General features: G+C 46.1%; 165 protein-coding genes, 1 tRNA gene and 2 pseudogenes (2 of these 168 running past the window's edge). 115 read left to right on the top strand and 53 right to left on the bottom strand.

Going from position 1 to position 230,686, the window contains the following annotated elements:
• Positions 1-441, bottom strand: partial view of a DUF1599 domain-containing protein gene (locus tag L0M98_RS02925; RefSeq protein WP_099292782.1) — the 5' portion only. Its footprint begins 96 nt before the window's first position; only the first 441 of its 537 coding nucleotides appear in the window; the start codon lies at positions 439-441; its stop codon lies beyond the left edge, outside the window.
• Between the two features lie 102 nt (positions 442-543).
• Between L0M98_RS02925 and folP the strand changes: the two genes are divergently transcribed.
• On the top strand, positions 544-1,374 hold the full coding sequence (gene folP / locus L0M98_RS02920; protein WP_227214912.1) for a dihydropteroate synthase: 831 nt from the start codon (positions 544-546) through the stop codon (positions 1,372-1,374).
• Here the strand turns inward: folP and L0M98_RS02915 are convergent.
• The gene (locus L0M98_RS02915) at positions 1,317-1,892 is read right to left on the bottom strand and encodes an RNA methyltransferase (RefSeq protein WP_099292774.1); all 576 of its coding nucleotides are present in this window, start codon (positions 1,890-1,892) and stop codon (positions 1,317-1,319) included. The genes folP and L0M98_RS02915 overlap by 58 nt on opposite strands.
• Positions 1,893-2,030: 138 nt before the next feature.
• Positions 2,031-3,362, bottom strand: coding sequence for a tRNA (N6-isopentenyl adenosine(37)-C2)-methylthiotransferase MiaB (miaB, locus tag L0M98_RS02910; protein WP_227214911.1), 1,332 nt, complete (start codon positions 3,360-3,362; stop codon positions 2,031-2,033).
• 331 nt (positions 3,363-3,693) lie between these two features.
• Here miaB and L0M98_RS02905 point away from each other — a divergent pair, with 331 nt between their 5' ends.
• The 13 genes from L0M98_RS02905 (at position 3,694) to L0M98_RS02845 (ending at position 22,928) form a co-directional block, all read left to right on the top strand.
• Positions 3,694-4,491 (top strand): hypothetical protein, encoded by a 798-nt coding sequence (locus L0M98_RS02905; protein ID WP_227214909.1) that lies wholly within the window; start codon positions 3,694-3,696, stop codon positions 4,489-4,491.
• A complete protein-coding gene (locus tag L0M98_RS02900; RefSeq protein ID WP_227214907.1) occupies positions 4,481-6,256 on the top strand; it encodes a DUF4303 domain-containing protein in 1,776 nt (591 codons plus the stop codon). The genes L0M98_RS02905 and L0M98_RS02900 overlap by 11 nt, the downstream gene beginning before the upstream one ends.
• A 19-nt stretch (positions 6,257-6,275) precedes the next feature.
• Complete coding sequence (locus L0M98_RS02895; protein ID WP_227214903.1) at positions 6,276-7,361, top strand: SEL1-like repeat protein; 1,086 nt, start codon at positions 6,276-6,278, stop codon at positions 7,359-7,361.
• Positions 7,362-7,570: 209 nt separating this feature from the next.
• On the top strand, positions 7,571-9,622 hold the full coding sequence (htpG, locus tag L0M98_RS02890; protein WP_099292760.1) for a molecular chaperone HtpG: 2,052 nt from the start codon (positions 7,571-7,573) through the stop codon (positions 9,620-9,622).
• 98 nt (positions 9,623-9,720) lie between these two features.
• Positions 9,721-10,335 (top strand): HdeD family acid-resistance protein, encoded by a 615-nt coding sequence (locus tag L0M98_RS02885; protein ID WP_227214901.1) that lies wholly within the window; start codon positions 9,721-9,723, stop codon positions 10,333-10,335.
• A gap of 80 nt (positions 10,336-10,415) precedes the next feature.
• Positions 10,416-11,072 carry a uracil phosphoribosyltransferase gene (gene upp, locus L0M98_RS02880; RefSeq protein WP_176555087.1) on the top strand — a complete coding sequence of 219 codons (657 nt, stop codon included), beginning with the start codon at positions 10,416-10,418 and terminating at the stop codon, positions 11,070-11,072.
• Positions 11,073-11,144: 72 nt separating this feature from the next.
• Positions 11,145-11,465 carry a hypothetical protein gene (locus tag L0M98_RS02875; protein ID WP_176555086.1) on the top strand — a complete coding sequence of 107 codons (321 nt, stop codon included), beginning with the start codon at positions 11,145-11,147 and terminating at the stop codon, positions 11,463-11,465.
• A gap of 106 nt (positions 11,466-11,571) precedes the next feature.
• Positions 11,572-14,862 (top strand): preprotein translocase subunit SecA, encoded by a 3,291-nt coding sequence (secA, locus tag L0M98_RS02870; RefSeq protein ID WP_227214899.1) that lies wholly within the window; start codon positions 11,572-11,574, stop codon positions 14,860-14,862.
• A gap of 138 nt (positions 14,863-15,000) precedes the next feature.
• Positions 15,001-15,837 (top strand): prolipoprotein diacylglyceryl transferase, encoded by an 837-nt coding sequence (lgt, locus tag L0M98_RS02865; RefSeq protein WP_099292750.1) that lies wholly within the window; start codon positions 15,001-15,003, stop codon positions 15,835-15,837.
• Between the two features lie 38 nt (positions 15,838-15,875).
• On the top strand, positions 15,876-16,328 hold the full coding sequence (locus L0M98_RS02860; protein ID WP_370645572.1) for a nucleoside deaminase: 453 nt from the start codon (positions 15,876-15,878) through the stop codon (positions 16,326-16,328).
• A 232-nt stretch (positions 16,329-16,560) separates the two neighbouring features.
• Positions 16,561-18,660 (top strand): KamA family radical SAM protein, encoded by a 2,100-nt coding sequence (locus L0M98_RS02855; protein ID WP_227214896.1) that lies wholly within the window; start codon positions 16,561-16,563, stop codon positions 18,658-18,660.
• Between the two features lie 61 nt (positions 18,661-18,721).
• On the top strand, positions 18,722-20,356 hold the full coding sequence (locus L0M98_RS02850) for a beta-N-acetylhexosaminidase (RefSeq protein WP_227214894.1): 1,635 nt from the start codon (positions 18,722-18,724) through the stop codon (positions 20,354-20,356).
• Positions 20,349-22,928 (top strand): beta-mannosidase, encoded by a 2,580-nt coding sequence (locus L0M98_RS02845; protein WP_227214893.1) that lies wholly within the window; start codon positions 20,349-20,351, stop codon positions 22,926-22,928. Before L0M98_RS02850 ends, L0M98_RS02845 begins: the two co-directional genes overlap by 8 nt.
• Positions 22,929-22,971: 43 nt before the next feature.
• On the opposite strand, the gene L0M98_RS02840 is transcribed toward L0M98_RS02845, so the two are convergent.
• Positions 22,972-25,803, bottom strand: coding sequence for a TonB-dependent receptor (locus L0M98_RS02840; protein WP_099292740.1), 2,832 nt, complete (start codon positions 25,801-25,803; stop codon positions 22,972-22,974).
• Positions 25,804-25,917: 114 nt separating this feature from the next.
• On the bottom strand, positions 25,918-26,427 hold the full coding sequence (locus L0M98_RS02835; RefSeq protein ID WP_227214892.1) for a phosphatase PAP2 family protein: 510 nt from the start codon (positions 26,425-26,427) through the stop codon (positions 25,918-25,920).
• 181 nt (positions 26,428-26,608) lie between these two features.
• Between L0M98_RS02835 and L0M98_RS02830 the strand changes: the two genes are divergently transcribed.
• A tRNA-Thr gene (locus L0M98_RS02830) sits at positions 26,609-26,681 on the top strand.
• A 184-nt stretch (positions 26,682-26,865) separates the two neighbouring features.
• The gene (locus L0M98_RS02825) at positions 26,866-27,489 is read left to right on the top strand and encodes a DUF4923 family protein (RefSeq protein WP_227214890.1); all 624 of its coding nucleotides are present in this window, start codon (positions 26,866-26,868) and stop codon (positions 27,487-27,489) included.
• Positions 27,490-27,499: 10 nt separating this feature from the next.
• Here the strand turns inward: L0M98_RS02825 and L0M98_RS02820 are convergent, their stop codons facing one another.
• Together L0M98_RS02820 and L0M98_RS02815 are read right to left on the bottom strand one after the other, a co-directional pair.
• Positions 27,500-27,808, bottom strand: coding sequence for a DUF3784 domain-containing protein (locus L0M98_RS02820; protein WP_186975666.1), 309 nt, complete (start codon positions 27,806-27,808; stop codon positions 27,500-27,502).
• Positions 27,809-27,820: 12 nt separating this feature from the next.
• Positions 27,821-29,398, bottom strand: a complete 1,578-nt coding sequence (locus L0M98_RS02815) for a peptide chain release factor 3 (RefSeq protein ID WP_186975665.1) — start codon at positions 29,396-29,398, stop codon at positions 27,821-27,823.
• A gap of 460 nt (positions 29,399-29,858) precedes the next feature.
• On the opposite strand from L0M98_RS02815, the gene nfo reads away from it, so the two are divergent.
• From nfo to L0M98_RS02785, 6 genes are all read left to right on the top strand, one after another.
• The gene (nfo, locus tag L0M98_RS02810; RefSeq protein ID WP_227214888.1) at positions 29,859-30,704 is read left to right on the top strand and encodes a deoxyribonuclease IV; all 846 of its coding nucleotides are present in this window, start codon (positions 29,859-29,861) and stop codon (positions 30,702-30,704) included.
• The gene (locus L0M98_RS02805; RefSeq protein ID WP_227214884.1) at positions 30,701-31,918 is read left to right on the top strand and encodes a metallophosphoesterase family protein; all 1,218 of its coding nucleotides are present in this window, start codon (positions 30,701-30,703) and stop codon (positions 31,916-31,918) included. The genes nfo and L0M98_RS02805 overlap by 4 nt, the downstream gene beginning before the upstream one ends.
• 89 nt (positions 31,919-32,007) lie before the next feature.
• Entirely contained in the window at positions 32,008-35,082 is a 3,075-nt protein-coding gene (locus tag L0M98_RS02800) for an AAA family ATPase (protein WP_227214882.1), read from the top strand.
• A 297-nt stretch (positions 35,083-35,379) separates the two neighbouring features.
• Positions 35,380-35,868: a metallophosphoesterase family protein gene (locus tag L0M98_RS02795; RefSeq protein WP_227214880.1), complete on the top strand. Its 489-nt coding sequence runs from the start codon at positions 35,380-35,382 to the stop codon at positions 35,866-35,868.
• A gap of 95 nt (positions 35,869-35,963) precedes the next feature.
• Entirely contained in the window at positions 35,964-37,553 is a 1,590-nt protein-coding gene (locus L0M98_RS02790) for a S41 family peptidase (protein WP_227214878.1), read from the top strand.
• A 90-nt stretch (positions 37,554-37,643) separates the two neighbouring features.
• A complete protein-coding gene (locus L0M98_RS02785) occupies positions 37,644-38,255 on the top strand; it encodes a porin family protein (RefSeq protein WP_099292716.1) in 612 nt (203 codons plus the stop codon).
• Positions 38,256-38,326: 71 nt separating this feature from the next.
• Here the strand turns inward: L0M98_RS02785 and L0M98_RS02780 are convergent, their stop codons facing one another.
• Together L0M98_RS02780 and L0M98_RS02775 are read right to left on the bottom strand one after the other, a co-directional pair.
• On the bottom strand, positions 38,327-39,829 hold the full coding sequence (locus L0M98_RS02780) for an OmpP1/FadL family transporter (RefSeq protein ID WP_227214877.1): 1,503 nt from the start codon (positions 39,827-39,829) through the stop codon (positions 38,327-38,329).
• Positions 39,830-39,852: 23 nt separating this feature from the next.
• Positions 39,853-41,037: a hypothetical protein gene (locus tag L0M98_RS02775; RefSeq protein ID WP_227214875.1), complete on the bottom strand. Its 1,185-nt coding sequence runs from the start codon at positions 41,035-41,037 to the stop codon at positions 39,853-39,855.
• Between the two features lie 256 nt (positions 41,038-41,293).
• Between L0M98_RS02775 and proS the strand changes: the two genes are divergently transcribed.
• From proS to L0M98_RS02760, 3 genes are all read left to right on the top strand, one after another.
• Positions 41,294-42,769, top strand: coding sequence for a proline--tRNA ligase (proS, locus tag L0M98_RS02770; protein WP_227214873.1), 1,476 nt, complete (start codon positions 41,294-41,296; stop codon positions 42,767-42,769).
• A 102-nt stretch (positions 42,770-42,871) separates the two neighbouring features.
• The gene (pepT, locus tag L0M98_RS02765) at positions 42,872-44,095 is read left to right on the top strand and encodes a peptidase T (RefSeq protein WP_227214872.1); all 1,224 of its coding nucleotides are present in this window, start codon (positions 42,872-42,874) and stop codon (positions 44,093-44,095) included.
• Positions 44,096-44,191: 96 nt separating this feature from the next.
• Positions 44,192-45,064 (top strand): DUF3078 domain-containing protein, encoded by an 873-nt coding sequence (locus tag L0M98_RS02760; RefSeq protein WP_227214870.1) that lies wholly within the window; start codon positions 44,192-44,194, stop codon positions 45,062-45,064.
• A 717-nt stretch (positions 45,065-45,781) separates the two neighbouring features.
• Here L0M98_RS02760 and L0M98_RS02755 read toward each other — a convergent pair.
• Entirely contained in the window at positions 45,782-47,341 is a 1,560-nt protein-coding gene (locus tag L0M98_RS02755) for a peptide MFS transporter (protein WP_227214869.1), read from the bottom strand.
• 115 nt (positions 47,342-47,456) lie between these two features.
• Between L0M98_RS02755 and L0M98_RS02750 the strand changes: the two genes are divergently transcribed.
• The 4 genes from L0M98_RS02750 to L0M98_RS02735 all read left to right on the top strand — a co-directional run bounded on the left by L0M98_RS02750 (position 47,457) and on the right by L0M98_RS02735 (position 52,310).
• On the top strand, positions 47,457-48,989 hold the full coding sequence (locus L0M98_RS02750; protein WP_227214868.1) for an NAD(P)H-hydrate dehydratase: 1,533 nt from the start codon (positions 47,457-47,459) through the stop codon (positions 48,987-48,989).
• Between the two features lie 11 nt (positions 48,990-49,000).
• Entirely contained in the window at positions 49,001-50,113 is a 1,113-nt protein-coding gene (locus L0M98_RS02745) for a DUF4831 family protein (protein WP_186975653.1), read from the top strand.
• 24 nt (positions 50,114-50,137) lie between these two features.
• Positions 50,138-51,925, top strand: a complete 1,788-nt coding sequence (locus L0M98_RS02740; protein WP_099292693.1) for a chloride channel protein — start codon at positions 50,138-50,140, stop codon at positions 51,923-51,925.
• Positions 51,926-52,088: 163 nt separating this feature from the next.
• Positions 52,089-52,310, top strand: a complete 222-nt coding sequence (locus L0M98_RS02735) for a DUF2795 domain-containing protein (RefSeq protein ID WP_009135471.1) — start codon at positions 52,089-52,091, stop codon at positions 52,308-52,310.
• A gap of 269 nt (positions 52,311-52,579) precedes the next feature.
• On the opposite strand, the gene L0M98_RS02730 is transcribed toward L0M98_RS02735, so the two are convergent.
• From L0M98_RS02730 to L0M98_RS02685, 10 genes and pseudogenes are all read right to left on the bottom strand, one after another.
• Entirely contained in the window at positions 52,580-53,116 is a 537-nt protein-coding gene (locus L0M98_RS02730) for an NUDIX hydrolase (protein WP_227214991.1), read from the bottom strand.
• Positions 53,114-53,620, bottom strand: a pseudogene (locus L0M98_RS02725) (septation protein IspZ); the annotation flags it as partial. The gene L0M98_RS02730 and the pseudogene L0M98_RS02725, both read right to left, overlap by 3 nt.
• A 97-nt stretch (positions 53,621-53,717) precedes the next feature.
• Positions 53,718-56,168, bottom strand: coding sequence for a phenylalanine--tRNA ligase subunit beta (gene pheT, locus L0M98_RS02720; protein ID WP_227214866.1), 2,451 nt, complete (start codon positions 56,166-56,168; stop codon positions 53,718-53,720).
• Positions 56,169-56,408: 240 nt separating this feature from the next.
• A complete protein-coding gene (gene nadA, locus L0M98_RS02715; protein WP_099292690.1) occupies positions 56,409-57,335 on the bottom strand; it encodes a quinolinate synthase NadA in 927 nt (308 codons plus the stop codon).
• Between the two features lie 9 nt (positions 57,336-57,344).
• Entirely contained in the window at positions 57,345-58,181 is an 837-nt protein-coding gene (gene nadC, locus L0M98_RS02710) for a carboxylating nicotinate-nucleotide diphosphorylase (protein ID WP_227214865.1), read from the bottom strand.
• A 102-nt stretch (positions 58,182-58,283) separates the two neighbouring features.
• Positions 58,284-59,861, bottom strand: coding sequence for an L-aspartate oxidase (nadB, locus tag L0M98_RS02705; RefSeq protein ID WP_227214864.1), 1,578 nt, complete (start codon positions 59,859-59,861; stop codon positions 58,284-58,286).
• Positions 59,862-60,065: 204 nt separating this feature from the next.
• Positions 60,066-61,484: a hypothetical protein gene (locus L0M98_RS02700; RefSeq protein ID WP_227214862.1), complete on the bottom strand. Its 1,419-nt coding sequence runs from the start codon at positions 61,482-61,484 to the stop codon at positions 60,066-60,068.
• A 128-nt stretch (positions 61,485-61,612) separates the two neighbouring features.
• Positions 61,613-63,112 (bottom strand): potassium/proton antiporter, encoded by a 1,500-nt coding sequence (locus L0M98_RS02695; RefSeq protein WP_099292688.1) that lies wholly within the window; start codon positions 63,110-63,112, stop codon positions 61,613-61,615.
• Between the two features lie 20 nt (positions 63,113-63,132).
• Positions 63,133-64,392, bottom strand: a complete 1,260-nt coding sequence (locus L0M98_RS02690; RefSeq protein WP_186975646.1) for a DEAD/DEAH box helicase — start codon at positions 64,390-64,392, stop codon at positions 63,133-63,135.
• A 136-nt stretch (positions 64,393-64,528) separates the two neighbouring features.
• Complete coding sequence (locus L0M98_RS02685) at positions 64,529-65,929, bottom strand: alanine/glycine:cation symporter family protein (protein WP_227214861.1); 1,401 nt, start codon at positions 65,927-65,929, stop codon at positions 64,529-64,531.
• 504 nt (positions 65,930-66,433) lie between these two features.
• On the opposite strand from L0M98_RS02685, the gene L0M98_RS02680 reads away from it, so the two are divergent.
• From L0M98_RS02680 to L0M98_RS02635, 10 genes are all read left to right on the top strand, one after another.
• Positions 66,434-67,150: an ABC transporter ATP-binding protein gene (locus tag L0M98_RS02680; RefSeq protein ID WP_186975644.1), complete on the top strand. Its 717-nt coding sequence runs from the start codon at positions 66,434-66,436 to the stop codon at positions 67,148-67,150.
• A gap of 10 nt (positions 67,151-67,160) precedes the next feature.
• Positions 67,161-68,435, top strand: a complete 1,275-nt coding sequence (locus L0M98_RS02675; RefSeq protein WP_099292684.1) for an ABC transporter permease — start codon at positions 67,161-67,163, stop codon at positions 68,433-68,435.
• A gap of 2 nt (positions 68,436-68,437) precedes the next feature.
• Complete coding sequence (locus tag L0M98_RS02670; protein WP_099292683.1) at positions 68,438-69,697, top strand: ABC transporter permease; 1,260 nt, start codon at positions 68,438-68,440, stop codon at positions 69,695-69,697.
• A gap of 144 nt (positions 69,698-69,841) precedes the next feature.
• Entirely contained in the window at positions 69,842-70,945 is a 1,104-nt protein-coding gene (locus L0M98_RS02665) for an efflux RND transporter periplasmic adaptor subunit (protein ID WP_227214860.1), read from the top strand.
• Positions 70,945-72,264 (top strand): TolC family protein, encoded by a 1,320-nt coding sequence (locus tag L0M98_RS02660; RefSeq protein WP_370645574.1) that lies wholly within the window; start codon positions 70,945-70,947, stop codon positions 72,262-72,264. The genes L0M98_RS02665 and L0M98_RS02660 overlap by 1 nt, the downstream gene beginning before the upstream one ends.
• A 196-nt stretch (positions 72,265-72,460) precedes the next feature.
• Positions 72,461-73,315 carry a lipoyl synthase gene (gene lipA, locus L0M98_RS02655; protein WP_099292681.1) on the top strand — a complete coding sequence of 285 codons (855 nt, stop codon included), beginning with the start codon at positions 72,461-72,463 and terminating at the stop codon, positions 73,313-73,315.
• 98 nt (positions 73,316-73,413) lie between these two features.
• Positions 73,414-74,109, top strand: coding sequence for a lipoyl(octanoyl) transferase LipB (gene lipB / locus L0M98_RS02650; RefSeq protein ID WP_227214859.1), 696 nt, complete (start codon positions 73,414-73,416; stop codon positions 74,107-74,109).
• Positions 74,110-74,346: 237 nt separating this feature from the next.
• Entirely contained in the window at positions 74,347-75,105 is a 759-nt protein-coding gene (locus tag L0M98_RS02645; RefSeq protein WP_227214857.1) for a copper homeostasis protein CutC, read from the top strand.
• Between the two features lie 85 nt (positions 75,106-75,190).
• Positions 75,191-76,954 (top strand): aconitase family protein, encoded by a 1,764-nt coding sequence (locus L0M98_RS02640; RefSeq protein ID WP_227214856.1) that lies wholly within the window; start codon positions 75,191-75,193, stop codon positions 76,952-76,954.
• Between the two features lie 9 nt (positions 76,955-76,963).
• Positions 76,964-77,746 carry a nitrilase-related carbon-nitrogen hydrolase gene (locus L0M98_RS02635; RefSeq protein ID WP_227214855.1) on the top strand — a complete coding sequence of 261 codons (783 nt, stop codon included), beginning with the start codon at positions 76,964-76,966 and terminating at the stop codon, positions 77,744-77,746.
• Positions 77,747-77,809: 63 nt separating this feature from the next.
• Here the strand turns inward: L0M98_RS02635 and L0M98_RS02630 are convergent, their stop codons facing one another.
• From L0M98_RS02630 to L0M98_RS02615, 4 genes are all read right to left on the bottom strand, one after another.
• Positions 77,810-78,502 carry an OmpA family protein gene (locus tag L0M98_RS02630; RefSeq protein ID WP_227214853.1) on the bottom strand — a complete coding sequence of 231 codons (693 nt, stop codon included), beginning with the start codon at positions 78,500-78,502 and terminating at the stop codon, positions 77,810-77,812.
• Between the two features lie 148 nt (positions 78,503-78,650).
• Positions 78,651-79,808: a porin gene (locus tag L0M98_RS02625; RefSeq protein ID WP_099292672.1), complete on the bottom strand. Its 1,158-nt coding sequence runs from the start codon at positions 79,806-79,808 to the stop codon at positions 78,651-78,653.
• A 75-nt stretch (positions 79,809-79,883) separates the two neighbouring features.
• Entirely contained in the window at positions 79,884-80,945 is a 1,062-nt protein-coding gene (gene ansB / locus L0M98_RS02620) for an L-asparaginase 2 (protein WP_099292671.1), read from the bottom strand.
• Positions 80,946-80,979: 34 nt separating this feature from the next.
• Positions 80,980-82,290 (bottom strand): anaerobic C4-dicarboxylate transporter family protein, encoded by a 1,311-nt coding sequence (locus tag L0M98_RS02615; protein ID WP_099292670.1) that lies wholly within the window; start codon positions 82,288-82,290, stop codon positions 80,980-80,982.
• Between the two features lie 495 nt (positions 82,291-82,785).
• On the opposite strand from L0M98_RS02615, the gene L0M98_RS02610 reads away from it, so the two are divergent.
• The 4 genes from L0M98_RS02610 to L0M98_RS02595 all read left to right on the top strand — a co-directional run bounded on the left by L0M98_RS02610 (position 82,786) and on the right by L0M98_RS02595 (position 87,940).
• The gene (locus L0M98_RS02610; RefSeq protein WP_227214851.1) at positions 82,786-83,985 is read left to right on the top strand and encodes a hypothetical protein; all 1,200 of its coding nucleotides are present in this window, start codon (positions 82,786-82,788) and stop codon (positions 83,983-83,985) included.
• A 104-nt stretch (positions 83,986-84,089) separates the two neighbouring features.
• A complete protein-coding gene (locus L0M98_RS02605) occupies positions 84,090-84,773 on the top strand; it encodes a hypothetical protein (RefSeq protein ID WP_227214850.1) in 684 nt (227 codons plus the stop codon).
• Positions 84,774-85,321: 548 nt separating this feature from the next.
• Positions 85,322-87,280, top strand: coding sequence for a DNA topoisomerase (ATP-hydrolyzing) subunit B (gene gyrB, locus L0M98_RS02600; RefSeq protein ID WP_227214989.1), 1,959 nt, complete (start codon positions 85,322-85,324; stop codon positions 87,278-87,280).
• A 96-nt stretch (positions 87,281-87,376) separates the two neighbouring features.
• Complete coding sequence (locus tag L0M98_RS02595) at positions 87,377-87,940, top strand: TIGR00730 family Rossman fold protein (RefSeq protein WP_227214848.1); 564 nt, start codon at positions 87,377-87,379, stop codon at positions 87,938-87,940.
• Positions 87,941-88,074: 134 nt separating this feature from the next.
• On the opposite strand, the gene L0M98_RS02590 is transcribed toward L0M98_RS02595, so the two are convergent.
• Entirely contained in the window at positions 88,075-89,022 is a 948-nt protein-coding gene (locus L0M98_RS02590) for a transcription antitermination protein NusB (RefSeq protein ID WP_227214846.1), read from the bottom strand.
• 117 nt (positions 89,023-89,139) lie between these two features.
• Here L0M98_RS02590 and recN point away from each other — a divergent pair, with 117 nt between their 5' ends.
• The 6 genes from recN to L0M98_RS02560 all read left to right on the top strand — a co-directional run bounded on the left by recN (position 89,140) and on the right by L0M98_RS02560 (position 96,372).
• Positions 89,140-90,798, top strand: a complete 1,659-nt coding sequence (gene recN, locus L0M98_RS02585; protein ID WP_227214844.1) for a DNA repair protein RecN — start codon at positions 89,140-89,142, stop codon at positions 90,796-90,798.
• A gap of 10 nt (positions 90,799-90,808) precedes the next feature.
• The gene (locus L0M98_RS02580; RefSeq protein ID WP_227214842.1) at positions 90,809-91,645 is read left to right on the top strand and encodes an enoyl-ACP reductase FabI; all 837 of its coding nucleotides are present in this window, start codon (positions 90,809-90,811) and stop codon (positions 91,643-91,645) included.
• 67 nt (positions 91,646-91,712) lie between these two features.
• Complete coding sequence (locus L0M98_RS02575; RefSeq protein WP_099292664.1) at positions 91,713-92,285, top strand: 3'-5' exonuclease; 573 nt, start codon at positions 91,713-91,715, stop codon at positions 92,283-92,285.
• 21 nt (positions 92,286-92,306) lie between these two features.
• Positions 92,307-93,848: a replicative DNA helicase gene (gene dnaB / locus L0M98_RS02570; RefSeq protein ID WP_099292663.1), complete on the top strand. Its 1,542-nt coding sequence runs from the start codon at positions 92,307-92,309 to the stop codon at positions 93,846-93,848.
• Positions 93,849-93,994: 146 nt separating this feature from the next.
• Positions 93,995-95,803 (top strand): LTA synthase family protein, encoded by a 1,809-nt coding sequence (locus L0M98_RS02565; protein ID WP_227214841.1) that lies wholly within the window; start codon positions 93,995-93,997, stop codon positions 95,801-95,803.
• Between the two features lie 182 nt (positions 95,804-95,985).
• Positions 95,986-96,372, top strand: coding sequence for a fibronectin type III domain-containing protein (locus tag L0M98_RS02560; protein ID WP_227214840.1), 387 nt, complete (start codon positions 95,986-95,988; stop codon positions 96,370-96,372).
• Between the two features lie 78 nt (positions 96,373-96,450).
• On the opposite strand, the gene L0M98_RS02555 is transcribed toward L0M98_RS02560, so the two are convergent.
• The 5 genes from L0M98_RS02555 to L0M98_RS02535 form a co-directional block, all read right to left on the bottom strand.
• Positions 96,451-99,678, bottom strand: coding sequence for a hypothetical protein (locus tag L0M98_RS02555; RefSeq protein WP_227214839.1), 3,228 nt, complete (start codon positions 99,676-99,678; stop codon positions 96,451-96,453).
• A 67-nt stretch (positions 99,679-99,745) separates the two neighbouring features.
• On the bottom strand, positions 99,746-100,936 hold the full coding sequence (locus L0M98_RS02550) for a metallophosphoesterase (RefSeq protein ID WP_099292659.1): 1,191 nt from the start codon (positions 100,934-100,936) through the stop codon (positions 99,746-99,748).
• 6 nt (positions 100,937-100,942) lie between these two features.
• Positions 100,943-101,599, bottom strand: coding sequence for a carbohydrate-binding family 9-like protein (locus L0M98_RS02545; RefSeq protein WP_099292658.1), 657 nt, complete (start codon positions 101,597-101,599; stop codon positions 100,943-100,945).
• 59 nt (positions 101,600-101,658) lie between these two features.
• The gene (locus tag L0M98_RS02540) at positions 101,659-103,329 is read right to left on the bottom strand and encodes a formate--tetrahydrofolate ligase (RefSeq protein ID WP_099292657.1); all 1,671 of its coding nucleotides are present in this window, start codon (positions 103,327-103,329) and stop codon (positions 101,659-101,661) included.
• Positions 103,330-103,345: 16 nt separating this feature from the next.
• Positions 103,346-104,233, bottom strand: coding sequence for a coiled-coil domain-containing protein (locus L0M98_RS02535; RefSeq protein WP_099292656.1), 888 nt, complete (start codon positions 104,231-104,233; stop codon positions 103,346-103,348).
• 209 nt (positions 104,234-104,442) lie between these two features.
• Here L0M98_RS02535 and L0M98_RS02530 point away from each other — a divergent pair, with 209 nt between their 5' ends.
• Positions 104,443-105,720: a DUF2851 family protein gene (locus tag L0M98_RS02530; RefSeq protein ID WP_227214837.1), complete on the top strand. Its 1,278-nt coding sequence runs from the start codon at positions 104,443-104,445 to the stop codon at positions 105,718-105,720.
• Positions 105,721-106,078: 358 nt separating this feature from the next.
• Here L0M98_RS02530 and L0M98_RS02525 read toward each other — a convergent pair whose 3' ends face one another.
• Positions 106,079-108,187, bottom strand: a complete 2,109-nt coding sequence (locus tag L0M98_RS02525) for a M3 family metallopeptidase (RefSeq protein ID WP_227214836.1) — start codon at positions 108,185-108,187, stop codon at positions 106,079-106,081.
• Positions 108,188-108,515: 328 nt separating this feature from the next.
• Between L0M98_RS02525 and L0M98_RS02520 the strand changes: the two genes are divergently transcribed.
• From L0M98_RS02520 to uvrA, 5 genes are all read left to right on the top strand, one after another.
• Positions 108,516-109,769 carry an FMN-binding protein gene (locus L0M98_RS02520; protein WP_227214834.1) on the top strand — a complete coding sequence of 418 codons (1,254 nt, stop codon included), beginning with the start codon at positions 108,516-108,518 and terminating at the stop codon, positions 109,767-109,769.
• A 99-nt stretch (positions 109,770-109,868) separates the two neighbouring features.
• Positions 109,869-110,111: a 50S ribosomal protein L28 gene (rpmB, locus tag L0M98_RS02515; RefSeq protein WP_099292652.1), complete on the top strand. Its 243-nt coding sequence runs from the start codon at positions 109,869-109,871 to the stop codon at positions 110,109-110,111.
• Between the two features lie 11 nt (positions 110,112-110,122).
• On the top strand, positions 110,123-110,311 hold the full coding sequence (gene rpmG, locus L0M98_RS02510) for a 50S ribosomal protein L33 (RefSeq protein ID WP_018336620.1): 189 nt from the start codon (positions 110,123-110,125) through the stop codon (positions 110,309-110,311).
• A gap of 7 nt (positions 110,312-110,318) precedes the next feature.
• On the top strand, positions 110,319-110,471 hold the full coding sequence (locus L0M98_RS02505; protein ID WP_099292651.1) for a DUF4295 domain-containing protein: 153 nt from the start codon (positions 110,319-110,321) through the stop codon (positions 110,469-110,471).
• Positions 110,472-111,140: 669 nt separating this feature from the next.
• Positions 111,141-113,975 carry an excinuclease ABC subunit UvrA gene (uvrA, locus tag L0M98_RS02500; protein WP_099292650.1) on the top strand — a complete coding sequence of 945 codons (2,835 nt, stop codon included), beginning with the start codon at positions 111,141-111,143 and terminating at the stop codon, positions 113,973-113,975.
• Position 113,976: 1 nt separating this feature from the next.
• On the opposite strand, the gene lepB is transcribed toward uvrA, so the two are convergent.
• From lepB to L0M98_RS02475, 5 genes are all read right to left on the bottom strand, one after another.
• The gene (gene lepB / locus L0M98_RS02495) at positions 113,977-114,834 is read right to left on the bottom strand and encodes a signal peptidase I (RefSeq protein ID WP_186975617.1); all 858 of its coding nucleotides are present in this window, start codon (positions 114,832-114,834) and stop codon (positions 113,977-113,979) included.
• 8 nt (positions 114,835-114,842) lie between these two features.
• The gene (locus L0M98_RS02490) at positions 114,843-116,609 is read right to left on the bottom strand and encodes an O-antigen ligase family protein (protein ID WP_227214833.1); all 1,767 of its coding nucleotides are present in this window, start codon (positions 116,607-116,609) and stop codon (positions 114,843-114,845) included.
• A 66-nt stretch (positions 116,610-116,675) separates the two neighbouring features.
• On the bottom strand, positions 116,676-118,250 hold the full coding sequence (locus L0M98_RS02485) for an OstA-like protein (protein WP_186975599.1): 1,575 nt from the start codon (positions 118,248-118,250) through the stop codon (positions 116,676-116,678).
• A 27-nt stretch (positions 118,251-118,277) separates the two neighbouring features.
• Positions 118,278-119,615 carry a peptidylprolyl isomerase gene (locus L0M98_RS02480; protein WP_186975598.1) on the bottom strand — a complete coding sequence of 446 codons (1,338 nt, stop codon included), beginning with the start codon at positions 119,613-119,615 and terminating at the stop codon, positions 118,278-118,280.
• A gap of 112 nt (positions 119,616-119,727) precedes the next feature.
• The gene (locus L0M98_RS02475; protein ID WP_227214831.1) at positions 119,728-120,570 is read right to left on the bottom strand and encodes a peptidyl-prolyl cis-trans isomerase; all 843 of its coding nucleotides are present in this window, start codon (positions 120,568-120,570) and stop codon (positions 119,728-119,730) included.
• 105 nt (positions 120,571-120,675) lie between these two features.
• On the opposite strand from L0M98_RS02475, the gene L0M98_RS02470 reads away from it, so the two are divergent.
• The 13 genes from L0M98_RS02470 to L0M98_RS02410 all read left to right on the top strand — a co-directional run bounded on the left by L0M98_RS02470 (position 120,676) and on the right by L0M98_RS02410 (position 142,555).
• Positions 120,676-122,583, top strand: a complete 1,908-nt coding sequence (locus L0M98_RS02470; protein WP_227214987.1) for a RecQ family ATP-dependent DNA helicase — start codon at positions 120,676-120,678, stop codon at positions 122,581-122,583.
• A 294-nt stretch (positions 122,584-122,877) separates the two neighbouring features.
• Entirely contained in the window at positions 122,878-124,050 is a 1,173-nt protein-coding gene (locus L0M98_RS02465) for a FecR family protein (protein ID WP_227214830.1), read from the top strand.
• Positions 124,051-124,091: 41 nt separating this feature from the next.
• Entirely contained in the window at positions 124,092-126,758 is a 2,667-nt protein-coding gene (locus tag L0M98_RS02460) for a zinc-dependent metalloprotease (protein WP_227214828.1), read from the top strand.
• 108 nt (positions 126,759-126,866) lie between these two features.
• Complete coding sequence (locus tag L0M98_RS02455) at positions 126,867-130,196, top strand: SusC/RagA family TonB-linked outer membrane protein (protein ID WP_227214827.1); 3,330 nt, start codon at positions 126,867-126,869, stop codon at positions 130,194-130,196.
• A 22-nt stretch (positions 130,197-130,218) separates the two neighbouring features.
• A complete protein-coding gene (locus L0M98_RS02450) occupies positions 130,219-131,673 on the top strand; it encodes a RagB/SusD family nutrient uptake outer membrane protein (protein WP_227214825.1) in 1,455 nt (484 codons plus the stop codon).
• A gap of 18 nt (positions 131,674-131,691) precedes the next feature.
• Positions 131,692-132,474: a DUF4843 domain-containing protein gene (locus L0M98_RS02445; protein ID WP_099292623.1), complete on the top strand. Its 783-nt coding sequence runs from the start codon at positions 131,692-131,694 to the stop codon at positions 132,472-132,474.
• A gap of 24 nt (positions 132,475-132,498) precedes the next feature.
• The gene (locus L0M98_RS02440) at positions 132,499-133,923 is read left to right on the top strand and encodes a hypothetical protein (protein ID WP_227214823.1); all 1,425 of its coding nucleotides are present in this window, start codon (positions 132,499-132,501) and stop codon (positions 133,921-133,923) included.
• A 327-nt stretch (positions 133,924-134,250) separates the two neighbouring features.
• Positions 134,251-134,790: a sigma-70 family RNA polymerase sigma factor gene (locus L0M98_RS02435; protein WP_186975595.1), complete on the top strand. Its 540-nt coding sequence runs from the start codon at positions 134,251-134,253 to the stop codon at positions 134,788-134,790.
• 483 nt (positions 134,791-135,273) lie between these two features.
• Positions 135,274-138,276: a SusC/RagA family TonB-linked outer membrane protein gene (locus tag L0M98_RS02430; RefSeq protein ID WP_227214822.1), complete on the top strand. Its 3,003-nt coding sequence runs from the start codon at positions 135,274-135,276 to the stop codon at positions 138,274-138,276.
• 11 nt (positions 138,277-138,287) lie between these two features.
• On the top strand, positions 138,288-139,706 hold the full coding sequence (locus tag L0M98_RS02425) for a RagB/SusD family nutrient uptake outer membrane protein (protein ID WP_227214820.1): 1,419 nt from the start codon (positions 138,288-138,290) through the stop codon (positions 139,704-139,706).
• A 12-nt stretch (positions 139,707-139,718) separates the two neighbouring features.
• A complete protein-coding gene (locus L0M98_RS02420) occupies positions 139,719-140,507 on the top strand; it encodes a DUF4843 domain-containing protein (RefSeq protein ID WP_186975592.1) in 789 nt (262 codons plus the stop codon).
• A 30-nt stretch (positions 140,508-140,537) separates the two neighbouring features.
• The gene (locus tag L0M98_RS02415) at positions 140,538-141,950 is read left to right on the top strand and encodes a hypothetical protein (RefSeq protein WP_227214819.1); all 1,413 of its coding nucleotides are present in this window, start codon (positions 140,538-140,540) and stop codon (positions 141,948-141,950) included.
• 101 nt (positions 141,951-142,051) lie between these two features.
• Positions 142,052-142,555: a hypothetical protein gene (locus L0M98_RS02410; protein ID WP_186975590.1), complete on the top strand. Its 504-nt coding sequence runs from the start codon at positions 142,052-142,054 to the stop codon at positions 142,553-142,555.
• 301 nt (positions 142,556-142,856) lie between these two features.
• Here the strand turns inward: L0M98_RS02410 and L0M98_RS02405 are convergent, their stop codons facing one another.
• The 3 genes from L0M98_RS02405 to queC form a co-directional block, all read right to left on the bottom strand.
• Positions 142,857-143,696 carry a 7-carboxy-7-deazaguanine synthase QueE gene (locus L0M98_RS02405; RefSeq protein WP_227214818.1) on the bottom strand — a complete coding sequence of 280 codons (840 nt, stop codon included), beginning with the start codon at positions 143,694-143,696 and terminating at the stop codon, positions 142,857-142,859.
• Entirely contained in the window at positions 143,672-144,211 is a 540-nt protein-coding gene (locus tag L0M98_RS02400) for a 6-pyruvoyl trahydropterin synthase family protein (protein ID WP_186975589.1), read from the bottom strand. The genes L0M98_RS02405 and L0M98_RS02400 overlap by 25 nt, the downstream gene beginning before the upstream one ends.
• 120 nt (positions 144,212-144,331) lie before the next feature.
• Positions 144,332-145,009 carry a 7-cyano-7-deazaguanine synthase QueC gene (gene queC, locus L0M98_RS02395; RefSeq protein WP_227214817.1) on the bottom strand — a complete coding sequence of 226 codons (678 nt, stop codon included), beginning with the start codon at positions 145,007-145,009 and terminating at the stop codon, positions 144,332-144,334.
• A 318-nt stretch (positions 145,010-145,327) separates the two neighbouring features.
• On the opposite strand from queC, the gene L0M98_RS02390 reads away from it, so the two are divergent.
• From L0M98_RS02390 to L0M98_RS02295, 20 genes are all read left to right on the top strand, one after another.
• Positions 145,328-146,215, top strand: coding sequence for a GNAT family N-acetyltransferase (locus L0M98_RS02390; RefSeq protein ID WP_186975587.1), 888 nt, complete (start codon positions 145,328-145,330; stop codon positions 146,213-146,215).
• A 103-nt stretch (positions 146,216-146,318) separates the two neighbouring features.
• Complete coding sequence (locus L0M98_RS02385) at positions 146,319-146,879, top strand: RNA polymerase sigma-70 factor (RefSeq protein WP_227214816.1); 561 nt, start codon at positions 146,319-146,321, stop codon at positions 146,877-146,879.
• A 168-nt stretch (positions 146,880-147,047) separates the two neighbouring features.
• On the top strand, positions 147,048-148,205 hold the full coding sequence (locus L0M98_RS02380; RefSeq protein ID WP_227214814.1) for a FecR domain-containing protein: 1,158 nt from the start codon (positions 147,048-147,050) through the stop codon (positions 148,203-148,205).
• Positions 148,206-148,377: 172 nt separating this feature from the next.
• Positions 148,378-151,683, top strand: coding sequence for a TonB-dependent receptor (locus L0M98_RS02375; protein WP_227214812.1), 3,306 nt, complete (start codon positions 148,378-148,380; stop codon positions 151,681-151,683).
• 11 nt (positions 151,684-151,694) lie between these two features.
• On the top strand, positions 151,695-153,155 hold the full coding sequence (locus L0M98_RS02370) for a RagB/SusD family nutrient uptake outer membrane protein (protein WP_186975583.1): 1,461 nt from the start codon (positions 151,695-151,697) through the stop codon (positions 153,153-153,155).
• A gap of 11 nt (positions 153,156-153,166) precedes the next feature.
• Positions 153,167-154,345: a thioredoxin family protein gene (locus L0M98_RS02365; protein ID WP_227214811.1), complete on the top strand. Its 1,179-nt coding sequence runs from the start codon at positions 153,167-153,169 to the stop codon at positions 154,343-154,345.
• 152 nt (positions 154,346-154,497) lie between these two features.
• Entirely contained in the window at positions 154,498-155,097 is a 600-nt protein-coding gene (locus L0M98_RS02360; protein WP_227214985.1) for an RNA polymerase sigma-70 factor, read from the top strand.
• A gap of 41 nt (positions 155,098-155,138) precedes the next feature.
• The gene (locus tag L0M98_RS02355; protein WP_227214810.1) at positions 155,139-156,308 is read left to right on the top strand and encodes a FecR family protein; all 1,170 of its coding nucleotides are present in this window, start codon (positions 155,139-155,141) and stop codon (positions 156,306-156,308) included.
• Positions 156,309-156,393: 85 nt separating this feature from the next.
• The gene (locus L0M98_RS02350) at positions 156,394-159,777 is read left to right on the top strand and encodes a SusC/RagA family TonB-linked outer membrane protein (protein ID WP_227214808.1); all 3,384 of its coding nucleotides are present in this window, start codon (positions 156,394-156,396) and stop codon (positions 159,775-159,777) included.
• A gap of 11 nt (positions 159,778-159,788) precedes the next feature.
• Positions 159,789-161,216 (top strand): RagB/SusD family nutrient uptake outer membrane protein, encoded by a 1,428-nt coding sequence (locus L0M98_RS02345; protein WP_227214807.1) that lies wholly within the window; start codon positions 159,789-159,791, stop codon positions 161,214-161,216.
• 10 nt (positions 161,217-161,226) lie between these two features.
• Positions 161,227-162,054: a DUF4843 domain-containing protein gene (locus L0M98_RS02340; protein ID WP_227214805.1), complete on the top strand. Its 828-nt coding sequence runs from the start codon at positions 161,227-161,229 to the stop codon at positions 162,052-162,054.
• A 4-nt stretch (positions 162,055-162,058) separates the two neighbouring features.
• Positions 162,059-163,561 (top strand): PKD-like family lipoprotein, encoded by a 1,503-nt coding sequence (locus L0M98_RS02335; RefSeq protein ID WP_227214804.1) that lies wholly within the window; start codon positions 162,059-162,061, stop codon positions 163,559-163,561.
• 97 nt (positions 163,562-163,658) lie between these two features.
• Positions 163,659-164,402: a hypothetical protein gene (locus L0M98_RS02330; protein ID WP_227214802.1), complete on the top strand. Its 744-nt coding sequence runs from the start codon at positions 163,659-163,661 to the stop codon at positions 164,400-164,402.
• Between the two features lie 159 nt (positions 164,403-164,561).
• Positions 164,562-165,959 carry a thioredoxin family protein gene (locus L0M98_RS02325; RefSeq protein WP_227214801.1) on the top strand — a complete coding sequence of 466 codons (1,398 nt, stop codon included), beginning with the start codon at positions 164,562-164,564 and terminating at the stop codon, positions 165,957-165,959.
• Between the two features lie 130 nt (positions 165,960-166,089).
• A complete protein-coding gene (locus L0M98_RS02320) occupies positions 166,090-167,424 on the top strand; it encodes an SWIM zinc finger family protein (protein WP_227214800.1) in 1,335 nt (444 codons plus the stop codon).
• Complete coding sequence (locus L0M98_RS02315) at positions 167,408-168,886, top strand: DUF5691 domain-containing protein (RefSeq protein WP_227214799.1); 1,479 nt, start codon at positions 167,408-167,410, stop codon at positions 168,884-168,886. Before L0M98_RS02320 ends, L0M98_RS02315 begins: the two co-directional genes overlap by 17 nt.
• A gap of 81 nt (positions 168,887-168,967) precedes the next feature.
• On the top strand, positions 168,968-170,047 hold the full coding sequence (locus L0M98_RS02310; RefSeq protein WP_099292604.1) for an ATP-binding protein: 1,080 nt from the start codon (positions 168,968-168,970) through the stop codon (positions 170,045-170,047).
• Positions 170,048-170,066: 19 nt separating this feature from the next.
• A complete protein-coding gene (locus tag L0M98_RS02305) occupies positions 170,067-172,325 on the top strand; it encodes a DUF5682 family protein (protein WP_227214798.1) in 2,259 nt (752 codons plus the stop codon).
• Between the two features lie 30 nt (positions 172,326-172,355).
• Positions 172,356-173,477 (top strand): VWA domain-containing protein, encoded by a 1,122-nt coding sequence (locus tag L0M98_RS02300; RefSeq protein WP_099292602.1) that lies wholly within the window; start codon positions 172,356-172,358, stop codon positions 173,475-173,477.
• A complete protein-coding gene (locus L0M98_RS02295; RefSeq protein ID WP_237961666.1) occupies positions 173,456-174,343 on the top strand; it encodes a GNAT family N-acetyltransferase in 888 nt (295 codons plus the stop codon). The genes L0M98_RS02300 and L0M98_RS02295 overlap by 22 nt, the downstream gene beginning before the upstream one ends.
• A gap of 9 nt (positions 174,344-174,352) precedes the next feature.
• Here L0M98_RS02295 and L0M98_RS02290 read toward each other — a convergent pair whose 3' ends face one another.
• A complete protein-coding gene (locus tag L0M98_RS02290; protein ID WP_227214797.1) occupies positions 174,353-175,897 on the bottom strand; it encodes an ATP-binding protein in 1,545 nt (514 codons plus the stop codon).
• A 133-nt stretch (positions 175,898-176,030) separates the two neighbouring features.
• Here L0M98_RS02290 and L0M98_RS02285 point away from each other — a divergent pair, with 133 nt between their 5' ends.
• Both L0M98_RS02285 and L0M98_RS02280 read left to right on the top strand, forming a co-directional pair.
• Positions 176,031-178,724, top strand: coding sequence for a DEAD/DEAH box helicase family protein (locus L0M98_RS02285; protein ID WP_227214796.1), 2,694 nt, complete (start codon positions 176,031-176,033; stop codon positions 178,722-178,724).
• A 96-nt stretch (positions 178,725-178,820) separates the two neighbouring features.
• Positions 178,821-179,831 carry a YwqG family protein gene (locus tag L0M98_RS02280; protein ID WP_227214794.1) on the top strand — a complete coding sequence of 337 codons (1,011 nt, stop codon included), beginning with the start codon at positions 178,821-178,823 and terminating at the stop codon, positions 179,829-179,831.
• Positions 179,832-180,010: 179 nt separating this feature from the next.
• Here L0M98_RS02280 and L0M98_RS02275 read toward each other — a convergent pair whose 3' ends face one another.
• The 3 genes from L0M98_RS02275 to L0M98_RS02265 form a co-directional block, all read right to left on the bottom strand.
• Entirely contained in the window at positions 180,011-181,246 is a 1,236-nt protein-coding gene (locus L0M98_RS02275) for a mechanosensitive ion channel family protein (protein ID WP_227214793.1), read from the bottom strand.
• A 203-nt stretch (positions 181,247-181,449) separates the two neighbouring features.
• Positions 181,450-184,413, bottom strand: a complete 2,964-nt coding sequence (locus tag L0M98_RS02270; RefSeq protein WP_227214792.1) for a PEP/pyruvate-binding domain-containing protein — start codon at positions 184,411-184,413, stop codon at positions 181,450-181,452.
• Positions 184,414-184,583: 170 nt separating this feature from the next.
• Positions 184,584-185,387, bottom strand: a complete 804-nt coding sequence (locus L0M98_RS02265) for a hypothetical protein (protein ID WP_227214791.1) — start codon at positions 185,385-185,387, stop codon at positions 184,584-184,586.
• 386 nt (positions 185,388-185,773) lie between these two features.
• On the opposite strand from L0M98_RS02265, the gene L0M98_RS02260 reads away from it, so the two are divergent.
• The 14 genes from L0M98_RS02260 to L0M98_RS02195 all read left to right on the top strand — a co-directional run bounded on the left by L0M98_RS02260 (position 185,774) and on the right by L0M98_RS02195 (position 211,270).
• On the top strand, positions 185,774-186,463 hold the full coding sequence (locus tag L0M98_RS02260; protein WP_227214790.1) for a hypothetical protein: 690 nt from the start codon (positions 185,774-185,776) through the stop codon (positions 186,461-186,463).
• Positions 186,464-186,687: 224 nt separating this feature from the next.
• Positions 186,688-187,905 (top strand): FecR family protein, encoded by a 1,218-nt coding sequence (locus L0M98_RS02255; protein WP_227214788.1) that lies wholly within the window; start codon positions 186,688-186,690, stop codon positions 187,903-187,905.
• A gap of 203 nt (positions 187,906-188,108) precedes the next feature.
• On the top strand, positions 188,109-191,471 hold the full coding sequence (locus tag L0M98_RS02250) for a SusC/RagA family TonB-linked outer membrane protein (protein ID WP_227214787.1): 3,363 nt from the start codon (positions 188,109-188,111) through the stop codon (positions 191,469-191,471).
• 20 nt (positions 191,472-191,491) lie between these two features.
• On the top strand, positions 191,492-192,970 hold the full coding sequence (locus L0M98_RS02245) for a RagB/SusD family nutrient uptake outer membrane protein (protein WP_227214785.1): 1,479 nt from the start codon (positions 191,492-191,494) through the stop codon (positions 192,968-192,970).
• A gap of 3 nt (positions 192,971-192,973) precedes the next feature.
• Complete coding sequence (locus L0M98_RS02240) at positions 192,974-193,663, top strand: DUF4843 domain-containing protein (RefSeq protein ID WP_227214784.1); 690 nt, start codon at positions 192,974-192,976, stop codon at positions 193,661-193,663.
• 15 nt (positions 193,664-193,678) lie between these two features.
• Positions 193,679-195,298, top strand: a complete 1,620-nt coding sequence (locus L0M98_RS02235) for a PKD-like family lipoprotein (protein ID WP_227214783.1) — start codon at positions 193,679-193,681, stop codon at positions 195,296-195,298.
• A gap of 179 nt (positions 195,299-195,477) precedes the next feature.
• A complete protein-coding gene (locus tag L0M98_RS02230) occupies positions 195,478-198,096 on the top strand; it encodes a zinc-dependent metalloprotease (RefSeq protein WP_227214782.1) in 2,619 nt (872 codons plus the stop codon).
• An 18-nt stretch (positions 198,097-198,114) separates the two neighbouring features.
• Complete coding sequence (locus L0M98_RS02225; RefSeq protein ID WP_227214781.1) at positions 198,115-200,730, top strand: zinc-dependent metalloprotease; 2,616 nt, start codon at positions 198,115-198,117, stop codon at positions 200,728-200,730.
• A gap of 20 nt (positions 200,731-200,750) precedes the next feature.
• Positions 200,751-203,357, top strand: a complete 2,607-nt coding sequence (locus L0M98_RS02220) for a zinc-dependent metalloprotease (protein ID WP_227214780.1) — start codon at positions 200,751-200,753, stop codon at positions 203,355-203,357.
• Between the two features lie 20 nt (positions 203,358-203,377).
• On the top strand, positions 203,378-205,984 hold the full coding sequence (locus tag L0M98_RS02215; RefSeq protein ID WP_227214779.1) for a zinc-dependent metalloprotease: 2,607 nt from the start codon (positions 203,378-203,380) through the stop codon (positions 205,982-205,984).
• A gap of 17 nt (positions 205,985-206,001) precedes the next feature.
• Positions 206,002-208,602: a zinc-dependent metalloprotease gene (locus L0M98_RS02210; RefSeq protein WP_227214778.1), complete on the top strand. Its 2,601-nt coding sequence runs from the start codon at positions 206,002-206,004 to the stop codon at positions 208,600-208,602.
• A gap of 408 nt (positions 208,603-209,010) precedes the next feature.
• Complete coding sequence (locus L0M98_RS02205) at positions 209,011-209,568, top strand: sigma-70 family RNA polymerase sigma factor (RefSeq protein ID WP_227214777.1); 558 nt, start codon at positions 209,011-209,013, stop codon at positions 209,566-209,568.
• A gap of 149 nt (positions 209,569-209,717) precedes the next feature.
• Positions 209,718-209,876: a hypothetical protein gene (locus L0M98_RS02200; protein WP_176555078.1), complete on the top strand. Its 159-nt coding sequence runs from the start codon at positions 209,718-209,720 to the stop codon at positions 209,874-209,876.
• Positions 209,877-210,001: 125 nt separating this feature from the next.
• Positions 210,002-211,270, top strand: a complete 1,269-nt coding sequence (locus L0M98_RS02195; RefSeq protein WP_227214776.1) for a DNA cytosine methyltransferase — start codon at positions 210,002-210,004, stop codon at positions 211,268-211,270.
• A gap of 2 nt (positions 211,271-211,272) precedes the next feature.
• Here L0M98_RS02195 and L0M98_RS02190 read toward each other — a convergent pair whose 3' ends face one another.
• Together L0M98_RS02190 and L0M98_RS02185 are read right to left on the bottom strand one after the other, a co-directional pair.
• The gene (locus L0M98_RS02190; protein ID WP_227214775.1) at positions 211,273-211,755 is read right to left on the bottom strand and encodes a GNAT family N-acetyltransferase; all 483 of its coding nucleotides are present in this window, start codon (positions 211,753-211,755) and stop codon (positions 211,273-211,275) included.
• An 11-nt stretch (positions 211,756-211,766) separates the two neighbouring features.
• Positions 211,767-213,440, bottom strand: coding sequence for a hypothetical protein (locus L0M98_RS02185; RefSeq protein ID WP_227214774.1), 1,674 nt, complete (start codon positions 213,438-213,440; stop codon positions 211,767-211,769).
• Positions 213,441-213,574: 134 nt separating this feature from the next.
• On the opposite strand from L0M98_RS02185, the gene L0M98_RS02180 reads away from it, so the two are divergent.
• Positions 213,575-213,724, top strand: coding sequence for a hypothetical protein (locus L0M98_RS02180; protein WP_176555077.1), 150 nt, complete (start codon positions 213,575-213,577; stop codon positions 213,722-213,724).
• Positions 213,725-213,727: 3 nt separating this feature from the next.
• On the opposite strand, the gene L0M98_RS02175 is transcribed toward L0M98_RS02180, so the two are convergent.
• Genes L0M98_RS02175 through L0M98_RS02160 form a run of 4 tightly spaced genes read right to left on the bottom strand, consistent with a single transcriptional unit; the run spans position 213,728 to position 217,153 of the window.
• Entirely contained in the window at positions 213,728-214,459 is a 732-nt protein-coding gene (locus L0M98_RS02175; RefSeq protein ID WP_227214773.1) for an ABC transporter ATP-binding protein, read from the bottom strand.
• The gene (locus L0M98_RS02170) at positions 214,449-215,360 is read right to left on the bottom strand and encodes a glycine betaine ABC transporter substrate-binding protein (protein ID WP_227214772.1); all 912 of its coding nucleotides are present in this window, start codon (positions 215,358-215,360) and stop codon (positions 214,449-214,451) included. The genes L0M98_RS02175 and L0M98_RS02170 overlap by 11 nt, the downstream gene beginning before the upstream one ends.
• A complete protein-coding gene (locus L0M98_RS02165; RefSeq protein WP_227214771.1) occupies positions 215,357-215,998 on the bottom strand; it encodes an ABC transporter permease in 642 nt (213 codons plus the stop codon). The genes L0M98_RS02170 and L0M98_RS02165 overlap by 4 nt, the downstream gene beginning before the upstream one ends.
• 18 nt (positions 215,999-216,016) lie before the next feature.
• The gene (locus L0M98_RS02160) at positions 216,017-217,153 is read right to left on the bottom strand and encodes a hypothetical protein (protein ID WP_227214770.1); all 1,137 of its coding nucleotides are present in this window, start codon (positions 217,151-217,153) and stop codon (positions 216,017-216,019) included.
• Positions 217,154-217,361: 208 nt separating this feature from the next.
• Between L0M98_RS02160 and L0M98_RS02155 the strand changes: the two genes are divergently transcribed.
• The 4 genes from L0M98_RS02155 to L0M98_RS02140 all read left to right on the top strand — a co-directional run bounded on the left by L0M98_RS02155 (position 217,362) and on the right by L0M98_RS02140 (position 220,655).
• Positions 217,362-218,270, top strand: a complete 909-nt coding sequence (locus tag L0M98_RS02155) for a DUF5996 family protein (protein ID WP_186975552.1) — start codon at positions 217,362-217,364, stop codon at positions 218,268-218,270.
• Between the two features lie 93 nt (positions 218,271-218,363).
• Entirely contained in the window at positions 218,364-219,758 is a 1,395-nt protein-coding gene (gene mnmE, locus L0M98_RS02150) for a tRNA uridine-5-carboxymethylaminomethyl(34) synthesis GTPase MnmE (RefSeq protein WP_227214769.1), read from the top strand.
• Between the two features lie 37 nt (positions 219,759-219,795).
• Complete coding sequence (locus L0M98_RS02145; protein ID WP_099292564.1) at positions 219,796-220,110, top strand: TIGR04076 family protein; 315 nt, start codon at positions 219,796-219,798, stop codon at positions 220,108-220,110.
• Positions 220,111-220,121: 11 nt separating this feature from the next.
• Positions 220,122-220,655 carry a hypothetical protein gene (locus L0M98_RS02140; RefSeq protein ID WP_227214983.1) on the top strand — a complete coding sequence of 178 codons (534 nt, stop codon included), beginning with the start codon at positions 220,122-220,124 and terminating at the stop codon, positions 220,653-220,655.
• Positions 220,656-220,920: 265 nt separating this feature from the next.
• On the opposite strand, the gene L0M98_RS02135 is transcribed toward L0M98_RS02140, so the two are convergent.
• From L0M98_RS02135 to L0M98_RS02125, 3 genes are read right to left on the bottom strand one after another with little or no spacing between them, the layout of a single operon-like run.
• Positions 220,921-221,568: a hypothetical protein gene (locus tag L0M98_RS02135; RefSeq protein WP_099294567.1), complete on the bottom strand. Its 648-nt coding sequence runs from the start codon at positions 221,566-221,568 to the stop codon at positions 220,921-220,923.
• 29 nt (positions 221,569-221,597) lie between these two features.
• Positions 221,598-222,029, bottom strand: a complete 432-nt coding sequence (locus tag L0M98_RS02130; protein WP_227214768.1) for a hypothetical protein — start codon at positions 222,027-222,029, stop codon at positions 221,598-221,600.
• Complete coding sequence (locus tag L0M98_RS02125) at positions 222,026-222,640, bottom strand: DUF6266 family protein (RefSeq protein WP_227214767.1); 615 nt, start codon at positions 222,638-222,640, stop codon at positions 222,026-222,028. Before L0M98_RS02125 ends, L0M98_RS02130 begins: the two co-directional genes overlap by 4 nt.
• A 1,147-nt stretch (positions 222,641-223,787) precedes the next feature.
• Between L0M98_RS02125 and L0M98_RS02120 the strand changes: the two genes are divergently transcribed.
• From L0M98_RS02120 to L0M98_RS02105, 4 genes are all read left to right on the top strand, one after another.
• Complete coding sequence (locus L0M98_RS02120; RefSeq protein ID WP_227214766.1) at positions 223,788-224,507, top strand: zinc ribbon domain-containing protein; 720 nt, start codon at positions 223,788-223,790, stop codon at positions 224,505-224,507.
• A gap of 78 nt (positions 224,508-224,585) precedes the next feature.
• Positions 224,586-225,566: a hypothetical protein gene (locus tag L0M98_RS02115; protein WP_222621149.1), complete on the top strand. Its 981-nt coding sequence runs from the start codon at positions 224,586-224,588 to the stop codon at positions 225,564-225,566.
• A 73-nt stretch (positions 225,567-225,639) separates the two neighbouring features.
• Complete coding sequence (locus tag L0M98_RS02110; RefSeq protein ID WP_227214765.1) at positions 225,640-226,365, top strand: hypothetical protein; 726 nt, start codon at positions 225,640-225,642, stop codon at positions 226,363-226,365.
• A 119-nt stretch (positions 226,366-226,484) separates the two neighbouring features.
• The gene (locus L0M98_RS02105) at positions 226,485-228,080 is read left to right on the top strand and encodes an RHS repeat domain-containing protein (protein ID WP_227214764.1); all 1,596 of its coding nucleotides are present in this window, start codon (positions 226,485-226,487) and stop codon (positions 228,078-228,080) included.
• Positions 228,081-228,428: 348 nt separating this feature from the next.
• Here L0M98_RS02105 and L0M98_RS22640 read toward each other — a convergent pair.
• A pseudogene (locus L0M98_RS22640) lies at positions 228,429-228,902 on the bottom strand (hypothetical protein); the annotation flags it as partial.
• Positions 228,903-229,183: 281 nt separating this feature from the next.
• On the opposite strand from L0M98_RS22640, the gene L0M98_RS02095 reads away from it, so the two are divergent.
• Together L0M98_RS02095 and L0M98_RS02090 are read left to right on the top strand one after the other, a co-directional pair.
• Positions 229,184-230,167: a DUF6340 family protein gene (locus L0M98_RS02095; RefSeq protein WP_227214763.1), complete on the top strand. Its 984-nt coding sequence runs from the start codon at positions 229,184-229,186 to the stop codon at positions 230,165-230,167.
• Positions 230,168-230,180: 13 nt separating this feature from the next.
• Positions 230,181-230,686, top strand: partial view of an iron-containing alcohol dehydrogenase gene (locus L0M98_RS02090; protein WP_227214762.1) — the start only. It continues 652 nt past the right edge of the window; 506 of the gene's 1,158 nt are visible here — the first part of the coding sequence; its start codon is at positions 230,181-230,183; the stop codon falls past the right edge of the window.

Raw genomic sequence — 230,686 nt, 5'->3', positions numbered from 1 at the left:
TTGATGATCTTCGATCTGTTTGGTCCGATTGATTTTCATCAGGATTAAGTCCGTGTACGAGCTGACACGCATTTCCCGCCACGCCTCGTCGTAATCGTGGTTTTTGGCAAGCATGAGTTCTTTCGCTTGCAGGAAATAGTTCTGGTAGAGATGCAATATTTCCTCTCGCGGGGTGTCGTTGCCCGGACCGAGTTGCAATTGAATCAATCCCATGATGGAGTAGTTGATGATGCCGATAAATTCGGGAACGATACCTTCTCCTACTTTCGTGACTCCTTTCTCTTCGATACTCCGGATTCGGTTCGCTTTGATATATATCTGGTCAGTGATCGACGTCGGGCGGAGTATTCTCCACGCTGTCCCGTAATCCTGCATTTTTTTCACGAAAATATCCTGACATATATCTATCACTTTATCATATTCTTGCGCTGTGTTTGGCATAATTCTATCGTTTTTTAGTAACAGAATTTGAAAAATAAGTTGTTTCTTTGAAGTGTAAAATTAGTCAAATAATTCAAAACCGGAAATTGAAATTGGAAAATTATGATGGAGATCGTTTTAGGAGATAAAAAAGTTAGTTTGGAGCGACCTGTCGTGATGGGTATTTTGAACGTGACACCCGACTCTTTTTATGACGGGGGAAAGTACTTGAGTGAAACCGGGGTAATCAAGCGCATCGACGAGATCGTGGAGCAAGGGGCGGAGATTATTGACGTGGGAGCTTATTCCACTCGTCCCGGGGCTGCTTTCGTGAGCGAGGAAGAGGAACTTTCACGGTTGAGTTTTGCCGTCGAGCTAGTGCGTAAATACCATCCCGAGGTTCCGGTTTCGATAGATACGTTCCGGTCGGGAGTGGCAAAGGAGATTAATCACTGTCTGGGACCGGTTATCGTGAATGATATTTCCGGTGGCACGATGGATGACAGGATGTTCGAAACGGTTGCCGGGATGGGGGTACCCTATATATTGATGCACATTCAAGGTACGCCGCAAGATATGCAAGTAAACCCACGCTATGATGACGTGGTACGTGAGGTTGGGGAGTTCTTCACGGAGCGTATAGCCCGTCTGAATGCCTTGGGATTTAATAATATCATACTGGATCAAGGTTTCGGTTTCGGGAAGACCGTGGCACATAATTATCAATTGATGGATAAAATGGAGTCTTTTCTCGATTTTGGATATCCTTTACTCGTGGGTATTTCTCGCAAAACGATGATATGGCGTTTATTGGATATTACCCCGAAAGAGGCACTGAACGGTACTACTGTGCTCAACACGATATCGCTAATTAAAGGTGCTCACATCCTTAGGGTTCACGATGTTCGTGAAGCCGTGGAGGCAGTGAAGATCGTGGAGGCGATGAGAGGGTGAATCACTTGCCATAGCACGATTCCGGCAGTGACGGAGATATTGAAGGAGTGTTTTGTCCCAAATTGCGGTATTTCAATGCAGTTGTCCGAGAGGTCGATGACTTCCTGCTGCACGCCTTTCACTTCGTTGCCGAACACGAAGGCGTATTTTTGTCCGGGAGTGATGGTAAAGGTTTCGAGAGAGATGCTGTTCTCCGCTTGTTCCACGGATAGAATGGTGTACCCCTCGTTTTTCAATTCTTTCACGGCATCGGTAGTTTCCTCGAAATATGCCCAGTCGACGCTTTCTTCCGCGCCGAGGGCTGTTTTGTGTATTTCCCGGTGGGGTGGGGTGGCGGTGATACCGCAAAGGTATATTTTCGACAACCGGAAGGCGTCCGACGTGCGGAATACCGAACCGATGTTGTTCAGGCTGCGCACGTTGTCAAGAACTACCACAAGCGGGAGTTTTTCAGCCTCTTTGTATTCTTCCGCGGAGAGGCGGTTCAGTTCTTCGTTGAGGAGTTTGCGATGGGACATGAAATTGAAAATTGAAAATTGAAAATTGAAAATGAGGGTGAGTCATTTCGATTTCCAATTCGGGGTTATTAATGATAGTTTTTAGTTTATTTGAAGATTGAATATGTTTTTTGAGTTTTAATTTTCAATTTTGCATTTTCAATTTTCAATTGTTTTGCCGAGTAAGGTGGCTGCCGTGCATTCGGTTACTCGAACTTGAACGAGATCGCCGACTTTAGCGCCGTTATCCGGGAACACGATTACTTTATTTTGGCTGCTACGCCCGAAAAGTTCGTCCGATTTCTTTTTGGAAACACCTTCGACCATAACTTCGAAGACTTTACCCACGTCTTTCAAGTTACTTTGATGAGATATTTCTACTTGCATGTCAATCAGTTCTTGCAGGCGTCTGCCCTTGACTTCCTCGTCCACGTTATCCGGTAAGTTACGGGATGCCATGGTGCCGGGGCGTTCGGAGTACTTGAACATGAAAGCGGAATCGAACATCACTTCTTTCATCAAATCGAGAGTTTGCCGGTAATCTTCCTCGCTCTCGTTGTGGAAGCCCACGAACACGTCGGTAGATATTCCGCAATCCGAGACAATCTCACGGATGGCACGGATACGGTCCAGATACCATTCACGGGTGTATTTCCGGTTCATGTCTTTCAACACGGAGTTACTGCCGGATTGGAAAGGCAGGTGGATGTGTTTGCAGATATTGGGATAAGTGGCGATTGCCCGAAGTATGTCATCATTCATGTCTTTCGGGTGTGATGTGGCGAAACGGATACGCATGTCCGGTACCGTTTTTGCAACCATGGCAAGCAACGCCGGGAAGTTCATTTCCGTGTTATCTCCCCGCCACAAGTACGAGTTCACGTTTTGTCCGAGTAGGGTAACTTCTTTGTATCCTTTTGAATGGAGGTCGAGTACTTCGTTGATGATGCTTTTCGGGCTGCGGCTGCGTTCGCGTCCCCGCGTGTAAGGCACGATGCAGTAGGTACAGAAGTTGTTGCATCCCCGCATGATAGACACGAATCCGGAGATGGCCGTTTCGTCTATGCGGGAAGGGCAAATGTCTTTATAGGTTTCGGTTGTCGATAATTCGATATTGATGGCTTTTTCTCCTTTTGCCGCTTTTTCGATCAACAAGGGAAGGTCCATGTAGGCATCCGGTCCCACGACGATATTCACGTTTTTTTCCTGTTCGAAGAGAGCGTCGCCCAATCGTTCCGCCATACATCCCATGATGGCAACCAACACGTGCGGTTTTTTCTTTTTCACCTCGGTGAAGCCTTGTACTCGCCCGCGTACCCGTTGTTCGGCGTTTTCACGGACAGAACAAGTGTTGACCAGAATTAAATCCGCCTCGTTTTTGTCTTCGGTTCGTTTGTATCCTTTATCTTCTAGTATGGCTGCCACCACTTCGCTATCCGCCACGTTCATCTGGCAACCATAAGTTTCTATGTAAAAATTCCGTATCTCCATTCTCAAATTTTATTTCCGAGGTGCAAAGGTAGTGAATTTCATTCAAAATCCTACCGTATTCCCAAGGTAATCCTAGGGTAATAATATCTCTCCTTGCTTGCAACCCAAGTGTGTGGCACTTCTAGCATCGTGGGGAAACGGTGGGGTAAGCGTGTTGCGAGTGGTCAGTGAGGGGGATGAGATAGTAATATGGTGGTATTACCGGGGGATAGGTGGAGAAATCCGTTATAAGACAAGTAATATTTTGGAGCTTTTTGCTAGTTTTGTAACTGGATTAATCTGTAATATTGTAATAAAGTTAATGTGTAATCCTACATAACGAATGATGACTATGTTTAATTCTAAACATTCCCGGGGTAAATTGCCGGGAATAGCTAAGAAGAAGCCACAGTATGTGCTCGTTACCGAGAATGGTGAGGAACGCACGAGTAATGTGACAGATGCCAAGATTATGGAGGCGGTGTATGATGTTGACTCCAACGAGTATGTTTATCTCATGAGGTGCCGGCCGGTGATACTTGTTCGAGAGGCCGAATGTTTCGCTTTGTGTTTCTATAGTGACTTAAGTTTTGCGGCGTTTTTTGAAGTAAGAGGGATGATATTCCGAATGGTCAAGAGCGGTGTTTCATATGACGAGGCTGCCGATATTATGTGCAATTTCTTTCAGTTGGCCACATTACCCGATATGTCTGGCTGGGTGTGCGAAAAAAGAAAAGCTCCGATGCAGCAGAGTGAATCGAGTCTTTCTGTGGATGGAGAGGATTTCCGCCATTTCGGTTGTGCCGATGTTGTGGCTGCCCTTGAAAATATCATAGAGGGTAAGTCCAAGTGGATGCTTTATGATTTCACTGGCGAGAATGGCGGTTACATCAACATTCACCGGCACGACAAGGATGGGGAGCCACCAAAATACAAAATGGAATGGGTGAAGTGGAGCGAACCGACAGGTTATCATATCACACTTTCCGATACAAGCCTCTTGCGGCGTTGGCTATGGGATTTTGCATCTGAACATAAGTATCCCGACCCGGCTCCCGAGTGGGAAAGTTTTGACGTGAAAGATACTTTTCAACGACTGACTTTTAGATTTTTAAACGAAGAAGATAAATTAGACAACAATGAACGGTAAATACAGTCTGCCCGTGGTGAAGGCAGTAGATATGATTTGGACGAGTTTTGACAAGGAAGAGATACGTCGCGGATACGCGATGCTCATGCAGGCGGCCCAACAAGGTGATGCCGACGCGTTGTGTTTTATAGCCCGATGCTTTATGGGCGAGGAATACGTGTGGAGCGGAGCCGGTTTCGCCACAGATGATGCCAATGCCTCGAAGCTGATGCAGAAAAGCGCGCTGATGGGGAGTGCCACGGGAGTGCTTTGTGCCGTGCGAAGCGGTAACTTCACCCCGGCGGTTCAGCGTGGGATGCCTTTTGCTTCATTCAAGGAGGCTTTCGAGGAAATTCTTGAACAAGCGGAGCGTGGTAACGCGTTTTGCTGTTATATGATAGGGAATGTCTATTATTGGGGCGACTATCTGTTGGTTGAGCCGGAACTTGCCAAGCAGTTCAAAACAGAGAATGAATATAATGCTTGGGCTTATCCGATAGCCAAAGAATGGTACGAGCGCAGTTTTAACGGGCGCATCTGTGCCGGATGGGGCAACTACTGCAACATCCGCGAGTCGGGGCTGTGCAGTATCAAAAAGGATGTGTTTGAAACGTACTATCGAGCGCTTGCGGATATTTCTCCTGTGATTTGTAACAACTACGGTTACTATCTCAAATTTGAGAAAAATGACCCCTATAACGGTTTGATTCGCTACGTTCAGGCCGCCCAAAAAGGCGATCCGCAGGGAGCCTACAATGCCGGATACTGCTATGAGAATGGCGAAGCGGTAGCCGAGGATATCAAAACCGCTTACCAGTTTTATGAGCTTGCCGCTATCGCGGGGCATCCCGCGGGTCAATGGCAGGTAGGATATTATTATTTCAATGGTGAGGGTGTTGTGGAGCAGGACTATGCCAAGGCAGCCGAATGGCTGGAGAAGGCTCATGACAATCCCAAGAGCAGTGACAACAACCGGGTGAAGACTGCCGCCTACCTTGGCATCTGCTATCAGGAAGGACTTGGTGTGGCGCAGGACGATGATGTCGCATTGGAATATCTTCAGGAAGCGGAAGAAGGAATTGATGACTTGTGGGAGCCGATAAACGCTATGGTACTTAATGCACTGGGTGTGGCATATGCTTTCGGTCGTGGTACGGAAGAGGATATAGAACTCGGCTACCAGTATTTCGAGGATGCTGCAAAGCTCGGTTCGGAGGAGGCAAAAGAGAATCTGCAATATATAAATTCATCGGAATACGAATCTGATGAACGAGAGAATGCAACCAAGGAAATAATTCCTTTTTATCAAGGATTGACTGAAAAAATCAGGGAGGCTGCCGAAAAAGATTTGCGTGAGGTTCTTGGACAAATAGGGGACGAACATATTTATACGGCAGCCTTGGTCACCGATAGTGATTGTTGTACTCTGTTTCTCGCGGTAAACACCGTTGAGTTTCTGAATGGAAACGACGAACCGGATAACGCGAGCAAATGGTATCCCGATGAATGGGGGTATTCCGATGCCTACAACAGCGAGTTGTCGAAACTCAGCAAATTGCTGTGGGAACATCACGAAAATCTGCCTGGTGAAGCCTTTTTTTTCGATGCCGTCATATCCGCCATGAAACAGCTCAAGGAGACGGGAGCGTTCGGGAAACGATCGGAAGAGATAACATTCTTTGTTTCCATATCGGATGATGAAGAGGCTGAGAATCTTGAAGATTTCTCGGCAAAACAGCTGAACTCACCGGAACTGGCAACCGCGTTTTTGAATCGGGACAAATGAAATACCAATCCATAAGAATATGACAAAGTACGAAAACAAATATACGGACAAGTCGTTCGATATCGACAGATGTCGGGAGTCGGCGCAGTCGGGTTATGCCCCGGCGCAATATCAACTCGGTCAATGCTATGAGGAAGGCATAGGTGTGGAACGCAATTTGGCAAAGGCTTTCAAATTGTACTGGCTGGCATCGGATAAATGCCGACCTGCAAAAGAGAAACTGAACAAGGATAGTTATCAAGGGCAACTTGCCAAATGGCTGAAAAAGGCGGTGAACGGCAAACATCTGTCGGGTGCGGACTTGGCAGAAGCATTATGTATGCTCGGTAGCTGCTATCAGCATGGATGGGGCGTGGACTACGACATGACACAAGCTACAGAATGGTGGCAGAAAGCCGCCGACATGGGCGATGTGTATGCCAATGACCGTCTGGGTTATTGCTACAGCCTTGGACAAGGCGGTCTGCCGAAAGATGCGGAGCAGGCTTTCACACGCTATCTGAAGGCGGCGGAAGGTGGATATCCCAAGGCTTTCTTCACCGTGGGATTGTGTTACGGCAACGGTGACGGCGTGGAACGCGATGACGAAAAAGCCTTTTACTGGTTCAAGAAGGCTGCGGAGCATGACGACCCAATGGCTTGGGTGGAACTTGGCAGATGTTACGCCGCGGGGAACGGTACGGCTACGAATTATGGTCAAGCCGTCGAATGGTATCGCAAGGCGGTGGATTTGGGCGGCAATGCTTTCCCGGAAGCTCTGCGCGGTCTGGGCGATTGCTATGCTTTAGGTCACGGAATGGAGCAGGATTGGGAGAAAGCAGTGGAATTGTACCGTCAAGCGTCAAAAACGGATGACCCGGAATCGCAATATCTTCTTGCCCGGTGTTATGCCGAGGGGCACGGAGTAGAGCAGGATATGGCGGAAGCCGTGCGCTTGTACAAAAAAGCGGCAACTAATATCAACGAAAATAAAAGGTATTACGGACATCCGGAAGCCATGCGCTGTCTGGGCGATTGTTATGCCAACGGCGACGGTGTAAGGAAAAATGCGAAGCAGGCTGCCGCATGGTATGCCAAGGCCGCGGAACAGGAACATGAAGTGTAAGCGGATAAAACATATGTCGTCTGACCGTTTTTATAAAATGCCTGATGTGGGACAAAAAACTTTGGGCATATCCCGGCAGCGGATTTAAGTAGGAGGGGGCATCTTACAGGTAATTACTGTCAAATCGGCAGAGAACATTTTTTGGCATAACTATTGTCATTTAGTTGTCGTAAAAAATTGAAGTATAATTAAATTAAAAATATAGAGTTATGTCAACAGGAAAGATTGGAGTTTCAACAGGGAATTTATTCCCGATTATCAAGAAGTTTTTATACTCGGATCATGATATCTTTTTGAGAGAAATTGTATCGAATGCCGTGGATGCTTCACAAAAGATGAAGGTGCTGGCTTCGAACGGGGAGTTTAAGGGTGAACTTGGTGAGTTGAAGGTAAGAGTGAAGGCTGACAAAGCGGCAGGTACGTTGACGGTATCGGATAACGGTATCGGAATGACGCAGGAAGAAGTGGAGAAATATATCAATCAGATCGCTTTTTCCGGCGCGGAAGAGTTCATGAACAAGTACAAAGATAACGCGGCGGCTATTATCGGTCATTTCGGGTTAGGTTTTTATTCTTCGTTCATGGTGAGTGACAAGGTGGAAATCGTGACGAAATCTTATAAAGAGGGGGCGAAAGCGGTGAAATGGTCGTGCGAGGGGAATCCGGAGTACACGTTGGAAGAAACGGAGAAAGCCGAGAGAGGTACGGACATTATCATGTATATCAACGAGGAAGAGAAGGATTTCTTGGAGGATTCGAAGGTAAACGAGTTGCTGACGAAATATTGTAAGTTCCTGCCTATCGAGATTATTTCCGGGAAGAAGAAAGAGTGGAAAGACGGTGAGTATAGGGATACGGACGAGGATAACGTGATCAATGACACGAATCCGGCGTGGACGCGTAAGCCCGCGGACTTGAATGAGGAGGATTACGAGAAGTTCTATCGCGAGTTGTACCCGATGGCTCAGGAGCCGTTGTTCCATATTCATTTGAACGTGGATTACCCGTTCAACCTGACCGGTATTTTGTATTTCCCGAAGATTGATAATAAGTTCGAGATTCAGAAGAATAAGATACAGTTATACAGCAATCAAGTGTACGTGACGGATTCGGTGGAAGGAATCGTACCGGAATATCTGACATTACTGCACGGGGTGATCGATTCTCCGGATATTCCTTTGAACGTGTCGCGTTCTTATTTACAAAGTGACCGTAATGTGAAAAAGATTTCCAGTCATATCACAAAGAAGGTTGCCGATAGTTTGACCGATATATTCACGAACAAGCGTGAGGATTACGAGAAGAAGTGGGATGATTTGAAGATATTTATCCAATACGGTATGCTGACGGACGAGAAATTTGACGAGAGGGCAAAGAGTATTTTCTTGTTCAAAAATACCGAAGGGAAGTATTTCACGTACGAGGAGTACGAGAATTTGATTAAAGCTAACCAGACGGATAAGGATAATAAAGTGGTATTCTTGTACGCCACGGACGAAAAAGAGCAATACACGTATATTGAAGCCGCGAAGGGGAAAGGTTACGATGTGTTGTTGATGGACGGTCAGTTGGATACGCACTTTATCAATCATTTGGAGCAGAAGAATGCGGAACATCGTTTCGTGCGGGTAGACTCGGATGTTATTGATAAGTTGATACCGAAGGAGGACGCTAAGGAAGTGGCTTTGAGTCACGAGGAGCAGGAGGAATTGCGTGCCGTGTTCTCGTCCCAATTGCCTAAAGACGGGGGGATGTTCATGGTGAATTTCGAGGCGATGGGTGAGAATGGTGATCCGGTGATCGTTACGCGTTCCGAGTTTATGCGTCGTATGAAAGACATGGCGGCAATGAATCCGGGTATGGGATTCTATGGAGCCATGGGAGATCAGTATACTTTGGTCGTGAACACGGATCACAAGTTGGTGAATGATATTCTGGAGAACGAGAAGAGCGAGATGCAAGCCAAGTTGGAACCGATTTACTTCGAGATTAAGGAAACCGAGAAGAAGCAGGCGGAGTTGGATGAATTGAACAAGGGCAAGAAAGACGAGGAAATTCCGCAGGTAGATAAAGATAGGAAGACTGAGTACAATAAAACTGTTTCCGATTTACAGAAGCAGAAGAACGAGCTGTTGGAAGAATATGGAAAAGGTAATAAGGTTGTAGGTCAGTTGATTGACTTGGCTTTGTTGGCAAACGGGTTGTTGAAAGGAGAGGCTTTAAACAGGTTTGTCAAGCGAAGCGTGGAGTTGATAAAATAAAAAAGTTAAGCCGGACGTTTGTCCGGCTTATTTATTTCAGAAAAAATCATTACTTTCGTTGGATGAATTTGATTGAAGTTACTTAAAAATATAAAATTATGCAGGTTATTTTTTCTTCCGGGACATATAAGAGAACGATGGTAAGGTCTATCGTGGCAATCGTGACAGGTATCGTTTTGGTGCTTTGGCCGACAGAGGTGTTGAATTACACGGTTAAGATTATCGGGGCGGTGTTCTGTCTTGCCGGAATCGTGTCTTTCCTCGTGTCTTTGCGGGATCAGGATGGGAACTCGCCGAGAGGTTTGACTTCTTTTAATGGGATCGGGAGTGTTATTCTGGGTATTCTGTTGTGGGTGATGGCGGATACTTTTACCAATATATTGATGTACCTGCTTGGTTTTATTTTGGTTGTCGCTGGTATCGGTCAATTGGTTGTTCTTACTTCTGCAAGGAGATTCGGGCAGATTAGCGGGATGAGTTATTTGTTCCCGATAATCGTACTTTTGGCGGGTATTGTTATTTTCGCGAATCCGTTTTCCGCGAAAGAAGGAATAATCACTTTTTTCGGGGCGATTTCTATATTTTATGGGATTACCGATTTGATTAATCAACGCCGGATTAATCAGTTGAGAAAAGAGGCGCATGAGGCGGAACAACAACAGAAGTTGGGTGGGGGTGAGATTGAGGACACGGAGTATGAGGAAGTTGAATAACCTTTTTAATTTCGGATTTACGATTTATGATTGAGGAAGAGTTTGTGGGCTTAGGATAGTATTATTTAAGAATAGATATAATGGTGTATATTATTAACAAGGAGGATTCGGTTTATAATCGTTTTTTAGCAGAGCTCAGAGATAAAGAAATACAAAAGGATCCTTTGCGCTTTCGACGGAATTTGGAGAGAGTCGGTGAGATTATGGCTTACGAGATCAGCAAGACTTTTCACTATTCGTCGCGAAAGGTGCAAACCCCGATAGATGTGGCGGACGTGAGGTTGGCAGATGATGAAGTGGTGGTGGCTTCTGTTTTGCGTGCAGGGCTTCCTTTTCATCAAGGGTTTCTAAATTACTTTGACCGTTCGGGGAGTGCTTTTATTTCCGCGAGAAGAAAATATAAAGAGAATCATATAGATTTTGAGATTCGTTTCGATTCAATTTACACGCCTAGTCTGGAAGGAAAGCAATTGTTGCTGGTAGATCCGATGCTGGCAACCGGAGCGTCTATCGTGGTTGCTTATCATGAGTTGTTGAAGCAAGGTGGAAGACCGCTGCACACGCATATTGCAGCTATCGTGTCCAGTCGTCAAGGTGTGGATAAAATTACCGAGGCGTTGAAAGATGAGCCGGTTACGATATGGACAGGTGCTGTGGACGAGAGATTGACGGAGAGTTGTTATATTGATCCGGGAATCGGTGATGCCGGTGATTTGGCATTTGGAGAGAAATTGTGAAAACTTAAAGATAAAAACTAAAAGCTAAAAGTTGAAGGTTCAGATTAAAACATTATCTTTGGCGTCATGGAAATGAACAAATATTTAATAGCTGCCTTATATGTGTTTGCCGGTTGTGTGGCAACACTCCCGATTGGGGTGCGTGCCGGAAATGTTCCTGTTGCCAATGACAGCTATCGTTTGTTGATTTCTTCTCCCACTGAAAAAATTATAACCGTTTGCACGGATAAGAGGACTGCGGATGATTTGGACTATGGTGTTTTTAGTCATCAGAATTATTTAGCCTCTATTGATAGTGTAAAGGTTTATTATACTTACTCACCTTTAGTGCTTCCGGGTTGGAAAGTACCCGAAGTAACAGCTAATCCCATACGAGCGCCGGGGAGATGCTGATAATTTTAAATTTATGATTTTAGATTTACGATTGAAGGGGTAAACTATGTTTTATCATTTTCAATTTTCATTTTTCAATTTTTCAATTTTTCAATTATAAAAAAGTATGGGATTTAATGATATATTAAAAAGTATGTTCGGTAACAAGGCAGATCGGGATATGAAGGAGTTGTTACCGGTAGTTAAGAAGGTGAATGCGGAGTGGGAGAAGATTAAAGGATTGAGCCATGATGATTTGAGAAAGGTGTCTGCTGATCTGAAGGCGAAGATACACGCTCATGTAAAATCAGAGGAGGATGAGATCGCTGCGTTGAAAGCAAAAGTGGAAAACGAGAAACCCTCTATCGAGGAGAGGGAGGAAATATATAACCGGATTGATAAGCTGGAAGAGCAGATTGACAAGAAACTGGAGGATATTTTGAATGAAATATTGCCGGTAGCTTTTGCGGTGATTAAGGATACTGCACGACGATTTACCGAGAACAAGGAAATCGTGGTAAAGGCCACGGATTTTGATAGGGATTTAGCGGTTAGTAAAGATTTCGTGGAAATAGACGGGGACGATGCCGTTTATTTTAATTCATGGCTTGCCGGAGGTACGGAGATAACTTGGGATATGGTACATTACGATGTGCAGTTGATCGGAGGTTCCGTGTTACATCAAGGGAAGATTGCCGAGATGGCTACCGGTGAAGGTAAAACGTTGGTGGCAACTTTGCCTGTTTTCCTGAATGCTTTGACAGGGCGAGGCGTACATGTGGTAACGGTCAATGATTACCTTGCCAAACGTGACTCCGAATGGATGGGACCGTTATATATGTTCCACGGTTTGTCAGTAGATTGTATTGATAAAACGGAGCCTAATTCTCCCGAGAGAAGAAAGGCTTATCAAGCGGATATCACTTTCGGTACGAATAATGAGTTCGGTTTCGACTATTTGAGAGATAATATGGCGATACACCCGGAAGACCTTGTACAACGGAAGCATAATTATGCTATCGTGGATGAGGTAGACTCCGTGTTGATCGATGATGCCCGTACTCCGTTGATTATTTCCGGTCCTGTACCCAAGGGGGATATCCAGATGTTTGACGAGTATAAGCCCCGTGTGGAAAAGTTGGTTCGTATGCAGCGTGAGTTGGTTTCACGGATTTTTAACGAGGCGAAGACTTTGCTTGCCAGCGGTGACCGGAAACAGGAGGAACAGGGTGCTATTCTGTTATTGAGAGCGTTTAAGGGGTTGCCCAAGTACAAGCCATTAATCAAGTTCTTGAGTGAACAGGGAAATAAGGCGACTTTGGTAAAGACCGAGAATATATACATGCAGGAAAACAACCGTCGTATGCCTGAGATCACGGACGAGTTGTATTTCGTGATCGACGAGAAGTTGAATTCAATAGATTTGACGGATAAAGGGCATGATACGATTACGGCGGCGGGAGAGGATCCGAACTTCTTTATATTGCCGGATATCGGTTCCGAATTGGCTGAAATAGACAAGATGAATTTGTCTGACGAGGAAAAGGTCGAGAAAAAAGACCAGTTGGTACAGAATTATGCTACCAAATCGGAGCGGGTACACACGGTGAACCAGTTGTTGAAAGCGTATACTTTGTTCGAGTTGGATGTGGAATACGTGGTGATGGATAATAAAGTGAAAATCGTGGATGAGCAGACCGGACGTATCATGGAAGGTCGCCGTTATTCCGACGGTTTGCACCAAGCTATCGAGGCGAAGGAGAACGTGAAGGTGGAGGCTGCCACCCAGACATTTGCTACAATTACTTTACAGAATTATTTCCGTATGTATCACAAGCTGGCGGGTATGACCGGTACGGCGGAAACGGAAGCGGGAGAGTTCTGGGATATTTATAAATTGGATGTCGTGGTTATCCCGACAAATAAACCGATTATCCGGAAAGATGCAAACGACTACGTGTACAAGACGAAACGCGAGAAGTATAATGCGGTAATAGAGGAGATTAGCCGATTAGTGGAATTGGGACGTCCCGTTCTGGTGGGTACGACTTCGGTTGAGGTATCCGAGTTACTGAGCCGTATGTTGAAAATGCGCGGTATTAAGCATAACGTGTTGAACGCTAAGTTACATCAGCGGGAAGCTGATATCGTGGCTGAAGCCGGTAAATCGCAAGTTGTTACTATCGCTACCAACATGGCAGGTCGTGGAACGGATATCAAGTTGAGCCCGGAGGTTCGTGCCGCGGGTGGTTTGGCAATTATCGGTACGGAGCGTCATGATTCCCGTCGTGTTGACCGTCAGTTAAGAGGTCGTGCCGGACGTCAAGGGGATCCGGGTTCATCACAATTCTTCGTGTCATTGGAGGATGATTTGATGCGTCTTTTCAGTTCCGAAAGAATTATTCGTGTTATGGACCGTTTGGGACACGAGGAGGGGGATGTGATTCAACACTCTATGATCACGAAATCTATCGAGCGTGCGCAACGTAAGGTGGAAGAAAATAACTTCGGTATTCGTAAGCGTTTGCTGGAATATGACGACGTGATGAATTCGCAACGTGAGGTTATTTACAAGAAAAGACGCCATGCATTACTTGGGGAGAGAATCGGGGTGGATATTGCTAATAACATGTACGATGTTTGTGAAACGTTGGTAGAAGTACATAAAGATAGCAACGAAGTAGAGGATTTCCGATTGGATGTATTGAAATATCTGTCCGTGAATTTTGATATAAAGGAAGAAGAATTCCAAAAGACTTCCGCTTCGGAATTGACCGAGAGATTGTACAAAGAGGTGAGAGAAACCTTTACCCGCAAAGTAGAAGGAATTTCGAAACAGGCATTCCCGGTGATTAAGAATGTGTTCGAGCAAAGGGGTGAAATGTTTAAGAATATCGTGGTTCCTTTCACGGATGGTAAGAAAATGTATAACGTGGTCACGAATTTGGAAAAAGCATATAAGACAGAGGGGGAAGAATTAGTACGTGCCTACGAGAAATCGATTATGCTTGCCCATATTGATGATGCATGGAAAGAGCATTTGCGGGAAATGGACGATTTGAAACAATCGGTTCAGAATGCCACGTACGAGCAAAAAGACCCGTTATTGATCTATAAATTCGAATCGTTCAATTTGTTCAAGACGATGGTGGATAAGATTAACAAGAGTGTGGTTTCTACTTTGATGAAAGGACAAATTCCGTTCGAGGCTCCGGAGGAAGTAAGACAAGCCGAGGAAAGACGTACGGATATGAGCAAAATGCGCACGGGACGTACGGATGCTCCCGCGGCACAAACAAATCAAGGACCTCGTAAAGTGGAGCCGGTGAAAGTCGGTCCTAAGGTGGGACGTAATGATCCTTGTCCTTGCGGAAGTGGTAAGAAATACAAGAATTGCCACGGTAGAGAAGAAAATTAATTTTAGATTTTAAATTTTAAATTTTAGATTGCTTTGACGCATTGAGTTTAAAATTGAGATTTAGAATAAAATATAATTGTAGGTTTTAGGTTGTTGATAAATAATTTAAAATCTACAATTTAAAAATTTAAAATTATTATGGTTTCATTATTTATCAACTGGGATGTCAGTCCCGAGATTTTTAATTTAGGAGGCTTCTCTATCCGGTATTACGGTTTGTTGTTTGCGTTGGCGTTTGTTTGCGGATACAAGGTAGAAGAGAAGATGTTCAAATCAGAGGGATTAAGTCAGCAATGGTTGGACAAATTATGGATATATGTTGCCGTGGCAACCGTGATCGGTGCTCGATTGGGACATTGTTTCTTTTACGGGTGGGAATATTATCAGAACCATTTATTGGAAATTGTTTTGCCATTTCAGCTCAGTCCGTTTAAATTCACGGGTTTCCAAGGGTTGGCGAGTCATGGTGCCGCGATAGGTATTATCGCGGGATTATGGTATTATTCCAAGAAAGTGAGTAAAAAATCAATCTTTTGGATATTGGATCGTGCCGTGATTCCTATTGCTCTTGCCGGTTTTTTTATCCGGATGGGGAATTTGATGAATTCGGAAATAGTCGGACTTCCGACCACTTTGCCGTGGGGTTTTATTTTTATCCACGGGCATGGGATTGAGAATCCGGAATTACCTCGTCATCCGGCTCAGTTGTACGAGGCAATTTGTTATTTAATCAGTTTTGCCGTGTTAATGCATTTGTATTGGAGAACGAACGCGAAAGATAAACAGGGTTTTCTATTCGGCATGTTTTTGATCTTGATTTTCGCAGCACGTTTCTTTATCGAGTTCGTGAAAGAGGATCAAGAGGCTTTCGAGGCTTCGATGACATTGAATATGGGGCAATGGCTGAGTATTCCTTTTGTCCTTGTGGGTATCTATATGGTATGGAGAAATAAAACGCCGTTGAAAGCGAAGTAATTTATGACTAGGTGAATATGGGTTACGATAAAAGATTCATGAAAGAGGCAATTCGAATTGCCGTGGAGAATGTGAAGAATGGGACGGGAGGTCCTTTTGGGGCTGTTGTTGTGAAAGGCGGGGAGATTATTGCATCTTCCGGGAATACGGTAGTACCGGATAATGATCCGACAGCTCATGCCGAAGTGAATGCTATTCGTAAGGCATGTAGAAATTTGGATTCCTTTCAACTGGAAGGATGTGAGATCTATTCCAGTTGTGAGCCTTGTCCGATGTGTTTGGGGGCAATTTATTGGGCTCGTCCGAAAGCTGTTTATTATGCTTGTACGAAAGAGGATGCGGCTGAAGGCGGATTTGATGATTCTTTTATCTATAAGGAAATCATGTTGGATGGTTTGCGACGTTTTATCCCGTTCGTGAACGAGAAAGAAGAGGGTGCCGGGGAGGAATTTGAGCTTTGGCGTGAGGAAAAGAACAAAGTCAAGTATTAGAATCTCTGTTCTATAAAGTTATGAATAGGGCGTGTTTTGAGAAGGATACGCCCTATTTTTATGTCCTATTTCCAAATATTTCTTGCTGTTTTTCTCTTTTTTTATTAAATTTGTAAACCTCAGGTATTTGCTTTCTGTATAAATACATGTCACTTCTCGGCATTCGAGGGCGTTTTCGGACGCTACAACATTTTATGTTGTGTTTTTGTTTAACTTTTGAAATAGGAGGAACGTGGAGCTGAAAAATGTACTGAAATATTCGTATACCGAATTAATAGATTTATTTGAAAAGGACTTCCCGAGTATATTGCATAACGCAAGGATAAGCGATGATTGGAGAGTCTTCGAGCAATTTTTGAAAGAATATATTCGAGCGACTCTAATCAGACGTCCTTCGCCTCTTTCTATACGGCGTTTTTTTCGCATGTTCGTGAATCGTTCTCGTTATATTCATGATTTCTCGACGGGTGAGAAAATCCGGTACGAGCCGATAAAATGGTTATGGGAGGCTTTGCGGGGGGAAGATAATGATGTGCATCAGGACTTTTTGATCGACAGGTATTTTTTGTTTAAACAGTTTCAAAATAGCTTTGATGTTTTGTCAGATCAAGAGCAATGCAAGAATTGGAGAGAACGTTGGGAAGTGGGTACGGATGAAGATGTTGCCGAGGAACGCCGGGAGAATAGAAAGCGAATATCTTATTTGTTAATTCGTAAAATAGAGCGACGGGATAAAATGAATTCCCGTTATCGTTTTGCCGCAGAAACGAGTGAAGAGGACAAAATGAGGCTGATAGACGAATGGTGGAAAGACTATAAATTTCATTTGACGATGGCAATACGGGAACCGGATGAATTGAATCTGTTTTTGAATCATACGTTATCTGACAAAACGATGCAAATCCTGCATGATGCAAAGCGGAAAGGAATACCTTTTTTCGTGACGCCTTATTATTTATCCCTGTTGAGCGTGAAAGAGAACGGGTATGATGATTCCACGATTCGGAGTTACGTGATTTATTCTCGGGAACTGGTAGAGAATTTCGGACATATTCAGGCTTGGGAGAAAGAGGATGTCGTGGAAGCCGGTAAGCCCAACGCGGCAGGTTGGTTATTGCCAAATTCGACAAATATTCACCGTCGTTACCCGGAAGTGGCTATTTTTATTCCGGATTCGATGGGGCGTGCTTGTGGAGGATTGTGCGCTCTTTGCCAACGGATGTATGATTTTCAAAAAGGGCATCTGAATTTTAACTTGGATCGTTTGAAGCCGATAGAAGGATGGGAGAGAAAGATGGAGCGGTTGATGACTTATTACGAGTATGATTCTCAATTACGGGATATTTTGATCACGGGAGGTGATGCATTGATGAGTCAGAATTCGACGTTGGAGAAAATTCTGGATGCCGTTTACCGGATGGCGGTTCATAAACGGGAGGCTAACAGGGAGCGGACTAAAGGAGAGAAATATGCCGAAATCCGGCGGGTGAGATTGGGTTCTCGTTTATTGGCGTATTTGCCGAGTCGGATTGATGACGGATTGATTGATGTCTTGAAACGTTTTCGGGAGAAAGCCACTCGTGCGGGGATACAACAATTTTTTGTGCAAACGCATTTTGAATCGCCGTTGGAGATCACGGAAGATGTGGTACGTGCGGTACGACGCTTGCTGGATGCCGGATGGATTATAACGAATCAACTTGTGTTTACCGTGGCGGCATCCCGCCGGGGACACACGGCAAGGTTGAGGGAGGAATTGAACAAAATAGGAATTTTGACTTATTATACTTTTTCAGTGAAAGGCTTTGGTGAGAACTATGCTCTGTTTGCCCCGAACAGTCGCTCTATGCAAGAGGTAAAGGAAGAAAAAATATACGGTCGTTTGTCCCCGGAATTGGAGAAAGAGGTGTTGGATATATTGAAGCGTCCGGAATTACTGAATCCCGGTTTGGTTCGTTTATTAGAGAAATATGGTCAACCCTTCTTGGCTACCGACCGGAACGTGATGAATCTGCCGGGGATAGGAAAAAGTATGACTTTTGTGACAGCCGGTTTGACTAAACAAGGGAAGCGAATTTTACGTTTTTCCTTGGACGCGAATCGTCGACATAGTCCCGGTGTGGATAATATCGGGGATATTTACATCGTGGAGAATAAATCTATTGCGGCATATTTACGCCAGTTGGAAGAATTAGGAGAGAATATTGAAGACTATTTTTCTATATGGCATTATTCGGAAGGGCATACGGAATCCCGCTTTGCTTTGTTCGAGTATCCGGAGCAATACACGGGTATCACGGATGATTTTACAAATTTGATCATAGAGTCTTAAAAAGAATTGCGTATTTGTAAATTTTAGGCTATCTTGGCTGTTGTGTTTAAAAAATACGTTTATGAAAAAGATCAATTTAGTTTCAATCGTAGTATTGTGTATTATTTTGCTTGCCGGATGTGCCGGAGAACCTAATCAAGAGGTGAATATTATTCCTCAACCCCAGAGTGTGGCTGTTGAGGATGGTGGTTTCAAACTATCCCCGAAAACGGTGATTAACGTTGTGCAAGGAGCGGAGGATTTGACTCCCGCTTGTACTTTCCTTAGTACATTGACTGAAAAATCTTTCGGGACACCTTTAAAGATCGAGAAAGGTGCTGCCAAGAGTAATGCAGTGAACATTACTGTTGATCCTTCCATGAAAGCTGATGCTTATGAGTTGACCGTGAGTGAGAATGCTATTCATATTCAAGGTGGAAGCTCAAAGGCAGTGTTTTACGCCATGCAGAGTTTGCGGCAGATGATGCCTGTTGGGATAGAGAAAGGGGAAAAAATGAACAAAATAAGAATCCAGAATGTACGGATTCAAGATGAACCTCGCTTGGGATACCGGGGTACGATGTTGGATGTTTGTAGACATTTTTTCACGGTGGATGAAGTGAAGACTTTTATCGATATGCTGGCGTTACATAAATTGAGCGTGTTCCATTGGCATTTGACGGATGACCAAGGGTGGCGTATCGAGATTAAAAAATACCCGGAATTAACCCGGATAGGCAGTCAACGTAAACAAACCGTGATAGGTAAAAATACCGGAAAATATGACGGGAAGCCTTACGGGCCGTATTTCTTCACGCAAGAGGAGATAAAAGATGTCATTCAATACGCGGCTGACCGCTATATTACAATTATCCCGGAAATCGAACTTCCCGGGCATGCTTTGGCTGCGTTAGCAACCTATCCGGAATTGGGATGCACGGGTGGTCCTTACGAGGTTTGCCAGATGTGGGGTGTTTTCCCGGAAGTTTTTTGTCCCGGAAACGAGAAGACATTTGAGTTTTGGGAAGGGGTGTTGACCGAGGTTGCCGAGTTATTCCCGTCTGATATCATTCATATCGGGGGAGACGAGTGCCCGCGGGACGAGTGGAAAAAATGTAAGAAATGTCAGGCTCGAATGAAAAAGGAGAATATGAAGGAGGAGTACGAGTTGCAGAATTACGTGGTTCACCGGATTGAAGCTTTTTTGAAGACGAAAGGGAAGAGGATTATCGGTTGGGATGAAATTTTGGAAGGCGATGTTTCCAAGACAGCTATTGTTATGTCGTGGAGAGGTAAGAGCGGTGGTATAGCCGGAGCGAAGAGGGGGAACGAGGTGATTATGGTACCGAATGATTACGCTTATTTTGATTATTACCAAGCGAAACCGGTGGAGGATGAGCCTTTCGGTATCGGTGGCTACGTACCCGTGGAGAAAGTGTATAGCTTGGATCCCACGGAAGGGTTGACTCCCGAGGAGGCAGCAAAAATCATTGGTGTGCAGGCTAATTTGTGGGCAGAGTATATCACGACTTTCAGTCACGCTCAATACATGTTGTTGCCTCGTATGGCGGCGTTGTCAGAGGTGGCTTGGACTTCGCAAGCGCGAAGAGATTATTCAGGTTTCTTGAATAGAGCCAAGTTGTTAACGCAACGTTATGACGCCTTGGGATATAATTTTGCCAAACATATTTTGCAGGAGCCGAAAACGAATGAATAAGATATTATGGTTTGCCTTTTTCTGTTGTAGCATCGGGGGGATTCTCGGATGCTCTTCGGGGAAGGAGATAAGAACGGAGGTTTCTTCCGGTTGGCAATTCCGTCAAAAGGATAGTGGCGACTGGCTTCCGGCAACTGTTCCGGGGACAGTGCATACGGATTTGCTGGCAAACGGGAGAATAGAAGATCCTTTTTATCGGATGAATGAACTCGGATTGCAGTGGATTGATAAGAAGGATTGGGAATATAGAACCAAGCTTTCGGTTGATGATGAGCTGATAAACAAGAAAAATCAATATCTTGTTTTTAAAGGATTGGATACGTACGCTGATATTTACTTGAACGGTGAGTGTATCGGTTCCGCGGATAATATGTTCCGTACGTGGAAATTTGATGTTTCCGGTAAATTGAAAGCCGGGGATAATGAATTGCGTGTTGTACTCGCTTCTCCCACTGCGAGAGGGTTGGAAGAGATGAAGCGTTACGGTTTGAGATTGCCGGCAGATAATGATCAAAGTGAAAGAGGGGGAATGGGACAGGATCGGGTAAGCGTGTACACCCGTAAGGCTCCTTATCATTATGGTTGGGATTGGGGACCTCGTTTGGTGGCTTCGGGGATATGGCGTCCGGTTATCATCGAGGCGTGGAGTGGTATGAAAGTGGAGGACGTGTATATAAAACAAACGGAGGTCACGAGGGAGTTGGCAACTTTAAGTGCGGATATTCGCGTGAAGGCGGATGTCGGACAAGAGGTCGAAATTGAGATTACGAGTGACGGGAGAGTCTTGGCTTCCGGTAAGAAGAGCTTGGAACGGGGAGAAAACAACGTTTCCGTGCCTTTTGAGGTGGAGAGTCCCCGGTTGTGGTGGAGTAACGGTTTGGGGGAGCAAAACTTGTATTCTTTTAAAGTGCGGGTGACGGGTGTCGAAGGTGTTGTTGCCGAGAAAGAGGTGACGACCGGATTGCGATCATTGAAATTGGTACGGAAGAAGGATCAATGGGGCGAATCGTTCGGTTTTGAATTGAATGGTGTACCCGTTTTTGCCAAAGGGGCGAATATTATACCGAATGATGTTTTTCTGCCTCGCGCGAATCGAGAGGTGTACGAGAAAATGGTTTCCGATGCCGCGAATGCTAACATGAATATGTTGCGGATATGGGGTGGCGGAATATACGAGGATGATGTTTTCTTTGAATTGTGTGACAAGTATGGGATTATGGTGTGGCATGATTTTATGTTTGCTTGCGCGATGTATCCGGGGAACAAGGAGTTTTTGGATAATGTTCGGGAAGAAGCTATTGATAACGTGGTGCGGACACGTAATCACCCGTGTATAGCCCTGTGGTGTGGTAATAATGAAAATGCGTTGGCATGGCGTCACGGTTCTCCCGGCGGGTGGGGTTGGAAACAGCAATTCACGAAAGAACAACAGGATACAGTGTTTAAGGCTTATTATGACGTGTTTCACGATTTATTACCGCACGTGGTGAGTGAATATATGCCCGGGTGCGATTACTGGCCTTCTTCCCCTATGGCGGGACCGGAACCGACTCAGCACGGGTTGGACGGAACGACTTCCGGCGACCAGCATTATTGGGGTGTTTGGCACGGTTTCCGTCCATTGGAGAGTTATGACGAGGTGACTACTCGTTTTTGTAGTGAATACGGGTTCCAGTCTTTCCCGGAAATGAGTACTATACGTACCTATGCTTTACCGGAGGATTATGATATTAACTCGGACGTGATGAAATCACATCAGCGGAGTTATATCGGTAACGGGCGTATTTCGGATTACATGAAAATGTATTACCGGGTTCCGACTGATTTCGAACAGTTTATTTATATGACGCACGTCTTGCAAGGGCTTTCGACGAAAATGGCTATCGAGGCGCATCGCCGGAATATGCCTTACTGCATGGGTTCGCTTGTTTGGCAATTGAATGATTGTTGGCCTGTCGCCAGTTGGTCGACCACGGATTATTACCACAAGTGGAAAGCGGCGCATTACGTGATGCGTGATTGTTTTAAAGAGATCATTGTTGCCCCGAAGTGGCGGAATGACAGTATGCTCGTGTATGTTGTCAGCGACCGTTTGCAACCCGTGGAAGCTGAATTGAGTGTTGATGTGATGGATTTCTCGGGGAAAATTATCTATTCGGAGAAGTCCAATGTTGAAATTCCGGCTAATACATCAACTGTTTTAACGGGTATGAAGCGTTCTTTTTTACTTCGGGGGGCTAGTGGAAAGGATGTCTTTGCCGTGGTTCGTTTGACAGCGGGAGGAAAGAACGTGGATGAGAAAAGCGTGTATTTCGAGTATCATAAAGATTTGAATTTGCCCCAAGAACCGGAATTGTCGATTCTGGCTCGGGAAGAGGGGAAGCAAAAGTATATTTTGGTAACGGCAGATAAATTGGCATGTAACGTGATGTTTGTTTTGCCGGATAGTACGGCTTTCTTTTCGGATAATTATATCGATATACTGCCGGGACGGACGTATAAAATAAACGTGAAGACAGATATTCCTCTTGCGGAGATTGAAAGACGGATACAGTACCGTTATCTACGATAAAAAATAAGAGCCGTGTATTTTTGAACATGGCTCTTGTTTTTTATTAAAATTCTCCGAAATATCCCGGGGGAGAGTTTTCTCCTGCTCTTTTTCTATCGGCTTTTTTACTTCCCATCGTGTTAAAGCGGTAAGATATCGTCAGCATGTAATAATTCTGGGTATTTGTACTGTATCTGGTTTGCGTGTAAAGGTCTTGGATGCTGTAATTCAATAAATTCCTTTGGCGCAATAAATCCATTGCTTTGAATCTTACTTGAAGTTGTTTCCGTTTTAAGAATTTCTTCCCGATCTCCATGTTTAACATGCTATTGGATTGGTTGATATTCCCGCCTTTTTTACTTAGCGTGTAGCTATAAGAATAATCTCCGGCGAGAATGAATTCTTTCCAGAATACCCATTTAACGTTAGCGTTGACGGATTGACTGAAAGAACTGGACCCTTCCGTTGTCGTGCTTGTTGAAGAAGTGTAAGAGGTCGAAGATCGAATATTGTAATCCAAGTTTTCTGAAACATTACTCGTGATCCCTAGATTGAATGAGGCCCTGTGTGAATTGGTAATATTCTTGATATTATCGTAGATCGACGGGCTTCTGGAATAACTGTAAGATAAGGAGGGGCTTAATCTTAATTTGAGAGCGTTGATCCCGAACGAGTAACTGGAATTCATGGAAATACTCCATTGACCATTTAAGTTTATAGGCGTGGAAAGCCGGGCTCCGCGCAATATCTCGTAACCATTGATAACCGTATCGTTTTCGATAAATTGGGTAGCGGTGGCTATATTATTGAACGAGTTATTGAAATTAAGCCCTACATTTAGAAAGTTGAATTTTTCTTCTGAAATTTTTGAACTGCTGAAACTGAGAGAGGCTGATTGTGAAAATGTTTTTTTCAAATCGGGATTACCTTTGGATACACTTAACTGATCACTGACGTCCAATACATCTTGCAGTTGACTTGCACTGGGTGAACTTGTATTTCCATTATAGCTAAAGTTTAAATTGCTTCTTTCTGTCAGAGAATAGTTGAAATTGAATTGAGGAGAAAGATTCAAGTAATTATTTTTCACGAGTGAATCCGGGGCGTTTAAATACTCGTATTTGTTTTCTTCACTGGATAAATTAATGGAACCACCCCCGTTGAACGAGAATTTTTCTTTGTAATAGTTGTAATTGACCCCGATACTGTTATTTATTCTGGTATTACTGATTTTGTTCGTGAGAGAGGTGTCAATACCTATGATTTCGGTAAAAAGAGCGTCTTTATAAGATATACTCTCTTTATCCGATTCGTCCTGACTGTAACTTAACGAGTAATTGAAAGATAAACGGGCGTGTTCGGTCAAAGGTTCGGAATAGGATACGGAACCTGTTAATGAATTTGAAAAACTTTTTGTACTGTTGATCAGGTTACGCAAAGTATCTCTTTTGTTGATAATACTACTGTCTTGTTGGATCCCGTCGCTTTTCGTGTCACTGACATTTATATTTCCGTTTATCGTTAATGTCCGTCCTCTTTTGGCAAACCCATGCATCCACGAGAAATTTCCACCGAAAGAATAAGAATCGTTATGGTTTTGGCTTTTGGCATTTGTGATATTTAATGTATCACCGTCTTGAATACTATTTCCCAATCTGATGGAGCGGCTATCCGATTTGCGTAACGAGAATGACGGGGAGAAGCTGATCCTGTCTTTTTCACTGATTTCATAACTGAAGCGGGTATTGACGCTATGGCTGGAACTCTCGGACCAAGAGTGATTCTCGTTCTCGTAAATTTTACTTTGGTAACTTTCTGATGGGAAATAATCCTGTCGGGTAGAACTGGCAGAGTAGGATTCGTTATCGCTACCACTATAACCGCCGGTTAGTTCCAGACCTTTTTTGAAAGTATTGAAAAAGTCCATGCCGAAGTTTTTACCCCTGTTATGTCCCCCTTTTCCCTTGTAAGAGGCGTTAGGTAAATCCGAACCTTGATTCGTGTTACGCAAACTTCCCCGGATAGAGAATCTGCGTTTACGATTGAACGCGTTCGCGTTTGCGTCCAGATTGTAGTTGTTGTTTTTGAAAGAATCTTCGACATCATCCGATATGCCGTAACCTAATCCGGCTTTACCGAATATTTTTAATTGATCCGGATTCTTGGTTTCAATATTCAAAGAGCGGAATTTCTTACCGTCATTGTAACCGGAGAAATTCGCTTCCTCACTTTTCCCGTCAAACATCTTGATTTTAGAAACGATATTTGCCGGTAAGGTTTGTAGGGCTGCCATCGGGTTATCAAGGAAATATTCCGTGCCGTCAATATAGATGCGTTTGACTTCTTCCCCGTTTGCCATGAGTTTGCCGTCCACGAGTTCAAACCCCGGTAATTTTTTTAATAAATCTTCCAGTTCCGCGTCTTCCGGGACTTTCACGGCTGCCGCGTTAAATTCGGTTGTATCGCCTCTTTGGATGATAAGAGGCGGTTTTGCCGTGATAACAACTTCATCCAGTTCTTCCGGTAAAAGTTTAATAATCCCCACGTTTGTATCCGCTTTTACCAGATATTTTTTGGTCGTGGGTCTGAATCCGACATAAGAGGCGGTAACGATTACTTCCCCTGCCGGTATATCCTTTAGCGTGAATTCGCCCATGGCGTCCGTTACCGTGGTAGGTTTCTTTTCGGCTCCCAAGTATATATGGGCTCCCGGTAATGTATCGTCATCCGAATCCCCGACGATAACACCTTTAATCGTGTGTACGACGGTTTTCTTTTCCTGTTGTTTGACAGTATCTTTTCTTACCGTATCCCTTACCTGCGTTTGAGCCAGTAGTGACACGGGACTAACGGTCATCAGTAAAATAAAGGCTATTTTGAAAATATGGTGTAGCATGATTTTTCTTTTCTATTTTAAACAAAAATAGATATAATATTATGGAACAGCCATAATAAAAGGCGGGTTTATGATTTCTTTAAATACTGTTTTAACAAATAATTTAGAAGTTTGTTAGAAAGTGATACAAGCGTGTATTCCCGGTCGTTTTTCGATAATCGTGGGAGAGAGGGAGATACTGTTCCTTCCGTATGGCTTAGTGAATATGTAGCTACTTCCGACACCGATGGCAGCCCCGCATAGAATGTCCCACCAGTCATGTCGGTCACAATGAGTTCTGGTCCAAGCCACGTATCCCGAAAGGAGATAGGCGGGGATTCCGAATTTCCAGCCGTAACGCCGTTGTATAAATGAGGCTCCTTGAAAAGTAACTGTCGCGTGTCCTGATGGAAAAGCGTGATGATCGCTGCCGTCGGGTCGTTTTTTCCGAATGGTATGTTTTAGAATATAACTTACTCCCACGGCGGTCACGGCGGAAAAGACGAATTGTTTAGTGCCTTGGTAGTCTTTTTTCAATAATGTTGTTGCTAGGCAAGCGACAGGAGTCGCGTAGTAAATGATATCACCGGAAGTTTCTATCGCTTTCTTTTGGGCTGATAGACGAGGGATGAATATTATATTCAAGAGAAAAAATAGGCTACAAAATAGACAGAGTGATTTTTTTTTCGCGAAAGGCTGTTGTTTCATCTTGTTGATTATTAAAAACTCACCGCGAATGTATAAAAAAATGTGCGACAAGAAGTCGAAAAAAAATGATTTATCATTTCCAAATTTCAAAAATAGTCGTACATTTGCAGCCGTTATCGCCAATTTAGCTCAGCTGGTAGAGCAACGCATTCGTAATGCGTAGGTCTGGGGTTCGAGTCCCCAAATTGGCTCACGAAAGAGAGATTGTTTATGTTGAAAGCAATCTCTCTTTTATTTTTGTATTAATTCCTACTTTGGAATAATCCAAATACTGGTGTATTTTCGTGTGACAAGTAAATTTATTACATTTGTATCTGAGAATTATATGGATTTTTAGGTCTGAATATACTAATTTATACGTATTTACTTGTGTTTATGAAAAAAGGAAGATTATTTTTGAGTCTATTGACTTGTTGTGTTTTGTTGGGGGCAAAGAATGGAAATGCCCAGTCGTGGAAAGATATTTTGAATTCTTCCACGGTAAAGGATGTGGTGAATACGCTCACGGGAAACGTGATTAAGTTTTCTGATTTGCAAGGGAATTGGAATTACGTGGAACCCGCTTGCAAGATGACGAGCGATGACAAATTGAAAGAGGTGGGAGGGACGCTCATGTCTTCCGCCTTGGAAAAGAAAATCACGACGGTTTACACGAAAGCGGGCATCGTTCCCGGTAAGTTCTCGTACACGTTTAACAGTGACAGTACTTTCACGAATGTTATCGGGAAGAAGACGTTGAAGGGAACTTATTCTTTAGACGAGAAAAATAAGGTACTTGTATTGAGTTACAAGTTGGGAAACGCTTTCACCGTGAAGCGGACTGAAGTGCAATTGGCAAAATCGGGAGAGCAGATTTCGATGCTTTTTAATGTCGACGGGTTGATGAAGTTTGTCAAGGTGTTGTCGTCGATGATGAAAAAGTCCGATTCGTCTTCATCCTTGTCGTCTTTACTGGAAGGGTATGACGGGATGCTTCTGGGATTCGAGATGAAAAAATAAATTTGGAAATTTATTTGCGGAACTTTTCTCCACCTCGAGTATGTATGAGATAAAAAATAATACAGAGAGGAATACCAATGCCTCCGGTTAGGCTTAAATACGATAGATTAAAAATATCGGCGGCAAGAATAAATAACATGCAGAGAACAAGGGAAAGTATGAGTTTTCCTGTACTTTTACAAAGTGCTTTGGAATCATACTTTTCCTTTTCTTCTTTTGTCATTGTGTTATACCCGGCGATAAGGAACGCTCCTTTACCGCATAACAGTAAAATAGCGAGAATTAAAAAAATGGCAATAACACAAATCAAAACAATCATCTTTTTCTTGTTTTAAAATTCCGAGGTAAAGTGGAATATTAACTTTTTATAATTGCTTTGTGCCATTTGGAGCATGTATTGCGATTCGGCAAGAAACACGTCCCGTCCCCATTTGTCCTTGGCAAGATACTGTGCTTTATGAAGCTTGAAATCTTCCAGTTCCTTGTCGTCCAATGCTTCAATCCAGCAAGCCTTGTAGAGGTTGATCGGTTCCCAGCGACAAGCCGCACTATACTCGTGAAGCAAACGATATTCGATGACTTCAAACTGAAGGGCACCCACTGTTCCGATGATCTTCCGGTTGTTGAACTGGTTGACAAAAAGCTGGGCGACACCTTCATCCATTAGTTGGTCGATGCCTTTTGCCAGTTGTTTTGATTTCATGGGATCGGCATTCTCGATATACTTGAATAATTCCGGCGAGAAACTGGGTATTCCCTTGAAATGTAGTTTTTCTCCTTCCGTGAGGGTATCGCCGATTTTGAAGTTTCCCGTGTCATGCAGCCCGACGATGTCACCGGGATAAGCCTCGTCGATAATAGATTTCTTGGAAGCCATGAATGCAGTCGGAGTCGAGAATTTAAGGTTTTTACCTAATCCCACGTGGAGGTAATTCGTGTTACGTTTGAATGTACCGGAACAAACTTTCACGAAAGCGATACGGTCACGGTGGTTCGGGTCCATGTTGGCGTGTATTTTAAAGACGAAACCGGTAAATTTCTCTTCTTCCGGCGACACGATACGTTCCTCTGTTTCACGCGGGAGGGGTGTAGGTGCTATTTCGATAAAACAATCCAGCATTTCCCGGATACCGAAATTGTTCAAGGCAGAACCGAAAAACACGGGTGCCAGTTGCCCCTGCAGGTAGGCTTCCCTGTCTGCGGCGGGGTAGACTTCACGCACAAGTTCCAAATCTTCACGCAGTTTGGAGGCTGATCTTTCACCGATATGGCTATCCAGTTCATCGGAATCTATATCGTTAATTTCAATCCCGTCTTGTATGGTCTGCACGCTGGCGGAGTAAAGGCACAAGTTTTCTTTGTGTATATTGTATATACCCTTGAAGACGTCTCCGTTGCCGATAGGCCAGCTCAGAGGGGTTACTTGAATTTGAAGTTCTTTTTCTATTTCATCCAACAGGTCGAACGGGTCCTGTCCCGGGCGGTCGAGTTTGTTGATAAACACGATGACCGGGGTTTTACGCATCCGGCATACTTGCATGAGTTTGCGGGTTTGGCTCTCGACACCTTTAGCGGAGTCAATCACGATAATTACGCTGTCGCAAGCCGTCAGTACCCGGAAAGTATCTTCGGCGAAATCTTGATGGCCGGGAGTGTCAAGAATATTGATTTTAACGTCTTTGTATTCAAAACCCATAACGGATGTGGCAACCGAGATTCCTCTCTGGCGTTCTATTTCCATGAAGTCGGAAGTTGCCGTTTTCTTAATCTTGTTTGATTTTACGGCACCCGCTATATGGATAGCACCCCCGAATAACAATAGTTTTTCCGTTAATGTAGTTTTACCCGCGTCCGGGTGGCTGACAATACCGAATGTCCGTCTTTTCAAAATCTCTTCCTTGAAACCCATTTGTCTTGATGATTTTAGATTTTATTTTTGCGGGTGCAAAGATAGAAATAAATTTTAAATTTATACCCGGGGTGCGTGGGGAGATGAGGTAAGTTTCTGGCGTGTTCAATAATCTTCTTGTTATTATTTGTATTGATATAATGTATCTCGTAGTTATCAAATTTTATTCAATTTCAATTAATTTTCTATTATTCTACCTTTGGAATAGGGGATGAATAGGGGATGAATAGGAGTTGAATGGGAGTTGAATAGGAGATGGTATAAACCAACTACAAATGATATTTATATTTTGTATATCTTATATGGCTTATTTTAACTTAAATACCGGAGAAAAAGGATACTTGCATTCACTCGTTTGTCTCGGGAAGAGATAGGGTGCTCTTGAAGGGACGAACTTTTTGTCGTGAAATTTAACTTTTGTCTTTTAAAATCGTAGTTTTGTAAAACTAAAATGGAAGATATGGAAAAGTATATAGGAGCACACGTGAGTGCATCGGGAGGAGTTGAAAACGCACCGGTTAACGCGCACGAGATTGGGGCAACGGCTTTTGCCCTGTTCACGAAAAATCAAAGACAATGGAAGGCTGCCCCCCTGTCGGCAGATAGTATAAGGCTGTTTCGGGAGCGTTGCGAGCAGTATGGTTACACGGCTAAACAGATATTGCCGCACGACAGTTACTTGATTAATCTCGGGCATCCGGAAGCCGCGAGTTTGGAGAAGTCCAGAGAGGCATTTTTCGATGAAATGAAGCGTTGCGAGGAGTTGGGTTTGGACAGGTTGAATTTTCACCCGGGAAGCACGTTGAAGGAGATTAGCGATGAGGCTTGCTTGACATTGATAGCGGAGTCGATTAATATGGCATTGGAACGGACGCGCGGGGTTACTGCCGTGATCGAGAATACGGCAGGACAAGGTTCTAACTTGGGCTACAAGTTCGAGCAGATTGCCTATATAATCGATAAGGTGGAAGATAAAACCCGTGTCGGGGTTTGTATTGATACTTGTCACTCGTTCGCGGCGGGGTATGATTTGGCAACTTCTTCCGGTTTCACGGAAACATTCGAGCATTTCGATAACGTGATCGGGTTTAAATATTTGCGGGGAATGCACTTGAACGATGCCAAGAAAGAGTTGGGTTCCCGTGTCGATCGTCACGATAGTTTGGGTAAGGGAACGTTAGGTATCGAGCCGTTCAAATGGATTATGCAAGACGGGCGGTTTGACGGGATTCCTTTGATTCTGGAAACACCGGATGAATCGTTATGGCCGGAGGAAATCAAGATGTTGAAAGGATTTGTAAAATGAAAATATTACATACTTCGGACTGGCATTTGGGAAAACGCTTGAACGAGCGGGAAAGGATACAGGAGCAGGTAGAAGTAATGGATGAAATTGTGCGAATCACGGAAGAGGAGAACGTGGATGTTGTTGTTGTTGCCGGGGATTTGTTCGATACGTTTAATCCGTCGGTGGAGGCGATAGAATTGTTGTATCGCGCGTTGCATCGCTTGGCGAACGGGGGCAAGCGGTTGGTGGTGGCAATCGCGGGGAATCATGATTCGCCCGATCGGGTGGATTCGCCCGACGTGTTGGCTCGTCAGCATGGAATCTTTTTCGTGGGTAGCCCGAAGGTTCATTTTAATTCCACGGTGACGGACGGGGGGATTGAGTTATCGCGGTCGGAAGAGGGGATTTCCGAATTCCGGTTGCCGGGACACGAGTATCCTTTGCGGGTGATGCATACCCCTTATGCCAATAGTCTACGCTTGTGTCGATTTCTTGGAGTCGAGGGGCAGGAGGAGGGTTTGCGTGCCGTGCTTCGGGAGCATTGGGGGGCGTTAGCCGCAAAGTATTGTGATAACGCGGGAGTGAATTTGTTGGTGGCGCATCTTTACGTGGCGCGGGAAGGGGGAGATATGCCGGAGGAACCCGAGGATGAACGTCCGATTAATATCGGCGGGGCGGATGCGGTGTACACGTCGTTGATACCCGACGGGATACAATATGCGGCGTTGGGGCATTTGCATCGCTGGCAAGTGGTGGACACGGTGCCTTGTCCGGCGGTGTACAGCGGTAGTCCTCTGGGATATAGTTTTAGCGAGGCGGAGCAGAATAAATATGTCACGATCGTGGAGGCGGAGCCGGGACAAGAGGTGCGTTTCGAGAAGCGGCGTTTGACAAGCGGGCGTCCGTTGGTGCGGGTGCGTTTCGAGGGGGTGGAGCAGGCTGTGGCTTGGTTGGCGGGGCATCCCGGGGCGTGGGTGGAATTGACGGTGGCGACCGATACTTACCTGACTGCCGCTGAAACGAAGTCGATACACGAGGCGCATGACGGTATCGTGTGTTTGATTCCGGAGGTGAAAGAAGCGTCGGTTTCCGATGAACGGGTGGCGTCGATACATGATTTGCGTTCTGACGTGAACGCTCTTTTCGCCGAGTATTTTCGTCGTCGTAAAGGGCAGGAACCGAATGACGAGATTATGGCATTGTTTAAAGAAACTTTATCAATTGAAAATTGAAAGTTGAAAATGGAAAATTATAAAAAGCTATCAAATCGAAATCAAGAGTTCTCATTTTCAATTTTCAATTCTTAATTTTCAATTATATTATGGTTCCGGTTAGATTGACATTAGAAGGTATATATTCGTATAGAGAAGCGCAGACGATAGAATTCAATCGGCTGACGGAGGCTAAGTTGTTCGGTATTTTCGGTCCGGTGGGAAGTGGGAAATCGACGATTTTGGAGGCGATGATTTACGTGATTTACGGGGTGATCGATCGGTTGAACAACGAGGTGAAGTATAATTTGATGAATCTTCAGTCCGATCGCTTGTTCGTGGATTTTGAATTCAAGGCGGGCGAACAGGGACGGGATTTTAGAGCTACGGTCGAGAGTAAGCGGAACAAGAAAAGGTTTACCGATATCTCTGTTCCGAAATTTTTATATCACGCGCGGAAGGACGGGGAATGGATGCCGTGTACCCGGGAAGATGTTATCGCGGCGATAGGGCTTAACGCGCAAAATTTCAAGCGGGTTGTGATTATTCCTCAAGGTAAGTTTCAAGATTTTCTTATGCTTCGGGATAAGGAGCGCACGGAGATGATGATGGAGCTTTTCGGGGAGTTGCGCCGTTATGATTTGGGCGGTAAGGTGGCTTATCTGGAGGGGGAAACCAACAAGAAAATGATTGATCTGAAAGGACAGTTGACCGGATTGGGAGAGGTTAGCGAGGATGCATTGGCAGAGAGCAAGAAACGATTGGTGGGATTGCGGGAAGATGCGGAACGATTGAAAAAGGCGTTGCAAGAGGGGACGGAACGGGAAAATCAATTGAAAAAAGTGAAACAGCTGGTGGAGGAACGGGGTGTTCGGGAAGAGGAGGAAAAAGGTTTGTTGGGACAAAAAGAGAGTATCGCCGAATTATTGAAACAGGTCGAGAAGTACGAGTATTGTTTGCAATATTTTCAACAACCGATCAATCGCTGGGAAGATAGTTCCCGCCGTTTGGCGGAATCTGAAAAAGCTTTGTCCGAGTATCGGGAACGGTTGGTTGGCAAACAACAGGAGTTGACTTGTTTTAAAGAACAATATAATGAATTGAAGTTGAGATACGAGGAGCGGGATCAGTTGAAAGTGCGGGCAGAGCGGTTGGAAGGGGTGATTCGCTTGCGAAGTTTGACGGTGGAACAGAAGGATTTACGGGAACGGCATGCCAAAGGGGAGGCTATGGTGGCTACCACACGAGAGGAAGTCGAGGTTTTGAAACGTCAATTGGCGGAGCGGAAAGATAGACTGGAGAAATTGGTGCAGTCTATCCCGGATATGAAGTTATTGTCTGACATTCGGGAGTGGTATAGCCAGTATCATCATGCGCGGGAAGAAGAAACACGGGTGCGGGAGGAGTTGAAGCAGGTTGAAAATGAGCTGTTGAAAGATAAGGAAGTTGTTCTGTCCCATAAGCAAAAATATTCCTTCTTCGCTGACGCGGAAAGCGATACGTCAGAAGAGTTGTTGGAAGTATCTGAAAAAAGGAGCCAACAGATAGAGCGGGAATTAAAGGGTTGTCGGGATGAATTGATGCATCTGAATACTCGTCAGCGTTTAGTCGATTTTGCCAAAGAATTGAGCGAGGGGGAACCTTGCCCGTTGTGTGGTGCGTTGTCACATCCCGCACCTTTGCACGCGGAGGAGATGGAGGGCGTGATGCGTTTGATCGCGGAGAGAATCAAGGCGTTGGAACGCGAGCGGGAGGAATTGAACCGGTGGAGTTCCGTTTTAGCCATCGCGGGTGAACGAAAGCGCTTGAATTTGAACAGACAGGTACAGGCGAAGATAAAGCAAGAAGAAATACAACATAAATTGCAGGAGCATTTGTCCCGTTTTGTATGGGAGGGTTTCGCCCCGGATGACGCACGACATCTCAAGGAAGAGATCGACAGGGCGGCGTCTTTAGGGAATGAACGGAAACAGTTGGAGGCGGAGGTGAAGCAGACGGAGTCGGAGATGGACGTGAAGAGAGGTCATTTGGAGAAATATAGCAAACGGTTGGAGGAGATTGACCGGGAAGTGGTGCAGCGTGAAACGCAGATGGAATTGGTGCGGGAACAGTTGAAAGGCTTTGATGTAACCGTGTACATGGAAATCGGACTGGAGAGTTTGAAGGGGGAGAAAGAGAAGTGCCTCGCTGTTTTTGAAAAACTGGGAAAAGATTACCGGGAGGCTACCGAGCGATTGCAGCTTATGGAGAACGAGTATCGAAAGTGGGAAGGCGGTGCGGAGGAAAAAGAGAAAGAAATCGTGTTGCTCCGAGAGGAAAAGAAGAGTGGAGAAGAGAAATTGAATGCGTTGTTAAGGGAGAGTGTTTATGAAGATATAGCGGCGGTGCGTGGAACGCTGGACAAGAAACTGGATTTACCTGCCAGTCGAAGTAGGATAAATCAATTTAATCAACAATTGCACGTCGTGCAGGTAAGGAAATTGGAATTGGAGAAGTTGCTTGCCGGGGTGGAGTACCGGGCGGAGGAGCACGAGGCATTGGCGCGTCAACTGGAAGAGTATCGGCTACGGGAGAGGGAAGTGTTGGCGGAACATGGCGCGTTGGCAAATCAAGTCAAAGATATGGAAAACCGTGCCGCGGCACGGGTGAAGATTGGGAAGGAGTTGGATGTTTTGGATGCTCGGCTTCGGAATTTGCAGGTATTGAAAAGTTTGTTCCGCGGGAATGATTTCGTGAAATTCGTGTCGTCGATTTATTTGCAGAATTTGTGTAACGCGGCGAACGAGCGTTTTTATCGGATGACTCGCCAGCGTTTGAAGTTGGAGTTGGACGAGGATAATGATTTCGTGATCCGGGATTACATGAACGAGGGACGAACCCGTAGCGCCCGCACGCTTTCCGGGGGACAGATATTTCAAGCTTCTCTTTCGTTAGCGTTGGCGTTGACCGATAATATCCGGCATTTGACGGGGAGTGACCAGAATTTCTTTTTCTTGGACGAGGGATTCGGTTCTCTTGACAAAGAGTCTTTGCGTGTCGTTTTTGAAACACTCAAGTCGTTGCGGGAAGAGAATCGGGTTGTCGGTCTGATTTCTCACGTGGAAGAGATGCAGCAGGAATTACCGGTATGCGTGTTCGTGGAGAACACGACGGAACGGGGAAGCGTTGTGACAATTGACAATTGAAAATGGAGAATTGAAAATTGAAAATGAAAAGAACTCCTCCGTCAGCCTTTGGCTGCCACCTCCTCTATAAACAGAGGAGGAGTTGGTGACTCTCACCGAAGACAGTGAGTAATTCAGCTCTCCCTCTGTTTATAGAGGGTAACTGGCGAGTAAGAGAGAACAGACAGAGAGCTTGCTCGTTGTCTGTCGAACGAGAGCCAGTTCGAGACCGGTTTCCGGGCTCAATACCCCGAAGGGGGGAGGAAGTTTAAAATCATAAATCATAAATCATAAATCATAAATCATAAATTTAAAAATATGAAAGTCGGTTTATTATCAGATACCCACGGGTGGTTAGACCCGAAGATTGTGGAGTTTTTTAAAGCGTGTGATGAAGTGTGGCATTGTGGGGATATCGGGGATGTGGCGGTGGCGGATGCTTTAGCGAAACGGTTTAAGTTGCGTGCCGTGTACGGGAATATTGATGGGGAATTGTTGCGTAGAATGTTTCCGGGGACGGAGGTTTTCCAATGCGAGGGGGTGAAGGTGATGATGACTCATATCGGGGGATATCCCGGTCATTATGACAAGAAGGCGGCGGATGTTTTACGACGGGAACGACCTAAATTATTTGTTTGCGGTCATTCGCATATCGCGAAAGTGAAATACGATCAATTATTGGATTGTTTGCATATAAACCCCGGTGCGGCGGGAAAATTCGGTTTTCATACCGTGAGAACAGCCGCACGCTTTGAAATCAACGGGGATCGGATTGAGAATTTGGAATTGATAGAGTTGGAAAAATAATTAATTTAAGACTCTGTTAATAGAATTAATGCTTTCGGAGTGTTACATTTGCAAATGTTACTCGTAGAAAAGAGAGAATACTAAATATATATTATATGAAAAGAGTTTTACTATCGGCGGTTGCTCTGTTAATCGCTTGTTTGAGTTGGCAAAGTGTTTCGGCGCAACGGGATATGCAAGCCGTGCGGGAACAGTCTATCAAGTATCAACAATTAATGCAATTGATAGCCGGATATTACGTGGATACGGTTAATTTGAAAAAGATTACGGAGGATGCTATCGTGAAAGTGTTGGCTGACCTTGATCCCCATTCCGTGTATATACCCCGGGAGGAATTGGAAGAGGCAAATGAACCTTTGGAAGGAGGGTTTTTCGGTATAGGGATACAGTTTAACGTGCTTCATGATACCTTAACCGTGGTTGACGTGGTCGCGGGAGGACCTTCTGAAAAGGTCGGGTTGCTCGCCGGTGATCGGATTACGGAGGTTGACGGGGAGAATATAGCGGGAATCGGTATCAGTAACACGGACGTGAGGAAGCGTTTGAAAGGGGAGAAAGGAACCGTGGTGAAAGTTAAGGTGAAGAGAGGGAATGAATGGATTGATTTCAATATCGTGCGGGACATGATTCCGATTTACAGTGTCGATGCCGCGTACATGATTGACAAGAATATCGGGTATATCAAGATTGCCCGTTTTGCTGCCACGACTGTCGAGGAGTTTGAAAAGGCCGTGAAGCAATTGCAGGCAGAAGGGATGAAAGATTTGATTATAGATTTGCAAGGTAATGGCGGTGGTTACATGGGGGCGGCTATCGGTCTTGCCGATCACTTGTTGGACGGGCGAAAGATGATTGTGTACACGGATAGTCCCGCTTATGGCAGGGCTGAAGAGTTTTCTACTCCCGCTGGATTATTCCAAGATGGTCGGGTTGTCGTGCTTCTTGACGGCAACTCCGCTTCTGCCAGTGAAATTTTGGCAGGTGCCGTGCAGGACTGGGACCGCGGGTTAATCGTCGGACGTCGTTCTTTCGGTAAAGGATTGGTGCAACGTCAATACCCTTTGGCTGATAAGTCTGCTATTCGTCTTACGATATCCCATTATTTTACACCGTCCGGACGGTGTATCCAAAAACCGTACAAGGGAAAAGATTACCAGATAGAATTGTATGAACGTTACGCTAACGGGGAGTTGCTGAATGCCGACAGTATCGCATTGACGGATTCCACGAAATACTACACGAAGAAGGAGCATCGTTTGGTTTATGGCGGGGGGGGTATTATTCCCGACGTGTTCGTGCCGATTGATACGAACGTGAATTACAGTTATTTCAATCGTTTGTTGGCGAAGGGTGTTATCGGTGAATTTACTTTGAATTACGTGGATAAGAACCGGGATGCTTTGAAGAAAAAATACCCGAAGTTTGAGATGTTCAAGAAGGATTTTCAAGTGACCGACGCCATGGTGAACGAGATTGTGCAGAAAGGGGAGAAACAGGGTGTGAAAAAGGACGAGAAACTGTTGACTCCGGTTATTCCGGAAATAAAATTATTCGTGAAATCCTTGATTGCTCGGGATTTGTGGAATATGACAGAGTTATACAAGATTTCCAATGAGCAGAACAAAGTGTTAAACGCGGCTGTAAAGACTTTACAGGATGGGACTTATAATAATACAATAAAATAAGTATTGTTTTGGTCTGTTTTTTGATAGAGTTGTTACGTAGTGTTAATACATTGTGAGTTATTGTAATTGAATAATCTAAAATTTGATGGAATGAAAAAGTTTTTATTAGTGGTGATCGCTATGGTCACGTTAGGAAGTGTTCATGCTCAGACCGCGTTCAAGAGCAAAGTCGAAGGTATAACCGGTACGGAATTTTATTTCGGTCCGAAATTCGGATTCAACGTGGCCGGTATAAGTGATGGCCCGAATAAAAGTAAATTGAGTTTCCTTGTGGGAGCTTTTGCCGAATTCAAGTTCAATGATTTATTTGGTTTGCAAACCGAGTTGATCTATTCCCGGCAAGGTGATAAAGGGAAAGAGGGAGGTACTAAATATTGGATGAGGGTGAATTATTTGAATATTCCCGTTTTGGCGAAGTTCTACGTGTGGGAAGGTTTGAGTGTTGATCTTGGTCCGCAATTGGGATTTGCCTTGAATGGAAAGCATAAAACAAAGCATGGAGGAACTGAAACGAAATCCACTATAAAACATTTGAATACGGTAGATTTGAGTTTCGGAATGGGATTATCCTATGATTTCGATATGGGATTGGTTTTATCGGCTCGTTACAATTTGGGATTGACTAACGTGGTTGAAAAGGATAAAACTTACGGTAATAACCAAAACCGTGTATTCCAGTTATCTGCCGGATGGAAGTTCTAGGAACTGACAATATGAAAAGAATGCCGTCACAATTTTTGCGACGGCATTTTTATTATATTACAACTCTTTATTTAGAACCGGAAACCTAATGTAAGTCTGAATTCGTTGTTTTTGAATTTCGTGTTGAATTCCGGGGATTCGATTACACCGGAAGGTGCTTCATAGTAATAGAACAACCCGTTGATGTCAGACTTCTTGTGCATGTAAGAGGCATCGGCATAGAATGAACCGAGATTTACCCCTAAACCGCCTGAATATATTTGAATGTCATTATCTTCATTCATTTCACCCTTTTTATAAGGAGAAGCCGAAAGAGCGTATCCGCCACGGAGGCAGAAAACACTGTTGAGTCTAAACTCGGCACCTGCTCTAAAATTATGGGTGGCTTTGTAGATGTCTTTGATTGCGTTGTTGGTTTCTAAGTATTCATTTTTTGCATCATCATTTGTGAATTTTGCTGCCGTGTAGTCCACGTACTCGTAATCACCACTAATGATTGCCCGTTGCCCGAGAACGATAGCTACGCCTGCCATTACCCGCCATGGGGTTTTCAGCTTGTATGAATAATCTGTATAGGCAGTCCATCCATATTCAAAGCCGGGCTTTGGTTCTGCATCTTCTACTGGTAGTTCAGAGAATTTAGCCGATACATTATTTTGCGCAAATGCATCTAAATTATAGTATGTCGGAGTGTGAATTGCCGCACCGATACGAATAGCCGGAATCGGACGGAATATAAATCCTGCTTTGAAATTTAATCCAGTACCGCTTGATGTGAAATCTTGATACATACTGAATTTTTCCAGTTTATTTGTTATGTCTTTTCCAATTATCTCTTCTGTATAAACTGAATATGATTTATAGTGCAGGGATTGAATTCCGAGTGTTGCCCCGAAATAGAATTTATCACTGAGATTACCACCGAGCGATATGGCATATTCACCTTGGAATCCTCGTTCCCTCGTGTATTTATAGTGCTGCAGTTGATCTGTTTCCCGAATGGGATTCTCGTAATTATAATCCTTGTTTTCGATAGCTTCTTTGCTTAAATAAAGCATATAAGCGTCATAAGCTAATCCTGTAGTGAAATCGTTCAACTGTTGAGGCGATTTTCCGTCTGCTTCTTCTTTCCACACGTTTGCTAAGGATGAATTACCGTCTGTTTCGTAATATCCTTGGAAAATATTCCTGTTGAAGTTATTCAAGGTCGAGTAGTTGAAACCGACATTGAAATTCTTTAATATTCTATTATTAGGACTAAAGGATAATACCAATCCGGCATTACTCATGATAAACATGTTTTTTTCGTTATCAATTCCTTTTGTTTTGGCATGGGCGAAATCCATCATCGGAGTAAAGCTAAACTCGGATTTACGGAACACCCCTATACCGGCGGGATTCATTGATAAAGTTGTTAAATCACCACCCAGTGCTGTGAAAGCTCCACCCATTGCAGTAACCCTTGCGGAACCGAATGGGACTATTCTGGAGAATCTAAGCGCATCTTCCTCGTTTTGTGCTGAAGCTGATAATGTGAAGAGGAATAGAACCGGGAGTATATATAATATTTTCATATCCAAAAGTATTAATTTAGACATTATCTTCTGCTGCCCGTGTTTGTACGTTCAACTGGTCCGCTACCGCCACCGCTTGAGCGGGAACTGGAACTGCTACCATATGATCCGCCGCTGCTATTGCCTCTGGAATAACTTCCGGAACTATATGACGGATTGTAGGTTGAGCCTGAATTACCGCGGTCGAAGCTACTGCTTCTGGTTGTGCCGGAACTTCTCGAAGAGCGGGAGTACGTGCTGTACGACCGGGCGTTACGATTTGTCGTGTACTGTTTTTTAGGAGCATAACGGGTTATTGAAGCCGTTGGTCTTTCCACTGCACCACCCCAACCCGGACGATGATGTCCCCAGTTCGGTCCGTGGTGTCCCCATCCCGGGCGATGTCCCCAGTGCGGATAACCCCATCCCGGGTAGTAACCGTAATTTGGGCCCCATGAATTCCAACCCCAAGGGTCGTAATATCCGTGATAATACCCGTAGTTATTCCAATAAGGATCCCATCCCCACGAGTTACCCCATCCGAAAGAACCTCTCCATCCCCAACGATCCCAACCGAATGCCACGCGGTTGCTCCACGCGAAACTGTCGAAACGGGGATCGTTCCATGCTACTGTCCAAATGTATTTCGGGTAATTACCGAAGATCATTTCGTTATATAATGAAATATTCGAGTTGCTGGGGAACCACCAGTAACGACCGTTTAACGTGAAAACGTTCCAGTCGGAGCTGAATGACAGGTTTTGGGCGATTTCATACCCGTTGCCGAAATAAGCAAAGCCTTCCGGGTAACGGTTCATGATGCGCACGCATTCTTCCAAGTCGTTATCGGAGCCTCTGAAGCCCCCGAGCCAATACCCGTCGCCTTCCGAAACTTCAATTCTTGTCACGGGTTGTCCCGTTCTTTCTTCTTCTTTCTGTACTTGTTTTTCAGTAGCGTAACGTGCCATTCCTATGGCGTGAGATTTAGGATTCACGCTGTTGTCTTGTTCTTTAGGATAGACTTTATCGTTTGCTGTATTCTCTTTGGAAGATGAGTTCTTGTCCGCTACGATGTCCACGCCCGTTTTCTTCTTGATTTCCTGCGCGAAAAGAGAACGTTGCCCGGGAACATAGTAGATATCGTCTTCCTGCGCTCGTGTGAAATTTTGCGAGGAAGAGCAGGCACCGAAAATGACTGCTAATGCTGAAATGTATAACGCTATCTTCATGGCTGTAAATTTATTTCTTTCTTGTATGACAATTTTTGAGTGTCTTGGTTTATTCTATAATATAACAAATTGCGTACCACGCTATGTTTATTTCTCCTACTTTCATGCTAACAAGTCATAAACTTGTCAATCTGTCGGTTGCATTTTGCACGAATAAAAGGCAAAATGCCTATTATCATGATAAAAATAGAAAATAAAAATCGGAAATCCTAGTTTTTATTGTAAATTTGCGCTTGTTTTATCAAAAAATAATGAGATGGCTAAGTTTTTAACTTCAAGAGAAGAGAATTATTCACAATGGTACAATGATCTGGTCGTGAAAGCCGGATTAGCAGAGAATTCAGCAGTAAGAGGATGTATGGTGATAAAACCTTACGGTTATGCCATATGGGAGAAGATTCAACGTCAGTTGGACCAGATGTTTAAAGACACCGGGCATAGCAATGCTTATTTCCCGTTGTTGATTCCCAAATCTTTCTTTTCCAAGGAAGCTGACCACGTGGAGGGATTTGCCAAGGAGTGTGCGGTTGTAACTCATTATCGATTGAAAAATGATCCCAACGGGGGCGGGGTAGTTGTTGACCCGGCTGCCAAGTTGGAAGAAGAATATATTATTCGTCCGACTTCCGAGACGATTATCTGGAATACTTACAAGAATTGGATTCAGTCGTACCGGGATCTTCCGATCTTGTGTAACCAATGGGCTAACGTGATGCGCTGGGAGATGCGTACGCGTATGTTCCTGCGTACTGCCGAGTTCTTGTGGCAAGAAGGTCACACGGCTCACGCCACGAAAGAAGAAGCTGTCGAGGAGGCTCATAAGATGGTACGCGTGTATGCCGAGTTTGCCGAGAAATGGATGGCAATGCCCGTTATCATGGGACACAAGAGTGAAACGGAGCGTTTCGCCGGGGCTTTGGATACACTGACGATCGAGGCCATGATGCAGGACGGGAAGGCTCTGCAATCGGGTACTTCTCATTTCTTGGGACAGAATTTTGCCAAGGCTTTTGACGTGCAATTTACCACGAAAGAGGGGAAACAAGAGTACGTGTGGGCCACATCTTGGGGAGTTTCTACCCGTTTGATGGGAGCGTTGATTATGGCTCATTCCGATGATAACGGTTTGGTGTTGCCGCCGAAACTGGCTCCGCTTCAAGTGGCGATAGTTCCGATTTACAAGAGCATGGAGGGATTGGAGAAAATCCGTCAAACGGTTAGCGGTTTAATCGAGAAACTGAAGAAAGCAGGAATCACGGTTAAGTTCGATGATCGGGACACGCAGAAACCGGGTTGGAAATTTGCTGACTACGAGTTGAAAGGTGTTCCCGTGCGTTTGGCCATGGGAGAGCGTGATCTGGAAAACGGAACGATTGAAGTGGCACGTCGCGATACTTTGACCAAGGAAACGTTACCCTTGGAAGGTATTGAATTACACATCGAGAAGTTATTGGACGAGATTCAGGAGAATATATACAAATTGGCACTGGATCGGCGTAACAATTGGATCACGAAAGTGGATTCTTACGAGGAGTTCAAAACGTTGATTGACACGAAAGGCGGGTTCTTCTTGTGTCATTGGGACGGAACCCCGGAAACGGAGGAGAAGATCAAGAACGAGACGAAAGCCACGATTCGTTGTATCCCGTTTGATGCTCCCGAGGAAGAAGGTAAGTGCATGGTGACAGGGAAGCCGTCGCACAGGAGGGTGTTGATAGCGAGAGCTTATTAATTTTAAATTTTAAATTGTAGATTTTAGATTGCAATGGCAGTCTGAGTCGAAATTGGATAATTTAAAACTTAAAATTTAAAGTCTAAAATTTAAAATTGTTTTATGTTGCCAGTAGTTGAGCGTTTTCTCAGGTATGCGAAGATACACACGGAATCGGATCGGGAAACCGGGTTGATTCCGAGCACACCGGGACAATTGGAATTTGCTTATCTTCTTTCAGAGGAGATGCAAGCAATGGGTATGCAGGACGTGTCAGTAGATGATTACGGGTATGTGATGGGATTTGTGCCCGGGAACACGGACAAGGAGTGTTCATCTATCGGGTTTATCGCCCACATGGATACTAGCCCGGATATGACGGGTAAACACGTGAAACCACAGATAATCGGGAACTACAAGGGTACAGATGTTCTTTTAAATAAAGAAAAAGGGTTTACTTTGTCGCCGGATGATTTCCCCGAGTTGAAGAATTACGTGGGGACGGATTTGATTGTGACGGACGGGAATACCCTTTTGGGTGCGGATGATAAAGCGGGTATTGCCGAGATTTTGACGGCGATGGAGTATTTGATTCAGCATCCGGAAATCAAACACGGGAGAATTGCCGTTTGCTTTACCCCGGACGAGGAGATTGGAGAAGGAGTTGATCATTTTGATTTGAAGAAATTCGGGGCTAAGTTCGCTTATACCTTGGATGGGGGTGAGATCGGGGAATTGGAATACGAGAATTTTAATGCGGCTTTGGCTCGCTTGACGTTCAAGGGAAGGAATTTCCACCCCGGTTACGCTAAAAACAAGATGGTTAATTCTATCAAGGTAGCCAACGAGTTCATGGCAAGTCTGCCGAAAAAGGAGGCTCCCGAGTATACTTCCGGTTACGAAGGCTTTTTCCATATTTATTCCATAAAAGGAACCGTGGAAGAAACGGTACTTGAAATATTGATTCGTGATTTTGATAGAGAAACTTTCGAGTGGCGCAAAGGGGTAATCGAGAACGGTGTTCGGGAGTTTACCAGAAAATACGATTTGCCGGTATTGTTGGATATGAAGGATCAGTACGCGAACATGAAAGAACGACTTGAACCTGTACGGTACATCGTGGATATTGCCAAGCAGGCCATGGTGGAGTTAGGTATCAAACCTTTGTTTGTGCCTATCCGGGGAGGCACTAACGGCTCGAAATTGTCTTTCATGGGATTGCCCACCCCGAATTTGTCTAACGGGGCACATAATTCTCACGGGCGTTACGAGTATATTCCCGTGTCATCCATGGAGAATGCGGTTAAATTGATCGTGAAGATATCCGAATTTTGTGCTAAAGTTTGAGTTTATGAACTTAACGTGTAACAAATTTTCATTGTTTCACGTTTCATGTGATAAAGTTACTTTGTAGAATTATATCACGAATTATTTAAAAAGAATATGATGAGAGGATTTTTATGTATTGCCTTGTTCCTGTTGGGATGGGGGCAATTGGATGCGCAGCCCGTAAGGGATACGGCTTGGACTAAAGCGGGATATTTCGGGTTGAAATTGACACAGGTTAGCTTGAGTAGTTGGTCTGCCGGAGGTGAGTCCGCGATGGCATTTGATAGCCAGATAACGTACAGTGCCGATTTTAAACGCGATCGTCAATTATGGCAAAATCGTTTGGAATTGGGATACGGTTTGACCAAGAATGACGGGAAAAGCGCCCGGAAGACAAACGATAAGATCTATTTCGCCTCTACATACGGTTATCAGATGTATAAAGCTTGGTACTGGAGTGCCTTGTTGAACTTTAACACGCAGTTTGCCAAGGGTTATGATTATAACATCGAGGATTCTGATTTTATATCTAAATTCTTGGCGCCCGGGTATTTAGTGATTGGAGTCGGTGCCACGTGGAGTCCGAATAAAATATTTACGGCGACCATTACTCCTGCTTCGTGGCGGGGAACTATCGTGGCAAATAAACGCCTGTCGGATGAAGGTGCTTTTGGCGTGGACAAGGGAAAACATTTGCTATCAGAGTTCGGTGCCAACTTGAAGGCCGAAGTAAACTACGAGTTTTTGCAGAACATGACGATTTATTCCCGTTTGGAATTGTATTCCAATTACTTGGAAGATCCGCAGAATATTGATGTCCGTTGGGACGTGCAGTTGAATATGGCTATCAATAAATGGTTTTCAACCACGTTGTCTACCAACTTGCTGTATGATAATGACGTGAAGATCGCGCAGAAAGACGGAACCGCCGGACCGCGGGTTCAGTTTAAAGAAGTGTTGGGAGTGGGGTTGCAGATTCATTTCTAGGAAGATTAACCAAGATTTTGTGTAAACGTGGAATACGGAATGCTTGCAAGGCACCGTATTCCACGTTTTTTTCTAGTCTTCTTTTATATCATTTATAATCATTGAAATGTTTTTCAATTTTGCTTCAGATGCTGCTAAATCTGTTTTTAGTTTTTTGTTTTTTTCTTGCAATAGCTCAATTGTTTCTTGCAGACTTTCAATTGAAACAGTAGGTGAAGGAATTTTATTATATGCCGCATCGAAAAAGCCTATTAATTCTATACGAGAATGACGATATGAACTGAATGAATAATCATAGGGAAGTAAGGCAATAATGTACTCTTATTAAATATGTCTGTCCTTTAGAGCAATCTAAATACAAGGGAGTGGCTTGATTAGTCCAATAATCGTGTTTAATTATCCTTACTTTAACCGCAAAGCCAAAGAGAAATAACCCTAAAGCTACTGTTTTTACCGTGCTTGAGGTGTTCGTGCATCTATGTTGCCCCTATCTTACATGGAGCAACATAAATGCACGAACGGAGCGATATTGGTAAGAAAGGTAACTTTACTGCGGTTTTACAGTGGCTCTTCAATAGGATTACACTTGTTCATGCGAACCGGAAAGCCAACAATGATAATTATTATTCTGTAACCGCCGTAACTGTTACGGCGGTTATAAAGATACAAAAAGAGGCTGCATCGTGCAGCCTCTTTTTATATGAATAAAGTTGTTGCTTATTTTGTAACTCTTTCAAGCCATTTTACCATACCAAGCATAACACCCATGGATACAAGGCATACGATTAAGAATACAGTCCAGCATTGCCAGATTGGCCATGCGTTGTACATAAGGGGACCAATCCAAAGCAGAAGGTTACCGAGAGCTGTAGCCGCTAACCATAGACCTTGACATAAACCGAGCATGCTCTTGGGAGCAACTTTTGACACGAAGGATAATCCAAGAGGAGAGATAAACAACTCTGCAACTGTCAAGAAGAAGTAAGTGGCGATAAGAACCCACCAGTGAGCCTTGCTTGCCATTTGCTCCGCGATAGGCAGTAATTTGAATGAATCTGCTGAAGGATAACCTTTCATCAAGGAGAAAATTGCAAGGAACAAGAAGGCCATACCTGCGATGAACATACCGATAGCGATTTTGCGGGGAGTTGAAATTTCTTTACCGCGTCTTGCGAGAGCCCCGAAAATAGCCATGATAATGGGGGTAAGGACAATCACGAAGAAGGGGTTGATTGCTTGCCATACTTCAGGAGCGACTGCAGAGGAATCCACGAAGTCGCGGGCGAAGAATGAAAGTGACATACCGTTCTGGTGGAATGAGAACCAGAAGAAAATAACTATACCCAAAACAGCAAATAACGCGTACATTCTCTGTTTAATTTCTTTAGCCATAGCAGCTTTCTCCTCCGGGGTGTAGTCTACGCTTTGAGTTGTAGCTTTTTTCGCGGGATTCGGGAAAGTCTTTTGTGAAATAAAGAAAATTACAAGAGAGATAAGCATGGCTGCAACAGATGCAATGAATGAGTAGTGAATACCTTCATTGAAAATTTGCAGGTATTGGCTGCAAGATGCGGTCAGGTCGGAAACGGCTCCACCGGCAGCAACCATAAGTTGTTGTAAGTTGGCAAGAGCTTCCGGTGCCATAGCGGCAGCGTTGTTAATATACTCGTGGCAAAGTGCCGGGAGTTGCGCGTTGTAAGTGAATCCGTTTGTTCCCAACCACCATTGGCGTAAAACCGGAGCGATGAACGGGGCAATCAAACCACCCACGTTGATGAACACGTAGAAGATTTGGAATCCTGAATCCCGCTTGTCTTTCGCGATTTTGAGAGCTTCCGGACCTTGTTTGGCGGCGTCTGCCTCGAAGTTATCGTACATCTGACCCACGATAGCTTGCAAGTTACCTTTGAACAAACCGTTACCGAAGGCAATGAGGAACAGGGCAACGCAAGTGAGCGTCAACAACCAAGTCGTGTTTGCCGCGGTAGCGAGGATTGGAATGGACAGGATAATGTATCCTAATGCCATAATTACAAGACCGGTCTTAATGGTACCCTTGTAGTTTTGCGTGCGGTCAGCAATAAGACCTCCGACAAGGCTTAAAATGTATATACCGGCGTAAAAGAAAGAGTAGATAGTACCACTGGCAGCTTCACTCAAACCAAATTTAGAACATAGGAACAACACGAGTACGGCATTCATGATGTAGTAGCCGAAACGTTCTCCCATATTACTTAGAGCCGCGGTAAGCAACCCTTTAGGATGATTTTTAAACATAACTTTTGTTTTTGATTTGTATTGATTAATATTAAAATTATTTCATTCACGCTAACAGCACGCAAATATAATTTATTTTTTTATCTTTAGTCCTTGAAAACGTTTGAACTCTGTTATGAAGAACGAATATAGAAAAATTTTCAAGACATCCGAACTGCGGGAATTGGATGAATATACGATTGAGAATGAGCCGATAACGTCGTTGAATCTGATGGAAAGGGCGGCTAGTTTATTGACACAAAAATTATTGATTTTTTTTTCACGTGGTCATATTTTTAACATTCTGGCGGGGAGCGGGAATAATGCCGGCGACGGGTATGTCGTGGCTAGGTTGTTGAATGAAAAAGGGTTGATAACCAAGGTGTTCGATTTGTGTCCGGGGAAGCAATTATCGCCCGACTGTGCCGTGAACAGGGAGCGTTTTGTACGAAACGGGGGAGTGTGTATCGAGGTGGAAAAAGCGGAAGATTTTCTGCCGGATGAAAACAGTGTTATTATTGATGCGATTTTCGGTGCCGGGTTGAATCGTCCGGTGACCGGATTTTTGGGGGATGTCATTCGAAAGGTGAACGAGTTGCCTAATACAATTGTGGCAATAGATATTCCTTCCGGTTTACTCGGTGAAGATAACCGGGAGAATGACGGGGCTATCGTGGAGGCTGATTACACTTTTACATTTCAATTTCCTAAACTGGCATTCATGTTCCCGGAGAACGGGAAGTATGTCGGGGAAGTAGAGGTATTGGATATTCATTTGCATCCGGGTATTTTGCGGGAACGGGATACTTCTTATTATTTTTTGACCGAGGAAGCGGTGGCTTCCCGTTTGCTGATGCCGGAGAAGTTTTCGCATAAAGGGACCTTGGGGAATACCTTATTAATAGCGGGGACTCCCGCGATGCCGGGAGCCGCCGTTTTGGCGGCAAGAGGAGCCATTCGTTCGGGAACGGGATTGTTGACGGTGCATGTGCCTCGTTCCGTGAAAGAGATGATCCATTTTGCCGTGCCCGAGGCATTGGTGGAAGTGGACTCGAGTGCCTACTGTTTCTCGGGCGTGAACGATTTGTCTAGGGTGCAGGCCGTCGGGATCGGACCCGGTTTAGGGACGAGTGATGTGACGAGGTACGGGATGCGTCGGTTGCTGAAGGCATGGCGGGGGAAAATGGTGATTGATGCCGATGCCTTGAATCTGCTTGCTGCCGACGCAGAATTGTTGAGTATGGTACCCCGGGGAGCCGTGTTGACGCCTCACCCGAAAGAATTCGAGAGATTGGCAGGAAAAAGTGAAAATGATTTTGATAGATTAAATAAATTAAGCACCTTTGCAGGTCTACACCAACTGTATGTAGTATTGAAGGGTGCGCGCACGGTGATAGCCTCTCCCGACGGTAATTGTTATTTTAATATGACAGGAAACCCGGGAATGGCAAAAGGAGGGGCGGGAGATGTGTTGACCGGAATCATTGCCGCGTTGCTGGCAAGCGGACACGAGCCGTTGGATGCAGCCGTTATCGGTGTTTACGCGCACGGTAAGGCGGGTGATCTGGCAGCCGCGGAATTTGGAATGAGGGGAGTCCGGGCGGGCGACATCGCGGATAAGCTGGGGTTGGTGTGGAAAACGTTGGAAACATATAATATTGCTAAGTAGTGATAAACGAAATGAAACGACTTTTATTGATTATCGGGTTGATGGGATTAGTATCCCTGTCTGTTTTAGGACAGAAGAAGAGAGAATTGACGACTCCTGTATCTGTGAATTATGCCTTGCCGAAGATCGGTTATGATATAGTGGTCACGATGGAGTGTGTGGAGGCTGTGCCGGGACCTTTCCGTAAATATGCCATGCAGCAATTGGGGGTGCAGCCGGAAATCATGACGCCGGGAGAGGAATGGACGATCAAGAATATCCGTTTCGTGCCGAAAGCGTTGCCGGATACCAAAGCGATGTACACGCTGAATGCCGCAGGTGAATATAATTCGATAACGGTCAACGTGACCCCGGAAGGTTTTTTGGCCGGATTGGGAAGCGGGGCTACCAATAATAGTCACGACGGGAAAATGGTGTACGCGCCGGATAAAGAAGCCGCGGATGCCGATATTGATTACGTGCGTTTCGGGTTGCGTTCCACGCAAAAAGAGGTGTTGGATTCCAATTTCACGGAGATGGAAGTAGAGGGAGAGATTCGTAGAGTATGGGATCCGATCGAGCGTCATGTGCTGAAGGAAGAAAAAGATTACGTGAGCGAAATCACGGAAGATTTATTTGCCATACGGAAAAAGAGATTGGAACTTTTAACCAACGGAACGGCTACTGCCGAGGCTCTAAAAGCGTTGGATAAACTGGAACAGGATTATATGAGTCTTTTCATGGGTAAGAAGGTGCGGAGTAAAGTTGTTCGTACATTTACCTTTGTACCCGAGAAAGCGGACGAAGCTGTTGTTTTATTCCGTTTTTCCGCGGAAGACGGGATAACGGCTAAGAATAATGTTTCGGCACAGCCTTATATTGTGGAACTTCGTAATTTGTTGGTACGGAAACAAGACGCACCGCAAAAAGAGTCTGCCCGTCCGGTTCCCTCGTTGTTTTACAGAGAGCCGGCAACCGCTGACATTTACCTTTTGAAAGGTAAAGAAGTACTGATGACGGTAAGCGGTGTTATTCCACAGTTAGGCGTGATCAAGCAATTCCCGTTGGATGTGATCAATAACGAGGGGATTGCCCTTGAATTTTATCCGCTATACGGTTCGTTGAAAAGTGTGATAAAAAAATAATTTCAGGTATTTACAATTCTATTTATGGCGGAGGTAAGCGATAAGGGGTTACTTGGGAGATTCTTGGTGTGGCGTGTTCGCAATATTAAGGAGAAACAGTTCATCGTGATCTTGAGTATCTTGGTGGGTATTGTAACCGGGTTGGCGGGAGTGGTGTTGAAAAATATGGTACATTACACTCACGTGTTCTTCACGGAACGGATGCAGGTGGATAGCGGTAGCTTGTTTTTCTTCGTGTACCCTGTTATCGGTATTCTGCTCACGACGTTGTTCGTGAAATTTTTCGTGAAAGAGGGAATCAGTCACGGGGTGACGAAGGTTTTGTACGCTATTTCTCGTCGGAATAGTATGATAAAACCGCACAACAATTACTCCTCTATGATTGCCAGTACATTGACTATCGGGTTCGGTGGATCTGTCGGAACGGAGGCAACTATTGTATTGACCGGGGCGTCGATCGGTTCGAATCTGGCGCGTATGTTCAGGATGAACTATAAGGTAATGACATTGATGATCGGGTGTGGTGCGGCCGGTGCTATTGCCGGAATATTCAAGGCTCCTATTGCCGGAATTGTGTTCACGCTGGAAGTGCTGATGCTTGATTTGACGATGGCTTCGTTAGTACCTTTAATGTTTACCGCTATTACCTCGTATGTCGTGACTTTCTTCCTGATGGGCGACGGTTTCGTGTTCTCGTATCAGATTACCGATAAGTTCGTGATGGCTAATTTCCCGTACTATGTTATTTTGGGTGTTTTTGCCGGGGTATTGTCCGTGTATTTCGTTCGGATGAATATCCGGATAGAGCAGTTGATCGGGCGGGTGAAAAATATCTGGAAACGGGTGGCTATCGGTGGAGCGTTATTGGGAGTGGTGATTTTTATTTTTCCCCCGCTATACGGTGAAGGTTACTCGGCGTTGGATGATTTGATGGCTGGGCATTCCGATAAATTATTGAATAACACGTATTTTTTCGGTTTTCGGGATAGTACGTTGATGTTGATTCTTTTCGTGGTCGGTTTGATTTTCGTGAAGGTGATCGCCACGGCACTGACGAATGGTAGCGGTGGAGTAGGTGGTGTATTTGCGCCGAGTTTGTTCACGGGTGGTGTTGCCGGATTCTTGGTTGCCATGTTGATAAACCTCAGTGGTATCCGTCACGTGGAACCGAGTCATTTCGTGTTGGCGGGTATGGCGGGCACGATGTCGGGAGTAATGAAAGCACCTTTGACGGCGATGTTCCTGATCGCTGAAATTTCGGGGGGATACGCTTTGTTCCTGCCGTTGATGCTGACGTCAGTTATCTCTTATCTGACGAGTCAAGGCATGGAACCTTATTCTATTTATGCCCGTCGGTTGGCTATACAAGGCGATTTACTGACTCACAACAAGGATAAGGCCGTGTTGACTTTGATGAAGTTGAACAAGGTCGTGGAAACGGATTTTAAAACCATCGGGGTGGATGCCACGTTGGGGGATCTGGTAAAAGTCGTATCCAAATCGAGCCGGAACTTGTTCCCCGTGTTGAATGATCGACAGCAATTATTGGGCATCGTGTTATTGGACGATATCCGTAAGGTGATGTTCAATCAGGATATGTATTCCAAGACTTACGTGAGGGATTTTATGACGACGCCTTCCGTGGTGATTGATATCAATGATTCGATGGAGGTTGTCATGAAAAAGTTCGAGGATTCCGGGGCATGGAATTTGCCAGTTTTGCAAGATCATCAATATCTCGGTTTCGTGTCTAAAGCAAAGATATTCAATACTTACCGTAAAGTGTTAATTCACTTCTCTGATGATGAATAGAATTTATATGTAACTATTTAGCCGTATTCCCGTTATTAGTGAGTGAAATATTTTACTTGTAATGTTTCTAAATAATTCCTTCTATATTGTAAAGAGGTTGTATTATTAGAAATAAAGTATATATTCGCGGCAAAATAGAAAAAACTATATAAACGATATAACTATGTATTGGACACTGGAATTAGCCTCAAAATTGGAAGATGCACCTTGGCCTGCATCAAAAGATGAGTTGATCGACTACGCCATTCGCTCTGGGGCGCCTATGGAAGTGATTGAAAATCTTCAGGATATTGAAGATGACGAGGAGATTTTCGAGAGTATTGAAGATATTTGGCCGGACTATCCGAGTAAAGATGATTTCTTCTTTAACGAGGATGAGTATTAATTGATGGTTGTAATGAATAAAAAAGGATTGTCTAAGAAATTAGACAATCCTTTTTGTATAATCTTCCTTGCATGTGTTGTGGGATTCTCCGTGCTTTACAGAACCATACGCTACCCTTGCTTAACCTCAAAGACGTAGCATGAACGTATCATGGACGTAGCATGAACGTAAACTTGCGTTTATGATGTGTTTATGCTATGTAAATATAGCCTCTTTGAGGGTAGGCAAGGGGGAAGAACGGGGCGTGCAACAACTTTGCAAGTGTAAGGTTATTTTTTCAGTAACCGGTGATACTCGTGCAAGAAGTTGGGGGTGAATATGGAGGTGTTGGCAGGATTCTCGATTTCTTCGCGAGTCCAGAAACGTCCTTCGTCAACTTCTTCGTTATGGATGTCTATGGCGTCGTGTGCGGTACAGAGGAACGAGAACACGAGTTCGCGTTCTCGGGGACTTTCCCACACGTAAGAACCGAGGAACCGGGCTTTGAATTTAGTGATTCCCAGTTCTTCCTGTGTTTCCCGTTTTAAGGCATCTTCAATTTTCTCCCCGAACCCGACATGTCCGCCGACTGCTGTATCCCACATACCCGGCAGGAAGTCTTTTTTCATGCTTCGTTTTTGCAGGTAGATATCTCCTTGTTTATTCATGATGTGGAGATGGACTACCGGGTGGAGGAGCATGGAACCGGAGTGTACACTGCGGCGGGTGGCTTTTCCGACAACTTCCCCTTTCTCGTTGACCACGGGCAACCATTCGTCGTCACGTGCCGCTTTGGCTAGAAGACGATTTTTGACAAAGAAGGTCAGGAAGAATAAGGCGAGCAGGATGTATAATAACGGTCCTTCTATAAAACCGTGTACTTCTTCATTACAGAGAAAGGCAGAAGCGAAAGCGACAGCCGTGTGAATGACAAGTAGATAGAATAACAATCCGAGCATCCTGTGCATGGCTTGTTGCTGTTCCGGGGTGATTTGTAAGGTGTTCCGGTATGATTCGGGCAATGTCTTCGTCATGTCGGCTTTCGTGAAAGCGAAAACGCCTAACAATACACACATGGCGGCTTCCACGATGGTTTGTTGTATTCTTTCAAAAGATGTTCCTTCCAATAACACGGCGATTACTCCCAAAGCGATGAAAAATAGGGTATTGGCGAGAGTCGTTTTGTTTATTCTCTTTTCTTTTATCCACGAGTAGAAAAATTCTCCGGCACCAAGTATGATGACGGCAATCAAACCGATTCGCGGGCCAAAAAATTCTTCGGCGATGAAATACAGGATAATCAGTACAAAAGAGGGGAGAAGGGAACGCATAACAATTGAAAATTGAGGATTGAAAATTGAAAATGATAGGGAGTTGCAGGTTACAAGTTAGAGGCTTTGCCTGTACTTGTAACCTGCTAACTTGTGACTATCTGATTTCAGCGTTGAAGAGGTGTTTGTAAGTTCCCATCAACTTGTTCATGATCTTGTCGATCTGTTTGTCGGTGAGCGTCTTTTCCTCGTCAAGCAGGGTGAAACTTACGGCATATGATTTCTTGTCGGCACCTAGTTTTTCGCCCTCGTAAACGTCGAATAAGGTGACGGATTTCAAGAAAGATTTTTCCGTGCGGAAAGCGGTATCCTTGATTTCTTTGAATGTCACTTTCTTGTCCAGTAAAAGGGCAAGGTCACGTTTCACGGAAGGGAATTTCGGTAGCGGCACGAAAGTGACCGTTTGGTTTTTGATCGCTTTCAATATATTTTCCCACGAGAATTCAGCGTAATAGACTTCTTGGCTTACATCCGTTTTCTTCAAGGGTGTTTTGCTCACGATACCCATGGAAACAATATGTTTGTCACCTGCCTTGTAAGTCAATCCTTCGCGGAAGATATCCCGGTCGCTTGCCTCTATTTTCAAGTTATCGGGTTGCAACCCGAGCCGGTTCAATATCATTTCGCAATAGGCTTTCAGGTAGAAGAAGTCTGTTTTGGCTTCTTTGGCGTTCCATGTCGTGATATTTTTATTACCCGTGATGAAAAGAGAAAGCATATTTTCTTCTTTGTATTGCTTTTGAGGATCGTCGGTACCTTCTTTCTTGTGGAAGGTATACGCTTTCCCGAACTCGAACAATTTCAAATTGTGGTTCTTCCGGTTGATGTTGTACGCTACGTTTTCCAACCCGGAGAATAACAGGGATTGGCGCATGGCTCCTAAATCGGCGCTGAGCGGGTTGAACAGCATGACCGTCCGTGTCGGGTCGAAGGAGGTGAGGTCCTCGTAATAGCTGGCTTTGGTCAACGAGTTGTTCATTACTTCGTTGAATCCGTTGGCGGCTAACAGGTCGGAAATGATATTTTTCAATTGGTAATCATCCGGTTTTTCGCTGTAACTTAACGTGGACTTCACGCTATTGGGTACTTCCACGTTATTGAAGCCGTAGATGCGAAGAATGTCCTCGATCACGTCGGCTTCCCGTTTCACGTCCACGCGGTAGGGGGGGACATGTAATAACATACCCTCTTCGTCTTCTTTCACGATCTTCATCTCGAGAGAACGAAGGATGTTTTTGATGGCGGAGTGATCTATTTTTTTACCGATCAGACGGTCGATATGGTCGAATTTCACGGTCACCTCGAAATCTTCCACGGGTGTCGGGTAGATGTCTATCACGTCGGATGTGATTTTTCCGCCCGCTACTTCTTTGATCATCATGGCTGCCAGTTTCAAGGCATAAATCACGATATTCGGGTCTGTTCCCCGTTCGTAACGGAAAGATGCATCCGTGTTCAAGCCGTGGCGACGAGCCGTTTTGCGAACGAATACCGGATCGAAACAAGCACTTTCAAGGAATACGTTCGTCGTGGTTTCCGAGATACCGCTTTCCTGTCCCCCGAATACTCCGGCAATACACATGGGAGCCTCGCTGTTGCAGATCATCAGATCGTCCTCGTGCAATTCTCTTTCCACGCCGTCCAGTGTGGTGAACTTCGTGCCTTTGGCAACACTTTTGACAATCACTTCATCTCCTTTTACTTTATCTTTGTCGAAAGCGTGCAGGGGTTGTCCCAGACCGAACAGGATATAGTTTGTCACGTCCACGATGTTGCTGATGGGATGCAACCCGATCGCTTTCATCCGGTTCTGTAACCATTCGGGAGAGGGTTTTACTTGAACGCCTTCAATGCAGATTCCGGCATACCGACGGCAGGCTTCCGGTCTTTCCAGACGTACCGATATCTTGGCTCCCGTGCTGTCCGGCTTGAAGCCTTCCACGGAAGGAAGTGCGTACCATATGTCTTGTGTCTGTTGCAGGTAGGCTGCCAAATCCCGGGCTACACCGAGGTGTGAGGCTCCGTCGATACGGTTCGGGGTGATATCCACCTCGATAACGGTATCCCGGTAAACGTTGAAATAATCTGCCGCGGGTATCCCGACAGGGGTGTCTTCCGGCAATACCATGATTCCGTCATGCGATTCGCCGATACCTATTTCATCCTCCGCGCAGATCATTCCGTTAGAGGCAACTCCTCTGATTTTTGATTTCTTTATCACGAACTCTTCGTCACCTTTGTAGAGGGTTGTACCGACAGTAGCTACTACTACTTTTTGTCCGGCAGCGACGTTGGGTGCACCGCACACGATTTGCTCCGGTTCTCCCGTTCCGAGGTCAACCGTGGTCACGTGCAAGTGGTCAGAATCAGGGTGTTCTTCACAAGTCAGTACTTTACCGATAACCAGCCCTTTTAATCCTCCTTTCACGGCCTCAAACTCCTCGTAGCCGCCTACTTCAAGTCCGATACTTGTCAGTATTTTGCAAATCTCTTCAGTGCTTTGGTCTATCTTCAAATAGTCTTTCAACCAGTTCAGTGATACGTTCATGTTTTAATTTTAGATTTTAGGTTTATGATTTTAGATTGAACTCCCTCTATCCATTTTAGATTTAATGATTGTAGATTTTAGATTTCTCCCCACTTGCCAACACTTCTTTTATTTCAAATTCTACACTCTTAATTTCTAATCACTATCTTTGACTAGTGCCACTAGCTCCTCCTCTGTTTATAGAGGAGGTGTCAGCTTTGCTGACGGAGGAGTTCATTTTCAATTCTCCATTTTCCATTTTCAATTGATATCTAGCATTCTCTGGATCGGTAACCACGCTCTCTGCCTTAAATCTTCGGGGAGGCGTACCTCGTGTTGTTCTTTTTCAAGGGCGTCGAGGACTTTTTCAAGGGTTACTTTTTTCATTTGTCCGCAGATTGCGGTTGGATGAATGGGGATAAATTCTTTCGTGGGGTTATCCGCCTGTAACTTATGAATGGTTTCCAATTCGGTTGCGATGATAAATTGTTGCTTCGGTGATTCCTTGGCGTGTTTGATGATTCCTGCCGTGGAATACATGAAAGCTCTGGGATGATTCAATACGCGATCGTCGTGTGAACAACTGGACTCCGGGTGTATCAACGCGTCGGCATCCGGGTATTGTTCCAGTTTATCCAATATCATTTGGGCATCGATACGGTCATGCACGCAGCAATCGCCATTCCAGATTTCCATTTCCCGTCCCGTTACCTTTTGGATGTAAGCACCGAGGTTTTTATCGGGAACAAACAGAATCTTTTTGTCTTTCGGCAGGCTTTGTACGACTTTCAAGGCGTTGGATGAAGTACAGCAGTAATCCGTGTACGCTTTCACCTCGGCGGTCGTGTTCACGTAGCTGACGATAAGACCGTCCGGGTTTGCCTTTTTCCATTCCCGCAAGTCGTACCCGCTGACGCCTTCTGCCAGAGAGCAACCGGCTCCTTCTGCCGGAATCAGTACTTTTTTGTTCGGGGAGATGATGGAAGCGGTTTCAGCCATAAAATGAACCCCGCAGAAAACGATAATATCGGCATCCGTTTCTCCTGCCATGCGGGAGAGTCCCAGTGAATCACCCAAATAATCGGCAACGTCTTGAACTTCCGGGCGGGTATAATAGTGCGCCAGAATAATAGCGTTTTTTTCTTTCTTCAACTGTTGTATCCTATCGACAATTTCCTTGTGTGTCATAACCGTGTATTAGTTCATTTTGATGTTCATGCTAATGTCCATTGCCGTGACCGAGTGTGTCAACGCTCCCACGCTGATGTAATCTACCCCGGTGGCGGCAACTTCTTTCAGACGGGGGATGCTCATGTTTCCCGATGCTTCGGTTTTGGCTCTGCCCGCGATGAGTTTTACCGCTTCGGTCATCGCTTCGTTGCTCATGTTGTCGAGCATGATGATATCGGCTCCCGCGTCAAGTGCCTGTTGTACTTCTTTCAAAGTAGTGGTTTCCACTTCCAGTTTGATGCTGAGAGGGAGATGGGCACGCGCTTCTTTCACGGCGTTGGGGATACCTCCGGCAATCTTGATATGGTTGTCTTTCAACATAATCATATCGTATAATCCCATCCGGTGGTTGGAGCCTCCGCCGTGGTGTACAGCCATTTTATCCAGCACTCTCAATCCCGGTGCGGTTTTACGGGTATCTAACAAGCGGGTACGCGTTCCTGCCAGTTCTTTCATGTAACGGGCTGTTTCCGTGGCAATACCGGACATCCGTTGCAAGATGTTCAACGATAATCGCTCGCCTAACAAAAGAGTACGATAGCTTGCTTCGATTCGTAGAATGATATCTCCTTTTTTCACGGCGGTTCCGTCGTTTACTAACGGTTCCCATACGATATCTTTTTCAAATTTCTCGAATACTCGTTTAGCGATTTCCAACCCGGAGATAACTCCGTCGGCTTTTGCCTTCATCTCGGCAACTGCTTTTGCCTGCACGGGAATGATTGCATTGGTCGTGATGTCCCCCGTGGCGATATCCTCTTCAATGGCGAGGTCGATTAGTCTTTCTATTAGCGAGTCGTACATACTATCTATTTTAGATTTCTTGATTTTTGATTTTTGATTTTTGATTCCGACCCACATGTCAACGCTTGTTTAATCGTAAATCGTAATTCATAAATCGTAAATTTATTCGTTTTCCATTTTCAATTGTACCGGTAGTGTCCTGATTTCCTTTTCCTTTTGTTGAATGATGTGACATACAAAAGCATCTTCCGGGTTCGGGTAGTCGGAGCGGAAATGTCCGCCTCGGCTTTCTTCGCGGAAGAGGGCGGAACGGATAATTAATTCCGCCACGGTGAGCAGGTTTTTACTAACCAGTGAATAGTATTCGTTTGCTTCAAAATTTTCTTTTGCTTTTAATGCTTCAAGACGGTTCAAGCCTTCCTGTAATCCGCTTTTGTTTCGGATGATTCCGGCTTCCCGTGTCATGATGTCGGCGACTTCGGTTTTAAGTTGTAGGTAAGCGTCGAGTTTTCGCGCATCCAAATGGAATCGGGGAGTGATCTCCGGAACCGGGGCTTCCCGTCTGTTCCGCACGGAATCTTCCACGGCACGTTTACCGTATACCAGACATTCTATGAGTGAATTGGATGCCAGTCGGTTGGCTCCCATGATGCCGGACGAAGCGAGTTCCCCGCACACGTAAAGGTGGGGGATATTTGTCCGCCCGTTCAAGTCGGTTCTGACACCTCCCACGGTATAGTGGGCGGCAGGTGCGACTGGTATGCGGTCAGTCATGTCGATGCCTAGTTCCGCGCACTTTTCAAATATATTCGGGAAGCGTTTCTTTATCTTTTCCGGATCGAGATGTTTCAATGACAGGTAAACGTAGTCCTGATTGTTCTGTTTCATTTGCAGGAATATGGATTGCGCCACGATATCCCGCGGGGCAAGTTCGGCAAGCTCGTGTTTCCCTACCATAAAGCGTTCGCCCTGTTGATTCAACAGGTGGGCACCTTCTCCCCGGACAGCCTCGCTGACCAGATAAGCCTCTCCCGAGGGCGTGTAGATAGCGGAGGGGTGGAATTGGATAAATTCCATATCCGCGATTTCGCATCCTGCCTCGAACGTGAGAGCCAGTCCGTCACCGATCGTGGTGTGGGGATTGGTCGTGCGTTTGTATATAGCGGAGGTCCCGCCGGAGGTGAGTAACACGTTGTGTCCCGTGAATACCTCTTCCCGGTTTTCGTTAAAATCCCAGCATCTGACGCCGTAGCACCCGTGTTCGTCTTGTAACAGGGCGATAACAGCGTGATTGTCGAATACTTCCACCGAGGGACAATGTTCCACTTTGTCAATCACGAAATTGGTAATCATCCTTCCGGTTGCGTCCCCGCCGGCGTGTAGTATCCTCTTTTGGTGGTGTCCGCCTTCCAGACCGAGTGCGAGTTCCCCGTTCTCCGTGTCGAAGTGCATACCGTCGTTAATCAATTCTTGTATGCGAACGGGTCCTTCGTTTACTAAAACATGAACGGCAGGATAGTCGCACAAACCTCTTCCTGCCGTGATCGTATCTTGGAAGTGAAACAACGGGGCATCATCTTCTCCGGTAACGGCAGCAATTCCACCTTGGGCAAAATAAGAATTACTTTCCCTGATATTGGATTTGGTTAACAATGCTACTTTCCCGTAAACTGACGCACGATAGGCCGTATAAAGACCTGCTAAACCACTTCCGACAATAATATAATCGTAACTACGCATTTTTTTGTCATGTAAATTGATGCGAAAGTAGTAATATTTTTTATCTAAACCAATAAAAAGTAAGGTCATAAGGTTCATAAAGTTTATAAAGTTTATAAAGTTCATAAAGTGAGGGATGTCCTTTGAAAAGGGGGGAGCGGTAACATGAGTTGCCGTGGACAAAAGACTTGCGGGATACGGTGAACTTTATGGATGAGGCGTTGATTAGCGAATGTCGGTAAACGACTTGGAAAACTTCTCGCCGTAGGCATTGAGGTATTCTTTCGTGAACTTCTCGTAGCTTTTCTTGGCAAGGGAGTGTTTGCCTAGGGCGGCGTAAGCGTTTACCCGTAATTGGAGCGCGTATTCGTTAAGTTGATCGCAAAGGGAGATCGAATCGGCTATCTGTAATGCCAGATCGGGTTCTGTCTGAATATTCACGGAAGTTTCCGTGTAACTCACGAGGGTATCGATAATGTAATCCGATACGGTCGATTTGTAGCGGTCTAGCCACTCGTAATCCGTGTCGAACAAGAAGGCGCCTTGCTTGGATAGTTGCAGTAGTTTCAGAATATCTTCCCGGGCGGTTAATTTACCTTTTGCCGACAAGGAGAGATAATCGTAATAGTCCGTGTATATCTGTTCCGGGGCAAGGTTGAGAATCCAACTTCCGGTTTTGTTGCTGACTTCGTTTTCCCCGAGGGTATCCAGTAGGCTTCGTAATTTGCCGATGTTTACCGCCCGGTTGTTTTTGGCGCTTTGTTCGGTCTTGTCAAACCATAGTAGTTCTTTCAATCGCTCGGAGGTGATGCCTTTTTCTGGTGTATGTATCAATAACAACAAGAAAAGTTCTTTCAACAAGGGGGTGAATTTCTTCGTGATATTGTTTCCTTCGGCATCGTAGATATGAAAGCCGCCGAACAGGTAAACGGCGTTTACCGTTTGGGGTATGTGTACCGGGGATTCGTTGTTGGCGATTATAACTTCATTTTCCAGCCGGGATGCTGAAGCGGATTGTTTCCGGCGCAAAAGCCTTTTACGCAATTGTACACCGCCGAACACGAGTAAATCCACGATAAGTATAAAGATAAACCAATACCAGAAAGTAGCGGAGAGTTGTTTGTCCGTGGTTTCGATAAAATGAATATTGCTAATTTGTAATGCCGGTTTGCCGTCCCGGTCGAGTACTTTCTCTTTGTCGGCGATAAAAGCAAATTTATACCCCGCCTTGGGATCGAACCCGAGGTTGTTGATCGTGTATAATGTATCGCCGATTTGAATCGTAAATTCTTTTTTCTGTTGGAACAAGGTCAGCTTTACCTTAAATTCCGGGTTCGGAGAGGAAGAGGGGATAGGCAACTTTCTCAGGTTTTCTCTGGAATACACGATTAATTGTTGTAATTCCCCTTTCCGGTAATCCAGAAAAAGGTTATAGTACTCGTTTTCGTTCGAGTTGATTTGTAGCAACGGGCCGAAATAAGTTTGTTGGTGTGCTTGTAGAGTAATATCGAAATCAATCTGCAACCGTTTCTTCAAGTAGATATACCGGTTTTTGTCAGAAGGTACCGTGTCGTTTTTCTCCGTGTTATTGTTATCCGGTTGCGCGAATAGCTTTCCGGTCGGAAAAACCGACATCATGAACATGAAACTCACGATTATAAGGTGTCGCGGGCTAAAGTGAAAGGTTGTATGTTTTCCGGTGTTTTTCATCCACTGCAAATATAGCATTTGCTGATGAATTATAAAATAATAATTTTACTCCGTATAAACCCTTATGCGTTTTTCTGAATCGAATAGTCCGTGATGCCAAGACTCTCGTAAGTCTTTTTGAGGGCTTCGTCGTCGTCAGTGATCACGAGGAGTTTGTCGCCCGTGTTGAGTTTGGTTTTACCCTTGGGTACGCAATAGGCGTCATTCTTTTTGATAAGGGCTACCAGCGTGTTGTCCGGTAATATTAAGTCCATCAGCCGATCGCCCTTCGTGAGCATGGAGGGGATCACCTCGATTTCGGACATGGCGGTTTTGATCTCTTCGGGTAATTCCACGTTAAATACATTCTTGCGGGTTTCCGGGGTAGACAGTCCGAGTAGTTTAGCCATGAAACTGACGGTTGTCCCTTGCACTACTAACGACAGGATCGTGATAAAGAACACGACGTTGAATATCAGTGAAGCGTGCTGTACGTTCGCGATGAGGGGGTATGTGGCAAAAATGATAGGGACTGCTCCGCGCAATCCTACCCATGAAACGTACACCCGTGCTTTGGTTGTCATCTTCCGGAAGGGGAGAAGACAAAGGAAAACGCTGAGCGGGCGAGCCAGTATAATCATGAATACCCCGATTAAAATACCCAGCGAAGCGATAGGCAATAGTTCTGCCGGGTTCACGAGTAATCCCAGCGTGAGGAACATCACGATTTGGAACAGCCACGTGATACCGTCGAAGAATGTTGTAAGACTCTTTTTATGTATCATCTTCTTGTTGCCCACCACGAGTCCGGCGATATAAACGGCTAGGTAACCGTTTCCTCTCAACAAGTCGGTGAAGGAGAAGATAAAGAATACAAAAGCCAACAAGAGGACAGGATAGAGCGATTGATTGATATTCAGTTTGTTGATGCTGTAAACTGCCAACCTTCCCAACAGGAATCCTGCCACGGCACCGATGCTCATTTGCATCACGAATTGTAACGCTGTATTCACGAGGCTACTTTCCCCGGATTGGATCATTTGAATCAATAGAATCGTCAACATGTACGCCATCGGGTCATTACTACCACTCTCCAACTCCAGCATGGGACGCAGGTTCTCTTTTAGTCCCTGACGTTTCGACCGGAGTATCGAGAACACGGAAGCCGAATCCGTGGACGACATTACCGAAGCGAGCAAGAGCGATTCTATAAAGGTGAGTTTGATAAAGCTATTCTCCAGATTGGTGATATAGTATATGAAATATCCCGTGAGCAGGGCGGTCAACATCACCCCGACGGTAGCAAGTATTATTCCTTGCCCCAGAACGGGTTTTATTTCCGAGGCACTGGTATCCATACCGCCGGAGAACAATATAATACTTAACGCGATAACACCTATGAATTGTGCTGTCTGGGGACTGTTGAACTCGATTCCCAGTCCGTCCGTCCCGAAGAGCATACCTACTCCCAGAAAGAGCAACAACGCCGGGACGCCGAATCGGAAACCGGCTTTCCCGACAACAATACTAACAAATAATAGAATAGATCCAATAAGTAAGATGTTTCCAGCGTCTAAAGTCATAAGCGTTTCTTTTTATCAGTTTAATTTTGTGGGCTTCCGCCTCGTTTGGCATAGTTTTTCTTTTTAACGAAAGAACGGTTACCGGGTTTGCCTCCCCGTCCTTTTGACGATCCGTGATTGAAAGCCTTAGGGTTATACGCGGGTGCTTCTCCGAGGTTGGCGGGAATGGGAATTTTATAGACCTCTTCCCCTATAAATTGTTCTATACGATAGAACTTGCCCTGTTCCGCTTCGGAAACGAAAGTTAAAGCCACGCCCTCGGCATCAGCTCTCGCCGTACGCCCGATTCTGTGGATATAATCTTCCGGGTCATGCGGTACGTCAAAGTTGATAACCAATCCGATATCATCAATATCTATGCCACGTGACACGATATCCGTGGCAACGAGGATGTCTGTTTTATTGTTTTTGAAATTCATCATGACGGCTTCCCGCTCCGGTTGTTCAAGATCGGAGTGCATGGCGGCCACGTTGAATTTTTTACGTTTCAGGGTGAAAGCGAGGTCTTTTACTTTTTGTTTGGAAGAGGCGAAGATAAGTGTTTTGTGTAACACCGGTTTGTTGAACAATTCTTCGATGATCCCCATCTTCTGGTACTCGCGGCAAATGTAGGCGGCTTGCATGATCGCCTCGTTGGGTTTGGATACGGCAACGTTGATTTCCACGGGGTCCCGGAGAACGTTTTGTGCCAGTTGTCTGATTTTCGGTGGCATCGTTGCCGAGAAGAGAATGGTTTGTCGATCCTTGGGCAACTTGTTCACGATCTGCATGATGTCGTCGAAGAATCCCATGTCGAGCATCCGATCAGCCTCGTCCAGTATAAAATATTTTACCTGCGAGAGATCGACATCGCTGTGTTGCAGGTGGGCTATCAGACGCCCCGGTGTCGCGATAGCCACGTCCGCACCCATGCGCAACGCTTTTTTTTGTTGATCCCATAGTGCCCCGTCACCGCCGCCGTACACCACTACGGTGGATACGGGAAGAAAATAAGAGAATCCCTCGAATTGCACGTCTATCTGTTGTGCCAGTTCCCGCGTGGGAGCCATGATTACGGCTTGTACCGCGTCGTTTTTCTTCTCGTCTTTCACCAGTCTGTTCAGAATGGGGAGGGTATAGGCGGCTGTTTTGCCGGTGCCTGTTTGCGCGCAGGCAATCAAGTCTTTTCCCTCCAGTATAACGGGTATAGTTAATTCTTGTATAGGTGTTGTTTCTTGAAAATTCATTGCATCTAATCCTTGCAATACTTCATCCTCTAGTTCCAGCTCGTCAAATCTCATCTTTTTTAACTCTTTCTATGTTTTAAAGTGCGCTCTCGTGTCCCTCGAGAGGCCGCGGCAATCCGGATATTTCTGTGTCGCTTGTCACGTTTAACCTTTCCATCTTGTTGATGCAAAGTTAAGAAAAAAATTGTTTTTATTCCCATTCACTTGTCGAATCTTTCAATTCGGGAATGGAAGATGCTTTAAAGACAATGTTTTTTTTGCTGATACGGCGTTGCCGCTGGTAATCCTGCAAGGCTTTCAGTGCGACTTTACCCAGTAGTACGATAGCCGCGAGATTGATGATCGTCATGATTGCCATAGCGAAGTCCGCCAAATTCCACACGAGATCGAGGGCGGCAATCGAACCGAACATCACCATGCCACCCACGGCGATACGGTATATTTGCAGGTATTTCTTGTTCTTCGAGATAAAGAGCAGGTTCGTTTCGCAATACGAGTAATTGCCGACAATGGAACTGAACGCGAAAAGTAGTATGGCGATAGCGATAAATTGTCCGCCCGCGCTTCCGATTTGGTGTGTCAGTGCCATTTGCGTGAGTTGAATGCCTTTTATCGAGCCGTCCAGCGGCACGTCCGAGAGCAGGATGATGAAAGCGGTACAACTGCATATAATCAACGTGTCGGTAAACACGCTCAATGCCTGTATCAATCCTTGTTTCGCCGGGTGACTCACGTCGGCGGTAGCGGCGGCATTCGGCGCGGAACCCATTCCTGCCTCGTTGGAAAATAATCCCCGCCGTATGCCTTGCATGACGATAACCCCAAGCCCGCCACCGGCGAATTGCTCGAAACCGAGAGCGTTGGAGAATATCATGCCGACCACGTGCGGCAATGTGCCGAGGTGCGTGAACAAGATGTACACGGCGAGCAGGATATACGCGATAGCCATAAGCGGAACGAGTATCCCGGAGATAACGGCGATACGGTGTATTCCCCCGAATATCACGAGGAAGGTAAGTGCGGTCAGTATTATCCCGAACCACATGCGGTTTACCCCGAATACTTCGTTAAAGGCGAAAGTCACCGTGTTCGCTTGCACGGAATTGAATACCAACCCGAACGTGATCGTGATGATGACGGCAAAGAGAATACCCATCCACCGTTTTTTCAGTCCCCGTTCCATGTAGAAAGCGGGACCGCCGATATACGTCCGCTCGCCTTGCGTCTTGTATATCTGTGCCAGTGTCGATTCGATAAAGGCGGAGGCAGAACCCACCAAAGCGATTAGCCACATCCAGAAAATAGCCCCGGGGCCCCCGAGCGCGAGAGCTGTTGCCACCCCGGCGAGGTTTCCCGTGCCTACCCGCGAAGCGGTTGCGATACAGAAAGCCTGAAAGGAAGAAACCGAGTTCTTGTGGCTACCGCCCGTGATGCCGTCACCGAGCAACCGGAACATCTCGCGGATATTTCGAAATTGCACGAATTTACTCTTGAACGTGAAATATAGCCCGATGATGATCAGTGCGGCAATTAATATGTACGTGTAGATAAAGTCATTTACCGATATAATCCAATTATTCAATGTTTCCATGAGCACCTTAGTTTTTATAAAATACGCTTTTTATACGTTAAAATTAGGGATTGGGTTGCCGGACAATTGAAAATTGAAAGTTGAAAATTGAAAATGATTTGTTCGTCTTTGGCGAGTACCCAATTGATTATTTGTGTTAGGGAGTGTATTCCAGCTCCTCCTCTGTTTATAGAGGGAGAGTTGAATTACAGTCTTACTTCGGTAATCATTTTCAATTTTCAACTTTCAATTTTCAATTTCTTGTACCCCGATTTTCCTGCCTTTTCGTTCTTCATCATGAATGCGTATTCCATTCGTTGACGAGTGTGACGGTTCTTGGAATATGCAATTTTAACAATCCGTCGAATCGTTGTTAAATTTTAAACATCCACGAATTGTAGATGTAATTGTTTGATAAAATGGCATGTGTATTGATAAGGAATGCTAATTGTTGTGCGAATATTTATTCAGAAAAAATGTATATATATGAGAAAAAGCAATTCACTAAACTAAACAACTAACGGGATGATTCACTTAGAAGGCATAAACAAAACGTATTACAACGGTGCGCCGTTGCACGTGCTGAAAGGCATAGACCTCGACATCGAGCGGGGGGAATTTGTATCAATCATGGGTTCGTCCGGCTCCGGCAAATCCACGTTACTCAACATTCTGGGGATTCTCGACAATTACGACACGGGAGCGTATTACCTGAACGAGGTATTGATCCGTGACTTGAGCGAAACGAGAGCGGCGGAATACCGCAACCGGATGATCGGCTTTATCTTCCAGTCTTTTAACTTGATCTCTTTCAAGAATGCCATGGAGAACGTGGCGCTTCCGTTGTTCTACCAGAACGTGAGCCGTCGCAAGCGTAACGCGTTGGCGTTGGAATATCTTGACCGTCTTGGCTTGAAGGAGTGGGGGCACCACATGCCTAACGAGCTTTCCGGGGGGCAGAAACAGCGTGTGGCTATCGCGCGGGCGTTGATCTCGCAGCCTCGCATCATTCTTGCCGACGAACCCACGGGGGCATTGGACAGCAAGACGTCGGTCGAGGTGATGGACATATTGAAAGAGGTCAACGACACGGGTATGACGGTCATTGTCGTGACGCACGAGAGTGGCGTTGCCAACCGGACAAACAAGATTATCCGCCTTAAAGACGGCGTGATCGAGGCGGTGGAAGACAACCGTAACCACGACGTGTTGGTGTTCGGCAAAGAGGATCTCATGAAATAAACCGAACGACATGAAAATAAGATTTGACATTTGGTACGAGATTATCAGTACCGTCCGCAGGAACAAGCTGCGTACCTTCCTCACGGGCTTTTCCGTTGCGTGGGGAATATTTATGCTGATCGTGTTACTCGGCTCCGGCAACGGGCTGATGAATGGCTTTCAGAGTAACTTCGCCGATCGGGCGACAAATTCCATCAAGGTATACGGTTCCCGCACGAGCAAGACTTTCGAGGGGATGCAGAAAGGAAGGGTGATACAACTTGATAACACCGATATGCTGAACACGGAAACCAAGTTCCCCGCGCACGTGGGGGTGGCGGGGGCTATCCTCAAGATGAACAATCGTACGATCTCCAAGGGCGACGAGTACGTCGTGTGCAGTCTTGTCGGCGTGGAGCCTTCGTACGTGGAAATCGAGCCGTACCGGGTAGCGGAGAATAACGGCAGGTTTATTAATAAATTAGACCTCGACGAACGGCGCAAGGTGATCGTGATTCATCCGCGGACGGCGGAAACCCTGTTCAAGGGACGGAACGCCGTCGGGGAATACGTGAACGTGAACGGCATCGCTTACAAGGTCGTGGGAGTCTACGTGCAGAATAAGGAACGCAATGACCAAGACGCTTTTATCCCTTTTACCACGGCGCAAAACGTGTATATCAAGGGTGACAAAATCGACCAGATTCTATTTACCACCAAGGGGTTGGATACACGGGAGAAAGGCGACGCTTTCGAGCAGAGCTACAAGGAGGTGCTTGCCGCGCACCACCGTTTCGACCCGACCGACCGTAGTGCTGTCTGGCTGTGGAACCGTTTCACGTTTTTCCTGCAATTCCTTGATGCGCAACAGATCATACAGATCGCAATCTGGGTGATCGGGATATTCACGTTGCTTTCCGGTGTGGTCGGGGTGAGCAACATCATGCTGATCACCGTCAAGGAACGCACGAAAGAATTTGGTATCCGCAAGGCTTTGGGTGCGTCCCCGGCGTCAATCCTGTGGCTGATAATCCTTGAGTCGATCATTATAACGACCTTCTTCGGGTATATCGGTATGGTCGGCGGTATCGCTCTCACGGAATGGGGAGCCCGCCTGTTTGACGCCCAAGCCGTGGCGGAGTCTACCGATTTCCTGCAATTTACCATATTTAAAGACCCCACCGTGGGATTGGGCACCGCCCTTTCGTTTATCGTGCTGCTCGTCATCGCGGGCACGCTGGCGGGATTCTTCCCGGCACGCAAGGCGGTACAAATTAAACCGATTGAAGCACTTAGAGCCGATTAACTATGAGAAATATAATAGACTTAGACCGTTGGGAAGAGATCATGATGACGATCACCCGTAACAAGACACGGAGCATACTGACAGCGTTCGGGGTATTCTGGGGGATATTCATGTTGATCGTTCTGATTGGCGGGGGAAACGGGATGCGGGTACTTATCGGGCGTTCGTTCAGCAGTTTTGCCACCAACTCCTGTTTTGTCAGTTCCCACCCGACAAGCGAGGCGTACAAGGGATTCCGCAAGGGACGTTACTGGAGCCTCAACGTGAAAGACGTCGATATCCTGCGCTCCAACATTCCGGAGATTGCTTACATCGTCCCGATGCTCTTCAGTCGTCGGGGGGATAATAATATATTGTATGAAGACAAGTTTTTTACCGGGGGAGTCAAGGGCGTGATGAAGGATTACGAGAATATCGAGCATCAATCCCTCGTCTACGGGCGTTTTCTCAATGACATCGACGTCAACGAGCAGCGTAAAGTTTGCGTGATCGGTATTCGTATTTACGAAACGCTGTTTGCCAAGGGAGAAGATCCCACGGGCAAGTATATCCGCGTGGATGGCGTGTATTACCAAGTGATTGGCGTGGTCGAAACGATCGACAGTGACATCAATATCGGCGGGAATGCCGAAGAAACCGTTATCCTGCCGTTCACGACCATGCAGAATACCTATCAGACGGGCAACTCGGTACACCTTATTGCCATGACGGGCAAGCCGGGCGTGAAGATTCAGACGATAGAGTCGGCAGCGGAACGCGTCGTCAAGCAGAACCACATGATTGCCCCGAATGACGCGCAGGCGGTACTCCTTATAAACGCGGAGAAGTTATACAAGTTGTACGAGAACCTGTTTATAGGTATCGACCTGTTGATATGGATTGTCGGCTTGGGAACCTTGCTGGCGGGAGTGATCGGGGTGAGCAACATCATGATGATCACCGTGCGCGAGCGCACCGGGGAGATTGGCGTGCGGCGTGCTATCGGCGCCCGTCCTTACGATATCATGGGGCAGGTTATCAGCGAGAGCATGGTGCTTACCGGACTGGCGGGTATGCTGGGTATTTCCCTTGCCGTCTACGTCCTCGAACTGATGAACGTCGGCGTGACTTCTGCCAAGGGCTATTATGCCGGTTTTGAAATCTCGTTCTGGACGGTCGTCGGTGCAACCTTCATCCTGTTATTGCTCGGCAGCCTCGCGGGACTGGCTCCTGCGTTCCGTGCCATGAATATAAAACCGATCGACGCGATTCGGGAAGAATGAAACAATTCAGTGATTTATGATTTACGATTTTAGATTGATGATTCCAGCCGCACAAGCGGCATGCGAATTTAAAATCATAAATCTTAAATCATAAGCGTTAGCAAGCGGGGAGAAATCTTAAATCATAAATCTAAAATCTTAAATATGAAAAAGCTCTTTAAAATCTTTGTGCTACTTTTGATTGTAGCTGTATTTATCGGGACGTTCGGGTTCCTGTACGTGAAGTCGCAACCTAAAAAGAAGGTGTACGAGATAGTCACTCCCGTTGTCACCGACGTGGAGAAAAACACGGTGGCGACGGGTAAGGTGGAGCCTCGTAACGAGGTATTGATCAAGCCGCAGATATCGGGTATCATCGCCGAGGTCTACAAGGAAGCGGGGCAGCCGATCCGTGCCGGGGAAGTGATTGCCAAAGTGAAAGTAATCCCCGAAATGGGACAGTTGAGTGCCGCCGAGAGCCGCCTGCGTATTTCCGACATCAATTACAAGCAGGCGGTGCAGGAGTTCGAGCGCATGAAGACGCTGTACAAGGACGACCTGATCAGTAAAGAGGAGTTCGAGAAATGCGAGGTTGCCCTATCGCAATCCAAGGAGGAGAAGGAAACCGCCGCCGATGCCCTCGATATCGTGCGTGACGGTATCTCCCGCAAGAGTGCCTCGGCGAGCAACACTATGATTCGTTCCACGATCGACGGGTTGATTCTCGACGTCCCCGTGAAAGTCGGTAATTCCGTGATCATGAGCAACACTTTCAACGACGGAACCACTATCGCTATCGTGGCGAACATGAGTGACTTGATCTTCAAGGGAAAGATTGATGAAACCGAGGTCGGACGCGTTCACGAGGGGATGCCTATCAAGCTCACGATCGGTGCCTTGCAGGATATGCAGTTTGACGCCTGTCTGGAGTACATATCCCCGCGCGCAAGGGAGGAAAACGGGGCTAACCTCTTCGAGATTAAAGCCGCTATCACCATACCCGATTCCGTTTACATACGCTCCGGGTACAGTGCCAACGCCGAGATCGTGTTACAGCGGTCGCCGCGGGTGCTGACCGTGCCGGAAAGTTGCGTGGAATTCAAGGACGGTAAAAACTACGTTCATGTCCTTACCGGTACGCGTCCCGATCAGGTATTCGAGCGTCGTCCCGTCACGCTGGGCATCAGCGACGGAATCAAGATAGAGGTAAAAGAGGGTATCACCGCCGACGATAAAGTGCGCGGCACCGAAAAAACGAACACACTATGATGATGAAAGCGAAATTTGTAATCGTGGCGATGCTGGTCAGCCTCGGGGCGGGGGCACAAGAAAAATGGTCACTCCGCCAATGTGTCGAACACGCCCTTGACAACAATATCGAGATCAAACAACGGGAGATTGCCCTCGACCGTCAAGAGATAGAAGTTCATACCGCCAAATTCCGCCGCCTGCCGAACTTGGGGGCGAGGGCGGGACAGTCGTTCAGCTATGGGCGTGTGGCGTCCCCGCTGGATAACACCTATTTCGACCGTAACACCCGTAATACCAGTTTCGAGGCGGCAACCAGCGTGTCCCTTTTCTCCGGGATGCAGATCACTCACAATATAGCGTTGGCGAAACTCAACCTCGATGCCGCGATGGAAGACCTCAAAAAAGCGCGTGAAGATGTCAGTATGCAGGTCACATCCCTTTTCCTGCAAGTTCTTTTCGCGGAGGAAATCAGCAAGGTTGCCGCCGCGCAGTTAAAAGTGAGCGAGGCGCAGCACCACCGGATGAAACGCCTGCACGAGGTGGGCAAAGTTTCCACGTCAGCGTTCTATGAAACGAAATCCCGCTTGGCACAAGATCGGGTGACTGCCGTTCAAGCGGAGAACAATCGTAAACTCGCCCTGCTCGATCTTAGCCAGATACTGGAACTGCCTTCGCCGGAGCTGTTCGCTATTGTCGCTCCCGACATGGAGCCCACGTTCGAGTTGCTCACCCCGCCACAGGATATTTACGATATTGCCGTCGTGTCGAAACCTATCGTGCGTGCCGCCCAACATCGCGTGGCGGGAGCCGAACGGAGTATCCGTATTGCCCAAAGTGCCTTGTACCCGCAGTTGGAATTTGCCGCCGGGATTACCACGGGCTACTATACCGTGGCGAACTTCGACAGCCCCTCGTTCAGCAGCCAGTTCACCAACAACATGAACAAATCGTTCGGTTTCACGCTGACCATTCCTATTTTCAACCGTATGGAAACGCGTGACAAGGTAAAGAGTGCCCGTTTGCAGATGCAGAATCAATCGTTTATGCTCGATGCCGCCAAGAAAGCCTTGTTCAAGGAGATACAACAAGCCTATTACAGTGCCATTGCCGCCCAATCCACTTACCTCTCCAGTGCCACCGCCGTGGAAGCTGCCGAGGAATCCTATCGCCTCACGGAGCGGAAATACGAGGAAGGCAAGGCTACCGGGGTTGAATTTAACGAGGTCAAAACCCTTTTGCAAAAAGCCGTTTCCGATCGTATTCAAGCGAAGTACGACTATCTCTTCCGGTTGAAGATATTGGATTATTACAAGGGGATACCGATTGTCTTGGAATAAAAAAGGGTGTGTTTAACACACCCTTTTTACCACTATTTACTACTAACCCTAAAATTGGAACTACTTCGTGAGTCCACTTTTTTATAACCCATTTTTATTACTTAGTCACATTCAATAGATGCAGGAAATATAAAAAGGTTGCGTTGGGAGGAGAAAAAAAAGTATATTCGCGTTTGATTGTAAAAAATAAAGCGTTATGGCTTGTTGTAATAATAGACGTAAACCGGAATGGTTGAAAATTAAGTTACCGATGGGACAGTTGTCCACGGGAGTTTTAAACATCGTGCGAGGACATAACTTGCACACGATTTGCACGAGCGGGATGTGCCCGAACCAAGGGGAATGCTGGGGAGCGGGTACAGCCACGTTCATGATCGGTGGCGACGTGTGTACGCGTTCGTGTAAATTCTGCAACGTGGCGACAGGGCGTCCGGCTCCGCTTGACCCGCGGGAACCGGAGAATATAGCCAACTCCGTGAAGTTGCTGGAATTGAAACATGCCGTGATAACCTCGGTGGATCGCGATGATCTCGAAGATTTGGGCGCGGGGCATTGGGTGCGGGTGATCGAAGCCGTGAAGAGGGAGAACCCGAACACGACGATGGAAGTTTTGATCCCCGACTTTCAAGGACGGCGGGAACTGGTGCAACAGGTAATAGACGTCCGTCCGGAGGTAATATCCCATAATCTGGAAACCGTGCGGCGATTGTCGGATAGCGTGCGGAGCCGCGCGAAATACGATATCTCGCTGGAAGTGATCCGTCAGGTGAGCGAGTCGGGAATCGTGTCCAAGTCGGGTATTATGCTGGGGTTGGGAGAAACGCGGGAGGAGATATTACAGACGATGGACGATTTGCGTGCTGCGGGATGCAAGGTGATGACCATCGGGCAATACCTTCAGCCGACATCCGCGAACTTGGAAGTGAAAGAGTACGTGACCCCGGAGATTTTCGAGGAGTACGGGCGTATCGGGCTGGAAAAGGGATTCCGCCACGTGGAGAGCGGTCCGTTGGTGCGGTCGAGTTATCACGCGGAGAAGCATGTAAAATGAGTTCATAAAGTTCATAAGGTTTATAAAGTTCATAAAGTCTATTAAGATACCATGAACTTTATGAACCTTATAAACTTTATAAACCTTATAAACTGAACATGAAAAAGACAAAGTTTTTTGACTTGGGTACGGCAAGTTACATGCCGGTATGGAAGAAGCAGGAAGAATTGCACGAGCGGGTGATTGCCGCGAAGTTGCGGGGGGAGGAAACGGAAAACTACTTGCTTTTCGTGGAGCATAACCACGTGTACACGCTCGGGAAAAGCGGAAACGAGGCGAATATGCTGATTGGCGCGATACAGTTGCAGGCGGCGCATGCCGAGTTCGTGAAGGTAAACCGGGGCGGCGACATCACGTATCACGGTCCGGGACAACTGGTCGTGTACCCGATCGTGGACATGGCTAATTTCGGGGTGGGGGTGAAAGACTACGTGGAGCGTCTGGAAGAGGTCGTGATCCGTGTCATCGGGGAATACGGCATCCGCGGGGAACGGCTGGCGGGAGCCACGGGCGTGTGGATTGACACGGGTACGCCCCGTGCCCGCAAGATATGTGCCATCGGGATAAAGTGCTCCCGTTACGTGACCATGCATGGTTTCGCGCTGAACGTGAACACCGATTTGAACTATTTCAATTATATCAATCCTTGCGGTTTCGTTGACAAGGGGGTGACGTCCATCGCTAAAGAGCTGGGACACGACGTTCCGATGCAAGAGGTGAAAGACGCCGTGAAACGGTATTTCATGGAACTATTCGGGATGGAATTTATCGATTCGGTGATAGAGGAATTTTAGATTTGTGAAGAACTCCCTCCCGGCTCCGTCGTACTCTCTTTATAAACAGAGGAAGAGCTAAATACAGTCTTGTCTTCGGTTAGTTTTTCCAATCATAAATCAAGAAATCATAAATCTAAAATTCTTTAATAACCGAATTGACAGGAGCATTAATTTCTTGAATTATTTGCAGGTTGTCGATTATTTCTTTATATTCGTGTTATGAAACGGATTTCGCGTTAAGAAGATTGTAAGGAAATGAAGAGAAATATTGAGGTTGAGGTTTGCACGTTTTCATTGGAATCGTGCATGAATGCCCAAACGGCAGGTGCTAACCGGGTAGAGTTATGTGCGGCGATGTATGATGGGGGGACGACACCGTCGGCTGGGATAATCCGTATGGCACGGAAACTGTTGTCCATAGAACTTTACGTGATGATTCGCCCGAGAGGCGGGGACTTTCTTTATTCCGGGCAAGAATTTGAGTTGATGAAAGAGGAGATACGGCACGTGAAGGAGAGCGGTGCGGACGGTGTCGTGCTGGGAATTTTGAAGGCTGACGGAACGGTGGACGTGGAACATACCCGTGAACTGGTGGAGCTTGCCGCCCCGTTGAAAGTTACTTTCCACCGGGCGATAGACATGACGCGGGATTTGAACGAGGCTTTGGAAGACGTGATTCGGGCAGGATGTTATCGTGTGTTGACCTCGGGAGGGCGTAACACGGTGGCGGAAGGACTGGAGCAAATAAGAGCATTGACCAAACGGGCAGCCGGACGCGTACAGGTCATGGCGGGAAGCGGGGTGAACGCTGCGAATACACGTTCGTTACTGGACGCGGGGGTGGATGCCGTGCATTTGAGCGGCAAGAGCGGCAGGGATAGCCGGATGGTGTACCGTAACCCGGACGTGTCAATGGGTGGAGTACCGGGATTGCCGGAATACGAGCAGTATTACAGCGACGTGGAGAAGATAGAGGCGGTGGTGAAAGAAGCGAATCGATTCTGTGATTTATGATTTACGATTTTAGATTAAAATAACCATTCAATCATAAATCAAGAAATCATAAATCAAATAAAAGGGTAAACTAAAAGCGAAGACGATGTTGCGTACATTTGTAGAGAAAATATTAAACGCGGAAAAAGGAAGTGTTGTGATTCGGGAACCGGATTACGTGATGAGTCATGATAATTCGGCAAGGGTCAGATTCCTTTTCGAGCGGATTCACGGGACGAAGGTACACGACCCGTCGCGGGTGGTAATCGTGCTGGACGGGAAAGCCTCCGGGCTGATGCACGAGTTGTCGTTCGAGTATAACTCGATACGGGATTTCGTGGAGGAACAGGGGATTGAACATTTTTACGATTGCGATAGCGGGATCGGTCACCAGATACTGGCGGGGCTGGTGCGACCGGGCATGCTGGTGGTCGGGTGTGATTCGCACACGGCGACGGCGGGAGCTTTCAACGCGTTTGCCTTGGGTATCAATAAGACGGAAACCGCGGTGTCGTGGAAGACGGGGAAAATGTGGTTCCGTGTGCCGGAAACGGTAAAGATCGTGTTGAGGAACCGTCTGCCGGAAGGTGTTCTGGCGAAGGACTTGGCACTGTGGATTAAAGGTGTCCTCGGGGAACTTGACGTGAACGGGCAGGCGATAGAATATCACGGCGAGGGCGTGGAGTCGTTGACGATAGATGACCGTATGACGATAGCCAATATGTCTACCGAAATGGGCGTGGTGAGTGCCGCATTCCCACCGGACGACACGCTGGCGGATTATTTCAACGAGCCTGCCGTGAGAGGTGTTTGGGCTGACGAGGGAGCCGTGTACGACCATTCGATAGAAATTGATTTGGCGAAAGTCTTTCCTTTGATATTCAATACCCGAAAAGGAGAGATTCGAAGCGTGGATGAATTGGAGGGGTTAAAAATACAGCAGGGATTAATCGGGGCTTGTGCCTCGGGACGTTTGGAGGATTTGAGGCTGGTGTCGATGATTCTCGACGGGAGGCGTATCGCAGACGGCTTCCAGTTGTTCGTGGTACCCGCTTCAAGGGATATTTATTTGAAAGCGGTAGAGGAAGGTATTATTGACAAGATCGTACACTCGGGCGCGATGGTATTGGGTTCGAGTTGCGGACCGTGCCTCGGTGTCGGACATGTTGCCTCGGCAGGGAACAGTCGTTTGATATCGACGGCGAACAGCATGTATATCGGGGGTGCGAATGCCTCCGGCGTGGAGAAATATATCGCTTCTCCCGCCACGATTGCCATGACCGCTTTACGCGGGGAACTCTCGTCGGTGATTCATTTCGAGGGAGCGCGTTACAAATACGAGGTAAAACCCGTTGAGCCGGTGATGTTGGGCGGGTATGATTATCGCAGGGTCAACGGGGTATGGAATTATGCGGACGTGGATAATATCTCGAGTAACCAGATTTTCGCGGAGAAATTGATGTACCGTTTGACATTGGAACAGGTGGAGGAGATCAAGCCTTACCTGTTCGCCGGGTTGGATAAGAATTTTGCCACGGACGCGAAACCGGGTGATATTATCATAGCCGGGGAGAACTTCGGTCGCGGACCGTTGGTGAAACACGCCGCCACGGGGTTGGTGGCTGTCGGGGTGAAATTGGTTATCGTGAAGTCGGTAAACCATGATTTCTATCGTATGGCGATTAATCACGGTTTGCTGATTCTGGTAGACTGGGCTATCGCAGATGCCTATACTTCCGGTGAATCATTGAAATTCGACTGGGAGAATCGGGTGGCGTATTTGAATGACAGAGAATACCCACTCCCGAGAATGGACAAGGAATTTAGTGAAATTATCGGAAAAGGCGGACTCGCGAAAGCCTTTTCATGATTTAAAGATATGATGCGACTGACGATTTTCATGTGTGTGTTGTTTTTTGTTGTATCCGGGTACGCCGGAACAAAGAGAGGGCAATCCTTACGGGTTGCCCTTATTCAAGCACACTTGCAATGGGGTGATGTGGACGGAAACCTGAAAGCGTTCGGGGAGAGGGTGGAGAGATGTGGCGAGGCGGACGTAATTGTGTTCCCGGAGTTGTTTGCATCGGGTTGCGAGATGAAGAAAGGAGGCGGGGATAAGAAAGCTGAGATTGCCGCCCGGTACGGGGATATACGTGAAAAGTTGAAAAAGTGGGCGGTAAGTAAAAAAGCGGTGGTGATGGGTTCGACGATATTTGCGGAAGGCGATCGGTATTACAATCGGTTGATCGTGGCTTTCCCGGACGGGAAGTGTTTGTATTACGACAAGCACAATTGTTTTAAAAAAGGAGCTTTCTCGCCGGGAGAAGGGCAACTTATTTTTGATTACAAGGGATTCAAGATAGCCACTTATATTTGTTATGACTTGCGATTCGTTGAATGGAGCCGGAACACGACGGGGTACGACGTGGCGGTATACGTGGCGAATTGGCCGGCTTCCCGTCGGGAAGACTGGCAGAAGCTGTTGCGGGAAAGGGCTAAAGAAAATAAAGCTCACGTGATAGGAGTAAATTGCGCGGGTACAGATCCGGATGGATTGTATTATGCCGGGGATTCGGGAATTGTCGGCATGGACGGGGAGTGGATAGACCGTTGTGATGAAGGAAAAGACGAGATAAAGGTGGTGAGGATTTATAAAAACTAAAAGTTGGGAAGTAGCCTCAAGCTATCTCAAACTTTTAGTTTTTAACTTTTATCTTTTAGTTTTCTATTGTAATGTTCCTGCTTCTGCTTGTTTAATCATGTTGGCGTTAGCCGTGATGTATATTTCCACCCGGCGGTTTTGTGCGCGTCCCTCGGCTGTACTGTTGTCTGCGACGGGTTGGTCAAAAGCAAGTCCCTCGGTTGTGATACGGGCGCGAGAAATACCGTTGCCCACGAGGAAGTTGGCTACCGCGTCCGCGCGTTGTTTGGATATTCTTTCGTTTACTTCACGGGTACCCGTGTTGTCCGTGTGCCCGTAGATTGTAACATCCGTGTCGGGAGAGTTTTTGAGTGAATTGGCGAATTTCGTCAAAGCATCGCGGGATGAATTGCTTAATTGGCTGGAATTAGTGGCAAAAAGAATACCGTTGTCGAAAGTTACCTTGATCGCTTGCAAGTCATTGGCATCGGTAACTGTTTCTACTTTTGCTCCTTCGATAGCTTCCAGTTCTTTCTTTTGCTTGTCCATCTTCTTCCCGATCAAGGCTCCTGTTCCGGCTCCCACTGCACCGCCGATGGCTGCACCGATAGCCGCACCTTTGCCTTTACCTACCAAGGCACCGATGCCCGCACCAAGTGCCGCACCGCCACCGGCACCGATGGCCGCACCTTTACCCGTGTTACTCATGGAAGCGCATCCGGAAAGAATGATACTTCCGCTCAATACTAAAATGGTGAATAAATTAGTCCTTTTCATATGTGTTTAATTTGAAATGTTGGTTTCACTCGTTAATTTCTCCGCAAAAGTAATACCATTTTAATAATTTCAAAATAAAGTGAAGATAAGGGGATAAAAAAAGAGGTATGTTACAGACACACCTCCTTGTTTTTTATAAACTAAAGTATTAGAACATCGGTAATTGATAGATAAACCCGACTTCTACTCTTTGCGTGTTGTAATTGTTTTGACCGAGTACTTTAGCGCGATCGGTGAAATTGTAGCTACGTCCCACGAAAGTACAAAAGAAGTGCAAATTGGATTCCATCGGGTAGAATTCAACACCTGCCAAGTAACCGTATGAGGTGCGGTATTTACCTTTTTCTACATTTTCGGTAGCTTTGAAGATAGACGCAGTTTCATACATTCCTTTCATGAAAACGTTCCATTTCGGTAAGAAACGATAGTTTACCTTGGCTACCAATGACATGTATTTGGCGTTGAAAGCGTTGTGTTCATCTTCTAGTCCCACGATACCGGTCATGATACCTTTGCGGTCAATGTCCTCGTCGGAATACATGAAATCCACGAACGCGTTTACTTTCTTGGAGAAGGTAAAATCGTTACCTAACGCGTAGTAATACATTTGTTTGTCTTTTGCTTCGGACATAATGGATGCAGACCAACGGGTTTTGTAGAAACCGTCGAATAAACTACCGTTCCAGTTTATGGTATAAAGTAACGGGGCTCTTCCGTCTTCAAGGTTCTTTCCGTAAGTATCTTCAAATGAATTATTACGGCTATCCAAAATTTGGAATTGTATCTGATGATTATCATCAACTTGGTAAGCGATGTTCAATCCGGTCATGAAATTGCTCATGTTCTCGATCATGTCGCTATACTCGTAGATTTCAATAGGATTAAGGTCAAATTCAATACCTCCGTAAGCGGCACATTGTTTTCCCGCGAAGAAAGAGAATTGGTCGTTTAGTTTTACCCCGATACCGGCAATATCGATAGAGGTCGGCATATTGTCAATCGTACCGCTACCGTTATTACCGCGGTTCAAACGTTGCCGCCAGCGATAGGACAACCACGGGGTAATGTTACCTTTTGCCTCGATACGGAATTGACGCATCTTGAAAGCTGCTTCGCTCAATCCGTTCCTGTCATAATTGAAGCTGGCATCGAATGACCCTTGCATATTCAGGTAGAAGTTGAACCAGTCGATTTTTTTCTCGACATTGCTTACTCGTTCAAAAAGTGTTTTTTCCTTGGGAGAGCTTTGCGCGAATGCACTCGCGCCGAACCCCATAACGACTATTAATATGGCTAATTTTTTCATGTTCTGCTTTATTATGGTAGAAGGTCGTGTCGTTATACGCGGCTACGACCTTCTACCTGTATTGTTTTCAGTTGGTTAGTATTCGTTGAAGTATTGTTGGATTTGTTTCCAATCACTGGTTTTCGTCAACGCTAACATTAATAAAATACGGGACTTTTGGGGGTTCAATTCTTGAGAAGCGATGAACTTGTATTGATTGTCATCCACTTCTGCATCAAGGGTGGTAGGACCTGTCGGTACGCGGGTGGAACGAACGATAAGAATACCTTTGTTCCGCGCATTAATCAGTTCCGGGAATACATTCTTGTGAATGTTACCGTTACCCAAACCGGCATGAATGATACCCTTGTAACCGCTGTTAGCCATCATTTTAACAACATCACCTTCCATGTTGGAGTAGCTATAAACGATACCTACTTTCGGAAGCGCGTTCAAGTTGGTCACGTCGAACACGGATTGGCTGGTGTGTTTTTTCAACGTGGCTTGGTTATAGAATACTTTACCGTTGTAGATGTAGCCGAGAGCCCCTGAGTTCGGTGCTTGGAACGTTTGCACGTCGATAGTGTTCATTTTAAGCACGCTTTGCGCACCGATAACGAGTCCGTTCATGGCAACCAGTACGCCTTTACCGATGGATTCTTTCGCTCCGGCAACAACTACGGCGTTGTAAAGATTCAACGGTCCGTCCGCGCTGAGGGCGGTAGAGGGACGCATTGCCCCGACAAGAACGACGGGTTTGTTGCTTTTCACTACCAAATTCAAGAAGTAAGCCGTTTCTTCCATCGTGTCGGTTCCGTGAGTGATGACGATACCGTCAATATCTTTTCTAGCCAATAATTTGTTGATGGTCTTGGCAAGAGTCAACCACACGTCGTCCGTCATATCCTGAGAACCGATTTTCACGATTTGTTCCCCGGTTACGTTAGCAATCTTTTGAATTTCGGGAACGGCTGAAAGCAATGTCCCGATAGCTACTTGTCCGGCAGTGTAATTTGTTCCGGTAGAAGAGGCACCTGTTCCGGCGATAGTACCCCCTGTTGCCAATATGTGTATGTTAGGCAACTTTTGTGCAAACGTTGTTGCAACAGAAAATAGCACCAAGGCTACCAGCAAACTTAAATTTCTAAACATTTTCATAACTTGTGTTTTAAATTTACTATAATATAGACTATTAGAAAATCTGAATAAAAAGCAATCCAAGCCCGACGGCTACAACCGTGGCAACGAGTCCGGGCATCATGAACGAGTGGTTCAGCACGTACTTCCCGATGCGGGTGGTACCCGTTCGGTCAAAGTTAATGGCGGCAACCACGGTGGGGTAGTTCGGGATAAAGAAATACCCGTTTACCGCGGGAAACATGGCGATCAGCATGTAAGGCGATATACCCAACGCGATCCCGAGAGGCATTAAAGCGCGGACTGTTGCTGCCTGACTATACAGTAATATAGACATGACGAACAAGGCTATACCGAACAACCACGGCATCTGTCTTACGACTTCTTCGATGGAAGATTTCAATTCAGCCATATTGCCTTGCAGGAATGTATCACCCATCCACGCTATACCGAAGATAGCCACGACGGCTTGCATCCCTGCCCCGAACACGGAACCTTGCGCGGCTTTCAACCCGTCCGTGCGGGTTACCAGCAAGATAAGCGCCGCGGCAGACAGCATCAGAATCTCGATGATTGCCGGCATATCCAGTAATACTTGGTTCCCGTCAATCATGAAGGAAGGGCGTAAGTTGTCGAATGAACCGAAAAGTACGATAAATACGGTAGCGAGGATAAACACGAGAACGGATAGACTTGCCTTCTTTTGGTTGGCCACGTCCTTTAACTCGTATTTCTTATCGGTGAATACACCTTCTTTCAAACGTTTTTGATATTCCGGGTCATCAACAAGCTCTTTACCCACCCGCATGGAGAAGAATGCCCCTACAAGTACGCCGATCAAGGTGGCGGGAATCGTGATTTTCAGAATATCGAACAACGTAATATCGAAACCGGCTAATAGCCCGAGTAAGGCAACCGTGGCAGCCGAGATAGGACTTGCCGTGATAGCCTGTTGTGACGCGATGACCGCGATCCCGAGCGGACGTTCCGGTCGGATTTTCGTTTCTGTCGCGACCTCGGCGATAACCGGGAGCACGGAGTAAGCCACGTGTCCTGTTCCGGCGATGAATGTAAAGGCGTAAGTCACGAGCGGACTTAAAATAGTCACGTGCGCGGGGTTCTTTCTGAGTAAGCGTTCGGCGACCTTAACCATTAAGTCGAGTCCTCCGGCGGCTTGCATGGCGGCCGCGGCTGATATTACCGCCACGATCATGAGCATGACATCAATAGGAGGGGCTGTTGGTTGCAGTCCGAACACGAATGTTAAAATCCCCAGCCCGATTCCGCCCATAACACCCAACCCGACACCGCCTAGACGCGCTCCGATGATGATTGCTGTTAAAACGAAAGCTAATTGTAAAATCATCTCTTTTCTTTATTTTAATGTTTAATAATGCAATTATTCTAATTTCAACACCCATACTTTACGGTTTTCTTAACAAGAAGGTTTCACATTTTTATCAACAATTAGTTACAATAAAAGGTTTTCTCGTTAAAATAATAATCCGATAATAGATATTATAATGTTTAAAATTAACAAATGCATATAGTCAATTTGTATGCCAAACTTTTAATTTCTTATAAATAAATGATTGCTTTTAGAGCTTTATGGAAGGGGGTATTGAGCTAGGGTAAAGACAGATGGAGTCTATGAGGTTTATAAAGTTCATAAAGTTCATAAAGTTTATAAAGTCACGGGTGTCCTTCGGACAAAGCTTAACGGCAGCGTGAGCTGCCGTGGGCAAAGCGCCCGCAGGGTCAATGAACTTTATGAACCTTATAAACCTTATAAACTTTATAAACTCTACGTCCTTTCTATATTCATCCGAAAGTATTATTTTTGCTATAAATTTTGGAATATATGCAAGATCTGTACCTGTTTAATCCGGATAACGAGATTTCTGTTGCTAACGGCACCAATGGTTACACGCCGAAAGCGAATATCGCTTTGATGGCGGATAATCTTTCTTTTTTGATGGCGTATTTGACGGGGGAAGAGGATTACGTTCTGGTATCCCGGCTACCGGGGTGTGATTTCTTGGAGAGAAGACGGGAAGTATTCGGTTTGACGTGCAAGCCGATTCTTTGGGATAGAGCGTGTTTATTGTCTTTCCGGGAAGTTCGCCCGTGGGGGTGGAGTCCTAGGGTACATAATTTACTGGGCGAGTTGAAAACCCGTTGCGGTGAGCGATTCCGGCAAGGTGTTATGGCGGAATGGAACGATGAACGACGGGAGTTGTATAGCAGGCAAAGGGCTCGCGAATGTTTGGAGTTTATCCGGCAACGGTTACCGTTGGTCGAAGCGACGATTGTACCCCGGCAATGTTTTTCCTTGGATGTCATTCGGGAGATCACCGGCGAGGAAAGTGTAGTGGTGAAGGCACCATGGTCGTCTTCCGGAAAAGGTATATTATTTATACCGCGGGGAGAGTTCACGAAGAAAGAAGAAGAGATTGTGTCCGGAATGTTGCATAAGCAAGGATTCGTGATGGTCGAGAAGCGTTTGAATCGAGTACTTGATTTCGCCATGGAGTTCAAGATGGATGATGATTTTCAATTGCAATATTTAGGATTTTCCGTGTTCGAAACCGGTAAGCGGGGGGAATACGAGGGAAATGTCGTTGCGTCGGAAAGCCGATTGCGGGGCATGATATCGGCTTACGCGGACGAGGAGGTATTGGAACGTGTCCGGGAACTTTTGACGGAAGCCTTGCTCAAACAGTATCGAGGGATATACACGGGATATTTGGGCGTGGATATGATGATTTATCAAGACGAAGAGGGACGATACCGGGTACAGCCATGCGTGGAAATCAATTTACGCTACAACATGGGGATTGTCGCTTTACAGTTACAACGGCATTTGGCGGAGGAAGCGGAAGGTCGTTTCTGTATTCGTTTTTCAGCCAAGGCGGGAGAAATCCGCGGTTCCGCGGAAGAGCGACGGAAAATGTTTCCGTTGGAAATTCATCACGGGAAGGTCGTTTCAGGGTATATCAATCTGACTCCGGTTGATGAAGAAAGTCGCTTCGTGGCAGAATTAATCGTGGAGAAAAAATAAACTTTGTAAACTTTATAATCTTTTATGTAGTAAAATAAAGAAAATTTTATTCTCTTTGTACTTGATAATGAATTACGGATCTGGCAATAAATAGGGGTTAGCATATGCACATGAAAATTAAAATCGAGTGTATTAAGGAACTTTTTATAGAGGATATCCTTCCTACCATGGAAAAGCACGGTTACCATTTTTTAAGGTCAAAGAACTCGTTTGTTCACGAGAACAGGGAATGGAAAAACGAGTGCAATCTGCGTTTCACGGATTGGGGTGACGATCATGTATCATTGCGAACAGAGTATTTTGTGACGAGCAAGAAAGTTTCCCGTTTGTTTAGCGAGGCAACTTTAGAGTCGGGATGTATGCCGACTTGTGGTGTGCTCGACGTGGGATGGGCGTATAAATATCTGGGGATTCCGTTGGAAGATAAGCCGTGGTTTGAAATGAGAATCGCCAAACTCGATTCTATCGTGCAGAAATGGATCGTTGAATTCGAGAGCGTGGGTTTGTCTTTTTTCAAGGAGATGAACGATTACGAGAAGTTGGAGAAGGTACTGGATATATATAACGTGTCCGGTTGTCCGGCTTTGTCGGTATGGACGGGTGAGCGCATTCTGCACGGGATATGCCTGCATTATATCAAGACGAGGGACAGGCGTAGGACATTGGAACTTTTCTCCATGTACCGGAAAAAGGTCGAGGGGATGGATTACTCGTTGATAAAAGACCAGTTTATTCGTTTGGAACAATATTTCAGGAATTTACCGGACGGTTTAAATTGGAAGTTGTGACGAATGTCTAGATGTGGTCGTTTAGTGAAGTATTTTTGACCATCATGGCTAGCCTGTGATGGTCTTGTTGTATCATTATCTCACGATTACCTGTGAAATATTTACATCACATTAATATAATATGTTTATATGTATTATATTATAGAAGTATTGAATTATATTCATTTCCTATTTTAATACTATTTTTTTCTCTTTCATAATAGGAATTGAATAGGAAATAAATGGGAATTGAATAGGAATTGGTACGAATAAACTACAAGTATAATAAAATGTATATTTATATTATCTTGTAGTTAAATACAGTTAACGCGTGGGAATCGGGACGTGATTGCGCGATGATATCCTCGCTCGAAAAAAAAGGGAGCCACGAGTTTGGGAAAGTTGTTTTAGAGGGTGAAAATATCTCGTTAAAAGTTCGATATTCCGGCATATTTTTACTATATTTGTACGTTTTGTGGAAACACAATGGAAAGATTGACGGAGAGGGATTTAGAGATATTTGAAAATATAGAAAACCATTAAATATGAGTGAAGAAATAGAGCAGAACATGAATGAAGAATTAGAGCCGATGAATAACGAGTATTCGGCTGACAGTATTCAGGTGTTGGAGGGGTTGGAGGCCGTGCGTATGCGTCCTTCCATGTATATTGGTGATGTGAACACGAAGGGGTTGCATCATTTGGTGTATGAGGTGGTCGACAACTCGATAGACGAGGCGTTAGCCGGTTATTGTAAAAATATTGAAGTAACGATTAACGAGGATGATTCGATAACGGTTAGTGATGACGGTCGCGGTATTCCCACGGGAATGAACCAGAAAGAGAATCGTTCCGCGCTTGAGGTCGTGTTGACGATTTTGCACGCCGGGGGTAAGTTCGATAAAGGCTCTTACAAGGTTTCCGGTGGTTTGCATGGTGTGGGTGTGTCTTGTGTGAACGCTCTTTCTACCAAATTAACCGCCACGATTTACCGGGAAGGGAGTATCTGGTTTCAAGAATATTCCAAAGGTGTGCCTTTGGAAGACGTGAAGATTATCGGTGAAACCGATCGTACCGGTACGACGATTACTTTCAAGCCGGATGATTCGATCTTTTATGTAACGGAATATAAATATGATATATTGGCCGCCCGTTTGCGGGAATTGGCTTATTTGAACCGGGGTATTCGTTTGTCTTTGACGGATAAACGGGTGGTTGATCCCGACACGAACGAGTTTAAATCCGAAGTTTTCTATTCCGAAAAAGGGTTGAGCGAGTTCGTGGAATATCTGGATGCCAATCGTGAAAAACTGATTGACGAAACCATTCATATCACGACCGAGAAAAACGGTATCCCGATCGAGGTGGCTATGCATTATAACACGGAGTTCAAGGAGAACGTGTTCTCTTACGTGAATAATATCAACACGATGGAGGGTGGTACTCACCTTGCCGGTTTCCGCAGGGGAATCATGCAGACGTTGAAGACGTATGCCGACAATTCCGGCGCGTTGAGTAAATTGAAGTTTGATATTAACGGGGATGACTTCCGTGAAGGTCTGACTGCCATTATTTCCGTGAAAGTGGCTGAACCGCAATTCGAGGGACAGACAAAAACCAAGTTGGGTAACACGGAAGTGGGTACGGCGGTGGCTCAAGCGGTAAGTACGGCTCTGGCCAATTATCTGGAAGAGCACCCGAAAGATGCCCGTTCGATCGTGGACAAGGTGATTCTCGCTGCACAAGCCCGTCACGCGGCTCGCAAGGCACGTGAGCTGGTACAGCGGAAAACGGTACTTTCCGGTTCCGGGCTTCCCGGTAAACTGGCAGACTGTTCGGATAATAACCCGGAGAACTGCGAGATATTCCTCGTCGAGGGAGATTCTGCAGGGGGTACGGCAAAACAAGGACGTGACCGTAAATTTCAAGCTATCCTGCCTTTGCGCGGTAAGATCCTGAACGTGGAGAAAGCGTTGGCTCATCGGGTATGGGAGAGTGACGAAATTAAAATTATATTCCAAGCGTTGGGTATCACGATCGGTACGGCAGAGGACAGCAAGGCCGTGAATCTCGAGAAATTGCGTTACCACAAGATCGTGATCATGGCGGATGCCGACGTCGACGGGGCGCATATCGCTACTTTGATTATGACTTTGTTCTTCCGTTATATGAAACCCGTGATCGAAAGTGGTTATCTATATATCGCTACCCCACCTCTTTTCTCCGTGAAGAAAGGAAAAGAGCAACGTTATTGCTGGACGGACGAGCAACGTTTGCAGTTGATTCAAGAAATGGGAGGCGGAAAGGAGAGCAGTTTGCATATCCAGCGCTACAAAGGTTTGGGTGAGATGACCGCGGAACAGCTATGGGATACGACTATGTCGCCTGAAGCGCGAATCCTGCGTCAGGTGACGATAGAGAACGCTGCTGAAGCGGATCGTATTTTCTCCATGCTTATGGGAGATGACGTGCCGCCTCGTAGGCAATTTATCGAGCAGAACGCCACGTATGCGAATATTGACGCTTAGGGTGTCAATGTTACAGGTTGCAGGTTGACAGGTTACAGGTTTGTGACTGTCCTGCAACCTGTAATTTTAGTATTTGATTTCAATATATCTGGTTTTATGAGAGTTTGTGTGTTTTGTGCTTCTTCTGAAAAGATGGAGAGCGTGTATTTCGAGGCGGCGGCCGAATTGGGGGAGGAGATCGTGAAGAATGGCTGGGAGTTGCTGTATGGCGGGACGAATTGCGGGTTGATGCGGGAGGTTTCGGATGCGGCGAAGAAAGCAGGAGGGAAGGTAACGGGAATTATTCCGCGATGTATCGTTGACCGCGGTGTGTCGGCTCAAGGGATAACGGAATTGATAGTTGCTCCCGATATGAAAGAACGGAAAAGTATGATGCGGGAGCAAGCCGACGCGTTTGTCGCTTTGCCCGGCGGATGGGGTACTTTGGAAGAAATCACGGAGGTAATTACCTTGAAACAATTAGGTGTTCACAACAAGCCGATTGTCTTTATTAACACGAATGATTTCTATGAATACTTTTTTTTGTTCATCAATAATATTCGAAAAGAAGGTTTTGTATCAAATGCTTACGATGGTTTGTACACGGTCGTGAATGATGTTGAAGAAGCCGTGGCTTATATTAAAAAATACAAGGCGAAAGAATTTTCAAGTAAATATTAGGAAATAGTTGTTTTTTTAATATTTATGGACTATATTTACGGTGCTAATATAGCGTATGAGTTGACTATTGTAGTGATACAAAAGTTTGGTTAGTTTAGTTTAGAATGTAAAGGGTGGCAAAAGCCACCCTTTATTTATTCCATTAATCCTCTACCAATCTTTTTGATTTGATTTTTCTCTTTGAGCAAGATAACCACTTTATCCAGTACCCCGTTGATGAAACTGCTACTTTTGGGCGAACAGTAGTTTTTGGATATTTCAATAAACTCGTCCAGAGTAACTTTTACCGGGATAGACGGGAAATATTTTAACTCGGCGATGGCGATGTCCATGATTAATTTATCCATTTCGGAAATACGGTCTAATTCCCAGTTGGCGGTAAACTGGTCGATGATTTCCATGTTCTCTTTCATGTCGAGGATGGATTTCCGGAACAGGGTTTTGGCAAAATCCAAGTCTTCGTCTTCATTGTATAGGGAGATGAAGAAAACGGTGTTTTCCGAGTAGTTTTCTTTCATGTTTTTAACTGTCTTGTAGACGATGCTTAACACCAGTTCGAAATCGTCGTTCCAGAAGATGTTTTTCTCTTCCATTGCCTGCTCGAAGTCTTCGTCAACGGCGATAAGTTCTGAAATCATGTCCAACACGAGTTGCTTGTGGTCGTCATAAGTAACGGTCGGTTTGTTCATGTACTGGTTAAAGAAGTCGGTTTCTACCAATTTGTTGTGCAAGGAAACTACCACGTCTTGACACTCGTTTAATGAAACGAGATTGGTTGAAACGTATGTTTTGAATTTCCGGTTTTCGGCTATTTGGTTGATTACCGGGTTATCGATGAATCGGGTGTTCGGGTTTAAGTCCTTGTAGGATGCAAGCTTTCGATTGCGGGCGGCATCTATTTTTAGAAACGCGTGACGTTGGATCTCTGTAATCAGAAGGAAGACGTGGTAATACAAGTCTGTACTCTTTGTAATACTCTTGAACAAATCCCGTTCCACTTCCGTGATTGTCACTCCCTCTTTCTTCGTGTAAGAATATAAAAGCTGTAAAACTTTAATTCGAATTAATCTTCTGCTTGTCATTTTATAAAGAACTATTGTTATATCGGGCACAAAAGTACGAATTTAATTGAAAATTGGAAATTGATAATTGAAAATTATTCGTTACTTTCGCACGGATTATGCAGTAAAGGATTAAAGATGATACGACATATACATATAGTGAATTACGCTCTGATTGACAAGACGGACCTGGAGTTGGAGAAAGGGTTTACGATTATCACGGGGGAAACGGGTGCCGGGAAATCTATTTTATTGGGGGCTATCGGGTTGACTCTGGGACAGCGTGCCGATGCTTCGGCTATCATGGATAAGGATAAGAAATGTATCGTGGAAATCACGTATGATGTCGCGGGGTATCATTTGCGGCAGTGGTTCGAGGATAATGACTTGGATTATGATGACGAGGTGGTGGTACGCCGGGAATTGAACGCGGACGGGAAGTCCCGTTCGTTTATCAATGATACGCCCGTGAATAATAAGGTTTTGAAGGAATTCGGGAGTTTCTTGATTGATGTGCATTCCCAGCACCAGTCTTTGTTGATTGGTCAGCCGGAATATCAATTGGAGATTCTGGATGCTTTTTGTGGTAATCAGTCTTTGTTGAAAGAGTACAGGATGAAATATGCATCCCGCCAGTCGTTGCTCTCGGAGTTGGAACAGGTGAAGCGGCAGGCACGGGAAGCCGAGCAGGAGGAGGATTATTTGAAATTCCAGTTTAACCAGCTGGATGAGGCGAATTTGAGGGAAGGGGAACAACAGGAGTTGGAGGACGAATTGGCCGTTTTGAATCATGCCGAAACTATAAAAAGTGTCTTTTCCGAGGCTACTTATGCGTTGACGGAGTTGGATGCGTCTGTTATTCAAACGTTGAAAGGTATACGGAATAGAATAGCCGCTTTGGATGAAGTGGTGAAGGAGGCAACGGATTACGGTCAGCGATTACATTCGGTGATTGTCGAGTTGGAGGATATCGCTGATGAGGCGGAACGGGTTGCCGAACGGGTGGAATATAATCCCGGACGCGTGGACGTGATAAATGACAGGCTCGGGGTGATGTATGACCTTCTGCACAAGCATAAAGTGGAACGGACGGAGGATTTAATCGCTTTGAAAGACACTTTGCGGGAGAGATTGAAAGGTATACAATCTTTTTCTACCCGCATCGAAGAGTTGGATACGCGAATTGCCGCGTTGGAAGCGGAAATGGAGGTTCTGGCTCGGAGGATTCACGCTGCCCGGGTGGATTCGGAAGGGAAATTGCGGGAGGAGATGCAGGGATTGTTAGTGGGATTGGGTATCAAGCACGCCTCGTTTAAAGTCGGGATTGTTCTCGTGGAGCATTTTACCCCGACGGGGAAAGATGAGGTTACTTTCCTGTTCTCGGCGAACAAGAATCAAGAGCCGGGTGAATTGTCAAAAGTCGCTTCCGGGGGAGAGATTTCACGCTTGATGTTGTCTTTGAAGTATATATTGTCCCGGACGAAACAGTTGCCTGTTATTATTTTTGACGAGATAGACACGGGTGTGTCCGGCGAGATTGCCCACCGGATGGCTGCCATGATGAAGGAAATGGCTGCCCGTATGCAGGTAATCAGTATCTCGCACTTGCCCCAGATAGCGGCGGCGGGAGATAGTCATTTTAAAGTGTACAAGGAAGATGATCACGCGGGAACTATTTCGCGGATTCGCCGTTTAACAGAGGAAGAACGGGTGACCGAAATAGCCGGGATGATTAGCGGAAGCGTGGTGAGTGAGGCAGCTTTGGAAAATGCCCGGTTATTACGGGAACAATTTTAATTTAATATTTATGAGTTACAATTTATTGAAAGGAAAGAAAGGAATTATTTTCGGCGCGTTGAACGAGATGTCTATCGCTTGGAAAGTAGCGGAGAAATGTTTGGAAGAGGGGGCGCAAATCGTTTTGACGAACACGGAATTATCTATTCGTATGGGAAAGGTGAAGGAGTTCGCGGAACAGAATAATATTCCTTTGATTCCGGCAGATGCTACCAGCGAGCAGGATTTGGAACAATTGTTTCAATCGTCGATGGATTTGTTGGGTGGAAAGATTGATTTTATCCTGCACTCCGTGGCAATGTCTTTGAACGTGAGAAAGAAACGCTCTTACGATAATTTGGATTACGACTTTTTGCAGAAGACGTTGGATATTTCAGCCGTATCGTTTCATAAGGTGTTACAGACCGCGAAGAAGCTGGATGCCATGAACGAGTGGGGTTCAGTGGTAGCGCTCTCGTACGTGGCCGCGCAAAGAACCATGTTCGAGTACAACGATATGGCGGATGCCAAAGCGATGCTGGAGTCTATTGCCCGCAGTTTCGGGTATATTTACGGGCGGGAAAAGCGGGTACGCGTGAACACGATTTCCCAATCCCCGACGATGACCACGGCAGGTAGCGGTATCAAAGGTTTCGATTCGTTGATTGATTTTGCCGAGCGTATGTCCCCGCTAGGGAATGCCGATGCCGACGAATGTGCCAATTATTGTATTACCTTGTTTTCCGACCTTACCCGCAAGGTTACCATGCAGAATCTTTTCCATGACGGCGGATTCTCCAGTATGGGTATGAGTTATCGGGCAATGCACCAGTACAACAAGAGTTTTGAAAACGATAATTCAAAATGAAATCGGATTTCCGGTTTGTGATAGTAGAAAATCATAAATCGGAAATCATAAATCGGATATAGAAAAGATGTTTTTATTTTTTGACACGGAAACGACAGGACTTCCACAACGGTGGAATGCTCCCATAACCGACTTGGATAATTGGCCTCGTATGGTGCAGTTGGCGTGGATTATGTGCGATGAGAAAGGGAATATTATTGAAGAACGGAGTGACATTGTGAAACCGGAAGGATTTTTGATTCCGGCGGAAGCGTCCCGGGTGCACGGGATAACGACGGCGAAAGCGCAGGCCGAAGGTAAAGAACTGCTGTCTGTTCTGGAAGTTTTTTCAGATAAAATAGACGAGGCGTACGCGATGGTCGGTCATAACATCAGTTTCGACGAGTGTATTGTGGGTGCGGAGTTTGAGCGTAAACGAATCATGAGTTCGATGTTTTTGAAGCCGAAGTATTGCACGATGAAATCGTCCACGAAATATTGCAAGTTGCCGGGTGGGAAACAAGGATTCAAGTCCCCGAAGTTGTCCGAGTTGCATCAAGTGTTGTTCGGCGAGGGATTCGAGAACGCTCATGACGCGTTGGCGGACGTGAGGGCTACCGTGCGGTGTTTCTGGAAGTTGAAGGAACTCAAGGTGATGTGAGGAAAATAAATAAAAAAACGTATGGCTAAAAAGCAGGAATATAATTATAAATCATTACAATCGGATTACGGGAAGATGCCGCCGCAAGCGGTTGATTTGGAAGAGGCGATACTGGGTTCTCTGATGTTGGAAAAAGATGCTTTTATTACCGTGAGCGACTTTTTGAAGCCGGATTGTTTCTATAAAGAGGCGCACCAGAAGATATATCGCGGAATCCAGAATCTGTCCTTGAATAACGAGCCGGTGGATATTCTGACCGTGAGCGAGGAGATGAAGCGGTTGGGAGAACTGGAAGAGATTGGCGGTTATTATTATCTGGCACAGTTGACTTCCAAGGTGGCTTCTGCCGCCCACATTGAGTTTCACGCTCGCATTATCGTGCAAAAGTATATCCAGCGGGAGTTGATTCGCGTATGCACGGATATCCAGAATAAGGCTTATGACGATGCCACGGATGTTGCCGACCTGGTGGATATGGCACAAAAGCAGGTATTCGAGATTGCCGAGGGAAACATCAAGAAGGAGACGACGGCTATTAACGCTTTGATTGATGAAGCCATCAAGGGAATCGAGATTGCCGGGAATCGTCCCGACGGATTGAGTGGTGTGCCTTCCGGTTTCACGGCATTGGATGAAGTTACTTCCGGCTGGCAACCTTCCGACCTCGTGATTATTGCTGCGCGTCCTTCTATGGGTAAGACGGCATTCGTGTTGTCTATGACCCGGAATATGGCGGTAAACCATAACCAGCCTATCGCCTTGTTCTCTTTGGAGATGTCTTCGGTGCAGTTGGTCAATCGTTTGATTGCCAGTGAAACCGAGTTGGGCTCCGAAAAGATTCGGAACGGGCGTTTGTCCGAAGACGAGTGGCAACAGTTACACGCGAAAATTAAAGCGTTGATAAAGGCTCCTATATATGTAGACGATACTCCGGCTCTTTCTATTTTCGAGTTACGGGCAAAATGCCGTCGTTTGCAGCAGCGTTATGGTATCAAGGTGTTGATTATAGACTACTTGCAGTTGATGACGGCGGGAGCCGATATGCGAGGAAACCGGGAGCAGGAGGTAAGTATGATTTCCCGGCAGTTGAAGATTATCGCCAAGGAGTTGAATATACCCGTGATTGCCTTGTCGCAGTTGAACCGCGGCGTGGAGCAACGTACGGGAGATGCCAAGAAACCGATGTTGTCCGACTTGCGTGAGTCGGGAGCCATCGAGCAGGATGCCGATATGGTGCTTTTTATCCATCGCCCCGAACGTTACGGGATTATGGAAGACAGCATGGGAAACAGTTTGAAAGGGATTGCCGATATCATTATCGCCAAGCATCGTAACGGTGCCGTGGGGGAGATTCAATTGCGCTTCCGTAACGAGTTGGCTCAGTTCTGCGATCTGGAAGAGGTTTCTCCTTTTGCATCCGGTGGTTCAACGGTAAAAACCGTTACTTTCGGTTCCCGTATGAACGAGGATGCCGCTCCGCAAATGCCGCCCCTCGATACGGATTTCCGGGACGGGGGAAAGAGTTTCGAGAGCGGTGGTAACAGTGGGGCTGCACCTTTCTAATAATTGAAAATGGAGAATTGAAAATTGAAAATGAAAGGATTCCCGAAGACGATAACTATTCCATCTCCTCCTCTGTTTATAGAGGAGGTGCCCGAAGGGCGGAGGAGTTCAATCTAAAATCTAAAATCATAAATCTAAAATCATAAATGGTCAGGTTATTATTTTTATTGAAGTATTACGTGTTTTGGGTCGTGTTCTCGATCGCGGCAAAGGTGATCTTTCTGGTTTACCAGTGGAAAGAAACGGCGACACTCACCGGGTACGATTACGTGATGTTGTTCACGAGAGGGTTGCGTATGGATCTCTCTTTCGGGGGATACGTGATGGTATTGGCTTGCGTGATTATGGCGATAGGTGTGTTCCTGCCGCCCAAATGGTTGAAACGCGTGTATTCGGTAATAACCTTGATACTTTTGGCTATATCCAGTCTGATTGTTGTCGGAGATTTGGAGTTGTTTAAAAACTGGGGCTATCATATGGATGCGACCCCGCTATTCTATTTGAAAACGCCGGGAGAGGCAATGGCTTCGACTCCCACGTGGTTGATATTGGCATTGGTCTTGCTTTGCGCGGTTATGGTAGGGGTATTTTATAGCCTTTATCGCCGTTGGGTGGCAAATTCCTTGAAGCCGGTCCGGAAAGCGGCTTGGAAGAGCGTCGTTTATCTCCTTTTGGGTGGATTGATGATTATTCCGGTGAGGGGCGGTTTCAACGTGGCTCCGATGAATGTGAGTTTCGTGTTTTTTAATAACAAAAATATGTATGCCAATCAAGCGGCAGTGAATCCGGTATGGAATTTCTTGTACGAGGTGGCACACGTCAACAAGATTAAAAGCGACTTCGTTTTTATGCCGGAAGATAAGGCAAGACAGCTGGTGGACAGCGTGTACACGGAAACGGGTACTTTCCCGAGTGTGTTGAAAACGGATAAACCGAACGTGGTGGTGCTTTTGCTGGAAAGTTTTACACTGAACGCTTGGGACGCCATGCCTAATTTGCAGGCGGTGGCGAAAGAAGGCATTTTCTTCTCGAATATATACGCCACGGGAAATCGTTCCGACCGGGGAATACTGGGGGTTATCAGTGGTTTTCCCGCCCACCCGCAGGTGTCCATGCTGAAGTACCCGAATAAAACGTATCTTCATCCTCGTTTCCCGTTGGATTTTGAGGCTAACGGGTATAGTACCCGGTTTTATTACGCGGGGGATTTGAATTTCGGGGGATTTCGTTCCTACGTGACGATGAGTTTTCAAGGTAGCGTGACGGAGAATGATTTTTCCGGGGAAGCTATCGAGAACCGCTTCAAATGGGGGGTACATGACGGTTATATGCTGGAGCGGTTGTATGAAGATTTGCGTGTGGCGAAAACTCCTTTCATGTATATGGCATTTACCATGAGTAGTCACGAACCGTTTGTCGTACCCATGGAAACAAAAATTCCGGGAAGTGATACCGGTTCGAAGTTTAAAAATGCCATTGCTTACACGGACCAGTGTTTGGGTGAATTTTTTGAAAAGTGTAAAAAGTCCGGGATTTGGGATAACACGTTGTTCGTGTTGATTGCCGACCACGGGACTCGACACGTGGGAAACCTGCAACCTCATGCGCCGGAAACTTATCGTATACCGATGATATTTACCGGGGGGGCTATGAGTGTGCAGGATTCGGTGGTGAATACCTTGGGTTCGCAAACAGATATGGTAGCTACTATGTTGGCACAGTTGGGAATAGATGCTTCGGCTTATCATTACAGCAAGAATCTGCTTGACCCGAGTGCAGTACCTTTTGCTTTCTATGCCTTTACCAATGCGGCAGCCGTGGTGACAAGCAATGGAGCCTATATTTATGATTTGAAGTCTAAAAAGGATATTGGGGCGAATACGAATCCCCGGGATGGAGAGTTGTTGAAGGCCTATTTACAAATTATCGATCAAGACTTCAAGGAAAGGCATTGAGAATATAGGTTTATTCGTGAGTTTGACAAAATATGCAATTAATATGCTGATTGTTGCAAATAAAAGTAATGTGAATAGAGTTTTGTTCTTGTATCAAAATATTTTAATTGTGAAAATTGCGAATTTGCAATAAATTTTATATCTTCGTAACAAAGAAATACTAACTATTAAATTGTCAAGTTATGAAGAAAATTAATCAAAACTTTTTTAAGCCATGCATGTTTATTTGCGTGGGCTTAATGGCTGTAATGCTTATGGGGGCAGCAAACCCGTATGATCCTCCTGGAGCACCCGGAAAACCCGAAATGGTCGACGTTGGGAATGATTGGTGTACAATTAAATTTACTCCCCCAACAAGTGACGGGGGGTCTCCTATAACCTCTTATCTTGTTGATTATAGAGATATAAAGGGAGGACGTTGGGTACGGGGGGCTGAAACAGATAAATGCAAAGTAACAGTTCGTAATCTTAAAGAAGGTACTAAAGTTGAATTTCGTGTTAGTGCTGTAAACGAAGGAGGAGAAGGTCCTCATTCTGAAGCCAGTGAAGTTATCTTAATCAAAGAATAGAATAATTTTTCAAGATTATAGCATAAAAAGCCAACTATGAATTAGTTGGCTTTTTATATTATAATCTTCCGCTTAAACCTACCTACTCACTTTCACCCATTTCATGGCATCTGCCACTACCAACTGAGAGTACTTTTCTTCACCCCATTTCTCTGTCACCTCAAACGGGGGAATACCCCTATCATCTAAGACGACACGGGATTCTCCTGCTGGTAATTCAAATTTCCCTAATGAAATCCACTCATTGGTATCGTCCCCAGTCCTCTCGATCACGATTTCTTCGCTTCCCTTCGGGGTATAGACTGTATAGTAATTCTTCATTCCCGGATAATTTGATTCACACCTCATCCCCTTAGCTAGTTTTTTAATACGAGATTGATAAATAAAAATCTCGTATTTGCCCGCTTCCGGAAGATTCGCTATCCACTCTGCCTTACAACTTCCGTTCCCGGAAATCTTGATAAAGGCACTCTGCACCTCATCCCCGTAAACTCCACCTGGGTCAAGAAATGGTCTTCCCCACGTGCTCTTCTTGAAATCAAGACCAATTCTATATCCCTCCTTGTCTTCTTCCGTCAATCGATCTGCTAACCGCTTAAACCTGTTTCCCGACGAATCGATTAAATGAAAATCTTCGTCCTCGTTATCAACTATAATCTCCCCGGGAGGATAAAACTGATTTTTGTCAAGGGATTCGACACACTCTGCTGGAATATCCCCCTTCCACAATGGGGTACCATGACCGCCCAACATAACTCGTTCTGGTACGCTCCTTGCGAAATTAGTAGATACAAAAAAATCTGTCCTATTAGTCTCGTGGGCAATAATCCGCTTGTATTCTCCCGGTTTGACCAAGTAGCTCCGCCAATTGTCAATAACCCATTTCCCGTAATCATCTTGATAACTACTGATTACCGAAATCAAACCATCCACTTTACCGATATTGCCAACCTTGAAATCAACCGACTGCATATCCTCCGTCTGCCGGAATGTCAAATCCCTTATCGCCAACCTCGGTACATCATGCGTCGTGTACCAATCATCCACAAATGGTTTGATGTCCTGCCCGAAACGCTCGCGGAATCCCTCCATGAACACGTCAAAATCCACCTCTCGGAAACGGGCATTCTCGTAGAACTCCCGTGTGTAAGCGCACACCGAATTCCAACTGGTAATTGTTGTCAGGTAGGCGAGTAACTGCGAAACTTTTATGCTAATCAACTTATTGTATCCATTCGGATACTCTCCCCGGATTATTCTTTCCAATCCCTTTGTCGCAATGCTATCCAGCATCGGAGGGAATAAAATAAACTTGTCAAGCGTCGGGTTTGCTATTTTACCGAACAACATGTCTATCCCCGCGTACCTCTCGGAAGCAACACTCCAGTGGAAATCCGAGAAAAGCCGTTCTGTATGCATGTTCCTAAGGAAATAAAAAAAATCATTGAATAATATATATTCCTGTACATTCTTTTCTCTCAGTTTATCAGGAGAAATGTCGCCTGGTTTATTGTATTTATCTATTATCCGTTCCCCGAAAAATGCCATTTCCGGCTGGATATGATTATGGAAATAATAACCATTAAGGAAAGAGGAAGGTGCCTCCACGAATTTTAGAAGCTTGAAAGGATACGGGTTAGGCATAGTTCCTTCTATAAGGTTACGGCACTTGTTTACCAATTCCTCCCAATACTCCTCCGCGTTCGGATACCCCGCTATTTCATCTATCCAACCGTCAAATGGCTTCAAGTAAAAATCATTTCCCGGGTACGTGTAGAACTCCAACGTGATGGAATCCGCCACCACCGACCGCTTCACGTAATTGCCCATGCAAAGCGACAATCCGGTTAGAGCCTGTAAATTGTGGAATGTCACTTCGTCCTGTCTCTCCTCCGGTATGCCTTGCGATAACACCATCTGCCCGTCGGGATTCTTCACGTGCAACGTGTAATCCGTGAAATTTGTTTCTTTCGACGGTTGCAAGGCTACCGGTGCCACTGCCGCCGGGTACCATAGTACCTCCGGTATAAGCAGCGTGTAATCCCCTGACACGAATGCGGAACGTTTGCCGTATCGCTCTATCTTCCCCGATTGCCGTACGGGAGCGAAATACTCATCATCATCGATATTCATCTGGTAAATATCCTCGTCAATATAACCGGTGTACTCCATTTCCAACACCACGCTATCCCCCGGAGTCAATGACCGCTCTACGACAACCACTTGTTTGTCCCTCTGAAAAGGTATTTCCCGTCCCTCAGACTCCAGTCGGCTGATTTTTAGTCCGGGATTCAGGAACAGGAGCAACTTTTCCATGTTCTTTGCTTTTCGATTCACCACCGCCATCCGGCTCTTCGCCGAGAAATTCTTATTCTCGGGCATATAGGTGATGTCATGCGTCAAGATTCTTGCCTTGGGATACGCCTCGTACTGCGAGAATATATCCCGGTACGCCTCCCGGTTCTCCCGGCGGGTCTGGAACTTATCGATGTAAATATATCCCATCCCCACGGCTAATACCAGTAACAGACCACCTGTCGCGTGATAAAACGCTTTCCGTCCCGGCACGTTGGGTAACCGCCTCGTGAAAGGAACTGCCAGACATAGTAATCCCAGCCCCAGTAACAAGAAGGTCCCCCGTTGCAATAGACACACGCCGGAATGCATAAATCCCACGATCGAGGAAAAAGCTTCCGGCAGCAGGCTTCCCCGGAAATCCAGAATCCCGTGAAGTGGCTTCGTCAGGTAAAGATACGATATGCAAAGAAACCCGGTCAGCACGAACCAGCTCACGAAAGGATGTCGCAATATCCTGTTCACCAGTAACGACATCCCCGCCACGAACACGAACGTCGGCAACACATCTCTCAACAAGAAGGACAGATACACCCACGGGTTTACCGGCGAATCCGGAATAATCAAATTAATAAATAGCCAGAATGCCATGAAAATAACATCCACGACCAAAAAAGGAATGACCAGCCCCGCTAATTCCGCCCCGAAAATCTGGCTATTACTTAGTGACCGAATAGAGAGCACTTCCCGGCTATCCGCTTTCTTCCGAGCCCTCGACCTGTCGCAAGCCAAAAATACCACGACTAAAGATTGGAACAAATTCAAAAAATAGACTCCTCTCACTGGGATAGAGGACGCGAACACGATGTTCGCCCACGCCTCCTGATGAATGTCCCATGGGATTAGAAACGCCAGAGTGTAACCCAATACACCCAAGATAAAAAGACGGAACAACCAGTTCCTCCTTACTAACTTACTCTCGTAAGTAGTAGTAATTTGCCATCCTGCCATACACAACATTTTTTATTAGTACACATTTTAATAAATACTTGAATATTCTTATCTCATAAAACTTATTTTATTTACAATTGTTCGTTAATTCTATCAGCGTGATTTCCGGTCGTTGACCGATGCGTCCGGCAAAGCCGAGGTAGCCTTCGCCGCGGGAAACGTATAATTGGCGTCCATTCGTTTCGTACAATCCGTTGTATTCGGGGTAGATGTATTTTGAAGGACTCCACCGGAAGCTACCGATTTGTATCCCGATTTGCATGGCATGGGTATGGCCTGCCAGCATGAGAGCCACGGGATAGCGGATTACCTCGTCCCGCCAGTGTGACGGGTCGTGGGAGAGGAGTATCACCGTGTGTCCTTCCGTGCCTTGCAGGGCTTGTGGAAGGTTCCCGAAGCAGGGGAAAGGTGGACGTCCGCAATTCTCGACTCCGGCAAGATAAATCGTATCGGTACCGATAACGAGGGGAACATTGGTGTTGTTTAGCATGTGGAAGCCTGCCGCTTCCATGTTCTTGAAGAATTGTTTCAGGTTATCCGCCTGTTCTTCCCGGGTAGCCCATCTCACGTATGTACCGTAGTCGTGATTACCCGTGGAGGAGTAGACGCCGTATTTAGCTTTCAGTTCTTTCAATTGGTCAATCCACGGGTTCATTTCCGAGGCAAAGCTATTGACCATATCCCCGGTAAACACGATAAGGTCGGGGTTCAGTGCGTTGACTTCTTCCACGAGTTTTTTTATACCGGGATAATGCTCCCCGTAACTTCCCAAGTGCAGGTCGGTTAGTTGCACGATACGATACCCGTTGAAATTGTCGGGAAGTTCTTTAATGCATACTTGCTGGCGTTCTATTTTGTAGTTGCAGCGTCCCCACGTGATACCGTAAAAAATGACTAAAAAGGAGAATAGGGCGATGCCTAAAGCTGTTCTGCTTATAATATGGGCAGCCGGAATGCATTTAAATTGTCGTAACAGGATTGCAAACGCGTTGATAATGATATATAGTGTTTTCGGGGTATAAAAAAGTAAAATCACGGAAACGCCTTTGCCTACCCAAAAATAGGCTTCCGGTCCTTTCAACGTGGGAATAAAAAAATGGTACACGACAATACAGGCCATGAAAAACAAGGAGTGTGCCCAGAATAGACAAGTGTAAATTCGTTTTCTCAAGTAACGTCTGATTTGCAAATAGAGTAGCGAGTCATTCAGTAACACGCAGAGAAGTCCGGCGACGAGTATGAACAGTCCTGTTTTCATGTCAGTTTATTTAAAAATGAGTGTACCGAAATGTTCCGGTTGGTGAAAGTCCGGTTTGGGTGTTTTCACGGGGTGCCATGTCACGAAATGCGGGTGTGGCAATTTGTTACCGCATTTGTGGATATTACCTCGGATGGTAGTACCCGGTTTGGGTTGGAATTTATGTCTGAAAAAAACGGTGTATGGTATTTTCACCATGAGCGACCATTGATAGTAGGCTTCGTCCGGGTTCTCGTTGTTGAACTTTATCGTGGAGTCACGGAGAATATCGCTATCCAGTCTGCGGGGTATGGGTCTTCGTTTCTCCCGGCTGGTGCCGAAGGCTCCCAGTACCGTGCCGATAGCGTTGAGCTCGATGTTGTAATATCCCGTGCATTTTTCCGGTTGTATGAAAAATTCGACGCATGAGTCTTCCCACACGGGAGAGCAAGGCGTGAGCGCCGTGGCACGAAATTCATATTCCTGCACGTCGAATTTCAAGAAAAGATGGTGTTCATTGTAGGCAATCCGGAAATAAACTTCCGGCTTGTATGGATATACATCCGGCCAATTGATTTCCTTCAAGTTTATTCGGTTACATTCTCGGTCTAGGTGATAGCTTAGAGCCTGTAATGTTTCACTACTCGCTACTTCCGGAAACTTTTTTATTTCAATGATATCCATGATATGAGAGAAAATAAGACGTGTCAGGCAATTTTCACCTGACACGTCGGTATAATGTTTTAGAACAGGCCGGTAATTTTACCGTTGTTGTCAATATCTATTTTTTCCGCGGCGGGAATATCCGGTAAACCGGGCATTCGCATGATACTACCCGTGATCGGTATGATAAATCCTGCTCCGGATGCTATCTCGATCTGGCGTACGGTAACCACGAAATCTTTCGGGCGTCCCAGTAATTTCGGGTTGTCCGAGAGTGATTTTTGTGTTTTGGCGATACACACCGGAAGTTTGTCCAGCCCGAGATCCATTACTTTCTTCAGGTCGGCTTTGGCCTCTGCCGAGTAGTCTATCGCGGCGGCACCGTATAGTTCTTTGGCAATGGTTTCAATCTTTTTCTCCACACTCCAGTTCCAGTCGTAGAGAGGTTTCATGCTGCAAGTGCATTGCTCTGCCACCTTGGATACCAGTCGGGCAAGGTTTTCGGCTCCTTCACCGCCTTTTGCCCAGACTTCGGCGACTTCCATGGGTACGTCCAGTGCTTTACACGTTTCGGCAAGGAATGCAATCTCTTCGTCTGTGTCTGTCACGAATTTATTGATCGCAACAACGGGGCAGATGTTGAATTTCTTCATGTTCTCGACTTGTTTTTCCAAGTTGCCGATACCTTTCTTCAAGGCTTCGAGGTTCGGTTCTTTCAATTGGTCGAGTTTCATTCCCCCGTGATATTTCAAAGCTCTCACGGTAGCCACCATGACCACGGCACTGGGTTTCAATCCTGCTTTCACGCATTTGATGTCGAAGAATTTCTCAGCGCCCAAGTCAAAACCGAATCCGGCTTCCGTGACCACGTAATCGGAAAGAGTCAAGCCCATGCGGGTGGCGATGATAGAGTTCGTTCCTTGCGCGATATTGGCAAAAGGACCACCGTGTATAATGGCGGGGTTGCCTTCCAGAGTCTGCACGAGATTGGGTTTGATGGCATCTTTCAACAAGGCTGCCATAGCCCCGTGCGCGTTTAAATCACGGGCGTAAATCGGTTTCTTGTCAAACGTGTAACCGATGAAGATGTTCCCGAGTCTGTTCTTCAAGTCTTCAAAGTCGTCCGACAGGCAGAGGATCGCCATTACCTCGGAAGCGGCAGTGATGTCGAATCCGGTTTCACGGGGAATACCGGCAGATGTACCGCCCAATCCCACGATGATGTGGCGTAGCGAACGGTCGTTCATATCCATTACCCGTTTCCATGTCACCGTGCGCGGGTCGATGTTCAACGAGTGGGTTTTGCTCTGTATGTTATTATCAATCAAAGCGGACAGTAAGTTATGGGCTTTCTCGATAGCCCCGAAATCGCCCGTGAAGTGCAGGTTGATGTCTTCCATGGGAACGACTTGTGAATATCCGCCCCCGGTGGCACCTCCCTTGATACCGAATACCGGACCTAGCGAGGGCTCGCGCAACACCACGGTGGCTTGCTTGCCGATGCGGTTCAATCCTTCCGTCAGACCGATGGAGATGGTCGTTTTTCCTTCACCCGCGGGGGTGGGGGAGATAGCGGAAACCAGTACCAGTTTTTTCCCGTCGATCTTTGATTTATCGATCAGGCTTAACGGTAGTTTCGCTTTATATCTTCCGTAGGGTTCCAGTAGATCCCTATCGATTCCTAACTTATCGGCGATCTCGTAGATCGGCTTTATCTGTATGGAATTGGCAATTTCAATATCTGTTTTCATACGTGTGTAGTTAATGTTATTTTAATATGAATTTTGTTGTCCCGATCTGTTGGTTGTCCGAGAACAAATCGGCAATGTATTCTCCTTTTTCCAGACTGCCGTCATTCGGCCAGAATATGGCGATTTCCAGTTTTTCGCCCTCGTACTCTATTTCGCGTCTGGCGGAATAGGTCAGCGTGGCGTTTTGGTATTTGAAAAATGATTTACTGGATGCTGCCAATACTTGTCCGTCCGGGCGGGTAATCCGCAGGTATATCATCCGGGGACCTCGTTTGGCCGTGATATTTCGGGCAAGCGAGAAGTCTGCTTTCAGTTGGAAACATCTTCTCAAGTTGGTTTCTTTGTCATTTTTATTGACGCAGTACACTTTGAAGTTTTCAACGGATAGCGTACTTGCTTTTTCGAGGGTTTCCGCCAATTGTTCGGTTTTCTGTTCCAGTGTTTTATTCCTGTCCCGAACCCAATCCATTTGTTTTTTTACCTCGGTGTTTTCCGCTACCAATTTCCGGTTCAGTTGGTTCAACGAGTCGATTTGCACCACGTAACTTCTTAGAACTGTTTTCAATGTCCCGATTTCTTTCTTGTACCGGTTGATCTCGGCGTAAGAATTATTACGAAATTCTTTCATTTTCTCCATGAGCGAGGCTATTTTCTCCTGCTCATGTGCCAATTTGTTGTTCAGTGTATCGTTATCTGTTTTTAAATTGTCGTAGTGATGACTCAAATCCGTCAATTCTTGTTGAAGTTCTTCCTTTTCGGCCGTGATGGCAACCATATTTTCCCGGTTTTCTTTTTTCTCGATCATGAAAAAGACAAAAAGGACGATCAGTATAGCGGACAGAACGCCGATGACGATGAGTAACGTCTTATCTTTCTTGCTTTTAATGAGTTGTTTTTCTTCCATATTTATATTCGGTTTTATGTTATAACAAAAGCTTGGTTATTCATTTCAACAAATATAGATATAAAACGTTATAGAACGGAGAAAGGATTAGATTTTATAAAAATTTAGCACTTGTTTTTTTGATTAAATTTTTCTAATATTGTAATCGGCGTTTTGAATATTATATTTTAAACCCTTGACAAAGCTATAATTTTAAACAGGGAGTTACTATGACGGAAGAATTTTTGCAATACGTGTGGGCGAATTCTCTTTTCACGAGCACGAGATGCCTTTCAACGAAAGGAAAAGAGGTGGAGATTTTGAATGTCGGTTTACAAAACCGGGATGCAGGACCAGACTTTTTCAACGCGAAGGTGCGGATTGGCGATGTCGTGCAAGCGGGAAACGTGGAAATTCATCAAAAAGCGAGTGACTGGTTTCGGCACGGGCACGAGAAAGACACGGCGTACGATAACGTGATTCTTTCCGTCGTGGCGGATGCCGACATGGAAGTGCGTGATTCTAAAGGCAGGGAAATAGACGCGATTACCCTTCGGTATGACGTGCGGTTATGGGATGAGTACATCTTTATGCAGGGTGTTCCCGTGGAACCTCGTTGTTACCGGAATTTGCGTCGTGTTGATCCGGTGCGTATGGATATGCTTTTCACGGGATACGCGATCGAGCGGCTGGAACGGAAATGCGGGGATATTAAACTGATGCTGGATGAAACACGGAATGATTGGGAAGATTGTTTTTACCGGATGTTGGTTCGTTACTGGTCTGGTAACGTGAATGCGGAGGCGTTTGCCCAGTTGGCACGGGATTTATCCTACAAGAAGATAATTCGTTGCAGTGATAATTTGTTTCGGGTAGAAGCCTTGTTACTGGGGTATTCCGGGTTATTGACGGGATTGGAACAAGAAGACGATTACACGATAGCTTTGCGGGAGGAATACGAGTATCAAGCGGCTAAGTTTCATCTGACCGCGATGGAACGGGCACGATGGAAGTATATGCGGATTCGTCCGACTTCTTTCCCGACGGTACGGTTGGCTCTTCTGGCGTCTTTAATGATGCGCTTCAATTTTTTGCTTTCCGCCGTGCTGGAAGCGGAGCATTTGCCGGAGGTGTATAAATTGCTGGACGTGCAGGCTTCCGACTATTGGGACACGCGTTATAAACCGGGTGTACCCGCCGCGAGGCAAGTAAAACGATTGGGAAATAGCATGAAGACCGTTATCGTGATCAACGCGATTATCCCTTTCCTTTTTATTTATGGCAGGGAGAGAAAAGAAGAGCGATATTGCGACAAGGCTATTCAATGGTTGGAAGAGTTGGAAGCGGAACGCAATCACGTGACTGAGGCGTGGACGAAACAGGGTGTCGAGTTGAAGTCCGCTTTACAATCGCAAGCGTTGCTTCAAATCAAGCGGGAATATTGTGACGCTCACCGGTGTTTGCATTGCAAGATTGGTGGAGAGGTGTTTCGAAGTGTCGTGAAATAATCAGCCGGGATACAATGGCTAGCCTGCCCTTGAACTAGGGGAAGTCTATATTTAGGGGTGGGTTTAAGGTGACTGTTAGGTGGCTTTTAGGCGGCATCGCCTACACTTTGCCCACACTTCGCCTGCGCTTCGCCCACGTTTTAGTAAACAATACGCTTTTTTAACATTCACGGGTGGTAATGTTTCCCGCGAAACAGAAGAGCAAGGGGATGTCAGTTTGCAGGTTACGCGAGGGGTTGATTGTAGGAAATGTATAATTGTGGGGTTGCCTGTCCCCGGGTTTTTCAAGGTATGGAAAAGGGAATGACCGATTTGTCGTGAGGTCATTCCCTTTGTACAGTTTATATATATGAAGGTGTTATTTCAACCCTTTTCTTTTCAATAGAGGCTCGATGGACGGTTCTTGTCCCCGGAAGCGTTTGTATAGTGTCATGGCGTCTTCCGATCCGCCTTTTGCCAGAATATTTTCCCGGAATGATTTTGCTTTTTCGGGATTGAAAATGTTTCCGGTTTCCTTGAAAGCCTCGAAAGCGTCGGCGTCCAGTACTTCTGCCCACGTGTAGGCGTAGTAGCCGGAGGAGTACCCGCCCGCGAATATGTGCTGGAAGTAGGGACTGCGGTAACGTACCGTGATTTCGGGAATCAGCCCGATCTTATCCAGCGTGGTTTTCTCGAATTCATTGGGGTTCACGAGGTCTGTCGTGGTACGTGTATGGTAAGCCATATCCAACAGGGCGGCAGCCATAAACTCGGTGGTGACGAAACCTTGGTTGAAATGTCCGCTCGCTTCCAGTTTGTCAATCAAGGATTGCGGGATTGCCTCACCGGTTTGATAATGGCGGGCGTATATTTTCATCACTTCGGGATCGGAAGCCCAGTTTTCCATGATTTGCGAGGGTAGTTCCACGAAATCGCGGGGAACGGATGTTCCGGATACCTTATTATATGTACATTGAGATAACAACCCGTGAAGCGCGTGCCCGAACTCGTGGAAGAGGGTTTGTGCCTCGTCGAAACTGAGTAGGGCGGGTACGCCTTCCCCGGCAGGTTTGGTGAAGTTGCACACGTTTGTGATGACGGGGGATATTTTTTTACCCAGAGCTGATTGTTTCCGGTAGGAGTTCATCCAAGCTCCAGAACGTTTGCTTTCTCTCGGGTGGAAGTCCATGTATAGGATACCGATATGATCGCCGTTGGCTTCTTTTACCTCGAACGCCAGTGCGTCGGGGTGGGGAACGGGAATATCTGCTCGTTGCGTGAAGGTGATGCCGAATAGCTTGTTGGCGGTGTAGAAGGCTCCTTCTCTCACGCTTTCCAGCGGGAAGTATTGGCGGAGTTCGTTTTCATCCAGCCCGTACTTGCTCTTTTTCACTTTCTCCGCGTAATAACGCCAGTCCCAAGGTTGTAATTTGAAGTTTTTACCTTCCTTACGAATCATACGTTGAAGTTCGGCTGCCTCTTTTTTGGCAATCGGTAGAGCCGCTTCCCAGATTTGGTTGCACAAGTTGTAAACGTTCTCCGGGTTTTGTGCCATGTTATTGTCAAGGATAAAGGCGGCGTGGGTGTCGTAACCCAGCAATTGCGCTTTTTGTACCCGCAAAGAGGTCATCTTGGCGATGATTTCCTTGTTATCGTACTCGTTGTCGTTGTTGCAACGATTAATGTATGCCTTGTAGATTTTTTCTCTCAAATCACGGTTGTCGGCATATTGCAAGAACGGGATCATGCTTGGGTTGTGGAGCGTGAAAACCCATTTGCCTTCCAGTCCGGCGTTTTTCGCTGTTGCCGCTGCCGTGGCTATCACGTTGGCGGGAAGACCGGATAGGTCTTTCTCGTTGTCGATAACCAGTTTGAAGGCGTTGGTTTCGTTCAGGAGATTTTCGCCGAACTGCAGGCTTAACACGGATAACTCGCTGTTCAAGCGTTTGTATGTCTCTTTGTCTTCGGGGGAGAGGTTTGCACCACCTCGCACGAAGTCTTTGTAGTATTTATCCAATACGGTCAACTGTTCCGGGGTGAGATTTTCTTTGTTCCGGTTTTCGTACACGGTCTTGATGCGTGCGAATAGCTTGTCGTTCAAGTTAATGGCATCCCTGTGAGCGGTTAGCTTCGGGGTGATTTCCTTGGCGATGGCTTTGATCGAATCATTCGTGTTGGCACCTTGCAGGTTCCCGAAGACGGAAGCTACCTTGTCGAGCATCTCCCCGGATGCCTCGAGGGCGTCAATCGTGTTTTTGAAAGTGGGTGCTTCCGGGTTGTTGATAATCGCGTTGATTTCAGCTTGTTGCTGTTTCATCCCTTCCTCGTAAGCCGGAATGTAGTGTTTGTTTTTAATTAAATGGAAGGGCGGAACCTCGTGAGGGGTTTCGTACGCGTTGAAAAATGGATTTTCATTCTTCACTTGCCCTGATTGGCAGGATTGCATAGCCAATCCCACGCAACAAACTAAGTAAGTGATTTTCTTCATTCGTAAAATTTTAATTGGTTATTGATTAAGGTTTGCAAATTGTCATTTGCAAGTTACAGGTTGCAGGTTGGCAGGTTACAAGTTATTGTGTGACTTGAATTGACTTGCTACTTACAAATTGTAACGTCACGCGTTTGCGTGCGACAAATATAATAAAAGTTTGCAAATTATCATTTGCGGGTTATAGGTTACAAGTATTATGGAATACCTTTTATTAACTTGTAACCTGCAAACCTGTAACTTGTAACGTCACGCATTTATGCGTGACAAAATATACAAGTAAATGATTTTCTCGCTATTTTTGTGTGCTTAATAAGATTTTGATGTTATGAGTGTAAAAGAGAATGTAGCAACATTTGTCACGAAGTTGCCTAAGGTTATATTATTGTGCGTGATTGTTTATTTGATTTCGTTGAATTTCAAGAGCGCGGAGGAGAACAAGGGAGAAGATGTGAAGACGGAAACAGAGGTTGTTCCCTTGGATGAAGTGAAGAAATATTTTCCCGCTTGCACGGGTATCGAGAAAGTCAGTGAGGTGCGTTATGACGTGAAGAATAACGGGGACGTGATAGGTAAATTGATCGTGACGACGCCGATAGCCGACGATCTGATCGGTTATTCCGGGAATGTACCTTTATTTCTGGCCGTGTCCGGGGAAGACGTGATTTTAGGACTTACCTTATTAAATCATAGTGAGTCACCCGGTTTTATCCGTCAGATAACGAGGAAAAATTTCTTCTCGTCATGGGACGGTAAGACATTGGAGGAAGCGGCAGAGATGAACGTGGAAGCCGTTAGCGGTGCCACGATGACCACGGATGCCGTTCGGGGAAGCGTGAAGAAAGCGTTGAATTTTTATTTTGAGCGTGACGGGGGCGGACGGCATACGGATTGGTTGAAACTGGTTCGTCATGCTTTGGGGGGATTGGTAGTGCTGTTGGCTCTGGCCAGTATGTTCTGGGGAAGCCGGATGAAGAAGTGGCGATTGCCGTTACAGGTGGCTTCCATTCTGGTTCTTGGTTTTTGGAGCGGGTATTTCGTTTCGTTCGAGTTGTTGTTCAACTGGTTGTTGAACGGGATTCCTTGGGGGGCGCGTGTTTTATTGCCCGTGATCGCCGTGTTGGCGATAGTATGTCCTTTGTTTTTGAACAAGGCGTATTATTGTGCTTATCTCTGTCCGTTCGGGGCGGCTCAAGAAGTGATGGGAAAAATCCGCAAGAAAAAAATCGTCCCGAAGGGTATTTGGAAAAATATTTTCAAATATACCCGGGTTACCTATTTTATGGTGATCATCGCTTTGTTATTGTGGGGAATCCCGCTGGAATTGGCGTCTTTGGAACCTTTTTCCGCGTTTCTGTTGACGGCGGCATCGAGTTGGGTGATCGCGCTTGCCGTGGTATTTTTAATCTTGTCAATATTTTTTTCTCGCCCGTGGTGTAATTATTTTTGTCCCACGGGAGAGTTGTTGGATATTTTGAGAAAGGGCGATACAAAGGCAAACCCGGAGAGATGGAAGAAGGTGTTTCGGGAATGCTTGGCGTTGGTGATTTTCTTGGGAGTATTGTATTTTATCTTACAGTAAAAAAATATTGAAACTTTTTTATCAAAACACTTGATTGTTTGAATTAAAAGTGCGTAATTTGCATCCTGTTTGGAAAGCGTTTATAAAATATTGAGAGAGATGTCAAGAATTTGTCAAATAACTGGAAAGAAAGCGATGGTTGGTAACCATGTTTCTCACTCTAAGAGAAGAGTAAAGAGAACATTCGAGATCAACTTGTTTAAGAGAAATTTTTATTGGCCGGAAGAAGAAAGATGGGTACGTTTGAATGTATCAGCTGCCGGATTGCGCCTTATCAACAAGAAAGGTATCAATGCTTGCTTGAGAGAAGCTACTGCCAATGGTTTAGTTAAGAACGTATAAAGTAAGAAGAGATGGCAAAGAAGAGCAAAGGAAATAGAGTACAGGTGATTTTGGAGTGCACGGAGCATAAAGAATCCGGTATGCCGGGAACTTCTCGTTATATCACTACCAAAAACAGAAAGAACACACCCGAGAGAATGGAGTTGCGTAAATACAACCCGATTCTGAGAAGAGTAACTTTACACAGAGAAATTAAATAATTAAGCTATGGCAAAGAAAGTTGTTGCAACATTAAAAACAGCAGATGGTAGGGGATTCGCGAAAGTGATCAAAATGGTAAAATCTCCGAAAACCGGTGCCTATACTTTTAAGGAACAAATGGTTCCCAACGAACAGGTAAAAGATGCCTTGAAAAAGTAAGATTTTAAATCTTCATATATGAAAGGAGCGTCGTGAGATGCTCCTTTTTCTGTATATAGATAAAATATTTGTTCCCGTTGGAAAAAAAATTCGGTAAAAGAGTAACCTATTTGAAATCTCCCCGTAAAAGAACACATATTAGCGATCAAGACACAAGAAATGATTGCTAAAATTGAAAGAGTTAGTTTGAAAGATTGAAAAAATAAATTTCCTCGATTTTTTTTCGGGAAATAATGAAACCTTTCTTTTTCGGCGACGTTAAAGAGAGTATATTAGATGATGAACTTATGATTTATTTTTAGCTGTTATTAGATTGAATCATCTAGCATAAAAGAGAGGGGATAGCTTTGACTATGGTTTAAGCTGATTTTCTGAGAGAGTTCTTAATGGTACTGGAATATGTTCTACGGGACACCACGCACACACACCACACACACAGACGCACGCACACACACACATACAACATCTTTTCGTCAGTCCCAATATATTCCATTTAAGACTTACAGGGAATCCCTCCTTTTTTATTTATGATTTTAGATTTATGATTTAGTGTGTATATAACCCTTTTGGATTCATATAATTTTTAACCTTTTCATTTCCAGTTTTCGGTATTTCCAATGTCAATTTTTAGTATCTTTGTAAGTCAGTTTTTAAGGCCAAGGAAAATTCATGGATTACAGAGAAGAAGATAGCAATATAGCCATATATGGTGCCAGAGAGCACAATTTGAAAAATATAGATTTAACGATACCTCGCGATAAGTTGACGGTAATTACCGGGTTAAGCGGTAGTGGTAAATCGTCGTTGGCATTCGACACGATTTATGCCGAGGGACAACGTAGGTATCTGGAAACCTTTTCCGCTTATGCCCGTCGTTTTTTGGGTGGAATGGAGCGTCCTGACGTGGATAAGATCACGGGATTAAGCCCGGTGATCTCTATCGAACAGAAGACGACGAACAAGAATCCCCGTTCTACCGTGGGTACAACCACTGAAATTTACGACTTCTTGCGTTTGCTGTATGCCCGCGCGGGAGTGGCTTATTCTTATGCCACGGGAAGCAAGATGGTGAAATATACCGACGAGCAGATACAGGAGTTATTACAGAAAGATTTCGAGGGGAAGCGTATTCTTATATTGGCTCCCGTGGTGAAGGGACGTAAAGGACATTACCGGGAGTTGTTCGAGAATATGCGGAAGAACGGGTTTATTTCAGCCCGCGTGGATGGAGAGATACGGGAAATCACGATCGGGATGAGCGTGGATCGTTACAAGATGCACGATATTGAAATCGTGGTGGATAAAATCGTGATGGAGCAAGTTGACCAGAAGCGCTTGAAAAACTCCGTGGCGACAGCGATGAAGCACGGTAAAGGGGTGATGACGGTAAAAGATTACGAGAGCGACGAGATAAAATATTACAGCCGCCATTTGATGTGCCCGGACACGGGTATCTCTTATAAAGATCCGGCGCCCCATACTTTTTCTTTTAACTCTCCTCACGGGGCGTGTAAAAAGTGTAAGGGATTGGGATACGTCAATCAAGTGGCGATGGATAAAATCATACCGGATGATTCGCTTTCTATTTATGCCGGGGGTATCCTGCCCTTGGGGAAATATAAAGGATCTCTTATATTTTACCAGATTGAGACGATATTACGGAAGCATGGTGCGGATATCAAGCAACCGATTCGGGATTTACCGGAGGAGGCTCTGACAGATATTTTGTACGGTTATCCGGGACAGTTCCGGTTAGAGAATGCCGAGATCGGGGTATCATCCAATTTCCTGACGACTTACGAGGGAATTTTGAAGTACGTGACCATGCAGGAAGAGAATTCCACTTCCAAGAAAGCCAACAAATGGGCGGAACAGTTTATCTCCGTGGCGACTTGCGATGTTTGTAACGGGCAACGGTTGAATCAGGAGGCTTTGCATTTTCGGATAAACGGGAAGAACATTGCCGAATTGGCAAATATGGAATTATCCGACTTGTACGAGTGGATTTGTGACGTGGAGGTACATTTGGAAGAGAAACAGAAACAGATCGCCGGGGAGATTTTGAAAGAGATTCGTACCCGCTTGAAATTCATGTTGGACGTGGGATTGGAATATCTTTCTCTGAATCGGCAGTCGATGACGCTTTCGGGGGGAGAATCCCAACGTATCCGTCTGGCAACGCAAATCGGTTCGCAGTTGGTGAACGTGCTTTATATTCTGGACGAGCCGAGTATCGGGTTACACCAGAAGGATAACCGGAAATTGATTCATTCCTTGCAGGAGTTGAGGGATAACGGTAATTCCGTGATTGTCGTGGAACATGACAAGGAGATGATGGAGAATGCCGATTATATCGTGGATTTAGGTCCCAAGGCAGGACGGAAAGGGGGAGAGATTACGGCTATCGGAACTTATTCCGACGTGCTGAAAAGCGATAGCCTGACGGCGCAATACTTGAACGGGGAGAAGGTGATTGCCGTGCCGGCGGTTCGGCGTGAGGGGAACGGGAAGAAGATTACCTTGAAAGGTTGTACCGGGAATAACTTGAAAAACGTGAGTGCCGATTTCCCGTTAGGTAAGTTTATCTGTATCACGGGTGTGAGCGGTAGCGGTAAATCATCTTTGGTAAACGGTACGTTGCACCCGATATTGAGTGCTCATTTTTATAATTCGTTGACGACGCCTTTACCTTACGAGTCGATCGAGGGGATAACCAATATAGATAAAGTGGTCGTGGTAGACCAGAGCCCGTTGGGGAAGAGTCCCCGTTCGAATCCTGCCACTTACACGGGACTTTTTACTGATATTCGTAAGATATTCGAGAAGTTGCCGGAATCACAGATTCGGGGATACACGGCAGGGCGTTTCTCGTTTAACGTGAGTGGCGGACGATGTGAAGAATGTAAAGGGGCGGGGGTGAAAACGATCGAGATGAACTTCCTGCCGGACGTGTACGTGCATTGTGAAGCCTGTGACGGTAAACGTTACAATAAAGAAACTTTGGAAGTCCGTTACAAGGGAAAGTCGATAGGTGACGTGCTGAATTTAACGATCAATCAGGCTGTCGAATTTTTCGAGAATCTGCCTCATTTGCAATTGAAGTTAAAAATGTTGCAGGATGTAGGTTTGGGATATATCAAGATCGGACAGCCTTGCACGACATTGAGCGGGGGAGAGTCGCAACGTATAAAACTGGCCACGGAATTATCCAAGAAGGATACGGGAAGAACCTTGTATATACTGGATGAACCGACGACCGGGTTACATTTCGAGGATATCAATATTCTTTTAGGGGTGCTGCAAAAGTTGGTGGATAAAGGGAATACCGTTATCGTGATAGAGCATAATCTCGACGTGATAAAAGTAGCGGATTATATTATCGATATGGGTCCCGGTGGAGGTAAAGCAGGCGGTACAATAGTGTGTACCGGAACTCCGGAGGAAGTTGCCAAGAATAAAAAATCGGAAACCGCTCCTTTCTTGCGGGAAGAATTCGGTTCGTGATTCATTTTATCTTCTTGAAAAAACGGCGCCACACGTAATCTTTCGTGTACGGGTCTTTCGAGGTGAGAATGAAAGAGGCTTTGCCCACGATGAAATCTTCGGGGATGGGACCGATGTAGCGGGAATCACGGGAGTCGAAAACTTTATCACCGGCGATAAAATACCAGTTTTTCCGGAAAGTGTATTGTCGGATAAGGCTGTCATCGAGATAGATTTGTCCTCTTCTGATGTAGAGAGGGGTTTGGGTTTCGTGGGTGATTATTCTTTGATACAGGGAGTAATTGGACGTGTCGATCGGGATGGTACTTCCCGCGGCAGGGATGTAAAAGGGACCGAAGTTTTGAATGTTCCAACCGTGACGGGTATCGAAAGGAAAAGCGCGGTAAATTCCGTCGGCATAATCTCCCCGGTAGCGGTGCAAGCGTTGTTGATCCTGCATATTGCCGTAACCGCTTTTGCCGTTCACGAAATTGATGCCTTCCCGGATAGACAGCGTGTCGCCCGGCAAGCCGATACAACGTTTCACGTAAAAAGTTTGCGGGTCCATTTCCCATTCCCCGTGTTGATTATACTTGGGAAAGTTGAAGACGATCACGTTGTTTCTTTCCAGAGAACCGTATCCCGGAACCCTTACCGTTTCCGGTCGTGCCCCTTCCAGAAAATCGAAGTTTTTATAGAAGCGTGCTCCCATGTACAGCTTATTCACGACAATAAAGTCACCCGGCTCGATGGTCGGGTACATTGAGTCGGAAGGAATACTGTAAAAATCCACGATAAAAAACCTCATGATAGCGGCAATCACGATAGCTAACAGGAATGCCCCGACGTATTGCAATATGTTCTTGACAACTTTTTTCATTTTACCTCTTAGTAGTTCCGGATAAGTAAACGCATATCTCTTTGCATTTCCTCGACGGCGGAGGAGAATACTTTCGGTTTTTTGTTGATGACGAGGTTGGCGGTGATGATGGCTTTATCGATTTGTCCGCTTTCGGCGTACATTTTAGCGAGAAGGTAGAGGGGGTAGATTCGGTTGGGAACCATGCGGGATGCCGTGAGGAAGGTGGCTTCTGCCAAGTCGTATTGTTGCATTGCCTGATAGTTTTTTCCCATGATATTGTAGATCATCGGGTCGGAGGAAAGAACGGCAGCTTCACGAAGTACCCGGTTACTTTGGTCCGGGTTGTCCGTGCGGGAGAGGCATTGCCCGTACTCGAACAGAAAGGCGGGATGATCTTTCAGAATGGGGTATATCGCCCTGTAATTGTCCACGGTTCGTTTGAATATCTGCATGTTAAAATAGATTTGTTCGCTTCTCCAGCGTTTGAATGCTTCTACGCGTTCTGTTTTTCCCGAGGTGAAGTACCACACGGGAACAAGTAAAAACAGGTAGAATATTCCCACTATCCATCGGGGGGACGGGGCGGAAGACGATGCCGTACATTGTGCCGTGAGTAGCGAGAACAGGATGGCTAACGGCAACACGTTGAACGGGTAGGAGAAACAGGAGAAGATGAGAAAAGCGATTAACGCTCCCACGTGTCCCGCTTGTTTGTGTATTTGGGCTCGATAGGCATTCCGGATGGCGGAGGCGATGATGCCGAGAAAAAGCAATAGCCCGATAAGGCCGTTTTCCACGGTGATTTGAATAAACTCGTTGAACGCGGATTCCGGGGCATCGGCAACGAGTTCTTCTTGTGGCGTGTAGTTGTCTTGCGTGAAATAGGCTTCCTGCGCTTTCCCGTAAGGTCCGGCGAAGTTCCCGAAACCGGTTCCTGTTACCGGGTGTGAAGTTATGATGGTTGTGGATACTTTCCAAATTAAAAGACGTCCGTCGGCGGAGCTTTTTTTCATCATATATGTACCGATCATTAAAATGCCAATGACCAGAAAGATGACAATCGTGGCGACAGGGGTAATAATGGGATGCGCCCGATAGAACGCGATGCATTGCTGACGCAGGTGATAATGGTATCCCACTACAATTGCACACCCGACGATGGCTGCCACCCATGCACTCCGGCTCATGGTAGCGGGCAGGACGAGAAGGAGGGCGATTACCACGCCGATAGAAATGATATGAGGCCATTTGTGTGTCGTGAGGGCATAGTGTAAGGCCAGAGGAAAGATAGCGACCAGAAAGCCGGAATAGGGCCCCGGGTTAAAGAATGAACCTGTCAGGTCGAACTGGTTATGAAATGAAGGAGTGAGCCCGTATAGCTGTGCCGCGCCCCACAGCGCCTCGATAAATCCGACAGCCAGAAGGGCGACATTGACGAAGTTTCCGGAGGAGAAGGAGGTGAGTATCCTGAAAAGGAAATAGGTAACCCCAACGAGCACGAGGATTCCCGCCCGGGCGTGTATTCCTTGCCCGAAGTAGTGCAGGTTCAGCAGGCTGTACGCTATATAGAGAAATACAAGTAGATCCGTGAGCGTGAAACGGAAAGGACGGATCAATGCCAACAATACACAGGGTATTGCAACCCAAGGAAGTATCGAGTAGAACCAAAAGATTTTCGCTATACGGTTTTCCAGTTCCCCTCCCGTGATGAATGTAGAGGACAACAATAATAGCGATAAGATGAAAACAATTGTTCCTAGCGTGTAAGTCTTAATATTCTCCTTCAATAGCATTTTACGTCGTTTTATGCAAAAGTAGGAAAATATATATAATATGTATAATGGAAAGTTGATAATATTCTAAGAATTATCGCTTGCTTCGTCTTCTTCCTCTTCTTGTTTAGGTGGTTGAGGGGTGTTGAAGATATCGTATTTATCGAGGGGTTGCAGGTATTTCAACCAACGGAAATCTTTCAGACGTTCTTCTCTCGGGTCGACAAGGAAGAGGGGAGTCAGGTCACCGTCGGGTTTGTTTATGAAAATGATATCTGTTACCCGTCGTTTCTCTATCATGATACGGATGTTGGAACTGGTGGCACGATTGACACCGATAATAGCACCTTGGTCATCCGGGTAGTAAATGGTTTCGCCACTCCCGTCCACGTATACCATGTATAACTCGTTATCCTTGAAATACCCGGTCATATTTCTTCCTTTGATCTGGTCGAACATTTCGGTATCCCATCGTCGTCCGACCATGAAGGCTTTGTTGTTCAAATAGAATTGTTTGATTTGCCCGTTACCCGTGAGCAGTGATATTTTTTCGGCAGTCATCTGGTAACCGGATGCCCATGTAACGGGTTCATTGTACAAGGTTACGGTTGAATCTGCGGTCAGGTATACCATAGAGTCACATACGCCTTGTATATCTTGGCTAAAGAATCTGACCTTATGAAACGCACGTAGTATTTGATTCTTGGCGGAATCTTGTTCCATATACAGGGTATCGCCGTGCAGGAACAGGGAATCCTGTTTGCTGCAAAGGATAAGTAGGGCGCTGTCGGTGACGAATGACTGGTTGGTTTCCCGGTTCATCTGGGCGTAATGTCCTTTCACGATCACGTCGTTGACCGAGTCTATCAAAGTGATGTTCCGGTACAGGTTTGCCATGCCGCTGATACTGTCAATTATCATGGTGTCGCCGTATCCCGTGTAAGTAAGGTGGGTGAGGCGGTTATTTTTATACAACTCGGCATGCCCCAAGTTGGAGTCGTACCATCCGTCTTCGGAGTAGAGAGTGTTGTTGTCTTCGCCTTTGCCGTAAATATTGGTGGGACCGAGGATGTACACCAGTTTCGTCTCGGTATTGTATTTCAATGTATCGGAATAGATATCGTAATCGGGGGAAACCACTTTCACGCTATCCTTGAAGAAGGCGAGCTTGGATTGCGTGAAGTAGGTGCCTTGTTTGCTATCCAGCGTGTTTACTTCATCTTTCAGGTTACCCCAGTTGAAATAGTACCCGATGTCGAAAATCCCGTCATAATCCAGATAATTGGTCTTTAGCGTGATTTGCGGGTCTTTGAGGGTTACGTTCCGGCGTACTTGTATCATTTTTTTGTTCGAGTCATAATACATGTAATCCCCTGTCATGTGGATACTGTCATTCTTTATGACCCGCACATGCCCGAAGGCTTCAAGGTAATTGGTATCCGGTCGTTCTACTTGATAAAGACTGTCGCACCACATGAGTACATCATCGTGCTTCATGTGTACGTTCCCGATAAATTTTCGCAGGCTATTCTGGGTATCCATGCTGAAATTATCGGAATTCAGAATGTTTACTTTCGACTTTTTTACTTGTGCCATACCGTTTACGGGGAATAATCCCCATAACACGCATAACATTCCAACCCAAATACCTGCTCTTGCCATGAAAAATAGTCAATCTTAGATCATCAATTATTTAATCCAACCGTCGTAGTGGAATTTGATGTTTTTGTATTCATCGTCGATATGGATATAGGTATTCGCTTGTCTTTCCTTGATCCATTTCTCGATAACTTCCTGTTCTTTTTTTCTTTTCAGCCCGTTCTCGAAACTCATCCAGTCATCTTCAAGATTAGCCGTGTGAGCGGGGTAATACGCTTTTATTTTGATGATTTTGTACTCGTCGCCTATTTCTGTTCTGTCGAGGAAGGGTTCGGAGATTTCACCTACTTGCAAGCTGTTTACCTGACGTGCCATATCTCCTTTGATTAACTCTTTCGGTAATTTGGAATCCGCGTCGTATGCGTTGAAAAGGAGTCCACCATTTTTACTGGTTTTTTTATCGGTTGATACCCAGAAAGCGGCTTCTTCGAATGTCCATTCCCCGTTTTTGATGGTAGTCACCAGACTGTCCAGACGTTGAAGGGCTGCTTCACGGTCTTTTTCTTCAATTCTGGGACGTAACAAGATATGACGAACGTTTACTTTATCTCCTTGGCGGTCGATGTATTGGATAATGTGAAAACCGTATTCCGATTCCACGATTTTGGATATTTTTCCCGGTTTCAAGCTGAATGCCGCTTCGGCAAATTCCGGTGTCAATTCGTTCTTGGACATATAACCCAATTCTCCACCTTTAGCGGCGGTTCCCGGGTCTTCCGAGTAGAGTACTGCCAACGTGTTGAATGATTGTTTGCCTTCAAGGATGTCATCGCGGTATTGTCTAAGCAGGTTCCGGATACGTTCTTTTTCCGTGTCGGCAATTTTGGGTTTAATCACGATTTGTTGTATCTCGTATCTGTCGCCCACTTCCGGTAAACTGTCTTTGTTGAATTTGCGGTAGAAATAACGTACTTCCGAAGGGGTAACCCGAACGTTTTCCACTATTTTCTGTTGCATCCGATTGGTGATCATTTGTTCCCGCATCGGGGTACGCATTTCGTTTTTGATTTCCTCGTATGATTTACCGAAATAGCTTTCCAGTTTCTCACGTGAACCGATGTTTCTCACGTATTCTTCCAACTGAGAGTTTAATTGTGCTTCTACCTCTGTGTCGCTAACAGCAATACTATCTATTTTGGCTTGCGCCATCAATAGCTTCTGAACCAGTCTGTTCTCGAATATTTGAGCTTTGGCATCGGCTTGGTTAGCGATTGCGCTTCGCGTCTGTTCATGTAAAAAATCGTTCTCGATGTCTGATTTCAACACGATTTCTTCTCCGACCACAGCGATAATCTTGTCAATCACGTTCTTTTGTGCTGAAGCATAACTAGCTAAAAATAAAAGTATAAGCAGTGATAAATATCTCATAATCCTTTAATAAATTTATACTCAATAAAAACGCTCTAAACTAATACTTTTTCTTCAAATCTAAGAATAATCCGTTCGTTTTCGCTTTTTTATTTTTAATTTTCAAATCCTGTTAATAAATTTTGACGTAATCTTTACGTGTTCCTTCTGCGTTTATGTCTTTCTCTAGGTTTTCCTCGAAGGCTATTTTGCGTTTGTTCAATAATAGTATTTCGATTTCTTTTTTCACGTACCCGAGGGGAGCAGTTTCGTGTTCTTGGCGAGTTTCGTATATTTTCAGGAAATAGTAATTCTCGTCATTTTCCGTTTCTATCAACTCTTTGTTTTTATATTTGGCTTCCCAATCACTGCCCGTGATGGGCAACAGGTTCAATATATCGCGCAAGGGTATCCATTGGTCATTGAAGTTATCGTATTTTTTAGCCGAAGTAATGCAATACTCTTCCAGTGCCGCTTGATCTTTGGCATCTTTCGAGCGGAACCATTTCCGTACGTTGTCAATATTGATAGCCGATTTCGGCAACACGATAAACAATGCCCGCACGACGGGAGTGTTGAGTATAAAGTTGAACTTGTTGTTGTCGTAATATCGCGCTATCTCGGCATCGCTGATACCCCGGTCGAGTTTTTGAGCCACGAGTTTCTCCTTGTATTTATGGATGAGGATGGACGAGGAGTAATCTTCCACTTGCTTGCGGATGTTCTTTTCTTCATCGCTTAGATTCTGGATTGCCTTGTGGAGCAGGAGTTCCTTGGTTATCCAGTTTCTCACGTAACTTTGTGCCATGATCGTGCTGTCTGCCGAGGGGGTGCCGGCGGGGATGATACTATTTACTTCCGAGAGGAATAAATATTTATCAAATGCTTTGGCAACGGGCTTTTCCTCTTCGGGAAAATTTTCTTTACACGCGCCCAGAAAAAGGGTTATCAACAATATATATTGTAATTTCATCATCTCGCTTGAATTATATTCGGGCGAAAATAATAAAAAGCGATTTAATTCTATCGATTCGTGGCAGTTTTTTCGTGTATTTTGTATTTTTGTGGAAGATTTCGAATGATGACCCGCGATATAAAGGATATATTGAAAACGTACTGGGGATATGATGAGTTTCGTTCCCTGCAAGAGGATATTATCCGCTCCGTGATGAGCGGGAGGGATACACTTGCCCTTATGCCGACGGGCGGGGGGAAGTCCCTTACTTATCAGGTGTCGGGATTGGCGATGGAGGGCGTCTGTCTGGTGGTGACTCCTTTGATCGCGTTGATGAAAGATCAGGTGGAAGATCTGAAAGGGAGAGGGATTTCGGCAGAGGCGATTTATACCGGGATGAAGACGGAACGGGTGGCATCTATTATTAATAAGTGTATTTACGATACGGTGAAGTTCCTTTATGTTTCTCCCGAGCGTTTGTATTCCGAGCGTTTCCGTGAAAAATTACGGATGATGAACGTGTGCATGATCACGGTGGACGAGGCTCACTGCATATCGCAATGGGGATATGATTTTCGCCCCGCGTACTTGCGAATAGCGGATGTGCGGGAATACTTCCCCGGGGTGGTTATCCTCGCCTTGACCGCCACGGCAACCCCGGCAGTGGTGAAAGATATCCAGCAACAACTTCGTTTCGAGACTCCCCGTGTCCTGTCAAAGAGTTTCCGTAGAGAGAATATCTCGTACGTGATTCGGGAAACGGAGGCGAAACCGCTCGAACTTTATAACATATTGTCCAAGGTGTGGGGAGGGGCTATCGTGTACGTGCGTACACGGGAGAAAGCCTCGTCCGTGGCCGCTTTCTTGAATAAATCGGGAATAAAATCCGATTTCTATCATGCCGGTTTGTCTTCTTTACAGCGGGCACGGCGTCAGGAATTATGGAAGAACGGGGAAGTACCCGTTATCGTGGCTACCAATGCTTTCGGAATGGGGATTGACAAACCGGATGTGCGGGTAGTGGTGCATTACGATATCCCGGACAGTCCCGAGGCATATTTCCAAGAAGCGGGACGAGCCGGACGGGACGGGAAGCGGGCGTATGCCGTGTTGTTGTCTTCTCCCCCGGCCGTGGGTGCGTTAAAAAGGCGTATAGAGGATGCGTTCCCGTCGAAAGAGTATATTAAACGGGTGTACGAGGCTTTGTTTAACTATTATCAATTGGGTGAAGGCGAGGGCGAGGGGCTCGTGTCGGAATTTAACCCGGATGTATTCGTGACAAATTTCAAGTTGAACTTGGCGAAAGCGATGTCTGCCATTGAAATATTGGACGTGGCGGGATATCTGACTTACACGACCGATTTGAATACTCGTTCCCGGGTGATGTTTATCGTCGTGCGTGATCGTTTGTACGATATTGACACGGGTAACCCTTTAATGGAGAAGTTATTGGTACTTCTAATGAGAAACTACGCGGGTATTTTTGTTCAAGATGCTTATATTGACGAGGGCTTTTTAGCGGATCAACTGGGGATAAAGCGGAAAGAGTTGTATGATGTTTTCGTTACTCTGGCTAAACGCAAGATTATCCGTTACGTGCCGGGGGACACGAAACCTTATGTTATTTTCCACCGTCCCCGCTTGCCTCTGTCATACGTGTCTATCGGTCGGGAGGCTTACGAGGAGCGCAAACACGCGTACGCGAGTAAGATCGAGGCTATGGTGCGTTATTGCGAGGACAAGGAAACGTGTCGGCAATTGTTGTTGATGGAATATTTCGGGCAGAAGGAAAGCGAAGCCTGCGGTATATGTGACGTGTGTATCAGTCGGAAGAAAGCGTCGGTAAGGGAGAAACCTGTCGGGACGGACGAGCGGATACTGCAATTGCTCGCGGGGCGGGATGTTCCTGTAAATGAATTAGTCCGTGGAATAGGTGTGTCACCGGAGGTGGTCGTCGAGCGGATTCGGGCATTACTGGATGAAGGGAAGATTCGATATGTCACTCCGTCTGTTCTTGGATTGATAAGTCGGTAAAGTTTACCTGTAACTTATGTATGGTAAAGGGTTCGTTATCCCTTACACAACCCTTTCGCTACCTCATGAACGTAGCATGAACGTATCATGGACGTATCATGAACGTAATCCGTCGTTTATGCTGCCTTTGTGGTATGTTAAACCAGTATTTTTAAGGTAAAGTAGGGGTAGAGGATAATATAGGGAACACAAAACTAAAGATATATTTCGAGTTTTATTTAGTGAAAGAAAAAAAGTTTTAGAATCATCGGTACCTTTTTTCTCGTGAAGTGTTATAAGGGAAATAGCGATAAGATGAGAAAAGAGAATGATGATATTATTCGTTTGATTGTACGGAGTCTTCGGGGGGAATTGACCCCGGATGAAGAGGTACTTTTTATATCGTGGAAATCTTGTTCGAAGGCCAACGAGGAGATGTACCGACGTTTGGAACGTGAATACAAGGAACATGCGGAGTACGCGCTGTACAAGCAATTTGATACCCGCAGGGAGTGGGCTGTCGTGGAGAAAGGTATTCGGAAAAGACGTTCTGCACATCGTTTGTATCGTGTGGCAATTGCCGCTTCGTTCCTCGTTTTGGGTATTGCTTCTTATATCTTGCTCGCTCCCGAGAAGGAGCCTCCCCGGCAGTTGGCAAAAGTCTTGCCAGTCGGCGAGTATTCTTTCAGCAAGAAGGCTTCTTTGATTTTGCCCGGGGGCGATACGTTACAGATTACACCCGTGATGACAGACACACTAATCGAGCGATTGCCTTTCGTGAGTAATAACGGGGAGGCGTTGGTGTATCACGAGAGTTCAGGTTCGGATACTCTTGTGTATAATACCTTGGAGATTCCGCGGGGAGGGGCTTATTCCCTGCAACTGGCGGACGGAACGAAGGTCATGTTGAATTCCGAATCGCGGTTAAGGTTCCCGCAGGCGTTTAACGGCGATACCCGGGAAGTATTCCTTGACGGGGAGGGATTTTTCCAAGTGGCTAAAGACGCGGAGAAACCTTTTATCGTGCATTGTACCGATTACAAGGTGAGAGTACTGGGTACGACGTTTAATATCTCGGCTTACACGAGTGACGACGTGTCTATGACCACGCTGGTCGAGGGACGGGTGAACGTGGAGCGGGGGGACACGAGGGTGTTGCTGATTCCCGGTGTGATGGCCTCGGTGACACGTTCAGGTATCACCACGCGGGAGGTGAATGTCGATTCGTATATCTCGTGGACGAAAGACCAGTTTAGTTTTAGCGAGGAACGATTGAAGGATTTGTTAAAAAAGATATCCCGCTGGTATGACGTGGATTTCGTGTTTGACAACCCGGAAATCGAAGAATACAAGTTCTCGGGATTTATTCCCCGGTACGAGAATATAACAGCCGTATTGCAAATCATGGAGCAGGCTGCCGACGTGGTATTTAAAACAAGTGATGATAAGAAGATTACGGTGTACGATAGTCATGAGAAAGTACACTAAAGGTATAGAGTGAAAAAATAAGTTTGGTTTAAATTTTTGAAATGAAAAGATGGATTACCTTAAGTATGGTGATGCTATTTGTATTGCCATGCCCGGAGCTAACTTTTGCTTCCGCTAGAAAGAAGAAAAAAGCCACCACGGAGGTGAAGAAAGAACCCGTGAAGCGGCAGAGTAAGTATGACAAGCTGGTGAAGAATAAGCTGTGCGTGACGGCACGGGGCAATTTTGTTACCTTGCATAAGGTGGACGGGAAACTTTATTTCGAGATTCCCGCGAAGTACCTGAACCGGGAAATGTTGTTGGCATCGACGATTTCTGAGGCGAGTGACAATAACCTGTGCGCTATCGGGTACAAACCGAAACCGCCTATGCATATCAAGTTCACGAAGACCGATAGCACGATATTCATGAGAGAGGTGAACGTGACGGCCACCTGTAACGAGAACGAGGGACACATGAAAACCGCGATGGAGCGGAGTTTTATGGACCCGATTATCAACTCGTTCAAGATTTATTGCTACACGAACGATAGTTCTGCTTTTCTGGTCGATATGACCTCCCTGTTCACGGGGAACGTGGAGAAGTTGGCGCCGATAGCCAATTCGGGGGGAACGGTGGAGATCACGGCGGCGTTTAATAGTTCCGGGTCTATTCTGGATGATATTAAAGCGTTTGACGATAACGTGACGGTGAAATCATACCTTTCTTATTCCGTGACGGCGAAGATGTTGGGTATACTTTTATTGAAAAGGAACGAGCCGTTGACGGTGAAGGCTACGCGCACGCTGTTGTTGTTGCCGGAGGAGAAGATGCATCCCCGTGTCAGCGATTCCCGCGTGGGGGTGTTCCTGACGAACGCGAAACAGCATATCTCGACCGATCAGGATAAGATTCAGGCCTATACTCTGGCTACCCGTTGGAAGTTGGAACCCAAGGATATGGAAGCCTACAAACGGGGCGAGTTGGTGGAACCCGTGAAACCGATCGTGTATTATCTGGACGATGCTTTCCCGGAAGCGTGGAAGGAGCCGATGCGTCGGGGTACTTTGCGTTGGAACAAGGCTTTCGAGAAGATCGGGTTCAAGAACGCGGTACAAGTGTTGGATTTCCCGAAGGACGACCCGAATTTCGATCCTGATAACTTGAAGTATTCCTGCATCCGTTACGTGCCGGCAGCGATATCCAATGCCATGGGTCCCTCGTGGACAGACCCGAGAACCGGGGAAATTATCAACGCGTCCGTGATTATTTTCAATGATGTGGCGAAGCTCGTGAACCAATGGCGTTTCTTGCAGACTTCACAAGTGGATGAATCCGTGAGAGGGAAGAAGCTACCGGATAACGTGTTGGCGGAATCTTTGGAGTATATTATCGCTCACGAGATTGGTCATACGCTTGGTTTGATGCATAATATGGCTGCTTCGGCCGCCTATCCCGTGGACTCGTTGCGGTCGGCAACTTTCACTCGAAAGTATGGCACGACTCCCTCTATCATGGACTACGCCCGCTTTAATTACGTGGCGCAGCCGGGAGATAAAGGGGTGAAGTTGACTCCGCCCGATCTAGGTGTGTATGACGAGTACGTGATTAAATGGTTGTACACGCCACTACCGGGACTTAGCCCGAAAGAGGAGGCAGCCGTGTTGGAGAGTTGGATAGACGAGAAAGCGGGCGATCCGTTGTACCGCTACGGGAAACAGCAGGTGATAGAGCGTTATGACCCGAGTGCTATCGAGGAAGATTTGGGGAATGACCCGATTAAGGCGGGGGAGTACGGGATACGGAATCTGAAATATATTTTGTCACACTTGAACGAGTGGATTCAGGATGATGCGGACGGCGCTTACAAGGAGCAGATGTATAACGAGTTGGGGAACCAGTATTATCGTTATTTGCGCAACGTGATGTATAACGTGGGTGGTATTTACCTGTCGGAAGTGAAGGCGGGAACACCGGGTAAGACGTACCAATCCGTGCCGAGAGAGGTGCAACGGAAATCTTTCTTGTGGGTGTTGAATCAATTGAAGAATAGTGATTGGCTGCACAACGAAACGTTGACCGACCAGTTCTCGTTGCGGGTTGCCTTGCCTCCGATCGTGCGCTATTACACTGGAACCGAGTTGTTGGGATGTTACAAGAACGTGATGCTTTCTGCCCATGTATCCAAGAATCCCTACACGATGAAAGATTATTTTGACGATATGTACGCCCAAGTTTGGGAAAGTGCTATTAAGAACCGGAAGCCGACCGAAGGGGAGAAGATCTTGCAACGTTTGTCGATAGACCAGTCTGCCGACGTGATCACGAAGAAGTCAAAATTGGTGAAAGTGTTGACTGATGAGGATGTGCCTGCCGTGGGGAACGAGGCGTATATGCCTTCCGTGGATGAAATTGTCACTTACGGTCTGGACGAATCCGGTTTGGTGAGCGTGTTCCGGGATGAATTGCGGGAGATAGAACGCGAACGGGGACGCGGCTTCGTGGCGAAACAAATGGCTCTTAATTCTTTCAAGTACGGCTACGGGTGGCAATACCGCGTGAATACCCGCACTATCGATGATTCCAAAACCCGTTTCCACGCTTACGCTATTCGGGTGAAGAATTTGTTGAACAGTAAATTGTCTTCGGCAGATACCGAAACGAAGGCACACTACCAAGCGATGCTTTACACGTTGGATGAGGCGTTGAAAGCGTTGAATGAGAAATGAGTTCATAAAGTTCATAAAGTCTGTAAAGTTCATAAGGTTTAGAACCTCGTCACTTTATAAACTTTATGAACCTTATAAACTTTACGAACTAACTTAAATATGTTGAATATGAAAATGAATCTGTCTTTGAAATCCGGTGACAAGCCGCGGCGAATGTTTAAGGTTTGCCTGTCGCTTTGTTGCATTCTTCTATTCAGTTTTTCCGGTTTCTGTGATTCGTTGTCCCGGAAATACGACGAGAAGACACCTCTGAATTTGAAATTCGAGAAAGCCACGATGTTGCAGGTGCTGAATACGTTGAAGAAGGAAACCTCGTTGGATTTTGTTTACAACCACGAGGAAATTAAGGGAATCCCTTTGATCACAAGAGAATTTAAAAATGCCACTATCCGGGAAGTTCTTGATTATTGTTTGAAAGATACACCATACACCTATTCATTTGTCAATGACGTGGTGGTGATCAAAAAGCGTCAGGAAACCAAAACCGTGGAAAAGATCACGATCACGGGAGAGGTAAAAGACGAGGAAGGAACCCCGCTCGCCGGAGCCACGGTACTGTTGAAAGGTACGACTTTGGGGGTGGCTACCGATGTGGATGGAAAGTACAAGTTGGAAATCCCCGTTCAGAAAGAAATGGTGTTGATTTTCAATTTTATCGGTATGTCGAGCCAGACTTTCACGATCACGAAATCACAAGAGTTGAACGTGGTGATGAAAGAGGACACGAAGGTGTTGGAAGACGTGGTAGTCACGGGGTATTACACGCAGTCGAAGAACGCGTATACCGGTGAAATCACGACCGTGAAGGGGGAGGATTTGTTGAAAGTGTCTTCAACCAACGTGATACAGGCTTTGGCTGCCTTGACTCCGGGGTTGAGAATCATGGAGAATAACGAGCAAGGCTCAAACCCGAATGCTATCCCCGAGATCTTGATTCGGGGTGCCAATTCTATCATGACGGAGAATCAAGCGGACGTGAATACCCCTTTGATAATGCTCGATGGGGTGGAAATCTCGATAGAAGAGTTGTATGACTTGGATATTCATGATATAGAGAGAATAGACGTGTTGAAGGATGCTTCTGCCGCGGTATTGTACGGGGAGAAGGCATCCAACGGTGTGATTCTAGTAGAGCGTTCACGGGTAAAAGGAACGAAGCCCCGGTTCAGTTATAATTTTACACCCAATTTCAGTTATCCCGATTTAACTTCCTTGCGATTGACTAATGCAACACAGAAGTTGGAATTGGAACGCCTTGCCGGGTTGTATGATAACGTGGATGGTAGTCTTGATCCGGCTTATTATTATAAATTGGATAACGTGCGGCGGGGAGTAGACACGGATTGGCCTTCCAAACCTTTGCGTTGGGCTTTCTCGCACAATCATTCGGTGAATCTGTCCGGTAGGGGCAACGGGATCGAGTACAAGGCGAACGGGAGTTTCGGAGATTCTTACGGTGTGATGAAAGGGGATAACCGTAGAAGATACGGGTTGAATTTCACTTTCGCTTATCATTTGAGCGATAAGTTGACTTTCACGTATCGTTTCGCTTTTTCGATGACGGATAGTAAAGCGAGTCCTTACGGGGATTTCTCCACGTACACGAAATTGAACCCGTATAACCCGGTATATGATGAGGACGGGGAATATATCAAACTTTATTATTTTGATCCGTTGTCCGGTAGTTCTTCAGATTCTAAGAATCAAGGCAATCCGTTGTATAACGCGACTCTATCCAGTTTTAACAAGGGGAGAAGTAAGTCGTTCACGAATTATTTGAGTATGCGTTGGGATATTTTCAAGTCTTTCTTTATCACGGGAGATATGAACGTGAAGATGACGGAGTCGTGGAGCAAAGTGTACGTGTCGCCGGATGATTCTTCATTCGAGGGGGCTACCTTGAACAAGCGGGGAACCTATTCTTTCACGAATAACGAGGGAACCAGTTGGGCGGGCAAGTTCGTGTTGAATTATCGTTTGCCCTTGAATAAAGACGGTAACACGGTGTTATCTTTGAACGCGGGTGCTGATATCGGTATTAACAATTCTTCATCAATCACGACGAAAGCGGAAGGATTTCTGAAAGACGGGATGACGGATATTAAATTTGCATCGCAGTATGCCAGTACTCGTCCCTCGGGAGGGGATAAGAAATCCACGGAGGTAGGTTTTTTCGTGAATGGTAGTTTCGAGTTGTTGGGACGTTATTTTTTGAACGGTTCTTATAAGTCTGCCGGCTCATCAAAGTTCGGGAGCGAACATCGTTTTGCCCCGGTATGGACGGCGGGTATCGGTTGGAACGTGGATAAAGAGAATTTCATGAGTAATGTCAGTTGGTTGAATATGCTACGTTTACGTTTCAGCGTGGGTTCCACGGCTAACGTGACCTTCTCGCCCTATCAAGCGATGACGACTTACGAGTATAAGACCGATTTGATACATTACGCGGGAATTGGTGCCGTGCCTATCACGATGGGAAACCCGAATTTGAATTGGCAGCTCACGACGAAATATAATTGGGGTTTGAGTGCGACGTTGTTGAACGAGCGTGTGAATATTGATGCCAGTTACTACAAGAATAAGACGAAGGATGCTTTGATGCCGATCTCTTTACCGTGGTCGGTGGGTGTGTCTTCGGTGCAGGTAAATATGGGTAAGCTGGAAAATTCGGGATACGAGTTTTCAATATCGGGACAAATCATAAGACAAAAGGATTTGTATTGGATGGTAACCGTGAACGGTTCGCACACGATGGATAAATTGACAAACGTGTCCACTGCATTGAAGGCTTACGAGGTAACCCAGTCTTTGGGGGCACGTCCTTCTCTGAGATTTGAAGAGGGAGGTTCACAATTCGCTATCTATGCCATGCGGTCGGCAGGTATTGATCCGGCTTCCGGAAAAGAAGTTTTTATCACCAAAAACGGGGAATATACTTTGGATTATGATACGGATGAACGGGTAGAAGTGGGCAACACGAACCCTATTCTCGAGGGAAGTATATTTACCAGCCTTACTTACAAGGGGTTCACGTTGAATATCACGACGGGGTACAAGTTCGGGGGAGATGCCTATAATAGTACGCTTGCCGATAAGGTAGAAAATATTAACCCTTGGGAGAATGTGGATCGCCGGGCTTTTACCGACAGGTGGAAGGAACCGGGTGATTTGAAACGTTTTTTGGGAATTCCGGAAAGCAAAAGTGATGCTCAACGTTATTCGGCACGTTTCGTGGAACGTGATAATTTATTCGAGATCAAGAGTATTTCTCTTACTTACGAGTTTAAACCGGAATGGTTGAAGCGGATTGGTGTCAAGCGTTTGAACGTGGGTTTCGGGATGAGCGATATCGCGCGTTTCTCTTCCATGAAGTTGGAAAGAGGAACTTCCTATCCTTTCGAGAGGAGTTTTAATATCACGTTTAGACCGACTTTTTAGCAAACTGTAAATAGAAAAGAGTATGAAAAAGATAATGATTCTACTGTGTATATCGTTTTCCTTCTGCTGTTGCGACAGTTTTCTGGATGTGAATCCGGATTCGGAAGTGATTAATGGCGATATGTTCAACTCGGCAGACGGGGTTGAAGATGCTCTCTACGGTGTGTACATGACGATGGTAACCAAGGATATGTACGGTCGGTTGATGTCGAATATGATACCGGAGATATTGGGACAGAATTTCGTTTCCACCTATTCGTATCTGCCTTATCTGGGGCGTTTGGAGTATGACCGGAGTGAAACCCGGGGAATGTACAAGAGTATTTGGAAAACGGGATACTTGACGATCAGCTACTTGAATAATATTATTGAGAATCTGGAAGGAAAGAGCGAGAAGGATTTCCGTTATTATGATTTGTACATGGGCGAGGCTTTGGGATTGAGGGCTGCTATTCATTTCGATTTGTTGCGGTTCTTTGCCGTGCATATCAATTCCTCGAACGAGTCGGCGAAAGCGAAAGCTATCCCGTATGTAACGGAATATGATTTCAAAGTAACGCCTTATTCTTCCGTGGCGGATGTTTACGGGAAGATTATTGCCGATTTGGAGAAGGCGGAAACTTTGTTGGCGGATGACGAAACGTATATGCCTGCCAATAGGGTCGGGAGCGAGAAAGGTTTTACCGGGGCACGGGTATTGCATTTTAATCTTTACGCGGCACAGGCTATGTTGGCTCGGGTGTACTGGATGAAAGGTGATTTGGCAAAAGCCAAAACGTATGCCGATAAGGTGATTCGTTCCAATAAATTCCGTTTTGCCAATAAGACGAACTTGAGTAGTTTTATGCAGAAAACAATTTCTTTGGACGAAACGATTTGGGGATTGTATAATGCTGAAATATATTCCGACTGGTACACGCAACATATCAATCGGCAAGGATTGGGTGAGTTGTGTGATGGTTTCGCGGATATTTATAAAGACGCGGGTCCCGCGCCGGGGAGCGATTACCGCTATTCGGCTTGGTTCGAAACTTACGAGAAGAGTGGGGTTAGTAGGGATATATGCGTGAAAATGATGGGACGGGTATCCGATACGACTTCTACAACCACGAGTTATGGCGGTGGTCCTTACTTGGGAACCAGTATGGTGAGAATCCCCGAAATGTATTATATTATGGCAGAGGCTTTGTTGGATGAAGGGGATGTAACGGGTGCAACGTGGTATTTGGATACGGTGCTCAGCGCCCGCGGAATGGTGAAGTTCGAGAATCGTACACCTGCTGTTGAGATCACGTTGGATGATATCATGGCGGAAAGAAGAAAAGAGTTGTTCGGGGAAGGACAATGGTGGTTCTGCTTGAAACGATTGAACAGTTCGGTAAGATTGGCGACTTCTTCGGCCGTGATTCCCGGTAGCGATAAAATTTATGCTTTGCCGTTACCGACAGAGGAAGAAGATTATCGCCCTAATGAATAACTATTAAAGTGAGTCGTTATGAAAAATAAATATTTGATATATATCGGAATAGTCCTTTTCTCGGGAATATGGGCTTGCAGTAACGATGCTGTTTATTATGACGCAAACCAGAAAAGGTCGATTTATTTCACGTGGGATAGATTGCATGCAGTCGAGAAGACGGCTAATGATACCGTGTTTTTCAGTTTTGCCTTGTACAACGAGTCGGAAATCGAGTACAAGATTCCGGTAAAGGTGATCGGGATGCCGATGAACGAGGAACAGGAGTACGAGGTGGAAATGGTGGCGGACTCTTCGACGGCCGTGTTGGATAAGCACTTTAAATTTGGCAAGTTGGTTATCCCCAAGAATGAAGTGGATGGGGAATTGTCGCTCGTGTTGGAACGTACGGATGATATTATGGATAGTCCCGTGTACATCTACTTGCGGTTTAAGGAAAACGAAAACTTCCAACCGATAGCTAAGAATTTTTATCGATTGGCTGTTGTGGACGGGGCATTGCCTGCTCCCCAGTGGTGGGCAGCCAATTATTTAGGTGTTTACGCGCAGAATAATGACAGGTTGTACCGGAAGATGTTGGAATATTTCTGGCAGTTGGAGGAGTTGAAACCGGTTTTCTATGCCGATGCGGTGAAGGAATACGGGCTTTACTTGGAGGATGCTCCAGCCGGATTTTACCAAAGGGCGGGTAATATAATCTGGATCAATTACGTGTTCAAACCGGCTTATGATTTTTATAGTGATCCGGCGAATACTTACGAGGGATTTGCCATGGTAAATCCGGATAGGTTTATTCGGTAGTAAAGAAATTAAAAAGAATATGTTATGAAAACAAAATCTTATATAGTTCTGTTATTCTGTATCATGGCAGGAATGTATTCCTGTTATGATGACGACTCAACCTTGGGGAGGAATAATGTATCGAAGGTTTCTATTTCGGCGGCTTACGACACGCTTACCACTTATTTCGGGGAAGAGTTAGTGGTAAATCACGTGAAGGTGGAACAGTCGGGAGAGGAGTTGCCGTTGACTTACGAATGGGCATACGGGGAATTGAATATGTCGAGTGGAGCTTTAAAGCCTTATCCGATCAAAGACACGCTTCATGTTGTGTCGACAGAATTGGAATTGAATTATGCTTTTCGGAAATTGGGGACGTTCGGTTTAAGGTTGAAAGTGGATAACGGTGAAACAACCGAATTTAAGTATTTCGTGTTACAGATTGACACGGAATATGCCGAGGGGATCACGATGCTTAGTAAGAATAGCGAGGGAAAAGGTCGGCTTTCGTTCATGAAAACCTTGACAAGAGAGGAGATTAGTGCGGGGAAAGAGCCTTATTTCCAAGATGATATTATGGAGGTTTGTAACCCGGATATGGAATTAAAGAACGTGACCGACATGATACAGCATGACGGACGCTTGATGATTAGTTCCGGTAGTGACGCGAGAATATATAATATGGATTCCAGAACTTTCGGTATCGAGATGGCAAGTTCCTTTGCCGCGAGATTCCCGAATGCCGCTCTTCAGCAATTTATTGGAATTTCGAGTCAGGATAATATGCACGTGTATTCTTCCGACGGAAGGGCTTATGTTTATGAAACGATGCTGGATGAATTACTCGTGTTGGATGCTTTTGCGGATTTGGATGTTGATGCGGGGATTCCCTATAATAAACCCGTGTTCGTGAATTACGAGAATTCAACGTATTATATTGCCAGTACATCAAAGTATATTGTAACGAGTGGAAGTAATTTCGCAGATTTGGATATTATACAGACTTGCTTTATCGGTACGAACTTGTATATATTTGCCACACGGAAAGATGATCCTTCCAAGGTATATATCGGTCGTACAACTTCAAGTAGTTTTGGTAAACCAACGGCTGCCAATATGAAAGAATACACGGTTACGGGAGAGATATGTATGGATCGTAATTCCATACTGGTAGGAGTAAAACCCCATACTTGTGTATATTACACGTATAAGAATGCGATTTATAGATATAAACCTTACGAGGAGTTACCCACGCAACCTGTTATAACGGTGCCGGATGGAATGGAAATAAAGACTCTTTCTTTGGATCCTGACCACGGTTATCTTTATGTCGGTGTGTACGAGAAAAATAGTACTGAAACCTTGAAAGGCAGTCTTTATATTTATGACACGGAAAATAGTCGCTTGGTGGAAACGCACAAGAATATAGGGGATGAACCCGTGACTGTGATTTATAAAGAGAGAGTGTAGGAGATTTTGGATTTAATGATTTTAGATTTAAGATTCCTGTAATCTGATTTAAGTATTCCGGCTCTTTCTCTGTTTGTTGAGGAGGGGTTGGAATATTTTCTAATGACAAGGAGTACATGTTGAAAAGAAGCCGTGTGAGCGAATCATTAAACCTTCGATTATTGATATCCAAATATAGTAAAAATCCAAATCTTTTTCAAATAACTAAAGAGATATTTAATAGTTTACAATCAATATTTTAACACTGTATATTGTTTTAGTCGTGTTAGTTTTTTTGCACTCTCTTTTAACGAACGTTTATTAATACATAAGTAAATTTGTATGTTGATGAAACAAAAAGCGTTGTATGATGGTTTTGTGAAAGGTGACGAGAAAGCCTTGGAGATATTGTATGATCAATATTTTGCCACGTTGGGGGTTTACGCGAGTCGTTTCTTGCGTGAAGAGGATATGTGTGTGGATGTCGTGCACGAGAGTTTTATAAAAACTTGGGAGAAACGCGGGCAGTTTACTTCTTTTCAGGCGATTATCGGGTTCTTGTATACTTGTGTCCGAAACGCTTGTCTGAACGAGTTGCGGCATTTGGATATAAAAAACAAAGCATTATTACAGCAAGCTTCTGTTTGTGATATTGAAAACGAGATTATTGAAAATGAAGTGAAACGGATTATTTGGGCGGAGATAGCCAGATTATCCGGTGATTATCGTGATATTATGGCCATGAGTCTGGAAGGGTATTCCACGAAAGAGATATCCGAAGAATTGAATCTTTCCGAGCAGACGATTAAAAATAAAAAGGGGGAAGCTTTAAAGCAACTTCGTAAGAATATGGGCCCCTATCAATGGTGTTTGCGCTGTTTTTTCTAGTCTTTTTGCTATGTCCGGGTAGCAAATTACGAAAAAAGTTTCCCTACCTTTCGTTTTCCTCAATAAATAATTTTTTGCCTTCTTTTTGTTGGTGAAATTGCAATTTCTTTTGCCGTCTTTTCCTGATGCAGTAAGTCAATGAAATAATTTGTCAGGGGAATTGACGGTTCTTAATTATTCTATTACTTTTGTTCGCTATGTTGTAAAATACATGTGTTAAAATGTAAATTACGGGAAATGATGGTATATTTTTGTGGTACATTTGCATGTGTTTTGAATGTTGACACATGGTGATGCATATTGTTTTACTATATATTTAGATGTATTTGGGTTGATTTTTAAGGTATTGGATATACCTTAGCGGTTTATCGGAAGTTTTTAGTTATGGTAGAAGTGTATATTAGATACAAGAATTTATAAAATAGTAAACGAAAGGAAACTTTATTATAGGGTTTAAATAAAATGTCTAGAATTTTTTGTTCGATGCTTCTGATCATTTGTTGCGTGTGTCTGTTCCGTTTTCCGGGATTCGGAGATACACGTTCGGGGAAAGTTGTAGTTACCGGAGAGGTGAAAGGAGAGGAGGGCGAGCCGTTACCGGGAGTCACGGTTGTGGTGAAAGGAACCTCATGGGGATGTGTCACGGACAAGGATGGAAAGTTTAAACTGGACGTGCCGGATAAAGATGATGTCATACTCGAATTCAAGTATGTCGGGATGAAGACTCTGGAGATGCGGGTACCGAAAACCCGCGTGCTTGAAGTGGTGTTGTCTAAAGATACGAAAGAATTGGACGATGTGATTGTTACGGCGTATTACACCTTGCCGAAGAATGCTTTTACCGGAGAGATCACCACGTTGAGAGGTGAAGACTTGTTACGGGTTTCCCCGAACAATATCATTCAAGCGCTGGCAACGTTGGTTCCGGGATTGCGGGTTATCGAGAATAATGAACAAGGGTCTAACCCGAATGCCGTTCCCGAGATACTGATTCGGGGTGCTAGTTCGTTAGTGTTGAATGATCAGTCGGGAGTGAACACGCCTTTGATTATTCTGGACGGGGTAAAGATAACGATTGAAGAGTTGTATGATTTGGATATTTATGACGTGGAACAGGTGGATATTTTGAAAGATGCTTCTGCCGCCGTGCTATACGGCGAGAAAGCTGCTAACGGGGTGATTCTGATCGAGCGTACATGGGTGAAAGGAAATCGACCGAGGCTCAGCTATAATTTTACCCCTATCTTTAGTTTTCCCGATTTAAATTCCTTGCGTCTTTGCAACGCGGAACAGAAACTCGAGTTGGAGCGTTTGGCAGGACTTTATGACAAGGCGGACGGGAGCCTTTACCCGTCTTATGCTTATAAACTTGAAAACGTGCGTCGGGGTGTCGATACGGATTGGGCTTCCAAACCGTTGCGTACAGCTTTTACTCACGGGCATTCGGCATCCCTTACCGGACGGGGCGGGAATATAGAGTACAAGGTTGCCGGTCGCTTTACCGATATGTATGGCGTGATGAAAGGTGATTTCCGAAAGAATTACGGTGTCAACTTCTCGTTGGGATATCGCCTGCGTAAGAAGTTATTGATTACCTATCGTTTCGCTTACACGATGACCGACAGTAAGAATAGTCCTTACGGGAGTTTCGCGCAATATACTTTGATGAATCCTTACAATTCGGTGTATGACGAGTCCGGTAAATATATCCGGAACTACGATTTTTACCCGCTCGGCGAGAAGGGAAACGTTCAACAGAACCCGTTGTACAACGCTTCGCTATCCAGTTTCTCGAAGAACCGGGGCAAGAATATAACGAATTATTTATCTGTGCGTTGGGATGTGCTTAAGTCTTTGTTCGTTTCTGGTGATTTGAGCGTGAGTCAACGGGATAGCCGGAATAAAGTGTATGTTTCACCGGAGGATTCCCGCTTCGATTCCGAGGTGCTTGCCAACAAGAAAGGAACTTACACGGAAACCCATGGCGAGAGTACGGATTGGAGTGCCAAGATGGCGCTGAACTATCGTTTGGTATTAAACGAGGCGGGAACGACTGTGGTTTCTTTGAGTGCGGGAACAGATATCGGGAAATATAAATCGTCCGCTTCGCAGTTGAAAGCGGAGGGCTTTCTGAAAGATAAAATGACCGATTTGAAGTTTGCCGCACAGTACGTGAACACCAAGCCGACAGGTGGTGAGCAGGAATCGGCGGAAGTCGGATTCTTCGTGAATGGCAGTTTCGATTTGTTGGGGCGTTATTTCGTGAACGGTTCATACAAAACGTCGGGTTCCTCGAAGTTCGGGAGCAATCATCGTTTTGCGCCGGTGTGGTCGGCGGGTATCGGGTGGAATATACACGAGGAGGATTTTATGGATTTCGATTGGTTGAACGTGTTACGTTTGCGCTTTAGCGTGGGTTCCACGGCTAACGTGACGTTCTCCCCGTATCAAGCCATGACGACTTACTTGTACGGGAATGATTTGCTTCATTACGGTGGGCTTGGTGCCGTGCCGATCACAATGGGAAATCCCGATATGAAGTGGCAGATCACGAACAAGTATAATTGGGGATTGACGGCTGCTTTATGGAATGAAAGAATAAACGTGGCGGCGAGTTACTATATCGAGAGGACGAAGGATGTACTTATGCCTCTTTCCTTGCCCTCGTCCGTGGGAGTATCCGAGGTACACGTGAACATGGGTAAATTGCGAAATTCCGGTTACGAGTTCTCGATTTCTGCCGAGATATTGAAAACGAGAGATATGTCGTGGCTCGTGACTGTGAACGGTTCACGCGTGATAGATAAATTGACACGGATTTCGGATGCGCTCCGGGCTCAGAATCTGGCTGCTTATTACGGGGTGAAACCGCAACCCATGTTCGTGGAGGGTGGTTCGCAATTCGGGATATATGCCATGCGTTCGGCAGGGATTGATCCTGCTTCCGGGCAGGAGGTGTATATCAAGAAGAACGGGAAATACACGTTTACTTATGATTCGGAAGAGCGGGTAGAGGTGGGGAACACGAATCCCACGTTGGAAGGGAGTTTGTTTACCGGTTTCGGGTATAAGGGATTTTCGGTGAATGTGTCGGCAGCTTATCGTTTTGGCGGTGACCTGTATAACACGACGTTAGCGAATAAAGTGGAGAATATTGATCCTTTTGGTAACGTGGATAGACGGGCTTTCACGGAGAGATGGAAAAGACCGGGTGATCTAGTGCGTTTTCTGGGGATTCCCGAAAACGAAACGGTTGTTAAACGATATTCCGAACGCTTCGTGGAACGGGATAATTTGTTGGCAATCACGAGTGTGATGCTGAATTACGAGTGGCAAGCGGAGTGGTTGAAGAAAGTCGGTATCAGAAGGATGAACGTGGGATTCGGTATGTCGGACATTGCCCGGATTTCATCCGTGAAACAAGAACGAGGAACGGAATACCCGTTTCAGCGAGGGTTTAATTTTACGTTGAGAACAACCTTTTAAATGAAGAAAGTATGAGAAAGATATGGTTACTGTTGTGTATGTCCTTCCCGTTCTTCGGTTGTGAGAACTTCCTGAATATAAATCCTGATTCGGAGGTGGTGAACGATGATATGTTTAGTACCCCGGAGGGAGTGGAGGATGCTTTGTATGGCGTGTATATGTCAATGGTAAAGGAGGATATGTATGGTGGGAAGATGTCGGTGTTGATACCGGAGATTTTGGCGCAAAATTTCACGACAGGAGATTTATCTTATTATGATATGTCATGTTTGAATTATGAAAAGAAACCTCTTCTTTATACAATAAAAAGTGTTTGGCAAACGAGTTATTCGGTAATTAGTTATTTGAATAATATTATAGAAAATTTGGAACGTAAGAGTGAAAAGGATTTTCCGTATTACAAATTATATCGTGGAGAAGCCTTGGGATTGAGGGCAGCAATTCATTTTGATATATTACGCTTGTTTGCAGTGCATTTAAATTCAACAGATGAAAATGCAAAGAAAGGAGCAATTCCTTATGTAACGAAATATACTTTTAAAGTTACTCCTTTCTCTTCTGTTGAAGAAGTATATGATAAAATTATTGCTGATTTGAAAGAAGCTGAGGTTTGTTTAGTTGAAGATAAATCTTTGATGCCTACTGTACGGAAAGGAAGTGAGTCCGGTTTTACGGGAGCCAGAGAATTGCATTTTAATTATTATGCGGCTCAAGCCATGCTGGCACGGGTATATTGGATGAAGGGGGATTTGGAGAATGCGAAGAAATATGCCGATAAAGTGATTCAATCCGGTAAATTCACTTTTGCCATTAAAAGTACGCTGGGAACTTTTATGACAAGACGGGTTTCTTTGTCGGAAACAATTTGGGGACTTTACACGACGAATATCAGTGCTTACCTGTATGATAAACAAATGAAAAGTAACGTGCTAAAACTTCCGTCAAATTGGGCAAGTATTTATGAAGAGGATGATCCGCGTCTTAAAAAATGGTTTGTGACAAAAGAATTTGAAGGAGGTGTTAAAGAAGTTTGTGTCAAGATTATGGATGAAAACAATGATGCTTCTCCATACACGGGTGGCGGATATTTGGGATTCAGCATGATTCGGATTCCGGAGATGTATTATATTATGGCGGAGGCTTTGTTGGCGGAAGGGGAAGCCGAAGAAGCAAGGGTTTATCTGGATTCCGTGGTGGCAGCCCGGGGACTGGTAAAGTTTGCCGACCGTGATTTTGTTCGAGATATAACGATAGATGATATTATGGACGAATGGCGTAAGGAATTTTACGGGGAGGGGATATGGTGGTATTGCTTGAAACGGGAGAACAAGGATATTTTCGTACATGAAAGAAATTCGGTCATTGCGGGAAGTGATAAAATATATACCTTGCCGATACCTGCCGATGAATTTGAATACCGTGACGAATAATTTCAAAAGTCAATGATGATGAAAGATAAACGTGTAATCTGGTTGATATTGTCAATGCTGGTTTGTGGATGGGCTTGTAGTGATAAGACCATAATCTATAATCCGGAACAGAAAAGAAGTATCTATTTTTACAAGGATGTTAATAGATATGCTTCAGGTGTCGTTCCGGATACGATAGAATTTAGTTTTGCGGCATTGGAAGAATCGGAATACCGTTATGATATTCCGGTGAAATTCATCGGGATGCCGGTAGAGGAGGAGGTCGAGTGTGAGGTGGAAGTTGTTGCCGACTCTACCACGGCGGAGGCGGGAAAGCATTATGATATGGGGAAGATTGCGTTTCCCGAAGGAGAGGTAGAGGGAATATTGTCGCTACGTTTGAAACGGACGGAAGATATACAGAAACATCCCGTGATGATTTATATGAGATTGCGGGAGGATGAGAATTTTGTGCCGATGGAGAATGAATGTTATCGGTTGTCTGTGGTGGATGGGGTTTTGGTTGCTCCGGGATGGTGGATAAGTGAATATTTCGGTGTGTATGCCAATGATAATTATAAACTTTACCGAAAAATACTGGAATATTACTGGGAATTGGAAGAGTTGAAACCCGTGTTTTATGCCGAAACCGTGAAAGAATACGGGAGATACTTGGAGAAAGCACCTGCTGGATTTTTTCAACGACCGAATAATATCGTGTGGATCAAGTACGTGTTTAAACCTGCTTACGAGTTTTACAGTGAGCCGGAAAACATGTATGACGGTTTTACCATGGTTAATCCCGATCGTTTTATTCGTTAGGTAATGAATTTACAAGGAGGAAAAGTGTTTATGAAAACGAGAATTTGTATAGGTATCTGGCTTTTGTTACAGTTTGGGATATATGGTTGTCTGGATGATCATACTTCCGTTGGGGATAAGGAATTGTCGGAAATCACAATAACCGCGGAACATGATACATTGGTTGCTTACTTTGGTGAAGAGTTTATTCTCGATCATTTGAACGTGGAACAATCCGGCGAAGAGTTGCCCTTGTCTTACGAGTGGGGATATGGTAATTTGAAAATGAACGGGAATGAAATAGCGGAATACCCGATTCGGGATTCTTTGCGTGTTATCTCGCACGATCCGCAACTTCGTTATACCTTTCGGGAATTGGGAACATTCGGGTTGAGTTTGAAAGTCGAGAACGGGGAGTCTATTCGCTTTAAATATTTCGTTTTACATATTGATACGGAGTTTTCGGAGGGAATAACTGTTTTAAGTCGTGATGAGGCGGGAAAAGGACGGTTATCTTTTATGAAAACGCTCACGAAAGAGGAAATCGACGCCGGGGTGGAACCGTTCTTCCGAACGGATATCATGGAAACCATCAATCCCGGAATAGAAATGGAGGATGTAACCGACATGGTACAAGCGAATGAAAGATTGTTGGTTTCTTCCGATAACACGGCACGGATTTATAATATGGATGTTCGTACTTTTGATGTGAATGGCATGACTTCTTTCCGGGGAACTTATCCGACTTGTTCTTTTCGCGGTTTTGCAGGGATATCGGCACAAAATAATATGTATATATATTCGGATGACGAGAGTGCTTACGTGTATGATTATGTGGTGGATGAACTGATACTAACCCGTTATTTTGAAGACGTGGTAGCGGATGCTTTTTGTATGGGAGAGAAGCCCGTGTTTGTCAATTACGAGAAGTCTGTTTTGTATTCTCCTCGAAGTGGTGGGCTTAATGAATCCGGAGAGAGATTTCTTGCTTTTGATATTCATGCTGTTTGTTTTGTCGGCTCTAACTTGTACATGGTGAATACCATGAAAACAATGCCGACGCAGGTTTTTTTGGCATTGACAAATGCTACATTCAGTTCCTTAAGTACTGTAAAGTTCTATCCGTCCCCCGAAGCGATTAAGATAGATCGGGAATCTATTTGCGTGGGGTGCAGTACTTTGAGTTGTATATTTTATACTTACAATAATGCCGTGTATTGTTGGAATGTGACAAAGGAATTGCCGACCGAACCTATTGTTACCCTGCCGGATGGAATGGAAATAACTGCTTTGTCGATGAGTGCTGATGAAAATTTGTTGTACGTGGGTTTGTACGAGGAAAACTCAGTCCATGCTTTAAAAGGGAGTCTTTACATTTATGACGCTAAAGATTATAATTTGGTTAAAACTTATCCCAACATAGCAGATAAACCGTTGCGTGTGATATATAAAAAACGAGTGTAGAAAAAATATTCGAGTGATAGACATTGGATATTAAATACAATTCTTAACTTTGCTACGCACGTGTAAATGCGGTATATTAATATTAATTAAAAAATAGGTGCATGAAAAGAATGTTATTGCTTGTTCAGATATTGATTCTGACTATTTTTGTTTCTACCGGAAGCAACGAGATCGATACCAATAGAAGAGATGTTCCTTCGCTTCCGGTGCAAGCAGTGGATCAGCCTTATTATAACCAACTTTCCAAAGGTGGAAATTGTTACACGAAAGATCATCATTGGTTAAAGAATGGAAGTGGGCATATTCAAGTAGGAATGTCATATTTTCTTGTAGAGGCAATGGGAAATAGTGTTACTTTTATTTCTCCTGTAAAAATGGTGGATGAAACTTTTGTAAAAGGGGATTTATTGGCTGAAATAGAGGGTATTGCTGGAAATCACGAACTTCGAGCACCTTGTGATGGTAAAGTGATAGGTATAAACCCGCATATTGAAAATCCTTCGCAAATGGCACCTAATCAAGTATGGGTTTATAAATGTGAATTAAAAAGAGATCAGTTGGGAACTTTGATGGATGATCAAGAATACGCTAAGGCTATTCAATAGGATGATTAATGTCTACTATCACACCCTTGAAAAAGCATTTAAAATAGTCTTTTTCAAGGGTGTCTTGTATTTGGGTATTTATGATACAGGACGTGTTCCTATAGAGAACCCTATGTAATCCTATCGAAGACCTAGGGTAATAAGTACATAGGGGCGGTGCTGTTCTGTTTTAAGTCCCGTGATTCTATAATGGAGATAATAGGATCTCCACAGGATAAACGGAGGAAGAACGAAGGAGGGGTATGATTACGGTATTATTTGGGTAGGATTACAGTGGGTTCTCCATAGGAAATGGTTATTTTCAAACTCCTTGTTTGTTCCCGAAAAGAGAGATATGTAATCGGTCGCAGTAGCGCCAGCCATTCCGGATGCAATGTTCCAATGTTTTTGGGATGGTTAGTTTTAGTTCTTCGGGAGTGGCACCCATGGGCATAAGCAGTATGTCTTCTTTTTTCCAGTCTTTTAGCCGGGCAAGCAATTGTTTGATTTCCGTGATGTCGGACTCGTTGGAGTAAACGAATTTAAGTTGGAAGTCTTTCCCGTGTTTTCGGGCGTGCGTGATAAAAGATTGTATCGCTTCCGGGTTTAGGCGTATCGTGTTATGTCGTTCGGCGTGAGGGGGAGGAGGGACAGAGCCGGATAATTTGGGCGACATGCTAAAGAAATCGAGTTCACGGGCACAGGCTTCGTCAAAAATCGTGGCGTTCGTTTCCACGGTAATATGGAATGGAGTCACGGACTTTAGTTGACGGCATAACTCTCCGACAGCTTCCGCTTGCAGGAATGGTTCGCCGCCCGTGATTACGATATGGTCGATGTTTCCCCGGTTATGACCAATGATGCGTACGGCTTCTTCTATCGCTAAAGTGAATCCGTTCTCGACACGATACGCCGCGTAAGCCGTGTCACATTCACACGTGCCACCCGCGGGCGTGCGCCACGTGCAATGAAGATTGCAACCTGCCAAGCGTACGAAAAGAGAGGGGATGCCGTTTAATTTTCCCTCGCCTTGAATGGTGCCGGGTACAAGTAATCCCGAAGCAGGCAATTCTTTCAATAATTCACCTTCTTTATCTCTCGTGACGGGGAATATACCGTCTTTGGCAAGATGCAGATTCATTTTACTAATTGTTTCCACCATGCATCATTTTTCCACTCTTCCCGAATAGCCTCGGAGAAGCGTATGTCGTGAATGTCAAAATCGACTAATTTCATGTCCTCGCGGAAGGCTTCGGCGTATCCGGTTGCCGTTTCGTGTACCCGAACGGAAGAGAGTTGCACGTTGCCCTCGCCATTCTCGTGTGCCGTGTTCTGGAGAATCTTGTCTATCAAATAGAATAAAAGCAAAGCGTACCCTTCGGCTGACGGCGAAACGGGAATTTCCGCTACCCGGCGGTTGTATTTGTACACGAATGATTTCAGTTCTTCGGATTCTTCCCGCCACAGTGAATAGGTATGGTCGAAACTGTCCACGAGTTCTTTTACCTTGTCGAGCAGCACGAAGTCCATTACCATATAGCCTCTGTCCAACTTATCGGACGTGATAAATACTTCCACGATATACGAATGCCCGTGAATATTCTCCCGACACCGATGTGATGAACAGTTCCGAACAATGTGCGCTCCCTCGAATTTGAATAACTTTCTGATAAGCATGTAATGATTTTAGATTTAATGATTTTAGATTTTAGATTGAACTCCTCCGCCCTTCGGGCACCTCCTCTATAAACAGAGGAGGAGATGGAATAGTTATCGTCTTCGGGAATCCTTTCATTTTCAATTTCCAATTGTAAGCGGGTCTTTTATCCCTGCTTCCTCGAATGCTTTGGCACGGAGGAGGCAACTGTCGCATTTGCCGCATGGTTTTTCGCCGCCCCGGTAGCAAGTCCATGTAAGACCGTAGTCTACTCCAAGACGGGTGCCCCAGCGAACCTCATCGGCTTTGGTTATGTGCATGAAAGGCGCGTGGAGGGTGATTTTTTGTTTTTTTTCTGCCCCGAGAACTGTTCCCAGATTGATGGTCTGTTCCATGGAACGGATGAATTCTTCCCGACAATCCACGTACCCAGAGTAGTCCACCTCACTGACGCCGATAAAGATATCGGCAATATCCAAGGCATCGGCGTAAGATGCCGCCACGGAAAGAAATACCATGTTACGTGCCGGGACGTAGGTATCGGGAATGGTTGTACGGTTGATATTCCCGTCGCCGATATCCATTTTCTCGTCCGTGAGGGAACAACCGTCCCACTGGTTCAGCATCAATTGCACGAATTTATGTTCTTTTACCCCTGCCGCTTTCGCCACGGCTTTGGAGGCTTCAATCTCCTTGTCGTGTTTTTGCCCGTACTCGAAAGTAATGGCATACAATTCATCAAATCCCTGCTCTTTCGCGACATATAAAGCCGTTGACGAATCCAGTCCCCCGGATAATAAAACAAGCGCTTTCTTCATGATTTTCTTCTCTTGTCAATTTACACGACAAAGGTAAATATATTTCAGACATTGAACAATTCGGACGGGTCGGAAGAGAGAAATTCTTCAAAAGAAATTCCATCCGTTCCCCCGATAAAGGTTGGGTTTGGGTGATAAGTTTTTTTATTTAAGTAAGGCTAATAGATTATTTAGAGATAGCGAATAAAATTTGGAAAAATATGTTTTGTTAGGAAAGAGGTTTGTTTCTTCTTCTATTTAGTAAATATTTAGTAAATTTGTAATAATGCACTTTTAGGCAAGAGGCGGCTCGTTGGTAGTAATTTAATACGGAAGGTTATGAAAAAATTCAATGAAATGACAGAAGAAGAAATGTTTGAACGAATGCTTGAGATTTTTGAGGCATCTGTTCGTGCGACACATGATTTTTATACAGAAGAAGATATCGAACGTCATTTGTCGATGGTTAGAAATTCATTATCATGTCCTTGTCATTATTTTTGCATAGATAAGGAGAATGGGAATATCGTTGGGTTCGTGTCTTTAATTGGTAGGTATATTGATATGTTGTATGTACATCCGGATTATTTTAGCATGGGGTATGGAAGAGAATTGTTGGATATCGCTTTGAATGAATTTCGGGCGGACACATTGTGTGTTCTTGAGCAAAATACACGTGCGTTGGAAATGTATAAGAGAAGAGGGTTTGTGGTTGAAAGGAGAATGGAAGCGGGTGAAGAAGACGAGCCTTGCCCGGTTTTATATATGCGAATGGAGAATCCTGCGCTAAAGATGGTGGAAATTGACCCGAGTAGGGACCAATATGATGAGTTTTTGAGGTGCGGGAATTATTCGTTGGAAAAGAGGTGGTATTATTTGCAGGATTGCGAGATGTTTGGACTTGAACTTGATGGGGTGCCTATAGGGGTTGTTGTCGTGAATCAAGAGTGCCGGATAATGAATTTTGCTATATTGGAGGAGTATCGAAAGAAATGTTTTGATGTTTGGGTAATAACTTTTTTATTAGAACGTTATTGTAAACGTTTTCATTGGTTAAGAATAGCAGTGAGCGGGGAGCAAGTTCCTTATTTTAAATGTTTGGGTTTTAGGCGAGAGAAAACTGTAAAAGATTATTACCGGCATCTATATCTTCGTTCAAGAAGGATACACAGAAAACGATACGATCCGTGGGATTTAGTATTTATGCGATTGAAAATCGGGAAGTAGTTCTTTTTTATTTGCATTGTTAATAAAAAGGTATAATTTTGTGAAGGACATTATAGGAATGGGCATAACGGGTGTATGGTTATAACTCGTAAATGTTATATACATGCAGAATAGAAGAGAACGATTCTTGCAACAGATAAATACCAAGGAGGCGGAGGCTTTCAAGGAATTGTTCCGTGTATTTTATAGTACACTGGTAGAGTTTTCTATGAATTACGTGGGACAACAAGATGTGGCGGAAGATATCGTGCAGGAGGTATTTGTTTCCGTGTGGGAAAAAGACACGCGATATCCAACCTATAATGCTTTTCGGAGTTTTCTTTATAATTCGGTGCGAAACGGGAGCTTGAATCACTTGAAGCATAAAAGCGTGGAGGAAAAGTATCTGGCTTCTTTGGGCGGGGAAGTGGACGAGGATGATGCGGACTTGAAGATTATGGAAGAGGAGTTGTACCGCTTGTTGTTCGACACGATAGACGAGTTGCCGGAGAAATGCAGGAATATATTTTTGTTGCACTTGGAGGGTAAAGGGAACGAGGAGATCGCGCTTCTTTTGAAATTATCCGTATTGACCGTGAAAACCCAGAAAAAGCGGGCGATGCAGTTTATTCGGGAACGTTTGGGGACCGCGTATTTTTTGTTACTTTCTTTGGGGATGATTTGAATTTTTCGGTATTAATTTTCCAAGGTTTTTGCTAATATTGTGATTTGATAATTAGGCAAATAAGGTGTTTTTTGTTATTTGTTAAAGGCGTTCCTGTAAAAAAAATCATTTTTTTTGTACCTCTTTTTAAGTGCCTTGTTGTTTTAAGTGTAGAAAAGAATAAAAGGAATGGATGATTGTAAATTTAGAATGGTTGAACTGATGCATCTTTATTTGTCCGGGGTGATAACGGACGAGGAGACGCGGGAGTTACAGGAGTGGTTGGATGCCGCACCTGAAAACAAGCGAATGTTTGATAAAGTTCGTGCCGGAAAAGATATTGTATACAGGTATAAAATGCATAAGAAGGTGGATCATAAAGCCGCGTACGGGCGTTTCGAGAAACGGGTAGGTATAAAGAGAAGAATATTTCGCTTGTGCCTGAAGTATGCCGCTATATTACTTCTTCCGCTAGGCGTGATCTTTGTTATGTTGAGAACGAATCGGCAGGAAACTCCCGAGGTCGTGACCGTGGCAGATATATTACCGGGAGAAGCAAAGGCCATGTTGATTCTGGCTGACGGGAAATCAGTATCGTTACAACATGATACGGCACGTGATATTACGGTCGGTGATGGAGTGAACGTGACAAATTCCGGTAACGGTATCGTGTATTCCGGCAGGGGAAAAGGGATGGGGAATTTGCAATATAACACGCTTCGGACTCCCCGGGGAGGTGAGTATAAAATTACATTGTCGGACGGTTCGACTGTACAGTTGAATTCCGCGACCCAATTGAAATTCCCTGTAATGTTTGATTCGGAGAAGAGAGAGGTGTATTTGTCGGGGGAGGCGTTTTTTGAAGTGGCGAAGGATTCGGAATGTCCTTTCTACGTGATCGCGGACGGAGTCCGGATTCGGGTATACGGTACTTCGTTTAACGTGAATACGCATGACAAGGAGCGCGTGCGAACGGTTCTCGTGGAGGGTGCGATCGGGTTGAAGGCGGAGAATGGCGGGCAGGAATACCGGATGAAGCCTTCGCAGTTGGGCGAGTTTCGTCGGACAGATGCATCTATTGACGTGAGGACGGTAGATATAGAGCCTTATATCGCGTGGAAAAACGGTTTCTTCGTGTTCGAGAACCTGAGTATGGAGCAGATCATGAATACGCTTTCCTTGTGGTACGATGTTGATGTTATTTACGCGAATGAGCAATTGAAGAAATTGCATTTTACAGGTCACGTGAAACGGTACGAGAAGATAGATAATATTTTGAAAGCTATCGAGAGCGCGATTGGAGTCACGTTCTCGGTACAGGACAGAACAATTATTATTTCTAAATAAAAAACACCGGCAGGTGTTGGAGCACTTGCCGGTACGTGTTTAATAACCCTGATAAGTCGATGTTGGAGCATCTCTTATCAATAAAGTAAAATTTATAATGCTCAAAGTTATGAAAAAAAAATCAATTATGTCCTTTTTTTCACGAGATGGAGGACAAAAAACTGGATTGATTATGAGATTGACAGTATTATTGATGTGCGTGTTTTCGTTTACCCTCGTCGCGAACACGAATGCACAACAGGAGAGGGTGGATTTGAATTTGAAGGATGTGTCGATCCGGACGGTGTGCGGAGAGATACAGAAACAGACTAATTTGTCTTTCGTGTATAACGTGGAGTTGACCCGGAATTTAGGGCATTTCACGGTGAAAGCCAGACAGGAAACGGTGGAGAGTGTGTTGAACAGGATATTGGCTGATACCGGTTTGACTTATAAATTCGAGGGAGATATTATCGTGATACACGAGGCCGTTCCAGAACCCGCTCAACAGGAAAAGAAGGAGATCACGATCGAGGGGGTGGTCGTAGACGGCAGGGATTCTCTTCCGGTTATCGGGGCGACAGTAGTTGTAAAGGGAACGAGCTTGGGAGTCGCTACCGACATGGACGGAAAGTTTAAATTGACGGTTCCCCAAGCGCAGAACGTGGAACTAGAGTTCTCTTTCGTGGGTATGAAGAAGCAAATCGTGAAAGTGAACGGGATGTCTAATCCTGCGCCTTTAAAGATTGTGATGGAAGAAGAGGCTGTCGGCATGAACGAAGTGGTTGTTGTCGGGTATGGAGTTACGGCTTCTAAGGATTTGACAGGACAAGTGGCTTCTTTGAACGAGGAACAATTGAGTAAGAAAAATGCGACGAATGTTGAAACGATGTTGCAGAATGCGGCAGCCGGAGTAGTTGTTTCCTTGGCATCTTCTAATCCGAATGAAAAAATTCGGGTTAGGGTACGCGGAGAGGCTTCTTTGACGGGGGAGAATGAACCGTTGTACGTGGTAGATGGTATACCCGTAACTTCCGACGTGATGAGTGCTATTTCTCCGCAGGATATTCAATCGATGGATGTGTTGAAAGATGCTTCTGCCGCTGCTATTTACGGTTCACGGGGGGCTAACGGAGTGGTTATCGTGACAACCAAACGAGGTAAAAGCGGTAAGCCGGATTTGAATGTGAGTTATGCTTTTAGTGTAGATTCGAGGATCAATAATTTTTCCACGTTAAACGGGGATGAATTTCGTGAATTCGTGCGCTATATTGCCGAACAAACGTTAAAAGTGGATGCTTCCAACACGACTGCAAAGAGTATACTTGCCGAGGGAAGTACAGTATTGAAAGATGGAAACACGGATTGGTACAAAGAATTGAAACGTCCTTCTCATCGCCATGATTTGAATTTATCCGTTCGAGGCGGGGGAGAACGTTCAAATTACTATATTTCTTTAGGGGTATTGGATTATCAAGGGATGGTCGAGCACGATGATTTTACCCGTTACACGGGACGTATCAATCTGGATTACGATATTACCGATTTCTTGAAATTCGGAACGTCTACCACGTTAGGATACACGGATGTGAGTTCTCCGGGTACTTCGTTGTACACGGCTGTCGGATTCCGTCCCGATTTTCCGATATATAACGAGGACGGGTCTTATTATAAAGAAGGAACTTCTTATAACCCGGTAGCATCGAATAATGCCAAAAGTTATAAGGATAATTATAGTATCTTATCCGCTTCTTTCTTGGAATTAAGTATATGGAGGGGCTTGAAATTGAAGACTTCCTTGTCTATAAACCAGAATATGTCTTATTCGGAAAGTTACACGCCGACCTATTTGACTGCGGATGAGAAAGGTGCCGGTTCGGAATCGACGAGTCGTTCGTTTACCACGGTATTTGATAACACATTATCTTGGAACGGGCGTATTAATGATGCTCATGCTTTGGATGCCGTGGTCGGTATTTCATTTGAACGTACTAAAACACGTAGTTTCGGGGTGAGAGCTAAAAATTACCCGATGGATGAGATTTTGACGGGTATCACGAATGCCAGTGAGATTGTAAGTAAAAGCGGAGGTGGTACCGTGTATGGATTACAGTCTTCTTTTGCCCGTATCAATTATCGTTTGCTGGATAAGTATTTGTTCACGTTTACTGCACGTTATGACGGTTCTTCTTCCTTCGGAACGAATAATCGTTACGGGTTCTTCCCGTCGGGAGCTATCGCATGGCGTATCAGTGACGAGAGTTTTATGAGGGGACTGAAGTTCTTGGATGATTTGAAAATTAAATTTAGTGTCGGTAAAACGGGCGTCCAGAATTTTGACCGGGGAAGTTACGCGAATAAAGATTTGTATTCTACCGGAGATTATTTGAATAATCCTTCTATATATCATAGCCAGTTGGGAAATCATGATATTAAATGGGAAACCACGATGCAATATGATTTGGGTATTGATTTCTCTATCTTGCGCTCTCTTGTGAGCGGTAGTATCGCATATTATCGCAAGAATACGGATGATTTGATTTGGACTTACACTCCGCCTTCAAGTTTGGCCGTGGATCCGATACCGACAAACGTGGGTTCCGTGCGGAATCAGGGTATCGAGATATCTCTTCGTGCTAATTTATTGCGAGGGAAAAAAGATTGGAGTTTGGAATTAGGTTTGAATGCCTCTCATAATCGGAATAGGGTATTAGAATTGGTTGAGCAGGGAGGAAGTGATAATGGAATGGGTATAACCGTACAAGGTTCCGGAAACCAAGTATTGGCAGAAGGACATGCGATGGGGTCATTCTTCGGTTATCAATATGATGGGATTATCCAGAATCAAGCTACTATAGATAAGTTGAACGCGAAAGCTACAGAGGCTAAAGGTAGCACGGCTTACTATAATGGATCCGGTTTACGTCCGGGGCATTTGTTACTTCGGGATGTGGATGGAAACGGTTATATTGATAATAAAGATCGTATGATTATAGGTTCTCCGGAGGCAGATTTGATTGGGGGTATAACTTCGACTCTGACTTACAAGCGACTGAGTTTATACATGCATTTCGGTTTCCAAATAGGGGGAGAGAAGTTGTATAATAAGACGTTACAGAATTTGCCGAATCAATTGACCGGGTTGGTTGATTACAATTTGCATAATCGTTGGAGCGATGAGAACCGGAATGCAAAATTGCCGGCCATGTATATAGGTGATGCTGTTGCACCCAATACGTCTTTATCGTTGTTTAGCACTTCCAATCTCCGTTTGCAAGAACTTCGTTTATCTTACGATATTCCGAAGTTATGGAGAGGTAAGTATTTGAATTCCGGAGAGCTTTATTTCACGGCAAGTAATCTTTTCGTGATCACGAAATACCCGGGACAAGACCCCAGTACAATAGGTTCGGCAAGTTCGAATTATGGTGCGAACTACGAGAATTGGAATTATCCGTCTTCACGTACATTCTCTTTTGGTGTTAAACTTAATTTCTAAAAATTGTGAGTATGAAAAAAATACTGATTGTATTTTCGATTATAATAGGTTTTACCAATTGTCAATTGGTAGACGTGTTGGAACAAGATCCGATGTACGAGTTGGATCTGGAGAACGCGATAACCTCGCCGAAAATGGCAGAATTAGCTTTAAACGGCGCGTATTCCTATTTGCCGTCCACTAGCACGAATTATTTGTTTGCCGCGTTAAGTGGTAGTTTTATGTCCGGGGCTATGTTACGGCAAGATTTTGTTACCTCGGGGAATGCTATCTATTATTCCGAGAGATATTTGAATACTTTGTCTTATAGTTCTTTCGGGGATGGAGAGTGGAGTGATGATTATAATATAATCAAGAATGTCAATTATTTGTTGACATCATTGGAGGGGATTAATGATAGTGAATTTGAAAAGGGAAGAAAAGAGGAGATTGTCGGAGAGTGTCATTTTCTAGTGGCTCTGGCTTATTTCAGGTTATTGCGTCAATTTGGCGAATATTGGGATGAAAGCAGTAATTACGGGGTACTTGTTCGGGATGAAATACCATCGGTTGCCAATGCCGTGAAGGCACGTACCACGGTAGCTAAAAGTTACGAGGAAATTTTTAATCATTTGGAAATAGCTTTGGCTCAAGCTCCCGCATACACGACTCCCACTCGGGCATCCGTACAGGCGGCAAAAGCGCTGAAAGCGGTTGTGTTGTTTTACCAAGGGAAATATAGTGAAGCGGCCGTTGCTGCCGATGAAGCTATCACGTCGGTGAATCCTTTAGACCCAAGTTATTCTAATGTGTTCACGAATACGGAAACGTCGAAAGAAGTTATTTTCTGCCGGGCATTTAGCACGGATGAGGCATCCGATGTATCTTATCTTATGGAGAAGGCTTCCGGGGCTTCCGGGTTGTGGGGACCGACCGAAAGTTATATGAATTTGATTGAAGGGGATCCTCGGAAAACATTGGTTACTGAAAATAAAAATGTTACTTATAACGGAGTGACCTACAATGTAAATACGGTAAAAAAAATTTATCGTCCGAATGATGGTGTGCCGGTAATATTCTTGCGTACAGCTGAATTGTACTTGATTAAGGCAGAGGCGTTGGCTCGTAGTAATAGTTCTATTGCTGATGCTTGGGCTCCGATCAAAGAATTACGCGGGCGTGTGGGAAGTACGAATTTAACAGAGCCGGCAACTCGTGACGAGTTAATGGATGAAATATTCAAAGAGTGGTGGATCGAAATGGCTTTCGAGAATTGGCATGAATGGTTTGCCGTGCAACGTTTTGATCGTTTGTTGGAAATGAATCAAAGTTTGGCTGAGCAGTTGGAAGATGAACAAGAGAAAGACGAGGAAAATAATACAGCTAGTTTCGTGGAGGCTTTCATGCAAAAGTTGGAAACCAGAAAGATTTATAATATCCCTACCGGAGAGATTAATGCAAATTCTATTTGTGAACAAAATCCCGGATATTAAAAATAAAGATTATGAAACATATCGTGTATATAGTACTTCTTTTATTAAGTATGAATGTCTCTGCCCAAACGGAACCGAACTATGGTATTCAGTTTTATCATGGAACATGGAAAGAGGGAATAGAGAAAGCTAAAGCGGAGAACAAATTGATATTCGTGGATTTCTACACTCAATGGTGTGGTCCTTGTTTAAATATGGCGGAGAGTGTGTTCACTCTCCCCTTTATCGGGGATTTTTATAACACGAAGTTCGTGAACATGAAGATTGATGCCGAGAACGGGGAGGGAGTGGAACTTGCCAAACGCTATAGCGTTAATTCTTACCCGACTTACGTGTTTGTTGATCCGGCAAGCGAGGAGGTGGTACACCGGAGTAAATCCCGTCAGTCTGCCGAGCAGTTTCTTGCCACGGGAAAAAGTGCTTTGGTACCGGAATTGCGTTCCGGTTATTTGACTGAGGAATTTGCTAAAGGACGTGATGACCGGGAATTTCTAAAGAATTATATCAATTACAATGCTTCTATCTATGAACGGGAGAACGTGCAGAAAGCATTTGATATGCTGATGAAGAAGGGGGCGAAGTTGACGGAACCGGACGTTTGGAAGATATTTAAAGCCAATATCACGGGGGTGAATAATCCTTATTTTCAAGAAGTTGTACAGGGGTATGACAAGTTCGTAAGCGTATTGGGAAAGGATATAGTAGACAACAAGTTGTACATGGAAACCCGGAATGCTTCTTTGGAGGAATTAAATCGGTTGCCGGAATTTAAGGGTAAAGATTTGAACAAGTATCTGGTACAAATCAATGCTTTGGTAAGAAATAAAGAGTATGATAAGGCTGATGTGTTGATTCGGCGTGCTATGGCGGATACCTCCATTAACCAGCAGGATTTTATCGAACAGTTCCGGTTTACCGTGCGCGGCAGTTATTGGGACCCGGAAACCCCGGTGGAGTGGTTGAGCAGGTGTGCCTCTTATTTGCAGTATATCGCTTATAATAGCGACAACCGACAGGATCCGTACATCCATCAAGAGTACGCGGCATTGCTGGAACGTCTGATTCGTAAGACCCCGGGAGCTGAAAAAGTTTTTCCCGCGTCTATTATGGATAAACCGGAAGTCGGAGCCAAAGAATACAGTATGCGTCCGAAGAATCTGGCACAGAAACCGACACGGAAGAAAAAATGATATTTTAGTGTGTGATTGTTTTAATTGTGTGTAAGAAGCGGAATCCTGTCATGGTTCCGCTTCTTTATTTTGAAAGAATATAGATAACTTTGTCGAACAATAGACGTGTAAATTAGATTAGTAACATTATATTTGCATGGTTATTAATGTTGATGCTCGTGGATTATTCAGATGATAAAGAATTATTAGAAGTATTGAAATGTGGCAAGATATCAGCTTTCGAGTATATCTATACCACATACTATGATTCTTTGTTGAATTATGCCGACCGTTTATTAAATGATTTGGAAACCGCCCGGGATGTTGTCCAACAAATGTATTATAAAATATGGGAAGGGCGTGAAGTACTGAATATTTCTCTTTCTGTAAAAGCATATCTTTTTAAATCGGTTTATCACGCATGTTTGAATACTCTGGCTCATAAAAAGAATATTCAAAAGTATGAGCGGGAACAATTGGAAGACCTTTATTTTTCTAATGTTATTCAATCGCCGGAGGCTGAAATGGAATTGTGGCAGGCTGATGTAGCCAAAGCGTTGGACGAGGCAATAGCTTTGTTGCCGGAAAAGTGTAGAGAGGTATTTGTTTTAAGTAAGGTAGAGGGGTTGAAAAATAGGGAGATTGCTGAAAAATTGAATATTTCCGAGAAAACGGTAGAACGGCATATGACGATAGCTTTGAGTAAGTTGCGTGAGGAATTGGATTGGTTGCTGCAGATTATTTTGTTTTTTTCGGTTTCTCATTGGGGGTAAAACATGTTTTGTCTGTCTTTAGTGTATAAAAGGCAGGAAAGATGGAAACAGAAACTTTCAATATAGATGAATTACTGATTCGTGTTTTGTCGCATCAGGCAGAACAAGAGGAAATTGTATATTTTTCAGAATGGATGAAGGATGAGCGGAATCGACTTTATTTCGAGAAGTTTAGAAAAGTGTGGAATCTTTCCTCTGGAAGACATGCAGACCGGGAAATGGTTGAGGTGGGACTGGAAGATTATCGACGGTTTATGCATCGGTCTTTAAGTCCGAAACATAGCATGAAGCGTGTATGGAGAATGATCTCGGCTGTAGCCGTGGTGATGATTGGTGTTTTTGCTTTGCTGCGTTTGTATGAACCGGAAAAACAAATTGTCCCCGAGGGGAAGGAAATTATTTATAGCAAAGGAATATTGTTGACTCTTTCCGATGGCAGGAAAGTAAATGTTCTTTCCGATTCTTTGGCTTTGTCCGACGGAATGAAAGATGATATCAAGATAAGTAAGATCAACAACCGGGAGATTGCTTATGAACTGAATGATTCATTGGCGGGGGCTGGGGATTTTGAATTGGCATACAATGAAATTATTGTCCCTGCGGGAGAGCGTTTCTCTCTTCGGTTGTCGGACGGGACAAAGGTTTGGATAAACTCGGAGAGTTCGTTGCGTTACCCGATACGTTTCGGTAAAGAGAGACGGGAAGTGGAGGTACGGGGAAACGTGTATTTTGAAGTGACACGGGATACAGCTTGTCCATTTGTTGTTTCGGGGAGGGAGTTGGTGACTGAAGTACTGGGAACTTCTTTTGAAGTGAACCTGTACGGGGATCGGGATGAGGCCAGTGCTACTTTGGTGGAAGGAAAAGTGAGGGTTCTGGCGGGGAAATATTCTGTCGTTATGAAGCCCGATGAGCAAATCGTGTTTAACACGAAGAGCGGGAACGTGGAAGTAAAAAAGGTGGATGCTGCTAATATGGTAAGATGGAAAGATGGAGTACTCGTGATAAATAACGAGCGGTTTGATGATGTTGTTTGGAAATTGGAGCGTTGGTACGGTGTGGCTATTATTAATGAGACAGGAAAATCATTCACTCAGCTTTTTAGCGGAGAATTTGACCGAGAGGATGTTCAAACGGCTATTGAAACGATATGTGTGAATCTGGGTATTCAATACAGAATGAATGAAGACAGTATTATTTTACAAAAATAAAAAAGGAGATCCGTGCGACCAACACTTGGGATACTCCTTTTAAATTAAGCTTTATATAATCATTTAAAACTTACATGACAAATCTATGAAAAAAAAACAACATTTTTTATCGTTGTCAGTATTATTTCTCAAAAGAGTGGTTTTACTGACGTTGATATGGGGGGGTATTTGTTGCAGTCCGGTTCGGGCTGCCGATGCGGGACAACCTCGAAAGGTGACCTTGAATTTGAAAGGGGTGTCACTTTCCGTGCTGTTTAACGAGATAAAAAAACAGACTTCTTACAAATTCTTCTATAATGATACTCAAGAGAAGAATATCGGGAAGGTTACCGTTTCCGTGACGGACGAAACCGTTGAAAACGTGTTGAAACGAGTATTTGAAAATTCAGCCTACACGTTTCAAGTCGTGGGTGAACAGATTGTGATCACGGATAAAAAAATGGAAGATACAAGACAGAAAAATGTCCGTATCACGGGGCTGGTTACGGATCAACACAAGATCCCATTGTCCGGTGTGACCGTGGTCGTGAAAGGAGTTCCGATTGGAACTGCCACTGACGTAGACGGTAGGTATGCATTGACATTACCCGTGATGGAGAATATGGCTTTAATATTTTCGTTTATCGGAATGGAAACTCAAGAGGTGAAATACACGGGACTGGACACGATTAACGTGATCTTGCAGGAGCAGGCAGAAACCTTGCAGGATGTGGTAGTCACCGGTATTTTCAAGAAAAACAGGGAGAGTTATACGGGTGCCGTGCGGGTGGTGACGGCTCAGGAGTTGAAAAACTTCAAGGGGCGTAACCTGATTGCTTCATTGGCAAATATTGATCCGGCATTTAACCTGATAGCGAATAATGACTTGGGTTCTAACCCGAACCGATTGCCGGAAGTACAGATCCGGGGTGCCGCCAGTTTGCCGAACGTGGGAGAGTTGCAGGATAACACGAGTGCGGATCTGAACACGCCGTTGATTATTCTGGATGGGTTTGAAACCACGTTGCAACGGATGATGGATTTGGACGATAACGAGGTTGCTTCCATCACGATTCTGAAGGACGGTTCGGCCACTGCGCTTTACGGCTCACGCGGAGCGAATGGTGTCATCGTGATTACCACAAGAGAGCCGGAACCCGGTAAATTGAGATTTTATTACAAGGGGGAGATGAATATCGAAACACCAGACCTGAGTGATTATCACGTGTTGAATTCACGGGATAAGTTGCGTTTGGAGGAGATGTCCGGATATTATCATACCACGACTTTGGGACCGGATTGGGAGATCAGATTTCAGGAATATCATAATGCCGTACTCGCTCAAGTGGAAAAAGGGGTAGACACGGATTGGCTGTCGATACCTTTACGCACGGGCGTGGGACATCGTCATAACTTAAGAGTAGAAGGCGGAGATGCCAGTTTCAGGTATTCGCTCTCCTTACAGTATAATTTGACCGAAGGGGTAATGAAAGATTCCAAGCGGGAGAATTTTAACGGAGAGATCAATTTGTCATATAAACATCAACATTTGATATTCAGCAATCGCTTGTCAATCGGTTTGAATAAAGCGAGTGAATCGCCTTATGGGGCGTTTTCCGATTACGTGAAATTGAATCCGTATTGGGAGCCTTATGATCAAGAAGGAAATGTGCGGCGATATTTTGCCCCTTATAATTGGGGATATTGGGCTAATTCGTCAGGTGTCGATAGCGAGAAGGGGGTACCTAATCCATTGTATGATGCGACATTGAAGACATATGATAAGAGCAATTATACGAATATCACGAATAATTTCTCGATAGAATGGACTCCGATTCCAGAATTAACATTTAGGGGGCGTGTCGGTATTTCCGGACAAATGAACGAGTCGGATGTATTTAGACCGTCGACACATTCCAGTTTCGTTTCTTATACCGGGGAAGATGTTGCACGGAAAGGAAGTTACCAGTATGGTACAGGAAAGGATTACAGGTACGAGGCCAGTTTCACGGCAAATTACAGGAAGTTGTTTGGCGGGAAACATTTGGTTTATGCCGGAGTGAATGCTGAAATGAGCGAGTCGACGGGACGTTCATATACTTTTAAAGTGGAAGGGTTTGCGGACGAGTCTATCGACTTTTTGTCCATGGGGCTTCAATACGAGAAAGAGGCTAAACCTTCAGGTTCCGAATCTAAATCCAGAAGAGTCGGTTTAGTGGGAAACGTGAATTATTCTTACGATAATCGTTATTTTATGGATTTCAATATCCGGACGGATGGTTCTTCTCAATTCGGCTCGTCAAAACGTTTTGCACCTTTCTATTCCGTGGGATTGGGATGGAACGTGCACAATGAAGAGTTTTTCCGAAATAATATTTATATCAACAGATTAAAATTGAGAGCTTCTTATGGAGTTTCCGGAAGTCAACAGTTCAGTTCTTACCAAGCGATGGAAACTTATTCCTACTACGTGGGGGATCGTTACAATATATGGATGGGAGCTTACCAAATGGCATTGGGAAACAAGAATCTGGAATGGCAAACCGTGGACAAATATAACGTGGGGTTTGAAGGAGAGTTTCTGAACAGTCGTGTGAGTCTTGATTTGGATGTTTATTTAGAGAAGACTTCAAGCCTGTTATCCTCTTTGGAATTACCTTATTCGAATGGTTTCGACAGTTATACCGAGAATATCGGGTCTGTCGAGAATTCGGGATTTGAATTGAAAGCGAGCGTGTGGTTGTTACGAGATACGGAGAAGAGGTTGATGTGGTCTGTCACAGGTAATATCGCTCACAACAAAGATAAGATCACGAAGTTGTCGGAAGCGATGAAGGCTGCGAATGAGAAATTAGCCCGGACAAGCGGCTCCAATCCCAATCGGATATTGCGGGAAGGTGATTCGCAAAATGCGATCTATGCTGTTCCTTCTTTGGGGATAGATCCGAGTTCGGGAGAAGAGATTTATCTGAAAAAGAACGGGGAGGTGACTAAACTATGGAGTGCGGATGATCGGGTGAAATGTGGTGTCGCCCAACCGAAATATAGAGGAAACTTGAGCACGATGGTACGCTACAAGGATCTTTCACTGAATATGTCTTTCGGTTTCCGGTGGGGAGGGCAACAGTATAACCAGACTCTGATCGACCGGGTGGAGAATGCGGACAAGCGATATAACGTGGATGACCGGGTGTTTAAAGACCGTTGGCAAAATCCGGGAGATAAAACATTCTTCAAGGGTGTGAACGTGACAAGACCATCTTATTATTCTTCCCGTTTTGTTCAGGATGAAACGTCTTTCTGGTGCCAGAATATGAATCTGACTTATGAATTAAGAGATTGGGCGTGGATGCGTCATTTGGGAGTATCGGTAATTAACGCGACGGTGGGAACCGGAGAGTTGTTTTATCTGTCAACGATCAAACAGGAAAGAGGGCTTTCTTATCCTTTTTCCCGACAGTATATCATGTCATTGTCCGTTATGTTTTAAAAAAGGTGATTATGAAAAAGATATTTATAATAGCAATAGTATTCGCGGGAATTGTTTTTTCCGGTTGTAATGATTGGTTAGACGTGAATCCCCGTACGCAGATTAAAAAAGATGTCTTGTTGGAGACTCAGAAGGGATTCCGGGATGTGCTTACCGGAGCTTATATTCGCTTGAAAAATGATAATCTTTATGGTGGTGAAATGATGTGGGGGGCTATCGAGTACTTGGGGCAACATTGGGAAACTACAGCCGGGTACACGGATTATTATATCCAGCAATATAGTTATACGAATAGTTCGGTGAAAGACAGATTCACGAATATTTTTAAAACATATTACCAAGCGATAGCTGACGTGAATAGTATTCTTGAGGTGATAGACGGGAAGAAAGATATTTTCACGAAAGGGAATTACGAGTTGATCAGGGGAGAGGCTCTGGCGATACGTGCATTTTGTCATTTGGATGTGTTGCGTCTTTTCGGTCCTATGCCTGCAGGCGAGATTTCAGGAAATAAGATATTGCCTTACGTGAAGACCGTAACTAATGAAATACATGATTATTCTACTTACGGGCAATTCGTGCAATTATTGTTTGAAGATTTGAACGAAGCGGAAGATTTACTAGGCAAGGTAGATCCGATATTGAAATACTCGATAGACGAATTGAAAGATGAAACAACATGTGACGTGGAGGATGATTATTGGACTGACCGCCATGTGCGTATGAACTATTACGCGATATTAGCTTTGAAAGCCAGGTTGTATTTCTGGACTCAGGATATGACAAATGCAGCTCTTTACGCAAATAAGGTAATTGGGGCAAAGGATGCTGCCGGTAAAAAGATGTGGACTCTGGCGGACGGGGTGACAATGGAATCGGGAGATTTGGCCTGTACCTCGGAAGATATCGTGGGGTTGAGCGTGTATAATCTTGATACAAAGGCAACTGATGTTTTTGATTTGACCGGGAATGGGAAATACATGGAGTGGAAATTCACGTATTACGTGTTCCCGACGAACGAGAGTACTACAGATATCCGTCGTAACAAACAATGGCAGAGCGTAACGAAAAACGGATCGGATATCTATATTTGCAAAAAGTATTATCAGCCGGATCGGGATGCGAAACGCGAGATTCCTCTGATTCGTTTGACGGAGATGTATTTTATCGTGATGGAAGCAACTTCTTCGGTGGCGGAAGCAAATAGCTTGTATAAAGAGTACGCGTCCGCGAGAGGAGTGAGTAGTGGTGTTGATTTGGCATCTGACCGGGTGAACAAATTGAAGAAGGAGTTTAATAAAGAATTTTATGCCGAGGGGCAAATGTTTTTCTTTTATAAAAGGACAGGGGCAACTCAATCTCTTGATTACGTCACGCTGAAACCTGAGGTTTACGTGGCTCCTCTGCCCGAAAGAGAAATAGTGTATAACAATAAGTAATTTGATGGATATGAGAAGTATATATATATTGACGTTGTTACTTTTATCTATGATCGGTTGTAGTGAGGCGGATTTGAAACTTTATAGTGATGAGTCCAGAGTTTATTTGGGAGGGTACACGAGGGCTTCCTCGACGACGTTTTATTACGATACGGATGACGTGACGAGGGATACTCTTTACGTGTACGTGGAAACCATGGGAGGTCCGAGAGATTACGATCGTGCAGTGACTTTTAAGCAAGTTACGGTATACGACATAGAGTATACCGTGGAAAATGGGATGAAAGTGGATTCTGTTGTTACGGAAAATCCTTACAATGCTATTGCGGGTAAACATTTTGTAGCTTTTGATAGCGAAGAGGCCAAGAGATTGATGGTGATTCCCGCTAATAAGGTGAGTGCCCTTATTCCTGTTATTTTTTTGAGAGATCCGTCGTTGAAAGAAAACGAACATTATTTGACGGTGCAATTGTGTGAGAACGATGAGTTTAAAATCGGAGGGGTGAAGGAAGATGTGGAGTATGCTTTTACTTGTGCGGACAAATTAATAAAACCGAATTTTTGGGGAACGAACCCTTTTGCTGGCGGGTTTTTAGCGTTTGGTGATTACAGTACCCGGAAACACGAATTCATGATTGAGGTTTCGGGAGAAAGAATTGACGACGAATGGTGGAACACGAAAGTAAATAGCGTTGCTGGAGCTCAGAATTATTATAAAGCAAAGTTTAAAACAGCATTGGATAAATACAATAATGCTCCTACGAATATCGCTAGCGGAACGGCGCCTATGAGAGAGATCGAAGAGGATTTGTCAAGTAAATTAATAACGTTTAAATAAGGTGATGATGAAAAATATAAATATAGTTTGGCTATTCCTAATGAGCTTGTTCCTAGTGGCTTGTTTCGAGGATGATAACAAATATGATTATACCGAGTTGGATAATGTTATCATTGAGGGTATCGATGAAAAATACACGAGAGTATCACATCAGGATATTTTATCCATTACACCAACCGTGACAACGGAAGCAGACGTGGAATATGTTTGGGAACTTTGGACTTCCGTCCGAAAAGACGGAATCATTTATCGGCCGGATACAATAGGACACTCAAAAGACCTTCGTTATGAAATAATGGAAAAACCGGGTTCTTATTACTTGGTATTCAACGTGAAAGATAAGAAGGCGGGGGTGACAACGATGTACAGAAGTACGTTGGATGTTGTAACTATTAATTCTATCGGGTGGTATTTGTTGAAAGATGAGGGTACTACCGAAAAGTACACGGATTATGATTTTATTTATGACGGAGGACGTATTGATAACTGGATTGCTTTTTATAATGATGGAAAGAAGTTGAAGGGGGAAGCCGTAAGAAGTATTTTTTCGTCCCAATACTCGGATCTGGCTACCGGAGGCGAGTATAATTATATAGATGTATTGATACCGGTCGCTAAAGAAGAGGTAGCTGTAATGGAAGTTAGTAGTGGAAATATTAGACTTCCTTTTGAATCTCTGTTTTTTGAATCTCCTGAGGTAAAGAATTTTCAAGATATTTGCATTGAGAATGATGGTGTTAGCGTGAAATTGGTAAATGATAATATGGTTTATAGTATGTCGACACGTAATGCTGCATTATTCTATCGTTTATATGGGAATTATAGCCTTTCTAAAGGGTTGAAAGGTTTGCAAGGGCCGACCTATTTTGATGATTTGAGTAAATCATTTGTATATGTTGGGTTTAATAATATCAATCGTTACGTAGAATCCTCGACGGCTCCGGCAAGTTGTAATAATATGAATGCTGACATGTTATGGGGAAGTGCTGTTAGCCATAGAATACAATCAAATAGTTTTTTTGCTTATGCTTTAATGAAAAAGCATTCAGAACCGGATACTTGTATGATGTTAAAATTTTCCTTAAATGGCTTTGACAATTCCAATTGTATAAAAAAAGTGGATACGATTCCATCGACACTTGGTATAGTAACGGCAGAAATGCGAGCTGTAAATGCAAACTACGGGGTTATTTATTTTGTAAAGAATCAGAAATTGTACAAGTATATCATAGATTCTCAGCATGAAGAGGTTATTTTGGATCTTCCGGCAGGTGAAAAAGTAACTTGTATGCAGCATGTTGTTTATCCGAATTTCATGTCAGATGATTATGGTTCCGAGATAGATTATTTTGCTATCGCTACTTATGAGGAAGGAAAATATAAAGTGTGGCTACATGAATTTGATGCTGATAATTTAAAACCATTAAGCAAGCCTACATTTGAGGGGAACGGTCGTGTGGCTTGTATAAATTATGTGGCTGAAAATTCTTCGAATTTCTTGTTTTAACAGTAATACATAACTCAAAAAGGTGTTGTTTTGTATCTTTTTAATAATAAATATTTTGTATATTGCAATGTTTGAATATTAACTAAAATATTGAATTATGAAAATTAAACAAGTGATTTTTTTTATGGTATTGTTTAGCTTTTTGAGTTGTGAGAAAGCTGATGACCTCTTTTTTGATGAAGAAAACATGTTGTTATCTACAAGGAGTTTATCGCAGGAACTTCCTCCGGAAGCAACTAATAATTTCTGTGTTCATATTACAGATTCTGTAGGAAATCCGTATTTAGCGGCAGTGGAAATTTTTATAGGAGAATCTTGGCAATGGAGGTCTCCTCTTTTTGTAGGCTTTACGGGAGATTCTACAATGTCTTATCCTGTAACTAAAACTAAAGTATATTTTAATTTACCATTGGATATGGGGGTAACTTTTACTGCAAAAGTTACAGATGTTAGAGGAGCTGTTTATATGAGTAATCCTATAATAGCTACTCCAAGTATGCAAACTTGGCGCGTATATGTAGGTGATTTACCTCCAACAGACCCAACAGACCCAACAGACCCAACAGACCCAACAAATCCAACAGACCCTGGAGATCTCAGTGGTGTGCGTTATATGATTAATGTGTATGGAACAAATCAGATTGTACGGGTTCAGTTGTGTTTGGAAGATGGAACTGTAATTCATTCTAAACCCTATTCTAGTAATCTTTATTTTAATGTTCCTCCAGATATAAGATTTAAAATTATGGCGATTGATATTCAGGGTAATATGGGTTTTTCAGCTGTTTATCTTTCGGGCGATACTCGTACTCCGGAAATGATAACTGTAGCCCTTCCTTAGAGGTGAACTTTTATTGAAAAGAGTAGGAATGAGACTTGTATAAATGATATTACAAGAAGTTTATAGACTTTCTTGTTAACGGAGAATCTATAGTGAAGAGGCTGTTCGACAGTCTCTTCACTATAGATTGCAATTAGAATTAAAATCTATTTGATTTATATGAAAAGTATATTTTTAATTATAACCCTTCTGTCACAATGCTTTTCGGCATTCAGTCAAGGAGGAGTAAATTTCGAGCATCTCACATTTGAGGAAGCTTTAGCTAAGGCCAAAGCGGAGAATAAACTTGTATTCATGGATTGTTACACGAGCTGGTGTGGTCCTTGCAAATACATGACGGATAATGTTTTTCCGCGGGAGAAAGCCGGAAATTTCTTTAACCCGAAATTTGTTTCAGTGAAATTTGACATGGAAAAAGGAGAGGGGAAAGAGTTATCCAAGAAATTCCATATAAAAGCTTTTCCGACATTTTTCATTATTCGTCCCGACGGTACCGTACAACATAAAATTGTCGGTGGCGGAGATCTTGATAAAATTATAGCAAGGGTAGAACGGGGATTGAACCCGAAGACTTCTCTTGATTACTTGGAAAAATTGCACGAGCAAGGGAAAATGAATAAACACCAATTGATGCTTTATCAAATAGCATTGAACGAGGCTTTCGAAAAAGAGAAAAGTGCAGAGGTCGGAGAGAGATTGAATGCCATGTTGACCCGGAAAGATAAAATGAAAAAAGAGTATTGGCCGATTCTAGAGAAGAGTGCATACGGCACCACGGATTGTCAGCTTGTTTTAGACCACATTTTCGTTTTTTATAAGAATATTGGTAAAGAAAAAGTGGATCAATATTTGGTTAATACATTTGCCAAGCAATTGCGTTTTTCGATGGATTCCGTGGAATTGCTGAAACAAATGCAAGGCGAACTGACTCCACTTGATTTGCCGGATAAGGCACTTTTAACCCATAATCTGGAATTGATGCTGGCTAGTGCAGAGCGTGATGTTGAAAAAGTGATTGCTCTGGCGGGGGAAGTCGAAACAAATGAAAACGGGGAACTGTGGGCAACCATGAATGCGATTAATGCTATCCGGGGGAAAGCAACGAAAGAAGATTTGAATCGACTTATTCGCTTGGAGGATAAATACATGAATATTGCCGCCGGAAACAGTACTGATTACGTGGCGAATTATTTCGAGTCACTAAAAATAGCGGCAAGCGTGGGTGTTTATTTTCAGAATCTGAGTTACGAGGAAGCTTTAACGAAAGCGGGACGCCAAGGTCGTAAACTGTTCATTTACGGTTTTATGAATAACGACAATTTGAAAGGGAAACTGATAGAATCAATGCTTGAACAAGAAAATATCAGTGACTTGTTGAACCGAAATTTCCTTTGTTTGAAATATGATGTAGAAAAAGAAGAGGGGCTTAAATTAGTTAAACAGTTTGGTGTAGATGTTTTCCCGACTTTTATCATCGTGCTCCCGGATGGTTCTGTTCGTCAGAAAGTGGAGGATATTCATGAAGTGGAAGAATTGAAATCAGTATTTGCCGAATGAAGAAGGAACTGTGAGCCTCACGTCTTTACGGGGGATATACGGATATTTTCGGAATTATCTTTTGAAAGCTGTTTCATTTTTCGTATTTAACGTTAAATTTGTCAACATTGAATATTGAAAATGTGGATACATGCAATTATCAGAAGAGCAGATTATTAAGTTAGCTCCTGATGCGGCATCCGTGAAAGCCGGGAAGGGTTTGGCTTCGGCGGCGAAGTGGGTGTTGCGGGGGGCTAGTGAACGGGCGTTATGGGGACATTGTCAGGGAAGCGGGGCGAATCCTTACCAGACACAGGTGGATTTGCAGAATATAGCTTTCAAATGTTCTTGCCCAAGTCATAAATTTCCTTGTAAACATAGTTTGGGATTACTGTTTCTATATGCCTCACAACCAAACTTGTTTTCGACCGGGGATGAACCCGCGTGGGTGGCGGAGTGGTTGAATAAGCGGGAGAACAAGGTGGCGGAGAAAAAAGAGAAGAGCGATAAACCGGTGGATGCGGCGGCACAAGCAAAGCGTCAGGAAGCGAGGCATCGGAAAGTACTGGGAGGTGTCGAGGATTTGCAGGGTTGGCTAAAGGATTTGGTGCGGAACGGTTTGTTGAACGTGCCGGAACGTGCGCAGGCGCTGTTCGAGGGGATAGCGAAGCGCATGGTCGATTCACAGGCTCCGGGATTGGCGGGGATGATACGGCAGTTGCAGGAAATCAATTATTTCGGGGAGGATTGGAAGTATGAATTGACCGCTCTATTAAGCAAGGCATACCTTGTGGCGGAGAGTTACAAGCATTTGGACGAATTGCCCGATGATTGGAAGGACGAGATTCGTACTCTCGTGGGATACCCGCAGGCTAAAGAGGAGGTGCTGGCAAAGGGGGAAACGGTAACGGATGATTGGTATGTCGTGGGTACCGAGTCGCTCGAACAAGACCGCCTGACGGTAGAGTATAATTGGTTGTACGGACGACAGAGTAAAAGATATGCGCTGCTTTTACAGTTCATCATGGCGGGCTCGTTGCCGGAAGTGGCATTATTACCCGGTACGGTCGTTCGTGCCGATGTCACCTTTTACCGGGGAGTGAATCCTACTCGGGTGCTGGTACGTGAACAACGGGGAAGCGGGGAGTTATTCCGCCTTACGGACGGAAACGCGGGGTATATGAACCTGACGGAAGCGACGCGGAGATTCCGGGAAGTGCTGACGGTAAACCCTTTTACTTACGAGGTGCCGATGATCGTGAGCGGGGTGCGCTTCGTGGTACACGAGGGACAACTTTGGTTGCAGGATAGCGACGCCCGTTTGCTCGCCTTGAGCGTGGGAGAAGCCGGACGCTTGAAAGGGCTTGCCGTGACGGGAGGTCGTGAATTTACGGGTTTCTTCATGGCGGGGGAGCGTAGGTGGAGAGTGTTATCGTTATGGATAGATGATAAATATTACACGTTGAATAATGAGTATAACGGATAATATAATAAATACAGCCCTATTGGGTACGGCAAACCGGGAGTTGACGGAGGGGGAATTGCCGGAAGATTTGAGCGATACTTTGTTGAAGGTAAAAGAGAGTGCCGCGGACGGGGAAGAAGTTTTTTACAAGACGGCTGCCGTTTTGTTTGCTTATTATCGTTCCGGTTTGGAACCCTTGAAGTTGAAGGAGTCGGTTCCGGTCATGGAAGCGGAGCCGGAAACAATGCCATACGCCGGGAAGAAAGCGGCGGCTCTTTTAGGAATGTTATTGGGGGAGAAATACTCCTACATGCTACTGTTATGGTACAAGACCGCAGCAAAGCACGGTTATCTGATTCCGGCGGAGTATTTGCCGGGGGTATTGGGAAGGGTATTCTTGCCCGGTAGCCAGACGGCAAAGCGCGAGAAACAATTCTTGCCTTCCCTGATTGGTAACCGGGGACGGTGGTTATTGCCGTTGATGAATTATCCGCCTTTGCAGGAGGAAGGAAATGAAGATTGGGAAACGGCGACTCATGCTGACCGGAAGCTGATTTTGTCCCGCGTGAGGAAGGACAATCCCGCCCAAGGTCTTGAATTATTGCGGGCGGAATGGAAGAACGAGTCGGCACAACATCGTGCGGAATTATTAGCTTGTTTGGAAATCGGTTTGTCTAAATCGGATGAAGAATTTCTGGAAAGCGTACGTGCCGGAGATCGTAGTAGCACGGTAAAGGACTGTGCCTTAGATTTGTTGCGGCAAATACCCGATTCCAATATAGTGGAGTTGTATTCCCGGACATTGAAGCAGCATTTGCGTTACCGTCGTTTGCTCGGCTGGGCTGTTGAACCGATTGCGTATTCCGAGGAGTTGAAAAAAGCGGGTATCAGCGAACTTAGTAGTAACAAGGGCGAGAGTGACAGTGATTACATATTAAGGCAAATGGCTGAAAATGTGCCTCTCTCTTTTTGGTGCGAACTGTTGGAATGTGACGCTGAAACCGCGGCACAGCGGTTGCGTAAGTCCCCGCCTTTCTCCAAGTATATTTGTTTGGAAAACGCTATTTTCAATTTCCATGACCGACAATGGGCTTACTATTGGTTGAAAGGAGAACGGGTATTGCAATCCCCGGAGTTGACATCATTAGTACCTCTTTTGCCTGTCGGGCAACGGGAAGAATTGAATCTGGAGGGAAAAGTACAGCAGAACTTTTACGTGACGCAATGGTTGGACGATACGGACGAGGAGTGGGGAGTGAAGTTTTCCCGAGGGGTATTGAGAATACTCTATTCCATGACATATTGCTATTACGACCGTCCGACTTGTGAGCAACTGGCTCTGCGTATACCCGCTTCATTGTTAGGCTATATCGGGGAACTGGGCGCAACGAAAGAGAATAGCAACAGCCATTGGGAATTTACCGTTCGTATGCAGCAACTACTGCAAATCAAGAAGGATATAGAAGAAAGCCTGATTAATTAAATGATTTAGTGATTGTTGATTTAAGATTCCAGCCGCACGGGGCTGACGTTTTTTGATATTAACTTTTTTATAACTTGAAATATGGGTTTATTATTAAGACGACACGCGGAACAGCAGTTCGAGGAAGAACTACACGAGTTAAAGAAGAATGAAACAAATAAGGTTCCGGAGAACTGGCAACTATCTCCGCAATCCGTTGTGACCTATCTTATGGGAGGTACATTGAAAAACGGGTTTGAAGTGAGTCCTAAATATATTGGAAATCGGCGGTTGATAGAGATTGCCGTGGCAACACTGGTTACGGACAGGGCTTTGCTGTTGTACGGTCTGCCCGGAACGGCAAAGAGTTGGGTGAGTGAGCATTTGGCGGCAGCCGTATCGGGTGATTCGACACTGATAGTGCAGGGGACCGCGGGGACGGGGGAAGAAGCCATTCGCTACGGTTGGAATTATGCCAAGTTACTGGCGGAAGGTCCCAGCGAAGGGGCTTTGGTGCAAACTCCTGTGATGCGGGCGATGAAAGACGGGAAACTGGCTCGTATCGAGGAATTGACCCGCGTGGGGTCGGATGTGCAGGACACGTTAATCACGATTCTTTCGGAAAAAGCTATGCCTATTCCTGAACTGGACAGAGAGATTCAAGCTATACGGGGGTTCAACGTGATCGCTACTGCCAACAACCGTGACAAGGGAGTGAATGAATTGTCGAGTGCCTTGAAGCGTCGTTTTAACACGGTAATTCTTCCTTTGCCCGATACGATTGACGAGGAGATTGATATTGTCCGTCGTCGGGTAGAGAGCTTCTCCGGCGTGATGGATATACCTGCCGAGAAACCGGCTTTGGAAGAGATTCGCCGGGTGGTAACCATTTTCCGCGAATTGCGGGGCGGGGCTACCGAGGACGGTAAAACAAAATTGAAGACACCGAGTGGTACGTTAAGTACTGCCGAGGCTATATCCGTGGTGAACAATGGTTTGGCTATGTCCGGTTATTTCGGTGACGGTCGCCTGAATGCTATCGACCTCGTGTCCGGTATTATCGGTGCTGTCGTGAAAGACCCGGTTCAGGACAAGGTGATATGGCAGGAGTACTTGGAAACAGTAGTGAAGGGACGCGACGGATGGAAAGACATCTACCGTGCTTCTCGCGAAATGCTGTAATTATCTTTTAGTTTATACAATGGTTGATGGAATACATTTTTTAGGTATACGGCATCATGGTCCCGGTTCTGCCAAAAACGTGAGGGCGTATCTGGAAGAATTGGAACCGGATATGATATTACTGGAGGGACCGCCCGAGGCGGAGGCTTTGCTTCCGGGGGTGCTCCGCGAGCAGATGCAACCACCCGTGGCTTTGTTGGCTTACCAACCCGACGAACCGAAGCGTGCGGTTTTCTATCCTTTTGCCGAGTTTTCCCCGGAGTGGCAGACGATGCGGTTTGCCATGAAGAGGGAAATACCTCTTCGGTTTTTCGACTTGCCTTTGATACATCATTTAGCGTTATGGAAAGAACGGGAAGAGCGGGTTGAATCCCGAGAAGCGAGCGAAGAACAGGGGGAAACGGATAACACGGGGGACTCGTCACCTTTAGCCCCCGAAGAAATGATACATGTCGATCCTTTTGCGGCTTTGGCAAAAGCGGCAGGGTACGATGATCCGGAATTGTGGTGGGAAGTGAATTTCGAGAACCGTCGGAACAATGAAGAAATCTTCCTTGCCGCCAAAGAGGCGGTGACCGCCTTGCGGGAGGCTTTCCCGAAAATAGACCGGGAAACGTCGTTGCGGGAGGCATGGATGCGGAAGATGATTCGGGCGGTACAGAAGGAGGGATACAAGCGCGTAGCTGTCATCTGTGGAGCGTGGCACGTGCCCGGGTTGGAGAATATGCCGAAGCAGAAAGAGGATAACGAGATACTGAAAGGTTTGCCCAAGGTAAAAGTCGAATGCACGTGGATCCCGTGGACATACGATCGCTTGTCTTACCGTAGCGGTTACGGCGCGGGGATTGTTTCTCCCGGTTGGTACGACCACGTGTGGGATTACCCCGATGACGACGGAACCCGCTGGATGAGTAAAGTGGCATCCTTGTTTCGTTCGAGGGGAATGGATATTTCCGTCGCCCACGTGATTGAAACGGTACGTTTGGCGCAAGTCATGGCGGCTTTACGCGGTTTATCCCGTCCGTCGTTGGAGGAGTACAACGATGCCGTTACCACGGTAATGGGTTTTGGCGATCCCATCGTTCTGCAAATCATCCGGGAGGCTTTGGTAATCAGCAATCGCATGGGAAATGTACCCGACGATGTTCCTAAAGTGCCTCTACTCGTGGACGTGGAGAAATTGTTGAAGCGTTTACGTTTACCTTTAAGCACGGAGATTAAGGAGTACAACTTGGATTTGCGCAAGCCGAACGATTTGGAGCGGAGTATCGTTTTCCACCGTTTGAACTTGTTGGGAATACGTTTAGCCCGACCGATAGCGACCGACGGGAAAGGGACTTTTAAAGAGTCTTGGTCTGTTTATTACGAACCGGAACAGACATTGGCTATTATCGAGAAGGCCGTTTGGGGGAATACACTGGCGGAAGCGGTGGTGTCGTATAACGTGCACTTGTCGAAAGATATCTCTTCCATTTCCGAGTTGGTAGACCTCTTGCAACGGGTTATTCCCGCCGACCTGCCCGATTTGGTGGAGGAAATGACGCGACGTCTGGACGTGCTGGCGGCTTCCGTGATGGATGTCGTCGAGATGATGAAAGCCATTCCCGGCATGGTCACGGTGGTGCGTTACGGTAGCGTGCGGAATCTGGATTACGGCAAGGTGAACGATATGCTCTACGCCATGATGGCCAGAGTATTGGCGGGGGGAGTACTGGCGTGTGCCAATATAGACGAGGACGCGGCGTCCGACCTTATGGAGAAGTTTGTCGCCGTGGATTATGCCGTTGCCACGGCAAACCAACCGGAATTAACGTCTATGTGGATGGAACTCGTGCAAAAGGTTCGGGAGGCGCGTAGCAGTCATCCCTTGTTGTCCGGTTATACCACCCGTTTATTGCGTGATAAAAACGTGTTAGGATACGAGGAAACGGCACAGACCTTGCAATACTATACTTCCCGCGGGAATGCCGCTTCCGAAACGGCTTTCTGGTTCGAGGGATTCCTGAAATCATCGGGAACTATCCTTTTATTGGACGAGCAATTGTGGGATCTCGTGAATGGTTGGCTGGCTTCCCTTGGTGACGAAACCTTCATGGAATTGTTGCCCATATTGCGGAGGACGTTCAGCGAGTATAGCGTACCGGAACGCCGGAAACTGGGGGAGAAGGCCAAAGGAACTTCCGGCGTGAAGCGTGTAAACATGCAGGACGAAGCTTTTAACGCGGAAGACGCGAGAAAGGTAATTCCTGTGGTGTGGCAGCTAATGGGAATAAAGTAACCTGTATTTTCAATTATTAAAGTAAATATTATGGAAGAAACCCTTTTAAAAAGATGGCGGTTGATACTCGGGGGTGATGCGGCGGACGGCACGGGAATCTCGTTAAGTCCCGAAGAGTCCCGCGTGGACGATGCTTTGCACGCCTTGTACGACAGTGATCGGCGGGGAGGTTTAGGTGGTTCTGCCCCTAAAGTGAGTCGTTGGCTGGGTGATATCCGGGAATTCTTCCCGCAATCGGTAGTACAGGTGATACAGAAAGACGCTATCAAGCGGTTAAACCTCACCTCTTTACTTACCGAGAAAGAGATGCTCCAGTCCATTGTGCCGGACGTGCATCTGGTGGCGACGCTTATGTCCCTGAGTCGGGTAATCCCCGAGAAGAACAAGGCGATAGCCCGTGACGTGGTGCGTAAGGTCGTCGACGAGTTGATGAAGAAACTCTCCGCGCCGATGCAGCAAGCGGTGACGGGTGCGCTGAATCGTTCCAGCAGGCGTCGCAATCCCCGCTATAACGAAATCGACTGGAAAACCACGATAGAAAAGAACCTGCGCAACTACCAACCGGAGTACAAGACAATTATCCCGGAGGTGCGTATCGGCTACGGGCGGAAACGGCGGGCGCTGAAAGACATCGTGCTTTGCCTCGACCAGAGTGGCTCCATGGGTGCCTCGGTCGTTTATTCGGGGATATTCGGTTCCGTGCTGGCTTCCATTCCCGCGGTGCAAACCCGCATGGTTGTCTTTGACACGTCCGTGGTCGATCTGACCGATGACTTGCAAGACCCCGTGGATTTGTTGTTCGGTGTACAATTGGGCGGGGGTACGGATATCGACCGTGCTTTGGGGTACTGTCAAACGGTTATTACCCGTCCCTCCGACACGGTGCTGGTCTTGGTTACCGACCTTTACGAGGGCGGGAACGAGAAAGAGATGCGCGAGAAGATGATTTCCCTCGTGCAGAGCGGGGTACAACTCATCGTTTTGCTGGCATTGAACGACGACGGGGCGCCTTTCTACGATAAAGAAAATGCCCAATTCCTAGCCGAATTGGGAGTTCCCGCTTTTGCCTGTACGCCGGATAAATTCCCGGATTTAATGGCGACCGCTTTAGCGAAACAAGATATAAGTATATGGTTATCAAAAAACACATGATGATTAAAGGTAAGAAAAGTATAGAGCTCATCGAGCGTTGCGCGGAGATATGGGAGGCCGCGGTACGGGCAACCCACCATTTCGTGAAGGAAAGCGATATCGTCTTCTACCGTCCTTACGTGCGGCAGAATTGCGACAATCTACCCCTTTTGTTGCATCACGAGGGGGACGAGGTGGTGGCGTTCCTCGGTTTGGATTCCACGTATATAGATATGCTGTTCGTGCATCCCGATTACCGGGGAAAGGGTATCGGGCGAAAACTGGTACAGAGGGCGGTAGACGAATACCACGCCGAAACGCTTACCGTCAACGAGCAGAACGAGCAAGCCCTCGGTTTTTACCTGAAACTGGGTTTCGAGGTGCAAAGCCGCAGCGCCCTCGACGGGTTCGGCTTTCCTTATCCGCTCTTGCACATGCGCTTGAAGAATCCCCGCCAACGATTGGTAAAAGTGACGGGCGACAAGAAAGCCTATCTTTCCTTGCTCTTGCTTGCCGATCCCTCGGAGGAAATGGTCGATCGTTACCTGCCCGATGGCGAGATGTTCATTCTCGAACGGGACGGACGGGTAATCGGTGAGGCGGTAGTGGATGCCGCGGGCGAAATAAAGAACCTCGCCGTCGATCCCGACTACCAGAGGCAGTATTTCGGTAGGTACATACTGGCCGCGCTGGCTGAACACTACAAAGACCGTTTCGATTATTTATGGGTAGGTACCAGCGATTACGGCACGGTGTATTACGAGCAATACGGTTTTGAATGCGACCACGTGGTAAAGAATTTCTTCACGGACAATTACCCCGAACCAATCATCGAGGACGGCAGGCAATGTGTCGACATGGTCTACCTCAAGCGGAAAATACGGTAGAATAGGTTTCTATTCTACCAACCACTTTTCAATATTTCTCGTCTTTTTGGAGAAGTTGATTCCTATTTTAAATAACTCGCAGGAATCAGCCTCAAAGGGTAGGGCGTAGTGCTTTTCATTGATTTGCTTTAATGCCTCTTCCGCCGATCCTTCCAGTTTAAATTCCATCACGTAGATATATTTGTCTGTCTGCAAAACCAGATCGATACGTCCTTCACTGGTATGATATTCCGCTTTGACATAGAAACCTATCAATTTGAAGACAATGAAAAGTACGTTTTGGTAGTGTAATTCAACATCTTTCGCCAATTCATAAGGTGTGTCGGCAAAGAAACTTTGCAAGCGTCGGAAGAATGCGTCGTAATTACCCGTGCAAATCTCGCCGACAAACTGTCGGATGGCAAAAGGTGAATCTACCGCGTTCGTGTTAGCGTAGAAAGGAAGCAGGAATTGAATGAACCCTTCTTCCACCTCTCGGTTGGGAAATCCTAACGAGTAGAGCCCGAACACCTTGTCGTATCCTTTGATGGTTAAGTAACCGCTCTGGTATATCACCGGGATAGCACTCCCGTCGTTGTAAATACTGTTCAGCACGTCGGCACTGGTTTCCACGTTTTCTATCTTTTCCAGATTATAACGATTCTGTTTCAGTAGTTCCACCAGATACGTGGGTGTTCCCGTTTCGAACCAATAGTTGCCGAATTGCATCTTTTTGAATGTATTCAGCAGGCTGAACGGGTTATAGATACCTTCCGAGTTTGCCGTGAAATGATAACCGTCGTAACGTTCCTTCATCTCTTTGCAGGTTTCCTCGTAGCTCATGCCTTGCGTGGCTGCCAACTCGTGCAAGTCTTCCTCGAAACCGGTATGCAGTTCGTTGTCCGTGATTCCGCACAAGCTCACGTATTTCCTGTCCATAGATATATCTTCGAGGTTATTCAAGTCACTGAACACGCTCACTTTGCCGAATTTCGTCACTCCTGTCAGTAAGGCAAACTTGATATACCCGTCCATGCTTTTAAGTACACCGTAAAAGGCTTTCATCGTGTTACGGTACGCATTCTGCAATTCCTCGTTGTCAATCGCTTGCAGCATAGGTTTGTCGTATTCGTCAATCAGGATAACTACATCCTGTCCCTCTTTTTCACGAGCCCTGCGAATAATACCTTTAAAACGCAGCGAGGGACTGACCTCCGTTGGTCTGCTCCCGTACAATTCTTCCCATTCGGCTAACCTGTCGTTTAATATGTTATCCAGACTATCGGGTTTGTCGTACTTTTGCGCATTCAAATCCAAGTGCAGGATAGGATATCTTTTCCATTCCTTTTCCAGTTTTTCCATGGCAAGCCCAGTGAAAAGCTCTTTTCTCCCTTGGAAATATGCTTCCAGTGTTGAAATCAACAGACTCTTACCAAAACGGCGAGGGCGGCTTAGGAAATAATAACGTCCGGACGATACCAGTTCATAAACCAATGCTGTTTTATCAATATAAAGATAATCATCATTGCGTAGACTCTCGAAATTCTGAATACCGATAGGATATAGTTTTTTCATGGCTTGTTTATTTCATTGTGTCGGACTATGACAAAGATAGTATAAATCACGGTAACAGGAAAGATATTTTATGAAATTCCCGCGGATACCTCCCTGATTATTGTATATTTGCCGTGACTAACGTTTGTGGTGCATGGAAATAATGACGGAATTCCCCGCGGGGATAAAATTCAAATACGAGTGGCGGAAGTATCAGGCGCGGGTATTGGGTGAACTGGAGGCTTATTTGTCCAACGGTTCGCTCCACGTGGTGGCTCCTCCCGGTTCGGGAAAGACGGTATTGGGGTTGGAGGTTATGCTGAGGCTTAATCGTCCGACGTTGATACTGGCGCCCTCGCTGGCGATACGGGAGCAGTGGATAGATCGTTTCCGGGAGCTGTTTTTACTGACCGATCGAAAGCCGGAATGGATATCAAGTAATATACGGAAGCCTGCTTTCGTGACGGTCTGCACGTACCAAGGGGTGCATGCCGCGTATAATAACCTGCCGGATGAAGAGAAGAACGGGGATGCACCCGCCTCGAAGACGAATATCACGCGGGAGTTAAAGCGGTTGGGGGTAAAGACGGTCATACTGGATGAGGCTCATCACCTGAAAAACGAGTGGTGGTATACCCTTGAGCGTCTGAAGAGTCACTTGTCGCCCGTGATTGTCGGGCTGACGGCAACCCCGCCTTACGACGTGACGTTTGCCGAGTGGCAGCGTTACCTTGAATTGAACGGAACAGTAGACACGGAGATTACCGTGCCCGAGTTGATACGCGAGGGGGATTTGTGTCCACATCAGGATTACGTGTATTATTCTTTGCCTTCGCCGGAGGAATACGATCGCATCAACGCGTTCCGGCGGGATGTCGATACGCTCTTCCGGGAGTTACAGAAAGACCCGGTGTTGATCGAGGCGTTCGCGAATCACCCCGCGTGGGTGGATCCCGCGGGACACTTGGAGTGGATATTCGACCATATGTCTTTCTATTCCGCCATGTTGATATTCTTGTATCACGCGGGGAAAGAGATTCCGCCTGTCCACCTGCAAGTGCTGGGACAGGAAAACATACAGGTGCCCGTGTTGGATTACGCGTGGATGGAGGTATTGTTGGAGTTTTATTTGCAGGGAGGACGGGATACTTTTATCGGTCGCGAGGAGCATCAGGTATCTCTGGAAAACAAGTTGGTGCGGAATGGTGTCACGGAGAAGAAACAGATCAGTTTCCGGTATAACGGTCGGTTAACGAGGATGCTGACGGCGAGTATAAGCAAGTTGAACAGTATCGCCAACATCGTTTCTTTCGAGTCCCGGCAGTTGGGCGACCGTTTGCGGATGGTGATATTGACGGATTACATACGGAAGGAATGGAAAGTGGCATCACCCGCGAACGACCTGCCTTTGGATAAAATGGGAGTGTTCCCCGTGTTCGAGAAGTTGCGGCGGTCGGGTACCGGTGGAAATCGTGTCGGGGTGCTGACGGGTTCAATTGTGGTCGTACCCCGTGCGGCGTTGGGGGTACTGGACGAGGTGACGCGCGAGATGAGGTTGGGAAAGGCGTCCGTGAAACCCCTGCCTTATGATGATTCTTACGCCGAAGTCGCTTTAACCGGGACGATAAAGGACGAGATAACCCGCGTTGTCACCTGTATGTTCGAGCGGGGGGCTATCGAGATTCTGATCGGTACAAAGTCATTGTTGGGAGAGGGGTGGGATGCACCTTGCATCAATACGTTGATACTGGCGAGTTTTGTCGGTTCGTTCGTGCTGTCGAACCAGATGCGCGGGCGGGCTATCCGGGTAGAAAAGGGAAATGCCGCCAAGACGGGGAATATATGGCATCTGGTGTGCGCGGACCCGACTTCGCCCACGGGGGGTGACGATGTGGAGCTGTTGCGACGCAGGTTCAAGGGCTTCCTCGGGATATCCGACCGGGAGGGCGAGAAAATCGAGAATGGCGTGAAGCGCCTCGATATTCCCGCGACCTTATGCGATAGGGAAATCATTGAACGGAGGAATCAACGTACTTTTGAAGAAGCGGGCGGCAGGGAGCGGTTGCGGGGGCGTTGGGACGCGGCGGTGAGGCAGGGCGTGCATCTCGTGGAAGAGATCAAAGTACCGTATCCCGGGGTGGAGAAGTTTCAGGAGGTGAAACGGTTGTATTTGCAGAAAACGCTCAAGTACTTGTTCGTCGAACTCGGTTTCATCGTGTCCTCGGTTCTTAACGTCATGTTCTATGATTTTGCCCGGATGAGTTCGCGAATGCATTCCTCGCGCATGTTGTTTACCGTGCTTTTAGTCTTTTTGGCGGTCGGTTTTTGTGTTATATTACCCCCGGCGGTGAAGGCATTGCGTCTTTACTTGAAATATCGCGATATCTCGAAGGATATACGGAAGATAGGGTGCGCTTTGCTACGGACTTTGCAAGACGAGAAGGTGATACTTTCGCCACCGGGGGAGGTGAGCGTGGAGGCGTACGGCGATGATTCCGGTGCCGTGTACTGTTACCTGAAAGGCGGTTCCAATTACGAGAAATCGGTATTTATCAATGCCTTGAAGGAAATTATCTCACCCGTGGATAATCCCCGTTACGTGATCGTGCGGGAGAGCAGGCTATGGAGTCGCTTGAAGCAGGAGGATTACCATGCCGTCCCCGAGCTCTTGGGGAAGAGGAAAGCCTCCGCCGAGTGCCTGCGGCGGCATTGGGAGGAGGAAGTCGGGGCATGTCGTCTGGTGTTTACCCGCACGCTGGAGGGGCGTAAGTTTCTGCTTCATTGTCGGGTGAATTCTCTGGCTACCAAATTATCCGATGATATCGAACACGTGAACGTGTGGAGGTAAAAGTTCGCAAATGGTAATTTGCAAACTTTTACTATATTTGTCACGCGCGACCTGTAACTCGCGAATGACAATTTGCAAACTAAATAACAATATACTATGGGATTTTTAGGTAAAATATTCGGTGGTGGCGGTAATGGCGGGGAGAAGAAAGAGAGTTCGGCGGATAGGATGTTGAAGATTATTCGCGAGAGGACGACAATGGACTACGCGGAGCTTGTTCCCGCGGACGAGCAGACCATGCCGTGGAACAGTAAGATAGGGGGTATTCCTTATATGCCAGAGGGGTTCGTGTACCCGTGTGACGAAACGGATTACACGGTACAGGCGGAGGGAAGCGTCGCGCCACAGCCGCGAACGGCTCCCTCGGATGTTCTTCTGGGAGGTACCGGACAACCGCGGGTGGAGAACCCGGAGATTATCGCGGGGGACACGGCGCTAGCGGAGGTTGCCGAACCCGCCGAACGGGAGAAGAAACCGTTGCGTTTCCTCGGGCAGTTGAACTTTGCCGAGATGCCCGCGTTGGAGGGTTTCCCGCGGGAGGGAATATTGCAGTTCTATATCAGCGGGGAGGATTCCCTCGGGTTGAACTTCGAGAACCGGACAGACCAGAAGGGCTTTCGGGTGATTTATCACGAGCGGGTGACGGAGGATACTTCCCGTTTACTTGCCGAGCTGCCGACGACCGGTATGGAGGATGCTTTCCCGTTGTCGGGAGAGAGAAAGTTGAACTTCCGGAAAGCGTCTATGGCTATGACTTCATGGGATTTCCGTTTCGAGAAATTGTTACTGGAAGTCTACAATCAAACTCATCCGGACGCTACCGTGCCTACTTTAGACCGGGTGGACGAGTCCGTTTTCGACGAGGTGTACGCCCAACTGGAGGCGGGGGGACACCGTGTCGGCGGCTATCCTTCTTTCACGCAGCTCGACCCTAGAGAGTATGACGAGCGTATCCAAGAGCATACCGTCCTGCTTTTCCAACTGGATTCAGACAGTGACAACGGCATCGCGTGGGGCGACAGTGGCGTGTGCAACTTCTTTATCCGCCCGGATGATCTGGCGAAGCGGGATTTCAGTGGGGTGTTGTATAATTGGGATTGCTATTGAGTTTATAAAGTCTATAAGGTCCATAAGGTCCGTAAGGTCTATAAGGTCCATAAGGTCAGTAGACCCCTGCGGGGCGTTATATCAACGGCAGCTCAAACTGCCGTTTTAACTCTGTCCGAAGGACACTCGTTACCTTATGGATTTTACTGACCTTATGGACCTTATAGACCTTATGGACTTTACGCCCCTTTCCCTTCCATCCATTCCATGTTTGTCGGGTATTGGAATACTTTCAGTTTGAATAGCGGGAGGATAGCGAACAGGTGGTCGAACACGTCGGCTTGCGCTCTTTCGTAGACGAGCCATTGCGTGCTTGCCGTGAAGCAGTAGATTTCCAAGGGGATACCTGTCGCCGTGGGTTGCAGTTGGCGTACCATGTGTGTCATGTTCAAGTTGATATCAGGGTTAGCGGTAAGCCACGCTTCCATGTATTCGCGGAAGGTGCCGAGGTTTGTCAGGCGGCGTCTGTCCAGCGGGTTGACCACTTTGGCGTTGTATTCGTTAATTTCTCGTTGTTTATTCTCGATATAGTTTTTCAGCAGGGACGATTGTTTCAGGTTTTCCAAATCTTCGTCCGAGAGGTAATGCACGGAGTAGATGTCGATGTTTACCGAGCGTTTGATGCGTCGTCCCCCGGCTTCCTGCATTCCCCGCCAGTTAGTGAACGATTCGGACACCAGTTTGTAAGTCGGTATGGTGGAGATGGTTTTGTCCCAGTTCTGCACTTTCACGGTGGTGAGGTTAATCTCTATCACGTCGCCGTCGGCGTTGCTGCCGGGCATCACTATCCAGTCGCCGATATTCACCATGCGGTTGGAAATCAATTGTATTCCCGCCACGAACCCGAGGATGGCATCCTTGAATACCAACATCAGCACGGCGGACAAGGCTCCGAGTCCGGCGAGCAGTGTCGCGGGATTCTTGTCGAGCAGGATACTGATGATTATAATCGTGGTGGCACAGTAGAAGAATATCTTGATGACTTGGATAAATACTTTAATCGGTCTGTTTTTCGCCACGGGGTAACTCTCGTATATGCGGTTGATACCGTCCAGTACGCTCGATATAATGAGCAGGAAGGAGATGGTAATCCAGATATTAATACAAATCATCAATATATTGATTCCCGTCCAGTCGTACGCCCTGAAAACGATTAGGGTAACAATCGGGGAGATTAGCAGCCCCAAGCGGTTGAAGAATCGTTGGTCGAACATCAGGTCGTCCCAGTTGGTCGATGTCCGTTTGGTCAGTTTCATCACGATACGCGCCAGCCATTGCCGGGTGAGCACGTGGACAATCCACGTGATGATACCCATGATAATAACTAGCGCGAGGAAGTAAAGCAGGTCTGAGAATCCTTCCGAATAGACGTGTAGATGCTGTAATCCGGCATCGATGTACTCTTTAATAGTCATGTTAATATGTTTTAGTTGGTTTTGCACGGGGCAAAGATAGGAAATAAGTTTATAAGGTTTATAAAGTTTGTAAAGTTCATAAGGTTCATAAAGTAACGGGTGTCCTTCGGACGATATTTTCGGCAGCTCAAGCTGCCGTGAACAAAGCGCCCCGCAGGGGTCCAAAACCTTATAAACTTTATGAACTTTATAAACCTTATAAACTAATAAGTTACCACCGACGTCTGTTTCTTCCCGTCCATCCACACGGTGAGGGGGGCTTTGAAGCGGACGTGGCGGGAGTATTTAAATTCCTCGACCACTTCCTGTTGTGCCAGCACGTCGAAGTTGATGAAGGCGTTCGCGTCTTGGAAGGGGATGGCGAAGTAGCCCACGTTCATCGAGGTGACGTTGTGGAAGAAGTGGGAGCCGAGCGATGCGTCGAGCGGGAAGTCGGGGAGTCCCTGTTCGACGATGACTTTGGCGTTGGCGATATCCGACCATTGCACGGGGATGCCCGTCAGCGGGTCGCGCGTGCCCCAGCGACCGGGGCCGATAAGCAGGTATTTCTCGCCTTCGCGGGCGATGTCGGCGTTATGGCGTTTGATTTCCTCGGCGATCTCTTCCGTCCGCAGGCGGTCGAATTTCTCCGGGTCGACGTACACCACGTCCCGTATATATTGCAACTTCCCGTTGCCCATGCCCTTGTCGGCACGCAGCAGGACGTGTTCGGCGTCGATGGCGTCGTTTTCTATGTCGATGTTATACTCGTTTTTTATCAGCGGTTTGATTTGCAAGAGGTAGAACACGGGTTTCCCGCCCTCGAAGTTGACGCAAAATTCGATTTCCACGGGCGAACCCATCGCCTGCGAGAAGATGTCGAGCAGGATTTGCAGCGCGGGTGCCAGCGGGAAATAGTCGTATTGCAGTATCTTCGAGAAGTCGACGACACGGGGACCTCTCGTGGAGAAGTCGTACGTGATTCGGTCATTCATGAAGTCGTAGACGGACGCCGTGTATTCCAGAGTCCCGTCCCGTTCCGCCTCCGGCATGTCATACGCTTTTATGGCGGCGTTTTCCCCGTCGCGGTACAGGTCGTATTCCTGCCGTTCGAGGTCGATGGCGTAGAAATAGCGTTGCGATGCCTTTATTTTGTCTTGTATGGAAGCGAGTTGCAGTTTCGGGTACGCGGGGCTGAAGCGGTGGGTTTTCTCGCCGCCCACCACGTAGGCACCCAACCCGACGGCGGTAACGGCGAACCCGTCTTCCGGCTTGATGTAGGAGAAGGGATAGAAGTTGTACGACTGTGCCACGCCGCTGATTTCCGGGTAATAGCGCCCGTTATGCTCGTTGCCGACTACTTCCTGCAGGATTACCGCCATTTTCTCTTCCTCTATCATGTAGTCGATGGCGTTGAAGTACGCCCGCGACTCGGGCGAGAAGATGGAGGCGTACACCAGCTTGATAGCGTCTTCCGCGTCCCGCGCCCGTCGCTCGAAGTCCGGGTGATTGTTGGGCAGGAGGTAGGTGGAGTACACGCCGGCAAAGGGTTGGTTGAGCGAGTCCTCGAACAACCCGGAGGAGCGTACCGCCAGCGGTTTGGTCATCACGCGGAGGTATTCCCGCAGTTTTGCCCGCAGTTTCTCCGGCAATCGTGCCGTCCGGAAGGCGTCGATGATGTGGTCGTATTGCTTGTCGGCGTAGAGGACGTCGTAAAGGTCGTTCTCCTCGATAAAGTTGTCAAATTCATCGACGCCGATCACCGCCGTTTTGGGTATCATCACTTGCAGGTCGGGAATAAGTTTTTTAAGGTACACGTTCTCGATGAAGTTGGAGAGGAACGCCAGCCCGCGTCCCTTGCCGCCGAGCGAGCCTTTGCCGAGGCGGGTGATGTAGCGGTTGGAGTCTACCAGCGACGGGTTGAAGTTGATGATGCGTCCCCGCAATTTTTTCAGTTCCGACGCCTCGAAGACGTTGGCGATGAAGCGGCGCGTTTCCTCCGCGTTTTTGAAATAGCTGAAACTGTAACGGCGCAGTTTTTTGGCGAGGTTGATTTCCGCCCGTGCCATGAGCCACGTGGAGATGCCGTTGCGCTTGGCGTGGTATTCCAACGACTCGTCCGGCACGGTCATCAGTTTGCGCCGGAATTCCTCGACGCTCGCTGCCCGATCTATGGGTAGACCGTTGGCGTCGCGGAAAATAAAATCGCCGAACCCAAGCTCCCCTTTGATGAAGTTGCGTATATCCCTCGAAAGGGTCGGGGAGTTTTTGACTATGAAATTGGCTTTTGTTTCTTGGGCCCGGCGTAGGTTTTCGCGTTCGTGGCTTTGCAGCAGGCAGGGAACGTGGGTATCGAACGCGCGCACGTGGCGGATCAGTTCGATTCCCGCGTTCTCGTCCTCCACGCCGCCGCGGGGGTAACGGACGTCGGAGATAACGCCGATGATGTTGTCCCGGTACCGGTCTATGATGTCGACGGCTTCCTCGAACGTGCTGACGAGTATCACTTTCGGGCGTACCCGCATCTTGAGTATCACGCCCATCTCGTCGTTCGAGGGTTCCTCGTTGATGATCGCCTGCGTTTGCGTCATGACCTCGGTGTAGAGCAGCGGCAGGTAGCGCGAGTAGTATTTGACGGAGTCCTCGACCACGAGAATCACCCGCGTGTCGGCGAGGCGGGTGTCGACGTCGAGGTTGATTTTGTCTTCAAGGTATTTCGCCATGGCGAGAAATACTTTCGTCGACCCGTTCCACACGAACACGCGTTCGATGGATTCCCGGGTTTCCGCTTCCACGCGCCGGAAGTGGGCGAGGTCGGCGTTGTTGTTCACGAGCATCAACTGGTGGATGTCGGGATACAGGCGTTTGATGGAGCGGCTCGTGGCGACGGGTGTCGTCTTGTCGATTCCCGCCATGATGATGATGAGCTCGAAATGCTTGTTCGCCAACGCGCGCAGTGCCGCTTCCTCGTTCGCCACGGAGGTGAAACGGGGGGCGGTGTAGAGGTTCAGTTGCAGGTATTCGCCGAATATCTTGTCGGAGAATTGTCCCTCGCGCTCGATGGTGTACGAGTCGTAGTAGTTGGCGATGAGCAGAATTTCCTTTACCTTGAAAGGCATGAGCTCTTGAAAGATGTCACGGTCGCTCTTTTTCCGCTTGTATATTTTGTTCAAGTTTATTTTTTCCATAAGACAAAGATACAATTGAAAATTGAAAGTTGAAAATTGAAAATGAAAGGACTACCTCCCCTTGTTTCTAAATCTCGCGCGGAAGGGGGAAACGACTTGTCGGATCGTTTCTCCCCCCACGCGGAAAGAAATTTGGAGGGGTAGTTTTTGGCATTTTCAATTTTCAATTTTCAACTTTCAATTGTTACCGTGAGGTAGATGGAGTTGGAGGTCCGTTTCCCGTTGGCGGTTTTAGCGTAGACGTAGACTTGGTAGTCCGCGAGCTCGATGCCGTCGCCGGCGGGGATGAATTCGGAGGTGGCACCGCCTTCACCCCTGAGGCGCAGTTCTTTTTGCAGGCAGAACCCGTTCTCGGGGTTGTAGATGATAGCGCGTACGAGGTCGTTGTTGTAGGCGTAAGCTTCCTCGATAGCGTTGGGCGTTTGCTCGAATTGTAGCTTGTAGCCGGTAGCGTTGGCGTCGACTTTAACGGCGTCAATCTCCTTGGCGGACGCTCCCTTCAGGGTAAGTTGCTCGCGCTTGAATTCGAGTATCTGTTGGGCGTTGACGGGGGAGGCGTTGACGGTCACGACGGGTTTCCACAGGGGCCCCTGTGCCATGATGACTTTCGACCAGTCGATTTGGCTGGCAAATTCCTCGTTCGACTTTTTCTTCGGGTCGACGGGGGTGTCGGGGTCGATCTTGGTGGTGGTGATCACTTCCGCGTTCTTTTTGTTCACGCTCGTGAAGCGGTTCGCCCACTTGACGCCCTTGCTGTCCGGCGGGAAGCTTTGGCGCAAGGCGAGGTTGAGGAATTTCACGTGGCGGTTCAATTCCGAGAATCCCGACGCGTTTTTTTTCTGGTCTTCCTGCAAGGGGGCTTGCGTGGTGTTTTCCATGCGGACACCTGTCCAACCTTTACCGAGGGCGGAGTAGATTTTGTTCCCGATTCTTCCCGTTACTAGGGTGTAGTCGGGTGATTTTTGTCTAGCCATTTTTGTAATGTATTTAATTTGTAACTCAAACGCCTTTCCATACTCTTCGTGGAAAGCTCTTAACAAATGTAGAATCATATTTTTTTATATCCAAGAAAAATTATAAATATTTTTAGAATAAATTAACATATACTCTCGGTGTTCCGGGTTTACCTTCCCCGCGGGGTGGCAATATGGCGTGAAACGCCCGTGATGGCGGGGGATGGCGTAACTCTTCCTTCAGTTTAATATCCATAAGTGTTCCATAACTCTTCCATAAGTTATCCTTGTTGGCATGGTATAAAGGTAGCTGTGGTATGGGTAATTTGAGGAATATTTATTAAATTTACAGTTAAGGTGGAATGAAGGTGCGTCGGGGGAGTATTAACGGTAAAAAGGAGGTTAATATGGCGAATTTGAAATCAAAAGGTAAGGACACCGGGCGGCAACGTTCCGGGGGTAAAACAAAGTATCACAGGAAAGGTAAGGAATGCACGTGCGACAGCAAGCGCACTCCCGCGACGACAGAGGCGCGGGACAAGGCTCTCGCCAAGCGCACGGATGCGCAACGGGACAACTCGGATTGGTTCACCGCGGCGACACTGGTGGAGAGTGCCGCGTACCGGGTGCTGGAGGATTGGAACATGTGGAACGATTTCGCGCGGGATTTGACGGTCACGGGGTGGAACCTGTGCCACATGGTTAATGGCCCGTATTGTGACGGCAGCGGGGTGATCAATTTCCCGGCGTTCGTGTTCAGCATCGGGTGGCTTGCCAACCCGACGTACACGCTCGTGAAGCGGGAGGGATGGACCGTGACGTTACAGTGGACGAGTACCGCGAGGCAATTGCGCTCGGGGGGGAGGGACAGGCTGATGGTCGGGTACTTTCACGCCGCGCGTCCCACTTGTCCCCAGTTTCTGGAGGACACGGGAGCGAGGCGGGAGGACGGGAAGGTAACGCTGACTCTGCCGCGGCATGACGCGCCGGAGGGGGACGTGTTGCACGTTTACCCGTTTTTCGTGCGGCGGAACGGCACGGATTTCTCGCGTTCGCTCTATTTCCGGGTGGCGGACGGGATGGACGGGGAAGTTTGAATAATTGAAAGTTGAAAATTGAAAATTGAAAATGTAAAAAACTATCCCTTCAAATTTTCTTTCACGTGGGGAGATAAACGCTCCGGCGAGTCGTTTCCCCCCTTCCGCGCAAGACAAGAACTAAGGGGAGGTAGTCCTTTCATTTTCAATTTTCAACTTTCAATTTTCAATTTTTTTGCTTGTCGAGTAATACCAAAGAATAGTTCGGGTATTCTTATGGTGTTATGGATAAAGATAGAATATATATAGTATTGGATTTATTTCTTAAATCTTGGAACGGGACTCTGAATCGGGCGGAAGAGGAGGAGCTGGGGGCGTTGTTGGCGGAGCCGAGATGGGCGCGGTTGAAAAGAAATCTGGAGAGTGACCGTTTTATAATGGCGAGGTTCAAGGAATACGGGAAATATAATTCCGCGGCGGATTTCTCGATTTTCCTGAAACAGGTCAGGAGAAGGGAGAAGTCGCGACACGCGAACACGTGGTGGCGGCGGGTGATCGCTAGCGCGGCTTGCGCCGCTATTTGTGTTGCCGCGGGATGGTGGTGGTCGCGGGAGGCGGGTGAAGAGGCGGCACCCGGGTTCATGGCGGAGAGCGCGGTGGAGCGGCAAGGCGCCGACCGGAACAGCGTGCGTCTGGTGTTGTCTGATAATCAAGTAATCACTTTGTCGAAGAAGACGGAGATTATCCCTATCTCGCGTCTGGATTCGATCGGGGTTTCGCGGTCGGCGGGTGTGCCGACGCTGGACTACACGCGGTTGAAAAAAGAGCTTTTGACGGACACTGTGGTCTACCACACGTTGATCGTGCCGCGGGGGGAGATGCAGTCCGTGATTCTTTCCGACGGTTCGCGCGTGGTGGTGAACGCCATGTCCATGCTGAAGTACCCGGTCGTGTTCCCGGATTCGACGCGGGAGGTGTACGTGGAGGGCGAGGCGAAGTTCGAGGTGGCTAGGGATGGCGGGAGGTCTTTCGTGGTTTCGGGCAAGGATTTTCAGGTGGACGTGCTGGGGACGGTGTTCAACGTGATGAGTTACGACGAGGAACCGGTGTCGCTGGTGACGCTGCTTGAAGGGAAGGTCAGGGCGTCGTCGGGCGACAGGACGGTAATATTGAAGCCGGGAGAGCAAGTGTCCATCACGCCGGATCACGATACGCGGGTGAGCGAGGTGGACGCGGAGGCTGTCGTGGCGTGGGTGGATAAAAAGATTAATTTCGACGCGGAGAGGTTGGACGCGGTGATGAGGAAATTGTGTCGATGGTACGACGTGCGGGTGCTTTACGAGACGCCCGCCATGAGGGAACGGCGTTTCACGGGGATGATGATGTACGATGTCCCGTTGGAGATGTTTCTCGAGTGGCTGAGCACGACGACGGATATGCGATTCACGTTGAGTGACGGGGTGATCGTTGTTGCCGCGAGCGGTAAGTTACATACGCCGTAAACGGCGGGTTACAAGTTACAAGTTGCATTTGCCGCGGGGCGGCAAGTTACAGGTTATGGCATTCGATGAATGGCCAAGGGGGCATGCTATGCTTATTCTACAAATCTGACATACAAACGATAGTGGAGCCCGCGCAAGCGAGGTGATGGGACACGAGAGCGAGCGCGGGTTTTCATCTTTTATGAAATCTAAAACTAATCTACATGAAAAAGAAGAAGTCTAATCTATTGATGATGAAGAGGAAGACGGGCATCGTGTTGATGTTGGTTCTCTTTCTTCAATCTTTTAACACCGGGGTTTGTCGCGCCCAATCGGCGGACGAACCGAGGTTGACCGTGGAGTTTAAAGAGACTCCTTTCACGGGGGTGCTGGATTACATCAAGCGTCACACGAAGTACGAACCCCTGTACAATAACGAGGAGATGAAGCGGATTCCTGCGGTGACGCACAGTTTCAAGTCGGTGCCGTTGTCGGACGTGCTGCGGGCTTGTCTGGAGGGGACGGAGTACACGTTCAGTTTCTACCAGAACATGATCGTGATACAGAAGCGGCAGCGGACGGTGACTCCCGTGACGATACGCGGTAAGGTGCTGGACGAGCGGGGCGACGCGTTGCCGGGTGCCTCGGTGGTGGTGGAAGGAACCACGCTCGGGGTGAGTGCCGGGGAAGAGGGTACGTTCACGTTGAATCTGCCGCGGATGGATACGATCTATCTCGTGGTGACTTTCATGGGTATGCAACCGAACAAGGTGGCGGTGACGACGTTTGACAAGGAGATCGTGGTGCGTATGCAGCCGGACACGCGCGAGATGGAGGAGGTGATCGTGACGGGTTTCGGGACGGTGAAGAAATCGAGCTTCACGGGAAACGCCGTGGTGGTGACGCGGGAGGAATTGTTGCAAGTGTCGAAGACGAACGTTATTAAGGCACTGGAGGTGTACGACCCGTCCTTCCGCGTCAAGACGAACAATCAATGGGGGTCTGACCCGAACGCGCTGCCCGAGATACAGATACGGGGGCAGTCCAGTATAGGTATCAAGGATCTGGACAAGAACACGTTGTCCAAGTCGGCGCTGGAGAATAACCCTAACCTGCCGATTTTTATACTTGACGGTTTCGAGGTTGCCATCAACAAGATTTATGACATGGATCCCAACCGGATCGAGACGATGTATATCTTGAAAGACGCGGCAGCCACGGCTCTGTACGGTTCGCGGGCGGCGAACGGCGTGGTGGTGGTGACGACGGTAGCCCCGAAGGTGGGAGAGGTGCTGATCGATTACACGATCGTGGGGAGCGTGACGATGCCCGATTTGTCGGATTATAACCTGATGCACGCTGCCGGGAAGTTGGCGGCGGAGATCCCGGCTGGGATTTTTCTTCCCGTCGGGAATAACGATACGCGCCACGATATGGATCAGGAGTATAACCGGAAGTTGTTGAACGTGCTGAGAGGGGTAGACACGTACTGGATCGGGAAGCCGGTACGCTCGATATTCAATCACAAGCACAGCCTCTCGTTCGAGGGGGGAACGGAAGTGATGCGTTACGCGTTGGACTTGCAATACAACAATGACAACGGGGTGATGAAGGGATCGTACCGCGACCGTATCGGCGGCGGTTTCCTGTTCATGTACACGGGCGGTAAGATTGAAGTGCGTAATTACGTGTCTTACGGGGAAACGAGGGCAAAGGAGTCGCCTTACGGGGATTTTAGCCAGTACACGAAGCTATTGCCTTATGATACTTACAAGGACGAGGACGGGAAGTACTTGAAGGAGTTGCCGTACTGGACGGGACGCGAGAGTCTGGTAAATCCCTTGTACGAGGCTAATCTCGGGAGTTATGACCGGACGCACATGACGGATTTAACGGATAATTTTAACTTGAACTGGTATATTACCCCGCACATGTACGCGAAGGGGGAGGTTGGCGTGACTCACACGACGGAAGAACGGGAAGTGTACGTGCATCCCGATTCCGAGACGCAGAAGGGGACGGAGATGAACGAGGATAACCTGTATGCCGGGACGTTGGGGAAATCTACGCGGAAAGCGACGTCGTGGGAGGCGAAACTGACGTACTCGTACAGCCAGTCAATGGGGGATCACGACGTGAATTTCACGGGTGGTGTCAATATGGTGACTTCGCGGGATAATAGCGCGAACGCGCGGTACCGGGGGTTCCCGACGGGCGGCGACTTCGTGTCCGTGAATTTCGCCAAGGAGATCGTGGAGAAACCTACCGAAAGGGAGAGCCGGAAGCGTTTGTTCGGTATACTGGGAGTGGGAAACTACTCGTACAAGAACACGTATTTGCTGGACGTGCTGTTCAGGTATGACGGGTCGTCGCAATTCGGGTCTAACAAGCGTTGGGCTCCCATGTGGGGGTTCGGGGTGGGTGTGAACCTGCACAAGTACAGTATTTTCGCCGATTTGGGTTGGGTGCAGTTGCTGAAGGTGAGAGGGTCTTACGGGAGAACGGGAAAGACCGGTTTCCAGTCTTACGAGGCGATACCCACGCACGAGATTAATATCGAGGAGTGGTACGTGACCGGGGCGGGTGCCTCGCTGGTGAACACGCGCGGGAACCGGAATTTGAAGTGGGAAACCACGGATAAGTTGGATGTCAGTCTGGAATTTGATATTTTCAACAGTTTGCTTTACGTGGAGGGGAATTATTATTACGAGGTGACGAAGGGGGCTATCACGGACGTGACGTTGCAGGCGTCGACCGGGTTCAAGACTTACAAGACGAACATGGGCGAGGTGTTGAACGAGGGGTTCTCTATCCAGTTGAGAAGCACGTTATATCAGGATAAGGATTGGTACGTGGCGGTTTACGGTAATATGGCGGGCAACAGGAACACGTTGAAAAAGGTGTCGGACGCGTTGAAGGAGTACAACGAGCGGGTGAACGATTATTATAATGACGCGAATAATGATTTGGACCGCATGTTGACGAAGTACGAGGAGGGGGTGTCCATGACCGCCAAGTACGGGATGAAGTCCCTCGGGATAGATCCCGCTAACGGGAAGGAATTGTTTATTTATCGCGACGGGACGGTGAGTTACGACTGGGCTGCCGCGGAGATGGTGAAAATCGGTGACGAGACGCCGAAAGCACAAGGTTCGTTCGGGGTGAATTTGCGCTACCGTAATTTCACGCTGTTCACGAGTTTCATGTACGAGTTCGGGGGTGATATGTATAATTCGACTCTCGTGAACGAGGTTGAAAATGCCGATATGGCACGCAACGTGGACAAACGCGCGGTGACGCAACGCTGGTACCAACCGGGGGATATTACCACGCTGAAGGATATCAAGGATCGTAACGTGACGACTCAGCCGACCTCGCGTTTTATGCAACGGAATAACACGTTGACGTGGAATTCGGTGAACGTGGGGTACGAGTTCACGCGGGCGAGGAAGAAGATGGGACTGAGGTTGGCGCGCCTTGAAGTGGGGGCGAATGATCTGGTGCGTTTCTCGACGATCAAGACGGAGCGCGGTACGTCTTACCCGTTTGCCCGTACCGTTAATTTCTCGTTGAAGTTGCAATTCTAATGTTATTAAAACAGGAAAAAATGAAAAGGATAATATATATATTGGGTTTACTCGCGGTGACGCTCTCGGCATGCGAGGATTGGTTTGACGTGCAACCGAAGGAGGAGTTGAGCAGCGATATCCTGTACTCGACGGGAAACGGGTACCGGATGCAATTGAACGGTATTTACATGACGCTGTCGAAGGCGGATTTGTACGGGCAGGAGTTGTCGTGGGGATTTCTGGACGCGGTGGGACAGTATTACAGCAAGTCGAAGATGCCGCAGAAGTATCAGGACGCGAATGATTTGCTTTACGGTACTTCCGGGGTGAAGTCGACGATAGAAACGATATGGAATAATATGTATCACGCCATCGCGGATGCCAATAATCTGATAGAGCATGTCGTGAAGGAGGATTCCTCGCGCTTCGAGTTGGGCGACCGGGAGAGAAAGCTGATTCATGGTGAAGCGTTGGGATTACGCGCTTTCATGCATCTCGACCTGTTGCGATTGTTCGCCCCGGCTCCCGCGGCAAACGAGAGCGGCAAGTGGATTCCTTACGTGACGAGTTCCGAGTCGGTGACGAATACCCCGCTGACGGTGAAGGAAACGATGGAACGTATCCTTGCCGATCTGGACGAGGCGCGCCGGTTGGTGGCGGTATCGGACTCCATGGAGTTGAATGGCGACAGGGATAACTGGAATTTCCAAGCCCGCGGTTCCGGGTTGCCCAAGTTCTTTCAAGCCCGGCGGGTACGCATGAATATGCACGCGGTGATGGCGATACAAGCCCGCGCTTACATGTATAACGGGCAGAAGAAGGAAGCGCACGATCTGGCGAAGGAGATTCTGGGTGAAGAACCGGACGAGTGGGGCGGTCCGGCTTGGAATAGTCTTTACCGGTTTACCGACGAGTGGGATTTGATGGGCGATATTTATAACCGGGACGTGAAGATGTACAGTGACGTGGTGATGGGATTCGCCAACTCGAAGTGTGCCGATTTGTACGAGCCTTACTTGACGTTGGATCGTAATCTGGCGATACGCAACGTGAACAGTTTGTTTCAGGATAAAGAGATGACGAACGATTTCCGTTACGTTTACCTGATCACGGATATCGAGGGCGGTGCGGAGGTGTCGATCAAGAATATACGGGGAAAGTTAAATTCGGGGGGAAGTCAGGTAGCCGCTTTTCTTCTGCCGATCATCCGCCACACGGAGTTGAGTTACATGATGGGTGAATACTTGTGCGAAACGCCGGGCGGTTTGGACAAGGCGATCGAGATACTGCGTATGGTGCAACAGGCACGCGGGGAGTATCGCGAGATTCCTATCACGAATAGCGCGGAGTACATGAACGCGCTGTTGAACGAGGCTCGCAGGGAGTTTATCGGCGAGGGGCAGTGTTTCTACATGTACAAGCGTCTGGGCTTGCCGCTGAATGACGGCGTGGGGAATATTGATTACGGGACGAAGGTTTATTTGCCTATCCCGGATAGTGAAACCGTAATACTTTAAGTTATGAAATATTGTATTGTTATAATTGTTCTGTTTGTGATGTTCGGGGCTTGTTCCACGGACTCGTTGGACACGTACACGGCTGACCGTTACATATACTTCTCGGGTAAGAACGCGGAGGACAGCGTGAATACCTCGTTTTTCTTCTATCCCGGGGCGACGGAGTTGGACGTGCCGATCGAGATATCTTTCGCCGGACGGCCTATCACGACGGACACGGAGTACGAGTTGGTGATCGACGAGGGTATGACGACTGCCTCCGGGGCGGATTATTCGGTGGAAACGAAAAGGGTGTGGAAAGCGAACCGGAACCGGGACACGGTGAGAGTGACGTTGCATAAAACGGCGGCACTTGACAATCAAGTGGTGCGGTTGGCGTTGAGGGTAAAGGAGAATGATAATTTCCGGGTGGGACCGTTGTCGAACGCTCTTTACCGCGTGGTGTTTACTTCGCTGGCGGTGCGTCCCGTGTGGTGGACGGAGCGTATCGTGAACGAGTACTTGGGTGCTTACAGCGAGGCGAAGTATCAACAGTTGATTATTGCCACGGGGGTGAGCGACCTGTCGAATAAGACGGCCAGTGAATTGAGATATTATTCGTTGAAGCTCAAGTATCATTTGCAGCGAGAGAAAGATAACGGGAACACGATTATGGACGGGGAAGCGGAGATGTCGGTACCGGTAAAAGGTTAATTTAAAAGGAATGTTATGAGAACGAAAAATTGGATATACGCCGTGATTTGCTTTATCTTCATGTACGGGTGTTATGACGATAAAGGGAATTACGATTACGGGGATATAAATGTGATCACCGTGGAGAAATACTTGACGAACGCGGATCCCCGGTTTTATAAAGGTGATATGGCGGAGATTACTCCGGTACTGAAATTCAGCTTGGACGAGGAGATAACGACGTTGAAGTTTCGCTGGGAGTTGAGGACTTCGGAAAAGGAATACAAGACGTTGGGACACGAGAAGGTGTTGAACTGGGAGGTGGATACTGCCGGGTGGTTGCAGTTCGTGCTGACAATCACGGACACGACGAACGGGTTGCAGTGCGTGGATCTTACCCGGCAGTACGTGATGGATAATCTGGCTTACCCGAGTGGCGTGTGGCTGGTTTTGGATGAGAAGGATAACGGGGCGGAGTTGGCGATGTTGGATTTGGACAGGAGATTGGATGAAGCGACACAAGAGTATGTCACTTATCTTGACGTGTACGCGGATCTTTACACGTTGGAGAACGACGGGCAGAGGTTGGGCGGGAAGCCTTATTTCCTTCAGGAAGTGTTCGCGGATTGGGATTCGCCGAGCCACGTGCTGATATTGCAGGAGGGGGGAATAGGTCCGGTGTACGTGGACGGTAGTTCTTACAAGAAAACGATTTCCTTGGGCGAGGAGTTCACGGGGGGCGCGCTACCCGCGGGACAGGTATTTGTCGGGGCGGCGTATCACCATAAAGGGGATATTCTGATGTCGAAGACAGGGGATATTTTCGTGAGGCGGAAGACGGACGAGGAGGTATTTTACTCGGGTATGTATCCCGATTTCCCGGCGTATTACGAGAAGGGACTGGAGGTGACGCTGATGTGCAAGACGCGGAGCGGTATCTCGACACTGGTGTACGATAACAAGAATCACCGTTTCTTGGCCGTGAATGACGGAAACGTTTATTATGATGACGAGATCGGGGAGTGGGTGACAGACCCGAACACGGCGGCTATCCTGCCGGTGTTCCCGGAGAGGATGGAGGGGGTGACGCCCTTGAATAACATGGGGAACGTGGAGATGTATTTCTGTGACGGGTACACGGACGGGGATCGGAAGTTCTGGTGCGTGTTCAAGAATAGAGAGGACGGGGTGTATTACATGCAGTTCTTCTATTATGACGAGTGGAACGGGTATAAGGTGATTCCACAATATGAATTGCCGTTCCCGCATCAGGATTTGCTGGACGGGACGAACAAGTTCGAGTTGACGACGGATTCGCGGGAGTTCCTGTTCTTTACTTCCAACGGGACGTCCGTGGCGGGAGCGCCTCACGATAAATTGTACGCTTACCAGCACGCGAGAGGACGGGGGGACGCGAAATTGTTGTACGATTTCCAAGGAAGAGGAATCGTGTCGATGCTTGCCTCGCAGAGAAACAATGCCGGCGGTTATCTGGTTGTCGGGTTGGATTCCGGCGAAGTGTATTTCTTCGCGGCAGGTACCACGAGCATTTTTGCCGGTGGAACGATCGAGTACGCGTATAAGACGGAACCGGTTTTCGGACGGATTGCCGATATAAAATATCGATTCGGCGGTCAAGGATCGATTGTGGATTAACAGTGATTGCTGTTGCGTGGGCAACGCTTCATTAATCACTAAATCACCGAATCAATAAACTCCTCCGTCTGCTTCGCAACCACCTTCTCTATAAACAGAGGAGGTGGTTGTGAAGCCGGGAGGGAGTTTTGAGAATCACGGAATCACTGTATTTTTTGATATTTATTATTTAAAAAAGTATGAGAAACAAAACGATTTATTTACTGGTTATCGTTCTGTTGCTGCCTTGTGTCGGGATGGCGAGGAAGAAGAGGGAGGACAAGAAAGCGAAGGAGGATACCCCTTACGAGCGGCTTTTCAAGGATAAGGCCGCCGAAACGATGAAAGGGCTTATCACGATTCACCGAGTGGACGAGAAGGTATATTTCGAGATTCCTTTCGGGGTGTTCGGGCGGGAGATGCTGTTGGGATCGACGATCACGGAGATCACGAGCAACCTGTTCGGGAGCGTGGGAGAGAAGCCTTTTGAACCCCTGCACGTGGTTTTCATGCAGGACGATTCGGCAAAGGTGAGTTTGCGGCAGGTGAACGCGATTCACTCGACAAGCACGGAGCGGTACCGGCAGCGAATCAAGGAGAGTACGGTGCCCGGAATTATCGAGAGCTTCGAGGTTAGTGCTTACTCGCCGGACAGCACGGCGGTGGTGATCGACGTCACCCGTTTCCTGATGAGCGACAAGGAGGAGCTGGGGCCGTTCACGCCGTGGATGCCGATACTGTCGATGAGCCGGGATATGAAGATGGAGAAACAGTTTAAAAACCAGCAATCCCGTATCGGGACGGCGAAGGCGTTTGATGATAATTTCAGCGTGCAGTCTTCCCTGACTTACGAGATGTCCGTGCGGGACAACCGGTTTTATTATTTATACAAGTTGCCGTTCACGGTAGTGATGACGCGGAGTTTCGTGCTTCTGCCCGAAGAGCCTATGCGCCCCCGGTTTGCCGATCCCCGTATCGGGATATTTATCGGCGGCAGATACGCTTATGACGAGGGAGAGAAGACGAGAATTAATTACCATATCAACCGCTGGCGCTTGGAACCTAAGGACGAGGCGGCGTACCGACGGGGGGAACTGGTGGAACCCGTGAAGCCGATCGTTTTTCACGTGGACAACGCGTTCCCCGAGAGCTGGAAAAAGCACGTGCGCGAGGGCGTGGAAGAATGGCAGGCGGCTTTCGAGCGCATCGGTTTCAAGAACGCGATTATTGCCGTTGACTTCCCGACCGATGATCCGGAGTTTGATCCCGATAACCTGAAATATTCCTGCGTGCGCTATTCTCCCTCGCCCGTGGCGAATGCCATGGGTCCCTCGTGGACGGATCCCCGGAGCGGGGAGATTATACAGGCGAATATTTCGGTCTACCATAATCTGATACAACTGGTGCGTGACTGGCGATTCCTACAAACGTCGCCTGCCGATCCCGCCGCGCGGAAGGTGGAGATGGACGAGGAGATGCTGGGAGATTGTATCCGTTACGTGATTTCCCACGAGGTGGGGCACACGCTGGGATTCATGCATAATATGGCGGCTTCGGCGGCTGTGCCGACGGATTCGCTTCGTTCTCCTTCATATACCCGGACATACGGCACGACGATGTCTATCATGGACTACGCCCGTAATAATTACGTGGCCCAACCCGGTGACGCGGAGCGCGGCGTGAGGGTGACCCCGCCCGCGCTGGGGGTGTATGACTATTTCTTGATCCGGTGGGCGTACACGCCCCTGTTGGATGCGAAGAGTTCGCGGGAGGAAGTACCCGTGCTGGACAAGTGGATTTCCGAACGTTCCGGCGACCCCGTGTACCGCTATGGCAAGCAACAGTTCTACGGGTACCTCGATCCCTCGTCGTTCGAGGAAGATCTGGGGGACGATGCCGTGAAGTCTGCCACTTACGGGGTGAAGAATCTGAAATACGTGTTGGCGAACCTGCACGAGTGGACGGGAGAGGACGACAAGGATTTCTCGTTCCGCCGGAATATGTATAACGAGCTACTGTACCAGTATATCCGCTATATGAACCACGTGTTGGTGAACGTGGGCGGGATACACGTGAACGAACGTTACGACGGCGACGGTCTGCCTTACTTCTCTATCGTGCCGAAGGAGAAACAGCGGCGGGCGCTCCGTTTTATGCTGGAACAGACGCGGGACGCGGAGTGGGTGGACGACAAGGATTTCCAAGCCCGTATGCCGATCATGGGAACGTACGCGCAGGTGTTGCAGGATATTGCCCTGAAAGCGATTTTCAACCGGGCGGCTCTCGTGGCGTTCGGCGCGAAATACACGGGGGAGGAGAGTCCTTATACCGCCGAGGAGTATTTCGAGGACATACACGGGTTCGTGTTCGCTCCCACGCGGGAGGGCAAAGAATTGTCCGGCGCGGAGAAGAAGTTGCAAATGGCTCTGCTGTCGGAACTGATTTCCGGTTCGGGAGTCGAGAGCGGTAAGATCGGGGGCGGCGGGAACGTGGGAATCAGTGATGCCTACCGGATAGCGGTGCCCCGCGAGATTGCGGAGAAGAGTCGCGCCGCGTACGGTTTGGTGGGAGAGTTCGACACGGAGATGACCCGTGCCCGTTGGCTGCGGCAGGCGGAAACATGTCCTTCTGCCAAGGTGCGGGGATTCGGCTGGCGGGTGGAATTGCCAATCATGAATTATCCCATGGAGCCGCTTTATCTCTCGACGTTGAAGAAGACTCACGCGCTGTTGAAGAGTAAGGCTGATACAGGCTCGGATGCCAATCGGCGTCACTACGCGCTGTTACTTCACAAGGTGGAACAGGCACTAGGACAATAACATGTAAAACGAGTAATTATGAAGAATATAATATATATACTGTTTCTTCTTTCGTTGCTGCTGCCCGCTTCCGCGGAAGCCGATGCGTCGGGACGTAAAAAGAAAAAGGATAGGAAAGGCGGGGAACCGGAGAATGTCGAACCCTCGACTCCTTACAGCGAATTGTTCAAGGGTAAGAAGGTGAAGACCGCCAAAGGATTGATGACGATACACCGGGCGGACAAGAAAATATACGTGGAGTTCCCGCTCCGCCTGCTGGATAAAGATATGCTTTACGCTTCGGTTATCCGGGGTATTACCGATAACGGCGAGGGTGCCGTGGGCGAGTTCGTGGGTGGCGATAATGCCTTGCGTTTCACGCGACGGGATTCGGTGTTGCAAGCCCGGATTACGGTGCAGGTGGACTACCCGCCGTTGCGGGCGTTCAACAGTAGCGGTGACGGGGCGATAGACAAGGCTTTGGAGAAGGCTTCGCAACCGGGTATCTTCGGGACGTACAAGATAGAGGCATGGACGCCGGACAGTACGGCGGTGGTGGTGGATATGACGTCGTTGTTCACGAATTATTCGGCGTACACGACTCCTTTTGCCGCTTACGCGCCGAACGCCATGTTCGGTTTCGTTTCCCGGAAGCACGATATCCGCGAGGAGCGGACGACGCTGAAGGATGTCGCCGCTTTTGACAATAATGTCACGGTTACTTGCGAGCAAGGGTTTAACGTGGATTATTTCATGATGGGATTCCCGATGGCGAAGGATGTGAAAGTGACGGTGACGAGCGACAAGATTCTGATGTTGCTGCCGGAGGAACCGATGATGCCCCGCTTGGCGGATTACCGCGTGGGGGTACGTCCTTTCATGCAGGCGGATTTTAGCGACCCGCTACGAGGACTGGAACGCGTGTTTTACACGCGGCGGTGGCGACTGGAACCGACGGACAAGGCTGCCCACGAGAGAGGTGAGGCGGTGGAACCCGTGAAACCGATCGTTATTTACATGGACACGCTTATGCCCGCCGCGTGGGCGAAATATATAAAAGAGGGACTGGAGGAGTGGAATACCGCTTTCGAGAAAATAGGGTTCAGGAACGTGGTGCAGGTACGGGATTTCCCGCGGGATGACGCGGGGTTCAATCCTTTTGACGTGAATCATTCCGTGATTCTTTATTCTCCCGTGTTATGGTACTCGGCAATGACGAATCAACTCACGGATCCGCGCACGGGCGAGATATTGAGTATGTCAATCTGTATACCGGACAACTTCACGAATATGTTGTACAATGACCGCGTGTTGATGACGATGAATGCCGATCCTTCCGTGCGGCGGGCGAAGCTGAGCGAGGAACAGATGGGGGAGTTGATTCGCGCGAATATGGCGAACTGCATGGGGTGGAACTTGGGTTTGTTCCTGAACGCTTCCGCTTCTGCGGCTTACCCGGTGGATTCGCTGCGTTCCCCTTCGTTCACGCGGGAACACGGGTTGAGTCCTTCGATTATGGACGTTGTACCCTGCAACTATATCGCTCAACCGGGTGATGCCGAACGCGGCGTGCGGATGACGGCGAAAGGGGTAGGACCGTACGACGATTTTACCATCCAATGGCTGTACAAGCCGATAGCGGGGGCGAATGTGCCCGCGGACGAGAAAGCGACGCTCGACAGCTGGATCAAGGAGTCGCGCGCGAATCCTGCTTGTCGTTATCACTTGTTCGACGACTGGGGGGCTTTCGATCCTCTGGTGGCGGTCTACGACTTGGGGGACGATCCGGTGAAAGCCTTCGAGTATCACGTGGCTAACGTGAAGGGTTCTTTAAAGAACTTCTTCGAGTGGTACCGGGAAGACGACCGCGATATGGCTGTCCGTCAAGGGATATACGAGGGGTTGTGCTCCGTGTTGGGTGCAAACCGGTTGCCGCAGTTGGCGACTTACGTGGGAGGTATCGTGATGAACGCGGCGAATGCCGACGAGGGGATCAGGCAATACGAGTTTCTACCGAAGAAACAGCAACGGGAAATGGTGCAATACCTGTTGAACTTCTCCCGTGACCTCGATTGGTTGGAAGACCTCGATTTGCTCCGGCAACTGGGTCCGGGACGTATGCCCATGAAAGAGGCGATGCGGGCAACCGTGCTGGACGTGTTGTTCTCCCGCTACGATCGGTTGAAATGGTGCGCCGCCAAATCGGACGATGCCTATAAACCGAGCGAGTTGTTGGATGATATCTACCGTTTCGTGTGGGAAGGTACGCTGAAGAACCGCTCCTTGACGAAAGAGGAAATGGGATTCCAGACTTCTTATCTGGCGATGATATTGCAATCTTCTACCGTGGGGGAGTCGGCTTCCGCGTTACAGGTGTCCGCCCGGCGGGACGGTGTTGCTGATTTCAGCCCCGCGAACTTATACTTTATTAATCGCGGAATCACGGAAGCGAGAAATCCCCAATCTTACAATGCCTCTTTCGACCTGCCGTGGTGGGTGAGAGTCCCCGGTAATCCCGATGCCCACGAGTTCTACGGCATGGTGCTTCGCGTGCAGGGATTGCTGAATAAAGCGGTGGTGACGAGCACGGGCGATACGAAGTTGCATTACGAGTATCTGCTCCACAAAATCAAGAAGTCGTTGGAAAAGAAATGAGTTCATTTAACGAGAATATTATGAAACGAAACAAGATAGTATACCTGTTTATCATCGTGTTCCTGCTTCCCGCTTCCGGGTTCGCCAGAAAGAAAAAGAAGGACTCGAAGGAGGACGGGAAAACGGAGAGCCGTTACGAACAGTTGTTCAAGGATAAGGCTCGCGAAACGAAACGGGGGCTGATAACTCTCCACAAAATGGAAGGAAAGATATATTTCGAGATACCGACGGCGGTGATGGGACGGGAGATGTTGCTGGGTTCGACGATCGCCGCTTCCACCGATAATCTGCTGGGCGGGGTGGGTGAGCGCACGCATACCCCGTTGCGGGTGGTGTTCACGCTGAAGGATTCCAACAAGGTGAGTTTGGGCGAGATACAGACCGTGTACACCACGACCGACGATAATCTCCGGGAACGGATGCGGCGCGGTAATTTGCCTGCGGTAATCAAGAATTTCGAGGTGCAGGCATGGTCGCCGGACAGCACGGGAGTGGTGATTGACATGACGGATTTCCTCGTGAGCGACAATGAAATGCTTCCGCCGTTCTTCCCGTGGTCGCCGGTGGTGTCGATGACGGAAGGACGGCTTGACAAGAATTTCATACAGGAAGGGTCGCAGGTGTTGGAAATAAAAGCCTTTGAAGATAACGTCAGCGTGCAGTCGCGACTGGCTTACCGGGTGACGGCGGAAACCTTTATGGGAACTTATTGCAAGAACAAGCCGATAACTAATGTTCTAACCCGCAACTTTATCCTCTTGCCCGAGGATGCGGCTCGTCCCCGTTATGCCGATCCCCGCATCGGGGTATTCTTTGACGGGAAATACGATATCGGTCACCCGAGAAAGAATATCGACGTGTTCTATCACGCCAACCGCTGGCGTCTTGAGCCGAAAGACGAGGAGGCTTACCGTCGGGGCGAGTTGGTGGAACCGGTGAAACCGATCGTGTTCTACGTGGACGACGCGTTCCCCGCGAGTTGGTTGCCTTATATACGTCAGGGAGTGCTCACGTGGAACGAGGCTTTCGAGAGGATTGGCTTTAAAAACGTGATGCAGGTGCGGGATTTCCCGTCCGATGATCCGGATTTCGACCCGGAGAACTTGAAATACTCCTGTATCCGCTATTCCCCTTCCGTGGTGGCGAACGCCATGGGACCGTCGTGGACGGATCCCCGCACGGGCGAGATTATCAACGCTTCGGTCTACGTGTATCACAATCTGGTGGCGATGGTACAGGACTGGCGTTTCCTGCACACGGCTCCCGCCGACCCGTCGGTGCGCAAGGTGAAGCTGGACGAGGAAACTTTCGGCGATTGTATGCGTTACGTGATTGCCCACGAGGTGGGACACTGCCTCGGTTTGATGCACAATATGTCCGCATCGGCGGCAATACCCACCGATTCGCTGCGTTCACCGTCCTTCACCCGGAAGTATGGAACCACGCACTCGATTATGGATTACGCCCGTAACAATTACGTGGCGCAGCCGGGCGATGCCGAGAGGGGAGTGCGTATGACGCCGCCTAATCTCGGGCTTTACGATTATTACGTGATCGAGTGGTTGTACAAACCTCTGCTCGACATTCCCGCGGCGAAAGACGAGATACCCGTGCTTGACCGCTTTATTTCGGAACGTTCCGGTGATCCCGTTTATCGCTATGGCAAGCAACAGTTCTGGAACGTGTTAGACCCCAGTTCCATAGAGGAAGACTTGGGCGACGACCCGGTGAAGTCCGCCACCTATGGCGTGAAAAATTTGAAATACCTCTTGGCGAATCTCAACACGTGGGTCGCGCACGAGGATAAAGACTATAAGTTTCGTACCAATATGCTGAACGAGGCTCGTTTCCAGTTCTTCAGGTATTGCGTCCACGTGCTGAGAAATATCGGTGGATTCTATTTTAACGAGATATACGAGGGGGACGAATTGCCCGCTTACAGTGTGGTGTCCCGTGAAAGGCAGAAAGAGGCTTTGCGCTTCCTGTTGGAACAAGTGAAGGACGTGGCATGGTTGGATAACGTGCCCGGTTTGCCGCCGGGGCGTGACGTGGGAGCGGAGATACAAGAGGAGATGATGCGGGGATTGCTTCGCGCGGGTCCGGTGGTGGCAATCAACGAGAAGCTGACCACGGATAGTAAACCTTTCACCCGTGACGAGTACATGAATGATATATACGCCTTTGTCATGGCACCGACCATGCAGAATAAGGTGCTGACGAAGAGTGAACGTTCCTTTTTGCAGGAGTTCGTGAACAGCTTGATCGAGGAAACCGGGGTCAACAGAAAGGACATGGGAGCGGAGCCTTTCCGTTTCCGTTCGGGGGTGTCGGTACGTGTGCCGGAGAGTATAAAGGCGAAAAGCCGCGAACGTTACGGCGTGCTGGGGCATGACGTGTTGGGGGTTTTCTCGAACGCGGAGTATCTGCCGATAAATGCGGCGGGAGAGGTGTCCGGGTTTGGCGAAGTCAATCTCTGGTATCGTCCCTATCCCTCGGAACCGGCATGTTTCAAGATGTTGCAACGGGTGTACACTCTTGTCAAAAGCAAACAGAACACGGGGAGTGCCGAAATGCAACGGTATTATAAACTTATGGCCCGTCAGATCGGGAATATCCTCGATAATTGAACGTGTAAAAATTGAATACTATGAGAAGAATAATCTATATACTGCTTCTTCTTTCTCTCGCCGCGGGGGTCAATGATTCCTTTGCCGCCGGACGGAAAAAGAAAGACAAGAGGAAAAAAGAGCTTACTGCCTACGAGAAGGTGTTTGACGGGAAGAAGGTGCAGACCGCCCGCGGGCTGATGACTTTGCACAAGATAGACGATAAAGTGTACGTGGAATTTCCTCTCGCCCTGCTCGGCAAAGAGATGCTTTTCACGTCGACGATAGAGGGAATCAGTGACAGCGGCGAGAGTGCCGTGGGGGAGTTCTCCGGTCAAGGTGTGCCCGTTCGTTTCACCCGTGCGGACTCCGTGCTGCAAGCCCGTCTGGTGGTGTTGGGCGACCTGTTGAACCTGTCGGGTGATGCGTCGGTTGACCCGGCAATCGCACGCTCCGGTATGCCGGGCGTGTACGGTAATTACAAGATAGAAGCGTTTACTCCCGACGGTGCGGCGATGCTGGTGGATATGAGTTCGCTTTTCATGACGCATAGCATTTACACGACTCCTTTCGCCGACTATGCCGGAAACTCTTTCTACGGGTTCGTGATGCGGAACCATAAGTTTCAGGAGGAACGCACTTCCTTGCACAGCGTGAAAGCGTACGCGAATAACGTGGTTGCCACGTGTGACTTGGGGTATGATGTGGAGCATATCTTCTTCGGTATGTTCCTCATGGCGAAGGATATGAAAGTTTCCGTGCTGGCGAACCGGATTCTGATGCTGTTGCCGGAACAACCGATGATGCCCCGTCTTGCCGATTATCGGGTAGGTACGGAAGTGCTTCGGGCTTCCGCACTCAATGCCTCGATGGAAGAGGTGAAACCGATTCACCTCGCTTACCGTTGGCGTTTGGAGCCGTCCGATCCCGTGGCGTATCACCGGGGTGAACTCGTGCGGCCGTTGAAACCGATCGTGTTCTACATGGATACCCTTATCCCCGAGGCGTACCGTCCGCACGTGGCGGCGGGAGTGCTGGAATGGAACAAGGCTTTCGAGGCTATCGGGTTCCGGGACGCCATACAGGTGAAGGACTACCCGCGGGATGAGCCCGGTTTTGACCTTGCCGACGTGAGTCATTCCACGATATTATTTTCCCCAGTGAAGATGTACGAGGTGAAAAGCCAGATGTATTCGGATCCCCGCACGGGTGAGATATTGTCGGCTTCCATTTTTATTCCCGTGGGGTATGATCCCGGCTTTTCATATAAGGCCTACACGCTGGCGGCAGACCCGCGGGTGCGGGAACAGTATTTGCCCGTGGAGATTTACGGGGAACAGATCAGAAACGACGTGGCGAGGGAGATGGGAAAATGTCTGGGGTTTGCCGAGAATCAGCTTGCCTCGTCCGCTTATCCCGTGGATTCCTTGCGTTCGCCTTCTTTTACCCGTGAATACGGTTTGAGTCCCTCGATTATGGACCGCGTGCCTGCAAACTATATCGCCCGACCGGGGGATATGGAGCGGGGGGTGGCTCTGGTGCAGCATGGTATCGGGGGATATGACTATTTCCTCGTGAAGTGGTTGTATCGTCCCGTTCCCGGGGCGGTTACACCGCGGGAGGAAACTGCCGTGCTAGACCGCTGGGTGGCGGAATCGAGAAGTAATCCTTATTTCCGTTTCGGGCGTTTCGTGTGGGGGATGCTCCGTCCGGTCAACGATCCGCGAATGCAGGCTTTCGACTTGGGCGACGATCCGGTGAAGGCGTTTCGCTATCGCCTTGACAATATAAAATATATCATGGAGAATTACGGGAGCCTCACGTGGGAGGACGACAAGGAAATGACCGCTCGTGTCAATTTCCGTAACGTGCTCACGGATGCGGTATCCGCGGAACTTAACCGGATGCTTTCACACGTGGGCGGTGTGTATATCAACGAGGTACACGCCGACGAGGACATTCCCGCGTATACCGTTGTCCCGAGGGAACAACAGCGTGCTATCGTGCGCTACGCCTTGGAACTGGCGAAGAGTTTCGACTGGATGGACGACGTGGCTTACATGGAACGTTATAATATCGGCATGGGAAACCTGCCCGGTGAAGAGATGTACTTGACGATACTTGGCGGATTGCTCGGGAAGATGGGCGATTTACGGCTTTGTGCCGCGAAATCCGATGATGCCTACACGCCCGATGAATTGATGGACGACCTCTATACTTATATCTGGGACGGTACGATCGGGAAACGGGCGTTGGACGAGGACGAGCGTTTTATGCAAAGGGCTTTCGTGGCGGGTATCATGGCTACTTCTGCCGTGGCGGAATCCGCTTCCGCTTTCGAGAAACCCGAACGCCGGATGCCTTTCATTGCTGACACGAAACTCGTGTCATGGTCGCCCGATACCCGTTCCCTGCACCGCGAGGAACAGCGTCTGGCGGCAGCCCGCCTGTCAGGTACTGTACCGTACAGCGGTTTTGACGGGCATTACGCCGCGGTAAAGGGCTACAATGCGGCTCCTGAATTTTACAGTATGCTGTTGCGTGTACGGGACTTGTTGAAACAGAACCTCGCCTCTTCATCCGGCGATACCCGCGAGCATTACGAGTATCTGCTGTACAGGATAGGGAAGGCGTTGAGTAAAAAATGAATCTAAAAGAGAATATTATGAAACAAACCTCGATAATCATAGTGTTGGTTGTTTTGTTGTTACCGGTTCTGGCGGAAGCGCAGGGCAGAAAGGGGAAGAAAACTAAACGCGACGTCAATAGCGAGATGCCTGCGCTTCCCAAGGAATCGGCTTACGACAACCTGTTCAAGGATAAAGCCTGCGAAACCGTGAAGGGGCTGATGACGCTTCATAAGACGGACGGGCGTGTCTATTTTGAAATTCCGCTCGACCTGCTGGGAAGGGAGATGCTGATCGGTTCCACGATAGCGGAAACTACCAGCCATTACTTCGGCAGCGTGGGAGAGAAGCCGCACGAGCCGTTGCACGTGGTATTTACCCGTACCGATTCGTTAATTAACCTGCTGGAAGCAAATGCACTGCACGTCACGGGTAACGAGCGGATGCGTAAAAACGTGGATAAAAACGCCTATCCCGCCGTGTTGAACAACTTCGAGATCAAAGCGTGGTCACCCGACAGCACGGCGATTGTCATCGACATGACCGATTACCTGTCCGGCGGGGAGAACGAGGCGCTTGCTCCCTTTTCCCCGTGGATGCCTATTTTATGGCAATACGGTGGCGGGGAGGAAGGACAACTTGAAAAAGAATTTAAACGGGAGTTTACCCGAATTGGGCGGATCGCGGCGTACGAGAATAACGTCAGCGTGCAGACATCACTGACTTATGACGTGAGCGTGCAGGCGCAGCAATGGTACTGGATATACAAGATGCCTTTTACCGCCTTGATGACCAGAACATTCCTGCTGTTGCCGGAAACTCCCGCGCGTGCCCGGTTGGCAGACCCGCGTATCGGGGTATTTTTCGGGGGAAAATACCTGTACGAAGAGGACGAGAGGGGCGTGGAAGTACGTTACCATACCCATCGTTGGCGACTGGAACCCAAAGATTTGACGGCATTCCGACAAGGACGCCTCACGGAGCCGGTACAACCTATCGTTTTCTACGTGGACGATGCTTTCCCGGAAAGCTGGAAACCTCACGTGAAGGCGGGTATCGAGGAATGGCAGGCTGCCTTCGAGAAAATAGGCTTTAAAAATGCTATCGTGGCACGGGATTTTCCCGCTGATGATCCGGCTTTCGACCCGGAGAACCTCGCTTATTCCTGCGTGCGTTATTCCCCCTCTCCGGTGGCGAACGCCATGGGACCTTCGTGGACAGATCCCCGGAGCGGGGAGATATTGCAGGCGAACGTTTCCGTGTATCACAATATGGTGCGCCTCGTGCAGGATTGGCGTTTCATACAGACGGCTCCTGCCGACCCGTCGGTGCGGGGTGTGAATCTTGACGAGAAAACACTCGGGGACTGTATCCGTTACGTGATCGCCCACGAGATAGGGCATTGCCTTGGTTTGATGCATAATATGTCCGCGTCAGCGGCTATTCCAACCGATTCGTTACGCTCGCCCTCGTTCACGCGGAAGCATGGAACCACACATTCGATCATGGATTACGCCCGCTTTAATTACGTGGCGCAACCGGGGGATGCTGCTCGCGGGGTACGGATGACTCCGCCCGAACTGGGACTGTACGATTATTACGCTATTCGCTGGTTGTATACCCCGCTACCGGACGCAGTGACTTCCCGTGACGAGGTGCCTGTACTCGATAGCTGGATCAGCGAACGTTCCGGCGATCCGGTTTATCGTTACGGTAAACAGCAATTCTACGCTCATCATGATCCCTCGTCCTTTGAAGAGGATTTGGGGGACGATGCCGTGAAATCGGCAACCTACGGGGTAAAAAACCTGCGCTACCTGCTTGCTAACTTGAATGATTGGACACGTGACGACGATCCGGATTTTTCGTTCCGTGAACGGGTGTACAACGAGATTGTCAGCCAGTACGTGCGTTACCTGAATCACGTGGTGGCAAACATCGGCGGCATTTATCTCAACGAACGTTACGAGGGGGACAAACTGCCTCATCAGGCTTTCGTGTCGAGAGAGAAACAGAAACGTGCCGTTCGTTTCCTGCTCAACCAAGTGAAAGAAGTGCAATGGCTCGATAGTCCCGCGTTCCAGAAGGAGATGCCTCTCATGGGAATGGTTTCCCGCGAATTGGAAGATAAAATCATCGCTGCCGTTCTGGGACGTCTGGCTCCCGTGTCTTACAACGCCGATAAAGCCCCGGCGAAACTGGCTTACACGCCGGACGCGTACATGAATGATATTTACGATTTCGTATTCACGCCGACCATACAGGGACGCACGCTCTCGGCAACCGAGAAAAAGTTGCAGTTAGCCTTGCTTTCCCGTGTAATCGGCGGGGCAAACGTGGAGAAAACATCCGCTAGCCGGGGAGGTTTTCGTATGCTGATTGATGTGCCGGAAGCGGTAAAAGCGAAAAGCATAGCCTATTACGGGGATCTTGCTAATCTGTCCCGTCCGCTCGCCGAACGACAGGGATTCAGCTATTACGTTGACATAGATCCCAAACAAGCCGATATGGCTCCCTATTATTACGATTTAATGAAACGTGCCCGCCAACTGTTGCAGGGAAAAGCCTCTTCCGGTTCTGCGGATACACAACAGCATTATAAATTTCTTCTCCATAAACTGGAGCAAGCCATGAGGTGATGAGTTTTCCCTTGTTCCTCTCCGTCGCCGTCGGAAACTTTCCGCGGCGGCGGGACAGGAGGAATTAATGATTTAGTGATTTATGATTGTAAATCATATAAAATAAAAAAATTCAGCTTTTAGAGTAATACCAAACCTCGTTTCATGTATTTATAGTACGGATGAGCGTGAGATGTGGCATTGTGAGTGAAGCTAACTATAATAAACAAACAAATTGTGACAAACGAGTAGTACGGGACAAGGGAAAAATTAGAGTCTGAATTAAAATATCTGTCGGCATTTATCCGGTAGATTTTGCAGGGAGTAAGTACGGGAGCTTTGCAACCGACAGTTCCCCGGTACTGTCATTATGTCTTCAATTGATTGTTTACACTTTATGAAAAACTGAGAAGTTTAACAAGAATAAAGATGGTAAACCTTGAATCTATTTTACCGGGGATAAACGGCAAGGACGAAAGATGTTGGGAACAACTTTACACTTCTTGCTACGCTGCGATGTGCGTTTACGTCGAGTCGATCGTCAAGGATATGGATTGTGCGAAAGATATCGTGCAGGAGCTGTTGGTGAATCTCTGGCATTCCAATGTGCAATTCGCTTCCTCGAAAGAGTTAATGGGGTACCTGTACAAATCTCTGTATCACAATTCATTGTTATACATCCGCAACAAGAAGAAAAGAGCCGCCATACTGGATAAGATTGACAAAGAAAAAGAAGAGGAGGATTTTGCCGCGGATTTCCTTTTGGATACGGTACAGGAAGAAATAGTACGCCTGCTCTACATGCATATCGGTGATTTACCCCGAATGAGAAAACAGATTATCAAGTTGAGTATAAGCGGTTTTTCCGGTAAAGAGATTGCCGAGAAACTAGGTATCAGCGTTAACACGGTGAAAGTCCAAAAGAACAAAAGCATCAAATATCTTCGTGATCGCCTTATGCATCGCGGGAGAGAACTCGACCTTTGAAGAGCCGCGGCAAACAAAGTGTTAAATTTAAGATTTTTCTAACGATTCGTTTGGAAAATGAAAAATAATGTTATATATTTACAGTGAACGATGATAGAGATGAGGGAAGAGAGTTTGGTTTGAGTTAGTAACTTTAAAATGAAGACGGAATGAAAGCTAAATGGAATCAAATGGTAATCGTAGCCCTTCTACTAGTTGTAATCACGAGCATCGTCGTATACACTTGGATAGGGATAGCAGAGATCATTCATTATTTTGATCATCTGGCGTACGAGTCCTTCACTACCGTGAGAATACTCGGTTTGTGACGGGGAACAAGGAACAACCGGTACACGATCCGGTAGACATGGTACTTAATTTTTCACAAGAGTGTCGATAACCCGATGATTATTGTTATTTTTGTAGGGACGGAAAATGAATAAAATAACAATTGATGACTTCTAAAATGATTCGGGTATTATCGCTGTTTTCTGGATGCGGGGGAATGGATTTGGGACTGGAAGGCGGATTTTCAGTTCATAGAGATTGTATTAATCAAAAAATGAATCCCGACTTTATAGAAAAGAACGGACGGAACGGGTGGGTAAAGTTACAATCAACCCGTTTCCGGATTGTTTTCGCCAATGATATACTGAAGGAAGCCCGGACGGCGTGGACACGTCATTTTGCCAAATACGGTTATTCCGCGGAAGTGTACCGCCAAGAGAGTGTTGTAGACCTCGTGAAACGCCACCGCGCGGGGGAAAAGGTATTCCCCGAAAAGGTGGATGTCGTCACGGGAGGATTCCCTTGTCAGGATTTCAGTCTGGCGGGGAAACGAGGTGGATTCAATTCCCATAAAGACCATAGGGGAGAGGTTATCAACGGGGAGATCGCTTCGGAAGAAACCCGGGGAAAGTTGTACATGTGGATGAAAGAAGTGATCGAGATCACGAAGCCCAAAATATTTATAGCCGAGAACGTGAAAGGACTGGTAAACCTCGCGAACGCGAAAGAGATTATTCAACGCGATTTCGCGCGGGCGGATGGTGACGGGTATCTGGTATTGGAACCGAGGGTGTTGCATGCCGCCGATTACGGGGTGCCGCAATCCCGCGAACGCGTGATTTTTATCGGTATCCGTAAATCGGCATTGACTCCGGAGGCACGGGAGATTTTGTCGGGAGAAGTGATTCCGGCAGAATACTGTCCTTACCCTTTGCCGAGTCACGGTTATCGTGCCGCGGGAGAGGGGCTGATGCCCCCGCAGACTCTCGCGAATGTATTTGCCGGGTTGGAAGAACCGGAAGCGAGCGCGGATCCGTCGCAAATGTACTACTCCAAGGCAAAATTCTTGGGCAGGCATTGTCAAGGACAGATAGAGGTCGATCTCACGAGTATCGCCCCGACGATCCGTTCCGAGCATCATGGAAATATAGAATACCGCCGGCTCTCGAAAGAGCATGGCGGAGTCATTGATTCTGAGTTGATGGCGGGTTTGAAAGAGCGTCGATTGACTCCCCGCGAGTGCGCGTTGATACAGACCTTTCCCCCTGATTACGAGTTCGTCGTGCCTGACGGGGGAGGGGGTAAATACAAATTATCCCCCTCTTCGGCGTATAAAATCATCGGGAACGCTGTCCCCCCCTTGCTGGCATACCATATCGGGAAACGCATGGAGAGCTTGTGGGATTTCTACTTCGGGAAGGAGCCGCTTGTTTAATTTTACAACTTCAACCGGAAGATATCAGAAACTTGTTTAAACCCGTGATGCTCGAAAAAGCGGTGGGCGGAGTGGTTATTCACTCCCGATTCGAGATAGCAATCCCGTATGCCTTTCGCTTTAAAGTTCTCCGTCGCTTCTTGCAGGAGTTGTTGACCGATACGTTTTCCCCTGTATGCGGGATCGACACTAAGGTCGAAAATCACACCGTAAGGAAATGCGCCGTCGTCCGTGATACCGAAGAGGACAAAACCGATAATATCTTCATCTTCCAAGTAGAGTAATAACGTGTTGGCGGGATCCGCGACTTGGCGGTCGAGGTATTTTAGCCACATTTCCTTGTAATCCGGAGCCAACTCGTTACTGTCGAGTGCAATACCCATTTGTAACTCACCATGTGAGATATAAGCCTTGTGATTCTCGATAATGCGGGAAAAAAATTCGCAAAGGCGTGTCCTGTAATCTGTGGAGTACGTTTTTATCATATACGATGTGTTTAGTTTCTTGATTTCTTACTTATACGTTTCTTTCTTAAATAATGGATAATTACCCGAATCAATACTTTCATACTGAAATAGATTCCGATAGACGTGATTATCACGAGAAGCACGGCGGTAAATACGCCGAACTCCTTGGATATCATCGAGAACACGGGTGCTTCTCCGTTCCCTTCCAGCAACACGCCGAAAAGCGAGGCGATGGAGATAAAGAGAAGGATGTTCTTCGTGCTGTTCGCTTCTTTGAGATCGGCGATATTGTTGGCGTTCGTGAGGGATTTGTCTACCCGCTCGGTAATTTCCTTTAATTGGCGTTCGTCATCCTCGATACGCAATCGACGGCTGGTTTCATGGTACATGTGCTTGTGTGACATGTAGCGAAGGTAACGCACCGAATCAAGTTGCAGGATGATATCCGACAGGCTGATACTCAAGCGGGCGTTTTGCTCGATCATGTCCAGAATCTTGTCGTTGATAATGGTGAAGCCCTGTTGTCCGTCTTTGGAGTCCGTCCTACTGTTTTCCCTGATGGCTTGACGGGAGTTGAAGATGTATTTGTTGAGGACGTAATTGATCGTGTGTTTCTTTGCCAGCAGGATTTCGACCAACACGAGGTATTCCGGCCAACTGACGTGATAACGGTCCCGGCGGGCGAGATGCTTTTTCCAGTCGGTGGGAGCCTCTTTGCCCCGGTTGCCGTACGTGCCGACCACGAGGCTCATGGTTTCGTTCGCGAGCACGAGATCGTCCGTGTCGATGGCAATATTCTTGCCGCACACGTCCTCGAAACTGGAGTCCATGCGATACGGCCATTCTTCCGGGTAGAGCGTCATTAAACCCACGAGTTCCGCTTTGTGACATTGTTCGATGTGTTCGATGACCTGATCCTCTCGCATCCTGTCGAAACGGATACGACCGGAGTGACTAATGGATTCCCAGATGTCGAGGAATATGTAATTGTGATCACCGTATTCGAATTCTTTCTCTTCCTTAGGTTTGTCGTGGTCTTTACACGGTTGCCTGTCAAAGAAATAGCGGTAACGTCGTTGCACTTCCTCGAAGGTAATTCCCTTTGTCCTCACGGTTGTCGGGTGGAAGTTTGACCGTTCGTCCAGATGTAGATCGTTGATGGTGACTATCTTCAAGGAACCGTCTATTTCCTGTCCTTTCAATTTCTTGTTGTACACCCAGTGTTCCACGTGCTGCACGATACCTGCCACGGCGATCAATTGATCGGTATTGAAAGGAACATCCGTTTGACAGAATTTGGAACCGTTGATTCTTCCCGTTTTCGTCACGATAATGCGATAGGATATCTCTACCGTTTTGTTGAAAAAGACGGTAGCCCGCACGTGCACGTGTCCCCACAAGCGTGCGGGTGTCAATCCCCCGATATCGATACAGATATCAAAACCTTTCAAGCGATAGCGTTCGATCTTGGGACCCGTGCGCATTCGATCGTGGGGTGTACCCTCGTCCCACGGGTGGCGCGGGCAGGTGTTGGTAAATAGTTGATTGTCAAAGTTTCCCTCGTTGTCCTTTTTAATAAAAGACTTGACTTCAGGCTTCTCCGAATCGGGAATTTCGATCCCAGGAGAGGTAAAGGTCTGGATCAATATAATGGAAAACTCGTTATATACAAGTCCACATTCACATTGGTTGTAATTTTTCATAGCACCTAGGTTTCGTGCAAATGTAATTATTTCTTGTTGTTTGAAAAAATAATAATGACCGGGAGGTGGGATTGGATTAAATTTCTTAACTTTGTTAAGATATAATGATTTGATGTTGAATAAAATATATGAATATGATGCTAGGAGGTTTAATCGGAATATTTATTACCGTGATTTATATGGCGCTATTCGTCGGGTTTATTATCTTGGGTTGGAATGCTTATCTGGCTCTACGGATATATATCCGGAAAAATAGTGATACAGGAAATAAGACTGACGAATAATCGTCAGCCTTGTACCAGTTCTTGCACGAAAGGCGTTGCCGGGTGGTTTCGAATATTGTCGGGCGTGTCGAATTGTTCGACGTGTCCCTTGTTCATAACCATAACCCGTGTGCCGAGTTTTAACGCTTCTTTTATATCGTGAGTGATGAACACGATAGTAACTCCCAGTTGCTCGTGTATTCGAAGTATCTCGTTCTGAAGCATTTTGCGAGTGATTTCATCGACGGCACCGAACGGTTCATCCATGAGCAATATGTCCGGGTTGGCGGCAAGGGCACGGGCTATGCCCACCCGTTGGCGTTGCCCGCCGGAGAGTTCCGATGGGTATCGGTCGAGCATTTCCTGTTCAAGTCCCACGACATCAATCAATCGTTCCACGGCACGGCGTGTTTTTTCCTTGTCCCGGTGATTTAACAGGCCGGGGACATAGGCAATATTCTTACGGACAGTCATGTGGGGAAACAGTCCGATGCCCTGTATCACGTAACCGATGTTGCGGCGTAATAGAGTCTGGTCTTCTTTCGAGATATCCTTTCCGTCCACGTAAATAATCCCGAAAGTGGGAGATATCAACCCGTTGATTAGTTTCAGAACCGTGGTTTTCCCCGAACCGGAGCTCCCGATAATGGTCAGAAATTCACCTCGTCGGATTTCCATGTTAAAGTCATTCAGAATCTCCCGTTCCTCGTATGACTTCGTGACGTGTTCAAAACGAATAGCTATATCATTTCCCATGGTTATCTTGTTTTAGCAGACCTTTCTTTTGCAGAAATTCGGCGGCAACTTCCCGTTCGGAACGATGTTTCACGTCCACCTCGTGGTTCATACCCGCCATTTCAGAATCGGTCAGTATACCTTTCATCTTTTCTAAAATACCTTCCAGTTCGGGATGTTCTTTCAGGGTTTCTTCCCGTACTACCGTGGCGCAATAATAGGAGGGGAAGAAATGTTTGTCATCATCCAGCACGGTTAGGTTGGCTCCACTCAATTGACCGTCGGTGGTGAATATGTTCATGACATCGATGTTGCCCGACTTGATAGCCTCGTATTTCAACCCGATATCCATATCCAGATTCTTTTTGAACTTTATGTCATAATAAGCGCAGAGGTCGGTGTAACCGTCGTTGATCTCGTAAAAGTCGTACTCCGCGCCGAAAATAAACCGATCGGGATAACGTGCCAGATCGGAGAAGGTTTTCAAGTGATATTTTTCCGCCGCGTCATTGCTGACAGCCAGACTGTAAGCGTTGTTGAAGCCGTAGGGAGCCACCCATTTCAACCCGTACTCCCGCGAGTATTCTTTTTGCAGCTCGGCGTATAGCTCGTCCGGTGGCAGCAGGGTGTCTTTTTTCAGAATCACGAGCCATCCCGTACCCGTGTATTCCGGGTAAAGGTCGAAATCTCCCTTGACTATCGCCGGGTGAATATTGCTCGTGCCGCCGCCTACGCCTTTGGTAATCTTCACGTGAAGGTCTGAATTTTCTTCGATCAGCAGCGAGAGCATTTCTCCGAGAATGAATTGCTCGGTCATGGGCTTCGTGGCGATATAAATGGTATCTTTTTTCTGCCCGCATCCCCACGGTAAGACTAGCCCGATAATCACCGCAAGTGAATAATATTTCATGTATCTTTTCATATTAGTTTACGTTTTCTTTTTATGTATTTTTCATAGCGTCCCACGCTCCAGTCCGCCAACAAGGCAAGCAGGGCGATGAGCAAACTTCCGGCAATGGTCATGGCGGAATTGTTCGTGGTGATACCCCGGTAGATGGCAACGCCCAATCCGCCCGCCCCGATAAAAGCGGCAATACCCGTGAGGGCAATCGTCATGACGACCATGTTGCGTATCCCCGACAAAATCACGGGGAATGCCAACGGTACCTGTATCTTGTAAAGTATCTGGAACGTGGTACTTCCCATGCCCCGTGCCGCCTCGATGATCTCCCGGTCAATACCCGTGATGCCCGTGTAAGTGTTATGTACCATGGGCAGGAGGGCGTATATCGAGAGAGCGATAATGGCTGTCATGTTGCCGATGCCCGAGAACGGGATCAGAAACCCGAACAGGGCTATCGACGGTATCGTGTAAATAAAATTCGTGAGTCCCAGTATCGTGGACGAGCTTTTCCGGTAAAGGCTGATCAATATACCCAACCCCAACCCGATAATGGCGGCAACCGCGATGGATACCAGTGATATCTGGAGGTGTTCTCCCGTGAGGCTCAAGAAAAAACGCCAGCGCTCGACGTATAACGTGTAAATCTCTTTTATCATCCTGTTTTGTTTTTGTTATTAAAAATAGTAACCCACGTTCACGTTGAAACGTGCATGCCACGAGTTACTTTCACCTCCGGCACCGAAACCGTTCCAATCGGGTCCCAGCCACCCGTGATTCTTGCCCATGGCGTAATCAACGTATATGATGACAGGATTACAGTCCAACATTCCCCCGGTGACATTCTGGAAACTGTCCTTGAAATCGTTGTTTTGTTTTTGCAGGCACCCGAAGTCGTTGTATATTTGTATTTTCTTTAGAAACTTGCGGTTTACGGGGAAAGTATATCCGGCACTCAACATGTAGATGTTCGCTTTCGCGGCAACGAGGTAGGGTGCCCCATAGGCGGTCATGGATATGACCTCATCGTCATCGTCCGCGGCGTTTTTAGGGTGCATGGCGTAGGTCGTTACTTGCGCTTTCAGGCTTACCTGTTGCCATAGCAGTTCGTAATGCAAAGCGAGAGCGTAGTGCGTGCCGTTCTTCCGTCTGTCGAGGTTGTAGAGTTGACCGAACTCTGCCGAAGCTCCCAGTCGTTGCCGGGAGTTTTTCCCGAATTTATAGAATGCCTGCCCGTTAAACTGGTTTATCTCCTTGTTGCGTCCTGCCACGTCATAACCGTAACGGTCGTCCGAAGTTTCGTTGTCCGAGCCGAAAAGCAATTCATCGGCATTCTTGAAAAAGGCAAAAGCGAGATCCCAACGCTCGCCGGTGTGGAGATATTTGATACCCATGTCCGAATCATCTTCCAGACCGACATAATAGGCTATCTGCAAAAAGAAGTTATGGGAGGCTACGGGTTGTATCCCGAAAGGTACGCCTGTCAGACCGACTTGTATCTGGTTATTCGCGTTAAACCGGTAACCGATCCACCCGTATTTCAGCATGGGACCACCGAAATCTTTGCTGTAAAAGCGATAGTCGGCACTCAAAATAATATCGCGGTAAGAACCCGTCAATTTGAGGTATAACACGTCAAACCCGAAATCCCCGCCCCGGTCACGATGTCCTGCTTTCCAGTCACAGAAATTGTAGTTAAAGCGTAAAGCCCCGCCTAATTTGAATTTCGGGAGTTCCCTTTCTTTTTCTTGCGCGGGAAGTGAAACCGCACTAAACAGTATCCATATTATCAGTAAGAGTTTTTTGTTTTTCATTACACCCATCTTTTATCGTTTTTGGTGTATAACGGAAATTAAGTGAATTAGGTTTGCTTAAAATTATACTTTGTTTGCATAGTACTCGTGAAGGTAACCAAACAGCAGAAAAGTAAAACCATTTTAGGGTATTCCCGTTAAAGGAACAAGAACAGGGAGGGAAATAATACAATTTATGACCTGTGACTTTAAGATAAAATAGAAGATTATGGATAAGAAATTTTTGAATTACACGGATTGGCAACAGACAGCTGACACGGTACACATGTACTTGCAAATGTTGGGTAAAGTGAAACTCGTGCGCTGCCACCAACGTCCGGAATGGGCACACGTGCGTTTATATCTCTCGATAGAAGGACTTTCCACGGGAATTATCCCCGGGGACGATTCTCCTTTTGAGATACAGGCTGACTTCATGAAACACATGATTATTTTCCGCAACGGGAACGGGAAAACGGTGCATTTTGATTTACACGACGGGCTTTCCGTGGCTGAATTTTATAAACAGTTTATGAAATCACTGGAAGAGATCGGTTCCCCGACAACGATCAACGTGAGAGCGCAGGAATTTTACGATCCGGTAGATTTCGACAAGGACACGAAACACCACCATTACAACAGGGAAGCGGTACATTTGTGGCATCAGAACCACCTTTTCGCTCACGAGGCATTACGGGGCTTTCTGTCCCGTTTCCGGGGGAAAGTGGACGGTCCGGCGTACTATTTCGGTACGATGGATCTCACGGGTATCGTGTACAGTGGCGAATCGGCTCCTTTTGGTATGAACAAACCCATTTCCGATCATGCTTTCGACGAACGTTATTTCGAGTGCGGCTTCTGGCCGGGTGATCCGAATTATCCCCGTCCCGCTTTTTACGGCTTGCCTTACCCGTTTATCAGTGATTTGAGAGGTAACGATCATTTGATTCGTCCTGCTATGGCAATCTTCAAACCCGGTAAGAAAGAATTTTTCTTGACACTGGAAGATGCTTTGGCCTACGATGATCCCTTTGATGCCGTGCGGCAATTCCTGCAATCGAGCTTCGATATCATGCAGAAGATTCACCCGTGGCAACATTTGGACTGGATAACGACACCACTAACATACGCTAATTAGTTCTTTTCCCGAGGGAATCCTTTCTTGTAACGAGAAAAGATTGGTTTTGTTTGTTCCGGATTAAAAGTTTACCTTCGCGGAAAAGGTACGTTTATGATAGATCAATCCGTGATATGTGCAATAGCAACCGCCCCCGGCATGGGAGCATTAGCTGTGATCCGGCTTTCGGGTAAAGGTAGTATTGAACTCTGTGAGCGGCTGTTTGTTTCGCCATCAGGGAAACGACTGGCGGCAGCACGCCCGAATACCGTGCATTTCGGCAAAATCATGGAAGGAGAGGAGATGATCGACGAAGTTCTGGTTACCGTTTTCCGTGCCCCGCACTCCTTCACGGGTGAAGATTCTATCGAGATATCCTGTCATGGTTCCGTCTATATCCAACAGCGTCTGTTGCAGTTGCTGATTACTTCCGGAGCCCGTTTGGCCACTCCCGGGGAATTTACGCAACGGGCATTCTTGAATGGTAAAATGGATCTGTCACAAGCGGAAGCCGTGGCAGACCTGATTGCCTCGTCCTCGTCAGCCGCCCATAAAATGGCACTAAACCAGATGCGGGGTGGCTTTTCCGACGAATTGATGAAATTGCGTATGGAACTTTTGCGTGTTACTTCATTGCTTGAATTGGAACTCGATTTCTCGGAAGAGGATGTCGAGTTTGCCGACCGCTCCGAACTACGTTCCATTGCGGTGGGTATCGATACCTTGATTTCCCACTTGTGTGATTCCTTTTCTTTGGGTAACGTGCTCAAGAATGGTATTCCGGTCGCTATCGTCGGGAACACGAACGTGGGGAAAAGTACCTTGCTGAATGCCCTTCTTCGGGAAGACCGGGCTATTGTTTCCGATATCGAAGGAACCACCCGTGACGTCATCGAGGACACGATCAACCTGCAAGGTATCACCTTCCGTTTTATCGACACCGCGGGTATCCGCCATACCGACGATAAAGTGGAAGCCATGGGAATCGAGCGCACTTTCTCCAAAATAGAACAAGCCCGCGTAGTGCTACTTCTTGTCGATACGACCAAAGATATCTCGAACTTTGTCCCGTATTATACCCGTGTCAAAGAACGTCTGGCTACCGATGCCCGCCTGCTGATCCTTCTCAACAAAATCGACTGTTTCCAAACCTCGGATTCCCTCGTGGCTGAAATTGCCGCCCTCTCTTCCGGTGAACCCATTCTGCCCATCTCCGCGAAGACAGGGTACAAGATCCCCGACCTAGTGGAACAGCTTGTTGCTACCGTCAACATCAACGCCCTTTCCTCCGGCGACGTTATTGTCAGTAACGCCCGCCACTACGAAGCCCTATCCCGCGCCCGCTCCGCTATCGAACGTGTCATTTCCGGTCTGGACTCTCACCTTAGCGGTGAATTTATCTCCCAAGACATCCGCGAATGCCTCCATTACCTCGGCGAAATCACCGGACAAATTACAACGGATGAAGTGCTGGGGAATATATTCAAGAACTTCTGCATCGGGAAATAAACCCGTATTATTAACGATTATCATCGATATCATAGTTATGAAAAAGTGTAAAATTACCGTTATGAGAATAGCTTGCTATCAAGATTTGATGGCAAAGTATGAGAATCCTATGGAACATGCTTGTGATATGAAAGAAGGACAAATTTTCATAGCTAATGGTTGGAAGAAGCCCGAAGGTATGTGCGATAGTGCTTGGGAGAGCATGTCTTCTTTTGTAATGACTTTAGCGCATGGCGGAGGTAATTTTTATAACGGGTGGATGAAAAATGAGAAATCAGCCATGATATCGTGCAATGACGGTTTTCGTCCTGTTAGTTTTTTGATTGAGGCATTGGAAGAAGAGGCCGAATGAGGGGTATTCAAATGGATTTCAAAACTAAACTATCTCGGCGTGTCGGAATGGATGATATTCGTGAGATTCTTTTTCTTGTCGAGAGTGATGACAGTCAAAAGCAGAAATTGTATGATTTAATTATCGGTGATGATGGGGTTATCGGTTATCACGCGGCGTGGGTTTTTACTCATTTTTCACCGGAAAACAGAAAGTGGTTGTACGGGAAACAGGATGAATTGATAGATGAAGTATTAGCTTGTAAACATGGGGGAAAACGGAGGGTAATTCTTTGTTTGCTCTATCAGATGCCACTAACAAATCCGCCAAGGGTGGATTTTCTTGATTTCTGTTTGGAAAAAATGATGTCGTGTCAGGAATTACCGGGGGTAAGATCGCTTTGTATGAAATTGGCTTATGAATTATGTCTTTCAATTCCTGAATTGATGCGAGAATTAAAAATGGCACTTACGATAATGGAAGTTGATACATTACCATCTATGCGAACTGTTCGAAAGAATGTGCTGAAAGCGATGGGGAGAGGGAAAAGTTTGCAAACTTTCTGATTGAGCAATTTGTTAGTAAGCTAATTATCTTGTGATTGTTATCAGGGAACGTTTTCAAGAACGAACATATCATTCATTGCTTTTGTGCTTAATTATAGTTCTGTTATCAGTATTGATAACCTTTTCGGCTCAAATGCAAGTAAAATTTGATAAAGTCAGCTCAATTTAAGTCGATAAATTTACAAGAATATAGCTAACTAGAATAAAGTCGCTGATATTCAGCGACTTTACTTATAATGTAAACGAGTGTGGTAAAATCACCGAATTACTCCACGTGCGTGTACCAACTACCGGAAAAATCAAGTTGATTTTCCCCGGCAAAAAAGATATACACGTGTGCCGTGCAGCCGATAGATTCGTCAAGAGTGAATTCCCCTTGCAAATCTCCCCGGCAGCCATTCACTTCCGGGGCTAATCGGGGTGAGCGTGTCAAGTTGTCGTACAAGACGCCAACTTGCATTTTGTCCGTTGCCGCCGCGGTTTTCCACTCTCTTTCTTCTTCCCATGTCACGAGGAAACGATTGCCTTCCCGCTTTATTTGTAAATCACGGGGCAATGCCAGTTTCCCCACGGTGAACACGAATCCCTCGAAGTCCGTGATTTCGCCTGTTCCGTCAAAACAACGGAAATTGGTCGAGTTGAACAAATTGGGGGCTATTTTCCCTTGTGCCTTGGCGGCAGTACGCCACACGGTAGGGGATACCTGTTTCATGTATTCCTTGTAAAACAGTTGTACTGCCTTGAAACGGGTGATTATCTCCTGTTGCTTGGGCGTGTGCCCTTCCACTTCCCATTTCCTTTTTTTCCCGGGAATGGCATATCGTTTGACGTGCGTTTCGCCATTCCACGTGTAATAAATCATGTTGCCTCTTCTGCCACGGATTTTGCCGTTAAAAAAATCGAATATTTTCATAATAAGATACTTGATTTTGTTAGTTGTCTTCATATTTCCTCCTCCGGTTCCAAGTACTGTGCTTGAGAAACTTCCGTTTTATCCGCTTTCGTCGCGAACGTGTACACGACTAAGTCTTCTCGCTTCACCCCATATTGCAGCGTCATGAACACAGAACCGTATTCTTCCCGGTTACGAAGCTGTATTAATTGCCAATCACCTGATTCTTTTTCCAACAACACGCCGTACACTAAATCATCCGCGTAAGCATTTTTCTCGTCTTCCATTCCTGTTTGCGTGAAAACAAGCTTGTTTGTCATGCTGTTGTAGCTAAGCGTCACATTCGGAACTGCTAATGTTCCATTCGTGCGAAGCAGGCGTTTGTAGTCAGCCATAACCGTATCCTCGTCCGATTGACGGAGTGCATTCGTGAACGAGAAGGGGAGTCCCGTTTCCGGAACTCCCTTTTCAACATTCGTCATGCTTCTTCCTCCAATTCTAAAAACTGTGACTTGGAAGCTTTCTTTTTGTTTGCACTCAGCGCGAACGTGTACACGATCAGGTTTTCTTTCTTCCACCCTTGCGGTAACGCTGCAGAAGTGGAACCTCCTTCACCTCGAACGCGAAGCTGCACCAATCGGCAAAAGCCTTTTTCTTTCTCCAGTAACACGCCGTACACGAGGTCATCTGCGTTGCAATTCACCTCTTCCTCCATGGCTGTTTGCACGAAGGCAAGTTTGCTATTTGCGGTTTGGTAGCTAACTGTCACATCCGGAACCACGAGTTGTCCATTTGCGCAGAGCAGGTGTTCGTAGTCAACCGTGATGATGTCGCCTTCCACCGTACAAATGTCCTTGTTCAGGTGATGGAATGCATTTCTCGCTAAAAGTCCCCTTTTGCGCTGCGGAAAACCGATAACGATTGCCGGTTGCAGATTTTGTGTTAATTCTACTAACATTCCGAACCTTTTCCGTTGTTCAACGGCGGCAGGAGAATCGGAACTTTTCCTCTCCGCACCTTTTCTTCTCGCGATATTATCGCTGTATCGCATATAATACGATACTTTACCTACGGAGCCAATAATGGCACCCAAAAGGTCTGTGAATATTTTAGCTATAATAAATAAATTTTAGCTATTAATACTACCGTGATAACTCATTTCCTTTAGAGCGGATAAACTGTTTTCACGATAAACAGCCTCAACGCCATTTAAGTAATTTTGAAGACAAGCAAACGGCACAAAGTAAAAACCGTTTTAATATCACGCAATAAGCAGTTATCGTCTTCAGTAGTAAATCGCCAAGTATTTTGCTAAAGGCAAAAGGGCATTTTGTATTGACTCAATAATATGAATCAATGTTGATGGAGTATTTTTCAACGTGACAAAGATCAATAAAAATAATCACATTGCAAAGAAAATCTGGTATTATTTTAAAAATAAATTTTCCAATTTCCCTTCTAGTAGGTCGAAGTATTTGATTACGTGCATCGAAGTCCGTATCGTGGTAAAGAGTTTTTCCGGGGAATTATACGCGTGATTGATTTGGGAATATCCCGGATTTTTCCTAATATTGTGTCGTTAATAAAATAAGTCAAACCAAAACATCAGGAAGGAAGAAACAGACATTTGAACTAAAATATTGTTGAACGGACAGGATATTATTCGATAAAGCAAAATCTGGTAAATTTTAATGACTATGAATAATAAGCCGAATCACGTTCCACACCCGTTCGGGCGTGGACTGTTTTCGCTTTTATAGTCATAGGTTTACCAGAACCTTGCTTATCAAGAGTGCTAGCAGTTTCACGCTCTCTTTATGTCCTTCCACTTAGAAACGTTATAAACAGTACCGGAAAGTTCATCTAGGACAGCGGTTTTGCAATAAATTACTACTTTTGTTACACGGCTACCCCGATGAGCGTTTGATGGATTCTGAAAATTGATTACATTTGTATAATTATTCGGGATAATACCCGGGTAACGAAAATGTGAAATATTTGAAGCGTTTAGTTTTATCCTTGTTTTGAAAATCGCCAATTTACGAAGCAGAAGGGTAAACAGTACAAACGTTCATGCTTGCCATATAGAAATCTACTCTATATTTGGTTTAGCGTGGGGTAGCTGTTTATTTCTGCAAAGGTGTTTGGCGATACCTCAAAACAAATAAACTGAAAGTTCCCACGCTTCTCTTTTATTATAAATTTACCACAGGGAACGTTGGTATGTAAAAATCGCAATTATGGCAACTAGAAAATGTCCTTACTGTGGTAAGATTGGTGATGCTAGAACTTCCGTGTGTCACTTTTGTAAGGGAAGGTTGACAGGCTCACCGGAATCTGAATCTAGTCAAGATCACGTTTTACAACTTCCACGGGTTTATTATGATTGGGGATGGGTATTATTACTGATATTTCTGATCGCCTTAGTAGTAACTAGGATTAAAGGTGGACTGGAAGTTACTTCTGCTTTGTTACTTTTTATAGTTGGGTGGAGATTTGCTTTGTTGGACAAGTACATATATAATTTTCAACAAAAAATTGGAGCGTTGAAAGCATTTCCTTGGTTTTATTGGTTGTTGGGTACGTTAATATTTATAACAGATGGAAGAATTTTGCAAGATGGTATCACAGCCATAGATGTACTTGTTATCGTATCAGGAATTGGAAGCATTGTCTGTGGTTTTATTGTCAGTTGGCAATTAATAAAATTCAAATATGACATTACTGGAGGTATAAAAGCTTTAGGGTACTTTCTTTTTGTAAGTAACTTCATTTCTTTTTTAGTACTATTTTTATTACTAGTACAATATTTTGTCAATGAAGACATTACCGATTTTGATAAAATTATACTGTGTAGTTATATATTTCTTTCTATGGGTACGATTCATTTTATTATGAATATTTTTTATAAAGCACGTTGTTACAACAATAATGAGTATTCCCGAACTACATTTTTATAACGAGTAGTTGATAATTAAGACAACATAAATGTTGTATGATTATATTATTTGAGAACGTTTAAATAACTAATAGCAATTATGGAAACTAAAAATTGTCCTTACTGTGGTGAAACAATCAATGCGGAAGCTTCTAAATGTCGTTTTTGTAAGGAATGGCTGACAGGCTCACCGGAAATATCGGTTTCTTCTGAGATCGAATCCCATTACAATCATTTATTGCAACTTCCTCAAGGCAGTTATTATTGGGGATGGGTACTAGTACTGATATTCTTAATCTCCCTCGTGGTAACCAAAATTGAAGGTGGACTGGATATTACATCTGCATTATTACTTTTCCTTGTTGGATGGGGATTTGTTCTGCTAGACAAATACATGGATAATTTCCAGCAAAAAATTGTAATATTGAAAATACTTCCTTTTTTTTATTGGGTAATGGGTGTATTAACTTTTATATCGGCTGGAAGTACTTTACAAGATGATACTACAATCATAGATATGATTACTATTGTAGTAGGGATAGGGAGTTTGGTCTGTGAGTTAATCGCCAGTTGGCAGTTAATGAAATTCAAATATGATATTGTTGGTGGTATAAAAACTTTAGGAATCTATCTTTTCATCATTAATCTTATTTTGATCTTCGTGTTACTTCTATTGTTGTTGTTATCTTCATTAAATGAAGATGTAACTGATTTTGTCGAAATTAACTTATGGTGTGGTATATTTTTTTCTGTTATTACAGTATTTTTTATTATGAACATTTTCTATAAAGCACGTCGTTACAACAAAACTGGGTTTGATGATGATGGGCATCCTCGACCTAAATTTGTACAACGAAATATTCGAGGAAGTAATAAAAAGGGGGTGGCTGGTTTTGTTTTGGCTCTGTTTGGATTATTGATAGGTTGGGTACCCGTGCTGGGGTGGATATTATGGATTCTAGGACTAATCTTCTCTTCTTTGGGAATGTCGAAACAACCTAAAGGTTTGGCTGTAGCTGGGTTTGTTATTTCTTGTATCGCTGTGATTATTATTATCGCTGTGAGTAAAAACTTACATTAGTTTTGGAAATTATCAATAATATATAGCTCATATTTTGTCATTCGAGAACGTTGATATTTAATAAATTGCACTTATGGAAATAAAAAAATGTCCTTATTGTGGTGAAACAATTAACGCAGGAGCTTCCAAATGTCGCTTTTGTATGGAATGGTTAATAACCCCCCAGGAAGAATTGATTTCACCAGAAATTTCATCTCACCATAATTATTTGTTGCAACTTCCACAAGGTAGTTATTATTGGAAATGGGGATTATTAATGATATTCTTGGTCCCTTTTATAGAAGGTGGGGCGATTATTGTATCTGCTATGTTTTCTTTTATGCTGGGATGGGGATTTTTCATGTTAAACAAATATATGTGTAACTTTCAACAAAAAATCAAGATGTTACAGGTACTTCCTTGTTTTTATTTGTTGATAAGTATACTAATATTGTTAATAAATAGAAATATCTCGGGAGGATTACTTGTTGTCATAAGCGAGATTTCTATGATATTGGGGATTGGAGGCATGGTCTGTGGGCTTATTGCTGGTTGGCAATTGATGGAATTTAGGCATGATTTTGTGAAAGGTATGAAAAGTTTAGGAATATTTATTTTTATAAGTAATCTCATTTTAATTTTCATATTACTATTGTCATTATATATGACAATTAATTACTGGAAATTATATAATGAAACGATATATTTAAGTGGTGCATTCTTTTGTATCACGGTACTTTTTATCATGAATGTCTTCTATAAAGCACGCCGTTACAATGAAACAATAAATACAGAAACGGATGAAATTGAAAAAACATGAACCTCGGGCATTATCATGTTAATGATTAATAAGGAAAAGAGAAACATTATTTTATCATCGATACAATCTTGTTCGTAGTGTAACGGCTATTTATAAATACAAAATAATACATTGAGATTATGAAACGCTATCTTGTTATTTTTATTTCATTAATGGTATTACCATATTTTATTTTCGCGCAGAAAAATGAAAAAATATATCGGAATAATATTTCGTTACTCACACGTACGCCACTTGTTCGTAACGGTGTACAGGGTACACAAATCCTAATAGAAAAATACAGTAATTTCCACATGAATTTTGAAGAAATTGTCATAGAGAATAATCGTAATGTGGCATATTACTCTTACGAAGGCAATCGTATTTTATGGGATGTCAATATCTTTGATGCGACGTTGACTTTGTACTTCTATGACTCTAATAATCTTTTGTACAAGGACGAATCCTATTCGTTAAAATCCACACTATTATTAAACGTCGTGAATAGTATTTCGGCGATGAGTTCCTTGAAAAAACAAAAGATTCGTCAATACAATTATAACGCTCAACGACAGGTAACAAGTATCGTTTCTATTCATCCCAACGGGAACAAGCGAATAGAAACTTACAAGTATGATAACAAGGGACGCCTCTCCGCCGTACTAGAGGACGGAGAAACAATTCGGGAATACAGGTATGATGAAACTGACAATCTTACGAGAGAAACAGAAATATCCCGAACTTCTTATAAAGACCAGACCGGGATTTACAGGGGAGGAAAACAGTATTTTTATAAAGGCGGGCAAATTGTAGAGTCTTGCAAAACAAGTCAAGCCACGTTATGGGGTAAAATAACTCAAATAAGAGCATCGAAATCATCAACTCTTTTGGCGGATATGATTGGTAAGCCTTTTCCTATAACGTCAGAGGGAGCACTCGGAGAGTTAATAGCGAATAGAATGCTTATCGGAGAAGTGGATATAGACTATAAAATGGTAGTTACTCGAAAAAATAATGAGCCTGAAACCAAAGAAGAGTTTGTTACATACGAATATGAAATGAATTCTCACGGTAATTGGGAAACACGTTACACACGATCTTCAACCGATGGCAAAATACAGAAGATTGCCAAAAGGGAATACCGTAGTTTATCTTCTGTACAACAAGAGATACAAGAACAGGAGAGAGAGAAGCTAGCTGTCATAGAACGAAAAGCCCGGGAAGATTCTATCAGGCAGGCTCGTCAAGATTCAATAAAGCAAGCAAGAATCCGAGAAGATTCTATAAGTCTAGCTAGACAGAAGCATATAAGTGATTCTATAAGATTAGCAAAAAGTATTCAGCGTATTCAACGTGCGGCATTGTTGGAGTTAGTTAAAAATATAGAAAATGGTGATAAAGAGCTTCAGCAATTATACAGTAATAGAAATATACTCGTCGAAGGTTTTCGGAATAGTGATGGTTCTCTCGTTCGTGCCAAGAATAAATTATATAAAGTCTATAATGCAATATACCAAGCAAGTGAAGTGTGTCGTAGAAATGCTCGTAATAAGAATTTTGCTGGTGTAATAGATGAAAAATTCCTGCGAGATGTTCAAATTATTCAGCAAAATATGAGAAAGTTTCGGAAAGCAAAAACTAAGTTGGTCGAGAAAAAATTGGATAACATGGATTCTTTAGAAGATGAAATAGAATTTTTGAAAAAAGAGGCCTTAACTTTGCTCCCGAGTGAATAATATTATTGGATTCATCATCCCTCACCGAGGAATTGAAAATTTAATTTCGTTGATAATCAAAAACTTTAATACATAAAAGAATTGAAGCTATATTTTCATGATAACGGGGAAAATAAAATATTTATACTATTCTCTCCGTATATTATGGCGACCAACTCCTGACTAGGTTCTGACTAAGTCCTGACTAACTCCTGTATAGACAGGACTTGGTCAGGACTTAGTCAATACTTGGTCAATAGGTAAGTGCCATGAAACACGGAGAATACTCTTTTCAAAGCATAGTTTGTTATGATTATTTCAAGAAATTTCCTCCATGAATTCCTCGTACAAAGCCACGGGACTGTAATGTCACAACTTAGTACTTTCATTTTCCAGTTTCTTGTAGGTTTTGGAATGATAGAATTTTCGTATAGCATCAATCATGGAACCTCTATGCTCTTTCACGTATATTTGCGCGAAAAGACTGACTTTGGAGGATAACAGCAAATACCGACTTCGGGTATGTAATCTGTCCAACCTTAATATGGAAGGGATTATAATAGATTTATTTCTTCGAGAGAGTCCGGTCATTTGAACAATAATATCCGGTGCTATGCCAAAAGATTTCATATTCTCGGCGATTTCTCGTTGTTTTTTCTTTTCTCCCTCTGCTAATCCTTTTTCAATTCCTTTCGCTAATCCTCGTTGTTCTGCACTGTAATAGAGTGTTTTTTCGACGCTGATAATATCCCAGAATTTCTCGTACCCTATGTGCGGTGTGAATTTTGGCAATTCCACGAAAATCAATTGTAAGCCATCAATAACCTTATCAGAGTTCTCCACAATGTCAGGTCTGCCTTGGGGTTCAGGTATCTCATGGTTGGTCTGTATTTAATTTATTGTTTAATAACAACAAACATAGTGAATTAAATCGAGAATTGTTTATACGCTTACCCGTGTTTTCGTTAAATACCGTGAAAAATAAAACTTTGTTACGCTAGTCTTGGTTATTTTCCGGAATATGTCTAATTTTAAAACATCGTAATACCACCATCTTCGGATGTCAATGACGAATTATGGTCTGGTTTTTGCAAGTTTGAATATTGAATTAAAGGAATAACCTCATGGGAAATAGTGTAAGATATAGTTTAAGGACCGCTTGGCGAACAATAGGGGCGTGTCTGTTATTGGGTTGTCTCGTGTCGTGTGGCAGCTACAAAGTATTGGATATTGATGTGTTGAAACCGGGGGGAATTAATCTGGGGAGTGGTGATGCACAGGTAATGTTTATAGACCGGAAGATCGTTCACGTGTCGGATTCTCTCTCGGCACAGCAATTATATACTTCTTTGCGGTTGAGGCGGGATAATCTGGTGAATTGCTTCTATGACGGGCTTCGTGACGGGTTGCGTAACGGGTTGCGTCCCGTGTTGTTGGTAAGAGGGTTAGGGTTGACGCCGTTATACGTGCCTGATGGTTTCGAACCGGAGCCTGTAACCCCGGAAGAAATTCGGGCGTTGGGGAAAAATTCCCGGTTGACGCACGTGCTTGCCGTGGAATATTGTAAATTTAATCTTGATTTTTCAGGTCGTTTGCTATTGGATGATAATATACTCGTTCGTTTGTATGATGCTAACGGACAAGTGGTGGATTCGATGAATAGCAAGAAAATGGAAGTGAAGCATAGCGTGTACGAGGGTGAGGATGATTACGCCACGATTTGTAACTTCTTCTATGACAAGGGATGGAGTTATGCCGAGCGACTGACTCCGATGTGGACACCGGAGAAACGCCGGATATACACGGGCAATCGTTTGTTAAGTTTGGGGTATCAGTTATTCCAAGAAGAGAACATACCGGAGGCACGCCGGATATGGGAGGCGGCGTTGGCGTTGAAACCGAACGTGGCGGCACAAGCCGCGGTCAATCTTGCTTGGCTTTACGAGAAAGACGGGAATTTTTCCGGGGCAAAGGCCTTGTTGGAAGCTGCAGCAAAGACGCTGCAGAAAGCTAACGTTGATAATAAATTGTCCGTGTATATCATGGATTATATCGCAACTCTCGACAAGCGGATAAAAGATGAAACTAAAATAATGGAACAGATATAAACGAATTTAAAGCATGGAAAATTTCAATTATTACAATCCGGTAAAAATACTTTTCGGGAAAGGAAAGATTGCTGAAATCGGGAAATGGATTCCCCGTGGAATGAAGATCATGATGACCTACGGCGGTGGGAGTATCAAGAAAAACGGGGTATACGCTCAGGTTATGGATGCCCTGCAAGGATTTGATATCGTGGAATTCCCCGGGATAGAACCGAACCCGCATTACGAGACGTTGATGCGTGCCGTGGAGTTGGCAAAACGTGAGAACGTGGGCTTTCTGCTTCCGGTGGGTGGTGGTTCCGTGATCGACGGGACGAAATTCATTGCTGCCGCGATATGCTTCGAGGGCAACGAACCGTGGGATATTGTTGCCAAGGGAGCAAAGATCAATGCGGCACTTCCTATCGGGACAGTGTTGACGTTACCCGCCACGGGGTCGGAAATGAATTGCGGGGGCGTGATTACCCGCGAATCCACGAAAGAGAAGCTGGCGTTTCGTTCACAACACGTGTTCCCGAA

The sequence above is a fragment of the Butyricimonas sp. DFI.6.44 genome (assembly GCF_022132345.1).
In the GTDB taxonomy this organism is placed as follows: Bacteria; Bacteroidota; Bacteroidia; order Bacteroidales; family Marinifilaceae; genus Butyricimonas; species Butyricimonas muris.
Note: the sequence above shows the minus strand (reverse complement) of the source record. Positions and strands in the feature narration are given on the sequence as shown.

What these genes read in the sequence shown, in the direction of transcription:
- folP (WP_227214912.1), top strand. Translation starts at nt 544, where the DNA reads ATGATGGAGATCGTTTTAGGAGATAAAAAAGTTAGTTTGGAGCGACCT.
- L0M98_RS02915 (WP_099292774.1), bottom strand. Translation starts at nt 1,892, where the DNA reads ATGTCCCATCGCAAACTCCTCAACGAAGAACTGAACCGCCTCTCCGCG.
- miaB (WP_227214911.1), bottom strand. Translation starts at nt 3,362, where the DNA reads ATGGAGATACGGAATTTTTACATAGAAACTTATGGTTGCCAGATGAAC.
- L0M98_RS02905 (WP_227214909.1), top strand. Translation starts at nt 3,694, where the DNA reads ATGTTTAATTCTAAACATTCCCGGGGTAAATTGCCGGGAATAGCTAAG.
- L0M98_RS02900 (WP_227214907.1), top strand. Translation starts at nt 4,481, where the DNA reads ATGAACGGTAAATACAGTCTGCCCGTGGTGAAGGCAGTAGATATGATT.
- L0M98_RS02895 (WP_227214903.1), top strand. Translation starts at nt 6,276, where the DNA reads ATGACAAAGTACGAAAACAAATATACGGACAAGTCGTTCGATATCGAC.
- htpG (WP_099292760.1), top strand. Translation starts at nt 7,571, where the DNA reads ATGTCAACAGGAAAGATTGGAGTTTCAACAGGGAATTTATTCCCGATT.
- L0M98_RS02885 (WP_227214901.1), top strand. Translation starts at nt 9,721, where the DNA reads ATGCAGGTTATTTTTTCTTCCGGGACATATAAGAGAACGATGGTAAGG.
- upp (WP_176555087.1), top strand. Translation starts at nt 10,416, where the DNA reads ATGGTGTATATTATTAACAAGGAGGATTCGGTTTATAATCGTTTTTTA.
- L0M98_RS02875 (WP_176555086.1), top strand. Translation starts at nt 11,145, where the DNA reads ATGAACAAATATTTAATAGCTGCCTTATATGTGTTTGCCGGTTGTGTG.
- secA (WP_227214899.1), top strand. Translation starts at nt 11,572, where the DNA reads ATGGGATTTAATGATATATTAAAAAGTATGTTCGGTAACAAGGCAGAT.
- lgt (WP_099292750.1), top strand. Translation starts at nt 15,001, where the DNA reads ATGGTTTCATTATTTATCAACTGGGATGTCAGTCCCGAGATTTTTAAT.
- L0M98_RS02860 (WP_370645572.1), top strand. Translation starts at nt 15,876, where the DNA reads ATGAAAGAGGCAATTCGAATTGCCGTGGAGAATGTGAAGAATGGGACG.
- L0M98_RS02850 (WP_227214894.1), top strand. Translation starts at nt 18,722, where the DNA reads ATGAAAAAGATCAATTTAGTTTCAATCGTAGTATTGTGTATTATTTTG.
- L0M98_RS02845 (WP_227214893.1), top strand. Translation starts at nt 20,349, where the DNA reads ATGAATAAGATATTATGGTTTGCCTTTTTCTGTTGTAGCATCGGGGGG.
- L0M98_RS02840 (WP_099292740.1), bottom strand. Translation starts at nt 25,803, where the DNA reads ATGCTACACCATATTTTCAAAATAGCCTTTATTTTACTGATGACCGTT.
- L0M98_RS02825 (WP_227214890.1), top strand. Translation starts at nt 26,866, where the DNA reads ATGAAAAAAGGAAGATTATTTTTGAGTCTATTGACTTGTTGTGTTTTG.
- L0M98_RS02820 (WP_186975666.1), bottom strand. Translation starts at nt 27,808, where the DNA reads ATGATTGTTTTGATTTGTGTTATTGCCATTTTTTTAATTCTCGCTATT.
- L0M98_RS02815 (WP_186975665.1), bottom strand. Translation starts at nt 29,398, where the DNA reads ATGGGTTTCAAGGAAGAGATTTTGAAAAGACGGACATTCGGTATTGTC.
- nfo (WP_227214888.1), top strand. Translation starts at nt 29,859, where the DNA reads ATGGAAAAGTATATAGGAGCACACGTGAGTGCATCGGGAGGAGTTGAA.
- L0M98_RS02805 (WP_227214884.1), top strand. Translation starts at nt 30,701, where the DNA reads ATGAAAATATTACATACTTCGGACTGGCATTTGGGAAAACGCTTGAAC.
- L0M98_RS02800 (WP_227214882.1), top strand. Translation starts at nt 32,008, where the DNA reads ATGGTTCCGGTTAGATTGACATTAGAAGGTATATATTCGTATAGAGAA.
- L0M98_RS02795 (WP_227214880.1), top strand. Translation starts at nt 35,380, where the DNA reads ATGAAAGTCGGTTTATTATCAGATACCCACGGGTGGTTAGACCCGAAG.
- L0M98_RS02790 (WP_227214878.1), top strand. Translation starts at nt 35,964, where the DNA reads ATGAAAAGAGTTTTACTATCGGCGGTTGCTCTGTTAATCGCTTGTTTG.
- L0M98_RS02785 (WP_099292716.1), top strand. Translation starts at nt 37,644, where the DNA reads ATGAAAAAGTTTTTATTAGTGGTGATCGCTATGGTCACGTTAGGAAGT.
- L0M98_RS02780 (WP_227214877.1), bottom strand. Translation starts at nt 39,829, where the DNA reads ATGAAAATATTATATATACTCCCGGTTCTATTCCTCTTCACATTATCA.
- L0M98_RS02775 (WP_227214875.1), bottom strand. Translation starts at nt 41,037, where the DNA reads ATGAAGATAGCGTTATACATTTCAGCATTAGCAGTCATTTTCGGTGCC.
- proS (WP_227214873.1), top strand. Translation starts at nt 41,294, where the DNA reads ATGGCTAAGTTTTTAACTTCAAGAGAAGAGAATTATTCACAATGGTAC.
- pepT (WP_227214872.1), top strand. Translation starts at nt 42,872, where the DNA reads ATGTTGCCAGTAGTTGAGCGTTTTCTCAGGTATGCGAAGATACACACG.
- L0M98_RS02760 (WP_227214870.1), top strand. Translation starts at nt 44,192, where the DNA reads ATGATGAGAGGATTTTTATGTATTGCCTTGTTCCTGTTGGGATGGGGG.
- L0M98_RS02755 (WP_227214869.1), bottom strand. Translation starts at nt 47,341, where the DNA reads ATGTTTAAAAATCATCCTAAAGGGTTGCTTACCGCGGCTCTAAGTAAT.
- L0M98_RS02750 (WP_227214868.1), top strand. Translation starts at nt 47,457, where the DNA reads ATGAAGAACGAATATAGAAAAATTTTCAAGACATCCGAACTGCGGGAA.
- L0M98_RS02745 (WP_186975653.1), top strand. Translation starts at nt 49,001, where the DNA reads ATGAAACGACTTTTATTGATTATCGGGTTGATGGGATTAGTATCCCTG.
- L0M98_RS02740 (WP_099292693.1), top strand. Translation starts at nt 50,138, where the DNA reads ATGGCGGAGGTAAGCGATAAGGGGTTACTTGGGAGATTCTTGGTGTGG.
- L0M98_RS02735 (WP_009135471.1), top strand. Translation starts at nt 52,089, where the DNA reads ATGTATTGGACACTGGAATTAGCCTCAAAATTGGAAGATGCACCTTGG.
- pheT (WP_227214866.1), bottom strand. Translation starts at nt 56,168, where the DNA reads ATGAACGTATCACTGAACTGGTTGAAAGACTATTTGAAGATAGACCAA.
- nadA (WP_099292690.1), bottom strand. Translation starts at nt 57,335, where the DNA reads ATGACACACAAGGAAATTGTCGATAGGATACAACAGTTGAAGAAAGAA.
- nadC (WP_227214865.1), bottom strand. Translation starts at nt 58,181, where the DNA reads ATGTACGACTCGCTAATAGAAAGACTAATCGACCTCGCCATTGAAGAG.
- nadB (WP_227214864.1), bottom strand. Translation starts at nt 59,861, where the DNA reads ATGCGTAGTTACGATTATATTATTGTCGGAAGTGGTTTAGCAGGTCTT.
- L0M98_RS02700 (WP_227214862.1), bottom strand. Translation starts at nt 61,484, where the DNA reads ATGTTCATGATGTCGGTTTTTCCGACCGGAAAGCTATTCGCGCAACCG.
- L0M98_RS02695 (WP_099292688.1), bottom strand. Translation starts at nt 63,112, where the DNA reads ATGACTTTAGACGCTGGAAACATCTTACTTATTGGATCTATTCTATTA.
- L0M98_RS02690 (WP_186975646.1), bottom strand. Translation starts at nt 64,392, where the DNA reads ATGAGATTTGACGAGCTGGAACTAGAGGATGAAGTATTGCAAGGATTA.
- L0M98_RS02685 (WP_227214861.1), bottom strand. Translation starts at nt 65,929, where the DNA reads ATGGAAACATTGAATAATTGGATTATATCGGTAAATGACTTTATCTAC.
- L0M98_RS02680 (WP_186975644.1), top strand. Translation starts at nt 66,434, where the DNA reads ATGATTCACTTAGAAGGCATAAACAAAACGTATTACAACGGTGCGCCG.
- L0M98_RS02675 (WP_099292684.1), top strand. Translation starts at nt 67,161, where the DNA reads ATGAAAATAAGATTTGACATTTGGTACGAGATTATCAGTACCGTCCGC.
- L0M98_RS02670 (WP_099292683.1), top strand. Translation starts at nt 68,438, where the DNA reads ATGAGAAATATAATAGACTTAGACCGTTGGGAAGAGATCATGATGACG.
- L0M98_RS02665 (WP_227214860.1), top strand. Translation starts at nt 69,842, where the DNA reads ATGAAAAAGCTCTTTAAAATCTTTGTGCTACTTTTGATTGTAGCTGTA.
- L0M98_RS02660 (WP_370645574.1), top strand. Translation starts at nt 70,945, where the DNA reads ATGATGAAAGCGAAATTTGTAATCGTGGCGATGCTGGTCAGCCTCGGG.
- lipA (WP_099292681.1), top strand. Translation starts at nt 72,461, where the DNA reads ATGGCTTGTTGTAATAATAGACGTAAACCGGAATGGTTGAAAATTAAG.
- lipB (WP_227214859.1), top strand. Translation starts at nt 73,414, where the DNA reads ATGAAAAAGACAAAGTTTTTTGACTTGGGTACGGCAAGTTACATGCCG.
- L0M98_RS02645 (WP_227214857.1), top strand. Translation starts at nt 74,347, where the DNA reads ATGAAGAGAAATATTGAGGTTGAGGTTTGCACGTTTTCATTGGAATCG.
- L0M98_RS02640 (WP_227214856.1), top strand. Translation starts at nt 75,191, where the DNA reads ATGTTGCGTACATTTGTAGAGAAAATATTAAACGCGGAAAAAGGAAGT.
- L0M98_RS02635 (WP_227214855.1), top strand. Translation starts at nt 76,964, where the DNA reads ATGATGCGACTGACGATTTTCATGTGTGTGTTGTTTTTTGTTGTATCC.
- L0M98_RS02630 (WP_227214853.1), bottom strand. Translation starts at nt 78,502, where the DNA reads ATGAAAAGGACTAATTTATTCACCATTTTAGTATTGAGCGGAAGTATC.
- L0M98_RS02625 (WP_099292672.1), bottom strand. Translation starts at nt 79,808, where the DNA reads ATGAAAAAATTAGCCATATTAATAGTCGTTATGGGGTTCGGCGCGAGT.
- ansB (WP_099292671.1), bottom strand. Translation starts at nt 80,945, where the DNA reads ATGAAAATGTTTAGAAATTTAAGTTTGCTGGTAGCCTTGGTGCTATTT.
- L0M98_RS02615 (WP_099292670.1), bottom strand. Translation starts at nt 82,290, where the DNA reads ATGATTTTACAATTAGCTTTCGTTTTAACAGCAATCATCATCGGAGCG.
- L0M98_RS02610 (WP_227214851.1), top strand. Translation starts at nt 82,786, where the DNA reads ATGCAAGATCTGTACCTGTTTAATCCGGATAACGAGATTTCTGTTGCT.
- L0M98_RS02605 (WP_227214850.1), top strand. Translation starts at nt 84,090, where the DNA reads ATGCACATGAAAATTAAAATCGAGTGTATTAAGGAACTTTTTATAGAG.
- gyrB (WP_227214989.1), top strand. Translation starts at nt 85,322, where the DNA reads ATGAATGAAGAATTAGAGCCGATGAATAACGAGTATTCGGCTGACAGT.
- L0M98_RS02595 (WP_227214848.1), top strand. Translation starts at nt 87,377, where the DNA reads ATGAGAGTTTGTGTGTTTTGTGCTTCTTCTGAAAAGATGGAGAGCGTG.
- L0M98_RS02590 (WP_227214846.1), bottom strand. Translation starts at nt 89,022, where the DNA reads ATGACAAGCAGAAGATTAATTCGAATTAAAGTTTTACAGCTTTTATAT.
- recN (WP_227214844.1), top strand. Translation starts at nt 89,140, where the DNA reads ATGATACGACATATACATATAGTGAATTACGCTCTGATTGACAAGACG.
- L0M98_RS02580 (WP_227214842.1), top strand. Translation starts at nt 90,809, where the DNA reads ATGAGTTACAATTTATTGAAAGGAAAGAAAGGAATTATTTTCGGCGCG.
- L0M98_RS02575 (WP_099292664.1), top strand. Translation starts at nt 91,713, where the DNA reads ATGTTTTTATTTTTTGACACGGAAACGACAGGACTTCCACAACGGTGG.
- dnaB (WP_099292663.1), top strand. Translation starts at nt 92,307, where the DNA reads ATGGCTAAAAAGCAGGAATATAATTATAAATCATTACAATCGGATTAC.
- L0M98_RS02565 (WP_227214841.1), top strand. Translation starts at nt 93,995, where the DNA reads ATGGTCAGGTTATTATTTTTATTGAAGTATTACGTGTTTTGGGTCGTG.
- L0M98_RS02560 (WP_227214840.1), top strand. Translation starts at nt 95,986, where the DNA reads ATGAAGAAAATTAATCAAAACTTTTTTAAGCCATGCATGTTTATTTGC.
- L0M98_RS02555 (WP_227214839.1), bottom strand. Translation starts at nt 99,678, where the DNA reads ATGGCAGGATGGCAAATTACTACTACTTACGAGAGTAAGTTAGTAAGG.
- L0M98_RS02550 (WP_099292659.1), bottom strand. Translation starts at nt 100,936, where the DNA reads ATGAAAACAGGACTGTTCATACTCGTCGCCGGACTTCTCTGCGTGTTA.
- L0M98_RS02545 (WP_099292658.1), bottom strand. Translation starts at nt 101,599, where the DNA reads ATGGATATCATTGAAATAAAAAAGTTTCCGGAAGTAGCGAGTAGTGAA.
- L0M98_RS02540 (WP_099292657.1), bottom strand. Translation starts at nt 103,329, where the DNA reads ATGAAAACAGATATTGAAATTGCCAATTCCATACAGATAAAGCCGATC.
- L0M98_RS02535 (WP_099292656.1), bottom strand. Translation starts at nt 104,233, where the DNA reads ATGGAAGAAAAACAACTCATTAAAAGCAAGAAAGATAAGACGTTACTC.
- L0M98_RS02530 (WP_227214837.1), top strand. Translation starts at nt 104,443, where the DNA reads ATGACGGAAGAATTTTTGCAATACGTGTGGGCGAATTCTCTTTTCACG.
- L0M98_RS02525 (WP_227214836.1), bottom strand. Translation starts at nt 108,187, where the DNA reads ATGAAGAAAATCACTTACTTAGTTTGTTGCGTGGGATTGGCTATGCAA.
- L0M98_RS02520 (WP_227214834.1), top strand. Translation starts at nt 108,516, where the DNA reads ATGAGTGTAAAAGAGAATGTAGCAACATTTGTCACGAAGTTGCCTAAG.
- rpmB (WP_099292652.1), top strand. Translation starts at nt 109,869, where the DNA reads ATGTCAAGAATTTGTCAAATAACTGGAAAGAAAGCGATGGTTGGTAAC.
- rpmG (WP_018336620.1), top strand. Translation starts at nt 110,123, where the DNA reads ATGGCAAAGAAGAGCAAAGGAAATAGAGTACAGGTGATTTTGGAGTGC.
- L0M98_RS02505 (WP_099292651.1), top strand. Translation starts at nt 110,319, where the DNA reads ATGGCAAAGAAAGTTGTTGCAACATTAAAAACAGCAGATGGTAGGGGA.
- uvrA (WP_099292650.1), top strand. Translation starts at nt 111,141, where the DNA reads ATGGATTACAGAGAAGAAGATAGCAATATAGCCATATATGGTGCCAGA.
- lepB (WP_186975617.1), bottom strand. Translation starts at nt 114,834, where the DNA reads ATGAAAAAAGTTGTCAAGAACATATTGCAATACGTCGGGGCATTCCTG.
- L0M98_RS02490 (WP_227214833.1), bottom strand. Translation starts at nt 116,609, where the DNA reads ATGCTATTGAAGGAGAATATTAAGACTTACACGCTAGGAACAATTGTT.
- L0M98_RS02485 (WP_186975599.1), bottom strand. Translation starts at nt 118,250, where the DNA reads ATGGCAAGAGCAGGTATTTGGGTTGGAATGTTATGCGTGTTATGGGGA.
- L0M98_RS02480 (WP_186975598.1), bottom strand. Translation starts at nt 119,615, where the DNA reads ATGAGATATTTATCACTGCTTATACTTTTATTTTTAGCTAGTTATGCT.
- L0M98_RS02475 (WP_227214831.1), bottom strand. Translation starts at nt 120,570, where the DNA reads ATGATGAAATTACAATATATATTGTTGATAACCCTTTTTCTGGGCGCG.
- L0M98_RS02470 (WP_227214987.1), top strand. Translation starts at nt 120,676, where the DNA reads ATGACCCGCGATATAAAGGATATATTGAAAACGTACTGGGGATATGAT.
- L0M98_RS02465 (WP_227214830.1), top strand. Translation starts at nt 122,878, where the DNA reads ATGAGAAAAGAGAATGATGATATTATTCGTTTGATTGTACGGAGTCTT.
- L0M98_RS02460 (WP_227214828.1), top strand. Translation starts at nt 124,092, where the DNA reads ATGAAAAGATGGATTACCTTAAGTATGGTGATGCTATTTGTATTGCCA.
- L0M98_RS02455 (WP_227214827.1), top strand. Translation starts at nt 126,867, where the DNA reads ATGAAAATGAATCTGTCTTTGAAATCCGGTGACAAGCCGCGGCGAATG.
- L0M98_RS02450 (WP_227214825.1), top strand. Translation starts at nt 130,219, where the DNA reads ATGAAAAAGATAATGATTCTACTGTGTATATCGTTTTCCTTCTGCTGT.
- L0M98_RS02445 (WP_099292623.1), top strand. Translation starts at nt 131,692, where the DNA reads ATGAAAAATAAATATTTGATATATATCGGAATAGTCCTTTTCTCGGGA.
- L0M98_RS02440 (WP_227214823.1), top strand. Translation starts at nt 132,499, where the DNA reads ATGAAAACAAAATCTTATATAGTTCTGTTATTCTGTATCATGGCAGGA.
- L0M98_RS02435 (WP_186975595.1), top strand. Translation starts at nt 134,251, where the DNA reads ATGAAACAAAAAGCGTTGTATGATGGTTTTGTGAAAGGTGACGAGAAA.
- L0M98_RS02430 (WP_227214822.1), top strand. Translation starts at nt 135,274, where the DNA reads ATGCTTCTGATCATTTGTTGCGTGTGTCTGTTCCGTTTTCCGGGATTC.
- L0M98_RS02425 (WP_227214820.1), top strand. Translation starts at nt 138,288, where the DNA reads ATGAGAAAGATATGGTTACTGTTGTGTATGTCCTTCCCGTTCTTCGGT.
- L0M98_RS02420 (WP_186975592.1), top strand. Translation starts at nt 139,719, where the DNA reads ATGATGATGAAAGATAAACGTGTAATCTGGTTGATATTGTCAATGCTG.
- L0M98_RS02415 (WP_227214819.1), top strand. Translation starts at nt 140,538, where the DNA reads ATGAAAACGAGAATTTGTATAGGTATCTGGCTTTTGTTACAGTTTGGG.
- L0M98_RS02410 (WP_186975590.1), top strand. Translation starts at nt 142,052, where the DNA reads ATGAAAAGAATGTTATTGCTTGTTCAGATATTGATTCTGACTATTTTT.
- L0M98_RS02405 (WP_227214818.1), bottom strand. Translation starts at nt 143,696, where the DNA reads ATGGTGGAAACAATTAGTAAAATGAATCTGCATCTTGCCAAAGACGGT.
- L0M98_RS02400 (WP_186975589.1), bottom strand. Translation starts at nt 144,211, where the DNA reads ATGCTTATCAGAAAGTTATTCAAATTCGAGGGAGCGCACATTGTTCGG.
- queC (WP_227214817.1), bottom strand. Translation starts at nt 145,009, where the DNA reads ATGAAGAAAGCGCTTGTTTTATTATCCGGGGGACTGGATTCGTCAACG.
- L0M98_RS02390 (WP_186975587.1), top strand. Translation starts at nt 145,328, where the DNA reads ATGAAAAAATTCAATGAAATGACAGAAGAAGAAATGTTTGAACGAATG.
- L0M98_RS02385 (WP_227214816.1), top strand. Translation starts at nt 146,319, where the DNA reads ATGCAGAATAGAAGAGAACGATTCTTGCAACAGATAAATACCAAGGAG.
- L0M98_RS02380 (WP_227214814.1), top strand. Translation starts at nt 147,048, where the DNA reads ATGGATGATTGTAAATTTAGAATGGTTGAACTGATGCATCTTTATTTG.
- L0M98_RS02375 (WP_227214812.1), top strand. Translation starts at nt 148,378, where the DNA reads ATGAGATTGACAGTATTATTGATGTGCGTGTTTTCGTTTACCCTCGTC.
- L0M98_RS02370 (WP_186975583.1), top strand. Translation starts at nt 151,695, where the DNA reads ATGAAAAAAATACTGATTGTATTTTCGATTATAATAGGTTTTACCAAT.
- L0M98_RS02365 (WP_227214811.1), top strand. Translation starts at nt 153,167, where the DNA reads ATGAAACATATCGTGTATATAGTACTTCTTTTATTAAGTATGAATGTC.
- L0M98_RS02360 (WP_227214985.1), top strand. Translation starts at nt 154,498, where the DNA reads ATGCTCGTGGATTATTCAGATGATAAAGAATTATTAGAAGTATTGAAA.
- L0M98_RS02355 (WP_227214810.1), top strand. Translation starts at nt 155,139, where the DNA reads ATGGAAACAGAAACTTTCAATATAGATGAATTACTGATTCGTGTTTTG.
- L0M98_RS02350 (WP_227214808.1), top strand. Translation starts at nt 156,394, where the DNA reads ATGAAAAAAAAACAACATTTTTTATCGTTGTCAGTATTATTTCTCAAA.
- L0M98_RS02345 (WP_227214807.1), top strand. Translation starts at nt 159,789, where the DNA reads ATGAAAAAGATATTTATAATAGCAATAGTATTCGCGGGAATTGTTTTT.
- L0M98_RS02340 (WP_227214805.1), top strand. Translation starts at nt 161,227, where the DNA reads ATGAGAAGTATATATATATTGACGTTGTTACTTTTATCTATGATCGGT.
- L0M98_RS02335 (WP_227214804.1), top strand. Translation starts at nt 162,059, where the DNA reads ATGATGAAAAATATAAATATAGTTTGGCTATTCCTAATGAGCTTGTTC.
- L0M98_RS02330 (WP_227214802.1), top strand. Translation starts at nt 163,659, where the DNA reads ATGAAAATTAAACAAGTGATTTTTTTTATGGTATTGTTTAGCTTTTTG.
- L0M98_RS02325 (WP_227214801.1), top strand. Translation starts at nt 164,562, where the DNA reads ATGAAAAGTATATTTTTAATTATAACCCTTCTGTCACAATGCTTTTCG.
- L0M98_RS02320 (WP_227214800.1), top strand. Translation starts at nt 166,090, where the DNA reads ATGCAATTATCAGAAGAGCAGATTATTAAGTTAGCTCCTGATGCGGCA.
- L0M98_RS02315 (WP_227214799.1), top strand. Translation starts at nt 167,408, where the DNA reads ATGAGTATAACGGATAATATAATAAATACAGCCCTATTGGGTACGGCA.
- L0M98_RS02310 (WP_099292604.1), top strand. Translation starts at nt 168,968, where the DNA reads ATGGGTTTATTATTAAGACGACACGCGGAACAGCAGTTCGAGGAAGAA.
- L0M98_RS02305 (WP_227214798.1), top strand. Translation starts at nt 170,067, where the DNA reads ATGGTTGATGGAATACATTTTTTAGGTATACGGCATCATGGTCCCGGT.
- L0M98_RS02300 (WP_099292602.1), top strand. Translation starts at nt 172,356, where the DNA reads ATGGAAGAAACCCTTTTAAAAAGATGGCGGTTGATACTCGGGGGTGAT.
- L0M98_RS02295 (WP_237961666.1), top strand. Translation starts at nt 173,456, where the DNA reads ATGGTTATCAAAAAACACATGATGATTAAAGGTAAGAAAAGTATAGAG.
- L0M98_RS02290 (WP_227214797.1), bottom strand. Translation starts at nt 175,897, where the DNA reads ATGAAAAAACTATATCCTATCGGTATTCAGAATTTCGAGAGTCTACGC.
- L0M98_RS02285 (WP_227214796.1), top strand. Translation starts at nt 176,031, where the DNA reads ATGGAAATAATGACGGAATTCCCCGCGGGGATAAAATTCAAATACGAG.
- L0M98_RS02280 (WP_227214794.1), top strand. Translation starts at nt 178,821, where the DNA reads ATGGGATTTTTAGGTAAAATATTCGGTGGTGGCGGTAATGGCGGGGAG.
- L0M98_RS02275 (WP_227214793.1), bottom strand. Translation starts at nt 181,246, where the DNA reads ATGACTATTAAAGAGTACATCGATGCCGGATTACAGCATCTACACGTC.
- L0M98_RS02270 (WP_227214792.1), bottom strand. Translation starts at nt 184,413, where the DNA reads ATGGAAAAAATAAACTTGAACAAAATATACAAGCGGAAAAAGAGCGAC.
- L0M98_RS02265 (WP_227214791.1), bottom strand. Translation starts at nt 185,387, where the DNA reads ATGGCTAGACAAAAATCACCCGACTACACCCTAGTAACGGGAAGAATC.
- L0M98_RS02260 (WP_227214790.1), top strand. Translation starts at nt 185,774, where the DNA reads ATGGCGAATTTGAAATCAAAAGGTAAGGACACCGGGCGGCAACGTTCC.
- L0M98_RS02255 (WP_227214788.1), top strand. Translation starts at nt 186,688, where the DNA reads ATGGATAAAGATAGAATATATATAGTATTGGATTTATTTCTTAAATCT.
- L0M98_RS02250 (WP_227214787.1), top strand. Translation starts at nt 188,109, where the DNA reads ATGAAAAAGAAGAAGTCTAATCTATTGATGATGAAGAGGAAGACGGGC.
- L0M98_RS02245 (WP_227214785.1), top strand. Translation starts at nt 191,492, where the DNA reads ATGAAAAGGATAATATATATATTGGGTTTACTCGCGGTGACGCTCTCG.
- L0M98_RS02240 (WP_227214784.1), top strand. Translation starts at nt 192,974, where the DNA reads ATGAAATATTGTATTGTTATAATTGTTCTGTTTGTGATGTTCGGGGCT.
- L0M98_RS02235 (WP_227214783.1), top strand. Translation starts at nt 193,679, where the DNA reads ATGAGAACGAAAAATTGGATATACGCCGTGATTTGCTTTATCTTCATG.
- L0M98_RS02230 (WP_227214782.1), top strand. Translation starts at nt 195,478, where the DNA reads ATGAGAAACAAAACGATTTATTTACTGGTTATCGTTCTGTTGCTGCCT.
- L0M98_RS02225 (WP_227214781.1), top strand. Translation starts at nt 198,115, where the DNA reads ATGAAGAATATAATATATATACTGTTTCTTCTTTCGTTGCTGCTGCCC.
- L0M98_RS02220 (WP_227214780.1), top strand. Translation starts at nt 200,751, where the DNA reads ATGAAACGAAACAAGATAGTATACCTGTTTATCATCGTGTTCCTGCTT.
- L0M98_RS02215 (WP_227214779.1), top strand. Translation starts at nt 203,378, where the DNA reads ATGAGAAGAATAATCTATATACTGCTTCTTCTTTCTCTCGCCGCGGGG.
- L0M98_RS02210 (WP_227214778.1), top strand. Translation starts at nt 206,002, where the DNA reads ATGAAACAAACCTCGATAATCATAGTGTTGGTTGTTTTGTTGTTACCG.
- L0M98_RS02205 (WP_227214777.1), top strand. Translation starts at nt 209,011, where the DNA reads ATGGTAAACCTTGAATCTATTTTACCGGGGATAAACGGCAAGGACGAA.
- L0M98_RS02200 (WP_176555078.1), top strand. Translation starts at nt 209,718, where the DNA reads ATGAAAGCTAAATGGAATCAAATGGTAATCGTAGCCCTTCTACTAGTT.
- L0M98_RS02195 (WP_227214776.1), top strand. Translation starts at nt 210,002, where the DNA reads ATGACTTCTAAAATGATTCGGGTATTATCGCTGTTTTCTGGATGCGGG.
- L0M98_RS02190 (WP_227214775.1), bottom strand. Translation starts at nt 211,755, where the DNA reads ATGATAAAAACGTACTCCACAGATTACAGGACACGCCTTTGCGAATTT.
- L0M98_RS02185 (WP_227214774.1), bottom strand. Translation starts at nt 213,440, where the DNA reads ATGAAAAATTACAACCAATGTGAATGTGGACTTGTATATAACGAGTTT.
- L0M98_RS02180 (WP_176555077.1), top strand. Translation starts at nt 213,575, where the DNA reads ATGATGCTAGGAGGTTTAATCGGAATATTTATTACCGTGATTTATATG.
- L0M98_RS02175 (WP_227214773.1), bottom strand. Translation starts at nt 214,459, where the DNA reads ATGGGAAATGATATAGCTATTCGTTTTGAACACGTCACGAAGTCATAC.
- L0M98_RS02170 (WP_227214772.1), bottom strand. Translation starts at nt 215,360, where the DNA reads ATGAAAAGATACATGAAATATTATTCACTTGCGGTGATTATCGGGCTA.
- L0M98_RS02165 (WP_227214771.1), bottom strand. Translation starts at nt 215,998, where the DNA reads ATGATAAAAGAGATTTACACGTTATACGTCGAGCGCTGGCGTTTTTTC.
- L0M98_RS02160 (WP_227214770.1), bottom strand. Translation starts at nt 217,153, where the DNA reads ATGAAAAACAAAAAACTCTTACTGATAATATGGATACTGTTTAGTGCG.
- L0M98_RS02155 (WP_186975552.1), top strand. Translation starts at nt 217,362, where the DNA reads ATGGATAAGAAATTTTTGAATTACACGGATTGGCAACAGACAGCTGAC.
- mnmE (WP_227214769.1), top strand. Translation starts at nt 218,364, where the DNA reads ATGATAGATCAATCCGTGATATGTGCAATAGCAACCGCCCCCGGCATG.
- L0M98_RS02145 (WP_099292564.1), top strand. Translation starts at nt 219,796, where the DNA reads ATGAAAAAGTGTAAAATTACCGTTATGAGAATAGCTTGCTATCAAGAT.
- L0M98_RS02140 (WP_227214983.1), top strand. Translation starts at nt 220,122, where the DNA reads ATGGATTTCAAAACTAAACTATCTCGGCGTGTCGGAATGGATGATATT.
- L0M98_RS02135 (WP_099294567.1), bottom strand. Translation starts at nt 221,568, where the DNA reads ATGAAAATATTCGATTTTTTTAACGGCAAAATCCGTGGCAGAAGAGGC.
- L0M98_RS02130 (WP_227214768.1), bottom strand. Translation starts at nt 222,029, where the DNA reads ATGACGAATGTTGAAAAGGGAGTTCCGGAAACGGGACTCCCCTTCTCG.
- L0M98_RS02120 (WP_227214766.1), top strand. Translation starts at nt 223,788, where the DNA reads ATGGCAACTAGAAAATGTCCTTACTGTGGTAAGATTGGTGATGCTAGA.
- L0M98_RS02115 (WP_222621149.1), top strand. Translation starts at nt 224,586, where the DNA reads ATGGAAACTAAAAATTGTCCTTACTGTGGTGAAACAATCAATGCGGAA.
- L0M98_RS02110 (WP_227214765.1), top strand. Translation starts at nt 225,640, where the DNA reads ATGGAAATAAAAAAATGTCCTTATTGTGGTGAAACAATTAACGCAGGA.
- L0M98_RS02105 (WP_227214764.1), top strand. Translation starts at nt 226,485, where the DNA reads ATGAAACGCTATCTTGTTATTTTTATTTCATTAATGGTATTACCATAT.
- L0M98_RS02095 (WP_227214763.1), top strand. Translation starts at nt 229,184, where the DNA reads ATGGGAAATAGTGTAAGATATAGTTTAAGGACCGCTTGGCGAACAATA.